The organism is Dyella japonica (genome assembly GCF_040545895.1).
Taxonomy (GTDB): domain Bacteria; phylum Pseudomonadota; class Gammaproteobacteria; order Xanthomonadales; family Rhodanobacteraceae; genus Dyella; species Dyella japonica_D.
In genome coordinates, this window is the sequence record NZ_JBEPMU010000002.1 from 514,541 (window position 1) to 744,734 (window position 230,194).

A 230,194-nucleotide genomic window follows, 5' to 3' on the forward strand; every position below is an offset into this window, starting at 1 on the left:
GCCTGCGCCTGATCCATCGCCGCCTGATACTGGCGTCCGTCCAGGCGCACCAGCGGATCGCCGACTTTGACCGTGGCGTTGTCGCCGACGTAGACGTCCGTGACGTAGCCGTTGACCTTGGGCGCCACCGTCATGCTGTCGGCGCGCAGATAGGCGTCGTCGGTGCTCTGCATGAAGCGGCCGACCACCCACCAATAACCCAGCGCCAGCAAGGCGATGACGCCGAGCACCAGGCCAACGGGAAGCAGAATCTTGCCCGCCCTGGATCGCCGCGACGGCGGCTGGGCGGGATCTTTCGAGACATGGCCGGGCGTGGATCCGGTTGAGGCAGGCATGGGAAGTCGTCCAATGTATTCCAACTGGAAGATTTATTCCGATTGGAATACTTTTGTCAAATGTTATATTGCACCGCCGTCAGCAGGAGACGAATGCATGAGCCAACCCAAGCGCCCCCGACGCGCCCCGGCGGGAGGTTATGCGCGCGGTGATGAAACGCGTCAGCGCATCATCGACGCGGCGATCCGGCTGTTCGGCGAACATGGGTTTGCGGGTGCATCGACGCGCGACATCGCGGCGGCGGCGGGAGTGAACCCACCGGCGCTGCAGTACTACTTCGAGAGCAAGGAAGGGGTTTACAACGCCTGCGCCCAGTTCATCACCGATGACCTGCTCAGCCGCTTCGAACCTTCCATGCAACACGCCGCCGCCGTACTGAAAGGCGAAGGCAGCGTGCAAGAGCTGATCGATGCGTTCCTGCGCATCTACGAGATCGGCCTCGACATGATGCTGACGGATACCCATATGTCGGACCGTCGCCTGTTCGCGGCACGCGACATGGCCGGCGACGAACCGCTCGCCACCTCCAAGCTGCTTGAGCAGCGGCTAAAGCAGCCGCTTCACAAACTGCGCCTGAGCCTGCTCGCGCGCATCGCCGGCACCACCACGCGCGATCCGGTGGTTCGCATTCGCCTGCTGACGCTCAAGGGCCAGATCATGAGCTTCTTTCCACCCGCTGGTGCCTGCGTCGATTTCCTGGGCTGGAAGGAAATTGACGCCAACAAAAGCGCGCTGATCAAGAAAACCGTCATCGAGCAGACGCGCACGCTGCTGGAGAGCTGGAGCCGTCGCTGAGCGATGGTGGCGTTTTCCCGCGTGTTCTGGCGAAGCCTGCTTTGGATCGAACGCGGATTCTCGGTTAGATATTCCACACGCCAACCGAAAGGCCTCAATCACTCCTCGACGCACGGCAGGCGGCGGCCTTCCACATCAGGTAGCCAAGCGAGATCGCAATGCTGGCGCCGACAACCGCCACCGAAGTGACTCTTGCGAACTCCTTCGGAGCGAATGCCCACAGCGCGGCCCACGCCAGGAACGCCAGCGTCATTGCCCAACTGCTGACCCGCCTGACCGCTTGCGCCAACGTCGCGTGGCGGAGGGAGCGAGGCGGTGGTCCATACATCTTCGGGATGAGGTTGCTGTAGGCCGCAAAGGCGAGACCGAGGATGACGTTGAACGCACGTTCGACCATCGCTCCGTCGAGCCACCCCTGGCTGCGGGCCAGTGCCAGCAGCGAGGCGGCACCGATCATCACTATCCCGAGCTTGAGGCCCAGGACGATGTCCTGCCTGATGCGCGGATGGAGTTTCTCACTCATTCGTCGGCTCCTTCTCGGGTTTCTTCAGGGCGGGCAACACCCGCGGATTCCGCAGCCCTGCGCTCTCCAGTGCCGATGCCGAACAGCCGGCTGAAGCCCAGCAGGGCGTCTTCCAGCACAGACAACTTCAACTGGTAGAGGATGCTGGTGCCGATCTTGTTGGCCTCGATCAGGTCAGCCTCGCGTAGCACCGCGAAATGCGCCGACATGGTCGGCCGCGACACGGGGAAATGTTCCGACAGCTCGCCCGCAGTCATCGGGCGCTGCCGCAGCAGCTCCAGTACCTTGCGGCGGGTAGGGTCGGCCAGGGCTTTGAAGACGGCGCTCATGATCGTTATTTAGCTAAATATCTAAATTCTAGTCAAGTAAAATTTCGATGATTGGCTAAATGACGATAAGTACGGGTATTCCCAAGGGAAACGCGCGCCGTTCCCCGGCCCAAGGCGAAGCCGCCGGGGCTTTCTCATCCGTTCGCCGCAACGCCCGCAACCCGCGACTGGTCACAAGTGACCGCAAGCATTGGTCACTTCGTGTACCGAGCGCCGGGTACACGACCGCGCAAAAAAATGTCCGCTTCCTGGTCGAAGAAGCGGACATTCAGTCCTGGGGCTCTGCTAAATCCGAAGAGCGATCAAAGGCCCGCCGCGATATCGATGACGACACCACTGGAGATGAGCGTCAGATAGAACTGCCCTTCATCTGCGCGCACCCAGCGGTAACCGGGTTCCGGGCGGCGCAGGTGATAGCGTGTGTAGTCGGTGACGTAGTACTCACGCGCGTAGTAGTGGTCCGGCAAGCGGCCACCCTTCTTGTACCACCCCTTGTGCTTGCCGTTGTCGTGGCGACCCTCGTCCTTGGGATTGTGGCCGTGGCCGTGATCGTCGTCCCAGTGCTTGTCGTTGTCATGGCCGTGATCGCCCAGGGGCAACGCAACAGCCAGTCCGTTGCCGACCAGCAAGGTGGCTGCGATGAGAAAGGAGAAAGCACGCTTCATGTTGGGCCCGTACACGAGGAGAAAAGGATGGGTGGACTCCGCAAGGACCCGCGGCCTCTTTCAGCAGATATTTGCGATCCGGAGACAACATCGCACAAAAATGTGCGAGCTGCGCCAACCATCAAACACAAGAAAGAGCATCCATTCACGGAATCGGCAAACGACTGAAGACGGCCCGATGCGAGAACCGGACGCCGAAGCGCGGGCGCTCGCACCTTGCCTGACCTGATGACCGCCTATAATTCCCGCACATGACTTCCCGGCAAACCCGATGACCGAACCGCTACGCCTCGCCAAACATGTCGCCGCGCTGGCCCAGTGCTCGCGACGCGAAGCGGAGATGTATATCGAAGGTGGTTGGGTGCGCGTGGACGGCCAGATCGTCGAAGAGCCGCAGTTCAAGGTGCTGGAACAGCGCATCGAGATCGATCCGCACGCCAAGCTCGAACCTGCCGAACCGGCCACGCTGGTACTGCACAAGCCTGCCGGCGCCTCCGTCGACCAGGCACGCGCGTTGATTCTCGCGGAAAGCCACTCCACCGAAGACGCCACCGGCATTCGCCTGCTCAAGCGACACTTCGCGCGACTGGAATCGCCGCTGTCGTTGCCCGATCAAGCCAGCGGCCTGGTGGTATTCACCCAGGACTGGCGGGTAAAGCGTCGCCTCGAAGAGGATTTCGACCGCATCGAGCAGGAGATGGTGGTTGAAGTGGCGGGCACGCTGGCGCCGAACGGTCTGGCCATGCTCAATCACGGCCTCAGCTTCGACAACTACGCGCTGCCGCCAATCAAGGTGAGCTGGCAGAACGAAACCCACCTGCGCTTTGCGCTGAAGCGGATTGCGCCCGAGAAGATCGAGCGCATGTGCAACGCCGTCGGGTTGAAGGTGCTGGCGATGAAACGCATCCGCATCGGCCGTATTCCCATGTCCCGACTGCAGCCGGGTCAGTGGCGTTACCTGGCGGCTACGGATCGCTTCTGATTTTCTGAAGATCCATCGAAGCGCCCTGCACCCACGGTTTCACGCGCAAGCACGGACTCAAACAAAAACGGGCCACCCGCAGGCAGCCCGTTTCGCAGCATCTCGCAAGCGGCGCTTACTTGTCCGGCGATGCGCCAGCCGAGGCAACCTTCTGCCCTGCAGCCGCCACCTTGGTGCTGCGTGCAGTGGTGGCGGGACAGGTCGCGCCCTTTTTCTTCTTCGAGCACGTCGCCGCGCTGGCAACGGTATCCGGCTTGGAACCGCGGCGATGATGACGACGCGACGCCGGCGTGGCATCGGCCAGGGCGGTACCCTTGGCTGCAACGCTGCCCTTGGTGCGGCGCCCCTTGCCACCGACGGCGGCAGGCGCTTCGCCAGCCTGGGCGATCAACGCGGCGGGCGTTTCCTGGTTCTCGAAGCCATCGTCGAGCAGGCGCGCCATCAGCCTGTCGCGCGCGGAGGCCGTGCGGCCGCCCATCACCACGGAGAACAGGCGGCGCCCATCCTTCACCGCGGTGGAAGCAAGGTTGAAGCCCGAGGCGTTGGTGAAGCCGGTCTTCAGGCCGTCCATGCCCGGGTACTTGTCCATCAGGTTGTTGTGCCCGCGCACGAGGTGACCGCGGAACATGAAGTCCTTGGTCGAGAACAGGTGCGCGTACTGCGGGAAGTCGTGGTACAGCGCCATGGCCAGCTTGCTCATGTCGCGGGCCGTGGTGGTGTCTTCCGGATCGGGCAGGCCCGAGGCGTTGGCAAAGCGGGTGTTGCTCATGCCCAGCAGCTGGGCCTGGGCATTCATCATCTCGACGAAATGGCTTTCGGAACCGCCCAGGCCTTCGGCGACCACGGTGGCGGCATCGTTGGCCGACTTGGTGATCATGCCGAGCACACAGTCTTCGACCGTGATGGTCTGGCCGTTGCGCAGGTCGAGCTTGGTCGGCGCCTTGGCGGCAGCCCACGAGGAAACCGGAAGCTCCTGGTCCATCTTGAGCGTGCCGTTCTCGATGGCCTGGAAGGCGAGGTACATCGTCATCATCTTGGCCAGCGACGCGGGATGATTCGGCTCATCGGCGTTCACGGCGGTGATGACCTGGCCATCGGCCTCATTGATGACGATGGCGGCGTAGCCGGCATGAGCCACGCTGGCGAACCCGCCGGCGACGCTCATCAGCAGCGCTAGCAGGCCTTGGCGCCAGGTTGCTCCCCTGGCCTGCGTGTTGGACTTGATAGCCACCCCAGTTCCTCGCTTCAACCGGCGTTACAAACCCTGAACCGCAGCAACATCGCCACGGGTCCAGACAATACTTGAATTAGGTCACATAAGTCCATGTTTCCATGGACGATAAAACGATGACGGCGCCCCGGCGCCGTCATAACGTAGATTTCACCGTGAAAGTGACGTCTACGCGTCAAGCGAGTGTGCCCTCAATTGCCCTATGGCGAAAGGCTTATTTGCAGGTAGGCGCCATCTTTTTTCGTTAAAAAACAATTCCTCAGCCAGCCCTTCGCCCCACGCAGGGACGCTACTTTTACCCGCCTGCCCTTTCCCTATCGGCAGGCGGGAAGCGGCATTGAGGGGCAAAGCGAACGATTGCCACGACGCATCGCCTAAAATGGTGGGATGTCCCTGATACAACTCCAGCGCGTCGACTTCAGCATCGGCGGCCCCCTCCTGCTCGAACATGTCGACCTCTCCATCGAGGCGAACGAGCGCGTGTGCATCGTCGGTCGCAACGGCGAAGGCAAATCCACCCTGATGAAGCTCATCGCCGGCGAACTGCATGCCGACGATGGCGAAGTGCGTGTGCAAAACGGCGTGGTCGTTGCGCGCATGGCGCAGGAGGTGCCGCAAGACACCGCCGGCAGCGTGTTCGATGTGGTCGCGCAAGGTCTCGGCGATCTCGGCCAATTGCTTGCGCGCTATCACCACGCACTCGCCGAAGGCGACATGGATACGCTCGGCGACGTGCAATCGCAGATCGAAGCGCAACACGGCTGGGATCTCGATCGTCGCGTCACCGATGTGCTCACCCGCCTGGAACTGCCGGGCGACACCGATTTCGCCGCGCTTTCCGGTGGCATGAAGCGCCGCGTACTGCTGGCGCAGGCGCTGGTGCGCAAGCCGGACGTGTTGCTGCTCGACGAGCCGACCAACCATCTCGACATCGAAGCCATCGGCTGGCTGGAAGCGTTCTTGCGCCAGTTCGAAGGCAGCATCATCTTCATCACGCATGACCGCAGTTTTCTTCGTGCGCTCGCCACGCGTATCGTGGAGATCGATCGCGGCCAACTCACCGATTGGCCCGGCGACTACGACAACTACCTGCGCCGCCGCGAAGAACGCCTGCATGCCGAAGCGCAGGCCAACGCGCACTTCGACAAGAAGCTGGCACAGGAAGAAGTGTGGATCCGCCAGGGCATCAAGGCGCGCCGCACGCGCAACGAAGGCCGCGTGCGCGCGCTGAAGGCGCTGCGCGTGGAGCGTTCGCAGCGCCGCGAACTGTCCGGCAACGTCAAGATGACGATGGCCAACGCGCAGGCCTCGGGCAAGAAGGTGATCGACCTGGAACACGTGCACCAGAGCTACGGCGGACGCGTGCTGATCGAAAACCTGAGCACCACCATCATGCGCGGCGACCGCGTCGGCATCATCGGCCCCAACGGCGCAGGCAAGAGCACGCTGCTGAAGATCATGCTGGGCGAACTCAAGCCCGAGCGCGGCCACGCCACGCTCGGCACCGGCATCCAGATTGCCTACTTCGACCAGCACCGCGTGCAGCTCAACGACCAGCTCAATGCGCTGGACAACGTGGCCGAAGGCCGCGAGTACATCGAACTCAACGGCACGCGCAAGCACATCATCGGCTACCTGCAGGACTTCCTGTTCTCGCCGGAACGCGCCCGTGCGCCGATCACCCGCCTGTCGGGCGGCGAGCGCAATCGCCTGTTGCTCGCCAAGCTGTTCGCGCAGCCGTCCAACCTGTTGGTGATGGACGAACCCACCAATGACCTCGATGTGGAAACGCTGGAGCTGCTCGAAGAACTGCTGACCGAATACCAGGGCACGCTGCTGCTTGTTTCGCATGACCGCGAGTTTCTGGACAACGTCGTTTCCAGCACGCTGGTACTCGAAGGCCACGGCAAGATCGGCGAATACGTGGGCGGCTATACCGACTGGCTGCGCCAGCGCCCTGCTCCACTGGCGCCTTCCATCAAGAGCCTCGAAAGCAAGGCGGCGGCCACAGCCGTTGCGGCGGCGCCCGCCGCGGAGGCAAAGCGCAAGCTGAGCTACAAGGACGCGCGCGAACTGGAACAGTTGCCTGGTCGCATCGAGAAGCTGGAAGCCGACATCGCCGCGCGCAGCGAAGCGATGAACGATCCGGACTTCTTTCGCCAGGACAACGCTGCCGTCGTCAAGGCGAACGAAGCGCTATCCAAGCTGCAAGCCGAGCTGGATACGGCTTACGCGCGCTGGGCGGAATTGGACGGCTGAGCTTGCCTGCGTCGCGCACATCGTGCGCGACTGCCTCCCTCTCAACCCGTGTTCTGCAGGCCCTGGGACACACCGTTCACGCACGCCACCAGCGCCGTGAGCAACGCCTCGTCGCTCTCGCCACCTTCACGCCAGCGCTTGAGCAGATCCACCTGCAGCAGGCTCATCGGATCGACGTAGGGATTGCGCAGGTCGATTGAGGTGGCCAGGCGCGGCGCGTTCTGCAGCAGGCTGTCGTTGTGCTTCAGTTGCATCAGCCAATGACGCGTGCGTTCAAATTCCTCGCGGATCAGCCCGAAGAACGGCTCGTGCAGCGGGCCGGCCAACTTGGAGAAGGCTTCGGCAATGCCGAGGTCGCTCTTGGCGAGCACCATCGACACATCGTCCAGCATGTTGGCGAAGAAGGGCCAGTCGTGCGCCATCTCGGACATCGCCTGCTCGCCGTATTCGGCCGCACCGAACTCCAGCGCGGTGCCCAGCCCGTACCAGCCGGGAAGAATCGAGCGGCACTGCGTCCACGCGAACACCCATGGAATGGCGCGAAGATCCTGCACACCGCGCATGCTGCGCCGGCGCGACGGACGCGAGCCCAGCGTCATGCGCTCGATCACGTCGATGGGCGTGGCCGAGCGGAAGTAGTCGACGAAACCGTCGCGATCGACGAACGCGCGATAGTGTTCGCGGCTGCGCGCGGCAAGCAGGCTCATGCGTTCGCGCCACTCGTCCTCGCGCGCCTCCTGCGTGCGGGGACGCAAGGACGCGCGCAGCACCGCACCCACGGTCTGTTCCAGATTGCGTAGCGCCAGCGCGCGGATGCCGTACTTGCGATGGATCACCTCGCCCTGCTCGGTGACGCGCAGCACACCTGCTACCGAGCCGCGCGGCGACGACATCAGGGCCGGTGTGATGCGCGATCCGCCACGACTCGCCGAGCCGCCGCGACCGTGGAAGAACGAGAGGCGAATGCCCGCCTCCGCCGCCACGTCGAGCAACTCCACCTGCGCACGCTGCAAACCCCAGCGCGATGCCAGCGTGCCGCCATCCTTGCCGCTGTCGGAATAGCCGAGCATCACCCACTGGCGATTGCCGCGCGAGGCGAGATGATCGCGATAGATGGGATCGTCGAGCAACGCACGCAGCGTGGCCGGCGCATTCGTCAGGTCGTCCACGGTTTCGAACAACGGCGCCACGTCCAACGGAACGCGCCCCTCCTTGGTGAGGCCGCCATAGCGAGCCAGCGCCAATACGGCGAGCACGTCGACCGCCGAGCGCGCCATGCTGATGATGTACAGGCCCAGCGCCTCCGCGCCGTAACGGCCGCGCGATTCGCGCAATGTCGCAAACACGTCGTGCAATGCGGTGGCAGCAGCGTCGTCGCTGCTCGGCAGGACCTCGTCGCCGCCAGCATAAGGGCGCAACCGCTCCGCACGCTCGGCGAGGTCGCGTGTGAACCAGCCGTCGTCCTTCAACAACTGGCTGAGTGCCTCATCATGCACGCGCGAATCCTGGCGAACGTCGAGGCGCGCGAGATGAAAACCAAAGGTGCGCACGCGCCAGATCAGTCGACGCACGGCATAGGCGCCGGCGTGCAAACCGCGATGATCGATCAGGCTGACCGCGATCAGGCGCAGGTCATCCAGCAGTTCGTCGGTCGAGGTGTAGCCTTCCGGGTGATCGTCTTCCAGCGTGGCCTGCAGCCGCGCGCCGATGATGGTGAGCAGGCTGCGGTATGGCATGTCGGCGTGGCGCGGGCGCACCTTGGCGGCAGCCTCGGGAAAGCGAACGCGATAGTCGAACAGGCGATGGGCCAGATTGCTGCCCACGTCCACGCGATCCTCGGTCTGGCTCAGCAGACGCGAGAGGCCGGCGATGTCCTCGATGTAATGCTCAAGCACATGCGCGCGCTGCGTGGACAGGCTGTTGGCGATGGTGGCGGCACCAACATTGGGATTGCCATCCATGTCGCCACCGACCCAGGTGGCGAAACTCAGCAGGCGCGGAATCGGCACGGCCACGCCATAGACTATTTGCAGCGCATCGGCGAGCGATTCGTACAAGGCCGGTACGATGCGATAGATGGGATTGGCGAGGTAGAAGCCGACGTGATGATGCTCGTCCTGCACGCTGGGACTCACCGACGATGCTTCGGCGGTCTGCCAGCCGGCGCTCAGCGCCATGAAGATGCGGTCGTCGTCTTCCTTGCGTTCCTGCGGCGTGCGCGTGGGGTCGAAGTTGTCGACCAACGCGCGCACGATGGACTGTTCCTTTTCCAACAGTGAACGGCGCACGGCTTCGGTGGGATGCGCGGTGAAAACTGGTTCCACCTGTAACCGTTCCAGCCATTCGATCAGCTCGCCCGCTTCCACGCCTTGCGCCTTCAGGCGCGTCAGCACGTCGAGCAGCGATTCGGGTTGCGGTGCGCCGCCTTCGCGCTGGTAGTCGCGGCGACGGCGGATGCGATGGATGCGCTCGGCGATGTTCACCGCCTGGAAATACGTGGCGAAGGCGCGCGCCAACGATTCGGCCTTGCCCGTTTCCAGGCCGGTGAGCAGGCCGCCCAGCACGTCGAGTGGTGCGTTTTCCACGCGACGTTCGATGGCGGCGGTGCGGATGCGCTCGACTTCGTCGAGGAAGTCCGGGGAAATCTGCTCGGCCAGCATGTTGCCGACCAGGGTGCCGAGGCGGCGGACGTCTTCGCGCAGTGGCGCGTCGTGCGGAGAGAACTCAGGACTGCGGTGCTGGTTCATCGATGCCACGTTGCGGATGTCTGGACGTCCAAGACTACCCCAAGCGGAGAAGATTTGTGCATCGCCGCAAATGCATTCGGCGACATCAAGAAAACGGGGCGCTCAAGGCGCCCCGTTTTCTTCAACTCCAAACATCGGTCATGGCTTGGCGGCAAGCTTGTCCGCAGGCTTGGCCTGCTTCACGTACGTTTCCAGCCAGTTGTTCATCTCCGCCAGCATCTGCATGATCGACTCGCGAGCGCGATACGCGTGCGCTTCGTTCGGCAGCAACACCAATCGCGTCGTGCCACCCAGGCCCTTGATGGCGGCGTACATGCGCTCGCTCTGGATCGGGAACGTGCCGGAGTTGTTGTCCTGTTCGCCATGGATCATCAGCAGCGCGTCCTTGATGTGATCCGCGTAGTTGAACGGCGACATGGTGTTGTAGACGTCCGGCGCTTGCCAGTAATTGCGTTCTTCCGCCTGGAAACCGAACGGCGTGAGCGTGCGGTTGTACGCGCCGCTGCGCGCGATGCCGGCCTTGAACAGGCGCGTATGCGCGAGCAGGTTGGCCGTCATGAACGCGCCATAGGAATGGCCGCCCACGGCGATGCGGTTGCGATCGGCCACGCCACGGCGCACCACTTCATCCACCGCCGCTTCCGCACTGGCCACGAGCTGAGGGATGTAGGTGTCGTTGGGTTCCTTGCTGCCCTCGCCCACGATAGGTACGGAGAAATTGTCCAGCACCGTGTAGCCCATGGTGAGGAAGGCCTGCGGGCCCCAGTAGCTAATGCGGTTGAAGCGGTACGGCGAATCAGTGACCTGCCCTGCCGCATCCGCCGATTTGAACTCGGCCGGATAAGCCCACATCAGCATCGGGCGCGGGCCATCCTTCTTCGGATCGTAGTTGGGCGGCAGGTACAAGGTGGCGGTGAGTTCCACGCCATCCTTTCGCTTGTAACGAATCTGCTCCTTCTTCACGCCCTTCAGTTGCGGCAGCGGATTGGGAAAGTGGGTGAGCTCATGCAGCTTGCCGTTCGTCGCCAGCTCGCGCACGTAGTAGTTGGTCGGCTCGGTGGGCGATTCGCGCGAAATCAGCGCGCGCGTGCCTTCCGCGTCCAGCAATACCTGCGGGTCTTCGTAATAAGGCGCCTGCGACTGGAACAGGCGTGCGCTGGTGCCGGTCTTGAGGTTCACGCGATCGATGAACGGGCGGTCGCCTTCGGGCGACGCACCTTCGCCGAGGCGATAGATGTTCTGGCCATCGGCTGTAACGATGAGGCGTGCCTCGCCGTGCTCATCGGGCATCGTCGCGGGCGTGCCCGGATCCCGGTAACGATCTTCCGAGGAACCTTCCCGCAGCAAAGCCGGAGCCTGCGCGGGTTGATCGGGCGACACGCGCCATTCCTTCACATGACGCGTTTTCCACCAGAACTCATCGATGAGCGCCAGGCCGCCGTTGCCCCAGTACGCCCCGGCATAGCGACTGCCGAGTTTCGCCAGCGTCACCGGCGACTGGTCGAAGGGTGCCGACTGCATCTGCACGAGGTCGCGAATGTCTGCTGTGCGTGCGGGATCGCCGCCATCCTGCGCCTCGGCCCACACCAGCGTCGCCGGCGCATCGGCGCGCCAGGTGATGTCGCGCACGCCAGTGGGCACGGCATCATTGCCCGTGGGCAGACCTTCCACCAGCGGAAGGTGCGCAATTTCCTTCACCAGCTTGCCGTCGCGATCGAGCACTTCGATGCGACGCGGAAAGCTTTCCACCGGAACGAGGTAGGAGAACGGACGCTCCACGCGTTCGCGCAATAGATAGCGGCCATCGGGCGACGGCGCGATGGCCAGTGTCAGTGCGGGGTCGCCAAGCCTGGTGACCTTGCCATCGAGCGACACCAGCGCGGACTGCGAGCGCAGGTAATACTCGAACAGCCTGGCATCGTCTTCGTTGCGCAACATGTCCTGGTAGGTGCGGATGGCTTTCACGCCACCGCCGGCCTGCGTCTGCTGCGTGTCCGGGCCGGTCGGGATGATGCTGGCGACGGGCGCCGCGCCTTGCCCCTCCGGCTGCAACTGCACGAGCAGCTGCGAACTGTCCGGCATCCAGCGATAGCCGCGACCGGCCACGGTGTTCAACGGCAGCGTGATCAGGCGACGCGCCGAACGCGCGGCCACATCGACCACCCACAATTCGTTGGTGCCTTCGCGCGCATTGACCTGGTTGAAGGCGAGATAGCGCTGATCGGGCGACCACGACGAGGTGGCGATGGACAGCGGCTTCGGCAGGCCCTGCAGGCGGATCTCCTTGCCGCTGGCCACATCCATCAACCACAGGTCGCTACCGAATACGAAGCGGCTTTGTGCATAGGTACGCGGATTGATGCGCAGGCCGGCAAGTTTCAGTTCTGGCTGCGCCACCACGTCGATGCCCGGCAGCGCCGGCGTCTGGGTGAGCGCCAGCAGGTCGCGATGCGGGCTGATCGACAGCTGCGGTGGGCGCGGTGCATCCACCAGTGCCTGCAATGGCGCCGGCGGCGCGAGATAACCGGAGGCCGGCGTGGCAGCCGGCGCCGAGGCCCGCGTGTCCGCCAGCACCAGCGGTGATGCGGCCAGCAACAAGCCGGCAAGAATGAAACGTTGCAACGACTTATCCATGCGAGGCGACCCCTGTGTCATGACTCCTGCGACATTACCGCCTTGCCGCCCGGCGTAACCAGGCCATCGGTCATGGTTCGGCTGAATCGGCGTGCCGCCGCCCACGAAACCATCATCGAGGGACGCTATACTCATGCGTCCCGTCGAGGGGCGCTGCGACCGCGGCTCCGTGCACGCCTTGCGTGTTCCACGAACCCGGCCAGGCTCGACGGATTTTTCCTGTAACGGCGCCCGGACAACGATGCGGCTTTCATGCCGCAACACCCGGAGCTAAGCCTATGAATGCAGTTACCAAGGATTCCGCCCAGCAGGATTTCAAGGTCCGCGATATGTCGCTCGCCGAACTCGGCCGCCGTCGTATCCGCATGGCCGAAGAGGAAATGCCGGGCCTGATGCAGATCCGCGCCCGCTACGCCAAGGAAAAGCCGCTGAAGGGCGTGCGCCTGTCCGGCTCCCTGCACTGCACGAAGGAAACCGCCGTGCTCGCCGAGACCCTGCGCGAGCTGGGCGCCTCGGTGCGCTGGGCCTCGTGCAACATCTTCTCCACCCAGGACGACGTGGCCGCCGCACTGGCCGCCGGTGGCCTGCCGGTGTTCGCCTGGAAGGGCGAGACGCTGGAGGAATACTGGCAGTGCACGCTCGACATGCTCACCCACCCGGGTGAACTCGGCCCGCAGCTGATCGTGGACGACGGTGGCGACGCCACGCTGTTCATCCACAAGGGCGTGGAGCTGGAAGACGGCAGCGACTGGGTCAACACCCCCAGCGGCAACCACGAAGAGCAGGTCATCAAGGATCTGGTCAAGCGCACCGAAGCGGAGCGTCCGGGCTGGTTCAAGAAGATCGCCGCCGAATGGAAGGGCGTATCGGAAGAAACCACCACCGGCGTGCATCGCCTCTATCAGCTCGCCGAAGCCGGCAAGCTGCTGGTGCCGGCCATCAACGTCAACGACTCGGTGACCAAGAGCAAGTTCGACAATCTCTACGGCTGCCGCGAATCGCTGGCCGACGGCATCAAGCGCGCGACCGACCTGATGGTCGCCGGCAAGGTGGCCGTGGTGTGCGGCTACGGTGACGTGGGCAAGGGTTGCGCACATTCGCTCAAGGGTTTCGGCGCTCGCGTGATCGTGACCGAGATCGACCCCATCAACGCCCTGCAGGCGGCGATGGAAGGCTTCCAGGTCACCACCATCGAAGAGACGCTGGGCACCGGCGACATCTACGTCACCACCACCGGCAACAAGGACATCATCACGCTGGAACACATGGCGGCGATGAAGAACAACGCGCTGGTGTGCAACATCGGCCACTTCGACAACGAGATCCAGATGGATCGCCTCAACACCGCCAAGGGCGTGTCGCGCGAAACCATCAAGCCGCAGGTGGATCGTTACACGTTCGAGAAGTCGGGCCACAGCATCTACATGCTGGCCGAAGGCCGTCTGGTGAACCTGGGCTGCGCCCATGGCCACCCGAGCTTCGTCATGTCCAACAGCTTCTCCAACCAGACGCTGGCCCAGCTCGACCTGTGGGCGAACAAGGACTTCTACGACAAGACGGTCTATCGCCTGCCGAAGAAGCTGGACGAGGAAGTGGCTCGCCTGCACCTGGAGCAGATCGGCGTGAAGCTCACCAAGCTGACGCCGGATCAGGCCGCGTACATCGGCGTGCCGGTGGATGGTCCGTACAAGCCGGATCATTACCGCTACTGATCGCTCGCTTCGGGCACATCGAAAAGGCCGCCGAAAGGCGGCCTTTTTTTGCGTGGCGACAAACAGGCGTCTACATGGGACCGCAACCGAGCCAACCCATGAGCCCATGCAGTGACGGCACCTGCATCAGCCACGGCGCGGCCATCGTCACCACACCCGCCATCAGGATGAATGCCGCTGCGCCTCGCCGCGCGCCCGTGCGCTGCATCCACCGTCCAACACGCGCACCCGACCAGGTGAGCGGCAGCATCACCAGCCATGTGCCGATGCCGAAGATTGCCATGAGGGCAGCGCCTTTCATCGCACTCGCCTGCAACCACGCCGCCGCCAGCATGGTTCCGCTGAGGCCGCACGGCATCCATCCCCACACCATGCCAGCCGTCATTCGACGAAACGGCGTATTGGCCGGAAGCAGGCGCCGCTGCAAAGGTTGCAGCCAACGCCAGACCCGCACGGCGGGCCGTCCCAGGAGACGCAGGCGCCCCTGCTGATCGAGCAGGCGCCACGCCACCAGCATCAGCACCAGGCCCATCGCAATACGCGCACCAACGATAAGCGCATGCCATTCGAACAAGCGCAGCACGCCATCACCCAGACCACCGACCAGCGCACCGGCCAGCGCATAGCCGAGCGTGCGGCCGGTGTTCAACTGCATCGACGCCATGAATCCGTGCCGCGGCGACCACATCGAAAAACCCGTGGCGATGCCGCCGCACATCGCCGCGCAATGCACGCCGCCGAGCACGCCCGTCAACAGCGCCGCCAACAGCGCGAGCACGTCAATCGACATGGACGCTCGCCTGCCTGTCTCGCGTACCCTGCTGCGCGGGAGGGGAAGTGTCGTCGCTCAGAATATCCAGCGCCGGCGTATCCATGTCGTCGAACTGCCCGCGGCGCACCGCCCAGATGAAGGCGCCAATGGCGAAGGCGAGCAACATCAGGCTCAAGGGAACCAGCATCAGCAGGATGATCATGGCGACGCGCCCACCGCGGAGACACGCATCAGGCGCAGTGCGTTGACCGTCACAATCAACGACGACGCCGCCATGCCGAACGCCGCCACGGCGGGCGTGACATGGCCGGTCATGGCCAGCGGCAAGGCAAGCAGGTTGTAGCCCACCGCCCAGGCGAAGTTCTGGCGAATGACGCGCTGCGTCTGTCGCGCAAGACGAATGGCGGCCGGGATGCGCAACAACGACGGCGAGGTCAGCACCATGTCGGCGGCGCGCTGCGCCAGCGAAGCGCCCTCGCCCATGGCGATGGATACGTCCGCGCCGGCCAGCACGGGCGCATCGTTGAGTCCATCGCCCACCATGGCCACGACACGTCCTTTCGCCTGGAGCGCACGCACGAGCGCCAGCTTGTCTTCGGAGGACTGTCGGGAATGCGCCTCGCCGAGCCTCAGTTGCCGCACCAGCCGCTGCACCGACGACGATGCATCACCGCTGGCAAGATGGATGACGACACCAAGCGCGCGCAACGCAGCGATGGCATCGGCGGCATCGGCGCGCAGACTTTCCTGCAGGCGAAAACGCGCGGCGACGCGATGACCATCGCCCAGCCACAGCTGCCCATCGTCATCGCGACGCCCGGCGAACGATGCGCGCCCCAGCCGCCAGGTGACGCCATCGATTTTTCCCATCACGCCATGACCTGTCACCGCGCGCACATCGTGTGCTGCGAGCGGCGTGTCGATGTCGGCGAAGGCCTGGGCAATGGGGTGGCGGCTGTCGCGCTCCAGCGCGGCGGCGATCTGCATGGCGACCTCCGACGACATGCCATCAAACGTATGCACCTCGCCCACCTGCCGCTGCACGCTGGTCAGCGTACCCGTCTTGTCGAACACCATGTCCGTGGCGTGCGCGAGATGCTCAAGCCCTCCTGCGCGTATGGACAACACGCCCATGCGCGCCAGTGCGCCGTGACTGGCCGCCAGCGCGGCAGGCACCGCAAGCGACAACGCACACGGACAGCTGACGACCAGCAACGACAGGGTGACCTCGAAGGCACGCGCGGGATCGTGGAGGCGCCAGCTGCCATAGATGATCACGGCCATCACCAACAGCACCGATACGAACACGCTGCCGATGCGATCAGCCATGCGCGCCAAGCGTGGGCGCTGTGCCTGCGCCTGCTCCACGAGCCGCGCCAATTGCGACAGCCGCGTCGTGCTGCCCGTTTGCGTGATTCTGATGCGCGCGGGGTTCTCCCGGCAGATGGTTCCCGCGTAGATCGTCGCGCCCTGCGCACGCGTCACGGGACGCGCCTCGCCGGTCAGCAGCGCCTCTTCGAACGACGCGGCGCCGTCGAGCAGACAACCGTCCGCGGGCACCACGTCACCAACCGCCACGCAAGCAATGTCGCCCACCTGAAGCGAAGTCACCGGTATGGATTCCTGCTTGCCGTCGGCGCACTCCCGCACCGCAAGCGTCGGCCGGGCGCGCGCCAACGCATCCACCTGCGCACTGGCAATGCGCCGGGCGCGTTGTTCGAGCAATCGAGCCGTGAGCAACAGGAAGACGAACATGGTGGCTGCATCGAACCAGACCTGGGCGCCGCCGCGGACCGTTTCCACCAGGCTGGCGACGTAGGCCAACAGCGTGGAGCCGGCGATCAGCGTGTCCATGCCCGGATGCCTCTGACGCAACTCGCGCCAGCAACCCTGCAGGAATGGCCAGCCTGCGTAGAACACCACCGGCGTGGCAACCAGCAATGCTACCCAACGAAAGAAGTCGCGCGTGGCGCCGGCCATGTGATGGCCAAAATCCAGGTACAGCGCCTCGGAAAACATCATCGTCTGCATGGCGCCGAGGCCCGCCACGCCCAGCCGCATCAACCATCGCCGCTGCTCGGCCACGCGCTCACGTTCGCGCGCAGCGCCGGTCGCCAGGTAAGGGCGATAGCCGAGCATGGCCAGTCGTTCGAGCACGTGCGACAGCCGTACGCGGGACGGATCCCAACCGATACGAATGCGCCCCGTCACGGCGTTGGCGCTGGTGTCGAATACACCCGGTTCGCGCTGCAGCGCCCGATCGATCAGCCACGCGCACGCCGCGCAGCACATGCCGTCGGTCAGCAATGTCATTTCAAGGCCACCCGCCGTTGGCACGGCGTGTTCGCTCAACAGGTCGTCGCGATCCCAACCGGAGAGGTCGGGCATGTCTTCAACACGCGTTGCTGCGACGCTGCGCAGCCGATAGTAGTCACCGAGTTCCGATTGCCTGATCCACTCCGCCGCGGCCGCGCAACCGTGGCAGCAGAAGCCGCGCGCTTCGCCATCGATCTCAAGCTGCACCGGCGCCTGTGGCAGTGTGTCGCCACAGTGGTAACAGGTCAGGGCTCGACCGGTCGGGCCGGTATCGATGGCGCAGTCCACGATCAGGGCGCCAGACGAACGGCCCGCGCGTTTGCTGTCCAGTGACCGCGCAAGGACCAGGCGGCATTGTCGGGAGCCAGCTCCACGAGCCATTCACGCGCGCCGTCCAGCGAACCCACGCCACGCCAACCCAATTCGCTGGGCGTCAGCTGGAACGCGCGCTGGGCCGCCTGTGCATCGTTGGAGATGAGCGTGAGCCGCAACTTGCCGCCGCGCGGAAAATCGCCGTCCACCGGCACGGCTTCGATCATGTCGCCTTTGACCCGCAGGACCAGTCCCTGGGTGGCGACCGCCGTGGCCGGCTCGCGGTCCTGCGCGGACACGAGCAGCTTGCCCACGTGAGTCGCGTTGCTGACCATCTCCATGTCCTCGCGGCCGGGACGCACGGCGGCAAACAACAAGGCGAAGCCAATGGCGACCGAAGCGAGCGGCAAGCCCACCAGCATCCACACCATGGGTTCGCGCCAGGTACTGCGTGTCTTGTTCATGGCAAAGGCCCGAAGAAACTGCTGTTGATGGTGACGGAGGCATCGCCATCCAGATCGCGCACGTGGAACAACACGTCGTGACGACCAGTGGTCTCCGACGACGCCGTCACCGTGAGCGGCACCGACAGCACCTCGCCGCTTTCCGCGCGCACCGTCTTTGCGCCGCCGCCAAGGGCAATGCCGGCCACGTCGCCCGACGCCACGTCGATGACGAACCGATGCGCCTGCTGCGCCTTGTTCACCAGCTTTAGCGTGTATGCGTTCTGGATATCGCCATTGCTCGCCTCGCTGTACATCGCGTTGCGATCGCGCAGCACTTCCGCCATCAAGGGGCTGCGATGCGTGACGCCGTAAAGCCACCCGCCCATCAGCGCGAGCAGCAGCGCGCCATACACCAGCACGCGCGGACGCACGACCCGTGCGGCCTTGCCATCGATCTGGTTCTGCGTGGTGTAACGGATCAGGCCCTGCGGATAACCCACCTTGCCCATCACCTCGTTGCAGGCGTCGATGCAGGCACCGCACGCTATGCATTCGTACTGCAGGCCGTTGCGGATATCGATGCCGGTGGGACACACCTGGACGCAGATGGTGCAGTCGACGCAGTCGCCCAGTTCGTCCACCATGAACTTGGGCAACGGCTCCGCCTCGGCACCCGCGCCGGCGAGCGCAATGGTGCCGCCCGCCTGCGCTCTATCGTCGGCGGCGGACGGATGCCGGCTGGCGCGAAACACATAATCGTACGCGGTGACTTTGTCGAGCAGGCCACGCGCACGCTCAAGCACGCTTGGCACGCTGCGCTTGCGCGGCCCACGCGGTTCGCCGCGCATGGGGTCATAGGCGATGATCAGCGTGTTGCGGTCGAACATCGCGCTCTGGAAGCGCGCATACGGGCACATGTACTTGCACACCTGCTGGCGCAGGAAACCCGCGTTGCCCCAGGTGGCAAACGCATAGAACAGGATCCAGAACGCTTCCCAGCCGCCCCAGCCCCAGGGCGTCCGCCGCGCGAGATCGACAATGGGACTGAAGTAGCCCACGAAGGTGAAACCGGTCCACAACGAGAACACGATCCACAGGGCATGGCGTGCGCTTTTCCGAAGGACTTTCTCGCGTGTCCAGGGACTCGCATCGAGCTTCATGCGCTTGTTGCGGTCGCCCTCGCACCAGCGTTCGATCCATAGCGATACTTCCGTCCACACCGTCTGCGGACAGGCGTAGCCGCAGAACAGGCGGCCCGCCAGCGCGGTGAAGAAGAACAGCGCCAACGCCGCGATGATCAGCAGCATGGAAAGAAACAGGAAGTCCTGTGGCAGGAACAGCCACCCAAACACGTGAAACTTGCGCGCGGGAAGATCGAGCAGCACGGCCTGGCGGCCCTGCCATGACAACCAGGGAAACAGGTAGTACATGCCAAGCAGCCACACCACGGCCGCCACGCGCAGGCGGTTGAAGCGACCCGTCACGTCGCGCGGATAGACCTTGCGCTCACTCACGTAGTACGAGTCGGACTCGTCGACGACCTGGATGGGAATGCGGCGGCTCATGATTTCTTGTCGGGTCGAAGGGTGGATCGCACCGCTCGGCTCGGATGCAACAGGATCCAGGTGAACAGGCTCGACGACAGCGTCGCCAGCCAGATGAGGAAGAAGCCCAGCGTGTAGCCCAGCTCGCGCCCGATCTTCAGCGTGGGAAAGGTGATGTCCCTCAACGCAAGCGGATCGATAAAGGCAAAGAACACCACCGTCACGACACCGGCCACGAAGAAGCTGGGCCACAGCAGTGCGCCCAGGCACTGCGAAAGCGGCATGCGTTCGTGCGGATGCGCGACGGTGGTGGTCCTGTCGATCATTCGGCGACCACGGCTCCTGCTGGCGGGGGATCCTTGTGCGGCGACAGCGTCCACACGTAGGCACCCACCAGGCGCGTACGCGTGTCGCCCAGCACAGGCTTCCATGCGGGCATGACGCCCTGGCGGCCATCGTTCAAGGTCTTGTGCAGCGATGCCTTGCTGCTGCCGTAGAGCCAGTAGCTGTCGGTGAGATCGGGCGCACCCACCACCTGATTGCCCTTGCCTTGAAGACCATGGCAGGCGGAGCAGATGGTCGAGAACATCTTCTCGCCGCGCTGCGCGGCATCATCCTTGGGCAGCGAGGGCTTCGAGAGCGACAGCACATATGCGATGGTGTCGTCGACGGCGGTCGGCCCGCCCTGCGCCGTGAGTGTCGTTGCCCAGGCAGGCATCACCGCCTGGCGGCCCTCCTGGATGGTTTCCAGGATGCGATGCGGCGTGCCGCCCCAATGCCAGATGTCATCGGTGAGGTCGGGATAACCGTTGGCACCGTGACCGGTCGAACCATGGCATGCCGCGCAGCGGTTGAGGAAGATGTTGCGGCCCATCGCCACGGCCTGCGGATCCTTCGCCAGCACGTCGATGGATTTGCCGTCATAGAGCTTCAGCGTGTCCTCGAGGCGCGCATCTTCTGCCGCCGTTTCCAGCGCCCATTCCTTGTGCGAGCTCCAGTTGCCGAAACCGCGGAATGTGCCCACGCCGAACCACAGCAGATAACCGACGGCGAACACGATGGTGATGTAGAACAGGTTGATCCACCAGCGCGGCAGGGGCTTGTTGTATTCAGTGATGTTGCCGTCCCACACATGCCCCGTTTCATCGGGCTTGGGGTCGGTGGGGCTGCGGCGCGTATTGCTGCGCAACAGCCACACGCAGCCAATGAGGTTGGCCACCACGATGGCGATGACGTACCAGCTCCATCCGGAAGTCATGCGATCTCCTCCTTGTCATCGTCCAACGGCATTTGCGCGGCGGCATCCATGGCGGGCTTCACGCCAGGCCGCCATAGCCAGACGCAGCCGCCGACGAAGAGCACCAGCAGGAATGCGGTAATCAGTCCCGGCACCATGTCATTCCGCTCCTTCGGCAGCCTGCATGTCGGCCTGCGACACGTGCGTGCCCAGTGCCTGCAGGTAAGCGACAACGGCATCGAGCTCAGACTTCCCTTCCACGGCCTTGGCCGCGCCCGCGATGTCGGCATCGCTATAGGGATCGCCGATGCGCTTGAGTGCGCGCATGTGGGTGGCCACTTCGTCGCCGTCGAGCTTGTTGTCCGCCAGCCACGGGTAGCCCGGCATGTTGGATTCGGGCACGACGTCGCGCGGGTTGTGCAGATGCGCGCGATGCCAGTCGTCGGAGTAGCCACGCAGGCCGACGCGCGCGAGGTCTGGACCGGTGCGCTTGCTGCCCCACTGGAACGGATGGTCGTAGACCGATTCGCCCGCCAGCGAGTAATGACCGTAGCGCTCGGTTTCAAAGCGCAGCGTGCGCACCATCTGCGAATGGCAGTTGTAGCAACCTTCGCGGATGTAGACGTCGCGGCCCGCCAGTTCCAGCGCGGGATACGGCTTGATGCCCGGCAACGGCTTGATCGTTTCGGCCTGGAACATCAGCGGCACGATTTCGGCGAGACCGCCGAACGACACCGCAACAGCCACCAGGATGGCCATGAGGCCGATGTTCCTTTCGAGTTTGGCGTGAGTCTGGCTCATGTCTGTTCCCTCAGGCACGGGCGTCGGCGGCATCGGGCGCGAGCAGCGGTTGCGGCTCGGTGCTCGCGGCGGCCAGGCGGAAGGTCTTGAACACGTTCCAGCCCATCACCAACATGCCCGACAGTACGATCAGGCCACCGCCGACGCGCACCAGGTAATACGGCTTGGTGGCATTGAGCGCTTCGACGAAGGCATAGGTGAGCGTGCCGGTGTCCGGATCGGTGGCACGCCACATCAGTCCCTGCGTGACGCCCGCAATCCACATCGCGGCGATGTACACCACGACACCGATGGTGTGCAGCCAGAAGTGAAGATCGATCAGCTTGATCGAATACATTCTCGGCAGGCGAAGCAGGCGCGGCAGCATCGCGTAGATGGAGCCGATGGAGATCATCGCGACCCAGCCCAGCGCGCCCGAATGCACGTGGCCGATCGTCCAGTCGGTGTAATGACTGAGCGAGTTGACCGTCTTGATCGACATCATCGGTCCCTCGAACGTGCTCATCATGTAGAACGAGAGCGAGACGATGAGGAACTTCAGGATCGGATCGGTGCGCAGCTTGTACCAGACGCCCGACAGCGTAAGGATGCCGTTGATCGCACCACCCCACGACGGCGCCAGCAACACCAGCGAGAACACCATGCCCAGGTTCTGCGCCCAGTCGGGCAGCGCGGTGTACTGCAGGTGATGCGGGCCCGCCCACATGTAGATGGCGATGAGTGCCCAGAAGTGCACGATCGACAGGCGGTACGAATAGATCGGGCGGTCGGCCTGTTTGGGCACGAAGTAATACATCATGCCGAGGAAGGCGGTGGTGAGGAAAAAGCCCACGGCGTTATGGCCGTACCACCACTGCACCATCGCATCGACGGCACCGGAGTACACCGAGTACGACTTCATCCAGCCCGCCGGAATGGCGAGGTTGTTGACCACATGCAGCAACGCGATGGTGATGATGTACGCGCCGTAGAACCAGTTGGCGACGTAGATGTGCTTCACCTTGCGCTTGACGATGGTGCCGAAGAACAGCACCGCGTACGCCACCCACACGATGGTGATCAGGATATCGATCGGCCACTCGAGCTCGGCGTATTCCTTGCCCTGCGTGTAACCCAGCGGCAGCGAGACGGCCGCCGCCACGATCACCAGTTGCCAGCCCCAGAACACGAACGAGGCGAGCTTGTCGGAAATCAGGCGTACGTGGCACGTGCGCTGCACCGTGTACAGGCTGGTAGCGAACAACGCGCAACCGCCGAACGCGAAGATCACCGCATTGGTATGCAACGGACGCAGGCGGCCGTAGCTGAGCCACGGGACATCGAAATTGAGGGCGGGCCAATACAGCTGTGCGGCGATGAAAACGCCCACCAGCATGCCGACCACGCCCCAGACCACGGTCATCACGGAGAACTGCCGTATGACCTTGTCGTTGTAACTCCCCTCGACGCCCACCATGAGGCCCACTCCTAGGCATAACTGAACGGAGGGAAGTCTGGGTGTCGCTGCGACAGCGCCAGTTGATCTGGATCAAGCGGCGACCGGGAAACGGCTGCTGCGGTTTGTCGCAGGGAGGTGAAGGGCAGAGCCGCAAGGCGGCTTTGCGGACACATATCTCTATATCGCGAAAAAGAGATATATACTTCCCGACACCCGCCACCACGACGCCAGGGAGCGCCTCGATGTCGAGCATCAGCTTTGAGTTCTTCCCGCCCAAGACCGACGAACAACGCGCCCAGCTGGATCAGGCCGCGGTCCTTCTGAAATCCCATGCGCCCGAATACGTCTCGGTGACCTTCGGTGCGGGCGGCTCGACGCTGAGCTATACCGGCGAAACGGTGCATCACCTGCACACCACGCACGGGCTGAGCGTGGCGCCCCATCTTTCCTGCGTCGGCGGCACGCGCGCGGAACTCGCGGCATTGCTGGACGACTATCGCGCCGCAGGCTATCGCCGCATCGTCGCGCTGCGCGGCGACCTGCCCTCGGGCATGGCCACGCCAGGCGACTTCCGTTACGCCTCGGAACTGGTGCGCTTCATCCGCGAGCATTCCGGCGATCACTTCCACATCGAAGTGGCGGCCTATCCGGAAACGCACCCGCAAGCCGATGACGCGCTCGCCGATCTGCGCCACTTCAAGGCGAAGGTCGATGCTGGTGCCAATGGCGCGATCACGCAGTACTTCTTCAACGCGGATGCGTATTTCCGCTTCGTCGATGACGTGCGGCGACTGGGTGTGAACGTGCCGATCGTGCCGGGCATCATGCCCATCTCCAACTACTCGCAGCTCAAGCGCTTCTCTGATGGCTGCGGCGCCGAGATTCCGCGCTGGATCGCCAAGCGCATGCTGGCGCATGGCGACGATGCAGCGTCCATCCGCGAACTGGGTGCCGACGTGGTGGCGCAGTTGTGTCGCCGGCTGCTCGAAGGCGGTGCACCCGGCTTGCACTTCTATACCTTGAACCGCGCCCGCGCCACGCGCGCGATTCTCGACCGGCTGCACGGATAAGCAACGTCGTCGCGCGTAAGCTCGACGGATGATGCGGGCCTGCTTCACGCTGCTGCTCTTCCTGCTGCCGCTCTGCGCGATGGCACAGGAGGGTATTCATCGCTGCATCGGACCGGACGGCAACCCGCTGTTCACCGACCAGCCTTGCGCAGCGCTGCAGGCAACGCCCGTGAATACGCCACCGGCAACGCCAAAGCCCTCGGTGTCGCAAGCGCCTTCGGATGTGACCACCGCAACGCCGCCGCCGGTGAGCTGTGCCACCTCGGTGGCCGATCTGCGCCAGGGCATGACGGACGCCTTCGCCGCACGCGATCCCAACCGACTGGCCGGCCTGATGATCTGGAACGGCTACGGACGCGATGCCGTCGTCGCCGACATCCGCTCGCTGGGCTCATTGATGCAGCGCCCGCTGCTGGACATCGGCACAGCGGGCGAGGACGACGATCCACCCGCGACATCGGGCGACAACGCCGAGACCAGCAGCCCGAACGCAGCGTCGCGGCCGGCAGCAGGTGGCGATGCGTTGATCGTCCACACCGCATCGGGCGACGGCACCGGCATACCGCGTGAAACGCGCTTCACGGTCGTACGCCGTTCGGGTTGCCTCTGGTTGCGCGCCTCGGGCTGAAACCTCGCCTTGGTGCTCCGCAAAATCGCCAGCGGCACGGCCGCGGTATCATGGCGCGATTTTTCCCCCGGAGATCCCCCATGGCGCAGCAGTACCCCGATTGGATCTGGCAGAACGGTGCCATCAAGCCCTGGCAGGACGCCACCACCCACGTGATGGCGCATGCGCTGCACTACGGTTCGTCGGTGTTCGAAGGCATCCGCAGCTACGCCACGCCGGACGGCGCGGCGATTTTCCGCCTGACGGATCACCTCAAGCGCCTGTACCAGTCGGCCAAGATCTACGACATGGTGCTGCCCTATTCGCAAGACGAGCTGGCCGCTGCGTGCCGCGAGGTCGTGCGCAAGAACGGCCTGACGGCCGCCTATCTGCGCCCGGTGGCCTACCGCGGCCTGGGTGGTTTCGGTCTGTCGGCGGAAACGCCCATCGATGTCGCCGTCGCCTCCTGGGCGATGGGCCCGTACCTTGGTCCGGAAGCCTTGGAAAACGGCATCGAAGCCTGCGTGTCGAGCTGGCAGCGCTTTGCGCCAAACACCATTCCGGCCGGCGCCAAGGCGGGCGGCAACTATCTGTCCGGCCAGTTGATCGCGCGTGAAGCGCGTCGACTGGGCTTTGGCGAAGGCATCGCCATGGCGTCCAGCGGACTGCTGAGCGAAGGCGCGGGCGAGAACCTATTCCTGGTGTTCGACGGCGTGCTGCACACCACGCCGGCCAGCGCATCCATCCTCACCGGCATCACGCGCGACACGCTCAAAACGCTGGCGCATGAAGACGGCATCGAAGTGGTGGAACGCGATATTCCGCGCGAGTACCTCTACCTGTGCGACGAGCTGCTGATGTGCGGCACGGCAGCGGAGATCACCCCGATCCGTTCGGTGGACGGCAAGCAGATCGGCAGCGGCAAGGCCGGGCGCGTGACGCGTCGCCTGCAAGAGCTGTTCTTTGGTCTGTTCACGGGCAAGACCAACGACCAGTGGGGTTGGCTGGAGCCGCTTTAAGAAAGCGATGTGACGGAGCGCATGCATGCGCTCCGTCGATATCAGCCGAACACGATGCTGGCGATGGCGCCGTTGGTGTCGGTGCGTGGACGCATCGACACGTCCCAGCCATAGAGATCGCACAGGCGACGCACGATCGCCAGGCCAAGGCCAGCGCCGCTGCCGCCCGCACCTTCGCCACGCACGCCACGCTGGAACAGGCGCTCGGCATCCTCAGGCTTGATGCCCGGACCGGTATCGATCACTTCGATGCGGTTGGCGCTCACTTCCACCGTGACGCGACCTTCGAGCGTGTACTTGATGGCGTTACCGATGAGGTTGGTCAACGCCACCGCCAGCACCGACGCCGGCGCATTCACGCTCACCGGCTGCTTGACGTTCAACTCCACTTCGAGCGGCTTGTCGCGCATCTGCGGACGCTGGCTTTCGATCACGTCGGAAGCCACCTTGCCCACGTCCGTGGTTTCGCCGCGCGTGGGGCCGCGGCGCTCCGCACGCGAGAGCAGCAGCAAGGCCTCGATCAGCTCCGTGGCCTGGCGCGACGAACGTTCGATGCGCTTGAGGCGCTCGCGCAACTTGTCGGTGAGATCGGGCGAGCCCTGCAGCAGTTCCGTGGTGCTGGAAATGACGGCAAGCGGCGTGCGCAGCTCGTGGCTCACGTCGGAATTGAACTCGCGGTCGCGCTCCACCATGGCGGTGAGTCGCTGCGAATACTCGTCCAGCACCAGCGCAAGTTCGCCCACTTCGTCATCGGCAAAGTGTGGCGCAAGCAGCTCGGCCTTGCCGTTCTTGCGAAAGTCACGCAGTCGTTGCGCCAGATCGCTCACAGGTTTTAGAACCTTGCGCGATAGCCAGAAGCCAAGCACAAGCGAGAGCAGTCCAAACAAGAAAACTGCAGCGATCACGCTGATAATGAGCTGTCGTTTGCCCAGCTCCTCTCGCGAAACATCGTACCGAACGAAGCTAATGATGCCGTTTTCCCGGTACACCGCCAGCTTGTAGTGGTGCTGGGTGCCGTCCTCGGCCAGTTCGTTGATGTCGTGTATGCCGGTATCCAGGTTTTGCCACGGCAGCGGCGCCTTGTAGATCGTGCGCTCACTTTTCGTCATGCCTGTGATCAGGCGCGACCCCGGCCCGGGCGCATCAGGATGCGCCTGCGCAAACTGGTTAGCGTATTTCGCATCATCCATCAGGCTGGAGTTGACCAACTGGTCCTCCACCCTGCTGCGGATGTTCAGCGCCGCAAACGCGAACAACGCGCTGAGGCCGAAACCGAACAGCGCGAACGAAACGACCAGGCGAAACCTGAGCTTACGCCTGGACTGCATCCGGTTCGACCATGCGGTATCCGATGCCGTGACGCGTGTGGATCAGCGGCTTCTCAAAGGGCTTGTCGATGGCCGCACGCAGGCCATGGATGTGCACGCGCAGGGAGTCGCTATCGGGCAGTTCCTCACCCCACACGCGCTGCTCCAGATCCTGGCGGGTCACCACCGAGGGGCTCGCCTCCATCAGCGCCTGCAGCAACTTCAGGCCGATCGGGTTGAGCTGGATCGACTTGCCCTCGCGGGTCACCGTGAGCGTGTCGAGGTTGTAGGTGAGATCGCCCACCTTCAGCACCCGGCTCTGCGGACCCTTGCCGCGGCGGGCCAGCACTTCCAGGCGCGCCGCCAGTTCCTGCAGGGCGAACGGCTTGGTCATGTAATCGTCGGCGCCCGACTCAAAGCCGGTGAGCTTCTGCTCCAGCGCGTCGCGCGCGGTCAGCATGAGGATGGGCGTCTGCTTGTGCGCCTCGTGACGCAGTTTGCGGGCCACGTCCAGGCCGTCCATGCCGGGCAGGGTCAGGTCGAGCACGATCACGTCGAAGTCGTGCACGACGGCCAGGTGCAGGCCCGTGACGCCATCGCCGGCGAAATCGACCACATGGCCGCGGTCTTCCAGATAATCGCCGATGTTCGTGGCGATATCGCTGTTGTCTTCGATCACCAGTACGCGCATGCGTCCTCCATACGCAGCCGGCATGAGGGCCGGCCGAGGCAACAAGCTTAACAAGCTTGGGCCGGGGAAAGGGGCCCTGGCGGGCAGGAAGCTGAACAAGGGTCGAGATAAGGCAAGAAAAAAGCCCAGGCCGCTCGACTCGTGGTCGCTCGCCTGGGCTCAAGCTACTGCCCCGATACCGAAATCTGCTGTCACCAGACCTTGCGGAAGTGCCAGACAAATTGCAGTGAGGCCTTTATAGGTGCCCTGCAGTTACATCAGGGTTAACCGGTACTCACGCCTCTGTTAACCGCCGTTGCTCAGTGTCCGCCGACCGCGCTCTGGCGGCTCAGGTTCTGGATGTCCTGCAAGGTGCGCTGGGACTGGTCGTTCTCCAGGTTGATCTGGCGCTGCGTCTTGCACACGGTCTTGGGAATGTTCGAACCCATCGGCTTGACCTGCTCGCATACTTCGCGATTGGCGTCGTTGCGAGTCAGGATCGCATTCACTTCGGACTGGTTGTTGAAGAGCTGGGTCTTAGACGCCTGATCCATCGCGTCGACCGTGCCGAACTTGTCGTAGAGCGATTCCATCGCGCTCAAGTCACGGTTGACCGTGGTCTGGTCGTTGGCCTTCACGGAATCGAATCGGCCACCGGGTGCCATCTGCTGACGAACATGATCGGCCACCGCGGCGAATTCGTCCTTGGTATTGGCCTTGACGTCAGGCTTGGTTTCCTTTGCATGCACCGACGCCACCTGCAACACGAGCATCATCGCCGCCATGACCGGCAGCCAGTACTTCCGCTTCATTGTTTTCCTCCACCCCTGCGGCATCCCCCCTCGGGACGCGCCCTGCAGGAATGCCATGCTAGGCCGGCTTTTGCCGCGGGGTCAAAGGCCAAAAGTTGTATTTCGGCGCAGAAGAGCTCAGCCGGCGCGCTGGGTGCGCCGCTTCACGGGGGCCAAGGCAACGCCCGCCTCGCTTTCCAGCAACTGGATGATCGCTCCCGCCACGTTCACGCCGGTGGCGGCCTCGATGCCTTCCAGGCCCGGCGAGGCGTTCACTTCGAGGATCAGCGGGCCCCGCTTGGAACGCAGCATGTCCACGCCAGCCACGCCCAGGCCCAGGGCCGCAGCGGCACGCACCGCGATCCGGCGCTCTTCGGGGCTGAGCGTGGCGGCCTTGGCCGTGGCGCCGCGATGGATGTTGGCGCGGAACTCGCCGGGGCTGGCCTCGCGCTCCATGGCGGCGACCACCTTCTTGCCCACCACGAAACAGCGCAGGTCGGTGCCCTTGGCCTCGGCGATGAACTCCTGCACGAGGAAGTTGGCATAGAGGCCGCGGAACGCCTCGATGACGCTCTGCGAGGCACTGCGCTTCTCAGCCAGCACCACGCCGGTGCCCTGGCTGCCTTCATTGAGCTTGATGACGTGCGGCGGCTCGCCGAGCATGGCGAGCACGTCGGCGGTGTCGTCGGGGTTGTCGCCGAACACGGTGGCCGGCATGTCCAGCCCCTTGGCAGCCAATATCTGCAGCGAGCGCAGCTTGTCGCGCGCGCTGAGCACGGCATCGGAACAATTGGGCGTGTACACGCCCATCATCTCCAGCTGGCGCAGCACGGCCGTGCCGTAAAACGTGCTGGTGACGCCGATGCGCGGAATCACCGCATCGATGCCCTTGATTGCCTTGCCCTTGTAGCGAATGGACATGTTGCCCGGCGCAATGCGCACGTAGCAGCGCAAGGGGTCGAGCACGCGCACTACGTGACCGCGCTCGCGCGCGACGTCGACGAGGCGTTGCGTCGAGTAGAGACGGGTGTTGCGCGAGAGGATGGCAATCTTCATGAAACACCCGTGATGCCCGCCCGGATGGGTCGAGGCTGTGTATAGGAAAGCGCAGGGTCCACCGCAAATCGCCCGTGCAACGCACTACGACCGAGCAGCATGGGAAACAGCATATGGCGCCTGTCGGTCAGATTGATGTCGACCGCAAAGCGCTCGCCGGCCAGCACCACATCCGTGCGGATGAACCAGCGCAAGGTACGTCGGCCGCCGGTGTCGGTGACGGCCCGGCGATCCAGCGCCAGCGTCTCGCAGGTCACCGCAATGCGATGCCGACCGCCGACGGACACCGAAAAACGCAACCATGTATCGCCCGCGCGCTCGAAACTTTCGAGCGTGTCCACGTGCAGCGAACTACTCCGCGCACCAGTGTCGAGCTTGGCCTTGAGCAGGGGAATGCCGAGCATCGGCAATGCCAAGCGCTCCCGCCAGCCGAGGGTAGTCACATCCGCCATGATCAGCGTACGCCGCAGGATTACGTGTAGGGAGCTCGGTGGGGTCGAGAGCAAACTTGGAGCGGGTGAAGGGAATCGAACCCTCGTCAGTAGCTTGGGAAGCTACAGCTCTACCATTGAGCTACACCCGCAACGCCCGACGATGGTAACCCGCCTCCGCGGGGCTTGGGAACCGCCGGTGTTACCGGGGCCAACGCCATCCCGCGATGGTGTGGTGAAGGAAGACGCGCATCTTGGTTAGTCATGCGCACGGACGGCATCCCGCCCGGCGCAGCCCAACAGCGGGTGAACCGGACATGGCGGCCGGCTGAACCATTTTTTGCGCGGGGACGGCCGGTCCTTGCGATGGACGGAGCACACATCCGCATAATGCGGCCGTCGGCGCCCGCGCTCCCCAAGCGTTCCCGCGGACGACGAGAAACCTTTGCGCGATGGCCATCGCGTCCAGCTCCGGAGAACCCGATGCGTGTGCTTACTGCTTTCCTGACGTCGCCGCGACACAGGCGATGGATGGCAGCGGCCCTGTTGATCTGTGCCAGCGGGCTGACGCAGGCGCAGACCCAGGCGCCACCTGACGACAACGGCGCGGGCGACCCGCCCTCGCGCATCGCACGGCTTTCCTATCGCGAGGGCGATGTGGGCTTGCTGCCGGCCGGCGAAAAGGACTGGGGCGATGCCAGCCTCAACCGCCCGCTGACCACGGGCGACCGTCTTTCCACCGGCGAGGGCGCGCGCGCCGAGCTGCAGCTGGACAGCGGCACGCTTCGTATTGCCGACGATTCCAACTTCGGCTTCCTCACCCTCAACGACCAGCTCACGCAGGTCGAACTCACCCAGGGCACGGTGAACGTGACGGTACGGGGCCTGGACCAGGGGCAGAGCTACGAGATCGATACGCCCACGGTGGCACTGGTGGTCGATCAACCCGGCACCTATCGCGTGGACATCAGCGAGGACGGCAAGTCCACGCGCGTTACCGATTTCGACGGCCACGCCACGGTCTATGGCGAAGGCGGCGCGCAGCGCATGGTGGCCGCCGGCCGTTCGTACGAGTTCGTCGATTCGTCGCTGAGCGTGGTGACCATCAACGACATCCAGGGTGGCGACGACTTCGACGCCTGGGTGGATAGCCGCAACCGGCAGGTCGCCGCCGCGCCAGCGGATCAATACGTGTCGCCGGATGTCGTGGGCGCCCAGGACCTGGACCAATACGGCAACTGGCAGTCCGACCCCGACTACGGCCAGGTCTGGTATCCCTCGAACGTGGCCGCGGACTGGTCGCCCTACAGCGATGGCCACTGGTCGTACGTCGGCCCGTGGGGCTGGACCTGGGTGGATGCCGCGCCCTGGGGCTTCGCGCCGTATCACTACGGCCGCTGGGCCCACGTGCGCAGTCGCTGGTGCTGGGTGCCGGGCCCGGTGGGCGTGCGCCCGGTCTATGCACCGGCGCTGGTGGCCTTTGTTGGCGGCGGCGTGTCCATCGGCGTCGGCGGCCCGGTGGGCTGGTTCCCGCTGGGACCGGGTGAGGTCTACAACCCGTGGTATCGCGCCAGCCGCGGTTACTACACCAACGTCAACGTCACCAATATCTACGTGCGCAACAACCGCAACGTAGTGATCAACAACATCAACAACCGCTACAACTATTTCCGCGATGGCCGCCCGCTGCCCAACGAGCGGTACATGAACCGCGACGTGCCGCATGCGTTCCGCGCCATGTCGGGCCAGGATTTCGTGGCCGCGCGCAATGCCCGGAACCATATGGCGTCGGTGGATCCGCACCGCTTTGCCGACGCCGCCGTGATGCCCCGCGGCGTCAGCGGCCTCACGCCCGTGCGGGCCAGCTTTGCGCCGCCGCGTGCCAACACGGCGCGTCCGCTGCCTGCCGGCGGATTCCAGCGCGAGGTGGTGGCGCGCACGCCGCCAGCGGCCGGTTTCGCGGGTCGAGCGGGCAACGCACCCGGCGCGCCACGCATGGCGCCGACGCCGAACAATGTGCGGCTGCTCAATGGCCAAGGCCCCGGCATGCGCGGCGCGATGCCGAACCGTCCGCAGGAATTCTCGGCGGCCCAGCCCAACGTACCGGCCCGCGGCAATGGGCCGGAGCCATCGGCCCGTGCCATGCCTCGCGGCGACAACGAACCCGCCGCCGTGCGGCCGGGCGAGCTACCGTCCGCGCGTTTCGCTCGCCCGAACGGCCAGCCCTCCTATCCGCGTGGCGAGAACAACCAGCCGCGCCCCGGCGTGAGCTACATCCCCAATGCCGAATCGGACCGCATGCGCGGCCAGGCAGCGCCCGGCACGCTGCCGAACACACCACGCCTCGAACAGGCCCCGCCGCAACAGGCGATGCGCCAGGCGAACCAGGACAACAACGAGCGGTTCCAGCGCGACAACGCCATGCAGCAGCGCCAGGACATGCAGCAACAGCAGATGCAGCAGCAACGGGCCGCGCAACAGCAGCAACTGGAGCAGCGCCAGCAGATGCAGCAGCAGGAAGTCCAGCAACGCCAGGCACTGCAGCGAGAGCAACTGCAGCAACGCGACGTGATCCAGCAACGGCAGCAGATGCAACAACAGGAAACCCAGCAACGCCAGGCGATGCAGCAACAGATGCAGCAGCGCGATGCCATGCAGCAGCGTCAGCAGATGCAACAACGGCAGGAGATGCAGCAGCGCTACGAGGCGCCCCGCGGCAATCCGCAACCGCAACCGCAGGCCCGGCCGGAGCAGCGTCAACCGCAGCAGAACCACGAGGAACACCGCGCCGCGCCGCGTCGGGACGACCAGCAGCGCAATTGAGACCCTCCCTCGGCACCCTAACGAGGCCCGGCACCGCCGGGTCTCTTCATTTCCGGGCGGTATTCGGGCCGTCTGCCGCTACAATGGGCAGATGCACATCACGCTCAATGGCAGTCCGCGCGACTGCGCCCCCGCCACGACCGTCGCCCAATTGCTTGAAGACGCCGGCTACGGCCAGCGCCGCGTCGCCGTGGAAGTGAACCACGAGATCGTCCCCCGCAGCCTGCATGCCAGCCACACCTTGGCCGACGGCGACCGCGTGGAAATCGTCCATGCCATCGGCGGCGGTTGATCGCCCGGCATGTGCGCTCATGCGACGCCTGGGCGTCGCCGCAGACTGAAGACCTCACGATGAACCTCAAGACGCTCGATGCTTCCGACCCGCTGATCATCGCCGGCAAGAGCTACGGCTCGCGCCTGCTCACCGGCACCGGCAAGTACAAGGATTTCGACGAGACGCGCCGCGCCAGCCAGGCCGCCGGCGCCGAAATCGTCACGGTGGCGATCCGCCGCGTGAACGTCGGCCAGGATGCCGGCCAGCCCAATCTGCTGGACGCCCTGCCGCCCGAAGAATTCACGCTGCTGCCGAACACCGCCGGTTGCTACAACGCCGTCGACGCCGTGCGCACCTGCAAGCTCGCGCGCGAACTGCTGGACGGCCACAAGCTGGTGAAGCTTGAGGTGCTGGGCGACCAGCGCACGCTGTTCCCCGATGTGGTGGAAACGCTCAAGGCCGCCGAAGTGTTGGTGGCCGACGGTTTCGACGTGATGGTCTACACCAGTGACGACCCGATCCTGGCCAAGCGCCTGGAAGACATCGGCTGCGTGGCGGTGATGCCGCTGGCCGCGCCCATCGGCTCGGGCCTTGGCATCCAGAATCGCTACAACCTGCTTGAGATCATCGAGAACGCCAAGGTGCCGATCATCGTCGACGCTGGCGTGGGCACGGCCTCCGACGCCGCCATCGCGATGGAACTGGGCTGCGACGGCGTGCTGATGAACACCGCCATCGCCGGCGCCAAGGATCCGGTGCTGATGGCACACGCCATGAAACTGGCCATTCAGGCCGGTCGCGCCGCCTTCAAGGCGGGCCGCATTCCGCGCAAGCGATTCGCCTCGGCGTCCAGCCCGATCGACGGCACCATCGGTTGATTCCATGAGCGATACGCACGACCACGACGGCGAGCACGAAGGCGCCGAACACCCCCAGTTCATGCGGCGTATCCGCAGCTTCGTGCTGCGCGAGGGTCGCATGACGCCCGCGCAGCAGCGCGCCTTCGACGAACACTGGGCCCGCTTCGGCATCGACTACTCCGGCTCGTCGCAGGACTTTGCCTCCCGCTTCGGCCGTACCGCGCCGCGGGTGCTGGAAATCGGTTTCGGCAACGGCGAGGCGCTAGCGTGGGCGAGCGAGCATGACCTCACGCGCGACTTCATCGGCGTGGAGGTGCACGGCCCCGGCGTGGGCCGCCTGATGAACGCGCTCGCCGCGCGCGGCGCCAGCAATGTGCGTCTCTACAAGCACGATGCCGTCGAGGTGCTGGAGAACGAGATTCCGCCCGGCACGCTCGCCGAAGCACGCATCTGGTTTCCCGACCCGTGGCACAAGAAGCGCCACAACAAGCGCCGCATCATCCAGCCCGAGTTCGTTGCCCTGCTCGCCTCGCGCATGGCGCCCAACGGTCTGCTGCATCTGGCCACCGACTGGCAACCCTACGCCGAGCACATGCTCGAGGTGATGGAAGCGGCGCCCGATTGGCGCAACGACCTCGGCCCCGGCCAGTACGCAGAGAAGCCCGCCTGGCGCATCGAGACCCACTTCGAACGTCGCGGCCTGAAGCTGGGCCATGGCGTGTGGGATCTGCTGTATCGCAAAGTCTGAGCAGGCCGCCGCTTGCTCCCCTGCTCCGCGCGGAGAGGGCGGGAACGATGGGTCACGCTGCCTCAACCGGTTTTGCGGGGAAGCGCGCCGCCGAACACCAGCGCGACCTTTTTCATTGACCCCATCTGCACGTCGTATTGCAGGCTAGGTTCACCAGAGCAAGGCACCACGCGCTTATACTCACGTCTCAAACAGGGACGAGTCGTCGTAGCGTGAAGCTCCCACTGCCCACATCCAATCGTCGCCAAGACGCCCTGCCAAGGGGCGCGCGCTAGTGGGACTCGCCCTCACCCCTGAAATGATCCTGGTGCTGGGGCTGGTGGGCTTCACCATGCTGATGCTGGTGCTGGAATGGATCCGCGCCGACATGGTGGCCTTGCTCGTGGTGGTGGTGATCGGCCTCACCGGGCTCATACCTTCCGACCGCGTGTTCAACGGCTTCGCCGGTAACGCGGTCATCGCCATCATTGCCATCATGATCATGGGCGCGGGCCTGGACCGCGCCGGCGTGCTCACGCTCACCGCCAGCTTCGTGATGCGCATGGCACGCGGCGTGGAATCGCGCCTTGGCCTGGTGATCAATCTGGTCACGAGCCTGTTCAGCGCGGTCATCCCCAGCCAGGCGCTGGCAGCGCTGATGATCCCCGTCACCAGTCGCCTCGCCGCACGCACCGGCGTGCCGATCTCGCGCCTGCTGCTGCCGATGGCGTTCTGCATACTCACCGCCACCAACACCACGCTGATCGCCAACTCGCCGCTGATCGTGCTCAACGACCTGGTGGCCAGCTCGAACGCCAACCTGCCGGCCGGCGCGCACACCATTCCGAAATTCGGCCTCTTCAGCGTCACGCCCGTCGGCCTGGTGTTGGCGCTCACCGGTGTCGCTTTCTTCTATTTCTTCGGCAAGAAGCTGCTGCCCGAGCGCGAAGACGAACGCCTCAAGGTGACGCCCGGCCGCACGGAAAGTTACTTTGCGGATACCTACGGCATCGTCGGCGAAACGGCTGAGCTCACGGTCACTGCGGAGAGTCCGCTGGTGGGCATGAGCATCGGTGAGGTCGAGCAGCTCTATGGCGCGCCGCTGATCCTTGCCATCAAGAGCGGCAACGACGCGCGCATGGCGCCGCCGGCGGATCACGTCATCTGGGTGGGCTCCGTGCTTGGCGTGCTCGGCCCGCGCGACCAGCTCAACCAGTTCGCCAACAACCAGTTGTGCAAACTTTCGCCCCGCATGCGCCAGTTGGGCGAACTGTTCAATCCGTCGCGTGCGGGCATTTCCGAAGCGGTGATTCCACCGAGCTCACGTTTCCTCAAGCAGACCGTGGGCGATCTGCGACTGCGCAAGCGTTACGGCATTTCCGTGCTGGCGGTGAATCGCGGCGACCAGGTCTATCGCGATGACGTGCGCTCGGTAAGCCTGCGCGCCGGCGACACCCTGGTGCTGCATTCGAGCTGGCGCGATCTGGTACTTGCCAGCGAAGACCGTGACCTCGTCGTCGTCACCGATATTCCCAAGGAAGAACAGCGACCCGGCAAGGTCTGGCAGGCCGTCGGCTTCTTTCTGCTCGCCAAGTGCCTTGCACTGTTCACTCATCTCGACCTCTCCGTGGCCATGATGACCGGCGCCATCGGCATGCTGCTCACCGGCGTGCTCAACATGGACGAGGCATACAAGGCGATCAACTGGAAAACCATCTTCGTCACCGCGTGCCTCATTCCGCTCGGCTGGTCGATGGATGCCACCGGTGCCGCCGCGTGGCTCGCGCAGGAAGTGCTGCAACACCTGGGTCATACCAACCACTGGATCCTGCAGCTGTCGCTGGCCATCCTCACCCTGCTGTTCTCGCAGGTGATGTCCAACGTCGGCGCCACCGTGATGATGGTCCCCATCGCCATCAGCGTCGCCGTTGCCACCGGCAACAACCCATCCGCCTATGCGCTGATCGTCGCCGTCTCCTCCTCCAACACCTTCCTGCTCAGCTCAGGCCATCCGGCTTTGATGATGGTCGCAGGCCCTGGTGGTTATCGTGGCAAGGATTTCCTGCGTGTTGGTTTGCCTCTGACGGCGATCGTGCTGGTGTTGACGTTGGTGACGATTAATTTGATGTATCACTAGCGCTTCCTGCGCCAACGAATACATCCAGCGACCCAAGCTCGGCGCGGTCCATGTCACCAAGCCGCCCCTGGATCCGGCGTCGTCCCAGCTCGGCACCGTGGCACTTTTCACTCATTTTATCAGGCAGCCCATGGCACTGAACGACAGAATCAGGAAGTTCTGGCTTGGCGTCACAGCCACGGATGAAGCAGCTGACGCGGAAGGAGCAAGCATTCCCCATGATGATTCAAGCTGGTCTCCTGTGACCCTTGCGGTCAATGCCCTTGCCACGGCGCAAGGTGCGGGCGTGGTCGTTTACAGGACCAAGGCAGATATGTTGGCAGACACAGGCCGCCCAACCGGAACAGGAGCGTGGGTGCTGATCGATCCCGATCCCGCGGCCAACACCAGCTACATATGGAATGGCAACGCATGGGCTGTTTCTTTTGATCGACTGACATTCGCTCTCGGGAATGGCTCTGGCTTTCAGCAGGCCGGGGCGCATGCCGAACTTCGAAGCATCCAGGACAAGCTGCGCGAACTCAGCCTTAGTCCCACCGACTTTTCAAATCCGTCAATCGCCAATGGCTCGGCAACTGCAGATGCATCGCTTCTGGCCGCCATTGAGCAGGCCAACACGACCGGTCAACAGATAACCATCCCAGCCGGCCAATACAAATTGGCTGGTAACACCACTTTTCCCATAGACCTCGGCAGATTCAGCCTGGTTGGCGAGGGGGATGTCACGTTCGACTGCTCGGCATTTACCGGCAGCAACGTGTTTCAGGTCTACTCGTCTGCCCAATATCCGGTTGCTGCCTACAAGAACACCAAGCATCGGTTTGCCGGCATCACACTGATAGGTGGCAAGGTCGCAGGGCGGCACGGCATTCTCGTGGGACACGACGACCATGGTTATGCTGGCCAGATTCATTTTGAAAACGTTGCGGTCGCCCGATTCGACCGAAACCACCATTACACGAACAACGCGTGGCGTATCGCATGGCGAAGCTGCACGTTCATCGACGCGATGACCTGGCTCGCCATCGCTCCAAAGGGTCTGAAGAATGCTGGCGAGGTCATCTACTACGACCATTGCCAGTTCTCTGACGGAGATGGTGATATCCAATGGGCCTGCGACAGTTGGCAGGTCGACATGGTTGGCTGTTCGATACTCAACACGACCATGTTCGTCGCCGGCCAGGGCGTTACCGTCAATGTATTCGGGGGAAGCGTCACCACCAGCGCTACGCCGAGCAATGACATCAGCCATCGAGCGAGCAAGGGCCTTGCACAGAAGGCAACCCAGGCGGTGAAAACGATCATGCAGGGTAGAAGTACGGCAAGATCGCCGAAATAACTCAAGTAAGTCCATGACGAATGCATCATGGTGTCCTCTTGCCATAGTGCGAATCGTGCGTCTCTGCCGAGTAAGCGCACATCGCGGAACCGTCCAGTTCGACCACCCGAGCCATCAGGCGGAATAAGATTCAAGCGTGAGTCGGTTCATTTCCTCAAGCGTAAAACGATGGCGACTGAGTCCCAGTGCTTCTTCGCCCATCTTGGCCAGCATCTCCACAGTGCACGCCCCAATAGCCTCGGCAATGGCCGAGGCACTATGCGGCGAAAAGAGCATTCCCGTCCTGGCGTTTTCCACAATCTCCGGAAGCGAACAGTGATTGCCTGCAATGACAGGCAGACCCAAGACCTGCGCTTCAGCAGCCACAAGGCAGAAAGATTCCCAGCGACTTGGCACGATCAAGACGTCGGATTTCGCGATGTGCTCTCGGACTGCTGCCGGCGCCAACCAGCCAGCGTAGGTTATTTTTGAAGACGCTGGCGGCTCAAAAGATTTCTCGACCGCCTCGCCCACTACCGTCAGATGAAAAGCATCCAGCGATAGACTGTCCATCGCTTCCAGCAAGAGGTCGAAACCCACCTTCGGCCATCATCTGGAAAAAAGCGGCAATCACGGCTACCGCAGCAACCGCGCCGAAGATGTCGGGTGCAAATACGCGCGCCAATATCATCAGTGACAAGAGATTGGCCGCATAGATTGCGTAGCGACTAAGCAGGCTCCTGCCCAGCGCCGAATAGAAATGCTTCGATGGGTTATTCACGTCTGTAAGCCGTTGCGTCCCGGGCTCTCATCAGGCGCCGGCAAACTTCACTCGATTCGTTGATAAAGCGCGCATCACGAACGTGCCAATCACCCCAGAGGGCGTTCTTAATAATCCATTGGGGCCGTGCCGGACAGTCATTTACGCTTATCAGTAGGCATTACTTCTCTTGAGAAGAATCCATGGCGTGGTCAAAATTATCTTGAGGTCTAGCCATAGAGACCAGTTCTCGATGTATGAAATGTCGCATTCGACACGGCGTGCCATTTTGTCCAACGTGTGGGATCCACTGATCCGCGACGGCGGCGCCATACTGAGCCGGCGCTACTCTCTGTACTCGCTCACCAGCGATCGGGATCTAGACAACTTCCGCAGCAATCTCGACAAGATCACCGAGTGATGCGCAAGGCCCGGATCGATGCCGGGCCTTTCTTCATCGGTCGCGACGCCAAGATGCATGGCTCAATCGTCAAGCCAAACCTCGCCCTCGGTCACGCGCACGCCTACGGCACGCAGGTGCTCGCCACGGCAGGGGCCGCCAACGCACAGGCCGTCGACATCCTGAAACGACGCGCCATGGGCCGCGCAGATCAGCAGGTTGTCCTTCACCAGGAACTTGCCCGGCGCCCAATCCAGTCGACGCCCCGCATGGGGGCAGATGTTGAGATAGGCGTGCACGGCGTCCTTGCGGCGCAGCACGATCACGCTTTCTTCGCCGTCGCGCAGCACGGCATCGACGGCGATGGCGCCGCCGTCGGGAATATCGTCCAGTCGGCAAAGCGCCTGGTCGGGTGCAGCTGTATCCATCGGCACTTGCCTCTTTGGCCTTAAGGCCCCATCGTTACGCACGTAAGTCGTTGATTTTACCACACGGATTTTTAACACATGCGCTTTTCACTGCCCATGCCGCGTCGTTCCCGCCACCCGCTGATCCGCGCCCTGTCGCTGCTCGTGGGGCTCGCCGTGGTGGGCGTCTTGATGGTGTTCGGTCTTGTGGTGGCCAGCGTGCTGCTGATCGGCGGGGCCGTGGTGTTCGCACTGCGCCAATGGTCGCGCAAGCGCGGCGCCGTGTCGCCTGCGGCTCGTCGTGCCCACACGCCCGAAGTCATCGAGGGCGAATACGTGGTGTTGCACCAGACGCATCACGCCGCGCGTTGACGTCCCGGCCCCAGGGCCGCCACGCAACACCGTCCATCGACGCTTTGACGTGACCCGGAGTTGATCGGGCGCCTGCGGGTGTCCGCCGTGCTGCGCAAGATCCGGATGGCTGCCCCACGAGGGCAGCATTAGGCTGGATCCATCGGTTCTTCGGATGTCGACCATGACTGCCCGCCACGCCAACGAAAGCACTCTCGAACATGTCCGCCTGCTGCTGGAACGCGCCGACGAGGCGCCCACCCTGCAGGCGCTGGCTGAGGCCGCCAGCCTCAGTCCCAGCCACCTGCAGCGCGCCTTCCGCCGTCGTTACGGCATGAGTCCGGCCGAATATCACCGCGCGCGCCGCTTCGGACAACTCAAGAGCGCGCTGCGCAAAGGCGCCGCCGTTTCCGACGCGGTGTACGACGCGGGCTTCGGCTCCGGCAGCCGCGTGTACGAACACAGCGACCGCCTGCTGGGCATGACGCCTGCCAGCTATCGCGCGGGCGGTGCGGGTGCGGACATCCGCTATACCACCACCGATACACCGCTGGGCCGGCTGCTGGTCGCCACCACGTCGCGAGGCATCTGCTCGGTCACGCTGGGCGATACCGATGCGGAACTGGAAAAGCGCCTCGCCGACGAGTTTCCGCAAGCCTCGCGCGAACGCGTGGATGCCGGCCGCGAAGAATGGCTGGATGCAGTGATCGCCCGCATCGCCAGCGAGCTGGGCTGGAGCGACGTGGATGCACCCGACCTTCCGCCACTCGACGTGGCCGCCACCGCCTTTCAATGGCGCGTATGGAACGCACTGACGCGGATTCCGTCAGGAACCACCAAGAGTTACGGCGAGCTCGCTGCGGAACTGGGCATGCCCAAAGCGGCTCGTGCCATCGGCAATGCGTGCGGCAACAATCGCCTGGCGTTGATCGTGCCGTGCCATCGCATCGTGCGTGAAGATGGCTCACTCGGCGGCTGGCGTTGGGGCGTGGAGCGCAAGCGCGAGCTGCTCGCCAGCGAACGGCGCGATGAGCACCGGCAGGGACATCGCTCCGCCGCGTGACTTGAGCGCTGCTCAAGCCTGCCTTGCGGAAGCCTCGCTTCCGACCGCAACGCGCCCGGACTAAGGTTGTTCTGCCTGTAAACTATGAGCGGCATCCACCCCGGGATGCCCCTCGCGCAGCCCGCCATGACAGACACGACGACTTCTTCAGCCGCCCCTGCGGTGATTGCTCCTGTTGCCGACACGCGCCTGCTCGTGCCGCTGGGGCTGTTCGCGCTGTACATCATCTGGGGCTCGACCTACCTGGGCATCCGCTATGCCCTGGAAAGCTATCCGCCCTTCCTGCTTGCGGGCATTCGTTTCCTCGGCGCGGGTGTTGCGCTCTTCGCCTTCCTGCGCCTGCGTGGCGTGGCGATGCCCACGCCGCGCCAATGGCGCAACGCCGCCATCACCGGCTTCCTGTTGCTGGGCGTCGGCAACGGTCTGGTGTGTTTTGCGGAACAGCGCGTGAGCTCGGGCATCGCGGCCGTCGCGGTGGCCAGCATGCCGCTGTTCGCCGCGGTGTTTTCGGGCCTCTACGGCGAATGGCCCTCGCGACGCGAGACCGTCGGGTTGGTGATCGGCTTCGTCGGCGTGATTGTGCTGAACCTCGGCGCCGGTCTTTCCGGTTCGCGCCTGGGTGCCATTGCCTTGCTGGTCGCCGCGATGAGCTGGGCGTTCGGCTCCACCTGGAGTCGTCGCCAGGACATGCCGGCAGGCCCCATGAATACGGCTGCGCAGATGCTCTGCGCGAGCGTGGCGATGTTGATCGTGGGTTTTGCGAGCGGCGAGCAGTTGCCTGCGCACCCGACCACACGCGCCACGCTGGCGCTGATCTATCTCGCCGTGTTCGGCTCCATCATCGCCTTCAGCGCCTTCCTCTACGTGCTCAAGCACGCACGCCCTGCCCTGGCCACCAGCTATGCGTACGTGAACCCACCGGTGGCCGTGCTGTTCGGCGTGCTGCTCGCCGGCGAAAGCGTGGGGCCGTACGACCTGATCGGCATGGCCATCATCCTGGTGGGCGTGGGCGCCATTACGCTGGCCCGCCAGCGCCGTTGATGTCGGCATGGCCTGGCGAAGAAAAAAGGGCGCGTCGTTCGACGCGCCCTTTCTTTCGTGCATGACTCTCAGAGTTCGCGCAGCGCCGTCGTCACCGGCAAACGCGCGGCGCGCATCGCTGGGAAGATGCCGCCGATGAAGCCGATGGCCAGCGCCCACTTGAGCCCCGTCCACAGCAGCGCCGGCGACACGCGCAATTCGAAACTCAACTTGCCCACGGTGCCCGCCGCCAGCGTGGATGCGCTGTAACCGTTGAAGATCAGCCACGCGAGCAAGCCGCCGAGCAGCCCGCCTACCAATGCCAGCAGCATGGTTTCGAGCATCACGGCGACCACCACGGGAAAGCCGCGGAAGCCGATGGCGCGCAAGGTGGCGATTTCGCGTGCACGGGCGGCGACTGCGGCAAACATGGTGTTGAGTGCGCCGAACATGGCGCCGATGGCCATGATCAGGCCCACCGCGATGCCCACTACCTTGATCACCTTGGTCATGCCTTCGGACTGTTTGCTGAAGTAGTCGATCGTGGTGTTCACATCCACCTTCAGCTGCGGATTGCCTTCCAGTTCGGCCTTGAACTTGTCGTAGGAGGTGGGATCGGCCAGCCGCACTGTCACCGAGGCACGGCTGCTGCCGCGACGATAGGTATCGGCCACGACGCTCGCATCGCCCCACACTTCCGAATCCATCGCATCGCCGGACGAGAACACGCCGACCACCGTCCACTGCTGGTTGCCCAGCTTCACCGTGTGTCCCGGCACAAGGCCTTCGAACTGCTTGGCCGCGCCCTTGCCCACGATCAACTCGCGCATGCCGGGCTGGAAGTTGCGTCCTTCGACCACCTTCACGTTCGGTCGCACCGCCCACGCCTGGTCGCCGACGCCGCGAAGCTGCACGCTGCCTTCGTCGTCCGGGTTCCCGCCCTTCAGCGGAAGATTGGCCGCGACCACCAGTTCCGGCGACGCGATGGGCTGGCCCTTCGCGTCCTTGGCGATGCCAGCCGCCTGCGGGATCAGCGTGACGCTGTCATGGTCGAGCACGGACATCACTTCCGCCGCGGAGGATCCGCGCATCACGATGGCCGTGTCCGCGCTGCCGGTCTTGCGCAGCGTCTCTGCATAGCCTTCGCCCATGGCCAGCAGCGCCACCAGCACGCCGACCACGCCGGCAATGCCGATCACGATCACCGCCGACGAACCGAGGCGCTGCCGGAGCGTACTGATGCCCACGCTCGCCACCGATGCTGCGCGACGCCCGCCGCGGGTCAACGCCATCCACAGTGCAAACAGCACCGCCAGCACGATCACGCCCTGCCACGGCAGCATGATCCAGGCGACCAGCACCGCAGCGATCAGGAGGATCAAGCCAAGATTGATCAGGAAATTTTTCATGTCGCTCTCCTTAGCGGCCGGCCAATGCGTCGACGATGTTCAGTCGCATCGCCCGCATCGCCGGCAGCGCGCCCACCAGCAGACCGATGGCGACCATCAACACCAGGCCCAGGATCCAGCTGCTGGCACCCACGCTGGGCAGATTGAGCATGCCGCCGCTGCCTGCGCTCACGACGGGAATGATCAACGAGGCGAGGCCCAGCCCGATCACGCCGCCGAGCAACAGCAGCAACACCGACTCGGCCAGCACGATGCCGAGCACGGCGTGGTTGGAAAAGCCGATGGTCTTGAGCACAGCCAGCTCGCTGGTGCGCTCGCGCACCGCCTGCATCATCGTGTTGCCCGACAGCAGCAACAGCGTGAAGAACACCGCACCCATGATCGAGCCCACGATCAGGCCGATGTCCGCCAGCTGCTTCATCCAGTTGGCGGTGGCCGCCTGCTCGGTCTGCGTGCGCGTCTCGTGATCGGAATTGGCCGAGATCGCGTCGATGGCCTTGGCCACGCGGTCGGCTTCGTTCACATCGGCCACGCGCGTGACGTACCAGCCCACCGTGCCGCGATTGAACGGCGTGGTTTCGTCGAAGTACTTCCAGTGCAGCAACAGCATCTGGTCGAAGAAGCCACCGGCTTTCTTGTCCTTGGAATGCAGGATGCCGACGATGTCGAAGGTCCAGTTCTTGCTGCCCTGGCGATTGGGGAAGATCGTCGACTGCAGCGGAATCTTGTCGCCCACTTTCCAGTTGAAGCGCTTGGCCAGCTTCTCGCCCACGAGGATGCCGGTGCGCGTGTCGTCAAACGCCTTGCGCTCCGCCGCGCTCACGTCGATCTCCGGATAGAGATCGATGTAGTTCGGCTCCACCGCAAAGCTGAAGACCTGGTTGTGCGGATCCTGGTAGGCGCCGCCGAACCAGTTCGCGTAGGTCACCATCTTCACGCCGGGAACCTGCGCGATCTGCGATTCCAGCGACTGCGGCAGCGTCTGGATGAAAGAGAGTTTTGAGCCGGTCTGCAGGCGCTGCGCACCGTTGGCGCTCTGCCCGGCCTGGTTGAACGACGTGCGCACGGCGTCGAGCATGCCGAACAGGAGGAACGCGGCAATGATCGAGACGAGCGTGAGCAGGGTGCGGGCCTTGCGCCGGAACAGCGCCGCCCAGATGAGATGGAGATATTTCATCGTCGCATCCTCACGCCAGTGCCTGTTCGACCAAGGTACCCTTGTCCAGATGCAGCGTGTGGTTGGCGTACTCGGCCGCCTTCGGGTCGTGCGTGACCATCACGATGGTCTTGCCGTGCTCGCGGTTGAGCACGCGCAACAAGCCCAGCACTTCTTCCGCCGATTGACGATCGAGGTCGCCGGTCGGTTCGTCGCACACCAGCAGCGTGGGATCGGACACGATGGCGCGCGCAATCGCCACGCGCTGCTGCTGACCGCCGGAGAGTTCGCTCGGCTTGTGCGACGCGCGTTCGCCCAGCCCCACCAGCTGCAACGCGATGGAAGCGTTCTTGCGGCGCTGCGCGGCGGAAAGCTTGGTGAGCAGCAGCGGCAGTTCCACGTTGCGCTGCGCCGACAGCATCGGCATCAGGTTGTAGAACTGGAACACGAAGCCCACGTGCGAGGCGCGCCACTTGGCCAACTGGCCACCGCCGAGCTGATCAAGACGCTGGCCAGCCACGGTGATGCTGCCGCCGGTCGGCGTATCCAGGCCACCGATGAGGTTGAGCAAGGTGGTCTTGCCCGAACCCGACGGCCCCATCAGCGCAAGGAAGTCGCCCTCGGCGATGTCGAGGTTGATGTGGTGCAGCACTTCCACTTTCTGCTTGCCGCGCTCGTACACCTTGGAAAGGTCGCGGGTTTCGATCAACGTGCTCATGCTTGTGCTCCTGATGCGAATTGTTTGGCATCACGCGGCGGCGATGCACCCGATCACGCGTTGACGAGGCGGATCACTGCGCGGCTTTCGCCGCCACCTTGATCCGGTCGCCGTCCTTCAATGCTGTTGGCGGCGACACCACCACGGTGTCACCCACTTGCACGCCCGTCGGCAGCAGGCTCTGGTCGCCGATTTTCGAAGCGGCCGGCGACACGCTGCGTTGCTGCACGGTGTCACTGCTGACGATGAACACCACGCCGTGGCCGTCGCGCTGTGCGATGGCCGTGGTCGGCACCAGCGCGCCCTGCGGCGCCTGTGCCTGGGCTTGCGGCTCATCCTGCTTCTGTTCGAGGAAGGAGACGCGCACGCCCATGTCGGGAACGATGCGGGCATCCTTCTTCGCCAGCGCCACGCGCACTTTCACCGTGGCCTTGCCGCGATCGGCGGCAGGCACGATGGCGATGACGTGGGCGGGAATCTTCCAGTCGGGATAGGCGTCGAGCATGGCTTCGGCGGGCATGTTCGGTTTCACGCGGCCGATATAGGCCTCGTTGACGTCCACATCCACTTCCAGCGAATCCATGTCCACCACGGTGCCGATGCCGGTGCGGGTGAAGCCGCCGCCCGCGGAGAACGGCGAGACGATTTCGCCCACCTGCGCGTCCTTGGTGGTGATCACGCCATCGAACGGCGCACGGATCACGCAGTAGTCGAAGTTCACCCGCGCCTCCACCACCTGCGCATCGGCCGAGGCCGCGTTGCGCTGCTGCGACAGCAACTGGGCGCGCGTGCTGTCCACCAGCGTGCGCGACTGCTCGGCGGCCTGCTTGGCGACCAGACCCTTTACCGCGAGGCCTTCGTTGCGCACGGCATCGCGCTCGTTCTGCGCCAGCTGTACCTGGAACTGGGATACCAGCGCATGCGACGCAGCGGCAGCCGTACGGGCGGCATCGAGTGCCGCCTTGTACTGCGAGTCGTCCAGTCGCGCCACCACCTGGCCCTGCTTCACGTGATCACCTTCTTCGATCAGCACGTCGGTAAGCGTGCCGGTGATCTGCGCCGACACCGTGGCCTGCCGCCTCGCGGTGACATAACCGGTCGCCTGCAGCACCGCACCGGCCGCTGCATTGGCTACCGGCGACTGGGCCTGGGCCGTCTGCACCTCGATGGCACGCTGGCCCATCACCAGCCAGGCCACCAGCGCGATCAACAACAGCGCGAGCAACGCACCGCCGACGATCCAAGGCCAACGCCCCGGTCCCTGGCCATGCTCCTCGCGCAGGTGTTTCTCGATGCGCAGTTCCTTCAATAGATCTGCATTCGCCACACGCTCTCCCTGCCGGTCCCCGCCGGTTCCTCAGTGCGATACACAATGCTGGAGCGAGCCCGCCGGCTCCAGAAGCCCTCATCAGCCAAACGCAGTGACAGGTGTCATCCCGGCTGACACAGGTAGAGGGCAGAGAACCGGCCCGGTTGTACTCGCATGCCCGGCGCGAAAAAAGCTGACGTGACAGGAGACTGGCGTGCGGGGCCCGGGATGGTAACCTTCCGGGCCATGTCATACGCCATCACGCCTCCCGCTATTCCGAGCCTGCCGATCATCGGCAGCGACCAACGTTTTCCGGTGCGCCGCATCTTCTGCATCGGCCGCAACTACGCCGAGCACGCCCGCGAAATGGGTGCCACGGTGGACAAGGACACGCCGCTGTTCTTCACCAAGCCCGCCGATGCCGTGGTCACCGACGGTGCCGACGTCATCTACCCGCAAGCCACCAGCGACCTGCACCATGAAGTGGAAATGGTGGTGGCGCTGGGCGCGGGCGGACGTGACCTTTCCGCTCAACAGGCCGGCGCGCTGATCTGGGGTTACGGCGTGGGACTGGACCTGACCCGCCGCGACCTGCAGGCCGTTGCCAAGGCCAAGAGCCATCCGTGGGACGTGGCCAAGGGCTTCGACCATTCCGCGCCGGTGTCGGCATTGCGCCCGGCCGGCGAGGCGTCGCTCAACGACGACACCGCGCTTACGCTCACCATCAACGGCCAGCCGCGCCAGCACGGCCGCCTCGGCGACATGGTGCACGGCGTCAACGAAGTCATCGCCATCTTGTCGACGTTGTTCGAACTGAAGGCCGGCGACCTGATCTTCACCGGCACGCCGGCCGGTGTTTCGGCGTTGCAACGCGGCGACCGCTTCCATGCGGAGTTGGCGGGTGTGGCCACGCTCGAAGGCAAGGTCGTTTGAATTTGCGGACGCGGCTGCATGCCGCGTGCACATCACGCTGCGCTAGAGTGTTGGCGCCATCCAGCCCAGGGAGAGAAGCATGAGCATGATCAAAGAGTTCAAAGAATTCGCCATGCGCGGCAACGTGATCGATCTCGCGGTCGGCGTGGTGATCGGCGGCGCGTTCGGCAAGATCGTCACCTCGCTGGTGGACCAGATCATCATGCCGCCGATCGGCCTGCTCACCGGCGGCATCGATTTCGCGCAGATGAAGTGGGTACTCAAGGCCGCCGACAATACCGATCCCGCCCACAAAATTGCCGAAGTGGCTATTGGCTACGGCAGCTTCATCAATACCCTGATCCAGTTCCTCATCATTGCGTTTGCGATCTTCCTGGTAGTCAAGGCCATCAACCGGATCACCCGTCGCGAGGAGGCCGCGCCCGCGCCGCCGCCGGCGGACGTGGTGCTGCTTACCGAGATCCGCGACCTGCTCAAGTCGCAGAACCCGAAGTAAGCGACGAGGAACGTTGCGCGAAGAAGGCGCCGGTGGCGCCTTTTTTGTTTTTGCCGTTTTGCCCCCGCACCGTGACTTCTGGCCTAAGCAGCCAGAGGCACGCGGGCCATAATCGAAGTTTCCGCCCAAGGAACGTCCCCATGCGTCAACTGCCGCTTACCCTGCTCGCCACCAGCCTGATGTTTGCCATCGGCTCGGCGAACGCCGCCACCCAGACCACGGTTCCCGCCGCAGCCGTAAAGACGGCCGAACAGTTGCGCGACAAGGCGATGAACGACAACACGGCCTACGAGATCGTCGAATCGCTGACCACCGAAGTGGGTCCGCGCATTGCCGGCGGTCCGGCCGATCTGCGCGGCCGCGAGTGGGCCATTGCCAAGTTCAAGGCGCTGGGTTTCGACAAGGTCTACACCGAGCAGGTGACCTATCCGTTGTGGGAACGCCGCAGCGAACACGCCGCCATCGTGGCGCCGTTCCCGCAGGCGCTGGATCTGATTGCGCTGGGTTACTCGGCCGGCACGCCCAAGGGCGGCCTCACTGCCGAAGTGGTTCGCTTCGACAGCCTCGATGCGCTGAAGAAGGCTGACCCGGCCAGCGTGAAGGGCAAGATCGTCTACGTCGACGCGCACATGCAGCGCCACAAGGACGGCGCCGACTACGCCATCGGTTCGGGCGTGCGCGTGGGTGGCCCGGTGATCGCCGCCAAGATGGGCGCCGCTGCCTTCCTGCTGCGCTCGGCCGGCACCGATGCCAACAGCCGCACGCCGCACACGGGCGTCACCGGCTTCACTGATCCGAAGGACGCCATTCCCGCTGCCGCGCTTTCCAACCCCGATGCCGATCAGCTCACGCGCATCCTCGGTTACGGCAAGCCTGTCAGCGTCAAGCTCGACCTCGATGTCGGCTTCAACGGCAGCTACACCGGCGCCAACGTGATCGGCGAAGTCACCGGCAAGAAGCATCCGGAACAGGTCGTGGCCATCGGTGGACATCTCGATTCGTGGGATCCGGGCACCGGCGCCATCGACGACGGCGCAGGCGTGGCGATTGCCATGGCAGCAGGCAAGCTGATTCACGACATGCCGCAGCGCCCTGACCGCACCATCCGCGTCATCGCCTTCGCCAACGAAGAGATGGGCCTGTGGGGTGGTCGCGCGTACGCCGACAAGCACGCCGCGGAAGTGTCGAAGTTCCAGCTCGGCACCGAGTCCGACTTCGGTGCGCGCAAGGTGTGGCTGATGACCGCCAGCGTGAAGCCCGAGGCGCGCGGCGCCATCGAACAGATCGCCAAGGTGCTGGCGCCGATCGGCGTGGACTACGACGCCAAGAAGCCGGGCGGCGGCGGTTCCGACCTGTCGCAGATGCACGGCAAGGGCATGGCCGCGCTGACGCTGGTGCAGGACGGCACCGACTACTTCGACTACCACCACACCGCCAACGACACACTCGACAAGATTGACCCGAAGGAACTGGCGCAAAACGTGGCCGTGTACGCCGCCTTCTCCTACATGGCCGCGCAGGCCAATGGCGATTTCGGTTCAGCGCCGGATGCGTTCAAGGGCGACGGCGCGGAAGAGTGATGCCGGCGCCATGACGATAAAAGGGCGGCCCATGGCCGCCCTTTTTTTGTGCCGTTTTCACCGGCGCAATCAGTGCGCCGCTTCGGCCTCGCCCACCCGACGTTTGCGCGAGAACCGCTCGTGCAGGCGATCGAGATACAGATAGATCACCGGCGTCAGGTACAGCGTGAGCACCTGCGACACCAGCAGGCCACCCACCACCGCCAGGCCCAGCGGGCGGCGCGTATCTGCACCGGCACCCAAGCCCAGGGCGATCGGCAAGGTGCCGGCAAACGCGGCCATCGTCGTCATCATGATGGGGCGGAAACGCACGTGGCAGGCTTCCACGATGGCCAGCGCGGGCGCGGTGCCGTGGCTGCGCTGCTTCTCCAGCGCGAAGTCGATCATCATGATCGCGTTCTTCTTCACGATGCCGATCAGCATCACGATACCGACGAAGGAGAACAGGTCCAGCGGTGCGCGGAAGATCATCAGCGTAAGCAACGCACCCACGCCTGCCGACGGCAGGCCCGAAAGAATCGTCAACGGATGAATGAAGCTTTCGTACAGGATGCCGAGCACCAGGTAGATCACGAACAGCGCCAGCACCAACAGCAGGCCCATGCCCTGCATCGAATCCTGGAACGCCTGTGCCGTGCCCTGCACGCTGCCGGTGATCGTGGGCGGCAGGTTCATCTGCTTCATCGCGCCATCGATGCTCGCCACCGCTTCGCTGAGGCTCACGCCCGGCGCGAGATTGAACGACACCGTCACTGCGGGAATCTGCCCCTGGTGATTCACCGTGAGCGCCTGCGGCTTGCGCGCGAAGCTTGCCACCGCGTTGAGCGGCACCAGGCCGCCGCTGCTTGAGGTGACGTAGATCTGCGACAGCACATCCGGATCGTTCTGCAGCGCGTAATACACCTGCAGGATCACCCAGTACTGCGATGACGCGCCGTAGATGGTGGAAATCTGGTTGGCGCCGAACGCTGAGCCCAGGGCGGTCTGCACCTGGTCCATGGTGAGACCGAGCGTGGCGAGCTTGTCGCGATTCACGTCCACCACGATGGACGGACCATTGAGGTCCAGATCGCTGGTGACGTCCTGGAAACCAGGCAGCTTGCTGAAGGCGGTGATCACCTTGCCCGACCAGTCGTAGAGCGACGGCGTGTCGATCGACTGCAAGGTGTATTGGTACTGCGCCTTCGATTGACGTCCGCCCACCTGGATCGGCGGCGGGTTCTGGATATAGGCGCGGATGCCCGGCACCTTGGCGAACTTGACGCGCAGCTCCTGGATGATCTCGTTGATGCCGAGCGGCCGTTCACTGGCGGGCTTGAGCGTAAGCGACAACGAACCATTGTTGGTGGTGGTGCGCGCACCGCCGCTGCCTACCGAAGACATGTAGCTGGCGATGTTCGGATCCTCGCCCACGATCTTGGCCAGCTGCTGCTGACGCTGCGCCATGCTGGCCACGGAGGTGTCATCCGGGCCTTCCACGTTCACGTTGAGCTGGCCCGAATCGCCAGCCGGAATGAAATCCTTGTCCACCACCACGAACAGCACCGCGGTCGCCAGCAGGCTCGCCACGAACAGGCCCATGATGCTGCGCGGATGATGCACGGCCCAGGTCAGCGAACTCACGTAGCCGCGGCGCACGCGCTCGAAGCCCGCGTCGAACCACAGCACGACCCTGGCCTTCTTCTCGTGCTCGGCGTGTTTGAGGAAGCGGCTGCACAGCATGGGCGTGAGCGTGATCGAGACGAAGCCGGAAATCAGGATCGCCACGCTCAGCGTCACGGCGAACTCGTGAAACAGACGGCCCACGATGCCGCCCATGAACATCACCGGCAGGAACACCGCCACCAGCGAGAGCGTCATCGAGAAGATGGTGAAGCCGATTTCGCTGGCGCCCTTGAGCGAGGCTTCGTACGGGTCCATGCCCTCTTCCACGTGGCGCACGATGTTCTCGAGCATCACGATGGCATCGTCCACCACGAAGCCCACCACCAGCGTCAACGCAAGCAGCGAGAGATTGTCCAGGCTGTAGCCGAGCGCAAACATCGCGCCGAAGGTACCCACGATGGACACCGGCAGCGCCAGCGCGGGAATCAACGTGGCCGAGGCGTCGCCGAGGAACAGGTAGATCACCAGCACCACCAGCACACCCGCGAGCAACAGGGTGAACTGCACGTCATTCACCGATTCGCGAATCGACACCGAGCGGTCGTACAGCACGGCGAGCTTGATCGACGGCGGCAAGGTCGCCTCGAAGGTGGGCAGCACCGCGCGAATGCGGTCGATGGTCGCCACGGTGTTCGAACCGGGCTGGCGCTGGATGGCCAGCACGATGGCGCGCTCGCCGTTGTACCAGCTCGCCACCTGGTCGTTCTGCACGCTGTCTTCGGCCTTGCCCAGATCGGAAAGGCGCACCGGCGCACCGTTGCGATAGGCCACGATGATGCTGTTGTACAGGTTCGCCCGCTGCAATTGGCCGTCCGAACGGATCTGCAGCAACTGCCGATTGCCATTGAGCGAACCGGTGGCGAGATTGACGTTGGCCGCCGCCACCGCGTTCTGCACCGTGTCGATGCCGATGCCGCTGGCTGCCAGCTTCTGCGGATCCACGCTCACGCGCACGGCGTATTTCTGCGCGCCATACACGCTCACCTGCGCCACGCCATCGATCATCGACAGGCGCTGGGCGAGCTGCGTTTCCGCGTAATCGTCCACCACCGACAGCGGCTGCGTGCGCGAGCGCAGGGTGAGATAGAGGATGGGCGCATCCGCCGGGTTCACCTTGCGGAAGGTGGGCGGCGTGGGCATGTTGGTGGGCAGCTGGCGCTGCGCCGAGGAAATGGCCGCCTGCACGTCCTGCGCGGCGCCATCGATGTTGCGATCGAGTTCGAAGGTGAGCGTGATCGAGGTGCTGCCGAGCGCGCTGGTCGAGGTCATCGACTGGATGCCGGCAATGGTCGAGAGCTGGTTTTCCAGCGGCGTGGCCACTGCCGTGGCCATCGTCTCCGGCGCGGCGCCGGGCAGGCTCGCATTCACGGTGATGGTGGGGAAGTCGACGTTCGGCAGTTCGTTGACCGGCAGCTTCGGATACGCGGCAACGCCGAACACCAGCAACGCCACCATCAGCAGCGTGGTCATCACCGGACGTTGAATGCACAGGGCTGGCAGGTTCATGCGCGCCGACTCATCCGTTGTCGGTTACGACATGCATGCGCGCGCCATCGACCAGCAGCAGTTGGCCGTCCGTCACGACCGTCTCGTTGCCGTTCAAGCCCTTCTCGATGACGATCTGTCCATTCGTGGTGGGGCCCGCCGTGACCATGCGCTGCTGCACCGTGCCGTCCGCGTTGGCGACGAACACGAAGCTGCCCAGCGGCGAGTTCTGCAGCGCGACGACAGGCACAGTCACGACGTTGGTGAGGCGCGTGGTAGGCAGCGCGACCTCCACGAACTGTCCCGGCGTAAGTCGCACGTCGTCGTTCGCGTAGCGCGCCTTGAGCTGGATGGTGCTGGTGGTGGTATCCACCGCGTTGTTGATGAAGTCGAGCTCGGCATCCATCGCCGCGCCCTTGGAACCGGGAATGTTGACGGCGACCGGCACCTTGCCGCGCGCCATGGTGGCCTTGATGCCGTCGAGGCCCGTCTCCGGAATGGAAAACGTCACGTGGATCGGACGAATCTGGTTGAGCACGACAATGGAGGTGTCGTTCGCCGTGATCTGCGCGCCGGGATACATCAGCGGCGCACCCGCGATGGCATCGAACGGCGCCTGGATCTGCGCATAGCTCAATTGCGTACGTGCCAGTTCCACCGCCGCGTTGTCGGCTTTGACCGAAGCGGTGTAGATGCCCTGGTTAGCCTTGTACGTGTCGTAATCCATCTGCGACACGTAACCCTTGCCCAGCAGCGGCTGGTAACGCTTGATGATGGTGTTGGCGTTGTCGAGCTGCGCCTGGTCCTTGGCGAGATTGCCCAGCGCCTGATCCAGCTGCGCCTGCAGCAGGCTGGGATCGATGCGGATGATGGTGTCGCCCTGCTTCACCTGTCCGCCGGGCTTGAACAGCAGCGCCTGCAGTTGCCCGCTCACGCGCGCCTGCACATTCACCGTGGAAAACGCCTCGGCGCGACCGATCACCTTCAAGGTGAGATCGAGATCGCCACGATGCGCGCTGGCCACTTTCACTGGCACCGATGCGACCGCCACGGGCGTCTTCGCCTTGGCGCGCTCGGCGCCGCGGAACATCTGTGCCGCCACGATCGCAGCGACGATGACGACTGCCAGCACCACGAGTTTCTTGCGGGACCTACCTTGCATGATGTCTCCGACCACCCACCGCTATGGGCATGCCCGCCATGCGCCGGGATGCCGCCATATCGGCCGCGCTGCCTGTCCGAAAAAGGGGATTGCCGCACCCGAGCATGCCCGTGTTTCTACCTGGGCATCCCTCACCTCGCTGGTGCATTGCACTTAGGGATGCTCTGTCTGTTCCACATAGGCGTCACCGGTGCTGCCTGGCCGCAGATGGGGGTTGCGACGATGAAGGCAGGCTGGCGGCCTGTCGAATCGGCGCAGCGCGCAGCTGCGGCCAGGCAGAACCGGCCCGCAGGGTGATCTCCAGAGCGTCCGCAGGGCCCGACGTGCGCCTTGCCCAGGCCACCAGCCTGGGCTGCGTCACACCTCACGCCCTGCGGACGCTCTGGAGTCATGCCGCCCATGCGGAACAGACAGAGCATCCCTAACATTGTGATGCAGCCAGCGTCCGTGACCCGCACGACCGACAGCACTTGGCAAACCGCCCGCCGTCAGGCAGGCGACATGTTCATCGCAACATAGTGTGGCAGCAGCATGACATACACCTGCCAGAAGGCCTGGTTGGCCGGATTTGTCGTCCCGCGAGGTGGATCAGACCTCGACGTCGTCGGGGTGGCCGCCGTTGTCCAACGCCTGCAGGTTTTCCTTCATGCGGTTGAGCACGCCCAACGCATGTTCCAGCTCGGCCACGGTAATGCCCACCGTGGCGTCCTTGCGCACGCCCTTGGCGATCAGCTCCATGTCGGCAATGACGCCGCGCGCCTGGTCGGTCACGTAGAGCCGCCATGCGCGGCGGTCCTTGGGATCGGGGCGGCGCTCGACGAACCCGGCAGCCTGCAGGCGATCGATCACGCGACCCACCGCGATGGGCTCCATCTCCAGCGATTCGGCCAGCTCGGTCTGGCGCAGGCCTTCGCGGTGATAAAGCATCTTGGTGGCGCGCCACTGGGCGCGGGTCAACCCGAATTTCACGGCCCGCCTGTCGAAGTGCTTGCGGAACAGCAAGGTGACATCGTTGAGCAGATAGCCAAAAGAGATGTCTTCTGCCTTAGTCATGGCGATAGCTCAGTTCCGGTAGAGCGGTAGGAAGGTCAAGCATACGTCGCAACATTTTACGAAGCCAATACCCATGAACATAGAGATCATTGTCGGCGACATTACCGCCCTGGATGTGGACGCGATCGTGAATGCCGCGAACAGCACCCTGCTGGGCGGCGGCGGCGTGGATGGCGCCATCCACCGTGCTGCCGGGCCACGGCTGCTGGAAGCCTGCGAGGCGCTTCCCGAGCTCAGTCCGGGCATGCGCTGCCCCACCGGCGAGGCCCGCATCACTGCGGGGTTCGACCTCGGCGCACGGTACGTCATCCACACCGTCGGACCGATCTGGCTGGGCGGCGGCAGTGGCGAGCCCGAGCAGTTGGCGAGCTGCTATCGCAACAGCATGACGCTGGCCGCCGAATACGACCTGGCCTCGATCGCCTTTCCGGCCATCAGCTGCGGCGTGTACGGCTACCCGCCCAAGCGGGCGGCGCGCGTGGCGTTGCGCAGCCTGCTCGATTCGCCTCAGGGCGGGCCTTCGAAGGTGCTGGTGTGCTGCTTTGGGCAGGACATGGGCGCGATCTGGCGCGAGGCCCTCAGCGACGCAAGCTGAACGGATAGAGCGGCGGCAGCGGCGAGGCATCCGACGCGCCCGCTACAGGCTGCCATGCAAAGCCATCACGGAACGCCGCCGCCAGCCGTTCGCCCAGGCCAGGCTCATTCGCGCCCGCGTAGCGCTTGCGCTGCAATGCCTCGATGGTCTCGCGCTGAGGGCCCGCCGACAGGGCTTGCGCCAACTCACCCAGATTCCGCAGCGAAGAGCGTTCCGCCTGCGCCCACGCAAGCAGCGCAGCGGCCTGTCCGACGGCATCGTTGCCACGCGCCTGCAGCAGGAAGGCGGCGCGCAGACGCGATGTGGAACCTTGCGTTGCAGCGGTCGATGCGACGGCTGCGGGGTGACTCGACCGACGACGCCACAGCATCCACGCGAGCACGCTCAGCACCCATAGGGCGAGGCTGGCCAGTGCCACCGTGCGCCACCATCCACGCTCGGTCACCATCACGGGCGCCGGTGCCACGGAAGGCACGGTCGGCGCGGCGCTGGTCTGCGGGGCCGGCGCTGCCGGCGTGGCAGGTGTGTTGGCAGCAGCCAACACGGTGAACGTCTGCGCGGGAACGCGCGCCGTTTCGGCATGGTTCTCCACCACGTTCCACCAGGTGAGCGTGGTTTCCGGAATAGTGAGCGTGCCGGCGCGATTGGGCACCACTGCAAAGCTCTGTTGCCGCCGTCCCACCCGCCACTGGCCCTCCACGCGCGTGCCGTTCACCGGCTTGTCGGGATACACCGTGGCGCCATCGAGCGATGGCAAGCTGAGCGATGGCAACGCCTCGTAGGGCAAGCCCACGGCCTGCACGTTCATCACCAGGGTCAGCGGCTCGCCCACGCGCAGATCGCCGTGCGTTGGGCCACCGTCGAGCGTGAGCGTCAGCGAGCGAGCCGGCAGCCACGCGCCTTGAGCGGCCTGCGCAGGCGCGGGACGGACGTCGAAATCCACCGTCGGCGACGAGGCGGTGATCGGCGTGCCGTTGCCGAAGAAGGCATCCGGGTTGGCCATGTTGACCGACTCGCCCTGGAAGGCGACCGACGGAATCTGCAGATGACCCACGCGCTGCGACGTGGCGGCGTAGCGACGCTCGATCACGTTGTAGCGGCGACCGCCGCGCTCGGCCTGGTAGTTGATCTCATCGCCCAGCCGAGGGAAGTCCATGCCCGCCACCTGCGGATCCTCCAGCGCGCCGCTGGTGAGGTCGGTGGCGTAGAACAGGCGCAGCGTATAGACCACCTGCTGGCCCACATAGGCGCTCGCCGGATCGATCGCGGCCTCCAGGAAAACGTCCTTGCGACCCGCCGCTGCCGCCGTCGTGTCGGGCGGCGCCACTTCGAGCTCGACGGGCGCCGTGGTTCCTCCCGCGAACGACAGCGGCGGAATGCGCAGCGTGCCCGCGTGCAACGGCCGCAACGCCACGCCCAACGTCACCTGCGACGTGCGCTGCCCGTTGATGATGCTGATGCTGGTGTTGCTGGACGAACCGAGCACGGCGAAGTCCTGCGACAACACGCTGAGGTCGGGTGTCGCGGCCATGGCGCCGCCGCTGGCGCGCAAATTCAGCGTGACTGTTTCGCCCAGTTCCACGCGGTTGCGATCGAGTGTGGCGGTGACGTCGGCGGCCAGCGACAGCGTCGGCCACGCGCAGACCAAGCAGAACAACAGGAAGATCAGGTAGCGCGACTTCACGGCGAATCACCCTCTGATGGCGACGCGCCGCCGTGGCGCTGCCGGTATTCGAGTTCAAACTTGCGCCGCAACAGCGCACCGGGATCATCCGGCACGCGCTGCAAGGCCTGACGCACGTCGGCGGGCAACCGGGATTGCGCGTCGTCCTTCTCGATCACACCGAGTTCGTGCGCGCCATGCTGCGGCTTGTCGTTGCCTTGCTTCTTGGCCAGCGCCTCGTCCATCTGCTTCTGCAGCGCCTGCTGCGCCTGTTCCTGGCGCGCGCGCTGCTCGGCCTGTTGCTCCGGCGTCTGCGGCTGGTTCGCGGAGTCCTTGTCGGAGGGATGGTCCATCGACGAGTTATGCCCCTGCTCGTTCTGACTGTTGCCGTTGCCTTGCGAGTCGCCATGCGCGTCCTGCGACGGCTTGCCCTGCCCTTGATCCTGCTTGTCCTTGTCGCCTTTCTGGCCAGACTGCCCCTGCGCATTGTCAGGCGGCGTGGTCGACGGGCCTGACCCCGCCTTCCCCTTGTTGTCCTTCGCGCCGTTGTCGTTCTTCGGCTGCTGGGGCTGGCGACGCATCCAGTCTTCCACCGCCTTGCGATTGGCCAACGCATCGGCATTCCTGGGATCGGCCTTGAGCGCACGGTCGTACGCATCCAGCGCAGCCTGGTAATCGCCCTGCTTCGCCAGCGCATTGCCGAGGTTGTACTGGGCGTCGGACGCGGGCAGCGGACGCAGGTCGTTGCTGGCTGATGCGTAGTCGCCCGCGCGATACGCCGCTGCACCACGAAGTGCGGGGTCGCGCGCCAGTTGCTGCGCCTGCTTGGCGTTGCCTTGCTCGAGTGCCGCTGCTGCCTGCTGATCGGGGCGACGCCACAGATCACTCCACGCACTCGCGTGCGCCGCGCCCGGCATCACCGGCAGGAGGGCCAGTGCGAACAGCATCAACCAGCCGCGACGGAACGATGCCGCGGCCAGCGGCAGCAGCGCGAGCAACAACCACGGCCCACGATCCTGCCACTCGTCACCATGCAGATCGGCGGCGAGCGTCTCCGGCCCGCTTGCACGCAGTTCGCTGGCGAGTGTGCGGACGTCGCGATCATCGTCGGTCATCGGTACGTACTGGCCACCGCCACTGGTGGCTAGGGCGCGCAAGTCGTCGTCGTTGCGTCGTGCGAGCATGACGCCACCTTGGTCGTCACGCTGGAAGCTGTTGTCCGCCAGCGGCACCGGTCCGCCTTGCGCCGTGCCGATGCCGAGTACCGACACGCGCACACCATCGGCCGCGGCCTTGCGCGCCGCGGCTTGCGCAGCGGCATCGGCGTCGTCGGTAATCAGCACCACCGAGCCGCCGCCGACCTTGGCGTCGTGAACCAGGGACACCGCGCGAGCGATGGCCTGCGCGGCATCGTCGCCGTCGACGGGCATGGTATCGGGCGACAACGCATCGAGCAGGTCGTTGAGCGCTGTCGCATCCGACGTCAGCGGCGCAACCACGAATGCTTCGCCGGCATAGGCGATCAGTGCGTTGAGTCCGTCGTGATTGACGGCAAGCAGATCGCGCGCCTTGTAGCGTGCACGATCAAGCCGGCTGGGCGTCACATCGCGCGCCAGCATGCGTTGCGACATCGACACAACCACGACTTGCGCGGCGCGTTTCGCATACAGCGGCTGCGGCACGCGACTCCACGTCGGCCCCGCCATGGCAAGCGTGACGAACACCCAGCCGCACGCCAGCAGCCAGGGCGACGCACGCCGACGCACTGCGGTGCCCTTCAACAGGAACGGCAGCAACTCGGGATCGACCAGGCGCGACAGCTGGTCGCGCGCGCCCTGGCGCCTTGCCGCAAGCATCACCAGCAACGGCAGCACCAACAACGCCAGCAGCCACCATGGACGCAGGAAATGAAACTGTTGCAACACCTCGCTCATGCGAACGCCTCCCGTCGACGCGGGCGCGGTGCGAAAGCCAGCATCCAGGCGGCCACGGCGATGCCGAGCGGCCAGCGAAACAACTCATGCCGGGGCCGCAAGGAAGGCCCCTGCTGCGGCATCGGCTCCAGTGCATCGATGGCGCGATAGGCGTCGGCAAGCTGGCTGGAGTCGGTAGCGCGGAAGTAGCGGCCGCCGGTCTGGGTGGCAATGGAGCGCAGCATGCTTTCGTCCAGGTCCGCCGACGGGTTGACCGTGTGCGAGCCGAACAGATCGGGAATGTTCATCTCCGTCGCACCGATGCCGATGGTGTACACGCGCACGCCGGCGGCCTTCGCCGCGTGTGCCGCATCGAGCGGCGCGATGTTGCCGGCGTTGTTCACGCCATCGGTCAGCAAGACGACCACGCGCGCCTGTTCCGGCAGGCCGGCCAGTCGTTTCACTGCCACGGCAATTGCGTCTCCGATGGCTGTTTCGGTGCCGGCCAGGCCAACGGCAGCGCCCTGCAGCTGCGCGCGCACCGCCTGCAGGTCGTATGTGAGCGGCGTAACCAGGAACGCGCGACTGCCAAACAGGATCAAACCCATTTCGTCGCCGCTACGGCGCGCGATGAAGTCGCCGGCAATCGCTTCCACGGCGCCGAACCGGCTCACCGATTGCCCGCTCAACTGCATATCGTCCGTGCGCATGCTTCCGGAAAGATCGACCGCCAGCATCAACGCACGACCACTGCGCTGCTGCGCCTGGGGCGGACCTACCCATTGCGGGCGGGCCGCTGCGACCAGCAAGGCCAACCATGCGAGGACCAGCAACCAGGTGCGCCAACCGCCGCGCCCCTGGCGTTCGGGCGTATCCAGATGCACACCCGGATGAGGCAGATGCAGCGCCTGCCCCGGCGAGGCGGGGCGCAGCCACCATCGCAGCAACCACGGCAGCGGCGCCAGCACGATGACCCACGGCCAGGCGAACTCGGTCATGGGTGCGCCCCGGCCAGCTTTTTCGATGCGACCGCCCGCGAGGTACGCATGGAAGTGCCTTTACGCCATGCCAGCAGCAGCCAGCGACGTGTTGCATGGGCGGCGGCGTCAGCATCCAGCACCATGCCGGGCCGGTACATCGACGCTTCCAATGCGTGCAACTGCTCAAGCGTGCTGGCATCCACCGGCATCGTCGCCAACGTCTGCCGCCAGGCGTCGCCGCGCTGCTGTGCGGCGGTCGGATCGATGCGCAACGCGCCACGACGCAGCAACTGGTGCAAGCCGGAAGCCAGCGCCTGCGGTTGTTCCCGCCATAGCGCCAGGGCCTCGTCCACTTCGGCGAGCACATGCCTTTCCTCGGCATGGCGACGCCGTTGCCGGCGCCACCACCAGATAACCAATCCAACGACCAGCAGCGCCAGGATCATGAGACCCCACCATCCGGGTGCCAGCGGCCACCACGAAGGCTGAGGGGGCAGATGGATGTCGCGCAGCAAAGGCCCGTTCGTTTGCGTGGTGGACGGCGCGCTCATCGACGCACTCCCGGTGCCAGCAACGACATGACCGCATCGAGCGGATCGGCTGCCGTATCGACGGTGAGATGCGGCAACGCAAGGGACTGCGCCATCGCATTGAGCCGAGACTGCCCCGCACCCAGCGCCTGCTGGAATTCGCGGCGCTGACGCTCACCGAACAGCGCGACATCGCGCCGGATGCCATCGTGCTCCATGGGATAACGGCCCGCGGGCGGCAGGCCAAGCTCCAGGGCATCCGCAACCACCAGCACGCGAATGCCCGCCTTGCGCGAGAGCTCGAGCAGATGGCCACGCGCAGCGTCGTCGCAGCTCAAACCATCGCTGATCAACAGCACGCGGTTGGCGCCATGCATGAGCCTTGCAGCGCGCAGGATCACGTCGGAGAGCGGCTCACCAGGGATGGCGGTGTAATTCGCATCCCAGTCGGCAAGCGCACCGCACACGGCCAGCGCGCCCCGCGTGCCTGACTGCGGACGCAGCATGCGATGGCCGTTGCCGAAGGACATCAAGCCCACGCGTTCACCCGCGCGCACCGCGTACCAGGCGGCCAGCGCCGCGGCACGCGCCGCCTGCACCGATTTCAGGCGCACGCGGGTACCGAACCGCATGCTCTCGTGCGCATCGACAAGGATCAGCAAGCGCCCTTCGCGCTCTTCCTGGAACAGTTTGGTATGCAGCTTTCCGCTGCGTGCCGTAAGCCGCCAGTCAAGGCGGCGCACGTCATCGCCTGGCTGGTAGATGCGCGACTCGGCGTAATCCATGCCACGGCCGTATAGACGGCTGGACTGCTGCCCGGCGCGCATGGCGCGACTCTCCAGCCGTGGCAGCGCCGCCTTGGCCACGCGGGCGCGCAAGGCCACCAGCTCGGCGAGCCGAACGCGCGTGCGGCCGTCGCCATCCGGACTCATGTCAACCACGGCGTTCACGGCAACGGCACGAGGTCCAGCACGCGGCGAATCACCTGGTCGCTGCGCACGCCTTCGGCCTCCGCCTCATAGCTCAGCAGCACGCGGTGACGCAGCACTTCATGGACGATGGCATGCACATCTTCGGGCAGCACGTAGTCACGGCCTGCGAGCCATGCATGCGCGCGGGCGCATCGATCCAGCGCGATCGTGCCGCGCGGACTCGCGCCCCAGGCGATCCAGCGCTTCAGCTCGGGCCCATACACACCGGGCTCGCGGGTGGCCAGCACCAGTTGCGTGATGTATTCCTCCAGCGCCGGCGCCATGTGCACGTCGAGCACGGCATCGCGTGCGCTGAAGACGTCGGCCTGGCTGAGCGTGGGTCGCGAAACCGGCGCGGGGTGCAGACTCTTGCGGGCCTGCTCGCGCGCCAGTTGCAGGATGGCCAGTTCGGCGGCGGCGTCGGGGTAGCCGATGGTCACGTGCATCACGAAGCGATCGAGCTGCGCCTCGGGCAGCGCGAAGGTGCCTTCCTGCTCGATCGGGTTCTGCGTCGCCATCACCATGAATAGCTCGGGCAGGCGCCACGTGCTGCGACCCACGGTGATCTGCCGCTCGGCCATCGCCTCAAGCAGCGCCGACTGCACCTTGGCGGGCGCGCGGTTGATCTCGTCCGCCAGCACGATGTTGTGGAACAACGGACCACGTTCGAATTCGAAGCTGCCTGCTTGCGGGCGGAAGATGTCGGTACCCGTGAGATCGGCGGGCAGCAAGTCGGGCGTGAACTGCACGCGATGGAAATCGGCTTCGATACAGCCTGCCAGCGCCTTCACCACGGTCGTCTTTGCCAGACCGGGCGCGCCTTCGACGAGCAGGTGGCCGTCGGCCAGCAGGGCCACCAGCAGGCAGTCGATGAGATGCGGCTGGCCAATGACGCTGCGTTGCAGCTCATCGCGCACGCGCAAGAACGCCTGCTGCAGGTGGGATGAGGTTGAAGCCTCGGGCATGTCCATCGGGGAATCCATGGGGTTGAACGTAACCACAGACCTTAACCGGCCGCGGAAGTTTAATACCCATGACTTCCGGCCCCTATCGGCCGATGGCCCGATGCGCTGAAAAACAAAGGGGCGGCCTAAGCCGCCCCTTGGTCGGGTTCCGTGCGAAACCGCTGTTACTGCAGGCTTTCGCTCAGGATGCGCGGGGTGACGAAGATCAGCAGCTCCGCCTTGTCGCTTTCGCGCGTGGTGTTGCGGAACAGCACACCGAGACCCGGGATGTCGCCCAGACCAGGCACCTTGGTGGCGTTGTTCTGCTTGGTGATCTCGTAGATGCCACCCAGCACCACCGTCTGACCGTTGTCGACCAGCACCGAGGTGTTGATCTCACGCGTGTCGATCTGCGGCACCTGGCCGCTGCCCGGCACGGTGATGAAGTCCGCCAGCGCGTCCTTCTTCACGTTGATCATCAGGTACACGCGATTGTCGGAGGTAATGGTCGGCGTGACCTTGAGCTCAAGCACGGCGTCCTTGAACTGCACCGTGGCCGTGCCGCTGCCAGCCGCACCGGTGGCGCTGTTCTGGTAGGTCACGTAGCCGATTTCCTGACCCTGACGGATCACCGCTTCCTGCTGGTTGGCGGTGATGACGCGCGGGCTAGAGATCACTTCGCCGCGGCCTTCGGTCTGTGCGGCCGAGAGTTCCAGGTCCAGGGCGTAGTTCTTGCCCAAGATGCCCAAGGCAAAGCTACCCGCTTGCGTGCTAGTCGGAAGGTTGACGTTGATGCCGCCGGCGGTGCCGTCGCCATTGGACTGCCCGCCCGTCGAAAGCTGCTGACCGCTCGGATTCACCTTCTTGCCCTGCACGCCGAACTTGGCGCCAAGTTCGCGGGTGAAGTTGTCGGTGGCGATCACGATGCGCGATTCGATCAGCACCTGCTGCACCGGCTTGTCCAGCACGGCGATGAGTGCGCGCAGCTCGCGGATCTTCTGCGGGTTGTCGTTGATCAGCAGGGTGTTCGTGCGATCGTCGAACGACACGCTGCCGCGCGAGGACAGGAAACCACGGGAGGAGTTGCTGTTGCTGCCACCACCGCCCTGGCTCTGCTGGCTGCCGGTTGTCAGGAGCTTGGCGATGTCCTTGGCCTTGCCGTAGCTAATCGGCACGTAATCGGTGACGAGTTCGGCATTGTCCTCGGCCTTCACGCGGGCATCGGCAATGCTCTGCTCGTACTTGGCCAGCTCATCCTGCGGCGCAATCCAGATCACGTTGCCGTTGCGGCGCTTGTCCAGGCTCTTGGCGCGAAGCACCACGTCGAGCGCCTGGTCCCACGGCACATTGACCAGGCGCAGCGTGACACTGCCACCCACCGTGTCGGAGGCCACCAGGTTCAGGCCGGAAATGTCGGCGAGCAACTGCAGGGCCGAGCGCACCGGGATGTCCTGGAAGTTGAAGGTCACGCGGTTGCCCGTGTAGACCGGCTCCTGGCCCTTGGCCGTGGCGGCCTCGGCCTTCGGATCCTTCTTCTTGGGCGCCACCTCCACCACGTACTGGTTGCCGCTCTGGTAGGCCGACGTATCGACCTGGCCCTTCACGCTGATTTCCATGTGGGCACCGCCGCCGCCTGCCTTGGTGACGATGGACTGCACCGGCGTGGCGAAATCGAGCACATCCAAGCGCTGGGCGAGGTTGGCAGGCAGGTTGGCGTGGCTGATGTCCACGATCACCTTGTCGCCCTGATGCTTCATGTCGGCGCTGGCGCCGGGCGCGCTGAAGTCGATCAGGATGCGGCCTTCGCCGTTCGGGCCGCGACGGAAGTCGATGTTGGACACCGCCGGGCCGCTGGCCATCGACGGCAGCGCCTTGGACGGATCGATGTTGGACGCCGTCGTGGTGGTCTGCGCATCGGTGCCGTTGTTCACCGTGAGAACCAGGCTGCTGCCTTCCACACGGGAGCGGTAGGTGGAGTCGCGCACGAGCTCGACGACCACGCGGGTGCGGCCGCCGGCGGACACCGCCGAGACACCGGTCGTCGAACCCTTGCCGATATCGAGGTGGCGAGCCGCCGCGTTATCGGTATCGGGGAAATCGACCGCAATGCGCGGCGGATTGCCCGTGGTGAAGATCTTCGGTTCCGGCACCGGCCCCTGTGCGAAGTTCAGATGCAGCTCGACGCGGCCACCGGGCAGCGTGTCGTAGCTGATGTCCTTCAGGGTGCTGGTGACGGCAGCGGCGGCGTTCGACCAGGCAGCGCCCAGTGTCAGCAAGCCCACGACCATGTAACGGCTAGCCTGGCGCATGACACGGCCCCGAACGGTTTTGAATTGGTTGGTCATTGCATCAGCCCCTGTTTCTTATTTCTCGCTGAGCGCGATGCTGGCGGAACGTTCCATCCAGCCACCGTTGCCATTGGATACCAGCTCCACCAGGTCGATATGGTCCTCGCTTACCGCGGTGACCCGACCATAGTTCTGGCCCATGTATTCGTTGCGATGGACACGGTGGATCACACCACCGGGATCCTTCACGAGCACTTCCATGCCGGTACCGTTCCCCACGGTGCCGACCATCTTCAAGCTGTCCAGCGCAAACATCTCCAGCGGTTCCTTGGCGCGGTTTTCGTCCGGCCGGGGTCCCGTGTTGGTGTTGGTCTGGAGTTCGGCCGTGCTCGGGCTGAACGGATCGCGCTTGTCCTGGTCGTTGTACTGGAAGGTCTCGAACGTCTTGATGACGGGCAACGGCGGAATCGGCGCGCCCTTCTTCTGCTTTTCCTGCGCAACCCACTGGTGAAGATCGTCCTGCCCGCTGCAACCGGCGAGGGTCAGCAGCGCGCACAACGCCAGAGCGGTTTTCCCCATGGCGGCAGGCCTGATGGCAGCCAACTTGCTCATTTCTGCCCCCCTGCCTTCGCGGCCGGCTTGCCATGCGATGACTTGGCATTGGCCGCCTTGGCCGACGCGCTTTCGTCTTCATCCAGATAGCGGTACGTCTTCACGGTGCCCTGCAGTACCAGCAACCCGTTGGCGGCGGCGCCGGCCTTGGGATCCTTGTTCTTGGGCGTCAGCGACACGTCGTGCATGGTCAGGATCACCACGCGCGGCAGCGAGGCCACGCCGCTGATGAAGGTACCGAACTGGTGATAGGTGCCCACCATGCGCAACTGGATCGGCTTTTCCGCGTAGAAGTCCTTCGGCGACTCCGGACCCGGCTGGAACAACTCCGTCTCCAGGCCCGCGGAAAGCGCCGTCTGCGAAATGTCGATGAGCAGTTCGGGCATTTCCGTCTTGCTGGGCAGCTGGCGCAGCAACTGGCGCAGCATGTCCTGCATTTCGTCCAGCTGCTGCTGGAGCGCTTCGAGATTGACCGACTTGGCCTGCTTCTCGGAGAACTCCTTCTTGAGCTGGTCTTCCTTGGTCACCGCCGCCTGCAACTGGTCCTGCTGGTCGCTGATGACGAAGTACCAGCACGCAAGCACGATGAGGGCGAAGAGCAAGCCGGTGAAAAACATCTTCACCGATTTGGGCCAGCCACCGATGTTGTTGCGGTCGAGGCTCTGCAGATCGTTGAGGAACTTCATTACTTGGCTCCTCCATTGGCTGCAGGGGCGGCGGCCGGTTTGGCCGGTGCTGCCGCGGTGGCCGCCTTGGCGGGCTGTGCGACATTGGACGGAGCGGCCGCGGGTGCCGCTGAACTGGCCGATGCCGGACCGTGATCGCCACCGTCGCCGTTCTCGTCGGACTTGGGTCGGCTCAAAGCCACATCCAGCCCGAACACATAAGGCAGACGGCTGTCGCCGTGCGTGTTCTCGGTCTTGCGCAGGTCGGCGTGGCCCATCCATGGCGACGATTCGATGTTGCGCATGTACTCGGCCACGCTGGCGTTGGACTGCGCGACGCCGTCCAGCGTCATCGACTCGCCAGTCTGCTTGAGGCCGTTGAGGCGCGCGCTGGCGGGGATGGTCTTCACCAGCTCATCGAACAGGTGAACCATCTGCGAGCGGTTGGCCTGCAGCTGCTCGATGATCTGCTTGCGTGCCAGCAGGCTCTCGCGAACCTTCTCCAGATCCTTGATCTTGGCGATGCGTTCGTCGAGCTGCTTGATCTCACCCTGCAGGTACGTGTTGCGGTCGTTCTGGCTGCTGATGCGGCCGTCCATCCAGGCGTACCACACCAGCACAGCGAGCACCGCAGCCACGGCGGCGGCGCCGAGCTGCATGAAGAACTCGCGCTCGCGCTGCTTGCGGCGCTCGATGCGCCACGGAAGTAGGTTGATGTGTGCCATCAGTCAAAGCTCCTCAGCGCGAGGCCGACCGCGATCATCAGCGCGGGGGCGTCCTGTGCCAGCGACTGGGCCTGCACGCGAGGCGACAGCGACATGCGCGCCAGCGGGTTGGCCACCACGCACGGCACGCCAAGCTGCTCTTCCAGCATCGGACCGATGCCTTCGATGGATGCGCAACCGCCAGCAAGCACGACCTGGTCGACCTTGCTGTATTCGCTGCCCGCGAAGAAGAACTGAAGCAGGCGGCTGATCTGCTGCACCAGCGATTCCTTGAAGGGCTCCAGCGCCTCGCTCTCGTAGGAGTCAGGCAGACCGCCCTTGCGCTTGGCGCGACCGGCCTCCTCATAGGAAAGGCCGTAGCGGCGCATGATTTCGTCGGTGAGCTGCTTGCCGCCGAACACCTGCTCACGCGAGTAGATGGTGCGCTGGTTGCGCAGCACCGACAGCGTGGTCATGGTGGCGCCGATGTCGACCACGGCGACCAGCGCGTCGCGGCCCACGTTCAACTGGTCGGCCACCATCGCGAAGGCGTTTTCCATGGCGAAGGCTTCGACATCGATCACCTTGGCGGACAGGCCGCCCAGATCGAGCGCGGCGACGCGCATGTCCACGTTCTCGGTGCGCGAGGCAGCGAGCAGGATGTTGTTCATCTCAGGGTTGTCGCGTACCGGGCCGAGTACCTCGTAGTCGAGGCTGACTTCCTCGATCGGGTACGGGATGTACTGGTTGGCCTCGACCTGGATCTGGCCTTCCAAATCATCCTCGGACAGCTCGCTCGGCATCGGGATGACGCGCGTGATGACGGCCGAACCCGCAACCGCGGCACAGGCGTGCTTGAGCTTGGAACCCGAACGCGCCAACGCGCGCCGAATCGCCTCGCCCACGGCCTCGACCTCGACAATGTTCTTCTCGACTACAGCGTTGGGGGGCAGTGGCTCGACCGCGTAATGTTCCACGCGATAGCGACCGCCGGCCTGGCTGAGCTGCAGCAACTTGACGGCCGTCGAACTGATGTCGACGCCAACAAGCGGCGGCTTCTTGGGTGTAAAGAGCCCCACGATTTTCCCCCTTGCCCCTGAGCGCCCAGACTCAGATGGGTCTGATGCGCATCGGCATTTAATCCAAAAATTAACGTATTGGCAACGGCCTACGAGCTTTTTCTCGACTCATTCGCGTGACGGCATCCACAGGTTGGGCGACTGGGCCGCTGGCCTGCTTCTTGCTGTGACGTGCTCGGTTCATGCCGTGGATACTGCTACATCTATACTCTGTCTTGTTTTGACTCACGTCTCGCAAACACCCAAATCATGCAAATTCTTAAGCGGTTGCTGCGCTGGATCCTGGTCCTGGCTTTCACGGGTTTGCTGCTGGGTGTTGCGGCGGTCGGTGTGGCCTACTGGCTTATTTCCCCCCGTCTCCCCTCGGTGGCCGTCCTCAAGGACTACCACATGCAGGTGCCGCTTAGGGTGCTTTCGGCAGATGGCAAGCTGATTGCGAGCTTCGGCGAGACCCGCCGCATCCCGGTGGCCATCGGCGACGTGCCCGAACGGCTCAAGCACGCCGTGCTGGCGGCCGAGGACGCCAGCTTCTACCAGCACCCGGGCGTGGACTGGCACGGCATCGCCCGCGCCAGCTGGCACGTGGTGGCCTCGGGCGGCGACAAGGGCTCCGGCGGCTCCACCATCACCCAGCAGGTGGCCCGCAACTTCTTCCTGAGCCCGGAAAAGCTCTATTCGCGCAAGCTGACCGAGATCTTCATCGCCCTGCGCATGGAGAGCGAGCTGACCAAGGACCAGATCCTGGAGCTCTATCTCAACAAGATGTTCATGGGCCATCGCTCCTACGGCGTTGCTGCGGCGGCCTCCTACTACTACGGCAAGACGCTAGACCAGCTCACCGTGGCCGAGTGTGCGGCGCTGGCCTCTACCTTCCAGCTGCCGTCGCTGGTGAACCCGCTCAACAGCCCCAAGCGCATGGTGGCCCGCCGCAACTGGGTGCTGGGCCAGATGCTGGAAAACCGCTTCATCTCCAAGGCCGAGTTCGACCAGGCCATCGAGGAGCCCCTCAATGCTTCCCCGCACGAGCCGGCCATCGAGGTGGACGCGCCCTATCTGGCGGAAATGGTGCGCCTGCAGGTGCTCGATCGCCTGGGCAATGACGCGTTGACCGAGGGCTACGTGGTCAAGACCACGGTCGACAGCACGCGCCAGCAGGCCGCCGTGGATTCGGTCCGCGCCGGCCTGGTGGAGTACGACCATCGCCACGGCTGGCGCGGTCCTGAAGCCCATCAGGAGCTGGCCGCCGAGGCCGGCACCGACGAACTGGAGCGCGCGCTCGCCGGCTACACCGACATCTCCGGCATGCAGCCGGGCATCGTCACCCAGGTGACGGCCACCGAAGCCAGCGTCTATCTGGCCAACCATGATGAAGTGAAGCTCACCATGGACTCGGTGGGCTGGGCCCGCCCTCGCATCGACGACACCCGCGTCGGGGCCAGCCCCAAGACCGTCTCCACGGTACTCAAGCGTGGCGACATCATCCGCGTCACCCGGGATGAAAAGGGGCAATGGCTGCTCACGCAGATCCCGGGCGCACAGAGCGCGCTGGTATCGCTCAACCCTGAAGACGGCTCGCTGCAGGCACTGGTCGGCGGCTTCAACTTCCTGCGCAGCAAGTTCAACCGCGCCGTGATGGCCGCGCGCCAGCCGGGTTCGAGCTTCAAGCCTTTCATCTACTCGGCGGCTTTCGAACGCGGCTTCACGCCCGCCTCGATCGTCAATGACGCCCCGCTCGCCCTGCCCGACCCGTCGCGCCCGGGCGGCCTGTGGACACCCTCCAACGACGACGACAAGTTCGACGGCCCCATCCGCCTGCGTGAGGCCCTGGTGCAATCGAAGAACCTCGTGTCGGTGCGCCTGCTCGACGCCATCGGCGTGCGCTTTGCCCGCGACTACGTCACCCGCTTCGGCTTCGCGCTCGACTCCCTGCCCAGCAACCTTTCGATGGCGCTGGGTACGGCCTCGGTATCGCCGATGAGCATGGCCCGGGGCTATAGCGTGTTCGCCAATGGCGGCTACCTGGTGACGCCATACTTCATCAGCGAGATCGACGACCGCGACGGCAAGCCCGTCTACCAGGCCAACCCCGCCCGCGCCTGCCGCACCTGCGCCGAGCGTTTGCTGGATACGCGCCCGCCGGGCCCGCCGCCGGCCAACGCCAGCGCGGCTCCGGGCAACACCGTGGCCGCTGCCGGCAGCGCCGGCGGTGCTCCGACCACCTCGGGCAGCGTGGCCGGCGTGGGCGATGCGGTGCTCCCGGCCGACGCCCATGGCGACGGCACGCACCCGCCGGTGCTGGCCCCGCAGGTGATCGAAGTGCGCAACGATTACCTGGTCACCTCGCTGATGCAGGACGTGGTCAAGCGCGGCACCGGCGCCGCCGTGGCCACGCTGGGTCGCACCGACCTGGCCGGCAAGACGGGCTCCACCAATGACCACCGCGACGCCTGGTTCGTCGGCTTCAACGGCAACCTGGTGACCTCGGTGTGGGTGGGCTTCGACGACTTCGGCTCGCTCGGCAAGGGCGAATTCGGCGCCAAGGCCGCTCTGCCGATCTGGATGTCCTATATGGGCACGGTGCTGAAGGATCAGGCGGCAGCCATCTTGCCGATGCCGCCCGGTATCACTACGGTACAGATCGACCGCTCCAGCGGATTGCCCGCCGGCGCGGACGATACGAACATCATGTCCGAGATCTTCAAGGTGGAGGACGTGGACCGACTGCGTAACCAGGCCAACCAGCAGCAGGAGGACCAGGATCAGCAGCACGCCTACGACATCTTCTAATCGTCGGCAGCGTCGGACCCTGTCCCAGGCCACACTGCCGCCCGCGTTCGCCGAGGCGAACGCCAGATTGCCGGAGGAATGAGGCATGGCACGAGGTCAGCACCATCGCATCCACGCGCAGGATCGCCTTCAGCGCAATCGTCTTCGCGTCGCCCAGGAAGCGGCGCGACTGATGAGCGAGCACGGCATCCGCGATTTCCACCACGCCAAGGTCAAGGCCGCCGAGCGGCTCGGCATCCTCGATGCGCAGGCCTTGCCGCGCAACAACGAAATCGAAGACGCGCTGAGGGAACACCAGCGCATCTTCCACGCCGAGTCCCAACCCCAGCTCTTGCAGGAGCGGCGCGAGGCCGCCGTGGAAGCCATGCGCTTCCTTGACCGCTTCGATCCCCGGCTGGTCGGCGCCGTGCTCGAAGGCACGGCCGACGCGCATTCCGCCGTATGCCTGCACGTGTTCAGCGACACGGCGGAAAGCGTGGTGCTGTTCCTGCAGGAACGCGGCGTCCCCATCACCCAGCAGACCCGCCGATTGCGCACCACGCGCGACGAGCAGAAGGAATATCCCGTGCTGCTGTTCGCCGCCGACAGCGTGCCCTTCGACATTACCGTGCTGCCACGGGATGCGCTGAAGCAGGCACCGCTGGATCGGATCGACGAGAAACCCATGCGCCGCGCCTCGCTTGCCGCGGTCGAGGAACTGCTGGCTACTGCGGACAATGACGACGAGTTCGAACGCATGTTGTCTTCCGCGCTACGCTGAAGTCCGTCAGCAGAAACAACGATCGCCTATCGCAGCAACAAAAAAGCCCCGGCAAAACCGGGGCTTTTTCTTTATGCGATGTACGACGGGATCAGCGCTTGTCGCTGGCCACATAGTCGCGCACGTTGGCGCCGGTGTAGATCTGGCGCGGACGGCCGATGCGCGAACCCGGGGTTTCGTGCTGCTCGATCCAGTGCGAGATCCAGCCCGACGTACGCGCGATGGCGAACATCACGGTGAACATCTCGGTCGGGATGCCCAGCGCCTTGTAGATGATGCCGGAGTAGAAGTCGACGTTCGGGTACAGCTTGCGCTCGACGAAGTAGTCGTCCTTCAGCGCCGCCTCTTCCAGCTTCATGGCCACGTCGAGCAGCGGGTCGTTCACACCCAGCTCGTTGAGCACCTTGTGGCACATCTCGCGGATGATCTTCGCGCGCGGGTCGAAGTTCTTGTACACGCGGTGACCAAAGCCCATCAGGCGGAAGTTGTCGTTCTTGTCCTTCGCGCGCTTGACGGCCGTCTCGACCTTGTCGGCCGTGCCGATCTCTTCGAGCATCTTGAGCACGGCTTCGTTCGCGCCACCATGGGCCGGACCCCACAGCGCCGTGATGCCGGCAGCGATGGAAGCGTACGGGTTGGCGCCGGTGGAACCGACCAGGCGAACGGTCGAGGTAGAAGCGTTCTGCTCGTGGTCGGCATGCAGGATGAAGAGAAGATCCAGCGCCTTGGCGGCCACCGGACTCATCTCCAGCGGCTCGCTCGGCACTTCGAACATCATGTGCAGGAAGCGATCGACGTACTCGAGGTTGTTGCGCGGATAGCGGAACGGCCAGCCAATGGAATAGCGGTAGCAGGCAGCGGCGATGGTCGGCATCTTGGCGATCAGGCGGATCGCGGCCAGCTTGCGGTCGTCGGCGTTATCGACGTCGATGTCGTCGTGGTAGAAGGCCGACAGCGAAGCCACCGAAGCGGCCAGCATGGCCATCGGGTGCGCGTCGTGGTGGAAGCCCTTGAAGAAGTCCTTCAGGGACTCGTGCATCATCGTGTGATGCGTGATGTCGTGCTCGAACTTGGCGAACTGGTCCTTGTTCGGCAGCTCGCCATTGAGGAGCAGGTACGAGGTTTCGAGGAAGCTCGACTTCTCGGCAAGCTGTTCGATCGGGTAACCGCGGTACAGCAGAACGCCCTCGTCGCCGTCGATATAGGTGATGGCGCTCTTGGTGCTGGCGGTGCTGCCGTAACCCGGGTCATAGGTGAAATGCCCCGTGTCCTTGTACAGCGTTCCGATGTCGATGCATGCGGGACCTAGCGTGCCGCTGAGCAGGGGCAGTTCGCTGCTGCGGTTGGTCGACTCATCCACCAACTTGACGATCTTGGAATCGGACACGGAAAACCTCCTTCACGAAATGTCACCGGCGGCTTGTCGCTGGGGAGCGACAGCCGACGAGGTAGGATTGATGTCGCGTAGGGGGATGGCTGCGACACCTCGCCGCCGATTATCGCATATCGACCCGCCAACATGCCCTAGCGGATGGTCGGATGGCGAACGCAAAAACGCACGGGGCGAGCATCAGCTCGCCCCGTGCGTTTCAGCATGTGTACGCTGCGTGGCCGCAGCGTGACAGCAGGTGCCTTCGCGCGATTACTTCTGCGCGTAGCGACGACGGAACTTGTCGACGCGGCCGCCGGTGTCCAGCGTCTTCTGCTTGCCGGTGTAGAACGGATGGGAGTGGCTCGAGATATCCACCTTGACCAGCGGATATTCGTTGCCGTCTTCCCACTTGACGGATTCTTTGGTGGAGATCGTCGAACGCGTCAGGAACGCGAAGTCGGACGACAGATCCTGGAACACCACCGGGCGATAATTCGGATGGGTATCGGGCTTCATGACGGACTCAAAGCGGTGGGTGAAAAGAGCGGCATTTTAACCATGGGCGGCCCCCATTGGCAAGTCGGTCAGTCACTTGGACTGGCCAGACGGCCCGGAGCATACGTTTTAAGCCCCCAGCGCCCGGCACACCATGGCCCCGAAACGGGCCTGATCCACCGCCATCACGATGCGCGCGTTCGCCGGATGACCCAGGCGGGCCGTCCAGTCCACCACGGTGGCACCGCGCGTGAGGCGACCATCCATTTCCACCGCGACGTGACGCTCTTCCGCGCGCGTCACGATGGCCGGATCGATCGCCACCGCCATCGCCAGCGCGTCCGCCGCGATCACGCCACGACGACCACGCTTCGCATTGAACGCGCGCGCCGTGCCAAACACCTGCTCGAAGAACGTGGCGCGCCGGTCGCCAGCCGCGATCCAGCCGTTGAATTCCTCGTCGTCGAAGGCGTGGCGCAGCACCACTTCCCAGTCGACCAGATCGAACCTGGGAAACGCTTCGAACACGACGTGCGCCGCCTCGGGGTCGAAACCGATGTTGAATTCCGCCGGAATCTTGCCTGTGTTGCCGAGGCCGGTGACGGCGCCGCCCATGATCACCAGGCGCTTCACGCGCTGCGGCAACGTCGGATCGAGGCGCACGGCGAGCGCCAGATTGGTCAGTGGCCCCAGTGCGACAAGCGTGAGGTCCGGATGTTCGCGCGTCAGTCGAATCAACGCGTGCACGGCGTGCTCTTCGGCAGCCACGCTCTTGGGCTCCGGAAAACCGACATCGCCCAAGCCGTCCGTGCCATGCACGTGCACGGCATCTTCCTCGGGCATGCGCACCAGCGGCGTCGGGCAGCCGGGAAAAACCGGCGTCGCCTTGCCCACCAGATCGACCAGCGTGCGCGCATTGCGCACCGTGTGACCGAGGCCGACATTGCCTGCTGCAATCGTCAGGCCGAGCACGTCGGCATGCGCGTGAGCCATCAGGATGGCCAGCGCGTCATCCACGCCCGGGTCGGTGTCGATCAACAGTGACAGTTGGCTCATGGCGATCTTTCGCATGGGGGATTGATTAGCTTATGACGTTCGGCGGTGAGCGCAAAGGACTCCCCGCACCACAGGAATTTGCGCTCAGGCGTGCGCGTAACGGGCCGCCGCGCCGATCCAGCGCGCAATCAGTCCTTCGGCTTGTTGCGGGTGATGCGCCAACAACACTGCGCCTACTTCCTGCACCGCCGGCAGCAGATGCGCATCGCGTGAAACATCGGCGATGCGGAAACTCAACTGCCCGGTCTGGCGCGTGCCCAATACTTCGCCGGGGCCGCGCAGTTCGAGGTCTTTCTCCGCGATGCGGAAGCCGTCATTGGTATCGCGCATCACCTGCAGTCGTTCGCGCGCCAGCTGGCCGAGTGGCGGCTGGTACAGCAGCACGCAATTGGACGCGATGGCGCCACGCCCCACGCGCCCACGCAACTGATGCAGCTGCGCCAAGCCGAGCCGCTCGCTGTTTTCGATCACCATCAGGCTGGCGTTGGGCACATCCACGCCCACCTCGATAACCGTGGTGGAAACCAGCACGGAGAGCTCGCCCGCCTTGAAGGCATCCATCACGGCCTGCTTTTCCTTGGGCTTCATGCGCCCATGGATAAGGCCGATGCGACAATCGGACAGCGCCGTCGACAACTCCGCATGCGCCACTTCCGCAGCCTGCGCGCGAAGCTGTTCCGATTCCTCGATCAGCGTGCAAACCCAATACGCCTGCCTGCCTTCGAGGCAGGCGGCGTGGATGCGTTCGATCACATCGAAGCGGCGCGCATTGGAAATCGCAATGGTCTGCACGGGTGTACGCCCGGGCGGCAATTCGTCGATGGCCGACACGTCGAGATCGGCATACGCGCTCATCGCCAGCGTGCGCGGAATAGGTGTGGCGGTGAGCACGAGTTGATGCGGCACCAAGCCCGCGTCGTGATCCGCGCCCTTGTCGCGCAAGGACAGACGCTGCTGCACGCCGAAGCGGTGCTGCTCGTCCACGATCACCAAACCGAGCTGCGCGAACGCCACGCCTTCCTGCATCAATGCATGCGTACCGATGACCACGTGCGCACCCGACGCAACGCGCTGCAACGCCTGCTGGCGCGCCTTGCCGGTGACCTTGCCGGCGAGCCACGCCACCTCGATGCCCAGCGGCGTCAACCACTGCGTGAAATGATGGCGATGCTGTTCCGCCAGCAGTTCCGTCGGCGCCATCAACGCGACCTGCATGCCCGATTCCACGGCTGCCAATGCTGCCAGTGCGGCGACGATGGTCTTTCCACTGCCCACGTCGCCCTGCACCAGCCGCAGCATCGGGCTGGGTTCGGCGATGTCCTTGGCGATTTCCTGGCTGACGCGCTGCTGCGCACCGGTGAGCCCGAACGGCAGGCTGGCCAACAAACGCCGACGCAATTCGCCCGTGCCTTTCAAGCGCGGCGCATGCCGGCGACGGACGGCCGCGCGCATGCGCTTCAGGCTCAAATGCTGTGTGAGCAATTCCTCGAACGCCAGGCGCTGTTGTGCGGGATGACGGCCGTGGGTGAGCTGTCCGAGGTTGGCGTCCGGCGGCGGACGATGCACGTAAAGCAGCGCCTCGCGCAGCGAGGTCAAACCGTGCGCGACGCACAGCTCCGTGGGAATCAGCTCCAGCTGCGCATCCTGCGGCAGCAACGCCAGGGCCTTGGCGATCACGCCGGCGAGGCGCTTCTGACCCAGGCCTTCGGTGGTCGGATACACCGGCGTCAGCAGCTCGTCGACAACCGCAGGCTCGTCGCCACTCAGGCGCTGGTATTGGGGATGCACCATCTCCAGCCCCTGCGTGGCCTGTCGCACTTCGCCGTAGCAAAGCAGACGCGTGCCGGGCTTGAGCTGTTCGGCTTGGCTGCGATTGAAATGGAAGAAGCGCAGCACCAGCGTCTGGTGCGAGTCATCGGTGATCGCCACCTTCAGCTGCGGCCGGTAACGGAAGCCACGTTCGACGGCCTCCACCACGCCCTCCACTTGGGCGCGCTCGCCAGGACGCAGATCGGCGATAGGCGTGACGTGCGTGCGGTCCTCGTAACGCAACGGCAGGTGGAACCACAGATCCTGTACACGTTCGAGACCCAGCTTCGCCAGGGTTTCCGCCAACGCCGGACCGACACCGGGCAACGCCGACGCCGGCGTGGCACCGGGATCGGAAAGCATCGTGGCGGCATTGGCGCGACGGGGCGGCATCGACGAAGCCTAACCGAGCACGCCCTCGCACCGCAGCCGGCGGCGAACGGCGGACTGTCGGCGTGGAGCGTGCGCTTCGATCAGTCGAGCACCATGATGGCATCCACCTCGATATCGGCCAGCTTCGGCAGCGCGGACACCTCGATGGTCGAACGGGCCGGGAACGGCGCGTGGAAATACTCGGCCATGATCTCGTTGACGGTGGCGAAGTGGCCGAGGTTGGTCACGTAGATGCCCACGCGCACGATCTTTTCGAGCGAACCACCAGCCGCTTCGGCAACCGCCTTGAGGTTCACGAACACCTGGCGTGCCTGCAGCGCGATATCACCTTCGACCATGTTGCCGGTGGCCGGATCGAGCGGAATCTGGCCCGAGAAATACACGGTATTGCCCGTGCGTACTGCCTGCGAGTACGGGCCAATGGCGGCCGGCGCCTTGTCGGTGGTGATGATGTCGCGGGACATGGGGAAGCCTCGTGGTTGCTCGGGCCCCACAGTCTAAAGGCAGGAGAGAGCGAATAGGAGTGAGGAACGAGAGAAGCGGTTGGCGACCTCTCTCACTCCTATTCACTCACTTCCGCCTTACAGCGGGTAGCGGTAAGCACCACTCACCACGCCGGTGCGGCGCACGCGGCGAATCACTTCCGCCAGATGCTTGCGGTTCTTCACTTCGAGTGCGAACAGCAGCGTGGCCGCGGCGGCATCGCGCTCGACGTATTCCACGTTCTCGATGTTCGAGTTGGCCGCCGCGATGGCCGCCGCCACCGTGGCCAGCACGCCCGGGCGATTGATGACTTCGATGCGCAGCTCGGCGCGGTAATCGCCCTGCACGTCGCGATCCCACTCGATGGCCACGCAGCGTTCCGGCGACTTGCGCAGTTCCACCACGTTCGGGCATTCCACGCGATGGACCACGATGCCCTTGCCCGAGGAGAGATAGCCAATGATTTCGTCACCCGGCAACGGGTGGCAGCAATTGCTGAAACTGAGCACGCCGCGTTCGGCACCGGTGATGCGGATCTTCTCCATCGCATGCGGCGACTGCTGTACGTCGGTGGATTTCTTGCCGCGCGCCGCCACCAACTGGCTGGCGACGAGGTGTGGAATGCGGTTGCCCAGCGCGATATCCGAAAGCAGTTCCTCCAGGCGCTTGAGCTTGGAGGTTTCCAGGAAACGGTCCAGCACGGCCGGCGGAATGGCATCGAGACTGGTGCCCAGGGCATCGAGCGCGCGATCGAGCATGCGGTGACCGAAGTCCACGGCATCTTCGTGCTGCAGGTGTTTCAGGTACTGGCGAATCGCCGTGCGCGCCTTGCCGGTGACCACCGATTCCAGCCACGCCGGATTAGGCAGCGCCGACGGCGCCGTGATGATTTCCACCAACTGGCCCGATTCCAGACGCGTGCGCAACGGCACCAGCTTCTTGTCCACGCGCGCGGCCACGGCATGGTCGCCCACATCGGTGTGCACGGCGTAGGCAAAGTCGAGTGCGGTGGCGTTGCGCGGCAGCGCAAGAATGTCGCCGCGTGGCGTGAACAGATAGACCTCATCCGGGAACAGGTCGATCTTGACGTTCTCGATGAACTCGGACGACGACACCGTATTGGCCTGGCTGTCCGCCAGCGACGACAGCCACTCGCGCGCGCGCGCCTGCGCGCTGTTGGCCGGACCGGAATCGGTCTTGTACGCCCAGTGAGCAGCCACGCCGCGCTCGGCTACCGAATCCATTTCCGCCGTGCGAATCTGCACCTCGATGGGCGCGCCGAACGGCCCGAGGAGCACGGTGTGCAGCGACTGATAACCGTTGGCCTTCGGAATCGCGATGAAATCCTTGAAGCGGCGATCCACCGGCTTGTACAACCCGTGCACGGCGCCCAGCGCCATGTAGCAGCTCATGGCCGAATCGACCACCACGCGGAAGCCGTAGACGTCCATCAGCTGCGCGAAGCTCTTGTGCTCGTTGCGCATCTTCGAATAGATGCTCCACGGCGACTTGATGCGGCCCACCACCTTCGCGGTGATGTGATCGGCGATCAGGCGCGTGGACAGCGCCGCTTCGATCTTGCCCATGGCTTCGCGGCGATTGCCCAGTGCAGCGCGAATACGCTCGCTGATCACGCGGTAGCGGTCGGGATACAGCGCGCGGAAGCCCAGGTCCTGCAGCTCCGCCTTGAACTTGTTCATGCCCAGGCGCTGCGCGATGGGCGCGTAGATTTCCAGTGTTTCCCGCGCGATGCGGCGGCGCGACGGGGCGTCTTTCGCGCCCAGCGTGCGCATGTTGTGCAGGCGATCGGCAAGCTTGATCAGGATGACGCGCAGGTCGCGCGCCATGGCCAGCAGCATCTTGCGGAAGCTTTCCGCATCGGCTTCCTGGCGGCTGGAGAAGCGCATCTTGTCCAGCTTGGTGACGCCGTCGACCAGCTCGGCGACGGTCTCGCCGAATTCGCCCGAGAGCTCGGTGCGGCTGAGCGCGGTGTCTTCCAGCGTGTCGTGCAGGATCGCCGCGATGATGGTCTCGGCGTCCATGCCCAGCTCGGCCAGGATGCCGGCCACGGCCACGGGATGCGTGATGTAGGGCTCACCGCTCTTGCGGGCCTGCCCTTCGTGCGCCACCGCGCCCACTTCGTAGGCACGCACCACGCGCGCCACCTGCGGCTCGGGCAGATACGCCACGCGCTCCTTCAGGGCCAGCACGTACGGCGGCAGCGTCGACGTATCCGAGGAAGAGGAATCCGTGACGGCGGGCATGGATGTTCGGTCCCCGCTCAGGCGACCGCCTCGCTTCGTTTGGGGGAAGCGAGTCCGGCGACGTGGAACCCGCAGCGCAAAGCGCCGGACAAGCCGGCGCCGAGGCGTTGCTGGCTACAGCCGCCGCCTTCCATCAGTCATCTCCACCCTTGGAGAGGTCGTCGTCCACTTCGGCCGCGGCCCATTCCAGCGCCTCGCGCTCGGCGCGCTCGCGCTCGGCCTTGTCGATCTCGTCGATGGTGGCCTGATCGATGCGGCGATCGGCGATTTCGCGCAAAGCGAGCACCGTCGGCTTATCATGGTCGGGATGAACTGCCGGCTCGGCGCCCTTGGAGAGCTGGCGGGCGCGCTTGGTCGCCATCAGCACCAGCTCGAAGCGGTTATCGACTACCTGCAGGCAGTCTTCGACGGTAATGCGGGCCATCTGAAATCCTTAAAGAATAAAGCGACTTATCATCTGTCAGTGTAGCCAGCAGCGGCTTTGCTGGCAATGCAGCAAGGCTTATCATGCACGGTTCGCGCCGTCTGCATGCGGGGCCCCCAATACTTATGGGGGCCTGTACATAATAAAAAACCCGCAAGTACAATATTGTACTCCCCCACCCCTCCGGGACAGTCGCCTCCATGCCGTCCGCCTTTCGCTCTTTCGTCATGCGCAGCCTGCCCTTGCTGGCCATTGCGCTGCTCGCCGGCTGCACGATCGCCAAGCCTCGGACTGACGATCCGTACGAGAAGATGAACCGCAAGGTCTACGCGTTCAACAACTCGCTGGACAAGGCCATCATCCGCCCCGTGGCCGTGGGTTACCGCAAGGTGACCAACCCGACCATCCGGCGCTGCATGACCGACTTCTTCACCAATATCCGCATGCCGATCACGGTGGCGAACGACCTGCTCCAGGCGCGCCCGAAGCAGGCACTGCAGGGCAGCGGCCGCTTCCTGGTGAACCTGACCCTGGGCATCGGCGGCTTCTTCGACCCGGCCAGTCAGTTGGGCATCCCGCTGGACGACACCGATTTCGGCGTGACGCTGGCACGTTGGGGCGTGCCGGACGGTCCGTACCTGATGGTGCCGTTCTTCGGACCGAGCACGGCGCGCGACTTCTGGCAGGTGCCGGTCGACGGCTACTTCTTCGACCCGATCAGCTATTTCGAGCGCAACAACCACTACGAGTATGGCCAGCAGTACCTGCCTGAGCTGATGTACCTGGTGACCATCCGCGCCAGCGCCATCGACGCGGAAAGCTTCCTCAGTTCCGCCTACGATCCGTACGCCTTCATCCGCGACGCCTACCGCCAGCAGCGCATCTACAAGATCTACGACGGCAACCCGCCGGAAGAGGTCATCGAGCAACTGCAGGGCCTGCACGACAAGAGCTTCGACCCGGACGAACTGCTCGACGAGCAGCAGAAGTGGGAGAAGAAGCAGCCGCAGGCGTCGCAGGACCAGCCGGAACCCAAGAAGGACTGACGCGTTCTTCTGCCGAGCTGCACGAAAAAGGGGCCGAAAGGCCCCTTCTCACGTCCGGCGCTGGATGGAACTCAGGCCATCAAGCCCTCGACCTCGCACACGCTGGCCAGCAGGTGCATGCCCTCGGGCATGTTGCGCACATTGAGCTTGCGCCCGCGCTCGGCCGACTGCGCCAGCACCGCCAGCACGCAGGCCAGGCCGGCGCTGTCGCTGCGGGTGACGCCGGCGAGGTCCAACTCCGAACGGCCATCGCGCGCCACCGCGGCGTCGATGGCCTTGAGGGCCTGCGCCGCGTTGCCGAAGGTCAGCTCGCCGGACACGCGTACGCTGCCCGGCGAGCCTTCATCGATGCGCACGGGTGCAACGGCTGCACTCACTGCTTGGAACCCTGCTGTCCCTTGGTCTCCTGCTCCATTTCCTTGAGCGCCTGGTCACCCTGGGTTTCAAGGTTGCTGATCAGCTTGTCGATGCCGACCTTGCGGATTTCGGCGTCGACCTGGTTGCGGTAGTTGGTGATGTACGAAATGCCTTCGATGATCACGTCGTAGGCCTTCCAGGTGCCGTTCTTGTCCTTGCGGAAGGCGTAGTCGACGGCAATGGTCTTGCCATCGTCCAGCACCACCTGGCTGCGCACGATGGTGCGCTTGTCGCTCATGTCACCGGTAAAGGGCAGCACCTTCACGCGGCCGCGGGTGTAGTCGAGCAGACCTTCCGCATAGCGATGGGTGATGGATTCGTAGAACGCCTTGGCGAAACGCGAGCGCTGGTCAGGCGTTGCCTCACGCGCGTGCTGGCCGAGCACCAGGATCGAGGCGTAGTCGATGTCGAAGTGCGGCAGGAACGCGTCGTCGATCACGTGGATCAGCTTTTCGCGGTTGTTCTTCAATTCCTGCTGGTGGCCGTCGATCGCCTTGGCGAGATCGTCGGACACCGCCTGCACCACCTGCACCGGCGTCTGCTGGGCAGCGGGGCCCTGCGTCGCATCCTGGGCAAAGACAGGCGCGGCGATCACGGTGCCAAAGGCAATGGCGGTGGCAATGGCCAAACTGCGCAACATGGGGAAACTCCTGAAAGATATCTCGTTGGAATATCGGTGCGCGATGCGCCAGTTCAATGCTTGTCGCCGTCGGCCTTGGCACCGTCGGCAGGCTTGCCGGACGACGAGCCGCTGACCAGGAACTTGCCGATCAGGTCTTCGATCTGCATGGCCGACTGGGTCAGCACCAGCTCATCGCCATTCTTGAGCATGTCCGGCGAACCGCCGGGCTGGATGGCAACGTACTGGGTACCGATCAAACCACTGGTGAACACCGCGGCGGCCGAATCGTCCGGAATCTGGTTGTAGCGCTTGTCGATGGAGAGCGTGACTTCCGCATCCAGCTTGACCGGGTCGGCCGAGATCGATTGCACCGTGCCGATCGCCACGCCCGCCATCTTCACCGGCGCACCGACCGAGAGCGAGCCGACATTGGTAAAGCGACCCTTGACGGTGTAGCTGCCACCCAGGTTGTCCGCCACGCCGCCAGCGCCGAAGAACTTGCCGAGCATTTCCTCCAGCTGCTGCGCCGGGCGGGTGAGCGCCAGCGTACCGCCGTCGGCGAGACTCTTCTTCGAATTGCCATACTGCAGACCCACGTACTGGTCGCCGAGCAGGCCGCTGGTGAAGATGGTGGCTACCGAGTTCTCGGGAATCTGGTCGTAGCGCTGGTCGATGGCCAGCTTCACGTCGGCCGTCTCCCTGCCCGGGTCGAGCACGATCGACTGCACCTGGCCAACGCGCACGCCCGCCACCTTCACCGGCGCACGCTCCTTGAGCTGGCCGATGTTGGCGAAGTGCGCCTCGACGGTGTAGCTGGGGCCGCGACTGGAGTTGGCCACCGAGGTGGTCTGCGTGGCGAGATAGCCGAGCGCGGCAAAGCCGAGCGCGATGAACAGGCCGGTGCCGACAGCATAGGATTGTCTCTGGCTCACGGCACGTTCCTCATGGAAAGGTGGTTGGAAAGATTCATGGCGTCGCTCACATCAGCCATTCACATCAAAAATGCGGTGAGCACGAAGTCCAGCGCCAGGATGGCGATGGACGAGGCGACCACCGTGCGCGTCGTCGCATAGGCGACGCCTTCGCTGGTCGGCGGCGTGGTGTAGCCCTGGAATACGGCGATCAACGAGACAACCGTGCCGAACACGACGCTCTTCCAGATCACGCCGTTGATCACGTCTTTCACCACCTCGACGGTGGCGGTCATGTTCGACCAGAAGGTGCCGTTGTCGATGCCCAGCCAGGTCACGCCCACCAGGTGGCCGCCGAAAATGCCCAGCGCGCAGAACACGCAGGCCAGCAGCGGCATGGCGATCACGCCAGCGAGAAAACGGGGCACGGCCACATAGGCAATCGGATCGACCGCCATCATCTCCATCGCGGCGATCTGGTCGGTCGCGCGCATCAGGCCGATCTCGGCGGTGACTGACGTACCCGCGCGCCCGGCAAACAGCAACGCCGTCACCACGGGGCCCAACTCGCGATAGATGGCAATGGCCACCACCGTGCCGGTGGCCGAGGTGCCGCCGAAGATCGACAGCACGTCATACAGCTGCAAGCCCAGCACCATGCCCACGAACAGACCGCAGACCATGATGATGATCAGGCTCATCGCGCCCACGAACCACAGCTGGCGGATCGTCTCGCGATAGTGGCGCATGCTGCGCGGAATCGCCGCGATCATGCGCAGCAGGAACAATCCACAATCGCCGATCTGCGAGAGCGAACGCACCACGATGTTTTCGGAGCTTGCGACGCTCATGCGTTCTTCCCTGGAAAGCCCAGCGACACGCCAAGATCGCCGGCCGGATATTGGAATGGCACGGGACCATCGGCCTCGCCACCGAAGAACTGGCGCGTCCACGGCGAACCGTCGTTGGCGATGGTCTTGGGATCACCCTGCGCCACCACCTTGCCGTTGGCGATGAGGTAGATGTGATCGGCCACCTGCTTGATCGCCTCAAGCTCGTGCGCCACCAGCACGCTGGTGATGCCCAGCGTCTGGTTGAGCGTGCGGATCAGCTTGAGCACCTGGTTCAAGGCGATGGGGTCGAGGCCCACGAACGGTTCGTCGTAGAGGATCAGCATCGGATCGAACACGATGGCGCGCGCCAGCGCCACGCGACGCGCCATGCCGCCCGAGAGCTCCGTGGGCATCAGCCCTGCCGCACCACGCAGGCCCACGGCCTGCAGCTTGGTGAGCACGATGTTGCGGATCAGCACTTCCGGTAGCTCGGTGTGCTGGCGCAGCGGAAACGCCACGTTCTCGAATACGTCGAAGTCGGTGAGCAGCGCGGAGTTCTGGAACAGGTAACCAATGCGCTCGCGCAGCTCGAACAGCTTGTCGCGCGACAACGCCGACACGTTGTTGCCATCCACCCATACCTCGCCCGCGTCGCCGCGCATCTGGCCGGTGATGTGCTTGAGCAAGGTGGTTTTACCCGTGCCGCTGGGCCCCATGATGGCGGTGATCTTTCCGCGCGGAATATCGATATCCAGCGCGTCGAAGACTTTCTTGCCATTGAGCACCGTGGTCAGGCCACGGACGCGCACCAGGGCGCTGTCCTCGGGCTTGGCGCTAATGGAGTCGGTCATGGGCGGCAGGCGGGCTGGGGAAAGGCGCCAAGTTAGCTGAATAAGCCCATGAAGACCATGCGCCGTCCGCCGCGTCGCTCAGGAACGGCTAACGAAACAAGACCTTACGCCTGAAGCGGGACGCAAGGAACGGCGCCTTCAGGCCAGCAGCTCCTGAATCAGCGCCTCGTGGCGCTGCCACTGCAACGACGAACGTTGGCGCACGGCGCGCACGATGGACTGCAGATCCTGCAGCGCGTCGTCGAAGTTGTCGTTGACGATGATGTAGTCGAACTCGTGCGCGTGAGCGATTTCCTCGCGCGAGTTGTGCAGTCGGCGCGCAATCACCTCGGGGCTGTCCGAACCGCGGCCGCGCAGGCGTCGCTCCAGTTCGGGACGCGACGGCGGCAGGATGAACACGCTGACGCAATCGGGCTTGCTCTTGCGGATCTGCCGCGCGCCCTGCCAGTCGATTTCCAGCAGCACGTCGCGGCCTTCGGCAAGCAGCGTATCCACCGTGGTGCGCGACGTACCGTAGAGGTTGCCGTGCACTTCGGCATGCTCGAGGAAGATGCCATCGGCAATCTCCTGCTCGAAGGTAGCGCGCTCCACGAAGTAATAGTGGCGACCGTATTGCTCGCCCGGACGCGGCGGCCGCGTGGTGTGCGAGATCGACAGCGAAATGGCCGGCTCACGCTCCAGCAGCGCATTGACCAATGTGGACTTGCCCGCGCCCGAAGGAGCAGCCACCACGAACAGGGTGCACGGGGGGTTGGGCGCGTGAAGCGTGCTCGTGTTCATTCGATGTTCTGCACCTGTTCGCGCATCTGCTCGATCAGCACTTTCAGGTCCACCGCCGCATTGGTGCTGCGCACGTCCACCGCCTTGGAACCGAGCGTGTTCGCTTCGCGGTTGAATTCCTGCATGAGGAAATCCAGGCGACGGCCGACCGGTTCGTTGGTACTCAGCACGCGGCGCGTTTCGCCGATGTGCGTGGTAAGTCGGTCGAGTTCTTCGTCCACGTCGCTGCGGGTGATCTGCAGCACCAGTTCCTGCTCCAGGCGACCGGGATCGGCGGGCTGCTTGAGATCGGCCAGGCGCGATTCCAGACGGGCGCGCAGGCCTTCGCGGATCTGCGGCATGAAGCTGCGCACGTCGGCCACGATGCGCTCGATGGCATCCAGGCGCTCCTTGAGCAACTCGGCCAACTTGGCGCCTTCACGCTCGCGGGTGGCGGTGAGTGCGTCCAGCGCCCGGTCCAGCACGTCCAGCAGGGAGGCCTGCAGCACGTCCGGGTCCACCTCCGACTGCTGCAGCACGCCGGGGAAGCGCAGCAATTCGGTGAATTCGATGTTCATGCGCGGAAAGCGTGCTTCCAGATCCATCGCCAGCTCGGAAAGGCGCGCCAGCGCGGTGGCGTTGACCTGCAACGATTCGGCACGGGCCTCTCCGCGCAGGCGCACGGTGACGTCCACCTTGCCGCGCGACAGCTTGGCCGCGATGCGCTCGCGCAGGGCCGATTCGAACACGCGCAGTTCGTCGGGCAGGCGCGGGCTCAGCTCCAGGTAACGGTGGTTGACCGTGCGCAGTTCGCAGCTGAGCGTGCCAGCGGGGCCGGTCGTCTCAGCGGAGGCGTATGCCGTCATGCTGCGGGTCATCGGGAGCTCGCGAATATCGGGAAAGAGCGCAATGGTAAACTTTCCCGCCCTGCCTTGCCCAATGGCCTCCTATCCCATGAGCTCTTTCACCCGCCCCAGTGGCCGCGCCAGCGACCAGCTGCGCACCGTCACCATCGAACGCCACTACACCCGCCACGCCGAAGGTTCGGTGCTGGTGAGCTTTGGCGATACCAAGGTCCTGTGCACGGCCAGCATCGAAGACCGCGTGCCACCGTGGCTGCGCGGCAAGGGCGAAGGCTGGATCACGGCCGAATACGGCATGCTGCCTCGCGCCACCAATACCCGCATGCAGCGTGAAGCCGCGCGCGGCGGCCAGGGTGGACGCACCATGGAAATCCAGCGCCTGATCGGCCGCAGCCTGCGCGCCTGCGTGGATCGCCAGGCCCTGGGCGAGCGCGTCATCACGCTCGACTGCGACGTGATCCAGGCCGATGGCGGCACCCGCACGGCCGCCATCACCGGTGCGTACGTGGCGCTGGTGGACGCGGTGAATCTGCTGATGAAGCGCGAGAACCTGCGCCGCAACCCGGTGGTGGGCGCGGTCGCGGCGGTGTCGGTGGGCATCTACCAGGGCGTGCCGGTGCTCGATCTGGACTACGCCGAAGATTCCAACTGCGATACCGACATGAACGTGGTGATGAATGACGGTGGCGGCTTCATCGAGGTGCAGGGCACGGCCGAAGGCCATGCGTTCCGCCGCGACGAAATGGACGCGCTGCTCGCACTCGCCGAAAAAGGCATTGCCGAACTGGTCGCTGCGCAGCGCGCCGCGCTCGAACTGGCCTGACGGTTACGCGCATGACACGCATCGTCCTGGCCAGCAGCAATCCCGGCAAACTGGCGGAGTTCAACGACCTGCTGGCCGACGGCGGCCTGCAGGTGGAACCGCAATCGGCATTCAACGTGCCCGATGCCGAGGAAACCGGCCTCACCTTCGTCGAGAACGCGCTACTCAAGGCGCGTCATGCCTCGCGCATCAGCGGACTGCCGGCCTTGGCCGATGATTCGGGCCTGTGCGTGACGCATCTGCGCGGCGCGCCGGGGCTGTATTCCGCGCGGTACAGCGGCACGCATGGCGACAACGCCGCGAACAACGCGCGCCTGCTGCGCGAACTCGACGGCGTGCCGACGGAACAGCGCGGCGCGTTCTTCATCTGCGTGCTCGTGCTGCTGCAGCACGCCGACGATCCGGCGCCGCTGATCGCCGAAGGCCGCTGGCATGGCCACGTGCTCACCGAGCAACGCGGCACGCACGGCTTCGGCTATGACCCGCTGTTCCTGCCGGAAGACGAAACGGTCAGCGCCGCCGAGCTGCCGCCGGGCCTGAAGAACCGCATCAGCCATCGCGGCCGCGCGCTGGCGCTGTTGCGCAACCAGCTCGCCGAGGTGCATCGCTAAGCCATGTCGTTGATCGCGCCACCGCTGTCGCTGTACGTCCACATGCCGTGGTGCGTGAAGAAGTGCCCGTATTGCGACTTCAACTCCCACGGCCTGCGCAACGAGCCGCCGCCGTACGACGGCTACATCGACGCACTGTTCGCCGATCTCGATGCCGACCTGCGCGACTTTGGTACGGCGGTGCATGGCCGCACCGTGCACAGCATCTTCTTTGGTGGCGGCACGCCCAGCCTGTTCGCGCCGGAGCTGATCGATCGCTTCCTCGATGGCGTGCGTGCCCGCCTGCCGTTGGCGAGCGATGCGGAGATCACGCTGGAGACCAATCCGGGCACGGTCGAGCATGGACGTTTCGATGGCTATCTGGCGGCGGGCGTGAACCGCCTGTCGTTCGGCATCCAGAGCTTCGACGATGCCAAGCTGCGCCGGCTCGGCCGCATCCATTCGGCCGGCGAAGCGGAGGCCGCGGTGAAGTCCGCCCAGGATGCCGGCTACGCCAACATCAACCTCGACCTGATGTACGCGCTGCCCGAGCAATCCCTGGACGGAGCGCTGGCAGACGTGGCGCGCGCCGTCGCGCTGCAACCCACGCACATCTCGCATTACCAGCTCACCCTGGAACCGAACACGGCCTTCGCTGCCAACCCGCCGCCACTGCCTGACGACGACCACGCCTGGGCCATGCAGGAAGCCTGCGAACAACAGCTCGGCGACGCCGGCTATAGGCAATACGAGGTATCCGCCTATGCCCAGAACGATCGCCGCTGCGTGCACAACCTCAACTATTGGCGCTTCGGCGATTACCTCGGCATCGGCGCCGGCGCGCACGGCAAGATCACCGATGTGGCCGCCGGCGAGGTCATCCGCCGCTGGAAGACCCGCCACCCGAAGGCCTACCTGACGGCACCCGGCGGCGTGGAGCGCATCGGCGGCAGCGGCCCGGTAGCCGCGGAAGAACTGCCATTCGAGTACATGCTCAACGCGTTGCGGCTGATCGATGGCGTGCCCATGGCCGATTTCGCCGAACGCACCGGCCTGCCCGCCGTGCGCATAGCGCACGCACTCGACCGCGCACGTGCACAAGGTTGGCTGACCGACGAAGCCGGCCGCCTGCACACCACGACCCTCGGCCAGCGCTTCCTCAACGACGTCATTTCCGGATTCCTTGACTGAATCCACCGTCCGGCCGATGGCGGGCGTAACGCGTCGGCCTTAGACTCTGTGCCATCCGGGGGGAATGAACCAAGGTCTGTCATGGAAGTCGAACAGCAGGGTCGACGGCCGCCGCATGCATCCGATCGGGACTCCCGTCCTGACAATGCTGTCTGGGCGCCGCGCGCTCGTCGACTGATCGAAGAAACGCATGCCCTGTGCGCCAGCTGGCTGGACGCGCCGTTGCGCCAGTGCTTCGCGGAAGCGGAGCAACGGCTGTACGGCCAAGCCGAGCGTTCGCGCAACCCCGTCGAGCAACAGCAATGCCTGTACTCGCGCCAGGTGATCCAGCAGCAGCGCACGCCGATGGAGCGCCGCTTCATGGATGGCGTGCGCCAGCACTTCAGCGGCGTAGGCAAGGTGCCAGAGCCCGAAGTGCCCCACGCCGACCTGCCCCGCCGCCCGCTGGAACTGCTCGATCCCACCGAACACGAGCAGACAGTGGCGCTCGACAAGCTCGTGGCGCGCGGCGAAGCGCGCCATGGCACCGCCTTGTTCGAACTGGGTTATCGCTTCGCCGTATTGGCCAGCCTGCCGCCACTGGAAGGCGAAAGCCTGCCGCTTGGCCCGCAAGCGCTGGCAGGCGCCTTCCGCGATGCGATGACCGGGCCGGAACTGCCGGTCGAACATCGCCTGCTGTTGTTGCAGAGCTTTGACATGACCGTGGTGCAGGGCCTGGCCACGCTCTACGACACGGTCAACGAACATCTCCGCGCCGACGGCATCCTGCCGCAACTGCGCGCCTTTCCCACCACGCCGCGCGCGCAGGTGGAACGCCATCCTCGCCAGGTCGCCAACGACAACCCGCCCGCGGCATTCAACCGACCCGCGGCGGCACCTGCCGCCCAGGCATCTGCACCGCGCAGCGACAGCATCGCCGTGCTCGACAACCTGCGCGAAATGCTGGCCCAGCACCGCGCCGGCCAAGGCGCGCTGAACTATCAGGGCACGGGACGTTCGGCGACACCGGAAGAACTTCAGCTCGCCCTCGATGCGCTGCAACTGCATGTGAGCGACGTGGCCGACCAGGCCCGACGCGAACTGCGCAGCGCCCAGGCGCTGCGCGACGAATTGCTCACCCAGCTCAACGCAGGTCGCCCGGAAGGCTCGGCGCCCATGCACCTCACCGACGAACAAGGCGACACGGTGGAACTGGTGGCCATGCTGTTCGAGCAGTTGGATCGCCAGGTGCACCACGAGGGCAACGCACACTCGCTGCTCGGCGACCTGCAGCTGCCGCTGCTGCGCATGGCGGTGTCCGACCAGGGTTTTTTCAATCAGCGCGAACATCCCGCACGCAAGCTGCTCGGCCTCGTCGCCGAGGCAGCGAACGACTGGCTGGACGGACCCGAAGGCGACGTCGACCGCTCGCTGGAAGCCAAGATCAACCAGCTGGTGGACCGTGCACGCCGCGAGCCGCCCAGCACCGGGCTCTACACCAGCCTGCTGGCCGACATCGAACATCACCTGAGCCTGCTCAACCGCAAGGCGCAAATTGCGGAGCGCCGCCAGGTGGAAGCCATGCAGGGCCGCGAGCGGCTCGAGCAAGCCCGCCATCGCGCCGCCGAGCTGATGTCGGAGCGCTTCGAGAAGTGCAATCCGCGCGGCCTGCTGCGTACGCTGCTGGAGCGGGCGTGGTCCGACGTGCTCGCGCTCACGCTGCTGCGTCACGGCGAGGATAGCGAAGCCTTTTCACTGCGCCTGCGCATCACCGATCAACTGCTTGGCCAACAGCCGGTGGCCGATCGCAACCTGCTGCAGGCCGAAGTGGAGTCGGGCCTGCAGCAGATCGGCATGCACGCGGAAGAATCCGTGCAGGTTGCGCAGCGCCTGCTGGGCATTCCGCCCGGCACCGCGGCCGCCAGCGAGGCGGCCACCACCACCGAACTCGCGCTCAAGCTCAAGCAGCACCAGCGGCTGGGCGAACACGCCACGTCAGAGATGGCGGCACCCGCACCGGCCGCCGCGCCGCCGGCACCTCCGCCGCCGCCCGAATCGCCGGAGCGCCGCATCCGCCAGCGACTGCGCCAATTACCGTTCGGCAGCTGGTTCGAATTCATCGACCCAAACAACGGCGGCATCACCCAACGCAAGCTGGCTTGGTATTCGCCCGTCACCGGCAACTGCCTGTTCGTGACGCGCCGCGGCCTGCGCAGCCAGGAAATGACCCTGGAACAACTCGCGCATGAAATGGCCTGCGGTCGCGTGCGCGAGATGCCGCCGGTGAAGGAGAACCTGCTCGATCGCGCCTGGCATGCGCTCACCAGCCACCTGCGCCAGATCACGGGCGCCCATGCCGCAGCCTCACGCCCCGGGGTATCGATGTGAGCGAGAACATTGCCTCCATCGACCAGCGCCGCGCCCTGCGCAAACGCGCCAACTTCACCGCCGTGGTCACCGACGTGATCACCGGCCAACCCATCGGCCACCTCGGCAACCTCTCCGCCAACGGCATGCTGCTCATCAGCACGCATCCGCCGTGCAGCGAAGCGATCTATCAGGTGAGCCTCTCCCTGCCCGGCCTGGGCAGCTCGCCGCAGAGCATCGAGGTGGGCATCCAGGAGCAGTGGCACGAGGCGGCGGCCAGTCCGGGCCAGGTGTGGGCGGGGTATCGCATCGTGGCGATTGATGATGCGGATGCGGCGATGCTGGATGCTTGGTTGGAGCAGCCGGAGCGCGATTAGGCTTTTTGCTTCTCGCCGATGGTGAGAGGGTTGGGAGCTTACATTGCAACGTGGGCCGGGCAAACATGAAGCCGACGGGACGTCGGCTTTTTAGCTCGTCATTCCTGCGGACCAAAACAGGGGGCAGGAGGTGGTGGAGTCTGTCAACAGCCGAAGATCTCTTAGCTTGTCATTCCTGCGAAGGCAGGAATCCAGTGACTTTGCTCTTGGTTGTCGCGATTCCTTTGCTCGCTCTTATGCGGTGCTTCCGCGATCGGGCCGCCTACGCGGCGGGCGTTTCGATCGGCTGCCACCGCTCGAGTCACTTTTCTTTTGCTGGCCCAAAAGAAAAGTAACCCAAAGAAAATGGCCTTCAGTGCAAAGGCTCGCAGCATCGTGTTGGGATAAGCCCGAACGCTAGAGGATTGTTGTGGCGGGACACCCATGGGAGGCCACACAGGAGGTACATCAAAGCGCTGCGCAACGCGCCCGAATCGCAGAGGACTTAAAGCGGAGCCTCGCTTCGCATCGGTCTTGGTTGTCGTCGCAGTCCATGGTTGCCGCTACATCACACTTCTCCCTCTCCCCTTGCGGGAGAGGGCCGGGGAGAGGGGGCGGGTGCTCGCGAAAGCATCGCAACTTAGCGCTTTGACTCTTCGCTCTACGGGTTCCCCGTATGACAGCGGCGGGCGGCGGGCGGAAAGCCCGTAGGGTGGCCGCAGGGATGCGGCCAGTTTTTCGACAGGACATGGATGTCCTGTCGAAACCCCGTAACCCGCCCGCGTACCTTCCGTCCTACGGACGGAAGGCGCGTCATCCGGGGGGCCGTTTCTTTTGGCATTGCCACCATCTCGGTGGTTACTTTTCTTTACTCCGGGCATCCTGCCCTCCGCCCTTCGGGCCGGCTTCGCCGTTCGCACGCGCTCCTGCGCGTGCGTGGGCCAGCAAAAGAAAAGTAACCCGGATCGCGGCAGCGGTTCGGAAGCCCGCCGCAGGCGAGCCAGATCGCGGCATGGAAACAACCAAGAACAAAGCCACTGGGCGGGCTGCTGAAACGCGCCTCCGATATCCGCAGGCATGACAAGCGCAAAGCTGCGCCCCAAAAACTAGCGATCCCCTCCCCTCCGCGCGATCATGTCCCCCTTCCCCACCCGCCCGGTGCCCACCACCAGGCGCCGTCGCCCGGAGCCACCATGCAAGACCGCCTCGCCCCGCTCTACACCCAACACCTAGCCACGCTGCGCGAGCGCGCCGACAAGGCGCTTGCCCTGGGCGGGTTCGATCATCTGGTGATCGCCTCAGGCACGCCGCTGCGCAAGTTCCTCGACGACCAGGATTATCCCTTTGTCGCCAACCCGCATTTCCGCCATTGGCTGCCGCTGACCGACACGCCGGGGAGTTGGGTGGTCTACACACCAGGCGAGAAGCCGAAGCTGATCTTCCTGCAGCCCAGGGATTACTGGCACGTGGTGCCGGCAGCGCCGAGCGGTTACTGGGTGGAGCATTTCGACATCGAGATCGTGCGCGACGCGACCGAGGCCGTGGCGCTGCTGCCGGGCGCCAACACGCGACGCGCCATCATCGGGCCGGAGTGCCCCGCTGTGCCCGGCGCCGAGGCGAACAATCCGCAAGCGGTGCTCGACTATTTGCACTGGCATCGTTCGTACAAGACGCCGTACGAACTGGAACTGATGCGTGAAGCCAGCCGCGTCGGCGCGCGTGCGCATCGCGCAGCCGAGCAGGCATTCCGCGCGGGCGAGAGCGAGTTCGGCATCCACATGGCATATCTCGCTGCCGCCCGCCAGATCGACGCCGAGCTGCCCTACGCGAGCATCGTGGCACTCAACGAACACGGCGCGGTGCTGCATTACACGCACTTCGATCGCACGGCGCCCACGAAAAGCCGTTCGTTCCTGATCGATGCGGGCGGCAGCGCTGCCGGTTATGCCAGCGACATCACGCGCACGTATGCAACGAAGGGGCACGCGGAATTCCAGGCGCTGATCGACAGTGTCGACACGGCGCAGAAGGGCTTCGCCGCCAAGGTGCGCGCCGGCCAGAGCTATCCCGAATTGCACATCCACGCTCATCACGTGCTGGCCGAAGTACTGCGCGAACACGGCCTGATCCGCATGAGCGCGGAAAGCGCCGTGTCCTCGGGTGTCACCTCCGCGTTCTTCCCGCACGGACTGGGTCATCCCATTGGCCTGCAGGTGCACGACGTGGCCGGCTTCCAGGCCGCCGAAACTGGCGGCACCATCGCGCGCCCGGCGGGGCATCCGTACCTGCGCATGACGCGTGTGCTGGAGCCCGGCATGGTGGTGACGATTGAGCCGGGCCTGTATTTCATCGACATGCTGCTCGACGAATTGCGCGCCAAGCCAGCGGCCAGCGACATCGACTGGGCGCGGGTGGCGCGCTTCCGTCCCTACGGCGGCATCCGCATCGAGGACGATGTGGTGTGCACCGACGACGCACCCGAGAACCTCACTCGCGATGCTTTTGCACTGATCGGCTGACGCCAGCTTCGACATGGCCCGCCACGCGATGGCGGGCGGGCCCTAGGTAAAAGCACTTACACCTAGACTCCATGAAAGTGGCGCGGCATTTGCGCCCGCGCGGCCATCCGCCGCTGCGTCAACCCTCCGCACGACAACTTCACGTCGGTTGCGTATGCTCGCCCCAAGGTACAGCTAGGGGCCTGCAGCATGTCCATGCCGTCCGCCGAGCCGGCCATTCCGGTGTCGGTTCCCGTCGACCTGCCAAGGCCGCCGCTGCGCCGCCTGGCGCGCAAGCTGATCCTGTTGGTGCTCGCCAAGATCATCTTCATCTCCGTGGTCTGGTGGGCGGTTGCCGCTCATTACGAACGTCCCGATACCCGTCCTGCCGCCATCGAGCATTTGCTCGCGCCGGCGTCCTCTTCTTCCTCACCGCAAGCAGGCAGCCCATGATCATCGATCCCGAGGTCGTCACGCTCTCACGCCTGCAGTTCGCGCTGACTGCGCTCTATCACTTCCTCTTCGTACCGCTCACGCTCGGCATTGTGTGGATCCTGGCCATCATGGAGGCCGTCTACGTGATGACCGGGCGCGAAGTCTGGAAGCGCATGGTGCAGTTCTGGGGCGTGCTGTTCGGCATCAACTTCGCCATGGGCGTCGCCACCGGCGTCACCATGGAATTCCAGTTCGGCATGAACTGGGCGTACTACGCGCACTACGTGGGCGACGTGTTCGGCACGCCGCTGGCCATCGAAGGACTGATGGCGTTCTTCCTCGAAGCGACGCTGGTGGGGCTGTTCTTCATGGGCTGGAACCGCATGTCGCGCATCGCGCACTTGCTTACCACCTGGTTCCTGGCGCTGGGCACCAACCTTTCCGCGCTGTGGATCCTGATCGCCAACGGCTGGATGCAGAACCCGGTGGGGTCTGCCTTCAACGTGCAGACGATGCGCATGGAGGTCACCTCGTTCTCCGAAGTGATGTTCAACCCCGTGGCGCAGGCAAAGTTCGTGCATACGGTAAGCGCGGGCTACGTAATCGGTTCGATGTTCGTGCTCTCCATCAGTGCGTGGTACCTGTTGCGTGGTCGCAATACCGATGTCGCCAAGCGCTCGATGACGGTGGCCGCAAGCTTCGGCCTCGCTGCCGCGCTTTCGGTGGTGGTGCTGGGCGACGAATCGGGTTACGCCGTTTCGGAAAACCAGAAGATGAAGATGGCCGCCATCGAGGCGATGTGGGAAACCGAGCCGGCGCCTGCATCGTTCACGCTGTTTGGCCTTCCGGACGTGGAAAACCACACCACGCACTACGCACTGCGCATTCCGTGGGTGATGGGCCTGATCGGCACGCGCTCCATCGACAAGCCCATCCCGGGCATTACCAACCTGGTAGAGGACGCCAAGGGGCGCATCCATACCGGCATCGAGGCGTACGACGCCATGCTGGTGTTGCGCGAGGACAAGGACAACGCGCAGGCGAAGGCCATACTCGCCGCGCATGACAAGGACATGGGTTACGCCCTGCTGCTCAAGCGCTTCATGGACGATCCGCGCAAGGCGACGCCGGCGGACATCCAGAAGGCCGCGGACAGCACCATTCCGAACGTACCCGTACTGTTCTGGGCGTTCCGCATCATGGTGGCCTGCGGTTTCTACTTCATCGCGCTGTTCGCGGTCATGTTCTGGCAGGCGAGCAAGCGCCAGCTGGACAAGCGCCGCTGGCTGCTCAAGGTGGCGCTGTGGAGTCTGCCGTTGCCATGGGTGTCGACCGAACTGGGCTGGATCGTGGCCGAGTACGGGCGCCAGCCATGGGCCATCGAAGGCGTGCTGCCGACGGCGCTGGGTGTTTCCAGCGTGACGTCAGGACAGGTATGGACATCGCTGGGCGGCTTCGTGCTGTTCTACAGCGCGCTGGCCATCATCGACGCCGTGCTGATGGTGAAGTACGCGAAGAAGGGACCGGACGGCCTGGGCTTGTGGCCGCCTTCCGAACCGGTGCCGCCCATGACCCACGTTGCCGCGCACGCAGGCGCCTGAGGAGAACGTCATGTTCGACTATGAAACGCTACGCGTGATCTGGTGGGCCCTGCTCGGCACGCTGCTGATCGGCTTCGCCATCATGGATGGCTTCGACTTCGGCATCGCCGCGCTGCTGCGCGTGCTGGGCAAGACGGAAGACGAACGCCTGGTGATGCTTGAAACCATCGAGCCGACCTGGGAAGGCAACCAGGTGTGGTTCGTGCTGGGCGGCGGCGCGGCCTTCGCCGCGTGGCCGCAGCTCTACGCGGTGTCGTTCTCCGGCATGTACCTGGCGATTTTCCTGGTGCTGGTGGCGCTGATCCTGCGCCCGGTGGGCTTCAACTTCCGCGGCAAGGTGCCCGACGCGCGCTGGCGCACGCTGTGGGACTGGGTGCTGACGGCCTCGGGCATCGTGGTGATGCTGATTTCGGGTGTGGCGTTTGGGAACCTGTTCCTCGGTGCGCCGTTCCAGTTCGACAACGACCTGCGTATGAGTTGGCACGGTAGCTTCTTCGAACTGCTGCATCCGTTCGCGCTGATGTCCGGTCTCGTTTCGCTGAGCATGCTGCTGGCGCATGGCGCCTGCTGGGCCGCGTACAAGGCCGATCACGTGGTGGCCGATCGCGCCGTGCGCGTGGCGCGCATCGTCACGCTGGCCTATGTGGTGCTCTACGTCGCGGCCGGCATCTGGCTGGCGTATGGCGTGCCGGGATTCGCCATCGTGGGACCGGTGGTGACAGATGGCGTATCCAATCCGCTGTTCAAGCAGGTCGCGCACGGCAGCAGCTGGTTCGCCAGTTACATGGAGCATCCTTCGTTCTGGCTCGCGCCGGTGCTCGCTTTGGTGGGCGCGGTCAGCGTGCAGCTCACGGTGGGCAAGAAGGGCCTGGGCTGCTTTATTTCCAGCAGCCTGATGGTGGCGGGCACCATTCTTTCCGCCGGCTTCGCGCTGTTTCCGTTCCTGCTGCCCTCGCGCCTGGATCCACGCTCGAGCCTGACGGTGTGGGATGCATCGTCCAGCAAGGGCACGCTTGGACTGATGCTGGCGATGACGGTGATCTTCCTGCCGCTCATCATCATCTACACCAGCTGGGTGTACCGCGTGGTGCGCGGTCGCGTCACGCTGGACCACGTGCGCCATTCCGGCAGCACCTACTGAGAGAGGAACGACGCCATGTGGTATTTCTCCTGGATGCTCGGCCTTGGCCTCGCCTGCGCGTTCGGCATCCTCAACGCGATGTGGTACGAAGTGCACGCAGACGACGAAGCGCATCAGCGCAAGGAACCGCGCCCCGCAGGCAAGTGATACGCGCCGACCGGAGCGCATGACGCGCTCCGGTCGGCCATGCCTCAACGCGAGGCGAGCAAGGCCTCGATCTCGTCCGCATCCTTGGGCACGCCGCTGGTCAGCACGTCGTGGCCTTCCTTCACCACCGCCACGTCGTCCTCGATGCGTATGCCGATGCCGCGCCAACGCTCGGCCACGGTGAAATCGCCCGGTGACACGTAAATGCCCGGCTCCACTGTCACCACCATGCCCGGCTCGAGCACGCGGGGCTCGCCGTCCACGCGATAGTCGCCCACGTCGTGCACGTCCAGGCCTAGCCAGTGGCCGGTCTTGGCAGGGAAGAACCGCTTGTAGCTGCCGTCGGCGATGGCGTCATCCGCCGAGCCCTTGAGCAAGCCGAGCGCGCACAGGCCTTCGGTGATCACGCGCACGGCCGCCTCGTGTGCCGCATTGAAGGCGCGGCCCGGCAGCACTTCGTCGATGGCGGCCAACTGCGCGGCCAGCACTACTTCGTACAGCGCGCGCTGCTCGCGGCTATAGCGACCGCTGATGGGAAACGTGCGCGTGATGTCGGATGCATAGCAGTCCACTTCGGCCCCTGCATCCACCAGCAGCAGGTCGCCGTCACGCAACACCGCGCGGTTCGCCGTGTAGTGCATCACGCAGGCATTGGCGCCGCTGGCCACGATGGGCGGAAACGCGGGCACGGCGCCGCGGCTGCGCATCACGCGCAGGATTTCCGCCTCGACCTCGTATTCGTGGCGGCCGGCAACGGCCGCCCGCATGGCGGCCAGGTGAGCCTCGGCGGCAATGGACGCCGACGAACGCATCAGCTTCAGTTCGCCGCGCGATTTGTACAGGCGCAGGTCGTGCAGCAGGTGTCCCAGCGCCACGAATTCCTTCGGTACCACGCCACCGCCGCGCAACTGCCGCAGGCGTCGCATCCAGCCCAGCAGGCGGGCATCGAATTCGGGTTCGCGGCCGAAATGGCAGTACACGCGTGCCCTGCCCTCGATCATGCCGGGCAGGATGTCGTCGATGTCGTCGATGGGAAAGGCATCGTCCATACCGTGTTCGCTCACGGCGCGATCGGTGCCGATGGATTCGCCGTGCCAGCGCTCGTGTTCCTCGTCGCGTTCGCGACAGAACAGCACGGCCTCACCGTGCTTGCGGCCAGGCAACAGCGCCAGCACGGCCTCGGGCTCGGGAAAGCCCGAGAGATAGTGCAGATCCGAGTCCTGCCGGTACGGCCAGTTGGCGTCGGCATTGCGTACGCGTTCGGGCGCAGCGGCGATCAGCAGTACCGCGTCCTCACCCGCCATGCGCATCAACTGGCGGCGGCGACGGGTGTATTCCTCGGACGACATGGTCAATGCACGGTGTCGCTGTTCGAGCCGCGATTGGAACATTCGGCAAACAGCAGCATCGCGCCGAGGCGCACGAATTCGTGCACTTCGATCAGCGAATCCTCGTCCTCGTCTTCGTCGCCAAATTCGAACGACGAGGCGGCGATGGTGCCCAAGTCCTTGAGGATTTCCTGGGCTTCTTCGGACAGCTTGCTGTGCGTTTCCGCACCGGCAAGGCCGAAGCCACCGAGGAAACCGCGGCACCAGTCGACCAGCGCGTCGGCGCGTTCGGCCAGCGGGCGATCATCCGCCGGCAGCATCGGCTCGAAGCCCAGTTCCGGATCGGCCAGCTCGGCCTGGGTCTGCTTTACCAGCCGGTCGAGCACGGCCTGGTCGCCGGCCGATGGCGTGGCGGCTTCGGCATCCAGGTGCAACGCTTCGACCAGCGACTGACGACCGATGCGACCGCCTCCAGCCAGGAAACCGCATAGCGAGCCATGCAGGCCACTGGCATCTTCGGCCAGCTGGAGACGGGCGGCGGCGGCATCCAGTTCGTCGTAGCCGATCAGCTCGTTCGTGGTCATGGCAGGGCTCCTTTCAAGACAAGCGAGCAGTTTAATGCACTGGTTCCCGAAACGCCTTTTGGCCTGCTGCTTTCCTAGAGCCTGTTCAATGTTTCCACGTGGTTCGCGCCAGGATCTGTTTGCCCGCCAGCCAAGGAAGATCGAGGGAGTGTATGTCGATACACGACCGAGTGATGACGCAGGCTCGCGGGCAAACAGACCTGGCCCGAAGGGTTAGTCACCGTTGGCACCCTGTGCGCGGCTCATGGCTTGACCTGACCACCAGTCAGGCGCGGCGCCACGAACCACGCACAGGGTGCCAACGGTGACTAACGCGAACTACGTGGAAGCATTGAACAGGCTCTCAGACCTCCTGTTATAGTTCTGGCCCATGAGCGTGCCCGATTCCGTCAAGCCAGATCCCGTCAAGCAAGAGCTTGCAGCCCTCGGCGAGCAAGTGGATCGGCTATTGGACGCCATACGCCGACTTTCCGAAGAAAACCGCAGCCTGCGTCACAGCCAGGAACAACTGGCCAACGAACGGGCCGGCCTCATGGCACGCAACGAGCAGGCGCGCAGCCGCGTCGAAGCAATGATCCAGCGACTGAAGGCGCTTGAGAACAATGGCTGAGAGCAGCACGGATAGCACCGCCAACGTGCCTGTCGCCCTGCGACTGGTGGATCGCGAATTCCTGATCGCCTGTGCGCCGGAAGAACGCGAAGGCCTGCTGGAATCGGCTGCCTACCTCGATCGCAAGATGCGCGAATTGCGTGCCAACGCGAAGGCGCCGGGCTTCGATCGCCTGGCCGTGCTGGCCGCCATCAGCGTCACGCATGAATTCCTTGCGCTGCGCAAGCAGCACACTGGCTCTGATCAGAGCGTGACTGACGGCATTACTGCACTGCGTCGCAAGCTTGAAGCCGCACTGGACGCCCACATAAAATAGTCCACGGCGTTATCTGCGGTGTGCGCCAGCACACTCTTACATTTGCCTTGTTCCTAAATACGGCCCCGGGTCGGCTTTTCATCGGTTGTTGTGCATGTCCGCCGCGTGCGGAAAGCCTTGAGACCATGTCGCCCTCCCACCTGATCCATCGTGGATCAAGGTCGTTCGGTGGGCAGCGGCATCGCGGTTAACGCCACCTATTCCTTCACTTACGGCGCCCCAGGGCGCCGTAAGTTCAAAGGGCCGCTCGCTCGCACAGCAGGAGACGCGAACGTGGACGCCAACGCCCAGCGACGCGAACTACGCCGGCAACTGGCCGAACAGCGCCGCGCCCTGACGCCCGCGCAGCGGATCGCTGCCGCCCAGGGGCTGCGACGCAGCCTGGATCAGCTCCCCGAATACCTCACCGACGCGCGCGTGGCGGGCTATTGGGCCGTCAACGGCGAGCTGCCACTGAACCTGATCATCCCGCCGCTGGCTACGCGCGGGCAGCAATTCCTGCTGCCGGTGATCGGCCCGAACCATCAGTTGCGCTTTGCGCCGTGGCAATCGGGCGAGGACGTGCAACCCAATCGCTACGGCATTCCTGAGCCCGCTGCGCCGAAGGAGCTGCTGGAGCCGTTCCAGCTCGACCTCGTGCTGCTGCCGCTGACGGCCTTCGACCGCCGCGGCAACCGGCTGGGCACGGGCGGCGGCTACTATGACCGGGCGTTCGCCTTCCTCAACGAGCAGGTGCGCCCCACCGAGCCGCTGCTGGTTGGCATCGCTTATGCGTTCCAGGAACTGCCCGAGATCGATGAAGAGCCGTGGGACGTGCCACTGGACTTCATTGCCACGGATCGCGAACTGATCGACTGCCACGCCACGCGCGAAGACGGAGAAGCGCACGCATGAGTAAAACCACTCAGTACTGGCTGATGAAGTCGGAGCCGGATGCGTTTTCCATCGACGACCTCAAGCGCAAAGGCCAGGAACACTGGGACGGCGTGCGCAACTACCAGGCGCGCAACTTCATGCGCGACGGCATGCGCATCGGCGACAGGATTTTCTTCTACCACTCCAATTGCGCCGAACCGGGCATCGTCGGCATTGCCGAAGTGGCCACGGACGCTTATCCCGATCCCAGCCAGTTCGATCCCAAGAGCAAGTACTTCGACGCCGCCAGCTCGCGCGACAACCCGCGCTGGATGCTGGTGGACGTGAAGTTCGTGAAGAAGCTCAAGCGCACCATCACGCTCAAGGAACTGCAGGCCGACGCCGCCCTCACCGACATGGCATTGGTGCGCAAAGGCAACCGACTCTCCGTCATGCCGGTGGGCGCCGAGGAATGGCGCCACATTCTGGCGATGGAATAACGCTTTCTCCTTATCGGAACATCACGCATGAGCGCCAACGAAAAACGCCAGGCCGGCGAAGCCGCCATCCGCTACGTCGAAAACGGTGCCATCGTCGGCGTCGGCACCGGTTCCACCGTCGCCTTCTTCATCGATGCACTGGCCGATTTGAAGGACCGCATCGAAGGCGCGGTATCCAGCTCCGAACAGTCCACCGCACACCTCAAGCGCGTGGGCATTCCGGTGCTCGATCTCAATGCCACCGGCGCGCTCAACCTTTACGTGGACGGCGCGGACGAGTGCGACGCGCACAAGCGCCTGATCAAGGGCGGCGGCGCCGCGCTCACGCGCGAGAAGATCATCGCCGAGGCGAGCGCGAAGTTCGTCTGCATCATCGATTCGAGCAAGCAAGTGAACCTGCTTGGCAAATTCCCGCTGCCGATCGAAGTGATCCCGATGGCCCGCAGCCTGGTCGGCCGCGAAATCGTCAAGCGCGGCGGCAACCCGGTGTGGCGCGACGGCGTGGTCACCGACAACGGCAACTGGGTGATCGATGTGCACGGCTGGCAGATTGCCGACCCGGCGGGCCTGGAGAAAGACCTCAACCAGATTCCTGGCATCGTGACGGTGGGCCTGTTTGCGCGGCGGCCGGCGGATGTGGTGTTGGTGGGTGATCGGGTGATGTGATCGCCATTCGCTGACGCTCGACGAATCAGTCGCCGGCCCCCAGGGGCCGGCGTTTTTTGTCGACTGCCCTGCCATGCGCCAGCCTAAGCATCACTTATGCTTGACCGCACGAAAGGAAGCGTACGGTGGGCTAATGATTTCCGCGACAAGTGCAATATCTGTTCGAGCGTCATGCACATGCCTGCTGCTGATCGCCCTTGGCGTCGCCGCTCCCACCCTGGCACGCGCCGTCGAGCCGGTACGTGCGGACCAAGTGTCCTCGATCACTCGCGCGGTTTTCGCAGATGGACAGCTCTGGTTGCTTTCCGACGCCGGTGAGCTGTCCACCATCCGGCCCGATGACCACGAGCGCACCACGCAGGCATTCGCCAGCCCCGTTCTCGACCTGTGCGTGAGCGCCCGGCAGCCGCAAGTCATTATCGACGGCAAGGATGGCGCCTGGGAAATACACCGCCGGGAAGCACAGGACTGGCCGCTTGTCACAAGCATCGTCAAACAGGGCGAAAGTCTGTTGGCTGTCGCATGCAACGCTGGAAAGACCCACGTGCTGACATCCGGACGGCTGATTGAACTTGGCAGTGGCACCTCGCCACATTCGGTCAGTCTTGCCGGTGAACTACCTCGTGGCATCGTCACCGCCATCCATGACGAAGGTACTTCGGTGCTTGTCTCCATCAACGGCGGCGAATGGGGTGGCGGGTTGCGGCGCATCGATATGACCACGGGCGCCGTCGTCACCGTGGAGCAGGAAGACGACTCCGGGATCTGCAGCGGCCCATTGAATCCTTCGTGCGATCCCGTGAACGGCATCGCAGCCGTACCGTGGAATGCCCACTGCGTGGCCGTTGCCGTTGGCCTTGTCCACATGCTGATGGAAGGGCGCGTCGTGGAAGTGTGCGGCAGCAAAATAAGGACGCTTTACGCGAAGCCCTTCACCCAGCCGTTCTGGGCATCCCTGGGCAAACGCAAACCTCCACCGGAAACCGTCGCCTTCTTCGGCATCGCCGAAAGCGGAGGCACGCTGTGGGCAGTCGGTACGGATGGCCTCTATCGAATAGAGGCGGGCGGCAAGGCAACGATGCTTCCTTTGCCCGCGTTTACGACCATCGACGGCATCGATGTCAGCTTTGACAACCCGCAACTCGTCTTCGTGATGACCAGTGCCAATCAACGACATTCGTTGAGCGGGAGCGTCCCGATGATGGTGCCGCGACAGTAGGTAGAGAGGCTTTTCAGCAAGCTGAGTGCCCTGGCTAGGTCGCGCTGCGCCAGTACGCGTGGTTCGATTCACTGTGCTCCGTGTCGATACGGCGTTTTGCCCAGAGAAGCATTTGGGCTTAGGCAGATAGCGTTTGCGTGGAGCCCTGGATTGTTTCGCCCCATCCATGGGGCTCACCCCTACGCGCTTCGCGCTACGGGGCCAGCGCTGTGCGCTGTCCAAATTTGTTCCTGACAAATTTGTCGAACGGGGTCCGAGTCCTCTACCTCCCAGCCAAAATAAAAGGCCCGCCTAAATGGCGGGCCTTTTATTTTGGCTGGGAGACTAGGATTCGAACCTAGATAAACGGAGTCAGAGTCCGTTGTCCTACCGTTAGACGATCTCCCAAAACCCTGCGGAGCGGTGCGCTCTGACTTGGTGCACCGAACCGTCGAAGCAACTCTCCGAGGAGAATTAGCGCTTCGAGAACTGGGTAGCGCGGCGGGCCTTATGCAGACCGACCTTCTTGCGCTCGACCTCGCGGGCGTCACGGGTCACGAAGCCAGCCTTGCGGAGCTGGGACTTCAGGCTTTCGTCGTACTCGATCAGGGCGCGAGCGATGCCGAGGCGGATCGCACCGGCCTGGCCGGTGATGCCGCCGCCGGCGACGGTCACGTTCACGTCGAACTTCTCGGTCGCGTCGATCAGCTCAAGCGGCTGACGCACGATCATGCGCGACGTCTCACGACCGAAGAACTGGTCGAGGGTCTTGCCGTTGACGGTGATCGCGCCGGTGCCCTTGCGCAGGAACACGCGAGCGGCGGAGGTCTTGCGACGGCCAGTGCCGTAGTTCTGCTGGATCGCCATGATGATTCCTTAGAGTTCCAGCGCCTGCGGCTGCTGAGCGGTATGCGGATGTTCGGCGCCGCCGTACACCTTGAGCTTGCGGTACATCGCGCGGCCGAGCGGATTCTTCGGCAGCATGCCCTTGACGGCAATCTCGATGACGCGCTCCGGATGCGTGGCCAGCAAATCCTTGAGACTCGTGGTCTTCAGGTTGCCGACGTAGCCGGTGAAGCGGTGGTACATCTTGTCGTCCAGCTTGGCACCCGTGACGGCCACCTTCTCAGCGTTGACCACGACGATGTAATCGCCGGTGTCGACGTGCGGGGTGAATTCCGGCTTGTGCTTGCCACGCAGACGGCGGGCGATCTCGGTCGAAAGACGACCGAGCGTCTTGTCCGTGGCGTCAATCACGAACCAATCGCGCTTGACGCTTTCCGGCTTGGCGCTGAACGTTTTCATTTCAGAATACCTAGTCTGCCGCCTCTAGGGCGGTTCACATAATCGGTGGAACAAAGGCGCGAGATGATAACGGAGTTTTCATCAATCGCGCAAGCCCACCGACCGGTGGGATGCGAGCTGGCAATGATAGCATGATGACCATGGCGCTTGAAAAGCCCCCCCATACTCGAAAACAGAAGATCGCTGCCCTTGCCGACCAGTGCGTGCAATGTGGCCTGTGCCTTCCCACCTGCCCCACCTATGGCCTGGACGGCAACGAAGCCGAATCGCCGCGCGGGCGCATCGCCATCGCAGCGGCGCTGGCCCGTGGCGATGCCGAGCCCACGGCCGCCCTGCGCATCCATCTGGACCATTGCCTGGGGTGCCTCAACTGCCAGCGCGTGTGCCCGGCCAACGTCGCCTACGACGAGCTGCTGGTGGAAACGCGGGCGCTGATCGGGCCGTCGCCACAACGCCCCAGGCAATTGCTGGCCATGCTCAAGCAGCCCACCTTGCTTCGGCTGGCCGCGCGCTTAGGCGGAGCCACCGGCCTGAAGCATTGGAAGAAGCGTCTCGGTGATCGCCTGCCAGCCAGTTCGGCGTGGCGCGCTGCACTGGAAACGTGGCCGGACACCGCCAGCGCGCCCATGCCACCGGCATCCACGAATGGCAACGCCGAGGAAATCACCGTCGCCCTCTTTCCCGGCTGTGTCGCAAGCGTCGAGGACGAGGCCGCCGAACGTGCCGCCACCGTGCTGCTACAGGCTGCGGGCTATCGCGTCACGCGCCTGCCAGCTTTTTGTTGTGGCGCGATGGATCTGCATGGCGGCGACATGGATACCGCGGATCGGCTTGCCGACCGCGTGCGCGACTGCTGGCAAACATCGGGGGCGACACATCTCGTCAGCGTGACACCTGGTTGCCTGGGAACGCTGCGGCGCGCGCTTCCAGGCGTCGCGGTGGCCGACCCGATCATGCTGATTGCGGCACGCAAGGAGCGCCTGGCGTTCCGTCCTCTGGAGCGACGTATCGCACTGCACTTTCCATGCACCCAGCTCAATGTGGCGCGTAGCGAGTCGGCACTGCAGGAGCTGCTGCGGCAGGTGCCGTCGCTCGATGTCGCACCCGTGCCGCGTCCACCGCACTGCTGCGGCGCGGCCGGCTCGCACATGCTGGAATTCCCCGAGCGCGCGGCGCGCCTTCGCGATGGCGTACTTGGACAAATCGCCATCTTGGCACCGCAGCAGCTGTTGTCGTCCAATATCGGTTGCCGCCTGCACCTAGCGGCAGGCATGGATGGCCATGGCGCGCATTGGCCGACCATGCATCCGCTTACGCTGCTTGCGCAGCAACTGGAGACATCGCCATGAACGCACGCACGCTTTCCCCGCTCGACCGCCTGTTGTCCGGCATCGAACGCGCGCTGGAAACCGTGTCCGGTACCCCGGAAGCCGCACGCCCTTCACCGGCCGACGCTTTCGACGAAGCCGACATGGACGATGCGGAGCGCCGCCATGCCGCCGGCCTCATGCGCATCAACCACACCGGCGAAGTCTGCGCGCAGGCACTTTATGACGGGCAGGCTGCACTGGCCCGCAATGACGACATCCGCGAACACCTGCAGCACGCCGCCGCCGAGGAAACCGATCACCTCGCCTGGTGCGCCGAACGCCTGAAGGAACTCGACAGCCGCCCCAGCCTGTTCAATCCGCTGTGGTACGCGGGCAGCTACGCCATCGGCGCCTTGGCAGCACTCGCCGGCGACCCGGTAAGCCTGGGTTTCGTGGTGGAAACGGAGCGCCAAGTGGAGGCGCACCTGGAAGAACACCTCGACAAGCTGCCGCCACAGGACGAACGCTCCCGCGCCGTGCTGTCGCAGATGCAGGCCGACGAGATCCGCCACGCCCACAACGCACGCGAACGCGGCGGCATCGACCTGCCGTTTCCGATTCCCGGCGTGATGCACCTGACGTCGATGGTGATGAAGACGGTGGCGTATAGGGTTTGACCCGACGCTCGCCAGACGTTCTCGAGAGCACCGGCTTCTCACACCGTAAGCCGGCAGTGCCCTGACCTTACCCCGAATGGAAGAAGAGAAAGCAGGAGGCACTGCAAAAAGCGAGTCCGCTTTAAGTCCTCTTCGCTTCGGCGCGTTGCTGTGTAGCGGCAACGCTCATTAGGGAGATCGTGACGATCTGAACCCCGAAGGCTGCAAGGCTCGTATCCAACAGAACGCTATGAGCCTTTGCCTTGAGGGCCGTTTTCTTTGGGTTACTTTTCTTTGACTCCGGGCATCCTGCCCTCCGCTCTTCGGGCCGGCTTCGCCGTTCGCATGCGCTCCTGCGCATGCATGGGCCAGCAAAAGAAAAGTGACTTGAGCGGCGGCAGCCGATCGAAACGCCCGCCGCGCAGGCGGCATGTCGGCGGAAGCGCTGCATGAGGACGACCGCAACGGTAACGCGACAACCGCAGCCCAAAGTCACTGGATTCCTGCCTTCGCAGGAATGACGAGCCAAGAACAAATGCCGCCAGGCACGGAAGTGAAAACAACGCCAGTGGCAAAAATGGCGAGCCCAACCAGTGCCGTCCCCGAACGCCGAGAGGGCCGCAAAAAAACCCGCCTTTCGGCGGGTTCTTCGTCACATCAGGTTGCGCCCGTGAAACAACTCCTCGATCTCGCGCCGCAACAGCGACTCGATGCGCTGGCGCTCCTTGAACGAGAGGTCGTCCGCATGCGCCTCGAAGAGGTACGTATCAAGGTCGAAGTCCTTGATGTGCATCTTCGTGTGGAACATGTTTTCCTGGTACACGTTCACGTCAAACATCTCGTATTTCTGGCGGATGTGCTTGGCCAGGTAGTCCTGCACCGAGTTGATCTTGTGGTCGATGAAGTGCTTCTTGCCCTTCACGTCACGCGTGAAGCCGCGCACGCGGTAGTCGGCGATCACGATGTCCGACTCGAAGCTGTCGATCAGATAGTTCAGGGCCTTCAGCGGCGAGATCACGCCGCAGGTGGCGACATCAATGTCCGCACGGAAGGTCGCAATGCCGTTGTGCGGGTGCGTTTCCGGGTAGGTGTGGACGGTGATGTGGCTCTTGTCCAGGTGCGCGACCACCGCGTCGGAGATGGTGTCGCGGCCAAGCTTCTCCACCACCGGCTCCTCGGAAATGAGAATGGTGACGGACGCGCCTTGCGGATCGTAGTCCTGGCGTGCAATGTTCAGGATGTTGGCGCCGATGATCTCGGCCACATCCGTCAGGATCTGGGTCAGGCGATCGGCGTCGTACTGCTCGTCGATGTACTCGATATAACGCTGGCGCTGTTCTTCGGACACCGCATAGCAGATGTCATAGATATTGAAGCTCAGGGCCTTCGTCAAATTGTTGAAGCCCTGCAGACGCAGGCGGGGAAGCGGTTTAACCACAGCGACTCTCCATGGCCGGGGATGGGGCCAGCAGTAGAGGCGGGTTAGCTACAAGGGTCCCCGCTGGATAATTCGACGTGAAAGCACGAAGCTTCCACGACCCTTGTGACCGGACCGCGACAAAGGGATCGCGTCCGAAAGACCGTGAAGTATGCGGCAAAAAAAAGGAAAACTGAACCTTCGGCAGGTCAGGTTAGTTTGCCATAATGCCTGGAGGGTTAAGGTTTGGACTACCGGGGGACGCTTGCGGCCCCCGTTTTGAATCAACGGGATCTCACGTGGCGCAACTCAAATATCAGCTACAGCAGGCTTTTGAACGTTCCCAGGCGCCAGCGAATTTCGCACCGGACCCGGCCTCGATGGAGCGATTTCTTGCGCTTTGCCATCGCCGGCGCTATCCGGGCAAGACCGCGATCATCCGTCCAGGCGACCCCGCCAACACGCTTTATTACATCGTGGACGGCTCCTTGGCCGTTTGCACGGAGGACGAGCAGGGCCGTGAGCTGATCCTGGCCTACCTGAGCCGAGGCCAGTTCATCGGCGAGATGGGCCTGTTCGTGGAGCAGGCGCAGCGCGAGTCCATGGTGCGTACCCGCACCGCCTGCGAGATGGCCGAAATCAGCTACGAGCGCCTGTTCCAGCTGATGGAAGGGCCGCTGCGCGAGGAATGCCCGAAGATCCTGTTCGCCATCGGCTCCCAGCTGACCCATCGCCTGCTGCGGACCTCGCGCCAGGTCAGCCGCATGGCCTTCATGGACGTGACCAACCGCATCTCCAAGACCCTGCTGGACCTGTGCCAGGAGCCCGATGCGATGACCCATCCGGAAGGCACCCAGATCCGCATTTCCCGCCAGGAAGTGAGCCGCATCGTGGGCTGCTCCCGCGAAATGGTGGGCCGCGTGCTCAAGCAGCTCGAGGAACAGGGCATGATCGACGTGGCCGGCAAGACCATCGTGGTCCGCGGCACCCGCTAAGCGCCGCCAGGTTCTGCCCAGACGAAAAAACCCGGCCTTGGCCGGGTTTTTTCTTTCCAACGCCCGAAGCCTGCTTCAGCTCCGCACGGCCGCCGCCTGGGCACGCTGGCGCTGTTCGGGCTGATAGATCATGTACACGTCCGCGCGCTCGTAGTGCGAGCCCGCGCGCACGGAGGGCTGCAACACAAATCCGGCCTGCTCGTACATCCGCAGCGCCGTCTTGAGGCGGCTGTTGGATTCCAGGAACAGCTCCTTGCCGCCGCGGCGATGGAATTCGGCAATGGCCGCGGCCAGCAATACACGGCCCGCGCCCATGCCGCGGAAGGTCTCGTCCACGCCCATCTTGGACAGCTCGTAGACCCTCGGCGCCTCCTGCAGCAGCGCACAGGTGCCGATGACCTCGCCGGCCAGGCGCGCGAAGAAGATGGCACCACCCGGCGCCAGCACGTAGCGTTCGGGGTCGCCGAGCATTTCGCGGTCGACGTCCTCGATGCGGAAATGCCGCTGCAGCCACTGGGCATTGAGGCGGTAGAAATGATCCTTCAGCGCCGGCTCGTAGGGCACGACTTCCAGCGCGGCCTTGGTCACGATGGCGTGCTCGGCCAGCATGGCGTCGACCACGGAACGTTCCTGCACCGCCGCCTCGGTGGCTGCCAGCGCGTTGAGCAGGGCTTCCAGCCCCTCTTCGCCCAGCGACTTCACGATGCCGCGGCGCACGGCCACCCAGATTGGTCCCAGCGCCGAAAGATCGGTGCGCCCTTTTTCGGTGAGCGCGAGCAGGCTGCGGCGGCCATCCTGGGCGTCCTTCTTGCGGCAGACCAGGCCGGCGTCGACCAGCTTGTCGGCCAGCTGGCTTACCGCCGAATGCGTCTGCCCGATGGCCTGCGCCACGTCGCTGACGGTGGTTTCGCCGTTTTCCCAGAGGAAGCGCAGCACCGGGAACCAGCGCGACTCCACCCCGGCCCCGCAGGTGCGGTAGACCTCGTCGACGGCGGCATAGAAGTGATCGCTGAGCGATTTGAGCCGGCTACCAAGCGCCAGCTGGGCGAGCGAAGGGAGATACATCCGACAACCCTCGAACCAATTATGTAAGCACTAACGTAATTTGCCCTATGCGCCAAGGCAAGCCGCATACGCCCGGCGACGCCTGGTGGCGTCACCATCATCCGTGAAGGGCAAATTCCCCTGCCCCGTGATCGCGCGCAGCGTGCGCTTCCCTGGGGAAAAAGCCGGTTAGAACCAGTCGACGCGGGTGATGGTGCGACCCAGCGCCTTCTCCAGCTTCTTGCAGACCTTGGGCGTGCCGTTGACCAGCACGGCTTCCGCCGCAGGCTTGAGCATGGGGGCATCGACCGCCGAGTCGCTATAGGCCACATGCCACTCGCCAACCCCGAAAGCCGCCAGCTGTGCGGGCTTGCGGCGACCCACGTTGTGCAGCTTCACGCGCATGCCCAACAGGCCGGGACGCAGTTGCGAGGCCAGTACGTCGACATCGCCGAGGCCGAGCTGGGCCAGGATATGGCTGACCAGCACGTGCTCGCAGCCGGTGACCACGATCACGCGATCGCCGGCGGCCTGATGGCGACGCAGCGCGCTCAGGCCATCGCGACAGAACTGCTTGGGACGGCGCACCAGGCTGGCGCCGAAGGCTTCCGCCGCGAGCCGGTAACGCCGCTCGTTGAGGCCCAGCAAACCCACGTGCACCAGTGCACGCTCGGCCAGCCGGCGCGAAAACGGCACCACCAGGATCATCCACGGCAACGCGAACAGCGCGCCCAGCTTGCGCAGCCACGACCGCTCGAATCGATCGCGCATGAAGAGATAGAAGGCGTCGCCGTGAATCAGCACGCCATCGAAATCGAACAACACCGTGCGCTGTGCAACGGCATCCAACACCACTTCTGCCGTCACCGGCTCGAGACTGGTTTCCCCTGTGCTCATGGGTCTACGTCTGAACCGCGATCAGTTCGTGGCGAACAGGCGCTTCAATTCCGCGCCCGGATCCTCGGCGCGCATGAAGGCCTCGCCGACGAGGAATGCATTGATGCCCGCGTCGCGCAGCGTGGCCACATCGTCGGGCGTGTGGATGCCCGACTCGCTCACCAGGATGCGGTCGTATTCCATCAGCTGCTGCAGCTCAAGCGACGTGTCCAGCGAGGTATGGAACGTGCGCAGGTTGCGGTTGTTCACCCCGATCAGCGGCACGGGCAGCGCCAGCGCGCGTTCCAGTTCCTCTGCATCATGCACTTCGCACAGCACGTCGAGATCGAGCTCGGCGGCGAGCAGCGAGAGTTCGAGCAGCGCCGAATCCGCCAGTGCGGCAACGATGAGCAGGATGCAGTCGGCGCCGATCACGCGCGCCTCGTAGACCTGGTACGGGTCGATCACGAAATCCTTGCGCAGCACGGGCAGCGAACACGCCTCGCGCGCCTGCTGCAGGAAGTCCTCGCTGCCCTGGAAGAAATCCTTGTCGGTGAGTACCGAAAGGCAGGCTGCGCCGCCCTTTTCGTAGCTGCGCGCAATCGCCGCCGGATTGAAATCCGGGCGGATCAGGCCCTTGCTGGGACTGGCGCGCTTCACCTCGGCAATCACCGCCGGCAGGCCGGCATCGACCTTGGCCTCGATGGCCGCTGCAAATCCGCGCGTTTCCGGCAGGTCCGCCACGCGCGAGGACAATTCCGACAAAGGCAGCCTGGCGCTGCGCTCGGCCACTTCTTCAGTCTTGCGGGTGAGGATGCGCTGGAGGATATCGGTCATGGCAAAAGCTTGCGGGGAGGGGGGATGAAAATAGCGTGAGCGTCAGGCCGCTTCCGCCAGACGTCGCGTGGTGGCGACGAAGGCGTCCATTTTTGCACGAGCCGCGCCACTGGCGATGGTCGAGCGCGCCAGGTCGATGCCCGCCGCGATGGAATCCACCACATTGGCTGCATACAGCGCCGCGCCCGCATTGAGACAGACGATGTCATGCGGCACACCGCGACGCCCTTCCAGCGCTTCCAGCAGCATCGCGCGCGACTCTTCCGCATTTTCCACGCGGAGGTTGCGGCTGGAGGCCATGGCAAGACCAAAATCCTCCGGCTCCACTTCGTATTCGCGCACTTCGCCGTCGCGCAATTCGCCCACCAGCGTGGCCGCGCCCAGCGAGATCTCGTCCATGCCGTCGCGGCCCCACACCACCAGCGCGTGCTTCGCGCCAAGCGCCTGCAGCACGCGCACCTGGATGCCGACCAGATCGGGATGGAACACGCCCATCAGGATATTCGGCGCACCGGCAGGATTGGTCAGCGGCCCGAGGATATTGAACAGCGTGCGCACGCCCATTTCCTTGCGCACCGGCGCCACCACTTTCATCGCGGGATGATGGTTCGGCGCGAACATGAAGCCGATGCCCACCTCCTGCATGCACTGGGCGACCTTGGCAGGCGGCAGGTCGATCACTGCGCCCAGCGCTTCGAGCACATCCGCGCTGCCCGACTTGGACGACACGCTGCGCCCGCCATGCTTGGCGATGCGCGCACCGGCCGCCGCGGCAACGAACATCGACGCGGTGGAAATATTGAAGCTCGATGCGCCATCGCCACCGGTGCCGACGATGTCCACGAAATGCTCGTGCATCGGCAGGTCCACCTTGGCGGACAACTCGCGCATCACGCGCGCCGCGCCGGTGATCTCGCCCACGGTTTCCTTCTTTACGCGCAGGCCCGTGATGATCGCAGCCGTCATCAGCGGGCTCACTTCGCCACGCATGATCTGGCGCATCAACTCGATCATCTCGTCATGAAAGATTTCGCGATGTTCGATGGTGCGCTGAAGCGCTTCCTGCGGCGTGATGGTGACGCGCCGCCCCACATTGCCCGCCACGTTCATGCGGCGAGCTTCAGCGGCAGGCCGAGGAAATTGCGCAGCAGGTCGTGACCGTACTGCGTGAGGATGGATTCGGGATGGAACTGCACGCCTTCGACGTTCAAGGTCTTGTGGCGCAGGCCCATGATCTCGTCGATGGAGCCATCCGCATTTTCCGTCCATGCGGTGACTTCGAGGCAGTCAGGCAACGAATCCTGTTCCACCACCAGCGAGTGGTAGCGCGTGGCTTCGAACGGATCGGGCAGGCCGGCAAACACGCCCTGGCCGCGATGACGCACCGGCGAGGTCTTGCCGTGCATGATCTGCTTGGCGCGTATCACCTTGCCGCCGAATACCTGGCCGATGGCCTGATGGCCCAGGCACACGCCGAACACGGGAATCTCGCCCGCGAGTTCGCGCAGCACGTCCAGCGACACGCCCGAATCATCCGGCGTGCCCGGGCCCGGGGAAATCATGATGTGGGAAGGCCGCAGCGCACGGATGCCAGCCACGTCCAGCGCGTCGTTGCGCACCACCTTCACCGCCTGCCCCAGCTCGCCCAGGTACTGCACGAGGTTGAAGGTGAAGCTGTCGTAGTTGTCGATCATCAGCAGCATACGTGGCTCAACTCTTTGATTTGGCGATACCGAGCAACCACCGCTGCTGCGGGATACCCGAGGGGCAACCTTGACCGCCAGCCGATGCCGGCGCGGCCACCGACCCGTCCGATTGTAGCGGCCGCCGTCGCGGCGGTGCAGCATCGGGCCAGTTCGATGGTTTCGCAGGAGCCGGGGCCGCCCCTTCAGGGGAATGAGTGCCGGAAACGGGCGCTGGGGTTGTTTCTCAGGCGCCGCGACACATCAGCGTCATGGCCGCAGGCACCTTCAGCCCTGCAGGCGCCGAGGATCGAGCATCTCGGCCGAGATGCCGGCATCCTGCAGATGGCCGGGCAGCGGGCGCCCCAGGGCGAGGTTCGCACAGCTCTCGCCCATGGCCGCCGAGGTCTGGATGCCGTAGCCGCCCTGCGCCGCTACCCAGAAGAAATCAGTCGAGCCCGGGGCAAATCCGCCGACCAGGTCGCCATCCGCCACGAACGAGCGCAGGCCCGCCCAGGTGCGCGTGGGGCGGCGGATCGTCATCGTGGTCACCTCTTCGATGCGATGGATGCCGATGGCGATATCGAGCTCTTCCGGCTGCACGTCGTGCGGCGTCACGGGATCTGCATTGGCGGGGCAGCCGAGCAAGAGGCCGGCATCGGGCTTGAAGTAAAAGCCCTCCTCCACGTCCATCACAAACGGCCAGCGCGAGACATCCACGCCTGCCGGCGGTTCGAACAGGAAGGCCGAACGCCGGCGGGGCTGGATGCCGATGGGCGCGATGCCGGCCAACGCGGCGACCTGATCCACCCACGCACCCGCTGCATTGATCAGCAGTGGTGCACGGAAGTGTTGTTCGCCCGCATCGACGAACCAGTGGCCGGGACCACGTTCAACGGAACGAATGTCGACATTCACGCGCAACTGACCGCCGCGAGCACGCAGCCCGCGCAGAAAGCCCTGATGCAGCTCGTTCACGTCGATATCGGCGGCGCCCGGCTCGTACAAACCGATGTGCGCGGCGTCCGGACGCAACACGGGTACGGTTTCGCGCAGCCACGCTGCGTCCACCACGCGCAGGCCTTGCGTGCGCGACGCCATCTCCGCATGCAGTGTGTGCACCTTCTCGATGTGATCGACGGCGCCGATGCTCAGCGAGCCGCGTGGCGAAAGGATCGCATGCTGCGCAAAGCCCTCCGGCGAATGATCGAAGAAGCGACGCGACGCGCGCGTCAAGGCGCGCACCTGCGCGGAACCGTACGTCTCGGAGAACAGCGCCGCCGAGCGCCCGGTGGAATGCACGCCAGCGTGCTCTTCGCGTTCCAGCACCAGCACGCGCGCATGCGGCGCCATGAAATAAGCCACGGAAGCGCCGGCCATGCCGGCTCCGATCACAATGACATCGGCGTCGTGCAACGTGCTCATGGTGTGGACGTTTCTCGTGCGGATTGGCGAGCCACCACGCTGGTGGCGGTGAGATCGGCGGTGACGTTGCCCAGCGTGGCCAGCGCATCAGGCAAGGCATCGACGGCGAGCATCAAGCCCAAGGGACCCACGGGCACGCCCATCGCCTGCGCGACGGGAAGATTGGTCGCCATGAAACTGACCGCACCGGGCAGCCCGACCGAACCGAGGCTGATGACCACGGCAAGCAAAGCTGCTGCAAGCAACGGCGCAAGACCCACGTCGATGCCGTAGGCCCACGCAATGAAACAGGCGGAAACCACGTATTGGATGGGACTGGTCAGGCGGAACAGGCTCACCGCCATCGGCAGCACCAGCGCATTCACCTGCGGTGGATAACCCAATCGACGCTCCGCGCTCTCCAGCATGGCCGGCAGCGACGCCAGCGACGACTGTGTACTCGCCGCCACGATCTGCGCGGGCACGAGCGCGGGCACGAAGCGTCGCAGTGTTTCCCCGCCCCACACCATCGCCACCGGCAACATCAGCAGCGTTACCGCGAGGTAGATCAGGCACTCCACCAACACGTAGATGCCCAGTGCGCTCAGCATGTGCAGCCCTGCTCGGGCGCACACCGCAAGAATCAACGCGAACACGCCCAGCGGCGCCACCCACAGCACCCAGCGCACCACCACGATCATGGTGTCGGCGATGGCCTGGAAGAACGACACGACCAGCGCGCGCCGTTCGGCCTCGATGCGCGTCAATCCGAAACCGAAGAACAGGGCGAACACCACCAGCGGCAACATCGCGCTCTGCGCCGCCGCCATGATGGCGTTGGACGGCACGATGCCGTTGAACCACTCTGCCCAGCCCACTGCACCCGACACCGGCGTCGCATGCGATGCCACGGCGCTTTCGAGCGCCGTCGTGAGCGATGGGTTATGCGAAAACAACGCGAACAACCGCGGAGCCGCGGCCGCCGCGAACAACGCACCACCCGTGAGTATCAGGATGAAGGCCACGATCGCGCGCCGCGCGATGCGTCCGGACGCCGCCGCGTCGCTCGCCGTGTTCACGCCCACCACCACCAGCGCGAACACCAGCGGCACCACGGTCATCTGCAAGGCGTTGAGCCACAGCCGTCCAAACGGCTGTACGGCGTCAGCGACGTGCACCGCGTTCGCCGGCGACCATGCCGCCAGCGCCAGCCCGCCCGCTGCGCCCAAGACCAGGCCGATGAGTACCCGCGAGGTGGGGCTCAAGGCTGCGAGCCCAGCGCAGGTAGATGCCAGGTCGCCTGCAAACGTGCGTATTCGCTCTGCGGCAGCAGCACGAACACGGGCTGCTCCTCGGGCTTCATCCACGCCAGCAGTTGTTGCATCACCGGTTCGGGCATGGCGGTGCAACCAGCCGTGGCGTCGGTGGGCGATTTCCACAGGTGCGCAAAGATGCAGCTGCCGCCGCCAGGCTTGCCCTTGGCGTTGTGTTCGATGACGAAGCCGATCTTGTAGCGCTGGTCGCCGTCCAGGTGCAGGTCGCGGCGCATCGGCTCGCTCGAACCTTCCACGGCTTTCTCGCCCACCTTCTTCGAGTCGACGATCTGGTTGTAGTACGGCGAGCCATCCACGTCGACGCACCAGTCCGTGTCCTGCATCGCTTCGTAAGGCATGTGCGTAGCGATCTTCGCGGCGTAGCCGAACACCGCGCCCACGCGATAGACACCGGCGGCGGCGCGGCCATCGCCCTCGTGCTTCTGCGGGCCATCGCCCTGCGGTTCGTTCAGGCCGATGCCCCAGGCCGAACCCGCGCGCCCCACGGTGACGGCCTGCGCCTTGACCACCGGCTTCCAGCCCTCGCCGTTTCGCTCATAGGCGCGCAGTACACCGTGGTCGGCGTTCCAGTCGGGCGTGATCACCAGCACCATCTGGCGCGACGATTGCCAGGCGAGCGTTTCACTGGCGGCCTGGGCCGTAACCAAGGGCGCAGCTGCCACGACGGCCAAGGCGGCAGCAAGAAAACGACGGTTGACGAAACGACGAACGGAAAAAGTCATGCGACACCGAAGAGGGAGTGACTAGGGCTCCAGCATCTGCTGGACACGTTCGAGATTGGCGAGCAGATGCACGTGCCGCTGTTCGTCACCTTCGCACAGCTGCACGAACACGCCATCGAGCAGATGTTGCAGCGCCGATTGATAGAGCACAGGCTGGATATACGGACGATCGTCGTGGGCGGACACCAGCAAGGCGATATCGGCCAACGCCCGCAGCGGGTTGGAAGTGTGCCGCGTGACCGTAATCAACCGACCGCGACGCTCGCGGAAGAAGCGCCCGATCTTGCACAGCGCCGGGTGATTGCCGTGTTCGGAGAACACCAGCAGCACATCGCCCGCACCCGCCGCAGAGACGCTTGCCGCCATGCGCGGCGCATCGAAGTTGTGCACCGAAGGAATGCCGAGCAGCGACAACCGCAAGGCAAAGCTGCGCGCGTAGATGTCGTCATCGCCCAGGCCGATCATGAAGACCTTGCCATTCGCGCCCGCCGTGGCAATGGCTTCGGCCACGGCCTGCAAGGTCTCGGGCGCATTGATGAGGCGGGTTTCTTCTTCCGATTCGGATTTGCGCCGCCACAGGTTGCCCGACGCAGACTCGCCGAAGGCTGCCGTCGCCTGCGCGGTGACCTGCGCCGCATCGCCGTTGTCGGCGCGCGCGATGGCTTCGCCCACCGAATACTTGAGATCCGGGTAACCCTTGAAACCCAGCTTCTGCGTGAACTTCACCACGCTGGACTGACTGATGCCCAACGCGTTGGCCAGCTGCTGCGACGAGTAGTCGCGCAACAGCTGCGCATTCTCCAGTATGAAATCGGCGATGCGCCGCTCGACGGCCGACATCTGGTCGCGTTCCGAGCGGATTTTCACCAGGGGTGACATGAGTCCATCCTCGCAGGCGAAGCCCAATCACCACTTACACCGTCATTCCCGCGAAAGCGGGAATCCAGTGCCTTTGTCTCGCGCGCCGCTAACGTCGCTGGATTCCCGCTTTCGCGGGAATGACGGGATGGCAGACATGACACGTCGTGGCGGCACCGACTCATGTCAACCGTCCAGTCGCTCGAGTCCACGAATCTCCCGGATACCCAACCCGGGCGCATCGGTGACCGAGATCTCCGATTCGTTGAAGACCACGCCCCCGTCCACCGGGTTGTACTGGCACAGCGAAGGGCCGTCCAGATCCACCTTGGTGATCACCGCGGATTTGGCCACCGCCACGTGCACCGCCGCCGCCACGCTGATGCTGGTTTCCAGCATGCAGCCGATCATGCACTCCACGCCGTACATGGCGGCGATGTCGGCGATGCGGATGGCGTTGGAAATGCCGCCGGTCTTCATCAGCTTGATGTTGATGATGTCGGCGGCGCGCATGCGGATCAGGTCGATCACTTCCATGGGGCCGAACACGCTTTCGTCGGCCATGATGGGCGTGTGCACGCGCTCGGTGACGTAGCGCATGCCTTCGAGATCGCGCGCCTTCACCGGCTGTTCCACCAGCTCCAGCCGCACGCCGGCGTCTTCCAACGTCTGCAGTGCATAGACGGCTTGTTTCGCCGTCCAACCCTGGTTGGCGTCCAGGCGCAGCAGCGCGCGATTCTCCACTGCCGCATAGATCGCCTTGACGCGTTCGATGTCGACGCCGATGTCCTTGCCCACCTTGATCTTCAACGACTCGAAGCCGCGCTCCACCGCGCTCACCGAATCGGCCACCATCTTGTCGATGTAGTCCACGCTGATGGTGATGTCGGTGGTGATCACCGGATCGCCGCCGCCCAACAGCTTGTACAGCGGCGCGTTGTACATCTGGCCCCACAGGTCGTAGATGGCGATTTCCACCGCGGCCTTGGCGCTGGTGTTCTTCTCCATCGAACTCTGGATCAGCTGGGTCAGGCGATTGAGATCGGCGATCTCCTGGCCGATCAGGCGCGGCGCGATGTAGTGGCGGATCGCATCGACGATCGAGCCGTGCGTGTCGCCGGTGATCACCGCCGTCGCCGGCGCTTCGCCGTAGCCGACATGGCCGCTGTCGGTATGCACCATCACCACGATGTCTTCGACCTGGTTGACGGTGCGCAGCGCTGTCTTGAACGGCGTCTTCAGGGGAACCCGCAACATGCCGAACTGGATGTCGGTGATCTTCATAGCATGACCTTCATGGGACTCGCAGGCTTCCTGTCTTCGAGGGGAAATGGGGGCAAGGCGATCACGGGCGCACGTGCACGATGCTGGTCATGCGATCGACGTAGGTGTGCTTGTCGTCGTACATCAGCGGCAGCAGCGGCGTCACCGACACTTCGTTGAGCTTGACGCGGCGCATGCCGCCCTTGTCGTCGCGATAGGACATGCCGCCGGTGTCGTGGATCACGTACGGCTCGCCATCGAGCTTGCCGATCACCATCATCACGTGGCCCGGTATGTACACCAGGTCGCCCACCTGCAGGGCCATCGCGGCCTTGAGGCGTGCGTCGTGGCCGTCCTTGTCGCCAAAGGCCTGATGCGTGAAACCGGGGCTGATCGCCTGCTTGCTGGTGTTGCGCGGCATCTGCACGCCCATGCTGCGATACACGTCGGAGACGAAACCGCTGCAGTCGCGGCCATCGTAATCGTGGCCCCAGCCATAACGCTCGCCCAGGAACTTGAAGGCCTGGCGGATGATGTTGGCCTCGGTCAGCGGCAGGTAGTCGTCCTGCGTGTCGGCGATGCGTTGGACGAGCGCCGGCGAGAACGCGAGCTTGCCATCGGCCTGGCGAATCGGCAGATCCACCACATACGACGCATACGGTGATTGCCCGTTCACCGGTTCATCGGCCGGATGATCGGACAGCACCGGCACGGCCACGCCCATGTCCAGCTGCAATTGCGAGACCGCCGGCTGCTCCGGCGTGAACACGGTGCGGATGGTGCTGCCCGCCACCACGCGATGCGGCAGGCGCGTGTCATAGGTAAGCACCTGCACTGCCGAACCTTCGGCGACGTTGTCGCGATGCGTCCACGCGGCATAGCGCTCGCTCACCACGAACAGCCATTGGCCATCGCGACTGGTGTGGGCGATAAGCACGGGCGTGCCGGGGAATTCGGCGGTTTCCTGGAAGCGGTCGATATCCGTATCGTCCTTCGAGGTGAACACGCGTGTGTCGGTGGGGAACGTACGCAGCGCAGCGCGCCGCACGATCATGCCGTAGTGGCTGGTCTGTTGCGCCGGCACCGCATCGAGCGCCAACGCATCGGCCAGTTGCGCGCGCAGGCCGTCGGGCACGGGCTGGCCCTTGTCGTCGAACAACGGGCGCTTGGGGTATTGCGAAAGATCGTTGATCCAGCCCACCACCGTCGCGCGATCCACATTCGCCGGAATGGCGTGCAGGTTGTGCATGGACGGATCGACTCTCAGCAGCTTCGCGTTCTGCGCGCCGATCTCATCGATGCCAGCCAGCACGCGATCGGGCTGGGCCAGCTGCTTGATCCAGAAATCCGGCCCCAGCATGGCGTTGTTGCTGATGCCGAGCACGCCCGACGGCGGCACGGGCACGGCGTCGGGGCCCTTGTTCGCAAACACCGGGGCCGCTGCCAGCGCGGCGAGCAGGCAAAGCGTGAGGCGAGGCATGAGTCGCATGCTGATTCCTATGCAATGGCCAGCGACGACATCACGGACGCCACCAGCAAACCGAACCCGGTACCGAGGATATAGCCGAGCAGCGCCAGCAGGATGCCCACCGGCACCAGCGAGCGCGAATAGCTGGCGGCAAGTATGGGCGTGGCGGCCACGCCGCCGACACAGGCCAGCGAGGAAATGCCGCAGAGGTAAAGGTCGAAATGGAACACGCGCGCGGCCAGCGCCAGCAGCACGGCGTGGATGGCGATGATGCAGACGCCGCACACCAGGTAGATCGGCGCCGAACCGATCCCGTCGAAATTGCTTTGCGAGGCCAGGATGGCCACCACGCTGATCAGCATGGCGCTGGAGATGGTGCTGGCGCCAGCAAAACGCGCCAGCGGCGTGTGTGCGGCAACCAGCCCGAAAGCGGTGGCCAGCATGATCGTCCAGGTGGTGGGCGACACCATGTCCGACACGGGCAGATGGCCCGCAAGCCACGCGGATGCTGCGCCGACCAGCAAGGCCATGCCCAGCCACAGCAGCACGTTCTCCGACGTGGTCGGACCATGGCTGCGGGTTTCCTCCACCACCATGTCGGCGCTGGAGGTGGCGCGCGTCCAGCGATTGAACTGCGTTGCCACGCGGCCAAGCCCGAACAGCACCACCACCCACATCGAATAGCACAGCGCGTCCGTAAGCAGCGAAAACGCCAGCAGGCGGTCGGGCATGCCGATGGCTTGCTTCACCGCCACCATGTTGGCGGTGCCGCCGATCCAACTGCCGGAGAGTGCCGCCAGCGGTTGCCAGGCATCACCCCTCAGCCAGCCGCGGAAGATCAGGAAGGTGCCCACGAAGGCAATGAACAGGCACACCACGGTGACGAAGAACACCGCAAGGACGCGCGGCCCCAGGCGGTAAATCGCACGCAGGTCGCAATTGATCATCAGCAGGAACAGCAGCGCCGGCACCAGGTGCTCGATCAGCATGCCCTGCGTGGCGCGGATCTCCGCGTTGACCTGCCACAAGCCCGTGACCGCCAGCGCTGTCACCAGCAGGTAGGTCAGCACGATGGGCGGCAGGACCTCGAAGAAACGCCAGTGGAAGCGCCGTTCCAGGGCAGGAAACAGGCCCGCTGCCAGCAACATCACAGCGAGATAAGGCCAGGCCGTATGGATCATGCGTCCCCTTTGAGTCCCCGATCGCACCCGCCCTTGGAATATCTGATTCGGGCGGAATTACATCGAAGCATAAATTATTGACCGTCGATTGCAAGCGTGCTACACAGCGGCTTCGCTTTTTCTTACGGGGAAGTGGCAGGTGCAGACGGTTCGACCCATCTCATCCTTGCGACGTCGGCGATATTCGCTGGCGACAACGCTTGCCTGCCTGCTTGCCACCGGCATTGCATCGGCCGCCACCCCATCCCCCGTGCAGCATGCCACCGCGCTCATCGACGCGGGGCAATTCACTTCGGCCCAAGCCGATATCACGCAGGCACTCGCCCAGCCGGGACTGTCGCCGGACGCACGCGAAGCGCTGCTGTTCCAGCGCGAACGCATGCGCCGCATCCTGCTCGACTTCACGCTCGATGCCAATGCCGCCAAAGCGAAGCTGCGCAAGCAGATTCCCGACCTCACCGATGCCGAATTCACGCGCTGGGACAGCCAGGGCCTGATCGAACACCAGGTGATCGACGGCCGCACGCTCTATTTCAAGCGAGCGCCCGGCAACCTGTTCCTGCTCAGCAAGGAAGCCGCTGCGCAACGCGCCCATCCGGCGCCATCGAACGACGATCCCATGGAAACGCTCAACGATCACCATCGCGAGGCGCGACGCAAGGCCCTCGCCACGCATCGCAGCAGCGTCACGCCCAACCATGTGCGTGTCACCGAAACGGTCACCGTGAATGCCGATGCCGTGCCCGCCGGGGAAACGATACGCGCGTGGCTGCCCTTCCCGCGCGAACTGCCGGGCCAGCAGGAAGGCGTGCGCCTGGTCGACAGCCAGCCTGCAGGCGCGCAGGTCGCACCAGCAAGCACCATGCAGCGCACCGCTTATCTGGAAAAGAAAGCGCAAGCCGGTAAGCCCACCACGTTTGCCGTCACCTACGAACTGACCATCCACGCGCAGTACCACGACATCGACGCGGCGAAAGTGGTGCCGGCCAGGATCACGCCGGAACTCGCGCCCTTCATTGCCGAGCGCGCGCCACACATCGTGTTCACCGACGACTTGCGCGCGTTCTCGCACAAGGTGGTGGGCGACGAAACCAATCCGTACCGCATCGCGCAGAAGCTGTTCGCCGCGGTGGACCAGATTCCCTGGGCCGGTGCGCGCGAATATTCCACCATCAGCAATCTCAGCGACTACACGCTGCACGCCGGCCATGGCGATTGTGGCGAGCAGACCATGCTGCTCATCGCGTTGCTGCGCCTCAACGGCATTCCGGCGCGTTGGCAATCGGGCTTCATCTTCTCCGACGGCACGTACAACAACATCCACGACTGGGGCCAGTTGTATCTCGCGCCCTACGGCTGGGTGCCGATGGACGTGACCTTCGGGCAGCTGCATCCGGCGCAGGGCGATGACCCGGCACTGCAGTGGTTCTACCTCGGTGGGCTCGATGCCTACCGCATCGCCTTCAACAGCGATTTCAGCCAACCCCTCGTGCCACGCAAGCAGTTCTTCCGCTCGGAGACGGTGGACTCGCAGCGCGGCGAACTCGAGTGGCGCGGCGGCAACTTGTACTTCGACACCTGGAATTACGACTTCACATGGCAGCTCCTGCCGGCCTCTGAGCGCTCGGACAGATAGGCGGTCTTTACATCAACGACGACAGAACCGGGGGAGACGGGGATATGGTCAGTCGTACTTTTCGCAGGACCATGCTGTGCATGGCGCTGGGCATGGGCATCGCGTCCATGGCGGCTCCTTGCGCACACGCAGGCAACAACGACGGTACCGTGGTCGGTCACACCGAAGCCGGTGCCGTCATCACGATCAGCAATGCGGCGACGGGCTTCACCCGTTCGGTCACGGCCGACGACAAGGGCAATTACCGCATTCCTTTCCTGGCCGTGGGCAATTACACGCTCTCCGTCGCCAAGGACGGCAAGACGCTGACCGAGCCCACCGCCGTGACGGTGACGCTGGGCAACGCGACCACGGTGAATTTGGGCGCCAGCAACGCCACCAACCTCTCGGCGGTGAACGTCACCGGCACGTCGATCATCACGGCCGTGGACGTCACCTCGACCGAATCGGCCACCAACATCTCGCGCGAGGAACTGCGCCGCCTGCCGGTGGACCAGAACATCGCCGCCGTCGCCACGCTCGCACCGGGCGTGGTGAAAGGCGCCTCGTCGTTCGGCGGCCTGAGTTTCGGCGGTTCGTCGGTGGCGGAGAACGCCATCTACGTCAACGGCCTCAACGTCACCGACTTCTACAACCGCAACGGCTATTCCGAAGCACCGTTCAACTTCTACCAGGAATTCCAGGTGAAGACGGGCGGCTATTCGGTGGAGTTCGGCCGCACCACCGGCGGCGTCATCAATGCCGTGGCGCGCTCGGGCTCCAACGAATTTCATGCGGGCGTGGAACTGACCATGGAGCCGGGCGCATGGCACGCGCAGGCCGAGGACCGCTACGACGCCAACGGCAACCGCTACCTCACGGCCAGCGAAGATCGCGACTCGCTGATGAAGACCAATATCTACGCCTCCGGCCCCATCGTAAAGGACAAGCTGTTCATCTTCGCCATGGCGGAACAGCGCGGCGACAACCCGCGCAACACCAACGACGAGGGCACCACGCTCACCAGCAACAGCTCCAGTCCGGATTTCTGGGGCACCACCATCGACTGGCACATCAACGACAGCAACCTGCTTTCGTTGATGGCCTTCTCCGATAAGAGCAAGAACGTCGGTACGGTCTACAACTACGACTACGACACGCACACCATCGGTGCTAAGACCAACACCATCTACACCGACACGGGCGGCAAGAACTGGGCGCTCACATACACCAACTACCTCACCGACAACCTGTCGATGAAGGTGCTGTATGGCGAGAACCGCCGCGAGTCGTTCAACCGCGCGCTCACCGACCTCGACTGCAACCACGTCGCCGCGGAAACCGCCGTGCCCAAACCCGGCGTGCCGTTGGGCTGCACCACCAACACGGCGGTGGAAAAGCGCAACGACAAGCGCAAGGAAGGTCGCGCCGATTTCGAATGGAAGCTGGAAGACCACCTGCTGCGCTTCGGCTACGACCACGAAGACGACGATTCCGTCTACAGCCGCCACTATCCCGGCCCCGGCGCGATCTACTACAACGTGTATGCCGCCACGCCTGGCTCGACCATTCCCAATCCCAATGGCGGCGGCGTGATTCCGCCGGGATACAACGGCTACGTGCGTGCGCGACGCTACGAGATCGCCGGCAACTTCGACACCACCAACAACGCGTTCTACCTGGAAGACAACTGGCAGGTCACGCCCAACCTGTTGCTCAATGCAGGCATCCGCCGCGATGGCTTCGACAACATGGACGCCGCCGGCCGCAGCTACATCAAGATGGACAACATGTGGGCGCCGCGCTTCGGCTTCTCGTGGGATGTGAAGGGCGACGGCACCACCAAGCTGTACGGCAACCTGGGCCGCTACTACCTGCCGGTGGCCAACGTGATCAACATCAAGCAGGCGGGCGGCCTGCTCGACCAGCGCACCTATTACGCCTTTGGTGGCTGGCAGACGCTCACCGACGCCAACGGCAACAAGTACGCCATCCCCGTCCTCGGGCCGCAGCTCGGCGGCGTGGACACGTCGCAGGGCGACGGCACCGTGCACGACCTGCGTTCGGAAGTGAACAAGGACATGCAGCAGGTCTACCAGGACGAGCTGATCGTGGGCTTCCAGCAGATGCTCAACGACAAGTGGTCGTGGGGCGTCAACGGCACCTACCGCAAGCTGCACAACGCCATCGACGACATGGAGATCAGCGCCACCGGCAAGTGCGGGCCCGACGGCTACATCGGCTGGGTGATGGGCAATCCCGGCAAGAAGAACAAGGTATGGGGCGACACCAACTGCGATGGCACAGCCGACGGCTGGGTCACCGTGGATACATCCAAGGAAGGCTGGGCGATGTACGACGCGGACGGCAACTACCTTGGCCAGCGCGGCTGGGTGAATCCCAAGCGCACGTACACCGCGCTGGAATTCCAGCTCGATCGCGCGTGGGACGACAAGTGGTCGTTCAACGCCTCGTACGTGCTCTCGTGGAACCGCGGCAATGCCGAAGGCCCGGTGAACTCGGACACCAACTTCGACGACACCGGCCGCACCGAGAACTTCGACGATCCGTGGGTGAATTTTGGCGGCGACGGCTACCTGCCCAACGACCGCCGCCACCAGATCAAGCTGCGCGGCACCTATGCCATCACGCCGAACTGGCAGGTGGCGGGTGATGCGAACATCGCGTCGGGCGGCCCCATCACCGGCTTCGGCGTGGGCAATCCGTACGACGCCACCGTGTACCACAGCTACTACATCTGCGTGGCGAACTGCGATGCGGAGCGCTCGGAAGACCGCGTTTACGAATCCTCGCCGCGCGGCAAGTACGGCCGCATGCCGTGGACTTACACGCTGGGTGCCAGCATCACCTACTTGCGCCAGCTCGCCGACATCGGCCAGCTGCGCGTGAAGTTCGCGGTGTACAACCTGCTCAACGAGCAGCGCACCATCCAGGTGGACCAGGATTTGCAGACCACCATTTCCAACAGCACCAGTTCCACGTTCGAGCAACCCTTGCGTTTCCAGTCGCCTCGCTTTGCGCAATTGACCGTTTCCGTGGACTTCTGATTTGTCCCTCCCCACCGGCAGCCTGCAGAATGCAGGCTGCCGCTTTTTTTCGAGACTCGAGCATGACCGACGCCCCCGCCTCCGCACACGTCACATGGGACGGTGTCGATCTCCACGCGCTGGCCGAGCGCCTTGGCGCGCCGCTGTATGTCTATTCGGCCAGCCATATCCGCAACCGCATCGCCTCGCTGCAGACGGCCTTGCGCGGCACCGACCATCTGATCTGCTTCGCAGTGAAGGCCAACTCCAACCGTGGCGTGCTCGCCCTCATGCACGAACAGCGCGTGGGCGCCGACATCGTCTCCGCCGGCGAACTGTGGCGCGCGCTGCACGCAGGCGTGCCACCGGAACGCATCGTGTTCTCCGGCGTGGGCAAGAGCGAGGCGGAGATCGCCGAAGCCCTGCGCGTGGGCATCCTGCGCTTCAACGTGGAGTCGCATGACGAACTGCTCCTGCTGCAACGCGTGGCGCTGGCACAAGGCGTGGTGGCGCGTGCGGCCGTGCGCATCAACCCCGATGTGGATGCCCTCACCCACGCCAAGATTTCCACCGGCAAGGCGGAGAACAAGTTCGGCGTGAGCATCGACGAGGCACGCCGTTGGTTCGCGGCGCGCGGCGAACTCAGCCATGTCCAGCTCGACGGCCTGCACGTGCATATCGGTTCGCAGATCCTCAGCCTGGAACCGTTCCGGCAGGCTCTGCAAAGGGTGGCGGCGTTCTGGCGCGAACTGGTCGCGCAAGGCCACCCGATTGCCAGCATCGACGTGGGCGGCGGCCTGGGCGTGTGCTATCGCGAAGGCCACGATCATCCCATCGATGCGGCCGCCTACGTCGCCCTGGTGCGCGAGGCGTTGGCGGGTTTCGAAGGCCGCCTATTGTTCGAACCCGGCCGTTATCTGGTCGGCGAGGCGGGCGTGCTGCTCACGCGCGTCATCCGGCTCAAGCAAGGCGAGGAACGCAGCTTCCTCGTGCTCGACGCCGCCATGAACGACCTGGCCCGGCCGAGCCTGTACGATGCATGGCACGACATCGTGCCGGTATCAGGGGAAGCACGCCCGATGATTACTTACGACATCGTGGGGCCGGTGTGCGAAACCGGCGACACCTTCGCCACGGCACGCGCCCTGCCCGCGTGCGCGCCGGGCGACCTGCTGATGATACTCACCGTTGGCGCGTATGGCGCCTCCATGGCCTCCACCTACAACTCGCGACCGCTCGCCGCCGAAGTGATGGTGGATGCCGGGCGCTACGCTGTGGTGCGGCAACGGCAGTCCTTCGAAGACATGGTCGCCGGCGAACAGCCGGCCAATCACTGGGAGACGGCATGAAGACTTTCGGCTTGTTCGGCGGCGCCATCGCGCTCGCACTTGCGCTCAGCAGCGCTCCCGCCGCGGCGCAGAAGGACCCGCCGATCACGCTCGACACGCACGTGGACATTCCCTTTGCGTACATGCACGAAGCGCGCTTTGACTTCGGCAAGCCCACGCCGATGCAGGTGGACCTGGACAAGATGCGGCGTGGCGGTCTCGATGCCGTGTTCTTCATCGTCTACGTGGACCAGGGCCCGCTGACGCCCGCCGGTTACGCGCACGCCGTGGCCCAGGCGAAGCGCAAGTACGACGACATCGACCTGATGCTGAAGACCTATCCCAACGATATCCGCCTGGCCACCACACCCGAGCAGGTGCGCGCCAACAAGGCCGCGGGCAAGCTCTCGGCCATGATCGGCGTGGAGAATGGCTACTCGTTGGGCCATGACATCAAGAACCTCGACATTGCCTACAAGCGCGGCGCCCGTTACGTCGGCCTCGCGCACATGGGCAACAACGACCTGTGCACCAGTTCGACGCCGGAAGCCGACCTCGGCGACACGCCGCTGCCCGAGTACGGCCTCACCGATTTCGGTCGCGCCGTGGTCAAGCGCGACAACGAGCTCGGCATCATGGTCGACGTGTCGCATTCCTCCGATATCTGCGTGCGCGAGGTGCTGGCCTTGTCCACCGCGCCGGTGATCGCCTCGCATTCGTCCGCGCGCGCACTCGACCCGCATCCGCGCAATCTGTCGGACGATCTGCTGCGCGCCATCGCCGCCAAGGGTGGCGTGATCCAAGCCGTGGCGGTGGGCGAATTCATCAAGCTCGATCCGGCACGCGACATGGCGATCAAGGCGCTGCAGGCCCAGGTGGCGAAGCAGGCCGGCGACAAGAGCTTCGACAGCGAGAAGCATGAGTACCTGCCCGCCTATATCGACGGCATGAAGCGCATCGACGCTGTCTTCCCGCCCGCGACGGTGGACGAGTACGTGGCGCACATCAAGCATATGGTGCAGGTGGCAGGCATCGATCATGTCGGCATCGCCTCGGACTTCGACGGCGGCGGCGGCCTGGGCGGCTGGTCCGATGCCACGCAGACGCGCAACCTCACGGCGGCGCTACGCAAGGCGGGTTTCAGTGACGACGGCATCGCCAAGATCTGGGGCGGCAACCTGCTGCGCGTGTGGGACGACGTGACGAAGCGGGCCACGGCTGGCCATGCGGGCTGAGCGCATGCGGTGGCGATGGCTGGTCGCGACGGGAATTGCCGTTGCCTCCGGTGTCGCCACAGCGGCCACCACGCCATCCGCGAATCAGTTCGATCCCATCGTCGATGCGGTGATGGCGCGCTATCACCTGGCCGGTCTAGCCGTAGGCGTGATCGACCATGGCGAGGTGGTCTACACGCGAACGCTGGGCGAGCGCGTGGCCGGTTCCGGCCAGCCCATCACGCCGGACACGCTGTTCAAGATCGCCTCCAACAGCAAGGCCATGACCTCCGCCCTGCTCGCCCGTCTCGTGCAGGAAGGCAAGCTGCGTTGGGATGCACCGGTGCGGCAGTATCTGCCTGATTTTCGCATGGCCGATCCCTGGGTGACCGAGCATATGCAAGTGGGCGACCTGCTCACGCATCGCAGCGGGCTGCGCGAAGGCGCGGGCGATTTGATGCTATGGCCGGAGCCGAACGACTTCACCCGGCAAGACATCGTGCACGCGCTGGCCTACCTCAAGCCCGCCTACAGCTTTCGCGCCGGCTATGCGTACGACAACCTGCTTTATGTGGTTGCTGGCGAAGTGGCCGCGGCGGCGGGGCATGATCGCTACGATGCGCTGTTGCGTCGCGAAGTGTTCGAGCCGCTCGGGCTCACGCGCTGCCAGATCGGCGCATGGCACCGCGACGCCGTTGGCAACGTGGCCGAACCGCATGCACGCGAGCACGATCGCAACGTCGTGATCAACGCCGACGACGCGGAGATTCCCGACATCACCTCGGCACCGGCCGGTGGTGTGCGCTGCAGCCTCACCGACATGCTCGCCTGGGCGCGCAACTGGCTCGCTCCGACGCCACAACAGTTGCAGTGGTTGACGCCGGGGCAACGACAGATCCTGTGGACGCCCTACACGCCGATGCCGATTTCGGCGCAGAAACGCGCATGGAACGGCACCCACTTCTACGCCTATGGTTACGGCTGGCGCATCGCCGATGTGGATGGCGCGCTCACCGTGTCGCATACCGGCACGCTCTCGGGCATGTATTCAGCGATGGTCCTGCTGCCGGACCGCAAGTCCGGCTTCGTGGTGCTGATCAACAGCGAGGCCGAGGACGCGCGCACCGTGCTGATGGAAGCGCTCACCAAGTCGTTCACGTCGCCCGACGACGCGCACGACGCCAACTGGTACGCAGATCAGCTCGATCGCGCCGCAGCCACCACGCGCGAAGCGAGCAAGCCACCCACTTCACAACCGGCGGCAACGACCGAACTTCGGCAGCAGTTCGGTCGCTGGCGCGATCCGTGGTTTGGCACCATCACGTTGTGCGCGCAAGGCGATGCCGTGCGCTTTGTTGCGGCCAAGTCACCGCGCCTAACCGGCACCGTCATGCGCGCCGGCCAACGCTATCTAGTGCACTGGGATCACGGCGACACCGATGCTTGGCTGAGTTTCCCAAGCGATGCCAAGGGCGCGTTGCACATGAGCAAGGTCGATCCGTCCGCCGACTTCAGCGCCGACTTCGAAGATCTCTCCTTCCATCGGGAGCACGGCTGTGAATAACGCGCATCGCCTTGCCTTCGGGTGCATGCTGTTGGCGCTGACGGCGCTGGTCCACGCCGACGGCACGCCGGCACTGTCACCCGCAACAACCGCGCAACAGGCTGGTCTTGTCGACGTCCGCCAGCTCGCGCCCGACATCACCGAAGACATCAAATACGCCGGCAGCGACAATTTCGTCGGCACGCCGGTCGACGGCTACCTCGCGCCGAAGTGCCTGCTGCTCAAGCCCGCCGCCGAAGCCCTGGCACGTGTGGAACGTGACCTGCGGGCGCAGCATCAACGTCTCAAGCTGTTCGACTGTTATCGGCCGGCGCGCGCCGTGAAGCACTTCGTGCGCTGGGCGGGCGATCTCGCGGACCAGCGAACCAAGGCAACGCACTACCCGAAGCTCGACAAGAGCGCCCTACTCGGCGATTACATCGCGCCGGTCTCGGGCCACAGCCGCGGCGCCACCGTGGACCTCACGCTGATGCAATGCGACGCCGCCGATACGCACTGCACGCCCTTGGACATGGGCACCGACTTCGACTATTTCGGTACGCTCGCCAACACCGACTCACCCGAGGCCAGCGCGACGCAACACGCGAATCGCCAGGTGCTGAAACGGGCGATGGAACGCGAGGGCTTCCGCAACTACGCGATGGAGTGGTGGCACTACACGCTCAACCCTGAGCCCACGCCCGACACCATCTACGACGTACCAGTGCAGTAAGACCATCTTCCAACGAGGTTCAACGCGATGCGCAGGCTCGCTCCGCTGTTCGCCTTTCTTTTTTCTCTGGCCGGCATCGCGCAGGCGAACGATGCCGCCAGCGACGTCGATGCCATGATGTCCCGCTACCAGGGCGATGTGCCCGGCGCGTCGCTGCTGGTGATCAAGGACGGCAAGCCGTTGGTCAGTCGCGGCTACGGCCTGGCCAATCTGGAAACGCAGGAGGCCGCCACGCCGGCCACCAACTATCGACTCGCCTCCGTCACCAAGCAGTTCACGGCCGCGGCCATCCTGCTGCTGGCCGAGCGTGGCACGCTCCATCTCGATGACCATGTGCGTCACTGGATTCCGGAACTGCCGGCAACGCACGAGGCAATCACCATCCGCCAACTGCTCAGCCATGGCGGCGGCCTGATCGATTACGAAGACCTGATGCCCGCGAATGTCACCGATCAGATCAGCGATGCCGATGTGCTGCGCATGCTGGCCGCCGAGCCGAAAAGCTACTTTGCACCCGGCACGTCCTATCGTTACAGCAACGGTGGCTATGTGCTGCTGGGCCTGATCGTGGAACGCGCCTCGAAGCAATCGCTGCCCGACTTCCTGGCGAGGAACATCTTCCAGCCGCTAGGTATGACGCACACGCTACTGTATGTGCGTGGCGGTCCCAACGTGCCGCATCGCGCCTACGGCTACAGCGAGGAAAACGGCCACTGGACCCGCACGGACCAAAGCACCACCAGCGCCACGCGCGGTGACGGCGGCATCTACTCCTCTATCGACGACATGGCGAAGTGGGACGCCGCGTTGTACGACCGCCGCCTGTTGTCGGACGCATCACGCCAACTCGCCTTCGGCATCCAGAACAAGGTGAGCGACGAAGTCGACGTCGATGGCTACGGCTTCGGCTGGCGCATCCACGGCGACGTGCTGTGGCATTCGGGTGAAAGCATGGGCTTTCGCAATGTGATCATCCGTTGGCCCAAGCAGCGTCTCACCGTCGTGCTGCTCAGCAACCGCAACGATCCGGAGCCTTATCGCACGGCGCTGGCCATCGGGCAGCGATTCCTGCACACGCCATAAGCGAAGAGAGCTGGCGTGATAGCCAGCTCCCTTCATTCCATCACAAGCGAATTGTCAGTTGCTGGCGATGCCCGCCTGCTGCAGCGGAACGCAGGCATCGCCTGCGCATTCGATCTGCACGTCGCTGGACGCCGGACACTGCGAACGGAACATGGCGCGCGTGCCATCGACCATCACCACATGGATCGCGCGATCGCACTGGCGGGCCGCCGCCACGTTCTGCGCAGCGTTGAACATGCTCTTGCTCACGCGGCCATCGAGACTAGCCAGGCCATCGGCCGTCGGCGTGGCATAGGTACCGGCCTGCGCGGCGTTTCCGCTCGGATAGGTGGCCACGGCGGCATAGGCCGATGGGAGCACGACCGTGAGCTTGTTCGGGTAGTGATGCGAGGCGCCGTCCGAGAAATCGATGGCGATGCCGATCAAGCCGCCGATGATCAGGTTGCCCCATACCAGGCCGCGAATGCTCGAATCATACGTCTGTTGCGCAACCTGCTTGCCATCCTTCTGGCAGACCACCGACAGATCGTGCGATGAACGGTGCACCGTCGCGGTGCCTGGCGTAAGCACGCGCACTTCGCCCGTGCCATTGCTCAGCCTGCAGTCGGCGCGAATGCTCTGATCGGCCGCACGCGCCTCCACGTGCACCTCCTGATAACGACCACCCACGATCGACGCGCACGCAGAAACGCTCAGGGCGCACGCGACAACCACGCCCTTCTTCCATAAATGCTTCATGTCATTCCCCTGACGTGACCCTGCGCGTTCACCGGATGATCCCCTGGATGTCCGTACCGCAGGAGCTGAAACAGGTGGCGGTGATGCGCATCGCATTCGTGGTGCACGAACGCACTGTCAGACGACAGTTGGACGCAAGACAGTCAGCCCCCCAGTGACTGCGCTGCCGCATTGTTATCGAAGATGCGGCGTAAAGACGAGAGGCGCGATATCTAACTTATGGCCGAGTCTGCGCGGCAGGCGCGAAGGCAAGAACTTGCGACGTGTAACTTTCGATCACCAAACTGAAAGGACGGTTCGATTGATCGAACAACACCGCACGATGTTCGAGCACGTGATGCGGCATCACGAGTGCGGCGCCGGTAGCAGCGGGCAAGCTCGCTGCGTTTTCCCAGCCCTGCGGCAAGGGCGACCACAATAGTTCGGCCGATAGCGTCTGCCGACGGAAGTGCAATGGCTGCACCACCTTGCCGAACGGCGTGTCGGAGGTATCGAGTTCATGGTTCATCGCGTCGGTAAGGCGCGAAGGCACGTACCAGTTGTCGGCTTCGGACAGCACGTGCGGGCCGCAGGCGAGTTGCACGCGGCGATAGCGTAGGGGTTCGTCCGCACCGATCTGCAACTGGGCACGCGCTTCGGACGGCAAAGGCTTGTCTTCGCCCGGCACGCGCTCGGCGATGATCTTTGCTTCGGGCGCGAGGTGATGCGCGCCGCACCAACGCTCCAGCGTCAGCGTGGCGCTTGGGTGGCTGAGCAACTCGGCGTTGAGCGACTGCAGCAGCGCCAGCGCTTCAAGCCGCGAGGTTGCATCATCACGCCACGTCGGCGGCAGCTCGGGCTCGCGCGCATGCAGTGACGAAACCAGCAGACTGCTGCCCAGACCGAGCACGCAGGACCAGGCCGCACCGCGTCGCAGGCCGCGCATGATCACAGGCCCTTGGCCGCCTGGGCCACTGCGCGGAACAGCGCGCGGCCCTTGCTCATCGTCTCTTCCCATTCGGATGCGGGATCGGAGTCGTACACGATGCCCGCGCCGGCCTGGACGTGCAGACGTCCATCCTGGATGACTGCCGTGCGAATGGCGATGGCGGTATCCGCATCGCCCCACCAGCCGATCCAACCGATGGCACCAGCGTAGATGTTGCGCTTGTACGGCTCCAGCTCCTGGATGATCTCCAGCGCGCGGATCTTCGGTGCGCCGCTGAGCGTGCCTGCGGGGAAGGTGGCCTTGAGCACGTCCATGTAGCCGACGTCGGGACGAACGTTGCCCTGCACCTGCGACACGATGTGCATCACATGCGAGTAGCGCTCGACGACGAACGACTCGCTCACTTCCACGCTGCCGGTGTCGCTGATGCGTCCGATGTCGTTGCGGCCCAGGTCGATCAGCATCACGTGCTCGGCGCGTTCCTTCGGATCGGCCAGCAGTTCGGCTTCCAACGCCTGGTCTTCCTCTTCGGTGGCGCCGCGCTTGCGCGTGCCGGCGAGCGGGCGCACCACGACCTTGCCGTCCTTGAGACGAGCGAGGATTTCCGGCGAGGAACCGACGATCTGCGTGTTGCCCAGATCCACGAAGTACATGTACGGCGACGGATTGAGCGCGCGCAACGCGCGGTACACGTCCACCGGCCGTGCGTTGAAACCCACGCTCAGGCGCTGCGAGGGCACCACCTGGAAGATGTCGCCGGCGCGGATGTATTCCTTCGCCCGCTCCACCATCGCCTCGAATTCCTCCTTGGTGAAGGAAGACTTGAAGTCGCTTTCGTCCAGCGCCGTGCTCTGGTTGAGCTGCGGGTACGACACGCCGCTCTGGCGCAGGCGGTACACCAATGCATCGAGACGTCGCTGCGCCTCGGCGTACGCGTGCGGCTTCGACGGGTCGGCGTGCACGATCAGGTAGAGGCGGCCCTTGAGGTTGTCGAAGACGGCCACTTCCTCGGCGAGCATCAGCAGCACGTCGGGCGTGCCCAGTTCGTCGGGGCGATCCCACTGCGCAAGACGCGGCTCGATGTAGCCGATGGTTTCGAAACCGAAATAGCCGACGAGACCGCCCGTAAAGGCGGGCAGCTGCGGCAGGCGCGGCACGTTGTACTGCTTGCGCAGCGTTTCGATCTCGCCCAGCGGGTCGGCCACGTGGCGGCGCTCGGTCACTTCGCCGGCGTCTTCCACTTCCAGCTCGTGGCCGCGCAGGCGATACACGCGCTTGGCCGGCAGGCCGATGATGGAATAGCGGCCCCAGGTGGCGCCCCCCTCGACCGACTCGAACAGGAAGGTGTACGGGCCGTCGGCCAGCTTCAGGTACACCGACAGCGGCGTGTCGAGGTCGGAAAACACCTCGCGCACCAGCGGGATGCGGGTATGACCCTGCGCTGCCAGCGCGTCGAAATCGTCTCGGGAAATCACGTGGGGGATCCGGATGGCCAAGCTTGAACAAGCATTGTAGGGGCACTCAGGCGTCGAACCGAAGGGCCGGCCCATGATTGTCGCCCACGGCATGGGCTTCGGGCCCCGATATCGCTTGTTCGGCCGCGCTGGCGCGCCTACCCTTGGGCAATCGGTGCACGTGGCTGCATCCGCAGGGGAAATCGATGGGTCTGGATCACCGTTGCCTGGTACTTTCCGGTCGCCTGCTCGATGGGCTGGACCCCGCCGTGGTGCATGAACGCATGGCAGCCGCCTTCGGGATGGAGATGGCCGGTTTCCGCGAGCGCGTTTTCTCGCGATCGCCACTGATCATCCGGCGCGGCCTGGACGTCGATGCCGCCGAGGCACAAGCGGCGCAACTTCGCGGCATGGGTGCGGAAGCCGACGTGTGGCCTGATGGCGACCGGCTGATCTGGCTGCGACGCGACAACCAGGTGCGCGGACCTTTGCCGGAAGCGGCGCTGAGCCACTACGCCGAAACCGGCGACCAGTGGTGCCACGACGGCGGCCAGACCTGGTTTGCGTGGGAAGCGGCGGCGGCAGCCGAACCACCACCGCTGCCGTTGGAGGGCGTGGCGCCAGAACATGAAGAGGCGCATTCGTTCGGGGCGTTCCTGCCGGAAGCCAGCGAGCCGGTGTCCCACGAACCGCCGCCGCTGCCTGCATCGACTGCGCCGGCACCAGCTCCAAGCAAGCGGCGCTTTTCCACCGCCGCGGTCTTCGCGGCCCTGTTCGCCGTGCTGGCGCTGCTGTGGCATCCGTTGTCGCCGGTGGCGTTGCTGGTGGCACTGTGTGCGCTGGTCTATCTGTATCCGCGTCCGCTGCTGCGCGGTCGCGCCGTGGCCGTGATCGCTGTGGTGCTCAGTGCCACGGCACTGGTGCTGTGGATGCAAAAACCTGCGGCCGTTCCTGTTGCGCAGCCTTACGTGCCGCGCCCGTTGAAACCATTGTCGCAAAGCGCGCCGGCCACGGTTGCCGCCACGCAATGCATGGCCAAGACGGCCACACCCAAGAACGACGAAGACCGCTTCCTGCTCACGGGTCAGCGCCTGCTCACCGGTCGCGCGCAACGCAAGGGCGACACCTACGTGGCCGAGGCCGCCGTCTCCGTCGACGAGCAATGCCAGCCGAACGCGCTACAGCTCTACGTGTTCCACAACGGCGTGTTCATCGGTACGGCGCTGGATACGGCAACGCATCTTGCGAATACCAAGCTGACCGATTTCGATCTGGTGGACGACCAGCACCTGCGCGTCACGCTGGCCCAGTGCAGCGACAAGCCAGCGAGTTGCGCGGCCACCACGGTGCGCCAGATCGCCGTGTTGCCCGGCGGCGGCGGCTGGACGCTGGGTGAAATGAAGTAGGCGGGAGCGAGTGAAGAGGAGTGAGGAGTGAGAGAGGGCCAAAGATCACGAAATGCTTCCCTCACTTCTCACTTCTCACTTCTCACTTCTCACTTCTCACTTCTCACTTCTCACTTCTCACTTCTCACTCCTCACTTCTCACTTCTCACTCCTCACTTCTTTCCCCTCGACTCATCGCACTAAAGCCGCTGCCGCGGCATGCCGTGCAACTGCAGCGTGAACGCCACGCCGCTGCCGTCTTCCAGGTTGCGCGCCATCGCCATGCCGCCGTGACGTTCGGCCACGAGGCGCACCACGTAGAGACCCAGGCCCAGGTGCGGCGCGTCGCCGGGCGTGGCCTTGTCGCGCAGGCTCACCAGTGAGTCGAACAGTCGTCCCTGCATCGCCGCCGGCAGCGGCGGGCCCTGGTTGGCCAGTTCGATCTCCGCACCATCGTGCGTGGCGCGCAGCGTCAGGCGCAGCCAGCCACCTTCGGGCGTGAAGGACAGGGCGTTGTCGAACAATTTGTCCAAGGCCTGCGCGATCAGTTCCGGTGCGCAGTGCATGGTCATGGACTCATGCGGCAACTCGGTTTCCATGCGGCGCGTGCCGGCCAGCGGGCGGTAAGCGTCGCTGCAGCCACGAACGACCGCGACCAGGTCCACGTCTTCCGGTTCGGCGGCCGCAATGGCGCGTTCCATGCGGCTGGCTTCGCTCATCGCGCGCACCAGCATGCCGAGCCTCGCCACGCCGTCGTGGGCGCGCTGGAGATATGGCGCCGCATCGGGAGGCATCGCGTGTTCGGCCTGCAGCGCGTGTTCCAGGTTGTCGAGCGAGGATTTCACGATCGCCAACGGCGTATTCAATTCGTGGGAAAGCTTGGAGGCGAGCGTGCGCAGGTAATCGGTGTAGCCGCCCACCACCTCGAACAGCCGCTCGAAGCTGCGTGCGAGGTCGCCGATCTCGTCTTCCGATGAGGTCATCGGGAACGGGCCGTCCAGACGTCCATCGTTCAACTGCGCGCGCTCGGCCGCATCACGCAGCCGGCCGAGGCGAATGCTCAAACGCGTGGCGAAGATCAGCAGAATCGCACCCGCCACCAACAACACGCCGAAACTCGTGAGCAGCAAACCGAGCAGCGCACGATTGGCAAGCAATGGCACCGCGCGACTGGCCTGCTCCAGCAACAGCACACCACGCACCTGGCCGTCGCGTTCGATGGGCACGGCGGCGGCCAGCACCACGCTGCCGCGCGCTTCACCTTGTCGCCACAGGGTGGCGGGCTTGCCTTCGCTGGCCTCGCGTACTTCGCTCACGTCCAGGCGCGGGACGTCATCCGTCCACAGTTCCGCATCGTCCACGCGATTGGCCAGCAACGAGCGGTAGACCAGCGAGGCAAACCAGCCCGGCTGATCGCCCGGCGCGGTGGCGGGCGTGGCGAGGCGACCGGTCTGCGCCAGCAGCCAGCCCTGCGGCGCAAGCACGCGCGCCTGCACGCCATCGAGCGCCAGCAAACCCAGTTCCTTGGACAGCGGCTTGGAGTACGTCACCAGCGGGCGACTCTGCACGGCTTCCGGGTCGCCACCCGTGGTTGGATCGAACACGGCCAAGCCGAGAGCATCCAGCCCGGCGCTGCGCGGCACGCGCAGTTCCACGCGGTAACCGCTGCCGTCCTCCTGCCATTGCGCGGTGATGCGCGTGGGCAGCCCGTCCACCGGCGGATCGAGCGGGCGCGCCGTCATCGGGCCCGGCGCCGAACTTGCAAGCAGAAAACGTCGCGACTGGTCGCCTTTGCCGAGGCTCAGTACCAGATGATCGGCACGCAAGGCATTGGGATCATCCGCGTCCGCGCGCGTGCGTTGCGCGCCACGCACGTCGGCATAGAGATAAAGCCAGTCGGCATCTTCGGCGAGCAGCAACTTGCCGCGCTTGTCCAGCGCCTGGCTCCATGGTGTAAGCGGCGCCCAGTCGTCGCCATAACCGTCGACCGTGATGGGATTGGCCGCATCCTGCACGTACCACACCGGGCCGGCCGGCGGCAGCGGCGCATCGGTGACCACCAGGCTGCGCGCCATCGCACGTGCCGATGCCGTGAGTGCCTGCGCCTGCCCTTCGCGCAACAGGGTTTCCATCTGACGCACGTACAACCAGCCTGCCACCGGCAGAGCCAGCGTGCAGAGGGCGACGAGCAGGAGTTTGCGGCGGAGGTTCATGGGGCGACGATACCGAAAGCGCAGCTCAATGCTGCATCTTGCCTGCGTTCGGCTTGGCGGCGCCCTGCGCCATGTAGCGCGACTGCTCCGCCACGCGGCGGAACAGGGCGAGCAGGTCCTGTTTCTGCGCATCGTCGTGCGCCAGCGTCATCGACCAGCTGAAGCGGATGCCGCTGGCCAGGCCCGGATCGCAGAAGACCACCACATCGTCCTTGTGGTCGGTGCCTTCGTAAAACACGCCACGACAGGCTACGGCCTTGTTGTCCAGCGCGAACACGCTGTATTTGCCGGACGGATCGCGGCCGAGGTAATGATGACGATCGTCCTGCAGCTCGGCCTCAAGCGACGACAGTTTGGACGTCCAAACGTTGAGCACCATCACGCGGTCGGGCTCGCCGGTCCACTCGCCCCTGTACAGCACCATGTTCACCCCGATGGCCTTGGCGTACATGCAGCAGTCCTGCGTCCAGCCGTCCGGCAGTTCGGTGTGGATGGCCCAGCCCGGAATCTCGCGATCCGCCTGCCCGACCACGAGCACGTCCTTGCCGGCTTGAGCGTGCGCTGCAACGGCTGCCGTCAGCAGCAACAGGACGGCCAGTCTGCGCAGGATGCACGTCATCGGGGCAAGGCATCGGAATTTCATGAAACAGTCCTGGAAGTGGAAACGAGGGAATCGGAAGGCATCGTGCCGTTGATGGAATGAACGGCCAACACGCTCTGCAGCGCATGACGCAAGGCGTCCACGTCGCCGGCAGGCACCGACGTCACGCCGGGAACGCCCTCCAGTCCGCAGGCACGCGAGGCTAACACGGGCACCCCGTGCGCCAGCGCCAGCAAGGCGCCGCGAGGCGAATGCTCCACATGGGCCGGCAGCACCACGACGTCCGCACGCGCGATCCAGTCGCTGGCGTAGCTGGCATAGGCGATATCGAGGCCCTGCCACAACGCGGCGTCTTCCGCCTGGCTGCCCAGCACGAGTAGCCTGCACCGCCAGCCACGCAAGGCCTCGACCAGTTCGTGCACGCCTTTGCGCGCCAGTGCGCTGGCCGCCAACACGATGAGTGGGACATCACCTTGGACGGTTCTCGCTGACCGCCGCGACGCGGCCGGCAGCTCCCACGGCAATCGATGCACGCGCAGGCCGCGCTCACGCCAATATGCAGCCACCTCGGCATGCGCCGTCACCACGCACGCAGCGCCGCGCATGGCGGCGTGTTCGGCGGCGATCAGCCGCGGATTGACGCGAAAATCCTCCAGCGCTTCGGCACGGATTCCACGCGTTCGAAGATGCTCGTGGGCTTCATCCAGACGTCGCTGGATTTCGTCCATGGGCAACGCGCCAGCAAGAACCTCGTAACGCCGGCCACCGAGCGCACCGGCGCGCTGCAAATGCGGCAACAAGGCCTGATCGACGATGAGCGACGTATGCTCGGGACGCAGGCGGCGACGAAACGCGTCGGCTAGCCAACGCTGACCGTCCAGCACGGAGGCCTGCCGTCGACCACCGGCGCGGCGCGCCCAAAGGCGCAGCCACAACCGTCGTCTCAGCCAGATGGCAGCGAATGTCCGTCGTGCCGGATGGGCACGCCATCCCGCCCAGCCGTCGACGGCAAAGCTCGCAGGCAGCCATCGCCGCCACGAGGAAGCTAACGATGGCAGGAAGAGATCGGCGGGTTCTTGCTGCTGTCGGAGATAGCGTTCGAATTCCGGCGTATGTCCATCCAGCAGCCATGCGCTGCGTTGCGGACGCGCACGCCACGGCTGGTGCAGCGAACACGTCGTCTCTTCGCAGGTCAGGCAGCCTCGCGCTACGCGCCTGGGCGAAGTCGCTATCGCTTCAACCACCGGCACTGGCGCGGCCGTCACGCCGGTATCGCCGCGCAAGGTGAGCACCAGCTCGCTTGCATCCAGCTCCAATTCGATGCGCCACGCTGCCGGCGCGCGAATTTTCAAGTCCACGTAGTTCCAGAAGACCGTGGCGTCCGCGGCGCCAGCATCACCATGCGCCTGCTCAATGCGTGCCGTATGTCCATGCCGTTCCACGCATTCGAATCCCGCGCGGGCCGCCGCCATGGCGAGAGCATTCGATATCTGGCAGATGCCACCGGCCAGCGCGGGCACCACGCATCCATGGCGAATTTCGCGGCCCACCACAAAGCCACGCCGCCCCGTGGGGCGGCCGAGCTGTTGCCAGAAGCTGAGGCACGCGCCGGCAGCCACTTCCACGCCATGGAACGCCTTGGCTGCGATGCGCAGGTTGTGCACCTTGCCCGCCACCAGAATGAATTCTTCGTCGCTCCCGTCCGTCCACAACGGACTGCGCGACTGGAACAGGATCGGTGCGTCGGCAAGTCGATCGCCCACCGGCCAGCGCCGCAGCTTGCGATCGAATGCGTTGCGCAGCGCCTGGCGAGCGATCAGTCCGCGCGAGCGCAGCCAGAACCATGCCCGCGTTCGTCGGGTGGGCAGCGACCAGTCCGCCGCTCCCTGCGCCGACGCTGCCTCTTCTTCGTTTGGAACGTCCATGTTTCTCTCACTGCCGCGATGGCTTATGCCCGCATCACGGCTTCCATCGATAACCCACGCCGTGCACCGTTTCGATGGCGTCGAATTCCGGCGCCACGGCGATGAATTTCTTGCGGATGCGCTTGATGTGCGAGGTGATGGTGGCGTCGTCCACCACCAACTCCGCTTCGCGCATCAGCTGGTCGCGATTCTTCACGTGACCGGGGAAACGCACCAGCGTGTGCACCATCCAGAACTCGGTGACGGTGAGCGGAATTTCCTCGTGGTTCCAGGTGATGCGCATGCGCTCGGATTCGAGCTTGAGCGGGCCGTGCTCGATCACCGTTTCGCTGCTGGCCGGCACCTTCAGCGATTCGATGCGGCGGAATAGCGCCGCAATGCGCGCCGCCAGCTGGTGCAGGCTGGTGTCCTTGCTGAGGTAGTCGTCCGCGCCCAGGCGCAGGCCGGAGATCACGTCGAAATCCGAATCGCGCGCGGTGAGGAAGATGATCGGCAGCGTGGCCGACTTGGCGCGCAGTTCGCGGCACAGGTCGAAGCCGCCCTCGGGCTCGTCGCCCAGGCCGATGTCGATGATGACGAGCTCGGGCAGGCGCATCGCGAACGCGCCGGAGGCTTCCTGCCGCGAGCCGTAGCCGCGCGTTTCGTAGCCGAAGCGGGTGAGCGCCTCGACGTAGTTCGCGCGGATCAGCGGCTCGTCTTCGACGATGGCGATACTGCGGCCCATGGTTCACTCCAGGATGGTGTCGCCGCGCAGCGTGAAGCCTGGGCCCAGGCCGCGCAAGCCATCGCCATGCACTGCCCGCGTTTCGCCATGTTGGGCCGGCGACGCGCCATAGTCGGGTGGAACCCTGTCACGTTTCAGGGGTTCTGCCCGATGGCGGGCCGATCTTGCCCGCGTTTTGCCATATCCGGCGCCCGCCCCATGCCCGCGCCGGCCGCCCAATGGGCTCGTCCTTTCAGGAGTCCTGTCATGCGTCCCACCGGCCAGCCCAACGTCGACCCCAATGCCGAACTGCGCGGCTTCGAGCCACTTCGCGTGGTCTTGGCACTCGGTGGTCTATTACTGGGCCTGGTCATGAGCCTGCACTGAGGAGGCCAACCATGAATAGCGATATCGACCTGGACGATCCCTTCTTCGCATTACCCGTGGAAGCCATGGAAGCGGCTGGTGCGCATGGAAGCGCGCCGGCCGCCGGGGCCGATGAGCCCGATCCGGACTGGCAACCGGTGTAACCCCTGTTCCCATCCTAGGCACGTTCCTTCCCCGCCGGCAGGCGGGGATTTTTTTGTGCGTTAACAAAGCGCTATCGAAAGATGATGACGCTTCGACGGGAACCAAAGCGCAAATTCCCGGTCAGAAGTTTCGACGGTCGCGGATTCTTGCCGTGGATCGGCGTCCGTTGTGTGGTCTCCTCACACGTCGTTCCGACGAAACTTCTCCCGGCGTTAACAGCGCCGGGATTTTTCTTTTCTGGACCAGCATCAGCCGCGCACGGCAGCCAACTGCTGGTGCATGGCCTGGATCACGGCCTGGTAGTCGGGCGCGTTGAAGATGGCCGAGCCCGCCACGAAGGTATCCGCGCCGGCGGCCGAAATTTCCCCGATGTTGGCCGCGGTGACGCCGCCGTCGATTTCCAGGCGAATCGGCCGGCCGCTTTCATCGATGCGACGACGCACCTCGCGCAGCTTGTCCAGCGCCGAGGGGATGAACTTCTGACCGCCGAAGCCCGGGTTCACCGACATCAGCAGGATCAGGTCGAGCTTGTCCATCACGTAGTCGAGCCAGTCCAGCGAGGTGGCCGGGTTGAACACCAGGCCGGCCTGGCAGCCGGAATCCTTGATGAGGCCGATGGTGCGGTCCACGTGTTCGCTCGCTTCCGGATGGAAGCTGATCACGCTGGCGCCGGCCTTGGCGAAGTCCGGCACGATGCGGTCCACCGGCTTCACCATCAGGTGCACGTCGATCGGTGCGGTGATGCCGTAGTCGCGCAGCGCCTTGAGCACCATCGGGCCCATGGTGAGGTTGGGCACGTAGTGGTTGTCCATCACGTCGAAATGCACCCAGTCCGCACCAGCGGCCAGCGCCTTGGCGGTGTCTTCGCCGAGCCGGGCGAAGTCGGCGGAAAGAATGGACGGGGCGATGACGTTGGCTTGCTTGCTCATATTCGTATTCCTGTAGGAGCGCACCTTGTGCGCGACCTGAGGTGACGTGATGGCTGCGGTCGCGCACAGGGTGCGCTTCCACAAGTCACGGCAAAGTTTACTTAAACCCGCGCTCGGCCTTGATGCGCTCGTACGCGGCATTGATCTCGCTGGCCCGAGATTCGGCCTGCTTGCGCATGGCTTCGGGCAGGTCGCCCAGGCGGTCGGGGTGGTGTTCGGAAATGAGCTTGCGATAGGCGCGCTTCACGGCGCGGTCGTCCACGTCGCGGGCAATGCCGAGCACGGTGTACGGATCGGGCCCGTTCGCGTTGCGCTGGGGCGGCACATAGCCGCCGTTGCCGCGCTGGCCGTAGCCGCGCGAGCTGCCGCCCGTGGCATTCCAGGCATAGCCCTTCATGGCCATCAGCGCCATCAGTTCCATGTCGCTCACGCGCAACGCGAAGGCGAGCTGGCGCAGGATGGCCATTTTTTCCGGGGGCGGGTTGCCTTCGGCGATTACCGTTTCGATCACCACGTCCAGCACGGGAAAGGCGTGGTCGCGGCGCAGGCCCACCCAGCGGCGCAGCTGTTCGATGGCCGGGGTGACGTCGAACTCCGGTTGCTTGCCCGCATTGAACGCGGTGATGGCCTGCTTGCGCTGCTCGTGCTCCAGGCCCATGCGCTGCATGACGCGCTCGGCGACGGCGATCTCCGCCTCTGACACGCGGCCATCGGCCTTCGCCACCGCGCCCAGCAAGGCGAACAAGGGGCTGATGTAACCGCCCGCTTCCGGCGTGGCGCGTCGGCGTTGGCCCTGACGCAGGCTGTCGATGATGAAACCGGTAATGCCGCCCACCACGGCGCCGGGAAGCCCGTGGCCGAAGATCAATCCGAAGAGGGCAAGCCAGAGGGTCCAGGTGAAGTTCATGGGTTGCCTTGGGTGGGCGCGGACGGCGTCTGTGCGCTGTACCAACGCGCCAGTTCATCGAGGTCGGCATCACTGATGGGTCCGATGGCCGCGCGCATCAGGGGCACGTTGCGGCGACCGTCGCGGTATTGCTTGAGCGCTTCGCGCAGGTAGTCGAGCTTTTGCCCGGCGAGATGGGGCGCGCCGGGAATCTGCGCCATGCCGGTTTCGCCGTGGCAGGCGGCACACAGGCCCAGGCGCGCGGGTTTGGCCGGTGCGGCCTGCACCGATGCCACGGCGCCACACGCCAGAACGGCGACGGCAAGGCACCGGAACAACGAGGCGATGCGGCGGGGCGGCTGGACCATGGGAAAGACCCGGGCTCAAAAAGCGCCAAGTCTAGCAGCCAGTGCAACGCCCACCGGGAGCGGTTTGAGGTCGCCCCGCCTCGCGCACCGGCGCCAGCCGTTACAATTATCCGCTTGATCGCGGCCCCGCCCGGGTCGTACCGCCGATTTTCCCGCCCTGCCCCGCCAGGTCGGCCATCCAGGAGCGAAAGACCGTGCCCACCACCCTGCTGCAATCGAATCTTCCGGGCCTTGAGCTGATCCATCGCGGCAAGGTGCGCGACGTCTACGCGCTGCCGCGCGGTCATCGCCCCGATGACCGCGATCAGGGTGACCGGTTGTTGATCGTGGCCAGCGACCGCCTGTCCGCCTTTGATGTGGTGCTGCCCGATCCGATTCCGGGCAAGGGCGAAATGCTCACGCAGATCTCCAACTTCTGGTTCGCCAAGACGGCGCACCTGGTGCCCAACCATCTGCTCGACGTGCCGCTGGCCGAGGTGCTGCCCGCCGGCACCGACGTGAAGCTGTACGAGAAGCGCGCCGTGGTCACCCGCCGCCTGAAGCCGGTGCCGGTGGAAGCGATCGCGCGCGGCTATATCATCGGTTCGGGCTGGAAGGACTACCAGGCCACCGGCTCGCTGTGCGGTATCACGCTACCGGCCGGGCTCAAGCAGGCGCAGCAGTTGCCGGAACCCATCTTCACGCCGTCCACCAAGGCCGCCGTGGGCGATCACGACGAGAACGTGAGCTTTGATGCGGTCGTAGCGGCGGTGGGCCCGGATCTTGCCGAACAGGTGCGCGAGGCCACGCTGTCCATTTACAAGTGGGCAGCGGCGTACGCCGCGGAGCGCGGCATCATCATCGCCGACACCAAGTTCGAATTCGGCACCGACGAGAACGGCAAGCTCTACGTGATGGACGAGATGCTCACGCCCGACTCCTCGCGCTTCTGGCCTGCCGATTCGTACCAGGTCGGCATCAGCCCGCCGAGCTACGACAAGCAGTTCGTGCGCGACTACCTGGAAACGCTGGACTGGAACAAGAAGGCGCCGGGCCCGAACGTGCCCGCCGACGTCATCGCCGCCACGGCGGCCAAGTACGCCGAAGCGCTGCAGCGCCTGGCCAACATCACCGTCGATTGATCGCCCGTGCCGGCGTGGTAGCGTTCCAGCCCAAGCTGGATCCCGCTGCCACGCCTGCCCTCGGGCCGATCGTGGCGGCGGTGATCCTCAACCTTTCTTCAGGAGCGGGGGCGCACCGATGGCAGCGACGGGTTCGACGCAAGGCATGCAAGGCTGGCTCGACAGCTACAGCAACGATCATCAGCACCCGACCAACCGCCTGCTGCACTGGATCTGCGTGCCGCTGATCCTGTGGTGCGCCATCGCCATGATGTGGACCATTCCCGTGCCGCCAATGATCGGCCGCCCCGGCTTCTGGGCCGTGCTCGCACTCGTGCTGGCGTTTACCTGGTACTGGAAGAAATCGCATCGCATCGCCGCGGCATTGTTCGTGGTGCTGGTGCTGCTGTGCCTGCTCACCGAGTTCGCCTATCGCACGCTGGGCGCGCACAACCTGCTGCTCACCGGCATCGGTGTGTTCGTGGTGGCGTGGATCGGGCAGTTCATCGGACATGCCATCGAAGGCCGCCGACCAAGCTTCTTCACCGACCTGGCGTACCTGCTGGTGGGGCCGGCGTGGTTGATGGACAAGTTGTTGCGGCGCGTGGGCGTCTAGCCACCTCACCCATGCGTCATGCCGGCGCAGGCCGGAATCCAATGGCGTGAGGGCGGAATTCGCGACAAGCGCGACGCTTGTGCCGTGAGGCGATAACCGACCACGCCAGTCACTGGATTCCGGCCTGCGCCGGAATGACGATCAAAAGAAGAAAGCCGGCATTTACCCGGCAAGCCAAACGGAAACAGGAACGCCTCATGACCACCTTCCTCACCCTTATCAGCACCCTGCTCTGGTGGGTGCTCTACAGCAGCATCGGCGCGATGTTCTTTGCGATCGTCGCGTGGTCGGTGCTGCGTTGGGTGGAGCGTTGCCCGGTGGTGTTCAATCGTACGTATCTCGCGTGCCTGGTATGGAATCTGATCGGCCTGCTCATCGTAGCCGGCGTGGCCATGCACGAGGGCCACACGAAACCGCCCTATGCGCCGCTGCTCACCTCGCCCCTGCTGCGCGGTGCGCTGGTGGTGGACATGATCGTGGGCGTGTTCGTGCTGTGGCGGCTCATTCCGCGCATCGACGCGCATCGCATTCGCCCCACCAGCGCATGCATGGCGGTGGCAGTCGTGATGGCCGTGGCATTTGGTGCGGCAACCAGCCTCGCCTGATCGTCGCTTCGCAGGAGCGCATTCGTGCGCTCCTGCACGGGCTGCTCAATAACCCGTCTTGCGATTTGCCTCGCGCACCGCATCGATGAAATGCGTGAATGGCCGATCGGTGATCGCCACCAGGCCAATGTGCGCGTTCTCGCCATCGAGCAGTCGCCCCGTCACCGGCTGATCCACATACTGGAACCAGTGCACGCCGACGATGGCCGGATTGGCCACCGCATCGGCCACGTAGTGCGCATACGCCTCGCCACGCTGCTGCTCGTTCCACACCGGCACCACGCCCTTGCCGAACGGGCCGCGATCATCGGAGCCGAAATGGAATTCGGTGATCAGCGCCGGCTTGTCGAGCTTGGCGAAAGCGGCGGCATCGAAGGCGTGCTCGGGGACATCGGCATAAGCGTTGAAGCTCACCACGTCGCAGAACTGCGCGCATGACGCCACCGCTTCGGGCGTATGCACGGCAAAGCGCCCGCCGAGGAACAGGTGATGCACGTCGTGCTTGTGGATGGCCTGCGCGACAGTGCGGAAATATTGGTCCGCATACGCGCGCAGCCAGGCACTGTAGTCATCCGCGATGGCGGGATGTGCCTCGTCGGGATTGGGCGCGGCGAAGTTGGTGGCATCCAGCGCGTCCCACGCATCCAGCGAGATGCCCCACGCGGCCGCCAGTTTCGCGGGCGTGCCGTATTTCTTCTTCAACTCGGCGATGAAGGCCTGCTTGGCCGGGCTGCGTGCTTCGCCGCGCAAGGTGCCCTGCGCGAGCCCCCAGCGGCCCTGCGGACCCTGGCCGGCCCACGCCAGTTCGTTGTCGGCGAAATAGCCAAGCATCCACGGATCGTCGCGCACCTCTTTCGCGGCTTGCGCAGCAGCGGCGTCGGCCGCTTGCGCAAAACGCGGATCGAACGGATCGGGCATGCGGCCCCAGTAGTCGATGCCGCTGGAAACATTGCCGAACACGCCGGCAATATTCACCGAACGCGTATACGCCATGCGATGCATTTGGCTGAGTGCATCGTCGCTCCAGTTGCCCAGCGTGTTGAAACCCCAGTTGTCGAGTCGCTCGATGGTGCGCGTGCGCCATGCCTGTCGCCAATGGCGACCATCGGCGAGGAATAGGTTGGCCGAGTAGTAATCGAACCACTTGCCCTGGTGATAGGCGATGCCGGCCGATGCCGTCTGGTCACCGGTCGATTTGCCGGTGGTGCCGTAGAACGGCGTCCAGCGGCCGCTGTCGCGCGGTAGATCCCTGAACATGAACTCGCGACCATCGATGTACGTGCGGCCGCCGTCGTCATCGACCACATTCACGCCCAGCGAGAAGAAGGCGTGCCCGTCCGGCGTCACCAGCTGCCAACGGCCGTTGCGCTGTTCGGTGTGGAACCAGCCGGTGGCCTTGAACGCAGGCACGTCGGTGCGGCCGCCGTAGCGATCGAAACCCTTGCGCGCCACCGGTGCATCGGCGGTCACGCCTGGCTTGGTCTTGGGGCGACCGCCGCGCAAGGCCTCGTCCGTATCGATCTTTCCCTGCCATTGGCCACGCGTGTACTGGCCCCACGCATCGACGATGCCGGTGTAGGCATCACGCAGGTCGTGATCGCCGCGCGAGGTATCGAGCTTGCCAAACAGCAGCGTCTGCGCCGCCGTGGGCGCGGGCGTGCCAAGACGCACTGCCTTCACGTGCGCAAGATCGAGCGAGCCCTCCACCGTGGTCGCCACGAAAACGCGCTTGCCGCCGGACAGATAAGGCATCGGCGGCCCGGCCTGCATGCCCATCGCGCGCGGCGAGGTGGCGTGCAGCGGGATCACCAGGGTCTGCGGCGGGCCGGCGGGAATGCCGACCGTGGCGTGCAGGTGGTCGCCCTCCTTCACGCCATCGACATCGACCGTCAGCGTCACCGCCCACTGCATCGCGTTCTGCACGTCCACGCGCAGCGAGCCCTCCTTCGACCAGTCGCCCTTGTCCAGCATCACCGTGACCTGCGGCTGCGGCGCCGGCTGGAACACGTAACGCTGCAACGACATGCCTTCCACCGTCACCGGCTTGCCGTCGAGCACGACGTGATCGAGCGTGGTCTGCGGCTTCTGCGGTGCGGGCGCGGCGGGCGCGCTCACGGCGGGCGCTGGACTCGCGGCCGCATGACTGAGATCGGCCCGATCGGTGTCGCTGGCCTTGTGGCAACCGGCAAGCGCCAGCAGGCAGGCGATGGCAAGGGGAGCGATCCGGTTCATCGGCGGCTCGGCGCGGGGAAGTGGCGGCAGTATGCCTGCAGCGTCTGAAGGCCGCCTTGCTGGGCCGGCGCATCTTTTTGCACTGGCGCGTTCATGCCGATCTCCTCTGCCACCAGCGCCAGATGTAGTAGACCGGCGCGCCGGCCGCGATCAGCAGCAGACTCTTGCCCGCATCTTCGGGCTGACTGATGGATGTGACGATGATCACGCCCAACACCGTGCTGACGAACAGCAAGGGCAACAGCGGATAAAGCGGCACGCGATACGGCGACGGCTCGTTGCGGAAGTGGCTGCGATACCAGAACAGCGTGGCGATGCCGAACGCGTGCGACAACCACTCACCGACCGTCGTGTAATCCACCAGCCAATTGAAGTTGCCCCACAGCACCAGCACGATGGCCCATCCGCCCAATACGCCCAAGGCCACGCGTGGCGCATGGGACGTCGGATGGATGCGTCCCACCGCGCTGAACAACATGCCATCCGCGCCCATGGTCTGCAGCACGCGGGCGCCTCCCGCGATGGCGATGCTGCAATAGCCGAAGGTGGAACACGCGATGCCTACCGCAATCAAGGTGGCGCCACCTTCGCCGAACAGGCGGCGCATCAGGTCGGCCGCGGGCGCGCGACTCGCCGCCAGTCCGTCATGTCCCAGACCCGAGAGATAAGCGAAGTTGACCAGCACATAGCAGATCACCACGCCGCCCAGACCCAGACCCAGGGCGCGCGGCAAGGTCCGCTGAGGATCGCGCACTTCGCCGGCCAGATCGTTGAGGTAGTGAAATCCGCCATAGGTGAACAACACCGGGAGTAGCGCCCCGAGAATCGCGCTGGAAGGCACGTTGTGCGTCGCATCGGCGGCCAGCACGCTGCCGAACTGCCCATGCGCGAGGATCACGCCAGCGACCACCACCAGCGCGATGGCCGACAGCTTCAACAGCGTGAACACATTCAACATGCGCGAGCCCGCGCGGATGCCGAAGAAATTGACGCCCACGATGAACGCGATGGCGCCCGCCGCCACCGGCTTCACCCACATCTGCGGCGAAAGCCCGATCGCCGCGCACGTATAGTCGGCGAAGGTGGTGGCCACGGCCGCGACGCTGCCGGGGTAGTTGATCAGCGCCATGGTCCAGCCGAACAGGAAGGCCGGCAGCTGGCCATAGGCCTCGCGCAAATAGATGTAGACACCGCCTGCCTGCGGCCGGCGCGCACCCAGTTCCGCGTAACAGAGCACGCCCGCCAGCGTGAGCAGGCCGCCGATGGCCCACAGCGTAAGCAATTGCGCGCCCGACGAGGTGCGCTCGGCCACCGTGGATGCACTGCGGAAAATACCGGCGCCAATCACGCCGCCGATGACGATGGCCGCGGCGTCCCAGGTGCCCAGGCGGCGCAGATACGCGGAAGAAGTCTCAGCGGTCATGGGGCGGCACGGCTTCCTACGCGTCAGATACGAATCACGGACGATAGCGGACTGCGCCCCACTCTTCGACATCCCGCTGCAACCTGCTGGAACAAGGCCATTTTTTGCGCCATGTGGGCAGGTCTTCGCCGCGACGTCACGGCCGTGCGGGCAGAGTATTCGTTCCGTCGCTGCACGCAGGCCGCACGCCCGGCCAAACCGGAGGAGACGTTATGAGCACTGTCGCTAGCGCCCTTCATCCCGGGGACGACAAGACCCTTGGCCCCTTGCTGGAATGCGACCGCGCACTGCTCGCGGTCGGCAAGAAGATCCGCGTACTCAAGGCCATCGACTGGCCGCAATCGTTGGAAGCGCCCTTCATGGCCTCCTGGGAGAAGGGCAATCCCGTCTTGCCGCAACCACCGGTGCGCCACCCGGATCTCAGCAGCGAGATGGCAGCGCTCAAGGCCATCATGGACAAGCTCGATCGCGGGCATCCCATCGGCAACTGGATGTTCAAGACGGCGTGGAGTTATCGCACGGCGGCGCAGATGCTGATGAGCATCGGCACCGCGCGCTTCACGGAATGCTCCACGGCGCTCTATGGCCGACCCGACATGACGTATCGCAGCCAGACCTCCAATGCCGTCGATGCCGCGAACGATCTGCTCACCATCAGCGATGATTTGATCAGCCGCGAAGAGATCCCGCGTGTCGTGGCCGACATTCCCGCCGAGGAATTCGCCCGGCGCCTGCGCGAGCGGCTCGGCCCGTTCTTCGACAAGGACAAGGTCGACGTGGTGCTCGATCCGGATCTTCCCTCGAAGGCCACTGCCGGCAGCAAGAGCATCAACCTGCGCTCGACGGCGCTGTTTTCCGCGCTCGACCTGGAGCAGCTCACCGAGCATGAGGCATTCGTGCACACCGCCACGCTGCTCAATGGCAAGCATCAGCCGTATTTCAAGTCGCTGGGCCTGGGCGCGCCGCGCACCACGCGCACGCAGGAGGGGCTGGCTACGTTCTCGGAGATCATCACCGGCGCCATCGACCTGAACCGGCTGCGACGCATCGCCTTGCGCGTGATCGCGGTGAAGAACGCACTGGATGGGGCCGACTTCATCGAGGTGTTCCGAGGCTTCCTCGATGCCGGACAATCGCCCACCGAGAGTTACCAGAGTGCTGCGCGCATCTTCCGTGGCGGCGATCCGAAGGGCCGCATCTGCTTCACCAAGGACGGCGCGTATCTCGAAGGCGTGATGATCATCTACGTGTTCATCCGCAAGGTGCTGCAGGCCGGCCACGCGGAAATGCTGCCCATGCTGTTCGCCGGACGCGTCACTACTTCCGACGTGATCACGCTGAGCCCCTATCTGCACGACGGGCTGATCGCGCGCGCGGTCTACGTGCCGCCGTGGGCGCGCAACCCGCAACGCATCCTGTCGCTGATGGCTTTCTTCACCGCAGCCCAGCGTTTTCGCCTGGACACGTTCGAACTCAACCGTTTCGTGGAGTTCGAGGAAGAGCGCATCGAGGAAAGCCTGCAGGCACTCGAACACTGAGGCAAAGCCGGTCGCGCGCAGGCGCGCGACCGGCGCTCGATGCGAGGCACCAGCCAACATCGCGCACGACAGCGCGTTTCGTGCTTGACTGTGCGCCCCTTCTTCCTTGCTCGCCGCTGTGCCGCCACCCCGCAAGATCATCCACGTGGACATGGACGCGTTCTATGCGTCGGTGGAGCAGCGCGACGATCCGTCGTTGCGTGGCAAGCCCGTGGTGGTGGCGTGGCGCGGTGCGCGCTCGGTGGTGTGCGCGGCGAGCTATGAGGCACGCAAGTTCGGCGTGCGCTCGGCGATGCCGGCAGTGCGCGCGGAACGGCTGTGTCCGCAGGCGATCTTCGTGCCGCCCGATTTCACCCGCTACAAGGCGGTGTCGCGGCAGGTGCGTGAGATCTTCGCGCGGCACACCGATCTGATCGAGCCGCTGTCGCTGGACGAGGCCTACCTGGACGTCACCACCACCCACACGCAGCTGCCGTCGGCAACCGCCACCGCGGAAGCCATCCGGGCCGCGATTCGGGAAGAGACCCAGCTCACCGCCTCGGCCGGCGTGGCGCCCAACAAGTTTCTCGCCAAGATAGCGTCAGATTGGCGCAAGCCCGACGGCATCTTCGTGGTCCGTCCGCATCAGGTGGAAGCCTTCCTCGCACCGCTGCCCGTGGGACGCCTGCCTGGCGTGGGCAAGGTAATGGAGGCAAAGCTCACCGAGCTCGGCATCGCCACCGTGGGCGACCTGCGGCTGCGCGAGGCACGCGAACTGGAACAGCGCTTCGGCCGCTGGGGACGGCGCCTGCACGAGCTCTCTCTTGGCATCGACGACCACCCCGTGCAACCCGACCGCCCCACCCTGCAGGTATCGGCCGAAGACACCTTCGAGCACGACCTGACGCTGGACGAGATCGCGCCGCATATACGGCGGCTCGCCGAGAAAGCCTGGGCCGCGCACGAGCGTGAGGCTTCCGGTGATCACGCGCGCGTGGCGCGCACGGTGGTGCTCAAACTCAAGACCTCGGACTTCCACACGCTGACGCGTAGCCTCACCCCTTCTTCACGCCCGGACTCGGCCAGCGAGCTCGCCGACATCGCCTGCGCCCTGCGCAACCGCGTGGAAAGGCTGGCGGAAACCCGCTATCGCCTGGTAGGCGTCGGGCTGGCGGGCTTCGTCGAAGCCGACAGTTTTGCGGCGCAAAGCGATCTCTTTGGGAAACTTGGTTTCAATTGAAACCAGATGAAGAAGTAAACCTAGGTCGAAAGAATTGTTAAAGAGCCCTTGTCTCGATCTCAATTTCCTGAAAGAGTGGACTCGGGGAACCCATCAAGCGGTGCAACACCTGTAGACGTCTAGGCGCCTATAGCGGGGACTCTTTTGCCTACGAATTCGGGGAGACAACCATGCAGTCCAATTACAATCGTCTATCGATAGCGGTACGTTTGGCGCTTTCTGTGGGTATCGCTTCAACGGCCGTGATGGCCCAGGCCGAGGACGTCGCCAACAAGGACGCATCGAGCGACCAAGCTCAAACGAACGCACAGAGTCAGGGCACCACCGACCAGTCAGCGACCAAGGCCACGGCCAAGACGCTTACCGCCGTGTCGGTGACCGGCTCGCTGATTCGCCGCGTCGACGCGGAAACCGCCAACCCGGTGGTGACCATCGATCGCTCGGCCATCACCAATAACGGCTCGCCCACCCTGGGTAACGTGATCCAGCAGCTGCCCAGCGTTTCGGGCAACGCAACCAATACGCAGAACAACAGCAACGGCGGCGGCGTGGCCAGCCCGACGCTGGAAGGCGGCGACGGCGCAGCACGCGTATCGCTGCGCGGCCTGGGTACCGATCGCACCCTGGTGCTGATCGACGGCCAGCGCCTGGCCAACCCCGACCTCAACATGATTCCGCAGAACATGATCGAGCGCGTGGACGTGCTGGCCAACGGTGCCTCCACGGTCTATGGCTCGGATGCGGTCGGCGGCGTGGTGAACTTCATCCTGCGCAAGGACTACAAGGGCGCCGAGCTGAGCGTCAACGATGGTATTTCCTCGCACGGCGACGGCCAGCGTCATGGTGGCCAGTTCACCGTGGGCGCCACCGGTGACCAAGGCAACATCGTGGCCGGCATCGACTACAACAAGCAGGATCCGGTGATCGCCACGCGCCGCAGCTTCTCGGCGCACCAGCTGTCGCTGTACAGCTCTGGCCCGCAGATCTCCGGCTCGCACACGGTTCCCACCGGCAAGTTCCAGCTGCCTGCCGGCAACCCCAATCTGCCTGCAGGTTGCACCTCCGGCCTGCTCACGCTGGCCAGCGGCAACGGCAGCAGCCCCAGTGACTACCGCTGCTTCAACAACGCCAGCGACGTCTACAACTACAACGCGTACAACTACATCCAGACCCAGTCCGAGCGCACCAATCTGTTCGTGCTCGGCAATTACAAGATCAACGATCACGTCACCTTCTTCGGCGATGCGTTCTATAACCACACGCATTCGTCGGGCCAGGACGCGCCCGCACCCACGAGCGGCAGCGACGGCTGGTCCGTGGCCGCGAACAATCCGAACAACCCGTTCGGCGTGCCGTTCGGTGATCCGGCGGTTCCCGGCAACAACCTGATCAGCACGCGCCTCACCGGCGTGGGCGCTCGCGTGCACACCTTCAGCACCGACAATGCGCAGGTCAATGCCGGTCTGCGTGGCGACTTCGGCGGCAGCAACTCCTGGATCTGGGACGCCAGCGTCGACTACGGCCGCACGCATCGCGTGCAGACCAACTTCAACGAGGTGAATATCCCCGCGCTGCAGGCGGCGATCGACGCCGGCGCCAATATCTTCGATCAGGCCGACCCTGCGGTGAGCGCGCAGCTTGCCAAGGGCGTTAGCAACCCGGTCTACGCGATGACGCAGACCATGAAGCAGGTGCAGGCCAACGCCTCGGGCGGCCTGTGGGATCTGCCGGCCGGCACCATGCAGCTGTCCACCGGCGTGCTGTATCGCAAGAACACGATGGATTACACCGTCACCAGCGATGCCTTGCTCGACGTTTCAAAGGGCACGTGCGTGGTGTTGCAGGAAGCCTGCGGCTCCCCGGCCAGCGGCAGCATCAACGTGAAGGAAATCTACGCCGAAACGCTGATCCCGCTGCTCTCCGAACAGCCCTGGGCGTACTCGTTGAACGTGGACCTTGGTGTGCGCACGTCCAACTACAGCACCACGGGCACCACCACCAACGGCAAGTTCGCGGTGGAATATCGCCCGATCCAGGACCTGCTCGTCCGCGGCACCGTTTCGCAGGTGTTCCGTGCGCCGAACCTGGACGAACTGTATGACGGTCAGACCATCACCAACCCGACGGTCAACGACCCGTGCTACAACCTGACGGCGGCCCAGCTGCAGCAGCACGCGGCAGCCTGTCAGTTCATGCCGCCCAACACCAACTACACCAGCACGCTCAACACGCAGATCGCGGGTCACTACTCGGGTGCGGCGACGGTGGGCAGCACGCTGAAGCCGGAGAAGGGCAAGTCCTATGACCTGGGCTTCGTCTATTCGCCGAGCTGGCTGGAAGGCGCGTCGGGCACGGTGGACCTGTGGCGCATCACGCTCAAGGACATGCTGACCATCATTCAGGCACAGACCGTGCTGAATGAGTGCTACGCCGACAACGGCAGCCCGTACTGCCCCTTCATCAACCGCTACGGCGCCGCCACCTCGATCCCGGGTGGCATCAACTACGTCAACACGCCATACGTCAACCTGGGCAACCTCAGCACCAGCGGCGTCGACTTCACGTTGAACTACGCCATCCCGCACTTCGACGTGGGCAGCATCAACCCCGGCAACTTCAAGACGTCGCTCAGTGGTACGTATATCGATACGTTCAAGAATGACGCCACGCCGGGCGCACCGGGTGCCGAGACGATCAACTATGCGGGCACCTACACCCAGCAATTCGGCAACATCAGCCGCTGGCGCGGTGCGCTGACTCTGAACTGGGCACTGGGCAACTGGAGCGCCCAGTGGCAGAGCCGCTACATCAACCACCTGAAGAACCTCACTTCCTACGCCGATACCGGACAGGCCGTGGCCATGCCGATGGGTGGGATCACGTACCACAACATCCAGGTGGGCTACGAGTGGCCGACCATCCACACGAAGTTCGACCTGGGCATCGACAACCTCAGTGGCCGCATCCCGCCGCTGGTGTACCAGAACGGCCTGAACTACAACGTCGATACGGCAACGTATGACGTGCTGGGCCGCTACTACTGGGCACGCGCTACAGTGAAGTTCTAAGCGAAGAAAGACGTGTGGCCGCAGCACTTGCTGCGGCCACACCGCTGTTAAGATCAGGCGATGAGCACGTCTACACACTCATCGCCTTCACCACTGGCGGCAAGCATGCTTGTCGCTTACAACGCCGGCGACATGCCGCGCGTACTCGCCTTGGGCCAGGCTGCCGGCGAACTCTCTTCGGTCGATGACACCGTCCTGCTTCTGCTCAGTGCCGCGCAACAGGCCACGGGGCATGTCGATGACGCCCTCATGGCTTGCCGCGAACTAACCCGGCGTCGCCCGGACGTCTCCGAATACTGGAACAACCTCGGCATCGTCGCCCGGCAGGCAGCGGACGAGCACCTTGCCGAACAGGCGCTGCGCAAGGCCATTGAACTGGCACCGCGCGAACCGGAGGTGCATTACAACCTCGGGCTGCTCTACGCGCAGCAACAGCGCTGGCTGATCGCACGCGAAACTCTGCTGGAGTCGGTAAGCCTTGCACCCGGCTTCATCGAGGCACGCCTTCAGGCGGCCTACGCCTGCCATTTCTGCGGTGACACACGGGGCGCAGAGGTCATGCTGGAAGGCGCCGACGCGTGGCCGCCGCAGGCGGCCGACCAAGCGTTGATTCTCGCCACCATCCTGTCGAGCCTGGGCTACCAGGACACGGCATTCCGCACGCTCGCCCAGGCCATCCTGCCCAATGGTCCGGAACGGGTCTCGCTGGATCGACGCATCACAGCGCTACGCGCCTCCATGCACGAACGCAGCAATCGGCTGGACGAGGCCCGCGCTGAGTTGACCCAGTTGCCACTGAGCATGTTGACCGCCTTACCAACCAGCGAGTGGGAACTGCGCCATGCCGGCATCCAGGTGCATGCAAGCGTGGCGTCCCGCCAAGGCGAACGCGATCACGCGGCCCAGCTGTTCCACCAGTTGCAGCACGAACGCAGCGACGCCCATCTGCAGGCCAATGCCGCCTTCAGCCTTGCCGGGATACGCGACAAGCAGGGCCGACATGACGAAGCGTGGCAGGTGCTGCATGAGGCACATGCAGCGCAACTGCGCTTCGCCAGCGATTTCGTTCCCGAACTTCTCCTCGAAGGCAGCCAGCCTCTGGACATGGCGGAACACACCGTCAGCCGCCTGGAACACGATCGCTGGTCATCGCTGCACGCGCTGCGCAGCGATGCGAGCCCGGTGTTCGTGGTGGGCTTTCCACGCTCGGGCACCACGCTGCTTGAGCAGATGCTCGACGCGCATCCTCACTTTCGCTCGATGGATGAGCGCGCCTTCATCTACGAACTGATCAAGCGCATGCAGCTTGCCGGGCAGTCGTATCCGGCGGACCTCGCCACGCTGACGCAGGCCAACGTGGATCAGCTCCGCAGCATCTATGCCGACGTGGTGCGGCGAGTCGTGCCAGACCTGGGAGAGCGGCAGCTGGTCGACAAGAATCCGCTCAACATGCTGTGCCTCCCGATGATCATGCGATTGTTCCCCGAGGCTCGCATTGTTCTGTGCCTTCGCCACCCCTGCGACGTGCTGCTGAGTTGCTACATGCAGCCCTTTCGCTCACCCGCGTTCATGGTGTTGTGTTCGTCGTTGCAGCGACTGGCGAAGGGCTATGTCGATGCTTTCGAGCAATGGTTTCGCCATGTCGAGATCTTCGCGCCACGCGTGTTGGAATGGCGCTACGAGTCAGTCGTGAGCCGCTTCGATGAACACGTCGTGCGCCTGGGTCAGTTTCTCGATGTGGAAGATGCCTCGCCCATGGCTCGCTTTGCCGAGCACGCCCGGAGCAAGGGCTACATCAGCACGCCGAGCTACGCACAGGTCACGGAAGGCATTCATCGCAAGGCAGTGAACCGCTGGCATGCCTATCGCGAACACTTCGAACCCGTATTGCCCATTCTGCAGCCCATGATGGAAAGGCTGGGCTACAGCATCACACCTTGAATGCGGCGTGCCCGCTGCGCCGCGCGTCTACATGCTTGCAATGGATGATTTCAACATGCATTTCGAAGTGCCCAAAGTGAAGATGCATTCGCTGCGCGAATTCCTGCAGCACTACCTGATGATCGTCCTCAGCATCCTCACCGCGCTCGGTCTGGAACAGTGGATCGAGAACGCGCACCATCGGCACGCCGCCGAGTATGCGAGCACGCAGATCGACTCGGAGCTCGACACCATGCTGCGCGACATCCAGGCAGCCATCCAGACCGACGAGAACAAGCTCGCGCCGTTGGTGGCGATGGACAAGGCCATCAACGATGACGTGCAGAAGGGCCTGCCCGACGCCGAGATCAACAAGCACATCCGCCAGCTGAGCGGTGGTTTCCGGCTCAGCATCAACTGGCCAGCATTCAACACGCAGGCCTGGGACGTGGCCGTTGCCAACCAGTCCGCCACGTGGATCGATGTCGAGCGCCTGCACCGGTACACGGCCGCTTATGCGGCAGTGCGCGACGCCGCCAGTTGGACCACGCACAACGCCACCGTTGCACTCGATGCCCCGCGCATGGTCGACCTGCAGACGCGCATCAGCCTCGGCAAGGACGTCGACCCGGTGGAATTTCTCAGCGTGTCGCAGCAGATGATCAACAGCTCGAAGGAAACCATCGCTTATCTGATGGACGCATCCACGCCGCTCAAAAAGGCATTGGCCAAAGCCGAACATTGATCCGCTTCGATGGGAGGCGATGGCTCGCGCTTCCCTACTTCATGCGGGGGCCGGACTCGCAGGAAAAGCGGCGTGCCGCGATCGCCAGATCGCAGCGCATATGCAACGCAGCATGGCGATATGGCGACCACACAGGCAGACCATGTCGCGCAGCCGCGCGCGCCAAACGTCCGGCGTCGAAAGACTTCACGCATCGATCACAACACCAATCGATGATCCGCGCAAAGTGCGGAACACATCACAGAAACCGATCGCCTCACAAAAATGGCTTGTTTTAAGCGCTTTTTTGCTGCATGTGCGATGCGTGCTTAAGCATGTTTTCCATGCATCATGAGGACGAAATGGTGCTCGTGCAATTTTGCGACGACTCGGAAATCGGATTCACTGCGTGCACGCAACCTGCAAAGAATAACTTCTTAGTTCTCAACAGCTCGCATCGCTTTGATCGATGCAACGCTCGCTGTCGAATTGCTTACAGCGAACAACGCACTTTTTTTCGATTTGCAACCGCGATTTTTATGCGTTACCAAACCGGGCAGAGCACTCGCCGTCATCGGGTTTTCGAGTGTTCGTGATCGAAACGTGATCGCTCCAACTCCTTCCGCCCGGAAGGATCAACGCAACCGCAAGAGAAGGCGCCGCAACGCTCCGTTGCCGGCGTGAGGGTTAGTTGTTGCCTGTCATCGGCCACCGGAATTCCCCGGGGCCGACATCCACAGCTATTCGCGTACCAGGGAGAAAATTCAATGCGTGCACAAACCAAGATTGCGCTTCTCGCAGGCCTGATCGCCGCCGCCTGTATTCCTGCCGTGGTTTCCGCCCAGACCGCAAACCGTATCGGTTCGCTGGAAGAACAAGCTCAGGCCAGTTGGCGCGAGAGCATGGCGCACATCGCCACGCCAGCCGAAGGCTGTTTCGAAGCGACCTATCCCAGCGTCATCTGGCATCAGTCGGCTTGCCATGAATTGGTGCCGCGCGTGGCGCCGGTGCCGCGCTTCAAGCTGTTCAACAGCGGCGCCGCGCAAACCGCCGGCAACGGCAACGACTACACGCTGCAGAGCAGCAGCCTCATCACCCAGGCCGTGGGCACCTTCCCGTCGGTGACGGGCGTGACGTCCGAGAAGGGCGTCGGCGTAGCGGCTTACGGCGGCGGTGGCATTCTCGGCCCGAACGAGTACTCGCTGCAGATCAATTCGAGCTTTGACGACACCACGTCGGTCTGTAAGAGCCACTCGGGTTGCACGGTGTGGCAGCAGTTCGTCTATGCGCCCGACTACGAGGTGCAAGGCTCCGCGGCCGTCTTCATGCAGTACTGGCTGATCGGCTGGGGCAGCTCGCGTTGCCCGAGCGGCTTCGGCAGCGACGGTGAAGGCGATTGCTACAAGAACAGCGCCGCCGCCACCGCGCCGGACGTAGCCGCCACGCAGCTGGCCAACGTAAAGCTTACCGGCACCGTCACCTCGGGCGGCAACGACACTGTGGTGTTCACCAACGGCACCAAGGCCTACAGCTCCAGCGGCAAGGACAGCGTGCTGTTGCTGGCGTCGGTGTGGAAAGTCGGCGAGTTCAACGTGGTCGGCAATGCGGGCGGTTCGGAAGCGCAGTTCAACAGTGGCTCGTCCATCACCGTGAAGCTCGCCGTGAACAACGGCTCCACCAGCGCCCCGTCGTGCGTTGCCAACTCCGGCTCCACCGGCGAGAGCAACAACCTCAACCTCGGCGCATGTTCGACGTCCGGCGGCTCCACGCCGTCCATCCAGTTCACCGAATCGAACTGATCTCGGCAAAAAAAGAGCCCGGAATTCCCGGGCTCTTTTCTTTTCGCTCGATGATCCCGCTTATTTTTTCTTCTTCGGGATGTAGAGATCGGTAATGGTGCCTTCGTAGACTTCAGCGGCCATGCCCACCGACTCGCCCAACGTGGGATGCGGATGGATGGTGAGGCCGATGTCGGCCGCTTCGGCGCCCATCTCGATGGCCAGGCACAGTTCGCTGATCAGGTCGCCCGCGTGCGGGCCGACAATGCCGGCGCCCACGATGCGGTGGGTTTCCTCGTCGAAGATCAACTTGGTGAAGCCTTCGGTGCGATCAATGCCGATGGCGCGACCGCTGGCGGCCCACGGGAACTTGCCCACGCCGATCTTCAGGCCCTTTTCCTTCGCCTCGCGCTCGGTCACGCCGACCCAAGCAATTTCCGGATCGGTGAAGGCGACCGACGGAATCACGCGAGCGTCGAAATAGCTCTTCATGCCCGCCACGACTTCCGCCGCCACACGCGCTTCGTGCGTGGCCTTGTGCGCCAGCATGGGCTGGCCGACGAGATCGCCGATGGCGTAGATGTGCGGCACGTTGGTGCGCATCTGCGTGTCGACGTTGATGAAGCCGCGATCGGTTACCGCCACGCCGGCCTTGTCCGCGCCGATCTTGTTGCCGTTGGGCGAGCGGCCCACGGCGACCAGCACGCGGTCGAACACGGTGGTTTCGGGAATGCTCTCGCCTTCGTAGCTGACCTCAATGCCCTTCTTGGTGGCCTTGGCTTCCACCACCTTGGTCTTGAGGTGCACGCCCTTGAGCTTCTTGGCCAGGCGCTGCGCGAGCGGCTTGATGAGATCTGCATCGGCGCCGGGGATCAGCTGATCCATGAATTCGACGACGGTCACTTCGCTGCCGAGCGCGGAATACACCGTCGCCATTTCCAGGCCGATGATGCCGCCGCCGACCACCAGCAACTTTTTCGGCACGTCCTTCAGTTCCAGCGCGCCGGTGGAGTCGATGATGCGCTCGTCGTCCCACGGGAACGCCAGCAGGCGCACGGCCTGCGAGCCGGCGGCGATGATGGCGTTCTCGAAGCGGAGCAGCTTGGTGCCTTCAGCCGTCTGGACTTCCATTTCGTTGGGCGACACGAAGGTGCCCACGCCCTGCACGGTGCGCACCTTGCGCTGCTTGGCCATGCTGGCCAGACCGCCGGTGAGCTTGCCGACCACCTTGGTCTTGAAGTCGCGCAGCTTGTCGAGGTCGAGCTTGGGCGCACCAAAGGTAACGCCGTGCGCGGCCATGGCTTCGGCTTCGTCGATCACCGCCGCGGCATGCAGCAGCGCCTTGGACGGAATGCAGCCCACGTTGAGGCACACGCCACCGAGCGACGCGTAGCGTTCGACCAACACGGTGTCGACGTCGAGATCGGCCGCACGGAAAGCCGCGGTGTAGCCACCCGGGCCGGAGCCGAGCACGACGAGCTTGCACTCGATGTCGGGCGTACGGCCCGAAGCGCCAGCGGCCTTCGGTACCGGTGCAGCGGGCGCGGCGGCCGGAGCGGGTGCAGCAACGGGAGCCGGCGCCGGTGCAGCGGCTGCCTTGGGCGCTTCCGCCTTGGCAGCGCCATCGGCGACTTCGAGCACGGCAATTACCGCGCCTTCGGACACTTCGTCGCCTACCTTGACCTTCAGCTCCTTGATCACGCCAGCGGCGCTCGACGGAATTTCCATCGTGGCCTTGTCCGACTCGAGCGTGATCAGGCTTTGTTCCTTGGTGACGGTGTCGCCAACCTTCACCAGCACCTCGATCACCGGCACGTTGTCGTGGCCGCCGATGTCGGGGACTTTGATTTCGATGGTGCTTGCCATGGGGGAATCCTTGAATTTCTTTTCGCTACGCAGTGAGGGACCGACGCAAGATTGCCCCCTCACCCCAGCCCTCTCCCTTCTGGGGAGAGGGAGCTAAGAGCGCGTCAGAGCAGCAGGCGGCGGATGTCGCCCAGCTGCTGTGCGAGGAAGGAAGCGAAGCGCGCGGCGAGCGCGCCGTCGATCACGCGGTGGTCGTAGCTCAGCGACAACGGCAGGATCAGGCGCGGGGCGAATTCCTTGCCGTTCCACACCGGCTTCATGGCCGCCTTGGACACGCCAAGAATGGCCACTTCCGGTGCGTTGACGATCGGCGTGAACGAAGTACCGCCGATACCGCCCAGCGAGGAGATGGAGAAGCAGCCACCCGACATGTCGTTCGGGCCGAGCTTCTTGTCGCGCGCCTTCTTGGAGATCTCGCCCAGCTCGGTGGCCAGATCCAGCAGGCCCTTCTTGTCGCAGTCGCGGATCACCGGCACCACCAGGCCATCGGGCGTGTCCACCGCGATGCCGATGTGGAAGTACTTCTTCAGGGTCAGCTTCTCGCCGGTGACGTCCAGCGACGAGTTGAACTGCGGGAATTTCTTCAGCGCTGCGACCACCGCCTTGATCTGGAACACCAGCGGGGTGATCTTGAGATCCTTGTTCTCTTCGCCGAGCTTCTTGCGGAAGGCTTCCAGCTCGGTGATGTCGGCGTCTTCGTGCTGGGTGACGTGCGGGATCATCGCCCAGTTGCGCGCGAGGTTGGCACCCGAGATCTTCTGGATGCGCGACAGCGGCTTCTCTTCGATCTCGCCGAACTTGCTGAAGTCGACCTTCGGCCACGGCAGCAGGTTGAGGCCACCGCCGGTTGCCACGGGTGCACCGGTGGGGCGTGCGCCGGAGGCCAGCGCGTGCTTGACGTAACCGGTGACGTCTTCGCGCTGGATGCGGCCGCTGCGACCGGTGCCCTTCACCTGGCGCACATCCACACCCAGCTCACGCGCGAAGGCGCGGATGGCGGGGCTGGCGTACGGGGCGTCGCCCGGCATGATGATGCCGGCGTCGAACGGCGGACGCGCGGTGGGCGCCACATCGCCCTCGGGCGCATTGCCCGGCAGCACGCTGCGGCCACCGACAGGCTCGGGCTTTTCCTCGACCGTGGGTGCTGCAACCTTGGCGGCGGCCGGCGCGGGAGCGGGAGCCGGCGCAGCGGCGGCGGGCGCGCCACCGGCGGCTTCCACCAGCGCGATCACGCTGCCTTCGGAAAGCTCATCGCCCAGCTTGACCTTCAGTTCCTTCACCACGCCCGCGAACGGGGCCGGCACTTCCATGGTGGCCTTGTCCGATTCCAGCGTGATCAGGCTCTGGTCCTTGGCGATGGTGTCGCCCACCTTCACCAGGATCTCGATGACCGGCACACCTTCGCTGCCAATGTCCGGCACCTTCACTTCCTGCACGGCACCGCCGCCAGCGGGAGCCGCGGCAGGCGCCGGAGCGGGCGCCGGCGCAGCTGGTGCAGCCTTGGCGGGGGCTTCGGCCTTGGCCGGAGCGGCAGCCTGCTTGGGAGCGGGTGCGGCAGCCTCGCCTTCAACCTCGATGATGGCGATCAGCGTGCCTTCGGACGCTTCGTCACCCACCTTCAGCTTGATTTCCTTCACCGTGCCTGCGAACGGGGCCGGCACTTCCATGGTCGCCTTGTCCGACTCCAGCGTGACCAGCCCTTGTTCCTTGGCCACCTTGTCGCCGGGTTTCACCAGCACTTCGATTACCGGCACGTTTTCGCTACCGATATCGGGGACGCGTGCTTCTTTAAGGTCGGCCATGGTTTCTCCTACGGATGGCGATGGCGAGCCGGCGGGGATGACGGCCGCTTAAGGTGTTCAATCATAGCGAACGAGACCCCCTTCTGGACGGTTTTGGATCGTTTGAAGCGACCATTCGCATACGTATGCAAGACTTTGGTAGCGCGGTTTTGCGCGTTTCGGCAGCGCGATATCTCGCCGCTGCATTCCACTTCGTCAGGTGGTCTGCTCCGGCGGCCGTCCCTGCAGCAGCACGAACGGTTGCTGCGGCGCCCCGAGGCTGATGCCCTCGGCGTCGAAACGCTCCTTCAGCGCGCGCAGCAGGTCGGTCTGCGCGCCCCAGCCGTCGGTGCTGTTGGTATAGGCACGCAGCACCAGCATCACGCCGCTGTCGCCCAGGCTTTCGGTCCACACGCCCGGCGCAGGATCTTTCAGGATGCGCGGATCGGCGGCAAACAAGCTGCGGATCAGCTCCATCGCCTTGCCGATGTCGTCCTTGTAGCCGATGCGCAGCTTCGACTCGAAACGGCGCGTGCCGCGGCGATTGAAATTGATGATCGCATCCGAACCGATCTTGGCATTGGGCACCACGGCCTCGCGGTTGTCGGGCATGGTCAGCAACGTGTGCATCAGGCTCAGGGTTTCCACCGTGCCTTCCACGCCACCGGCCTGGATGTAATCGCCCACGCGAAACGGACGAAAGACGATCAGCAACACACCCCACGCGAGGTTGCTGAGCGAGCCCTGCAAGGCCAGGCCAATGGCCAAACCACCCGCGCCCAGTGCGGCCACCAGCGGCGCCGACGGCACGCCGGCCTGCTGCAGGGCCATCACGATCAGCAGCGCGATCAGCACGCCATAGATGAGATTGCGCAGAAAGCCGCTGAGCGTGATGTCGACATTCGCCCGCTGCATGGCGCGCTGCGCGATGTTGGCCATCCGCGCCGCCAGCCACAGGCCGATCAGCAGCAGGAGCAGCGCCAGGCCGATATTGATGAGCGTGGCGATGGTGGCGTCGGAAAGCGGCAGGCGGGCGAGAAGATCGTGCATGGAGGGCGGTACTCGCAAGGAAAAAACCCAGCGAGCCTAGCAGTCCATCAATCAAGGTTCCGTTGTGCGCACATAAAGCGACCGCGCCGGGGGAGCCGACGCGGCCGAATGTCGAGCAGGGGAGCTCCGACGAAGGATCAGTGCGTGGAATCGCCTCCGCCGGCGCGCGCACTGTCCGAGGCTGTGATCAGCTTCTTGTTGTCTTTGTTGTCGTACGCCAGCAGTTGCAGGCGCGAGCCGTCCTGCAGGCGGAACTGGAACTGTCGTTGCAAGGCATCGAGCGAACTCAGCCGCGGGCACAGCGCATCCGCGCGCTTGTCCAGTTCGCTCGCCCGCTTGTTCACTTCGCGGTCGATGCTCTTGTCGAGCGAATTGGCGCGCGCTTCCAGCGCAGCCACCTTGCTCTCGTCGCCCGAGAGCGCCGCCGACACCGCCTGCCCGGCCACCTTGGAAACCAGGTCGGAGACGGAATTCTCGACGCTCTTGGCCACGACCTCTTCCATGTCGTCCGATTTCCACACGCCCTTGCCCAGGCCGTCGTCGATGCGCGCCAATGCCAGGCGATGGTTTTCGTCGAGGCGTCCCACCATGCGGCGACGCTCGTCCTCGTTCTCGGCGAAGGTCACGAGCACGGTGCGCATCGCGGCGAAGCCGATGTTCACGCCCTCGCGCGCGATGTCCGCCACTTCCGGCAACAGCTGGCGAACCTGCTGCTCGTAATCGCGCAGGCGGGCCGCATCGTCGCTGGTCACGGCCACGTCGCGGCCGTCCACGCGCAGGCGGCCATCGTGCATGAACACGTCGACCGGCCGGCCGTTGTCACGGTGGAACCCGATGCCGTTGGCCATCACCTGCACGTCGTAGGCAGTGGAATAGCCGCAATGGTCGCCGTGCACCTGCAGCTCATGCGCGTGCACCGAGCCGCCCAGCGCCAGTCCTGCCGCCATCGCGCAAGCCATCATGGTGGTACGCATCTCGTTCCCCTCCGTGTGCCACGTTCCGCGGCCCTCGAAAGTCACGATGCAGCACAGCATGACAACGCGGCATGGGCCTGTGGTCATGCCGTGCCAAGGGTCATGCGGGACTTCTGGGCTATGACGCAGCGCGCATAGGAATGCTTCGGCGGGCACGCTAAGTTCCGAAGACGCAAATCGCCACGGGGAGGCGGGTAATGCGGGATGGTTGCGATGTGGTCGTGGTGGGAGCCGGCCTCGCCGGGCTGGTGGCCGCCACGGAGCTGGCCGATGCCGGCAAGCGCGTGCTGGTGCTGGAGCAGGAACCGGAACAAAGCCTGGGGGGACAGGCGTTCTGGTCGTTCGGTGGCTTGTTCTTCGTCGATTCGCCGGAACAGCGGCGCATGGGCGTGCGCGATTCGCACGCACTGGCCCTGGCCGACTGGATGGGCACGGCGGCATTCGATCGTCCAGAAGACGCCTGGCCGCGGCGCTGGGCCGAGGCGTATGTGAATTTCGCCGCGGGCGAGAAGCGCGCGTGGCTGCATGCGATGGGCATGCGCTGGTTTCCCGTGGTGGGCTGGGCCGAACGTGGCGGCCACGGTTCCATCGGCCACGGCAATTCGGTGCCGCGCTTCCACGTGACCTGGGGCACCGGCCCGGGGGTGATCGAACCCTTCGTGCGACGTGCGCGCCAGGCACAGGAGAAAGGCCTGCTGCAATTCGGCTTTCGCCATCGCGTGGACGAGTTGATCGTGGAAGGCGGCGCCGTGGTCGGCGTGCGCGGCAGCGTGCTGGCCGCCGACGGCATGGAGCGCGGCAAGCCAAGCTCGCGCGATGTGCAGCATGGCTTCGAACAGCGTGCGCAAGCGGTGATCGTGGCCTCGGGCGGCATCGGCGGCAATCACGCGCTGGTTCGCAAGAACTGGCCGGAACGTCTCGGGCCCGCGCCCGCGCACATGTTGTGCGGCGTGCCGGCGCACGTGGACGGTCGCATGCTGGGCATCAGCGAAAACATCGGCGCGCGGCTGATCAATCGCGATCGCATGTGGCACTACGTGGAGGGCATCGAGAACTGGAATCCGATCTGGCCCAAGCATGCCATCCGCATTCTTCCGGGCCCGTCGTCGTTCTGGTTCGATGCCGCCGGCAACCGTCTGCCCGGACCGCTGTGGCCCGGCTTCGACACGCTGGGCACGCTGGAACATCTGCGCCGCACTGGATACGACTACAGCTGGTTCATCCTCGACCAGCAGATCATTCGTCGCGAGTTCGCGCTGTCGGGCTCGGAACAGAACCCCGATCTCACCGGCAAGAGCTGGCGACAAGTAGCCAAGCGCGCGGTCGGCAAGGGCGCGCCTGCGCCGGTGGAAGCGTTCAAGCAGCACGGCCGCGACTTCATCGTGCGCAACACGCTGGAGGAACTCGTCGCCGGCATGAATACGCTGGCCGGCAACGCGCTGCTCGACGTCGCGCACCTTCGCCAGGAAATCGAAGCGCGCGATCGCCAGTTCGACAACCCGTACGCGAAGGACGGCCAGGTGATGGCCATCCACAATGCGCGTCGCTATCGCGGCGATAAGCTGGTGCGCGTGGCCAAGCCGCATCGCGTGCTGGATCCCGCGAACGGCCCGCTCATCGCAGTGCGCCTGAACATCCTTACGCGCAAGACACTCGGCGGCCTGGAAACCGATCTCGATGCGCGCGTGCTTGGCCACGACGGGCAACCGATGCCCGGCCTGTACGCCGTGGGCGAAGCGGCAGGTTTCGGCGGCGGTGGATTGCATGGCTATCGCGCGCTGGAAGGCAGCTTCCTCGGCGGCTGCCTGTTTTCCGGGCGCATTGCCGGTCGCGCCGCGGCGGCAGCCGTCGCATGAGCGTGCATGCCCTGCCCCGCATTGCGATCTACGGCGCCGGCAGCGTGGGCGGCTATCTCGGCGCCCGCCTGCACGACAACGCACGCATCACCTGCATCGGCCGCCGCCGCGTCATAGACGCGTGGCGCATCCATGGCGGGCTGGACTGGAGCGACCTGCAAGGCGCACACGAACATGTGACCACGCGCGACGTGGAATTGCAGGTCGATCCCTTCGCCGCGGCCAAGGCGCATCTGGTGCTGGTCACGGTGAAATCGTCGGCTACCGAAACGGTGGCGCGCGAACTGGCCGAAGTCATCGCGCCGGGCGTGCCGGTGGTGAGTTTCCAGAACGGGCTGCACAACGCGGCGATCCTGCGCGATGCGCTGCCCGGGCACCCGGTGATCGCTGGCATGGTGCCGTTCAATGTGCTGCAGCGTGTTCCCGGCGATTTCCATCAAGGCTCGGGAGGCGAGTTGATGGTCGAGGCGCATGATGCACTCGCCGCTTTCCTGCCGATCTTCGAAGCATCCGGCCTGCCCTTGCTCGCGCGTCAGGACATGCCCGCCGTGCTCGCCGCCAAATTGCTGCTCAATCTCAACAACGCCATCAATGCACTGGCCAACGTGCCGTTGAAGGAAGAACTCGCTCAGCGCAACTGGCGTCACTGCCTGGCGCTGGCGCAGCGCGAGGCGCTCGCGGTGTTCGCCGCGGCCGGCATCCATCCGGCCAAGCTCACGCCGCTGCCGCCCCAATGGCTTCCACGCGTGCTGGACATGCCGGATGCGTGGTTCCGTCGTCTCGCTTCGCGCCTGTTGGCGATCGATCCGGTGGCGCGCTCGTCCATGTGGGAAGACCTGGAGCGCGGCCGTCCTACCGAGGTCGATGTGATCAACGGGGAAGTGGTGCGTCTCGCCCAGTCGCACCACGTCGGCGCGCCGGTGAATGCGCGACTGGTCGAACTGATTCATGCGGCGGAACAGGCTCGACGCCCGTGGACGGCGCAGGAACTGCTCGACGATTTGGAAAGCCGCGCTACACCGTAGGCACCGTCACTCGTGCGAAGGGCCCGCGTACAGCTCGCGTCGCAGGTTGCGCAAGGACAGGGTTTCCCATATCGCCACTACCACCAGCACCACCGTGGTGGCCGCCGCGAGCGTCGCCACCGACAACGCGTGCGCCGGCCACACAAGCACCAGCAGCAAACCCAGTCCCACCAGGTGCGAGAGTGGCAGGTTGGTGTGGTTCACCGTTTTCTTGAACAGCGCGTTGCCCAGCAGATAGAGCGCCGGGCCGCCGAGCAGCACGGCGATCTGCGCGGTCTCCGCAACGGCATGAGGATGCGCCAGGCTCAACTCGTCGCCCACGGCACAGGCCACGATGCCCGCGACGATCAGCAAATGCAGATAGGTATAGCCAAGCCGCGCGGTGCGGCCGGGGTCGCTCGATTCGCGAATGGAACGACTACCCCGTTCCACGCCGATGTCGAAATAGATCCACCACATCGCCACGCAACCGATGAAGGCCATGACGAAGGCGAGCCACACATCCGCGGTACGCGCACCTTCCGCAAAACTGCTGCCCATCACCACCACCGATTCGCCCAGCGCGATGATCACGAACAGGCTGCATCGTTCGGCCAGATGACCACCTTCCACATCCCATTCGCGCGACGTGGAGCGCCCTAGGCCCGGCACATAGAAGAACGCGGCAGGGCCCAGGTATTCGATGCCCAGTGCCAGCACCCACCATGCCAGCCGTGTGTCGCTTGAGCCGAGACCTCCTACTACCCAGAGCACGCCGGTTACCGCCAGCCATAGCGTGATGCGATAGAAATTGAGACGCGCCGCCAGCGACGAATGGCGCAGCGCCCAGACCATGAAAAGCGAGCGCCCGACCTGCATGGACGCATAGGCGCCGGCGAACAGCAGGCCATGGTTGTCGAACGCTTCCGGCAACGCCACCGACAACAACAGGCCGCCGAACATCAGCGCCAACACCAGCAGGCGCACGGCGAAGCGGTCGGGATCGAGCCAGTTGGTGATCCATCCCGTGAAGATCCACACCCACCACACAGCCAGGAACAGCAGCAGCACGTGCACGGCGCCGAGGACGCTCAGGTCGCCCAGCAAGGTGTGGGAGAGCTGCGTCACGGCGTAGACGAACACCAGATCGAAGAACAGCTCGATGTTGGTGACCTTGCCGTGCGTACCCGGCTGGCGCGGCCGCAACAGATTGTTCGAGTGGCTCTGTGCAGTGTGAGTCATCTCAGACATGGCGCGATCTCCCCGGAATCGCACCTCTTATCGCACAGGCGGCCCCTATGCCGCCACGGTGCTCAGCGCCCGTCGTCGCGAATGGACGCGACCCTGCCATCGGCCACCACGATGGTGACGATGCGGTTGCCTTGTCGGTACTGCCACTGCTCGCCGCCGGACGAGGACGACTTGCGTCCCTTGCCCTTCTTGCCACCGGAGCGACCGCCCGAGTCGGCCTTGGCATGCGTGCGATACGACGGCTTGCCGAGCAGCTCCGTCACCCGCGTGGCGCTGTCGCCCACTACCAGCACCTGGCTGCCCACCCGCAACGTTCCACTGCCCGCGTGAACCACGCAGGCGAACAACAGACTGCCCAGAAAACCGATGGATCGCCGCATCGCTCGATGTCCTTTTCCCATGCGCTTGGCGCGGAAAAGTCACCTTAGCGATGCATCACCGCGCAACGGCATGCGTTGGAGGCCGTGGCGACGTGTCGGCAGCGTTCGCGCGCTGCCGTCGTACGAGCGAATGCGGCTTGCCGATCAACGCGAGCGATCGGCGATGTCCGACACCTTGCCGTTGATGATGGTGATGATGACCACGCGCCCGTCGTCGCGCATGTACTGCCAACGCTCACCCTGGTAGCCGCCGAAGTCGCTTTGCACGGGCTCCTTGAAGTCCGGCTTGCCCATCAGCTGCATGGCGTGCACGGCGCTGTCGCCTACGGTCAGCACCTCGCTGCCCACGCGATAGGTGTTGGCCGCATGGGCGGACGCACTCAGCAAGAGCAGGGCAATGAGGAGATAGCGGCGCATGATGAACTCCGTGTCGTCGGTGACGCTCAGAAACCCGCGCCCGGGGTCGCCAGATACGCCTGCTCCGCAGACGTATCGACACGACCAAGCACGGCGTTGCGATGGGGAAATCGGCCGAACTGCTCTATCACATCGTGGTGTCGGCGGGCGTAATCAAGGAAGTTCTGATAACGCGGACGCTCCGCCGCCGGCTGACTCGCCACCAGCCCTTCGAACAGATGCACGCAATGCTTCTGCAGCACCGGGCTTTCCGCATGTTCGAGCGGCATATAGGCGAACACGCGCTGCATCGGCGTCAGTTGCTGGTCGTGGCCGCGCGCGATGCCTTTGAGCGCAAGCACTTGCGTGCCGGGGTCGCCTGACCAGGCGCGGGCATCGTTGCGGTAGAGGTTGCGGCTGAACTGGTCGCGCACGATCAGCAGCGCCAGCCAACCTTCGGGCGTGTCGGCCCAGTCATCGAGATCGCCGCGCAGCGCGGCCTGGAGCGTGTCGCCGAAGCGCTCGCCAATGGCCGCATCGAACGCGTCGTTACGCTCGTACCAGTGCGGCTCGGCGTCGCTGGCAAACCAGAAATTCAGCACGTCCGCAGGGGTCGACGGCACACGCGCTCCTCATCGATGAGCGGCCGGTCAACCGTGGGTGGTGCCGGCCAGGCAGTGCATATCCTTGTGGATGCCGTGCAGCCGCGACAACTGGACTCTCAGCACACGCGCCGAGTCATCCGAGGCCCGCGCCATCTGGCGCTCGAAGCTTTTCAGCAGCGCGCATTCGTTGCGTGCGAGGCAGTGGACCCAGGCCGAATCGCGATTGGACGCCATGCCCGTCATCATCTCGGCCAGCGCACTGCGCACGGCACCGGCGAGCGTGCCATGGCTGGCCGGCGTGCGGCCGGTGGCATGCACCTGGGCCTGCAGGTCGCCGATCAGCGCGTCGAGCGTATGCAGGTTTTCGGCCAGTAGCGCCTGCAGCCCGGGCTCGCGCACCTGGGCGAGCGCCCGACGGTACAGATCCCGGTCATCGATGCCCTGGCGAATGAGGGCGTTGTAGTGCGATGCCTGCGACACGAGGTCGCCTCCTGACGGCCAAAAACGACTGCGGGTGCCATCCTCTGCCTTCGCCACTTAGCGGGACGTTAACCCCGGGCGAAAGATGACTCCTCGCTCAGCCCAGGTTTTACTGACCTACTTCAAGCAGATTCAGCGGCTGGCCACCCGCCCCGCGTATGCCCTGCTGCAGCTCGGCCAGCCGCTGGACTGCCGGGCACAGGGCCTGAATCTGCGGCGCGAGGGCCTGCATGCGCTGCTCCAGACGGGGCCGGAGCTGGGTAGTGAGGTCCGAGGCGGTGTCGCGCAGGTTGGCGGCGGCCTGCAGGTCACCGGTCATGGCGGCATTCACGGCCTGCTGCCCCAGGTCGTTGGCCAGCAGGGGCATCAGGTCGGAGGCCAGCTGATTGGCGTACTGGTCGGCGAGATTGCCCTGCCAGTCACGGGTGCTGTTGCTCGCGGCGATGCGCTGCTTGAGTTCCACGGCACGGGCCGCGACGCGGCGGTCGAGCTCGGCACGTGTGGCCGGATCGAGCGAAAGCCGGGCGCCTTCGTCATGCATGGCGGCGGCCAGCATGTCCACGCCATTGGCCGCCACCGCCTTCGCGCGCGGCGCGAGGGCGCGCAATTCGCGTTCGAACAGGGCCAGGCGGTCCTGATCGTCAGGGCGCAGGGAGACGCCGGTGCCCTCCGTGCGCAGGGTTCCGTCGCGCAGCTCCACCTGGCGCGGCAACGGCTGCGGACGGTCGAACTGGAGACGGTCGGGCGTGATCGTCAGGTCATAGCTGCTGGTGGCGTGGCAGGTGGTCGCCAGATCCTGCGCATGCAGGGCCGCGCAGGCCAGCGACAGGGAAGTGATAAGCGACAGGCGACGCAGAAGCATGGGAAAACCCGGAAGAAACGGTGCCGCAGCGATAACCTGCGCTGCGGCAACCGCACCTGAATCGCGCGTTGCGCGCACTCAGCGCAGCTTGCGGAACTGGGCGCGTACCTGCGGCTGCCCCAGCCACCAGGCCAGCCACAGCAGCACGGGCACGCAGGCCGCCTTGATCGCCAGCGCCATCAGGAACGCGCGGTGCATATGGGCGAGCGCCATCTGCGAGGCCGTATCCAGCGAGGTCTGCGCGTCGGTCATCGCCACTTCCTGGCTGAATTCGCGCCAATGCGCAAACAGCAGCACGCCGCCGACCAGACCCCAGCCCACCGCCAGCAGCACGCTGGCCGCCTGCAGCGACACACGTGCCCAGGATTGGCGAAGAATGGCGCCCGCGCAGATCACCACCAGCGCGAACGACGCGATGAAATACACCACGTCCCACGCCAGCATCTTGTGCAGTTCCAGGATGTCGCCGGTGTTCGACGCCGGCAGCGGCTGCAGCGTGCGCCACACCTGCTGGGCGTGCAGCAGGTATTGCAGGCAGCCGTATGCGGCCAACAGCAACATCAGCCACACCAGGATGCGCCAGAGCGTGAAACCGTCGCGGCGACCCGATTCCACGCGTGCCATCAGCGGCATCAGGAAGCGGCCTTCAGCGTGGCCAGATCCGCCAGCACCTGTGCGGAATTCTTCTCCGGGTCCACGTCCTGATAGACCTTGGCGATCTTGCCCTGCGGATCGATCAGGAAGGTGGTGCGGCGCGCGTACTTGAAGCCCATCTTGGAAGCGAGCACGCCATAGGCCTGCGCCGTCTTGCTGTCGGCGTCGGAAAGCAGCGGAAACGGCACGTGGTACTTGGCCGCGAAATCGGCGTGCGACTTCACATCGTCCAGGCTCACGCCCAGCACGTCGGCGCCCTGCTGACGCAGCTTGGCCACGTCGTCGCGGAAGGCGCAGACCTCGGTGGTGCAGCCGGGCGTGAAGTCCTTGGGATAGAAATACAGCACGACCCAGTGGCCCTTGTGATCGGCGGGCGTGTGCCACTTGCCGTTCTGGTCCTGCAGGTGGAAATCAGGCGCCATCTGCCCGGCCTGCGGCATGGTGGATGCGGGTTCGTCGGCATAGGCGGGCGCGAGCAGCCCCACCAAAAGACTCAACATCAGCAAGAGCGACAGGCGACGCATAAGGGCACTCCATGTGGAAAACCAGCAGAGTGTACGCGCTACAAAACAAAGGGCGCCACGCGGCGCCCCTTGTCGTCTGCAAACACCGGGGGGCTTATTCCCTGGTGATGGAGAACTGGCCCACCGAAACGCCGAGGTTGATGCCCTCGCCGCTGCCATGCAGCGCCAGCGACACCGTGCCCTTGGTGAGCACCTGGGCTTCGCCCGTCTTCACCACACCCGCCTCGGCACCAGCCTGCGCGTAGTCACCGAACACGTCGTTGATGCCGCGCACGTGGGTGATGTCGCCCTTGCCGTTGTCAATGCGATATTTGCCGGCCGTCAGGCCACCGCCGTTCAACGAGATCTTCACCTTGGCGCGCTCGCCGTTGCTGCACACCACGGTGCCGCTGCCGGAGGCATGCTTGTAGATGGCTGACCAACCGGAAAGGCTGAAGGAGAGATCGCATTTCACTTCGGCTTCGGCTGCCCGCGCAGTGGACACCGGCGCTGCCGACATCGCACCGGCACAAGCCAGGACCAGAGCCGCCATACCCATCGTACGCTTGATCATCTTCATCTCCTTGCAGTGAATGAGAACCTCGGACAACGCCGCCACTGTGATCGGCCAGGCGCTTGCAGATGCCCGCCGTAGCCCCCTCCATCGTCGGCAGTGTCCGTGAACGCGATGTGGAATTCGCTGGACGCTTCGTTAACGGCGCAACACTGGACGCTGTCGTCTGGCTTAAAAAAGCGAGCTGCACCCGCACGTTGCGCCACCCGCAAGCGCATTGGCACGGCGTTTCAAGAAACGCGGGTGTTCGATGCAGATGACTCGCACAAGCAACCGTAGCGCCCGCGTGCGACGAGGATTACGCTGGAGGCGAGTCCTGGAAAAACGCAGGGAACCTTGCTTCGCACAACTCGGAAGCAACGCCTGCCGCAGCACGAGGTAGCGCATGGTCAAGTATTCGCTGGTCGGCTACGACGGCTCCGCCACATCGCAACGCGCCGTACGTTTTGCCGTGCAACTGGCGCAGGCCGCCGGTGGACGCGTGCGCGTGGTGTCCGTGCTGCAAGTGACTGAAGGCAGCGCCGATACCTGTCCCCTGATGATGACCGACCAGGGCGGCAAGCGTTGTTCCCAGTTGCTCGAGGAAGTGAAGGAGCTCGTGCCGGGATCGGCAGCGCTGATCGACGCCGAAGTGGTGCGCGGCACTCCCGGCGACGTGCTGCTGGAACAGGTACGCAGCCACGGCATCGATCACATCGTGATCGGCCACACCGAACGCGGCGCGCTGGCACGCTGGCTGCTTGGCTCGGTCTCCAGCGACGTCCTGGAACGGGCCCACGTGCCGGTGACCGTGGTGCGCTGAGTTCTTGCGATGTGCGCCGGGTCGGCGCTCGTTAATCCCGCGTCGCCATCTCATCGTATGCTGTCACACGATCGTCATGCCGGGCTGGCGCCGCGTCCGCGTCGAGCCAGCCCTTTGGCCCCGCACAGGAATGTCCGCGTGAGTTACGCCCAATCGTTGCCCTGGACCCTCGACAGTCTGGATTTCAGCCGCATTGAAATCCAGCGCGTACGCCAGAACGAAGACCTTTTCTTCCTGCTGTGCAGCGCCTCGTTCGTCGAGAGCGGTTCCGACCTTTATACGCACAACCTGGTCGACCACTTCGCCGGGGACGAGGCATTGCAGACCTGGCTGAGCCAGCACTGGGAACACGAGGAACTGCAGCACGGCCGCGCCCTCGCCGCCTACGTGAAAACCGTGTGGCCGGAATTCGACTGGGACAAGGGCTTCGCCGCGTTCTGGGCCGAGTACGGCGCGGTGTGCACCGCCGAGCAACTGGAATCCAGCCGTGGCCTGGAGCTCGCCGCACGATGCGTGGTGGAAACCGGCACGGCCAGTCTCTACCGCGCGCTCAACGACATCACCGACGAGCCCGTGCTCAAGCAGCTCACCGGCCACATCAAGAGCGACGAAGTGCGCCACTACAAGCATTTCTACCAGCACTACCGCCTCTATCGCGAACGCGAAGGCTTCGGCCGCTACAAGGTGTTCCGCGCCATCCTGCGCCGCGTCAACGAGATCCGCAGCGAGGACAGCGACATCGCGCTGCGCCACGTGTTCGACCAGTGCTATCCGCAGCACAAGGACAATCACGCGGAGTTCAAGCGCATCACGGGGCGGGCCCAGGATCTGCTGCGCAGGAATATTCCTGCCGAGATGACGGTGAAGATGTTGCTCAAGCCGCTGGAGTTGCCGCCGCGGTTGCAGAATGCGATGGAGAAGCCGTTGGCGAAGTTGGCGGAGAGGCTGTTTCTCAATTGACGGGTGCGTCGGCTGAGTTATCGCCGGCGCGTTGCGTGCGATGCAAAGTTAGTTCTCGTGGGACGCGGCGAACTCTTCGCTCGCGATGTCGACACGGGCGTGGGCGCCGCTCCTAGCTCGTCATTCCTGCGAACCCCAAAGTGGGTGCGCCTTTCAGTAGCCGAAGACGTCCTGGCGCGTCTTCCTGCGAAGGCAGGAGGCGCTTTTCAACAGCCGAAGACTTCCTCGCTCGTCATTCCTGCGGAAGCAGGAGGCGCTTTTCAACAGCCGAAGGCTGGTCATCCAGTGCCTTTGCTCTTGGTTGTCGCGATTCCTTCGCTTGCCCTTACGCGGCGATCTCGCCAGCGTGCCGCCTGCGCGGCGGGCGTTTCGATCGGCTGCCGCCGCTCGAGTCACTTTTCTTTTGCTGGCCCAAAAGAAAAGTAACCCAAAGAAAATGGCCTTTAGAGCGATAGGCTCGTAGCGTTCTGTTGAATACGAGCCTTGGAGCTTTTTGCAGCTCGGAACGTCACGATCTCCCTAATGAACGTTGCGGCTACACCGCCAGGCGCCCAAGCGAAGAGGACTTAAAGCGGAGCCTCGCTTTGCATCAGCCTTTGCTTTGGCTTCGCTCTTCAAGGTCATACGCGATGCATCGCACTTCTCCCTCTCCCCTTGTGGGAGAGGGTCGGGGCATTGCCACCTTTACGGTGGTGAGGGGTGGGGCTTGTGAAAGCACTCCTACTACGAGCTTTGGTTCTGGCTCTTGGGGTCCCCGTATGACAGCGGCGGCGGGTGGAGGAAAGCCCGCCGCAGGCGAGCCCGGTCGCGATATCGCAACAACCGAAGACTGACGAAACTGGATCCCGGCCCTCGCCCGCCCCTTTAGGGGTGTACCAGGATGACGAGCAGGAAGACGTGCAGAAGCTCGAACGTTCCGCTCCGCACACCTAAGTGCGAGAGCTAAACCATCACCCTCACTTCGCCGGCCGCGCCGCCTCCTCCACCTCTCGCGGCTTGCCTTCCTGCGGCGCATTCAACTTCTTGATGTCCACCGGCCGAATCTGCTTGATGAAGCAAGGCGCATCCGCTCCACCCGTGATCACGCGATCGAATCGCGCCGATACCTCGCTCGCCTGTGAGGTGAGTGCGATGTGGTTGGTGAATTCCAGGTTGCGGCACTTGCCATCGAGGTCGAGCAGCCATGCTTCGTTCGAACGCGTATAGATGGCCAGTTCACTGTCGCTCAACGGCTCCCACGACCACAGGCTGAAGTAGCGGAAGCTGCTTACCGGTTCGCCGGCCGCGGCGGCGTACGCCTGCTGGCGCGCTTCCATGCGGGAGGTGTAATCCTTGCCGACGCGGGTGCAGGCGCTGAGTGCAGCGACGACGGCGACGGCGGCAAGAAGGGTTTTGGCTACCATGACTTTCATCTCCAAAGGTACTGGTCGTGCAAACGCGCCAGGCGTTTGTGCGTGGACCTTACTTCTTCTTGGCGGACGACTTGGTGACGGGCTGCCACTTGGACGGATCGAAGCCGCCCGTCTCGAACACCAGCGTCACTTTCTTCTCGCCGTCCTGCAGCGTCACGTCCATGGTGATCTTCTTGGCCTTTTCCAGCTGGGCGATGAAACCCTTGTCGTCCTTGAACAGCAACGCAGGCTCACCGGTGGTCGGCGCGAATGCGCTGATGGCGCCGGGCTTGCCGTCGAAGGTGGCCTTGATCGAACACACGCCCTTGCACACGAAACCGTGCGGACCGCCGTTGAAGAGGAAGGCGTTCTGTCCCCACTCGGTGTGACGGCGCAACACCAGTCGTACGCGATCGTCGCCCGAAGGCTGGCTGGTGTAGATGGTGGCGGTGGATTGCGTGCCGCCCTGCATCGGTGAGACCTGGTAAAGCCACAGGCCGACGAGGCGGTTCTTCTCGCTGTTCTCCTTGTAACGCTGCTCGATGGCCGGCAGGCTCTGCTGCACTTCCTTGGCTGCATCACTGTTGGGATAACGCTTGAGGATTTCGTTGCCCATCGTCACCGCCATCTCGTCGTTGCCGATGCGTTGCAGCTGGCGATAGGTATCGAGCTTGCCCGCGGAATCGTCGGCCGGTGCCTGTGCCTGTTGCGGCGCCTGTGCCTGGTCGCCCGACTGCGAGCAGCCGGCGAGCAGGAGAAGGGTGCCGACGGTGGTGGCGGCAAAACGGAGGCGCTGGTTCATGGACGGGATCCTGTTGCGGGTAGGCGCTTAGAGTGGAATGAGGGCGAGCCGCGGTGCAACCGCTGCCCGCGCGGTGATCAGGCACTGACTGGCGCGTCGCCGAAACGCCCGCGCAGTTGCATGCGGAAGCGGCGGCTGCACGGCACGGTGGCGCCATCGCGCATGGTGAGGCGGGCGTCGCCGGTTTCCAACGGTTCCATTTCGGCAAGGTAGTCGAGGTTCACCAGGTAGCTGCGATGCACGCGCACGAAGCGCGCGGGGTCGAGCCGCTCCTCGATGCCGGCCATGGTGGCGCGCAGGGGATAGTCGCGGCCGCGCACATGCAGGTTCACGTAGTTGCCCGACGCCTGCAGCCATTCGATCTCGCGCGCGGCGATCAGGAATTCCTTGCCGAGCTTGCGCACCAGGAAACGTTCGGGCCGGTCGACCGGCTCCACCGGCGGGCCTTCGTCCGGCTCCGCCAGCAGGCTGGCCTCGCCCTGCAGGCGCAGGAGCAGCAAGCGGTAGCCGCCGATGATGGCCAGGAACAGGAAGTAGGTGCGGATGTCCTTGAGGTATTCGTAGCCCAGTTGCCGCAGCCAGTCGTCACCGAAGTGGTACTGCCAGCCCAGCAGCGCCCGGTACGCCACCATGCGCAGAACGATCATCAAACCGACATGCGCCAGGCAGAACGCCACGCTCAGCGCCAGATGGACCTTCAGGTTCTGCCGCCAGGTGTCGAAGCGCAGCGTCCAGCGGCGGCTGGCCATCACCACGAACGGCACCAGCGCCAGCATGACCACGCTGCTGGTGGCCTCCCAGATCCACGGCTCGATGCTCTCGGCGCGGTGGGTGCGGTAGCTGTCGTCGAACCATGCGACCACGCCGTTGAACACGGTGTTGACCGTCATCATGACCACCCAGAAGCCGATCTCGAAAGGTCGGCGCCAGCGCTGGAAACGGGCAAGGTCGAAGGCCGGCTTGATGGTCATGCCCGGATTCTACGTGCAGCGGCGGCCGAACCCGCTCTTTTCGTCCCTCGCAGCCCGCCACTTGTCCCTGTTTGAGGTCGATCAATCACTTAGCGGCAGACGATGACCGTGGCGAAACGCAGCATGGGTCATCCCGACCATGGAGTCCGCCGCTCATGAACCGCCGCCACGACATCGACGCCCTGCGCGTCCTGGCCTTCGGCCTGTTGATCCTCTACCACCTGTGCATGCTCTACGTGGGCCCGGCCAACGACTGGACCTTTCATCTCAAGAGCAGCTACATCGCCGACTGGCTGAAGTACCCGATGCTGGCCTCCAACTTCTGGCGCATGGATCTGCTGTTCCTGATCTCGGGCATGGCGCTGCATTTCCTGCGTGGTCGCCTGAGCCTGCCGGCGCTGGCGTGGAAGCGCACGGTGCGGCTGATGCTGCCGCTGCTGTTTGGCATGGCGGTGGTCGTGCCGATCCAGCCGTACGTGCAGGGCGTGGACAAGGGGTTGGTGGCGCCGGGCTTCGGGCACTTCCTGTTGCGCTACTGGACCGGTGGCCCGTGGCCGGCGGGCGCGTTCGACGGCTGGCAGTTCGGCGTCACCTGGAATCACCTGTGGTACCTGCCGTACGTATGGAATTTCACGCTGCTGCTGATCATGTTGCTGCCGGCGCTGGAATCGGGCCCTGGGCAGCGCATGATCGCCGCGCTGCACCGGCTGCGCGGCAGGCCGCTGCTGGTGCTCCCCGCGTTGCCCATGCTCGCGTGGAACCTGCTGCTGGCCGCGCGCTTCCCGCAGAACCATGCCGTGATCGGCGACTGGTACGCCCACGCCAGCTACGCCACGATGTTCTTCTACGGTTATGCCATCGGCACGCATCCGGCCTTGTGGACCGAGCTGGCACGCCTGCGTCGCCGTTCGCTCGGCATGGCGGTGTTCTGTTTCGCCGCGTTCGTGTTGCTGGATCGGCTGGGCGACCTCGTGGACCTCGGCGGATGGTCATCGGCCACGCTGGCCGCGGGACATCACATCGTCCGCGTGCTGCGCTTCCTCTACATGTGGAGTGCCATCGCCGCCGTGCTTGGATGGGGCCATCAATACCTCAACCGTCCGTTCCGTTGGTTGCCGTATGCACGCGAAGCGGTGTTTCCCTGGTACATCCTGCACCAGAGCGTCATGCTGGCACTGGCCTATGTGCTGATTCCACTGAAGCTCGGCGCCGTGTGGGAACCCGCGCTGCTGTTGCTGGGCACGGTGGCCGGTTGTGCCGCGCTGCACGAGCTGGTGATACGCCGCACGCGCTGGCTGCGTCCGTTGTTCGGTCTCGACGCCAGGCCGCGCGCTCCGCGCCTCGAAACGACGCCCATCGTGCAGGCGCAGGGTGCATGACGACGCGGGCAGCGAGGCCTCAGGTCTCGCTGCCCATGATGGAATCGAGATGCTCCACGCGATGGATATCGCCAAGCCACACATAGCAGGTCCACGCGGGGGCATCGGGTCGTTCGAGTCGCACGACGCCATTGATGCCCTCGTTTTCCTGAAAGTCGCGAAACACCTGCACGTTGGGGCGTTCGCACACCACGCCGTCGTAGCTGGTGCCGTCCATCAGTTGCAATACCACGTGACCGTTGGTGGGCAACTGATCGACCAGGTACTCCAGACGACGGATCTTGGCAGGGTCGGTGTACACGCGTTTGGCAAACTGGCCCATGACTCACCTCGCAGGCTCGCTCTCCTATCGCCACGCTAGGGGCGGCAGCGGCAACGGCCTGTGCTACAAACGTGAAGCCGCGGTGCTTTGCCTGAGCGCTTCAGCTACCGATAATGCAAGCGCTCCCGCAAGGATCCCCTCATGCCCCCTTCCCCTGCGCAAGCTTCTGCGGAATCGCTGCGCTCGCATCCCGCATTCGTGCAGTTCTGGTTCGCCCGCATCTGTTCGGGCTTTGGTTTCCAGATGTTGTCGGTGGCCGTGGGTTGGCAGATCTATGCCATCACCGGCCGTGCGCTCGACCTGGGTCTCATCGGCCTGGTGCAGTTCATTCCTTCCGTGATGCTGGCGCTGCCCGCCGGCCATGTTGCCGATCAGTTCGAACGACGCCGCATCGTGATGCTGGGACAGATCGTGGACATGCTGGCCATTGCGGTGCTGGCCGTCATCAGCCTCATGCATCTGGCGCATGAGGCGCTGATCCTCTCGCTGGTGTTCGTCATCGGCGTCGCAAAAGCCTTCGAATTTCCTGCGCTGCAATCGATGCTGCCTGCGCTGGTGCCTACCGCCATCCTGCCCCGGGCCATGGCGGCAAGCGCGTCGGCGGGACAGGCGGCCATGATCATGGGCCCCGCCGTGGGCGGCCTGCTCTATGTGGCGGGCGCGGGCACGGTCTACACCGTGTGCGCTGCGTTGTACCTGATCGCCGTGGTGCTGATGCTGCGCATGCGCTACGAACAGGCGCAGCCCAAGCGCGAGCCGGCCACGTTGAAGACCTTGTTCGCCGGCGTGCATTTCATTCGTCGCCGTCCGGATGTGCTGGGCGTGATTTCGCTGGATCTCTTCGCCGTGTTGCTGGGCGGAGCCACGGCGCTGCTGCCCATCTTCGCCAAGGACATCCTGCATACCGGTCCGTGGGGTCTCGGTTTGCTGCGCGCCGCGCCCGCCGTGGGCGCGTTGCTGATGTCGCTATGGCTGGCGCGCCACACCATGGAGCGACGCGTGGGACCGATCATGTTCGCCTCGGTCGCCGGCTTCGGCCTGGCGACGCTGGTGTTCGCGGTGTCCAAGCTGCTGTGGCTTTCGCTCATTGCCCTGTTCGCGCTGGGCGCGTTCGACATGGTGAGCATGGTGATACGCGGCGCGCTCGTGCAGCTCGATACGCCCGACGACATGCGCGGCCGCGTGAGTGCGGTCAACGCCATCTTCATCAACACCTCCAACCAGCTCGGCGAGTTCGAGTCGGGCATGCTGGCCGCCTGGCTGGGCGCGGTGAATGCCACTGTGATCGGCGGCATCGGCACGCTGGTGGTGGTGGGCTTGTGGATGGCCATGTTCCCCTCGCTGCGCCGTCGCCAGAGCCTGCGCGTGGAAGCACCGCCGGTGGCCGAAGCCGGCGCGCAAACCACCCTCTGATCATCTTTTCCCGATAGGCCGGGCGTCCGTGAGCCGGGTATAGTCCTGGCGCCGGCACCGCGCGCCGCGCACTCATCAGGGGGAAAGCATGACGACGCCGACTCGTTCCATGTTCGTGACGGTGCTGGGCTGGGCGTTCGTGGGGCTGGGCGCACTCGGCGCCTGCGCCATGGCATTGCTCTCGTTCACCTCCACCGTGACGCACCGCCTCGCCCATGCGGGCACCGCACCCATCAACCAGCAGATGTTGCACATCACCCAGGCCATGGAAACGCTGCCGCCGCCGTGGCCATGGATCTACGCGCACGAGGCCCAGTGGTTGCTGCTGGGGTCGGCCGTGGCCTTGCTGCACCTCGCTTGCGCGCTGGGGCTGCTATGGCGACGCCGGTGGGCACGCGCGGGTTTCATCGCGTTGCTGTTCGTCGACATGCTGCTCCAGCTGGCGATGATCCCGTATGCGCTCGTCGTGCAACCCGTCCTGGCGAAAGCCGTGCAGGCCGATATGCCGCCACAGATGCCGCCGGCCTTCGCGTCGTGGTTTCAACATGTGCTGGCGTTCCAGCAGATCGAGGCGATGATGCGGCCGGTGCTGTTGATCCTGCTGTTCGCATGGATCGCGTGGCGGTTGCGCAGCGCCGCCGTTCGACGGGAATTCGCGAGCGACCGCGCCGCCTGACATCTCTCCTAGGCAAAGCACTTATCGGTTCGAACGCCATCGGCGAATGGTGGCGGCCTTGGCTTGATCCACATCAAAGGAAGGCCGTGCACGCCCGTTAGCATGAGGCATCTTCCTTCACGCGCCATGCCATGCACGTCGATATCGCCATTGTCGGCGCCGGCCCTGCCGGGCTTTGCCTTGCTCGCTCCCTCGCGCGCACGGGACTCAGCATCCTCGTGGTCGAGCAGCAATCGCTCGATGTGCTGCGCGACCCGCCGTTCGATGGACGCGAGATCGCGCTGACCTTGCGTTCCGCGCGCATCCTGCGCGAACTCGGCATCTGGGATCGCCTGGGGCCTGCGGACGTCTCGCCGCTACGCAGCGCGCGAGTGCTCAATGGAACGTCGCCGCGCGGATTGCACGTAACGCCGGCGACCGCATCGGACGCCGCGCTGGGTTTCCTTGTGCCCAATCACTGCATCCGCCGCGCCGCATACTCAAGCATCGAGCATCAACCCAACATCACGCTGGCGTGCAACGTTTCCGTCGAAGGCATCACGTTGAACGACGAGGCCGCGCGACTGCGCCTGTCGAATGGCGCGGAAGTCAGCGCAAGCGTGGCCATCGCCGCCGACAGCCGCTTCTCCCGCCTTCGTCGCGATGCGGGCATGGCTGCCGACATGCATGACTTCGGCAAGACCATGCTGGTCTGCCGGATGGCGCTGGAGAAACCGCACGACGACGAAGCGCTCGAGTGGTTCGGCCATGCACAGACACTGGCCGCGCTGCCCTTGAATGGCGGCGAGGCATCCATCGTGCTCACCTTGCCGCCACGGGAGATGCAACGCGTGATGGACATGGCGGAGGAGCACTTCCAGTCGGAGATGCGTCGTCGCTTCGATGGCCGTTTCGGCGATATGCGACTCACCTCCACGCGTCACACGTATCCGCTGGTGAGCGTGTATGCGCGGCGGTTCGTGGCGCATCGCCTTGCGCTGGTCGGTGATGCGGCCGTTGGCATGCATCCCGTCACGGCGCATGGCTTCAACCTCGGCTTGCGCAGCGTGGAGACATTGGGATCGCTGATCGCGCGGGCCGTTGCCCATGGCAGCGACATCGGCTCGCCGGATCTGCTGCGCCGCTATCAGCGCCTGCATCGCCGCGCCACCTGGCCGTTGTATGCCGCCACCATGGCCGTGGTCGGCATGTATACCGACGACCGACCCATCGCCCGGCTCGCCCGTTCCGCGCTGCTTCGTGCCAGCGATGTCTTGCCACCGGTGCGCCAAGGCATCGCGCGCGTGCTGGCGGCCGGGCGCGGCGATGCGTCCGTCGTGGGCCGGCATCGCAGCTGAACAGGCCGGCCATTATTTACGCACCGCTCACACCGCCGCTGGCAACGTGAAGCGCACTTATTGCAGGAGGACGCCATGAGCCGCCACTACGACCTCGAGAACACCGTCAACGGCGTCCGTGACCGCGTACGCCACTACGCCGGCGAGGCCGCCGGGCGAGCCGATGAATTGGTGGAGCGCGGCCGCGAGGCCAGCCGCCGCTTCGGCCGCAACCGCACCACGTATGCGCGCCGCATTGGCCACGCCGCGGAAGACTTCGCCGACGAAGCGAACTATCAGTACCGTCGCCTGCGCCGCCATGTGACGCGCCACCCGGTGGCAACCACCGCGATCATTGCCGGCACGGTAGGTGCGTTCTTCCTGCTGCGGCACCTGTTCCGCGGGGACGACGAGTAAGCGTCGCCAGCCATCCGTACAAACCCGCCGAAAGGCGGGTTTGTTTTTGGACGGCCATTTGCCGCGCCTCTGGAAGAGTTCACTGCGCGGCTGCCCATAAAAAAACGCCGCGATCACTCGCGGCGTTTTCTGGTTCGGCAGTTTGAACCCTGCCTCAGACCGTTTCGGGATTCGGCTTGTCCGGATCCAGCTTGTAGGTCTTGATGGCGCGGGCCACGTCCTTCGCGTTGACCTTGCCGTCCTTCGCCAGCGCAGCCAGCGCGGCGTGGGCGATCCAGTAACGGTCGACTTCGAAGAAGCCACGCAGGTGTGCGCGCGTGTCGGAACGACCGTAACCGTCGGTGCCCAGTACGGTGTAACGCATGCCGTCCGGCATGAAGGCGCGGATCTGATCCGAGAACTCACGCACGTAGTCGGTGGCGGCGATGGCCGGGCCCTGGCGGCCCTGCAACAGGCCGGTCACGTACGGCACGCGCTGTTCCGATTCCGGATGCAGGCGGTTCCAGCGCTCGGCGTCGAAACCGTCACGACGCAGTTCGCTGAAGCTCGGGCAGGACCAGATGTCCGAGGTCACGCCGAAATCCTTCTCCAGCAACTCGGCGGCAGCGATGACTTCGCGCAGGATCGTGCCCGAACCCAGCAGCTGCACGCGCGTCTCGCCCTTCTTCGGCTTGCCGGCGTCCTTGAACAGGTACATGCCCTTGATGATGCCTTCCTCGGCACCGGCCGGCATGTCCGGGTGCTGGTAGTTCTCGTTCATCACGGTCAGGTAGTAGTACACGTCCTGCTGTTCCTGCAGCATGCGGCGCGTGCCGTCCTGCAGGATCACCGCGACTTCGTAGGAGAACGTCGGGTCGTACGACTTCACGCTCGGGATCGCACCGGAGAGCAGGTGCGAGTGGCCGTCTTCGTGCTGCAGGCCTTCACCGTTGATGGTGGTGCGGCCGGCGGTGCCACCGATCAGGAAGCCGCGCGCACGCATGTCGCCCGCTGCCCAGGCGAGGTCGCCGATGCGCTGGAAGCCGAACATCGAGTAGTACACGAAGAACGGCAGCATCGGCTGGTTGCTGATGCTGTAGCTGGTGGCCGCCGCCATCCACGCGGCCATGCCGCCGGCCTCGGAGATGCCTTCCTGCAGCACCTGGCCCTTCTGGTCTTCGCGGTAGTACAGCAGCTGGTCGGCGTCCTGCGGGCGGTACTTCTGGCCGAACGGCGCGTAGATGCCGATCTGGCGGAACATGCCTTCCATGCCGAACGTGCGCGCTTCGTCGGCCACGATCGGCACGATGCGCTCGCCGATCTGCTTGTCGCGCAGCATCAGGTTCATGCCGCGCACCAGCGCCATGGTGGTGGAGATTTCGCGATCGCCCGAGCCCTTGGTGATCTGCTCGAACGCCGACAGTTCCGGCGCCTTGAGCTTCACGTCGGAGGTGCGGCGGCGCTGCGGCAGGAAACCGCCCAGCGCGCGACGACGCTCCATCATGTATTCCACTTCCGGCGAATCCTTGCCCGGGTGGAAGTACGGCACGTCGGCCAGCTTGTCGTCGGCCACCGGGATGTTGAAGCGGTCGCGGAAGTGGCGCACGGCGTCGGCGTCCAGCTTCTTCTGCTGGTGCGTCGGGTTCTGCGATTCGCCGGCCGCGCCCATGCCGTAGCCCTTCACCGTCTTGGCGAGGATCACGGTCGGCATGCCCTTGGTCTTCACGGCCTGGTCGTACGCCGCGTACACCTTGTGCGGATCATGGCCACCGCGGTTGAGGCGCCAGATGTCGTCGTCCGACAGGTTGGCCACCATCTCGCGGGTTTCGGGGTACTTGTTGAAGAAGTGCTCGCGCGTGTACGCGCCGCCGAAGGCCTTGCACGCCTGGTACTCGCCGTCGACGGTTTCCATCATCAGCTTGCGCAGCACGCCCTTGGTGTCGCGGGCGAGGAGCGGATCCCAGTAGGAACCCCACACCACCTTGATGGCATTCCAGCCGGCGCCGCGGAACACGCCTTCCAGTTCCTGGATGATCTTGCCGTTGCCGCGCACCGGGCCGTCGAGGCGCTGCAGGTTGCAGTTGATCACGAACACCAGGTTGTCCAGGCCTTCGCGGCCGGCCAGCGAGATGGCGCCGAGCGACTCGGGCTCGTCGGTTTCGCCGTCGCCCATGAAGCACCAGATCTTGCGATCGGTCTTGGGCATCAGGCCGCGGTGTTCCAGGTACTTCCAGAACTGCGCCTGGTAGATGGCCTGGATCGGGCCCAGGCCCATCGACACCGTCGGCACCTGCCAGTAGTCCGGCATCAGCCACGGGTGCGGATACGACGACAGGCCATGACCCTTGCCGGCCACTTCCATGCGGAACAGGTCGAGCTGCTCCTCGCTGATGCGGCCTTCGAGGAACGAACGGGCATACACGCCCGGGCTGGAATGGCCCTGGTGGAACACCAGGTCGCCCGGGTGATCGGCGCTCGGTGCGCGCCAGAAATGGTTGAAGCCCACGTCATACAGCGTGGCCGACGAGGCGAAGCTGGCGATGTGGCCGCCCAGCTCGCCGGGCTTGCGGTTGGCGCGCACGACCATCGCCATCGCGTTCCAGCGGATCAGCGTGCGGATGCGCCACTCCATCGCGGCGTCGCCCGGCATCTTGGCTTCGTTGCCCGGCGAAATGGTGTTGACGTATTCGGTGGTCGGGTTGAACGGCAGGTAGCCGCCGGCCCGGCGCGTCGAATCGACCATCTTTTCCAGCAGGTAGTGCGCTCGCTCGGTGCCATCGTGGTTGATGACGGCATTGAGCGATTCGACCCATTCCTGGGTTTCGGTGGGGTCGAGGTCCTGGTGGAGGATGTCGTCGAGCTGATCCATGGGGAGCTTCTCTCCGCGGCGCCGGGGGGTTGGCGCGGCTGTAGGTGGATCGCCTCCGGGTAAGAGGCGGGAAACCCTCCGAGTGTAGCTCCGGCGGGGTTTTTCGCCAATTGGATCGAGACAATACGGAGGCGAATGGGAATGCAAGATATTGATGGGCCGTCGTTCCCATATGGGTTCAACTTTAGTCGCGATCAACGCGGCCCCCGGGGGAAACGGATTTTCCACCCCGACCCGCACCCGGGGCGACCTGCAGAAACGAAAACGGGGCCAACCAGGCCCCGTTCTCACCTAGCCGATAAAGCAGCGCCTCAACTGCGACGCTCGCCTTGCGCGTGGCGAATCTGCGCGTCCACTGCGGCGATTGCCGTCATGTTCACCACGCGACGCGGCGTGGCTGCCGGCGTGAGGATGTGCGCGGGCTTGTTGATGCCCATCAGGATCGGGCCGATGGCCACGCCGTCGGTCATCACGCGCACCATGTTGTAGGTGATGTTGGCGGCATCGAGGTTCGGCATCACGAACAGGTTGGCGCGGCCCGAGAGCGTGGTGTTGGGGAACATGCGCAGGCGCAGTGCCTCGTCCCACGCGGTGTCGGCCTGCATTTCGCCGTCCATGTCGAGCTTGGGATTACGCTGCACGAGGATCTCGCGCACCTTGCGCATCTTGGCAGCGCTGGCGTTCTCGTGGCTGCCGAAATTCGAATGCGACAGCAGCGCAATCTTCGGCTCGATGCCGAACAGCTTGAGGCGATAGCTGGCCTGCAGCGTGGCCTCGGCGATCTGCTCGGCGGTGGGATCGCACTGCACGTGCGTGTCGAGGAAGAACCACGCGCCCTGGTCGTTGATCACACCGGTCATGGCCGATGTGCACGACACGCCCGGGTCGAGGCCGAATACGCTGCGCATGTAGCCGAGCTTCTTGTGGAAGCGGCCCACCAGGCCGCAGATCATCGCGTCGGCTTCGCCACGTTCCACCATGATCGAGGCGATCAGCGTGGGGCGCGAACGCAGCAGGTTCTTCGCTGCTGCCGGCGACACGCCGCGACGCTCGGTGAGCGCGTGGTACTGCTGCCAGTATTCGTTGAAGCGCGGATCGTCATCGATGTTGGTGAGCTCGAAATCCACGCCTTCGCGCATGCGCAGACCAAGGCGCTGGATGCGTGTCTCGATCACGCTGGGGCGACCGATCAGGATCGGGAACGCCAGGCGCTCGTCGATCACCGTCTGCACCGCGCGCAGCACTGTCTCTTCTTCACCCTCGGCGTAGACCACGCGCTTGAGGTCCGAGCGCGCGCGCTCGTACACCGGCTTCATCAGCAGGCCGGTGCGATAGATGAACTGGCCGAGCTTTTCCTTGTATGCCTCCATGTCCACCATGGGACGCGTGGCCACGCCCGAATCCATCGCGGCCTGCGCCACCGCCGGCGCCAGCATCACCAGCAGGCGCGGATCGAACGGACGCGGAATCAGGTAGTCGGGACCAAACGTGGGAACGTCACCACCATAGGCGCTGGCCAGGTCGCCAGCTTCCATGCGGGCCAGCTCGGCGATGGCGCGCACGCAGGCGGTCTTCATCGACTCGTTGATGACGGTGGCGCCCACGTCGAGCGCGCCGCGGAAGATGTACGGGAAGCACAGCGCGTTGTTGACCTGGTTCGGGTAATCCGAACGGCCCGTGGCGATGATGCAATCCGGGCGCACCTTCTTGGCGTCTTCCGGCGAAATCTCGGGATTGGGGTTGGCCAGCGCGAGGATGATCGGCTGGTCGGCCATGCTGGCGACCATCTCCGGCTTGAGGATGCCGCCGGCCGAGAGGCCCAGGAACACATCGGCGCCCGCCACGATCTCGGCCAGCGTGCGCTTGTCGGTGTCGCGCGCGTAGCGCTGCTTGTCCGGGTCCATGTGGTCGCGGCCGGCGTACAGCACGCCTTCGCGATCGAACGCCAGGATGTGCTCGGGCTTCAGGCCCAGCGCCACCAGCATGTCCAGGCAGGCGATGCCCGCGGCGCCCACGCCGGTGGTGGCGAGCTTCACGTCCTGGATTTTCTTGCCGACCACTTCCAGCGCATTGACGATGGCCGCGCCCACGATGATGGCGGTGCCGTGCTGGTCGTCGTGGAACACCGGGATCTTCATGCGCTCGCGCAACTTGCGCTCGACGATGAAGCACTCCGGCGCCTTGATGTCTTCGAGGTTGATGCCGCCGAAGGTCGGTTCGAGCGAGGCGATGATGTCGACCAGCTTGTCCGGGTCGCGCTCGTTGATCTCGATGTCGAACACGTCGATGCCGGCGAACTTCTGGAACAGCACGCCCTTGCCTTCCATCACCGGCTTGCCGGCGAGCGGGCCGATGTCGCCCAGGCCGAGCACCGCGGTGCCGTTGGTGATCACCGCGACGAGGTTGCCACGTGCCGTCATTTCGCTGGCGGCGTTGGGATCCTCGACGATGGCTTCGCAGGCATAAGCCACGCCGGGCGAGTAAGCCAGTGCGAGATCGCGCTGCGTGACCATCGGCTTGGTCGCGGTCACCTTGATCTTGCCGGGGCGCGGCAGGCGGTGGTACTCGAGAGCGGCGAGGCGCAATTCTTCGGGAAGGGCCATGGGATAGAGAGATCGAATGTGATGGGGAGTCGGGTGCCGCGCAGCGGCATCGTCGAATGGTATCACCGCCGACCACCCTTCCCCGACGATGCGGTGCAGCATGGTGGCGTGATGGTTCACACAACTGGTATGCAAGCGAGCACCACGTTACCGAGGCGCCACGCACGCATCAAAGACTCAGCGACAACGTCTCCGCCTGCACCTTGCCCATGTGTATGCGGTTGACGAACAACGAGAATGCGAGCTTGCCTGCCAACCCGTGAGCGTGCTGCATCCACGGCGGCAACCAGCGCGGCGCGGCGATGACGCCCGAGGCGAAATACGGTTGCAGGCTGATGACATCGTGCAGCGCCAGCTTGCCTGCGAAAAGATGCCGCAACATGTCCATGCGCCGCTGCTTGAGCGCCCAGCGAAAGAACGTGTGCACGGTGAGCAGGCCGGAGAGATAGACGTTGTCCTTCGCGAACGCCGCGCCGCCGGTGAGCGGCACGCCGCGAAATACGCGCTGCGCCGAGTGGAAGCTATCGGCCGGGCTCTGTCCGCACTCGCTGAAGAAGCGGTAGACCTCGACGAAATCCGCGCCGCTCAACGCCATGTCGATGGCGAGAATGCGCAAGCTGATGCGCTTCAATCGCGAGATATCGATGGCGCCGGACATCAGCTCGGCAAACACCGCAAGACCTTCCTGCGTCGCGGTGACGCGCGGCGACGTGCGCCCCAGCGAAGCCAGCAGCGGCTGCGCGCGACCGTTCAAGGCCGTGAGCGAATGCACCAGCGCTTCGTGCGCCAGCAATTGGTGACGGTCGTAATCGGTGAAGCGCGTGCCGCCTCGCAAGCGGATGCGCGTGGCGCCGGCCGCCGCCTTGGCGGTGAGTTCCGGGTCCACTTCCACGGAAATCAGCGGCTCGCCGAAGAAATCGTCCAGCGTCTTGCTCAGGTCCGCGCGCAGGTCATCGGCGGAAATGGCCACCAGCACATCGTCGGCAATCAGGTCCGAACCCAGTTCGTCGGCGAGTTCCACGAAATAACGCGCGGCGTCGAGGTTGCTGCGCTCGCTGCCGGGAATCTTGTCGCCCGGACGGCCATACAACACGATGGAAGGCGCGGTGACCTGGTCGGTACCCACCGCTTCGAGCATTTCGGCGGCGATGCGCCACGACTCGGCGGTGCGGCACAGGTATTCGCCGAGCGGATCGCCGTAGCCGGCCTCACGCTCGATGGCGGCCAGCTCGGTGCGCTCGGCCGAGAGGTCCGGCACGGTGTAGTGCACATCGGGGAGCGAGAACTGACCCTTCGCGTAGGCCGCGATCATGCGGTCTTCCAGCGAGGCGGGCCATGCGACGGTGGGCAAGATGCGGATGCCGCGTACGGCAGCCAGCAGGCGCTTGTCCAGATCGGCGTAACGCTGGAGTTCCGGCGAGAACGCGACGCCAGGGCTGCTCATGCCGCCCTCCGCAACCGCAACGCATCGATGCGCGGGATGATGTCCGTCGACACCGGATCGGGCTTGTGCGCCAAAGCACCGAAGCAGAAGGCGGGATACACCCGCTTGAAGAAGAACCTCGAACGCGACGACAGCCGCTGCATGCCCGCTTCCCTAACCAAGACGACTCGATACTAGTGCACCCGCCACACCACGACAGCGCTGCATTCGACTATTCGCGGTCGCGTGAGTGGCGATGGGCATGTGGCCGCGCCACTGGGCGCCCGCCGCGCTGGCGGCGCAGCTTGGCTTCCAGCGTGGTGGCCTGTTCTTCGCGTTCGTCGCGCAGTTTCAGGTAATTGCGCCAGCGCTCGGCGGAAAGATCGCCGCTGTCCAGCGCCGCCTGCACCGCGCAACCGGGCTCGCTGCCGTGGCCGCAGTCGGCGAAGCGGCATTGTTCGGCCAGTGCGTCGATGTCGGCGAACAGGTCGAGGTTTTCCTCGCCGGTGAGCTTGAGCTCGCGCATGCCGGGCGTGTCGATCAGGCAGCCGCCGCTGGGCAGCTGCAGCAATGCGCGATACGTGGTGGTGTGCCGCCCGCGACTGTCGTGGCCGCGCACGGCGCTGGTGGCCATGCGCTCGGTGCCGAGCAGCGTATTGGTGAGCGTGGATTTGCCGGCTCCGGACGAACCCACCAGCACGGCACTGTCGCCAGGCTGAAGGTAGGGCAGCAGCACGTCGCTGCTGGCCGGGTCCTTGCCGTTGATGGCGTGGATGGGCGTGCCCTGCGGCAGGCGCTCGCGCAGGGCCGCGAGTAGTTCGGGCGCATCCTCGCGAGTGTCGAGCTTGCTCAGCAGCACCACCGGTTGCGCTCCCGAACCTTCGGTCAGCGACAGGTAGCGCTCGATGCGCGCCGGGTTGAAATCGCCATCCAGTCCCGTCAGCACCAGTACGTAATCGATGTTGGTGGCGATGATCTGGCGTTCGTAGCGTTCGCCGGCCGCCGCGCGCGACAGCACGGTGCGCCGCGGCTGCACCTGCACGATGTGTGGCGGCTTGCCCGATTCGATTTCCACGAAGTCGCCCACGGCCGGGCGATCCGCCGGATCCAGGTTGCGCTTGAGGAAATGGCCGGCCGGCTGGGCGCCGAACAGGTGCTCGCCATCATGCAATTCGTAGCCGGCGCGATGCTGCGCCACTACGCGGGCCAACTGCCGTCCTTCGGCGGGCAGGACATCGCCGCGCCAACCGATCCGGCGCAGTCGCTCGATGATTTCGGGATGCGTCATGGGTGACCATTATGCCCTGCCCGATGGCTTGCCCGGAAAAAGCCCGAAAACCCACGATTTTTGGCTCCCCCATGGCGCCGCGACGCTGCTAGCATGCGATTGGCGGGCAGATTCTTGCGCCGCAACAACACCAAGACGAAGGACGCTTGCGTTGGCCTCGATCAAACCCAGTGCGCACCTGGCGGACGTGCGCTATGAAATCCGTGGCGCGCTCACCCGGCGATCCCGTGAGCTGGAGGCGGCCGGCCTGCCAATCATCAAGCTCAACATCGGCAATCCCGGTCGCTACGGCTTCGAAACGCCGGCGCATCTGCGCGAGGCCATCGCCCGTCACCTGCATGACAGCGAAGCCTACGGCCACGAACAGGGCCTGGAAGAAGCACGTGATGCCATCGCCGCCCAGCAGCGCCATCGCGGCGCGCGCGGCGTGGAAGTGGAGCGCATCTTCGTCGGCAACGGCGTGAGCGAACTGATCGACCTGAGCCTGCGCGCGCTGCTGGCGCCCGGTGACGAGGTGCTGCTGCCCAGCCCCGATTACCCGCTGTGGAGCGCCGCCACCATCCTCAACGACGGCAAGCCGCGCTATTACCGCTGCCTGGCGGAAAACGGCCACCTGCCCGATCCCGAGGAAATCGAATCGCTGGTCACGCCGCGCACGCGCGCACTGGTGCTGATCAATCCGAACAATCCGACAGGCGCCGTGTATCCGCGCGAGCTGCTGGCGCGCATGGTGGAGATCGCCGCCAAGCATCGCCTGCTGCTGCTCTGCGACGAGATCTACGACGAGATCCTCTACGACGGCACCGTCTTCCAGCCGCTCGCCGAAGTGGCGGGCGACGTACCCTGCGTAAGCTTCGGCGGCCTGAGCAAGGTGCATCGCGCCTGCGGCTATCGCGTGGGATGGATGAGCCTGTCGGGCGATCCCGCACGCACCGCGGACTACCGCGACGCCCTGCAATTGCTGGCCGCGCTGCGCCTGTGCGCCAATGTAACCGCGCAATGGGCGGTGCGTCCCGCGCTGGAAACTGCGCCGACCATCAACGCGCTCACCGCACCGGGCGGCCGCCTGCACGAGGCGCGTCGCGCCGTGCTCGAAGGCGTCGCAGCCAGCCAGTTCCTCGACCTGGTTTCGCCGGCCGGCGCGCTGTACGCCTTCCCGCGCGTTCGCGCCGATCGCCTGGCCGATTTCGACGACAACGCCTTCGCGCTGCGCCTGCTGGAAGAGGAATCCGTGCTGGTAGTGCCGGGCAGCAGCTTCAACGTGCCGCACAGCCGCCATCTGCGCTTGACCCTGCTGCCGCAGCCGGAGCAGTTGCGCGAAGTGTTCGAGCGCATCGAGCGTGTGCTCACCGGCATGGCCGCCTCGCAGAAGCCGCGCACCGCCGCCGTCGCGTGACCATGCGTTATCTGGCGCTGGGCGATTCGTATTCCATCGGCGAAGGCGTGCCCGAAGCGGGCCGCTGGCCGGTGCAACTGGCGGTGCGCCTGCGTCGCGAAGGACTGGCGGTGGACGATCCCACCATCGTCGCCACCACGGGCTGGACCACCGACGAACTCTCGGCCGCGATGGATGCCGCCACGTTCGCGCCGCCGTACGACCTGGTGAGCCTGCTGATCGGTGTGAACAATCAGTATCGCGGCCGTGATGCCGACGACTACCGCAACGAATTCCGCCGCCTGCTCGAACGCGCCATCGAGCTCGCCGGCAACCGTGCCGGGCGTGTGCTGGTGCTGTCCATTCCCGACTGGGGCGTCACCCCGTTCGCTCATGGCAGCGGCCGCGATGTATTGAAGATCGCCCACGAATTGGACGTCTACAACGCCATCGCGCGAGAAGAGGCCGCGCAGCGGGGCGCGCATGTCGTGGACATCACCGGCGTCTCGCGACAGCACCCCGCCCTGCTCGCCGACGACGGCCTGCACCCCTCCGCCGCGCAATATGCGCTGTGGACCGAGGCCGCCGTGCCTACCGCGGTGGCGATGCTTTCCGTCTGACGCGGCTGCGCGCGGAAACCACTCTGCAACCTTCCCGCCATCGTGCGGTGACGTAAGCGCGGCACGCTGGCATCCCGGTAACCACCGGGAGAGACTGCCATGGCGACTTTCCACTGCCGCAGCGCCTTCATCTCCGACGTGCACTTGGGCACGCCTGACTGCAAGGCCAGCTATCTGCTGGATTTCCTGCGCAAACTGCGTTGCGAAAAGCTGTACCTCGTCGGCGACATCATCGACATGGAAGCGTTGGCCCGCCGCACCTGGTGGCATGCCGACCACGGCGCAGTGATCGCCGAAGTGCTGGACCTCGCGCGCCGCGGCGTGGAGGTGATCTATATCCCCGGCAACCACGACGCCCCCGTGCGCGGCCTGGCCGGCCAGTGCTTTGGCGGCGTGAAGATCGAGCTGGATGCGGTGCACGAAGGCGCCGATGGGCGCCGTTACCACGTCAGCCACGGCGACGAATTCGATCCGGAGCAGGTCGGGCGCACATGGATGGTGCACCTGGGGGAAGTGATGCATCGCTTCATCTGCTGGACCAATCGCCGCGTGCACGCGATGCGCCGCCGAATGGAACTGCCTTATCTGCCGCTGTCCATCATCGTCAAATCGCATATCGGCAAGGCGCTGGCCTATATCCGTGCCTATGAGGAACGCGTGGCGAACGATGCGCGCGAACGCGGCTTCGATGGCCACATCTGCGGCCACATCCATTTCGGCCACGTGCGCGACATGGATGGCGTGCTGTACCTCAACGACGGCGACTGGGTGGAACACTGCACCGTGCTGGTGGAAGACCACACCGGCGCGATGGAGCTGATCCACTGGAGCGAGCAGTACGCGCCGCTGGGCCGCGCCAGCCGCGAACTGGTGCTGCCCTCGCCCGCCGCCGCGCTGGCGCTGGCACCGCTGACGCGAGCGAAGCTGGATCTGGCAGAGCTGCGGCCGGCGGCCTGAGGGCAGGAGTGAGAGAAGGGGAGTGAGAAGTGAGAGCGCCGGCCTGAGGCGCCAGCAAGCTCCGCTCCCCGCTTTTCCCTCACTTCTCACTTCCCTGCCCTCACTCCTCGCCCCACCCCTTGCATCCCCAAAATCCGCCGGCATATCCACAGGCGCTACAATTCACCCTCTTTGCCGGAGCCTCCGCCCCCATGTCCCTCGACAGCGCCACCCGCGAACGAATCGAATCCCTGCTCCAGAACCACCGCGTGGTGTTGTTCATGAAGGGCACCCGCCAGCAGCCGATGTGCGGTTTTTCGGCCGCGGCCACCAACACGCTCAATGAGTTGCTGCCGGAATACCACACGGTGAACGTGCTGGAAGATCCGGAAATCCGCGAGGGCATCAAGGCCTACGGCGATTGGCCGACCATTCCCCAGCTGTACGTGGGCGGTGAGCTGGTTGGCGGTGCCGACATCATTCGCCAGATGTACGCCTCGGGCGAGCTGCACACGCTGTTCGGCGCGGCCGCGCCGGATCGCACGCCGCCTGAGATCACCATCACCGACAAGGCGGCCGAAGCCATCCGCCAGGGCACCGCCAATGCCCAGGGCCTGGCCTTGCATCTGGAAATCGGCCCGGACCACAGCGCCGGCTTCCAGCTGGCGCCGGGCAGCGACCACGACATCGTGGTCAGCTCCAACGGGATCGAAGTGCATTTCGACCCGGGCAGCGCCCAGCGCGCCAAGGGCATCGTGATCGACTGGGTCTCCACCGTGCAGGGCGAAGGCCTGAGCCTGAAGTTCCCGGGCGCGCAGGAGATCGGCACGCTCACCGTGCAGCAGCTCAAGGAGCGCCTGGCCGCCGGTGACATCACCCTGGTGGACGTGCGTCCGGCCCACGGCCGCGCTGCCGCGGCACCGCTGCCGCAGGCACGCATCCTGGACGAAGAAGGCTACGAGACGCTGGCCAACCTGCCCAAGGACACGGCCATCGCCTTCATCTGCCACCACGGCGTATCCAGTCGCGGCGTGGCCGAGCGCTTCGCTGCGCACGGCTTCACCAAGATCTACAACGTGGAAGGCGGCATGGACGCCTGGGCGCGCGACATCGACCCGACCGTGCCGCGTTACTAAATCGCGCGAAAGACCACCGGTGGATCATGAGGGCGCCCGCTTCGGCTGGCGCCCTTCTCTTTTTGGCCGGCGCTGGCCGACGAACGCCGACGATCGAACCACTCCGACGACGGCGAACTGAAAGGCGTGCCTGCTAGCATGTAGGTACCACCTCATTCTCGTGCCCTATGCGCATTCTGCTCGTCGAAGATGATTCCCTCGTGTCCGACGCCATTTCCCGTGGCCTGGTCGGCTCTGGTTATGTGGTGGACGCGGTGGGGGACGCCGAATCGGTGGCATCTCGCCTGGCCGACACGCACTACGACCTGGCCATCGTGGACCTGGGCCTGCCCGGCGAGGACGGCCTCTCGCTGGTGCGTCGCCTGCGCCGCAATGGCAGCTCGTTGCCGCTGCTGATCGTGACGGCCCGCGACGGACTGGACGACCGCATCAATGCGCTGGACCTGGGCGCCGATGACTACCTGGTCAAGCCGTTCGCCCTGCCGGAACTGGCCGCCCGCTGCCGTGCGCTGATCCGTCGCGCCACGGCCGCCGCCGCCAACGAGATCGTGATCGGCGGCCTGCGCATCGACCTCGCCGGTCGCCGCGCCCTCAACGAGAAGGGCGAAGTCCTCGAACTGACCCGCCGTGAGTGGTCGATCCTGGAATGCCTGGCACACCACAGCGGTCGCGTGGTGAGCAAGGAGCGCCTCACCCAGGCCATCACCGGCTGGAGCGAGGACATCTCCGGCAACGCCATCGAAGTGCACGTGTCGCGCCTGCGCAGCAAGCTGGGCAGCTCGGCCACGGTGCGCGGCATCCGCGGCCTGGGCTACCGCCTCGAAGACGCCTGAGCGGCGGTCCTCTGATCCAGCCCTTGCCGATGGCATGATGTCAGGACCATGCGCGGGGACCGCCCCCGCGCCGTCTGGACATCATCCGCGGGGCCGGTTCGGTGAAATTCACCTCGAATAAATCAGAGCAGTCCAGGCGCCCTACCAGCGTCCACAAGCGACTGCTGAGCTATCTGCTCGCGCCGCTGCTGTTGCTGCTGGTGGCCGGGGTGGCGGTCGATCACCACGTGATCGTCAGCCCGATCCACAACGCCTTCGATCATTCGCTGTCGCGTTCGGCGCTGGCCATCGTGGCCCGCATTCACGCGGGGCCGAACGGCCAGCTGGACGTGGCGCTGCCGCCCCATCCGCCGCCGCCGTTGCGCGCGATGCCCGACGAGCATTTCTTCTATCGGGTCAGCCTGCCCGACGGCACCACCATTGCCGGTTCGCCCGAACTGCCGGTGGCGCCCGACAGCCAGTCGGACGACGGTTTCAGCTACACCAACGTCACCTTCCACGACGAACCGTTCCGGCTGGCGAGCTACCGCACCAACGAAACCGGCGACCCGCTGGTGGTCACCGTGGCGGAAACGCCGGCGCGCCGCGACCGCGCCGTGCATCGCCTGGACGTGGCCTTCCTCATCAACGACACCGTGCAGATGGCCGCGGTGTTCGTCATCGCGCTGGTGGGCATACGCATTGCACTGCGTCCGCTGCAGCGCCTGAGCCGCCAGATTGCCGGACGCCCCGCGGTGGCGCTCAATCAACTGCCCACGGAAGACGTACCCACCGAAGTACTACCGCTGGTCGTGTCACTCAACTCCCTGCTGGGACGCGTACGCGATTCGGTGCTCTCGCAGCAGCATTTCCTTGCGAATGCCGCGCACCAGTTGCGCACGCCACTGACGGGACTCAAAGCCCAGCTCGAAGTGTTGAGCCGCGAAAGCGCGGGCACGCCGGTGCAGGAACGCATCGCCCTCCTGCAGGGCGGCGTGGATCGGCTGGCCCATACCGCCAACCAGTTGCTGACGCTGGCACGCGCCGAGCCGTCCGCGCATCGCGCCAGCCACTTCACGGCAGTCGACTTGCCTCGCCTGATCGGTGAAGTGATCGACAGCTCGCTCGATCGCGCCCTGGCGCACGGCATCGACCTGGGTGCGGACAGCCAGCCCGTGCAAGTCACCGGCGTGTACTGGCTGTTGCACGAGGTGCTCAACAACCTCATCGACAACGCCATCCGCCATACCCCGGTGGGCGGCAACATCACCATTCGCTGCGGCATCGAGAACGGACGGCCGTTCCTTGAAGTGGACGATAGCGGCGTGGGCATTCCCATGGAGGAACGCGACAAGGTTCGTGAGCGCTTCTATCGCAGTGTGCGCAGCGCGAACAATGGCGCCGACGGTTGCGGCCTGGGCCTGGCCATCGTGGACGAAGTGGCCCGCGTCCATGGGGCGCAACTGAGCATCCTCGACGGCAGCACTGGCCGGGGCGTGCGGATGCGCATCGACTTTCCACCGCTAAGCTGAGGCAGGCCGAGCCTTCTTCGCCAGCACAACACACGCGTGCGGGTAAACAGGGTCGCACCCCTGCCGAATGGGTCAGGCGCTTCAAATTCAAAAGTTCGGATAATCGGCACTTTGAATTAGGATGCGTCACCCCCACCGTGGTGGCACCCCCGCAAGGAGTTCCCCGTGTCCATACCCAGTGCCGTCAAGAGCACGCCCATCGGCAGCCGCCAGCAACTCACCGACTACCTGGCCGCCGGGGAAAAACCGCGCGATGCCTGGCGTATCGGCACCGAGCACGAGAAGTTCGGCTTCCTCACCGACACCCTGCGCCCGCCCACCTTCGAGGGCGAGCGCGGCATCCGCGTGCTGCTGGAAACCCTGGCCACGCGTTACGGCTGGGAGGTGGCGCGCGAAGGCGACAACCCGGTGGCGCTGTCGCGCGACAAGGCCTCCATCACGCTGGAGCCGGCTGGTCAGCTGGAGCTCTCGGGCGCGCCGCTGGAGACCATCCACGACACCTGCAGTGAGGTCAATTCGCACCTCAAGGAAGTGCGCTCGATCGCCGAGGATCTGGGCATCGGCTTCCTCGGCATGGGCTTCCAGCCCAAGTGGCGCCGCGACGAAATGCCGTGGATGCCCAAGGGCCGCTACAAGATCATGCGCGAGTACATGCCCAAGGTCGGCAACCTCGGCCTGGACATGATGACGCGCACCTGCACCGTGCAGGTGAACCTGGACTTCGAAAGCGAAGCGGACATGGTGCGCAAGTTCCGCACCAGTCTCGCGTTGCAGCCCATCGCCACTGCGTTGTTCGCCGATTCGCCGTTCACGGATGGACGTCCGAACGGCTATCTCTCCTACCGTTCGCACGTGTGGGAGGACACCGATCCCAACCGCACCGGCATGCTGGACTTCGTGTTCCAGGACGGCTTCGGCTATGAGCGCTACGTCGACTACATGCTCGACGTGCCGATGTACTTCAGCTACCAGAACGGCCAGTACATCGACCTTTCCGGCCAGGATTTCAAGCGCTTCATGGCGGGCGAACTGCCTGCCGTGCCCGGCGTGCACGCCACCATGAAGGACTGGGCCGACCACCTCACCACCGCGTTCCCGGAAGTGCGCCTCAAGCAGTACCTGGAAATGCGCGGCGCCGACGGCGGCCCGTGGAATCGCCTGTGCGCGCTGCCGGCGCTGTGGGTCGGCCTGCTCTACGACGACGAAGCGCTCAACGCAGCATGGGATCTGGTCAAGGACTTCACCCGCGAAGAACGCCACGCGCTGCGCGACGGCGTGCCGCGCCAGGCGCTGAAGCTGCCGTTCCGTTCGCACACGGTGCGCGAGCTGGCGGCCGAAACGCTGAAGATTGCGTCACATGGCCTCAAGCGCCGCGCACGTCTCAACAAGAGCGGTGCGGATGAAAGCATCTTCCTCGAACCGATGATCGAGATCGTCGACGCCAACCAGACCCCAGCCGAGCGCAAGCTCGAACTGTTCAACGGCCCCTGGAACGGCAGCGTGGACCCGGTATTCCGCGAGTTCGCCTACTAAGCGATACCCGTCTCGAATCACGAAAGGCCCCGCCCTCGCGCGGGGCTTTTCGTTGATGCGTTGGCCATGGCATCACGGCGAACCCGCCACCTGGATGTCGTCACGCTTCAGCGGCATCGAGCGACCGGTGCGGGTGCTGCCCACCGCCAGTCGCAGGCCATCGTTGCGGCATACGTCGAGATGGGGATAGAGCAGTGTGCGGCCGCCATGAAAGGTCACGCGTACATCGCGGCGGCATGCGCCCGGCGGCACCTCCACCATCACCGATGCAAGGCCACCGCGTAGCGGTTGCGCCAGCGCGATGTCACGGAAATCCGCGCTGCCGCTGGGCGCCATGGCAAGCGCGGTCACGCCATCGAAGGTGGCATTGACGATGCGCAGCGGACGTATCGACTCGCGCGTCGCACTTGCGGGCGTGGCGCACGCCGCCAGGGTAACAAGCATCGCGGATACCGTCATAACGAAGGCAGTGATACGGGTGGCACGCATGGCAGCTCTCCGGGCATGGAATGGATGGCTCGATGCCGACGTGCGCAGCGAGCCATGCCATCGGACGCCTTTGCGGCCCCGTGGCGGAAGCGATGCGTGACGAATCGTCGTAGCGCGATGACGAATCGTAGGCGTCGCACGCTTTGCTTCTCTCCACGAAAACAGGCGCCTAAGATGGAGCGACGATCCATTCGGACATCCCGCGATGAAGGTGCGCCTCGGCAACACGCAGATCGGCCTGGCCCACTACCTTGGACTGTGGACGGTCGTGGCCACCGTGTTCGGCTCGCAGGAGTTGCTGCGCGACATCGTCGACGGGCAGCACCTGTGGTCGCCGTGGGATTACATCCGCTGGGGCATGATCCAGTGGTACACCTGGGCTGCATTGGCGCCATGGGTGTTTCGCCTCGCCGAGAAGCACCCCATTCGCGCACCGCTGCGCCTGCGCGGCCTGGGCAAACAGCTGCCCTTGAGCCTTGGTGTGACGATGCTCGCCATGGTGATCGGCGCACTCGTTTCCACGCTGTTCGAGCCCAGCGGCTTCATCCAGCAGTTGTGGTACTTCGTGGGCCAGCATTTCGCCACGGGACTGCTCACGTACTGGGCGCTGTTCGCCATCCAGCAGGCCATGGCGTTCCATGAAGAGAAATCGCGACGCGAACTCGAAGCGAGCCAGCTCACGGCCGAACTGGCGCAGTCGCGCCTGCGGGCACTGAAGTCGCAACTGCAACCCCATTTCCTGTTCAACACGCTGCACGCCATCGCTACCCTGCTGGACGAAGACACGCTGTCGGCCGAAGACATGCTGCTGCGCCTGAGCGATCTGCTGCGCGCCTTCCTGGAAGACTACGACGGCCAGGAAATCAGCCTGAAACGCGAACTGGTGCTGCTGGACCTCTACCTCGGCATCCAGCGCACGCGCTTCAAGGACCGCCTTACCACGCAGATCTACGTGAGCCCCGAATCGCTGCCCTGCGCGGTGCCCAGCCTGATCCTGCAACCCATCGTGGAGAACGCCATCCGCCACGGCATCGGCGAACGCCTGGGCGTGGATTGCATCGAGATCGAATGCCGGCGCGAAAGCGACAGCCTTTGCATTGATGTGCGCAACCGCAACAGCACGCTGGAAAGCGATGCCCCATCCAGGCAGGGACACGGCATCGGCTTGTCGAACACCGCGCTGCGCCTGCGCGAACTTTACGGCGACGAAGCGCATGTGCGACTGGAAATGATCTGGCCGCAAGGCGTGGTCTGCCGCCTGCGCCTGCCCTTCCGCGAAATCGAGGAACCCGACGAGTCGCCCGAAGTGGTGAGCGCATGAGCATCACCGCCCTGGTGGTCGACGACGAACCTATCGCGCGCCGCGCCATCGTGCGCTTGCTGAAGGCCGATGCCGATATCGAACTGCTGGACGAATGCGGCGATGGCGAGTCGGCGGTGCGGGCCATTCGACATCACGCGCCGGACCTCGTCTTCCTCGACGTGCAGATGCCGGCCATGACGGGCATGGACGTGGTCGCCACCATCGGCGCTGCGCAGATGCCGGCGACCGTATTCGTGACCGCGTACGAGCAATACGCCGTGCGCGCGTTCGAGGCCAACGCCGTCGACTATCTGGTGAAGCCTTTCAGCCGCGAGCGATTCGCCGAAACCCTGCTGCGCGTGAAGCAACGCCTGGCGACACGCGAGCGGGCAGGCGATGCCTCCATCACGCGGATCATGCAGGCGCTCGACACGCTGAAGCAGCGCGAGAGCTACCTGCAGCGACTGCCGGTACGCGTCGGCGAGCATATCGCCTTCGTGGACGTCGACGACATCGTATGGATCAAGGCCAGCGGCAACACGGTGCTGCTGCACCTGGCCGACCGCGTCCATGAAATGCGCGAAACCATGACGGCGCTTGCGGCGCGGCTCGATCCGCGGCATTTTGCACGCGTGCATCGCTCGGCCATCATCAACACGCGCCGCGTGCAGGCCATCCATCCCTGGTTCAACGGTCACCACGTGGTGACCATGGATACCGGCCAGAAGTTGCGCATGAGTCGCTATCAGCACGAAGCCTTTCTGCGACTGGTATCGACGCGGGACGTCCGCCAGAACGACTGAACCGCTGCAACCAAGAGGTCAGCGATGAGCCTCGTGGTCGTTGTCGAACGTCGCATGGCTGCTCATGCCTCCCATGCCGCCGCCGATGCCGCCCGCACCGCCACCAGCAGCTTTGCCACCGCCATCGCCCTTGCCCTCGGCCTTGCCTCGCATTGCCGATATGCGCGTCGGCCCCTGCCGGGGAATGGCGAGGCTTGCGGGCACGGCTTCCAGGTCCAGCACCTTGCGAATGAAATCGCGCAACGACACCACCAGTTCGGCCGTATGCGTGGGCCGCCCCTCGGATAGCTCGGTGGCTGCACGCGCAGCCAGGGCCACCTGCTCCTCGGTGCCCAGCAGGATGATGTCCGAAAGTGCCGCCTCCACCGCATCGCGCATGCGACGCGAACGGTCGGAACGTTGCGAGGCCGTCTCGTTCGTCTCACCATCCGCGGGCGCACTCATGCGACGCAGATCGCGCAGATGCGCGGGGTCCACCGACAGATCGCCGGTGAACGAACCACCCAGCGTCTTGTATGCGGCAATCAACGTGCGCAGGCGCTCGTTGATCTGGCGATTCTCGCGCTCGCGCCGCTTCTGCACCGTGTGCATCGCCAGCAACCGCACGCCGACCATGATCAACGTGATGAGCGCCAGGCCCACCACGGTCGACAACAAGGCATGCCACGAACTGAAATCCAGGTTGCGCATGGATACGCTCCGAAGACGACCTTCACCTGACCCGCCACCCATGGCTTATGACCGCTAGCGCGTGATGGCAATGTCACTTGGCTAGCGAGAGAAACGTATGTGGTACGGCCTTGATCAACAACGCCACATTTGAACCGCCACGGTGCGGCGCGTTACGAACGGCAGGGTGCCAACCTCGCATGACTTCAAGCACGTCCTTTCGCCGGAACGCGGCGCAAGAATGGTGCGGCTCCGGAAGTGCCAGATAGTTCGTTCCATTCCCAACAGAAGGATCGGCGGCATGAAGCGTGTGATGCGTGTGCTGTGTGCGGTCTGTTGCATGAGCGGCTTCGTAGAGGGCATCGCTGCCGAAACCACGGCGACTGATGCGCCGCAGGTGTTCGCGCCCGGCGTGGTCTCGGGCCCGGCCAACGAGGATTCGGCGGCCTTCACGCCCGATGACAACACCGTGTTCTTCGATCGCATCCACTGGCCTAACGCCGCCATCATGGTTTCGCATCGCGTGAATGGCGCATGGAGCGCGCCGACGGTGGCGCCATTCTCCGGGCAATGGCTGGATCACGATCCGGCCATGTCGCCGGATGGTTCGTTCATCGTCTTTTCGTCCAACCGTCCCGATCAGGAAGGCGGCAAGGCGCTCGATGCGGTGATGGCCGATGGCAAGGTGCAGGCCGGATCCGGCGGCCATCTGTGGCGCGTGGATCGCAAGGGCAATACTTGGGGAAAACCAGTGCGCCTGCCGGATGCGGTGAACAGCAGTTCGCGCACCTACGCGCCGAGCGTAGTGGCAGACGGCAGCGTGTATTTCCAGCGGCCCGCGGACGATGACGATTTCCGCCTGTATCGCTCGCAATACCGCAACGGCGTGTACGAAGCGCCGGTGCCGGTGATGCTCGGCGATGCATCCGCGCACAAGCTGGACCCTGCGGTGGCACCCGACGAATCCTTCATCGTGTTCGATGCCAACTTTACCGGCAAGGACGATCCGAACCGTCTCTACATCGCGTTTCGCGACGGTGAAGGCTGGGGCAAGCCGATCGACCTGGGCAAGGACATCAACGTGAAGAGTCCCTGGGGCGCGCATTTGGGACCGGACCACCGCACGCTGTATTTCAGCAGCACACGCTCGCTGCCCGTGCATTACCCGCGCACACCGCAGCAGGCACAGGAAGACATCGCACGCATGCAGTGGGACAACGGCAGCGACAACATCTGGTCGGTGTCGCTCGCACCATGGCTGGATGCGCATCGCGCGTCGGGCGGCTGATCGCCGTCAAGGCGTCGTAGCGGCCAGATGCGTGCGCAGGAAGGCGCGCGTGCGTGCAAACGCCTCGCGTGATTCGGGCAACGAAAAATCGAACTGGTACTCGTGCCCGAGCGCGGGCTGATGCGATGCCGGATAGAACAGCGCGTCGACGGAAATTCCCCGGCGCTGCAACGCCTCGGCCAGCGCCACGGATTGCGGCGCCAGTGGATCGTCGTTGCCCACCGTGATGAAGGCCGCTGGAAATTCCTTCGTCACGCGCGGCACGACGGAGAAGGTGTCGTGCTCCGGTGGTGGCGACGGTGAGCCGAAGTACGACCACACCACCGTGCGTCCGAACCATGATGGCGATGCGGTCATGGACCGCCCGTCGAAAGGACCGCAGAACAGCACCACGCCGCGCAACTGCGAGGGCTGCACGGCCGAGGGAATTCCCATCTCGCCAGCGTATTCCTGCGAGGTGACCACCAGCGCGATCTGCGCGGCCAGTTGCGCACCCGCAGAATCGCCCGCCAGCACCAGACGCGACATGTCCAGCCGCAGGCGGCCCGCATTGTCCGAAAGAAACGCCAGCGCCAGATTGAGCTGATGCACCGGCAACGGATAGCGATGCTCCGGCGCCAGGGAATAGTCCACCGTCGCCACCGCATAACCATCGGCGGCGAGCATGCGCGCGTAGTTGGCCACGTCATGGCGGCTGCCTGCCACGAAGCCGCCGCCATGAATCCACACGATCACGGGCAACGGGGTGCCGTCGAGCGACGAGGGCCGGTGGATGTCCATCAGCGCATCGGGATCGGAAGCGCTGTACCGCACGTCAGATTCAGTGCGGATGCCGTGCGGCACATGGCTGGCCAGGGCGGCGTTGGCCAAGGTACCGCCGTGATTGAACACCAGGCGAATCACCATCGCCGATGGCCACGGACTGATCTTCACGGCGATGGCGCCCATCGCGCCAAGCACCACAATGGCGATGATCACGCGCCACAGGACGCGCCGCAGACGACGACCGGACGAAACTTGCACCACCATGAAGCCACCTCGCAAGCAACGTTGACGAAGCAAGCCGTCGAGCCACATCTCAAGGACACACGAATTCTTGCACGGTTGGCGCGATGACAACGTACGCAGGCCGCTGAAAAAAAGAGGGCCGGCATGGCCGGCCCTCTTTCGTCACAGCATGCCTCGCGGCATTACTTCTTCTGCGGTGCTTCCTTCAGACCACGGTTGAGCAGCATCGGCTCGATGCTCGGGTCCTTGCCGCGCCAGTTCTTGTACATGGTGGCGAGGTCCTGCGTGTTGCCCTGCGAGAGGATCATCGCGCGGAAGCGATCGCCGTTCTCGCGGGTCAGGCCGCCCTTGTCCACGAAGCCCTGGAAGGCATCGTCAGCCAGCATTTCGGTCCACAGGTAGGCGTAGTAACCGGCAGCGTAGCCGTTGCCCCAGATGTGCTGGAAGTAGCTGGAGCGGTAGCGCGGCGGCACGTAGCTCAGGTTGATCTTGGCCTTGGTGAGCGCGTCCATCTCGAACTTGTCCGGATCCTGCTTGGGCACGTCCGCGCCCAGGCTGTGCCAGCTCATGTCGAGCAGGGCGGCGCCGACCAGTTCGGTCATGTCGTAGCCCTTGTTGAAGGTCTTGGCCTTCTTGATCTTCTCGACCAGTTCGGCCGGCATCGGCTCGCCGGTCTTATAGTTCTTCGCGTAGTTGGCGAAGATCTTCGGGTCGGTCGCCCAGTGCTCGTTGAACTGCGACGGGAACTCCACGAAGTCACGCGCGGTAGCGGCGCCCGAGAGCGACGGGTACTGCGTGTTGGCGAAGATGCCGTGCAGGCCATGACCGAACTCGTGGAACATGGTGATCACGTCGTCGAACGACAGCAGCGCCGGCTGGCCTGCGGCAGGCTTGGGGAAGTTGGCGACGTTGAAGATCACCGGCTTGGTGCCCAGCAGCTTGGACTGGTCGACCAGGTTGCTCATCCAGGCGCCGCCGTTCTTGTTGTCGCGCTTGAAGTAGTCGCAATAGAACAGCGCCATGGAGGTGCCGTCCTTGTCGAACACTTCGAACACGCGCACGTCAGGCTGCCAGACCGGGATGTCCTTGCGCTCCTTGAAGGTCAGGCCGTAGAGCTGGTTGGCGGCGTAGAACACGCCGTTCTGCAGCACGTTGTCCAGTTCGAAGTACGGCTTGATCTGCGATTCGTCGAGGTCGTACTTGGCCTTGCGCACCATCTCTGAGTAGTGGTTCCAGTCCCACGCCTCGACCTTGAAGCCGCCCTTCTGCTGGTCGATCACGTCCTGGATATCCTTCGCCTCGCGCTCGGCGCGGGCGGTGGCCGCCGGGGCCAACTTGTCCATGAAGGTGATCGCCGCTTCCGGCGTCTTGGCCATCTGGTCTTCCAGCTTCCACGCGGCGTAACTGGAGAAGCCCAGCAGCTTGGCCTGCTCGGCGCGGATCTGCGCGATGCGGGCGATCATGTCGCGCGTATCGTTGGCGTCGCCCTTCTCGGCGCGATCCCACGAGTTCTTGAACAGCTGCTCGCGCGTGGCGCGATCGTTGAGGTTCTGCAGGGCCGGCTGCTGCGTGGTGTTCTGCAGCGGGATCACCCATTTGCCGTCGAGCTTGCGCGCCTTGGCCGCTTCCACTGCGGCGGCAATGTCGCCGTCGGAGAGGCCGTCGAGCTTGGCTTTATCGTCCACCACCAGCGCACCGGCCTTGGTGGCGGCGAGCAGCTTGTTGGTGAACTGCGTGCTCAGCGTGGACTCTTCCTTGTTGAGGTCCTTGAGCTTGGCCTTGTCGGCTTCGGACAGCTTGGCGCCGCCACGCACGAAGTTCTTGTAGGTCACTTCGACCAGGCGCTTGGACTCCGGATCGAGCTTGAGCGAATCGCGCTGGTTGTAGATCGTCTCGATGCGCGCGAACAGCTTGCTGTTCATCACGATCGCATCCTGGTGCTCGGCGAGCTTGGGCGCTTCTTCTTCCTGCACCTTCTGCAGCGTGTCGTTGGTGTTGGCACCGCTGACGGCGTTGAACGCCTGCATCACGCGCTGCATCAACCGACCGGACTTCTCCATCGGGATGAAGGTGTTTTCGAAGGTCGGTGCATCCGGGTTGTCGGCGATCTGGTTGATCTCCACCAGCTGCTGCTTCATGCCTTCCTCGAAGGCCGGCTGGTAGTCGCCATCCTTGATCTTGTCGAACGGCGGCGCCTGGAACGGCAGCGTGCTGGGTTCGAGGAACGGGTTGACCGCGCTGACCTCAACGGCGGGCGCGGCGGCGGCGGTGGAGGCCTTGGCCGGCGCGGTGCTGGCGGGTGCGGGCTGCGAGGCCTGCTCGTTCGACTGCTGCGAGCAGGCGGCGAGCGCAATGGACGTGGCTATGACAAGCGTGCGGAGACGAAGCATCGAGGTTCCCCATGGGGCGTGACAAACGAACGCCGAGACTAACCACAGCCCGACACGGGTGCCAAGGGCTGGAAGTACTGGAACACGCGTGCCAGCGCACGATGGCCCTTGCGCAACCGCAGCATGGGCGGCTCGCAAGTTCGCGCCGCTGGGTGGGCGATCAAGCCTGCTGCATGTCGCGCAATTGCCAGCTGTTGCCGATCAGCAGGTTGAGGCGGTGCCGCACGATGCGCATGGGCAGGTCGGTGATGAGGTCCATGTCCGTGCGCAGATCGCTGACCCGCGCGCTGGCCGTGGCTTGCGGATCGACCACGCCCAGCGACGGGTCCACGTCGTCCGGTTCGTCCTGCATGGCGCGCCAGCGCTCGAACAGCTCGGTGCTGCGCATGGCGTTTTGCACCGCAGCAGCGAGGTCGTTGGGCCCCGCCCCGTCGTAACTCAGCGAAGGCACCGGCCCGCGGGCGTGCGCAAGGTCGGCGACGGAAAGGTAGTAGTGGCTGCGAATGGCCATGCGTGCCTCCTGCGGTGTCGACGCCCGTATCCAACCACGCGTCGCGTGAACATCATTCCAAGACCAGCGTGAGATCCAGATGCGCGGCGGCTTCCTGCGGCGGAATGCCGTGCGGAAGAATGCCCAGACAGGGCGCGGGCAGCTGATGGCGCAGGGTTTCGATGTTCTCGTCCACGGCGTCCATGTGCGGATCGATGCGATTGCCGATCCACCCCACCAGCCGGCAACCGTCCGTGGCGATGGCTCGCGCGGAAAGCAGCGCATGGTTGATGCAGCCCAGCCGCAGGCCCACCACCAGAATCACCGGCAGCTGCCATTGCCGCGCGATGTCCGATGCGAGCAGGCTGCGCGACAAGGGCACCAGCCAGCCGCCGACGCCTTCCACCAGCACGTCATCGTGCATGCCGCGCAGGCGCTCGAATGCTTCGTAAAGCGGCGCGAGGCGAATCTCCACGCCTTCGTGCGCCGCCGCCAGATGCGGCGACAGTGGTTCGCGCAGGGCCACCGGGTTGATCCACTCGTATGGCATGGGCGAACTGCTGGCCGCCTGCAGTGCCAGCGCATCATCGTTGCGCAGGCCCTGGGGCGTTTCCACGCATCCGCTGGCCACCGGCTTCATGCCGCAGACCTGATTGCCGCGGGCACGCAGCAGGTGCAGCAGGGTGCACGTGGCATGGGTTTTACCGACACCGGTATCGGTGCCTGCGATGAACAGTGTCGACATGAGGCCATCCCCTGTTGGTGGTGCCCGGCGATCCCGTGCCGATGGCACCTCGCAGGCGCATAATACGTGCTTTGCGGCTGCCCGCTTGCGGCCTACGGCGATCCGCGCCAGGGCCATCCACGGGCTCCAGAGGATTCGATCGATGTATGAAGTGAAGACGCAGGCCTACGCCAGCAAACGCGAACACTACGAAGACCTGTGCAGCCAGGCCCGCGGCCTGATGGAAGGCGAGCCGGACCTGATCGCCAACGCGGCGAATTTCGCGGCGCTGGTCTATCACAGCCTGCCCGATTTCAACTGGTCCGGCTTCTATCTCTACGACGGCACCGAGCTGGTGGTGGGCCCGTTCCAGGGCAAGCCCGCGTGCATCCGCATCGCGCTGGGCCGTGGCGTGTGCGGCACGGCCGCGCAGACGCGCCAGACGCAGGTGGTGCGCGACGTGAATGATTTCGATGGCCACATCGCCTGCGATGCCGCCTCGCAGTCGGAAATCGTGGTGCCGCTGGTACGCGCCGATGGCAGCCTGCTGGGCGTGTGGGACGTGGACAGCCCGTCCATCGCCCGCTTCGACGACGAAGACCGCGCCGGCATGGAAGCACTGTGCGCCGTCTTCATGGCGGCGGTAGACAAGCGCTGAGTTCTTCCGCGCGCCGGTCTACCGACGCGCGACTTATTCCCGCGGCGTATTGAGCAGGGTCATCACCTTCTCACGCGCTTCCTCCACGCCGGTCGGCGCCTGCGAGGAAAAAATCTGCGCCGTGGCCTGCGTCTCGCTGGCCGTCAATTCCTTGCGCAGTGCCGCCAGCGCCTGTGCAGCCTGGCTCCGCGACAATTTGTCCGCCTTGGTCAGCAACACGTGGCAAGGCAGGTGCGTGGCGAAGCAAAACTCCAGCATCATCCGGTCGAAGTCCTTGAGCGGATGGCGAATATCGGAAATCAGCACCACGCCGCGCAGGCTGCGGCGTTGATGCAGATAGGCATCGATTTCCTGTTTCCAGTGCTCGCGCAGTGCTTCAGGCACCTTGGCGTAGCCGTAACCGGGAAGGTCGATCAGCCTTGCGGTGAGCGGTGGCTGGCCTTCTTCCTGCGCCAGCGGAGGCAGCGAAAACGCCACCATTTGCTGCGTGCGGCCCGGTGTCTTGGAGGTGCGCGCCAGGCCGCGATGCGCGGTCAACGTATTGAGCGCGCTCGACTTGCCGGCATTGGAGCGACCAGCAAACGCCACCTCCGCGCCGGCATCGGTCGGAAGCTGAGAAATTCGGTGAGCAGCCAGTACAAACTGGGCTCCTTGCAATGGATTTGGCATGGTTTGACCGGTTAAGGTGGCGCAGAGATAATCCGGTAGTTTCTGCCAGTTGCGGACGTGCTGGCCAGCGCGGACCGTGCAGCCATAGCAGTTTTTCGGGAGACAAGTGTATGAGTTTTCGGCCTGCCGGTTTTCGGCCCGCTGTTGTTCGTTATGCCGTAGTCCTCGTGTTTGCGCTGTCTTCCGGAGCAATCCTGGCGCAGGAAGCCAAGAATCCCGCCTCGGCGGCCACCGCCGCCAAGCCCGCCGCCGCTGCTGCCGCACCAGCCACTGCTGCTGCCGAACCGGCCAAGCCGGGCGAGGCCACCGCTGCCGTGAAGCCGGGTGATGCCGCCGCTGGCCAGGGCAAAGCTGCCGTATGCGGCGCCTGCCACGGCATGGACGGCAACTCCACCGATCCGCAGTACCCGAAGCTTGCCGGCCAGAGCGAGGCGTACATCGTCAATCAGCTCAACAGCTTCAAGTCGGGCCACCGCCAGAACCCGATCATGCTCGGCATGGCCGCACCGCTGTCCGAGCAGGACATGCACGACATCGGCGCCTACTTCGCCAGCAAGACCTCGCTTCCGGGCGTGGCCGATCAGGCGCTGGTGGAGCGCGGCGAGCAGCTCTATCGCCAGGGCGACACCACCAAGGGCGTGCCGGCCTGCATGGCGTGCCACAGCATCGATGGCCGCGGCAACCCGGGCGCGATGTACCCGCAGCTCACCAGCCAGCATGCGCAGTACATCGAGGCCACGCTGAAGTCCTGGCACGACGGCACCGTGTGGGGCGAGGGCCCGCACTCGCAGATCATGCCGGGCATCGCCAAGAAGCTGGACGAAAAGGACATCGCTGCCGTCGCCAGCTACGTCGAAGGCCTGCATGCCGCCGAAGGCGCAGGCGCTTCCGCCGCCAAGTAAACGTCTTCGACACGCCGGCCGTTGGCCGGCGTGTGCGTTCCAAGCCAAGTACATGTATTGAGGATCACCATGCTGAAGCGTCTGTCGTTCCTGTGCACCGCCCTGCTCGCGCTCGCCGCATGCAGCAACAACAACGACAACGCCAGCCAGGCGCCACAGCCCACGCCGGCACCGGCCGCCACCGCGCCGGCTGCACAACCTGCCACGCCGGCAACCGCTGCGACGCCAGCCGCTGCAAGCACAGCTGCTCCGGCAGCGGCCAGCACGACCGCACAGGCAACGGCAGCTCCCACCGCACCGGCCACGCCGTTCGTGGACGACGGCAAATGGGTGGAAGGCAAGCACTACTTCCGCATCGAGCCGGCGCAGGCCAAGGTGAGCAACACCGACAAGATCGAAGTGGCCGAAGTGTTTTCGTACGGCTGCCCGGCGTGCAACCAGTTCCATCCCACCATGAACAAGCTGGTGCAGGAACTGCCCGCCAATGCCGTGGTGGCGTACCTGCCGGCGTCGTTCATGCCGCAGGAAAACTGGCCGATGCTGCAGCGCGCGTTCCTCACCGCGCAGGCACTGGGCGTGGCCGACAAGGCCAACGACGCGATGTACGACGCCGTGTGGAAGTCGCAGGAACTCAGCGCCATGCAGGGCTCGGGCCTCAAGCCCGCGTCGGCACTGCCCACCATCGACGATGCCGCCAAGGTCTATGCCAAGTTCGGCGCCGATCCGAAGGAATTCGCGGCTGTGGCCAACTCCTTCGCCATCAACACCAAGGTCAAGCGCGCCGACGAGATGCTCAAGGCCTACGGCGTGGAAGAAACCCCGACCATCGTGGTCGACGGCAAGTACCGCTTCACCGCGCGCTCGGCGGGCGGTTACGAGCAGGCAGTGGAACTCGCCAAGTGGCTGGTGTCCAAGGAAGCGGCCGGCAAGTAAGCCGCACCCGTCGACACCCAACCCACGCCACCCCAAGAGTACCGCCCCATGTTCAAGCGTTTTGCTCCCTTGCGCGTGATCAGCCTGATCGCCGGCCTGCTGCTGGCGACCGCCTGCACCGCCACCGGCTCCGGCGATGCCGCGCCGTACACCGACGGTGCCGAGTACGTGACGCTTCCGGCCCCCGCCCACCGCCTCAGCAACGAGGGCAAGGTGGAGGTGGTCGAAGTGTTCTCCTACGGCTGCATCCATTGCGCGCATTTCGCGCCGATCGCCGACCAGATGCGCAAGCAGCTGCCGGCGGGCGTGACCTTCAAGCTCATGCCGGCCGTCTTCAGCGACCAGTGGCTGCCGTTTGCCCGCGCCTATTACGCCGCCAAGAAGCTGGGCGTACTCGACCAGACGCACCTGGCGCTGTTTCACGCCAAGTTCGACGAGCACTACCCGATCTCCAACCTGGATGAGCTGGCCGATTTCTACGCCATGCACGGCGTGAAGCGCGATGAGTTCATGCGCATCGCCAGCTCCGACGAAGTGACCCAGCAGATCCGCAAGGATGCCGAGCTGGTGAAGCAGTGGCAGGTGGACGGCACGCCCACCCTCGTCATCGACGGCAAGTACCGCACGGCCAATGTGAAGACCCTGGACGAGCTCTCCGCCGTCGCTCAATGGCTGGCCAAGCGCGACCTCGCCGGCGCCAAGTAAGCCCTTCGGAACGCGGGAACTTTCCCCGCGTTCACAACCGACCGGGCATTCTCAGGGTCTGTCTCCAGTCTGATCGCCGCCACGATGGCGGCGATCACCCTTTTGCGACTACTCTGCCCGCCCGATGAATCGCGCCGAACCCACTCCCGCCCCGGCTCAAGAACGCCGCCTGCGCCTGTTGAGCTGCAACATCCTGGCGGGCGCCAGCGTGCAGCGCTACAGCGAATACGTCACGCGCAGCATCAACGCCGTGCTGCCGGGGCGCAGCAAGCTGGACAATCTCGACCGCCTCGCCGAAGTGCTGCCGCAGTTCGACGTGATCGGCCTGCAGGAAGCCGACGCCGGCAGCCTGCGCTCGGGTTTTCTCAACCAGACGCGCTACCTCGCCGAAGCCGCGGGCATGCCGTTCTGGAGTCATCAGCCGAATCGGCCGATGGCGCGACTCGCGCATTCCGCCAACGGCCTGATCAGTCGCCTGGAACCGAGCAGCGTGCTCGATTACCCGCTGCCCAGCCGCATCCCCGGCCGCGGTGCGTTGTTGGCGCGTTTCGGTGAAGGCGCCGATGCGCTGGCCGTGATGATTGCCCATCTCTCGCTCAGCGCGCCCGCGCGTGCGAAGCAATTGGGTTTCATCGCCGAAGTGCTGCAGGACTATCCACACGCGGTGCTGATGGGCGATCTCAACACCGACGTGCGCAGCGCGGAGATGAAGCATCTCTTCGCCAAATCCAGCCTCGTGCCGCCGGACCAGTCCACGCCGACCTTTCCCAGCTGGAAGCCGCGCCGTGCGCTGGACCACATTCTCACCTCCGAGAAAATCCAGCTCGACAAGGTGTGGGCGCTTCCGCAGGCATTCTCCGACCATTTGCCGATAGCGGCCGAGATTCGCCTGCCCAGCCATATCGCCCCACGCTCGCACCGGATGCGCAAATGAAATCTGTTCTACGCCTGACCCTGCCCTGGTTGACGCTGATCCTGATCGGCGCGGGCGCGTATGCGCTGCGCTATGGGCTGGTCGAGTCGTCCGACGTCGCGCACCTGTGCGATACCGGCCGCTCGTTCACCTGCGATGTGCGGCACGCCACCGTGATGGGCTTCGTGCTCGCACGCCTGCAGCTCACTGCCAGCTACAGCTACCAGATGGGCATCTACGGTTGGGTAGCGCTGGTGGCCGCAGCGCTGGCGCTGTTCTGGAAGAAGCCATTCACTGCGTGGCTTTCCGCGGCGGCCGGCATGGTCGCCGTGGTGCTCTACTGTTTTGCGCCCGGCGCGCTCGCGCTACTGGTGGGCTGCCTGCGCCTGGTGCGACTGCAGTCGTCCGGCACGGCGCCACTCAATCATCACGGCGCCGGCGCTCGCCAGGTTCACGGCCAGCCATAGCCACGTCGACGGATTGAGCCCGATCTCCTGCGCCACCACCACGGCAGCGAGCAGCGGCAGCAGGCAGGCCATGAAACGCTCTTCGATGATGGGCACCACGCAGTTGCCCGCCGATTCCATCAGCGCTGCGATGAGGAAACCCACCGCAGGCGGCCAGAACAGGCCGAGCGGGAAATCGCGGTAGCGTCCGTCGAACACCAGCAACAGGCCATAGAACGCCAGGCCAAACATCCATCCGAAACGCCAGCGGCGGTCCGGCAACGGGATGCACGCGCCTGCCAGCCGTGCCGCGATGCGCCGGGCCAGATAAATCGCCGTGAGCAACGACAGCACGCAGAGCAGGCCCGAGAACACCCACTCCAGCTGATTGCGGCAGTCGTAGATCATGCGACGACCCTGCCATGCGATGGACGTGGCCGCGGCGAAACCCGCAAGGATCAACGCCACGCGACTGCGCGAATTGCGCAAACCGCGGCGCCACACGCCCGCCAGCAGGAACAGCACGGCGCCCGCCGCGCCCGCGTACCAGCCGACGATCCAGTTCGGTTCTTCGACCACCGGACCCTGCATGCCGAACTTGGGTTTCGCATTGACATCGAAGATGCCCCAATAACCGCCGACCGTGCCTTCCTGCTCGCGCTTCCACGGCTGGTCGAAGGCTTCGATCACGTTGTAGGGCATGTCCACGCTGCCTGCATAGCGCAGGAAATCGCGCAGATAGCGAGCCTCATTCACCAGGCTCGCGCTCGCCTGCCGGCGCGGGCGGCCTTCGCTGGGCCAGCCGGTTTCGCCGATCATCACCGCGCGTCCAGGGAAGCGTGCCTTCATGTGCGCATAGACATCCGCCACGTGCTGGAGCGCGTCCTCCGGCGGTACCGGCTCGTCTTCCCAGTACGGAAGAATGTGGATGGTGATGTAGTCGACCGCGTTCGCCATCTGCGGATAGCGCAGCCAGAATTCCCACACGTCGGCATAGGTCACCGGCACGTGCGTGTCGTGCAGCGCGTCGTGCACCTGCTTGATGTAGCCGGCCAGCGCCACGGGCGATTGCTCGCCGCGCAGCAGCACTTCGTTGCCCACGATCACGCCGCGGATCACTTCCGGATGTGCCTTGGCCGTGGCGATGCCCATGCTTACTTCGCGATCGTTGAGCTTGGCATCGCGGCCGAGCCAGATGCCCATCAGTACCTTCATGCCGTATTTCTGGGCGATTTCCGGCACCGCGTTCAAGCCGAAACCCTGCGAGTAGGTGCGCACGCAATCGAAGCGCTCGGACAAGGCTTTCAGATCCGCATCGATGCGCTCGGGGCTGACGAAGGCGTTGAGATCGAGCGGCGTTTCACCCGGCTTGCGGAAAGGCGCGTAGGACACGCACGCAATGCGCGCCGTCGGTGCATCCGGCAGATCCACCGGACGCCCGATCCGCCACCACCAGACCGCGCCGGACACCATGGCCACGACGAGGATCAGCCATGCCAACGGTGCAACACGGGATGACGGCGAGGACGGGGGCGACATGCACTTCCTGGTATGCGCCGGACGCGGCGCCTCGTGGGTGGCGAATTCTAACAGGCGCTAAGCCTTCGCCATGTGCGGGTGATACCTGCCCGCGGTTTCACGTCGCGCTCAGCGGGCGTTGGCCATGCTTCGGTGTCCCGCGCCACGCGCCGCCCCTGCGGAACGGCGATCATCACGGCGGGAGTCTTGGCACAAGGAGTAGTCATGTCCCTGCACGCAGCACCGCGGCGCGTCGCCCGTCGCCTGCTCATCATGGTGGCCGGCCTGTGGCTGGTCGGCGCGGCTTCGGCCGCCGAGCCCACGGAAGCGCAACGCACGGCGTTCAAGCAAGCCTACGCCGCAGCCCAGCAGGGTGGCGACGGTTGGCGCACGGCGGCCAGCGGGTTGCAGGACTATCCGCTCTATCCGTATCTGGAAGCGGCCTCGCTCACGCACGACATTCGCCAGATCCAGCGCCCGCAGGTGGAGGATTACCTCAAGCGTTATCCCGCACTGCTCACTGCCAGCGACCTGCGCCGCGATTTCCTCACCGAGCTCGCACGCCGGCAGGACTGGGACAATTTTCTCGCGATGTATCAGCCGGGCCTCGGCGATGCGCTGACATGCAATGCGCTGCAGGCGCAGTTGAGCAAAGGCGCGCAGCTCGACTTCGATCGCGACATCGCTGCGCTGTGGAGCAAGCCCAAACTGCCGAGCGCCTGCGATCCCGTGTTGAGCGCGGCGCACGACCAAGGCCTGCTCACCGAAGCTCGTCTATGGGATCGCATCGACCGCGCCGCGGATGCCGTGCAGCCGGGCACCATCAACGCCATCGCCGGATGGCTGCCGGCCGATCAAACCGAATCGGCACGACGCATCGCCTCCGCCTTGAGCGACCCGGGCGCGGCCGTGGTGGCCGCCAACCAATGGCCCGATTCCCCGCGCAACCGGCAGGCGGCCACGCTCGCGCTGGAACGTCTTGCGCGCCGCCAGTCGGTTACCGCCGACGTCGCCTGGCAAAAACTGCAGGGCCGCTTCGCCTTCACGCCCGACCAGCGCAATCGCGTGATGTATGCGCTCGCGCTGTTCCATGCCACCGACTACGACGCCGATGCACTGTCGCGCCTCATCGCGTTGCCGGCCTCGGTGCAAACGGACACGAGCCGCGAATGGCGTGTACGCGCCGCGCTGGCGCAGCAGGACTGGAACGCGGTGCTCGCGGCCATCGATGCGATGCCCGCCACGCAGCAGCAGGACGGCGAATGGCGCTGGTTCCGTGCGCGCGCACTCGCCGCCACCAATCGCGCGGCTGAATCACAACGCGTGCTCACCGGTTTGGCCACGGAGCCGACGTTCTTCGGTTTCCTCGCGGCCGATCGCATGAACGCGCCTTACGGCATCTGCCAGACGGACCTGAAAGGCAATGCGCAGCGCGAGCGCGCCTTGCTCGCCAACCAGGGCTTGCTGCGCGCGTTCGAGCTCTACGCCGTGGGCCTGCCGAAGCAGGCGCGTCGCGAGTGGACGCAGGCGCTCGACGGCGCCGATGCAGACACACTGAAGCAGGCCGTGGATCTTGCCTATCGCCGCGGCTGGTACGACCGCGCCGTGTTCACCTTCAACACGGGCGATGCGTTGCGCTACTACGAGCAGCGCTTCCCGCTCGCCAGCCAGGACGGCCTGGTGCCGCAGGCGGAACAGGCGGGCATCGATCCGTCGTGGGCCTACGCCATTCTTCGCGCGGAAAGCGCATGGATGGCCGATGCCCGCTCGGGCGCCGACGCGCGTGGCCTCATGCAGTTGTTGCCATCGACGGCGGAGCTGGTGGCCAAACGCAATGGCGTGACGTGGACAGGCGGCGACTCGCTCTACGATCCCATCACCAACATCATCCTCGGCACGCGCTACCTCGCGCAGATGGCGGGCCGCTTCAACGGTGCGCCATGGCTGGCCAGCGCGGCGTACAACGCCGGCCCGGGCAAGGTGGACCAATGGCTGGAGGCGCGCAGCTCGCTGCCGCCGGATCTGTTCATCGCCACCATTCCGTTCAAGGAAACACGCGAATACGTGGCGCGCGTGATGTCCTTCGCGGTGATCTACGACTGGCGCCAGCACGGCAACGCCGTGACGCTGTCGCAGCGCCTCACGCCAATTGGCCAGACCTACACGCTGCCGGACAGCCGCAGTGAGCGTAAGCTGGTGACCTGCCCGGTGGTTGCACCACCTGCGCCTGCGCAAGCAGGTTCGGCTGCACCCGCCAGCAGCATGGCACCTCCCGCCGCGGCGAGCAGCAGCGGCACCCATTGAGGCGGAATCAGCCAGTGACATTGAAAGCCAAACAGTTGGTCGTGCTCGGCGGCAGCGGTTTTGTCGGATCGAACCTGCTGCCGCGACTGGTCAAGGATGGCCATCGCGTCCTGCTGCTCTCGCGCAATCGCGAACAGCGGCGCGCGCTTGGCGTGCTGCCCGGCGTGCGCATCCGCAGCGTGGATGTCTACGACGCCAACGCGCTGCGTCGCCAGTTCGAGGGCGCGGACGCGGTGATCAACCTCGTCGGCATCCTCAACGCCTTCGGCGAGCAGACCTTCCACCACGCACACGTGGAACTCACGCAGCGCGTGCTCGGCGCCTGCCAGGCGGCGAACGTGTCGCGCCTGCATCACATGAGCGCGCTGAAGGCCGGCCAGGGCCTGTCGCAGTACCTCAAGACCAAGGGCGAGGCGGAGGCAGCAGTACGCAACTCGTCCCTGGACTGGACCATCTACCAGCCCAGCCCGATGTTCGGCACGGATGGCGGCCTGGTGGCACGCTTCGCCGGCCTTCTGCGCCAGATGCCGGCGCTGCCCTTGGCGCGTGCTTCCGCGCGGATGGCGCCGACCTGGGTGGGGGACGTCGCCGAAGCGATGGCCCGCTGCATCGGCGACGACACGCTGGGTGTCGACCGCAGCTTCGAGCTGTATGGCCCCGATGTGTATACGCTGGGCGAGATCGTGCAGATGATTCGAACCACCATCGGTGTGCGCACGCCCGTCATTCCGCTGCCGGACAGCCTTGGCCGCCTGCAGGCACAAGTGGCGCAGTTGCTGCCGGGCAAGCCGTTCTCGCTCGACAACTTCCGTTCGCTGCGCACCGATTCGGTAGGCAAGGTGGACGGCTATGCGGCGCTCGGCATCACGCCGCAACCCCTCGCTGCATGGCTGCCGGTGCTGTTGAACGTGCTTCCGCGCCAGCGGCGACTGGATCACGCGCGCTCCACGGGACGTTGATCGCGCATCCCACGGCGTCGGCGCCTTTGCATCACGTGGCAGAATGGGCCGCATGCGCATCTATCTCGTCGGCGGCGCCGTCCGCGACAAACTGCTGGCCCGGCCGGTGACCGACCACGATCACGTGGTGGTCGGCGCGCGTCCCGAGGACATGCTGGAACAGGGCTACCGCCCGGTCGGCAAGGATTTCCCGGTATTCCTGCATCCGAAGACCAACGAGGAATACGCACTCGCGCGCACCGAGCGCAAGATGGGCCATGGCTATCACGGCTTCGCCTTCCATGCCGATCCGTCGGTGACGCTGGAAGAGGATCTGGCACGGCGCGACCTCACCATCAACGCGATGGCCGAGGCCGAAGACGGTCATCTGGTCGATCCGTTCAACGGTGCGCGCGACCTGGAACAACGCCTGCTGCGGCATGTATCACCCGCCTTCGCGGAAGATCCCGTGCGACTGCTGCGCGTGGCGCGTTTCGCCGCGCGCTTTGCGCCACTGGGCTTCACCGTGGCGCCGGACACCATGGCGCTGATGCAGCAGATGGTGCGCGATGGCGAAGTGGATCACCTCGTGCCCGAACGCGTGTGGCAAGAAACGCGAAAGGCGCTGGGCGAAGCGCAGCCCTCTGCCTTCCTGCGCGTGCTGCGTGATTCAGGTGCGCTCGCGGTGCTGTTTCCCGAAGTGGATGCGCTGTACGGCGTGCCGCAGCGCGCCGAATTCCATCCGGAAGTCGATACCGGCGTACATGTGGAAATGGTGCTCGACATGGCCGCACGCATCGCACCGGGCAACGACATCGTGGGCTTCTGCGCGCTCACGCACGATCTTGGCAAGGCGCTCACGCCGGTCGATGCACTGCCACGCCACATTGGCCACGAGCACGCTGGCGTGGCCCCGCTGCAACGCCTCGTGGCGCGCCTGCGGGTGCCGACCGAACATGCCACGCTTGCGGAGCTGGTGTGCCGTGAGCATCTCAACGTGCATCGCGCCTTCGAACTGAAGCCGTCGACGGTGTTGCGCCTGCTCACCTCGCTGGATGCGCTGCGCCGGCCCGAACGCCTGTCGCTGTTCCTCGCTGCGTGCGAGGCGGACAAGCGCGGCCGCCTGGGCCACCAGGACGACGCCTATCCGCAGGCGGGTTATCTCCAGCGCGCACGCGACGCCGCGGCGGCCGTGCGTTCCGAACCCTTCGTGGCGCAGGGCCTGCAGGGTCCGGCCATTGGCGACGCCATGACGGTGGCCCGCGTCGCCGCCATTGCCTCACTGCGGCCCGACGCGAACTGAAAGCGTCCAAGCAAAGCCAAATGAAAGCCAATCCGAAGTAAGGTAACGGGCTAGAAATCTGTCCGTTTAGTGCCAGTCGGTGGGGCCGTGAATGAATGCGGTCGCTCTCCAGCCCGCCCACTCCACGGCCAGGCCTTCGTTTTCAGCTTTACCGGAGCCTTCCGTGCCGACTGCCTATCAAACGACCTCGCCGCTGCGCCAGCGGTTTCGCCCGCTGTGGTGGCTTGCCATCAGCTATGTACTGATTGGCGCACTCACGCGCATCGTGCTGCTCTTCATGGCCGGCAGCGGCGTGCCGCACAACCCGTTGTACTGGGCCTACGCGTTCGGCGTCGGCCTGAGCTACGACCTGATTACGTTCGTCTTCCTCGGCTGGCTCCTGCTGCTGTACCTGTGGCTGGTACCGAAGCGGCTCTACGTATCGCGCGCCGGGCAATGGGCGCTATACGTGGGTGGCGCCGTGACGCTGTTCGGGCTGCTGTTCATCGCCGCTTCGGAGCTGGTGTTCTGGGGTGAATTCGGCACGCGCTTCAACTTCATTGCGGTCGATTACCTGGTCTACACCACCGAAGTGATCGGCAACATTCGCGAGTCGTACCCGCTGGGTACCTGGATCAGCCTGCTCGCCATCGCCACGCTGGTCGTGGTTTGGCTGAGCCGCGGCGGCCTGCAGGCGCGCGACGGCGGCACCACCTTCCTCCAGCGCAGCAAGGTGGTGCTGGTATGGCTGCTGGTCACCGTGGTGCTGGCCGTCGGCATCAAGGGCACCCTCAAGGATCGCACCGACAACGCCTACGTGAACGAGCTCTCCGGCAACGGCGTGTTCGAATTCTTCGCCGCGTTCCGCAGCAGCCACCTGGACTACTCGCGCTTCTACCGCACCCTGCCCGATGACGTGGCGTTCAAGCGCGTGCGCGAGCTGGTGAAGACGCCCGAGGCCACCTATGTCAGCGACGATCCGCACGACCTGACCCGCGAGATTCGCCATGCGGGTCCAGAGAAGCACCTCAACGTGGTGCTGATCAGCGTGGAAAGCCTCTCGGCGGACTTCCTCTCCGAGTTCAGCAACAACAAGCGCGGCAACATCACGCCCAACCTCGATGCGCTGACCAACCAGAGCATGTTCTTCGACAACCTCTACGCCAACGGCACGCGCACGGTGCGCGGCCTGGAAGCGCTGTCGTTGTCGGTGCCGCCCACGCCTGGCGACTCCATCGTGAAGGCGCACAACAACGAGAACCTGTTCTCCGCCGCAAACGTGTTCAACGACCGCGGCTACCAGTCCGACTTTGTCTATGGTGGCTACGGCTACTTCGACAACATGAACTACTTCTTCGCGCACAACGGCTATCGCGCGGTGGACCGCAACGATATCGGCAAGGGCGAGACCATCCACCACGAAAACGTGTGGGGCGTGGCCGACGAAGACCTCTACACGCTCGCGCTCAAGCAGATGGATGAGGCGCATGCGCAGGGCAAGCCGTTCTTCCTGCACATCATGACCACCTCCAACCACCGCCCGTTCACCGTGCCGGCCAACCGCGTGCCGCAGAAGAACGGCACGCGCGAGGCGGCGGTGGCGTATACGGACTGGTCCATCGCCGACTTCATCAAGCGCGCGAAGGACAAGCCGTACTTCGACGACACGGTGTTCGTGATCACTGCGGACCACTGCGCTTCCAGCGCGGGCCGAAGCAGCGTGCCGATCAATCGCTACCACATTCCGCTGTGGATCTACTCGCCCAAGCACATCCCGCCGCAGCGCGTGTCGCGGCAGATGGCTCAGGTGGACATCATCCCCACGGTGATGGGCCTGCTGAACTTCAGCTACCGCAGCCGTTTCTTCGGCGCCGACATCTTCCAGCTCGAACCGGGCCGCGAGCGCGCCTTCCCGGCCACCTACGAAAAGCTCGGTTATCTGCACAGCGACGTGCTCACCGTGCTCGAACCGCAGCGCAAGCTGGAGCAGGTCAAGCCGAACTTCGACAACGGTGACGCCGTGCCCAACACGCCGGTCGAGCAGGGCCAGGTGGACGATGCTACCGCGTACTACCAGGTGGCCGCCAATCTGTTCAAGCATGGGCAGCTGGTGAAACGGCCGGACGACAGCAAGCCGGTGCAGCCCGCGCCGGAACCTGCGCCAGTCGCCGCTCCCGCCGCTCAGTGAAACCGTCAACGCCCGCGTCCATGACGCGGGCGTTGCGTTTCAGCCCACCGCGCTAGCTCAGAGCCGATCGCCCCGATCCGCTTCCAGAACATCCGCGGGTAGCGGAAGCACGTCCATGCCGCGCGCGAACAGCATCACCTGGAAGCGCTCGCCCATCTGGTCGGGCAAGGTCAGCTTCTTCACCTGCTGGGCCAGGTCGTAACGCGTGGCTTCGTCCGCGGCGGATTCGTAGGACGCGGTGAAGATATCTTGCAGGCCGCTGCCGAGGAGGAATTGCGCCTGCGGCATATAACCGGCCACGCCAAATCCGGCCACGTTGCCGGCCTCGGCCAGCGCGGTGAAATCCACCGACGCAGTCAGGTCGTTGAGTCCGGGGAAATACAGCGGATCGTTGTGCGAGCGATGGCGATGGTACGCACGCAGCGTGCCGTCGTTGCGCTCGGGCAGGTAATACTCGCGACGCACGTAGCCGTAATCGATGAACATCATCAGGCCGGCCGTGAGCGAACCCGCGATGGCCTGGATCCAGTACGGCAACTGCGGAAGGATTTCCGAGCGGTAGCCGCTGGGAAATTCCGCCTCGAGGTCGCGCTCCACCTGACGCACGGCGCCCGACACCAGCGCATCGGCGGGGCGATCCACCCGCATCAAGCGACCTTCGCCATCGAGCACGACGTGCTCTTCGTACACCTCGCCATCGCGCATCACGAAGCGCGTGGTCGGCAAGGCATCGATCACTTCATTGGCGAACAGCACGCCTTGCCAGTCCTGTTCCGGCGGACGATCCAGCCAAAGCACATGGGCGAACAACTCGGACGGTAGCGCCGCCGCCAGCCGGTCGCGTTGACGTTCGCGCAGGTCGGCGCTGGGTTCGAGAATGTAATAACGACGCGGCACCGTGCCGTTCGCGGCGAACGCCTTGAGCGCGGCTTCGGCGAACGCGCCGCTGCCGCCGCCGAGTTCCAGGAAGTCGGCGGACTCGCCAAGCATCTCGATGACCGGATACGTGGCGTTCACCACGCAGCGCGCGAACAGATCACCCAATTCGGGTGCAGTGATGAAATCGCCCGCTTCGCCGAACTTGGTCTTGCCGGCGCTGTAGTAACCCAGGCCCGGCGCATAGAGGCAGCGCTCCATGTACTGCGAGAACGGCATGGGACCGTGCGCGGCGATTTCTTCGCGCAGGCGCGTCAGCAGTCGGTCGGAATGGGCGCGCTCGTCGGCGCCGGGATCGGGGAGTCGGGAAGACATGCACGTTGCCTACGGGGAAACGCGCGAAGTTTAACCCATGCCCCGCCATAGCCTCGTGAGGGGGAGACCGGCCATGGCGGGGACATCGGCCCAGCTGACTTAGAAACTGAAGTCCTTCTGCAGGCTCAGGTATATGCCGCGACGCGGACCGAACTGCGGCGCGCCCACGCCGATGCCGGTGCCATCGCGCAGCTCGTACGTGCGGTCGAGTGCGTTGATCAGCGCCAGCTGCGTCTTCACCGTGCCGATGCTGTCGAAGGTGAAGTCGTGCGCCACATTGAGGTTGAGCTGGAAGTAGTACGGCAACGACTCACCGTTCGGCACCAGGCCATCCTTGCGCAGGCCACTGCCGAAGATGTAATCGGCGCCGACTCGCGTGGTGTTGGTGAACGAATAGGTGATGCCGCCCGACGAGGTCAGCTTCTGGTCGTGATCGAGATGGATGTAGTTGTCGTAGATGTACGCCAGGTCGTCCGGACTGAAGTTGTACTGGCCGGTGATGACGCGCTTGCCCATGGCACGGTTGTACGCCGCGTTGAAATACGCGGAGACCGGACCGTTGTCGTAGTTCGCCGTCAGTTCCACGCCGCGGATGCGACCGAACTCGTAGTTGAAGTTGGAGTAGATCAGCGCCGCGCCAAACTGGCCTTCGTCCTGCAGGCGACTTACCTGGCGGTAATACGCGTCCACACCCACGGTGAAGGTGGAACCGAACTGCTGCTGGATGCCCAGGTCGTAGTAATTGGAGCGTTCCGACAGCGGCAGGTTGTTGCCGCCGCTGGGCAACTGGTTGGTGGTGCCGTTGAAGCGGGCGATGTTGCTGTCGTCGATCACTTCGGTCGCCGGCGGCGTGAAGTAGCGCGAATAGCCTGCATGCACCGTCGTACTGTCGGTGGCCTGGTAGACAAGGCCCAGGCGCGGGCTCAGCTGGCTTTCGGTGCGGAACAGCTCGTAGCGGTCGCCGCGCACGCCGTAGTTCACCGTCCACTTGTCGCCGATGCTCCACTCATCCTGCAAGTACGCCGAATACGTGCGCGCAAGCAGATTGGTGGCGTCGTAGATGGCGATCGGCGTGGTGCTGGCCTGCGAGCCATCCGGGTTGGCCGGGAAGGTGAGCGAGTTGTTGCTGATGTTGCCGCGCTCGAATTCACCGTAGATGCCGTAGCGCAGCGTGTGGCTGTCGCCCAGCGGCGTGGAGAAATCCGCCTGCAGCGTGTCGGCACGGTTGGTGCGATTGATGGTGGAGGCCACGCCGTTGAACATCAGGTCGCCGATCTCGTCCGGCTCGAAGCCCACGTGGGTATAACGCTGACCCGCCGAGATCTGGTAATCGGTCTTGCCCCACTTGCCCTGCAACGAGAGCACGCCGAAACGCGTCTGTTCCTGCTGGCGTTCGTTGAGGTTGGCGGAGTTGAAGTCGACCGTGTCCAGGTAACCGAATTGCGGCGTCTGGTTCGGATTATTGGGAATCTCAAAGCGATTGTTGGTCGCGCCGAACATGAAGCTGATGCGCGTGTTGTCGTCGATCAGGTACGAGATGTCGCCAAAGCCCTTCACCTGGTTGGTGTGGTCATGGATGGGCGTGCGGCTCGCCGTCGGGTTCTCGATGCCGACGTCGTTCTCCAGATAGTTGGCGGTAACGAACCAGCTCCAGCGGTCATCGCTGCCCCACAGCGAGGCATTCGGGTTCAACGTACCGAACGAACCGCCTGTGATGCCAACGCTGCCGCCGTTGCCCAGGTCGTGGCCACTCTTGGTGTCGATATCCACCACGGCCGCCGTGCGCAAGCCGTATTGCGCGGGCAACGCGCCATCGAGCAGCTTCACGCTCTGGATGGTGCGCGCGTCCAGCGTCTGGCCGAAGCCGGAGATCGATTCGGGGATGATCACGCCATTGATGCGGTACTGCAGGTTCGCGTGGTCGCCGCGCACGTGCAGGCCGCCGTAGGAATCCTGCACTACGCCCGGCGCCTGCAGGATCACCTGGTTCAGCGGCGTGGAGTCACCCAGCGGCAGCTGCTGGATGGCCTTCTGGTCGATCACGTACTGGCTGCTGCCGGTGTCCGGCGACAGCGAATTGCGGGCTTGGTCCAGCGCCGCATTCACGTCGATGGCGCCCAGCTGCTTCACCTTCGAGGGTTGGTTGCGGGTGGCGCTGGTCTTGCCGGCATCGGTGCCGTCGGTAGTGCCCGGCGAGGCCACAGTGCTGGTGTCCGGGGTCGGGCTGGTCTGGGCGTAGGCGGCGGGGACGGCGCCAAAGGCAACGGCAAGACTCACGGCAAGCAAGGTACGTTTCATCGGGTTTCCGGAAGGGGCGGTGACGTTGTTGTTTTCGATACGTTATAACATTGCCATTCTAGACGACCGGGCGCCTGCCCCAGAAGTCATACCCGCCCGGGCAAGTTCCTGCGTTCAGGTGCCGCCCAGCCTTCGGGCTCAGCGGGATTTCACCCGGGCAGCCTAGACTGGGGTGTCGCGCGGCCTCCGCCGCTCCACCGAGCCCGGTCCATGTCCCCATCCCCCGATAAGCTTCCGGCCGTCATTGCCGACCACGGCCGCGTGACCCAGGCCATCCTGGATTTCGTGAGCCAGATCCCGGACAGCCACGTGCCTGGCGCGCGTGAGCCCGAGAAGGAAGCCCGCCGCCTCGCCACGCGGGCCCAGCAACGCGCCGCCCTCACCGCCGGATCGCTGGCACTGCCGCCCGGTCCGCTGGGCTGGCTCACCGTGCTCCCCGAGGTCATCGCGATCTGGAAGATCCAGGCGCAAATGGTCAGCGACATCGCCGCCGCCTACGGCCAGCATTCGGAACTGGGCCGCGAACAGATGCTGTGGTGCCTGTTCCGCCACACGGCCGCGCAGGCGTTTCGCGATCTGGTGGTGCGCGTGGGCGATCGCCTGATCTTTCGCCGTGTCACGTACTCCGTGATCGAACGCGTGGCCAAGACCATTGGCATCAAGGTGACCCAGCGCGCCGTGGGCAGCGGCATCTCGCGCTGGATGCCGGTGGTGGGCGCCGTCGGCGTGGGCAGCTACGCGTACTACGACACCGGACAAGTAGCGCGCACCGCCATCGCCATGTTCAGCACATCGTTCGCGACAGAGACCGCGATGGAACCTTCCACGGAACCGGTGTCATCGACGTGACGCCACGCATGCTTTGGGGCAAGCTCCCCGCCTGGTCGCGTCACGCAGGAGCCCACGCATGAATGCACGTCACGAGCGTCCCGTTGCCCTGATCACCGGCGCCGGAAAACGCGTGGGCGCCGTGATCGCACGCACGCTGCATGCGGCGGGCTACGACCTCGCCCTGCACTACCGCCATTCGGCCGCCGACGCGGAACTGCTCGCCGCATCGCTGGAACGCCAACGCAGCGGCAGCACGTTCGCCGTGCAGGCCGAACTGGCCGATCTGGATGCGCTGCCTGGCATGGTCCAGCGCGTGCTCTCTCGCTTCGGCCGCCTCGATGCGCTGGTCAACAACGCCTCGGCGTTCTATCCCACGCCGGTAGGCACCGCGACGCTGGCGCAATGGAACGAGCTCTTTGCATCCAATGCGCAGGCGCCGTTTTTTCTCGCACAGGCAGCGACGCCCGCATTGCGCGAAGCGCGCGGCGCCATCGTTAACATGGTGGATATCTACGCGGAGCGTCCGCTCGCGAACCATCCGGTCTACTGCATGGCGAAAGCCGCGCTGGAAGCGATGACGCGCTCGCTTGCGCTGGATCTCGGCCCCGACGTGCGCGTCAACGGTGTCGCCCCCGGCGCCGTGATGTGGCCGAGCGACGGCAAGCCCTACGACGACCAGCAAGCCATGCTGGCCCGCACGCCCTTGCAGCGCGCGGGCTCACCGGAAGATGTCGCCGGTGCGGTGCTCTGGCTGCTGCGCGACGCACCGTTCGTGACGGGACACATCATTCGCGTGGATGGCGGACGCACGCTTTCCGTGTGAGCAAGAAAAAAGGGGCGCCGCGGCGCCCCTTCTTTTTACATGCGTTGATCGAGGCGACTCACTTCTTCGGCCTGAACGCCTGCTCCAGCATCGCCTGGTCAAAGCCGTGGCCCACTTCGCCCTCTTCCGCGTAGCGATAAAGCGCCGCGGCGTAGATGCCCTGCAGCGACGCCTGGATCAGGCCGAGCAGCGTCAGGCCAATCACCACGATCACGATGGCGGCGATGATGGCGGTAAGCGACTGCGTGGCGAACGCACCGCCAATCAGCACGGCCGCCAGCACGATCGCGACGAACATCAACAGGCCAAACACCACGCCAATGCCGGCGTTGCCGATGATGTTCTCGCCCCAGGTACGCTTGAGCAATTCC

The 230,194-nt window shown here is 64.8% G+C and carries 211 protein-coding genes, 2 tRNA genes, 1 other RNA gene and 1 riboswitch (2 of these 215 cut by a window edge); of the genes, 93 read left to right on the forward strand and 121 right to left on the reverse strand.

The annotated features are described in order from the left end of the window. Positions 1-335 carry the start of an HlyD family secretion protein gene (locus tag ABIC75_RS08925; protein WP_354013483.1) on the reverse strand. Its footprint begins 790 nt before the window's first position, so only the first 335 of its 1,125 coding nucleotides appear in the window; the start codon lies at positions 333-335; the stop codon falls past the left edge of the window. Between ABIC75_RS08925 and ABIC75_RS08930 the strand changes: the two genes are divergently transcribed. After that, positions 313-1,131 (forward strand): CerR family C-terminal domain-containing protein, encoded by an 819-nt coding sequence (locus tag ABIC75_RS08930; protein ID WP_354013484.1) that lies wholly within the window; start codon positions 313-315, stop codon positions 1,129-1,131. The two genes, ABIC75_RS08925 and ABIC75_RS08930, sit on opposite strands and share 23 nt — an antisense overlap. Positions 1,132-1,225: 94 nt before the next feature. Here the strand turns inward: ABIC75_RS08930 and ABIC75_RS08935 are convergent, their stop codons facing one another. From ABIC75_RS08935 to ABIC75_RS08945, 3 genes are all read right to left on the reverse strand, one after another. After that, a complete protein-coding gene (locus ABIC75_RS08935; RefSeq protein ID WP_354013485.1) occupies positions 1,226-1,654 on the reverse strand; it encodes a hypothetical protein in 429 nt (142 codons plus the stop codon). Beyond that, positions 1,651-1,983 carry an autorepressor SdpR family transcription factor gene (locus ABIC75_RS08940; RefSeq protein ID WP_354013486.1) on the reverse strand — a complete coding sequence of 111 codons (333 nt, stop codon included), beginning with the start codon at positions 1,981-1,983 and terminating at the stop codon, positions 1,651-1,653. The genes ABIC75_RS08935 and ABIC75_RS08940 overlap by 4 nt, the downstream gene beginning before the upstream one ends. Positions 1,984-2,285: 302 nt before the next feature. Then, positions 2,286-2,648, reverse strand: a complete 363-nt coding sequence (locus ABIC75_RS08945) for an RcnB family protein (RefSeq protein WP_354013487.1) — start codon at positions 2,646-2,648, stop codon at positions 2,286-2,288. Positions 2,649-2,919: 271 nt separating this feature from the next. On the opposite strand from ABIC75_RS08945, the gene ABIC75_RS08950 reads away from it, so the two are divergent. Then, positions 2,920-3,630, forward strand: coding sequence for an rRNA pseudouridine synthase (locus ABIC75_RS08950; RefSeq protein WP_354013488.1), 711 nt, complete (start codon positions 2,920-2,922; stop codon positions 3,628-3,630). A 115-nt stretch (positions 3,631-3,745) separates the two neighbouring features. Here the strand turns inward: ABIC75_RS08950 and ABIC75_RS08955 are convergent, their stop codons facing one another. Further along, the gene (locus ABIC75_RS08955) at positions 3,746-4,861 is read right to left on the reverse strand and encodes a D-alanyl-D-alanine carboxypeptidase family protein (protein WP_354013489.1); all 1,116 of its coding nucleotides are present in this window, start codon (positions 4,859-4,861) and stop codon (positions 3,746-3,748) included. Positions 4,862-5,248: 387 nt separating this feature from the next. On the opposite strand from ABIC75_RS08955, the gene ABIC75_RS08960 reads away from it, so the two are divergent. Next, on the forward strand, positions 5,249-7,120 hold the full coding sequence (locus ABIC75_RS08960; protein WP_354013490.1) for an ATP-binding cassette domain-containing protein: 1,872 nt from the start codon (positions 5,249-5,251) through the stop codon (positions 7,118-7,120). Positions 7,121-7,161: 41 nt separating this feature from the next. On the opposite strand, the gene ppc is transcribed toward ABIC75_RS08960, so the two are convergent. After that, positions 7,162-9,867 carry a phosphoenolpyruvate carboxylase gene (ppc, locus tag ABIC75_RS08965; RefSeq protein WP_354013491.1) on the reverse strand — a complete coding sequence of 902 codons (2,706 nt, stop codon included), beginning with the start codon at positions 9,865-9,867 and terminating at the stop codon, positions 7,162-7,164. A gap of 138 nt (positions 9,868-10,005) precedes the next feature. Next, positions 10,006-12,501 carry a S9 family peptidase gene (locus ABIC75_RS08970; RefSeq protein ID WP_354013492.1) on the reverse strand — a complete coding sequence of 832 codons (2,496 nt, stop codon included), beginning with the start codon at positions 12,499-12,501 and terminating at the stop codon, positions 10,006-10,008. A 139-nt stretch (positions 12,502-12,640) separates the two neighbouring features. Next, positions 12,641-12,741: riboswitch (S-adenosyl-L-homocysteine riboswitch) on the forward strand. A 38-nt stretch (positions 12,742-12,779) separates the two neighbouring features. Here ABIC75_RS08970 and ahcY point away from each other — a divergent pair. Next, positions 12,780-14,213 carry an adenosylhomocysteinase gene (gene ahcY / locus ABIC75_RS08975; protein WP_354013493.1) on the forward strand — a complete coding sequence of 478 codons (1,434 nt, stop codon included), beginning with the start codon at positions 12,780-12,782 and terminating at the stop codon, positions 14,211-14,213. Positions 14,214-14,283: 70 nt separating this feature from the next. Here ahcY and ABIC75_RS08980 read toward each other — a convergent pair whose 3' ends face one another. Genes ABIC75_RS08980 through ccoN form a run of 10 tightly spaced genes read right to left on the reverse strand, consistent with a single transcriptional unit; the run spans position 14,284 to position 23,097 of the window. Continuing rightward, the gene (locus ABIC75_RS08980) at positions 14,284-15,003 is read right to left on the reverse strand and encodes a sulfite exporter TauE/SafE family protein (RefSeq protein WP_354013494.1); all 720 of its coding nucleotides are present in this window, start codon (positions 15,001-15,003) and stop codon (positions 14,284-14,286) included. Continuing rightward, positions 14,993-15,187, reverse strand: a complete 195-nt coding sequence (gene ccoS / locus ABIC75_RS08985) for a cbb3-type cytochrome oxidase assembly protein CcoS (protein WP_354013495.1) — start codon at positions 15,185-15,187, stop codon at positions 14,993-14,995. The genes ABIC75_RS08980 and ccoS overlap by 11 nt, the downstream gene beginning before the upstream one ends. Then, on the reverse strand, positions 15,184-17,589 hold the full coding sequence (locus ABIC75_RS08990) for a heavy metal translocating P-type ATPase (protein WP_354013496.1): 2,406 nt from the start codon (positions 17,587-17,589) through the stop codon (positions 15,184-15,186). Before ABIC75_RS08990 ends, ccoS begins: the two co-directional genes overlap by 4 nt. A 2-nt stretch (positions 17,590-17,591) precedes the next feature. After that, positions 17,592-18,077: a hypothetical protein gene (locus tag ABIC75_RS08995; protein WP_354013497.1), complete on the reverse strand. Its 486-nt coding sequence runs from the start codon at positions 18,075-18,077 to the stop codon at positions 17,592-17,594. Next, positions 18,074-19,624 carry a 4Fe-4S dicluster domain-containing protein gene (locus ABIC75_RS09000; protein ID WP_354013498.1) on the reverse strand — a complete coding sequence of 517 codons (1,551 nt, stop codon included), beginning with the start codon at positions 19,622-19,624 and terminating at the stop codon, positions 18,074-18,076. The genes ABIC75_RS08995 and ABIC75_RS09000 overlap by 4 nt, the downstream gene beginning before the upstream one ends. After that, the gene (locus ABIC75_RS09005; RefSeq protein WP_436407899.1) at positions 19,621-19,929 is read right to left on the reverse strand and encodes a hypothetical protein; all 309 of its coding nucleotides are present in this window, start codon (positions 19,927-19,929) and stop codon (positions 19,621-19,623) included. Before ABIC75_RS09005 ends, ABIC75_RS09000 begins: the two co-directional genes overlap by 4 nt. Next, positions 19,926-20,861 (reverse strand): cytochrome-c oxidase, cbb3-type subunit III, encoded by a 936-nt coding sequence (gene ccoP, locus ABIC75_RS09010; RefSeq protein ID WP_354013499.1) that lies wholly within the window; start codon positions 20,859-20,861, stop codon positions 19,926-19,928. The genes ABIC75_RS09005 and ccoP overlap by 4 nt, the downstream gene beginning before the upstream one ends. Further along, entirely contained in the window at positions 20,858-20,998 is a 141-nt protein-coding gene (locus ABIC75_RS09015) for a cbb3-type cytochrome c oxidase subunit 3 (RefSeq protein ID WP_354013500.1), read from the reverse strand. The genes ccoP and ABIC75_RS09015 overlap by 4 nt, the downstream gene beginning before the upstream one ends. 1 nt (position 20,999) lies before the next feature. After that, entirely contained in the window at positions 21,000-21,641 is a 642-nt protein-coding gene (gene ccoO, locus ABIC75_RS09020; protein WP_354013501.1) for a cytochrome-c oxidase, cbb3-type subunit II, read from the reverse strand. 10 nt (positions 21,642-21,651) lie between these two features. Beyond that, the gene (gene ccoN / locus ABIC75_RS09025; protein ID WP_354013502.1) at positions 21,652-23,097 is read right to left on the reverse strand and encodes a cytochrome-c oxidase, cbb3-type subunit I; all 1,446 of its coding nucleotides are present in this window, start codon (positions 23,095-23,097) and stop codon (positions 21,652-21,654) included. 224 nt (positions 23,098-23,321) lie between these two features. Here ccoN and metF point away from each other — a divergent pair, with 224 nt between their 5' ends. The 3 genes from metF to ABIC75_RS09040 all read left to right on the forward strand — a co-directional run bounded on the left by metF (position 23,322) and on the right by ABIC75_RS09040 (position 25,775). Further along, complete coding sequence (gene metF / locus ABIC75_RS09030) at positions 23,322-24,149, forward strand: methylenetetrahydrofolate reductase [NAD(P)H] (protein ID WP_354013503.1); 828 nt, start codon at positions 23,322-23,324, stop codon at positions 24,147-24,149. A gap of 28 nt (positions 24,150-24,177) precedes the next feature. Then, positions 24,178-24,777, forward strand: a complete 600-nt coding sequence (locus ABIC75_RS09035; protein ID WP_354013504.1) for a DUF4124 domain-containing protein — start codon at positions 24,178-24,180, stop codon at positions 24,775-24,777. Between the two features lie 80 nt (positions 24,778-24,857). Continuing rightward, on the forward strand, positions 24,858-25,775 hold the full coding sequence (locus ABIC75_RS09040) for a branched-chain amino acid transaminase (RefSeq protein ID WP_354013505.1): 918 nt from the start codon (positions 24,858-24,860) through the stop codon (positions 25,773-25,775). Positions 25,776-25,816: 41 nt separating this feature from the next. On the opposite strand, the gene ABIC75_RS09045 is transcribed toward ABIC75_RS09040, so the two are convergent. The 6 genes from ABIC75_RS09045 to ABIC75_RS09070 all read right to left on the reverse strand — a co-directional run bounded on the left by ABIC75_RS09045 (position 25,817) and on the right by ABIC75_RS09070 (position 30,182). Further along, the gene (locus ABIC75_RS09045) at positions 25,817-27,103 is read right to left on the reverse strand and encodes a sensor histidine kinase (RefSeq protein ID WP_354013506.1); all 1,287 of its coding nucleotides are present in this window, start codon (positions 27,101-27,103) and stop codon (positions 25,817-25,819) included. Beyond that, positions 27,087-27,773, reverse strand: coding sequence for a response regulator transcription factor (locus ABIC75_RS09050; protein WP_019466282.1), 687 nt, complete (start codon positions 27,771-27,773; stop codon positions 27,087-27,089). Before ABIC75_RS09050 ends, ABIC75_RS09045 begins: the two co-directional genes overlap by 17 nt. A 299-nt stretch (positions 27,774-28,072) precedes the next feature. Further along, positions 28,073-28,564, reverse strand: coding sequence for a hypothetical protein (locus ABIC75_RS09055; RefSeq protein ID WP_354013507.1), 492 nt, complete (start codon positions 28,562-28,564; stop codon positions 28,073-28,075). A 117-nt stretch (positions 28,565-28,681) separates the two neighbouring features. Next, positions 28,682-29,599, reverse strand: a complete 918-nt coding sequence (gene rimK / locus ABIC75_RS09060; RefSeq protein WP_354013508.1) for a 30S ribosomal protein S6--L-glutamate ligase — start codon at positions 29,597-29,599, stop codon at positions 28,682-28,684. Beyond that, positions 29,596-30,051 carry an ATP-dependent zinc protease family protein gene (locus ABIC75_RS09065; RefSeq protein ID WP_354013509.1) on the reverse strand — a complete coding sequence of 152 codons (456 nt, stop codon included), beginning with the start codon at positions 30,049-30,051 and terminating at the stop codon, positions 29,596-29,598. Before ABIC75_RS09065 ends, rimK begins: the two co-directional genes overlap by 4 nt. A gap of 57 nt (positions 30,052-30,108) precedes the next feature. Continuing rightward, positions 30,109-30,182 (reverse strand) — tRNA-Gly (locus tag ABIC75_RS09070). A gap of 379 nt (positions 30,183-30,561) precedes the next feature. Here ABIC75_RS09070 and ABIC75_RS09075 point away from each other — a divergent pair. The 6 genes from ABIC75_RS09075 to ABIC75_RS09100 all read left to right on the forward strand — a co-directional run bounded on the left by ABIC75_RS09075 (position 30,562) and on the right by ABIC75_RS09100 (position 38,190). Next, on the forward strand, positions 30,562-32,853 hold the full coding sequence (locus tag ABIC75_RS09075; RefSeq protein ID WP_354013510.1) for a DUF6600 domain-containing protein: 2,292 nt from the start codon (positions 30,562-30,564) through the stop codon (positions 32,851-32,853). A 91-nt stretch (positions 32,854-32,944) separates the two neighbouring features. Beyond that, positions 32,945-33,145, forward strand: a complete 201-nt coding sequence (thiS, locus tag ABIC75_RS09080; RefSeq protein WP_354013511.1) for a sulfur carrier protein ThiS — start codon at positions 32,945-32,947, stop codon at positions 33,143-33,145. A 59-nt stretch (positions 33,146-33,204) separates the two neighbouring features. Further along, complete coding sequence (locus tag ABIC75_RS09085) at positions 33,205-34,005, forward strand: thiazole synthase (protein ID WP_354013512.1); 801 nt, start codon at positions 33,205-33,207, stop codon at positions 34,003-34,005. A 4-nt stretch (positions 34,006-34,009) separates the two neighbouring features. Further along, positions 34,010-34,735 (forward strand): tRNA (guanosine(46)-N7)-methyltransferase TrmB, encoded by a 726-nt coding sequence (trmB, locus tag ABIC75_RS09090; protein WP_354013513.1) that lies wholly within the window; start codon positions 34,010-34,012, stop codon positions 34,733-34,735. Positions 34,736-35,033: 298 nt separating this feature from the next. Beyond that, on the forward strand, positions 35,034-36,851 hold the full coding sequence (locus ABIC75_RS09095; protein WP_354013738.1) for an SLC13 family permease: 1,818 nt from the start codon (positions 35,034-35,036) through the stop codon (positions 36,849-36,851). 130 nt (positions 36,852-36,981) lie between these two features. Beyond that, complete coding sequence (locus tag ABIC75_RS09100) at positions 36,982-38,190, forward strand: hypothetical protein (protein ID WP_354013514.1); 1,209 nt, start codon at positions 36,982-36,984, stop codon at positions 38,188-38,190. Between the two features lie 114 nt (positions 38,191-38,304). On the opposite strand, the gene ABIC75_RS09105 is transcribed toward ABIC75_RS09100, so the two are convergent. Beyond that, on the reverse strand, positions 38,305-38,769 hold the full coding sequence (locus ABIC75_RS09105; RefSeq protein WP_354013515.1) for a glycosyltransferase: 465 nt from the start codon (positions 38,767-38,769) through the stop codon (positions 38,305-38,307). A gap of 331 nt (positions 38,770-39,100) precedes the next feature. Continuing rightward, positions 39,101-39,262, reverse strand: a complete 162-nt coding sequence (locus ABIC75_RS09110; protein WP_354013516.1) for a sugar transferase — start codon at positions 39,260-39,262, stop codon at positions 39,101-39,103. Between ABIC75_RS09110 and ABIC75_RS09115 the strand changes: the two genes are divergently transcribed. After that, entirely contained in the window at positions 39,192-39,350 is a 159-nt protein-coding gene (locus ABIC75_RS09115) for a hypothetical protein (protein WP_354013751.1), read from the forward strand. The genes ABIC75_RS09110 and ABIC75_RS09115 overlap by 71 nt on opposite strands. Positions 39,351-39,412: 62 nt before the next feature. On the opposite strand, the gene ABIC75_RS09120 is transcribed toward ABIC75_RS09115, so the two are convergent. Beyond that, positions 39,413-39,757, reverse strand: coding sequence for a Rieske (2Fe-2S) protein (locus tag ABIC75_RS09120; protein WP_354013517.1), 345 nt, complete (start codon positions 39,755-39,757; stop codon positions 39,413-39,415). A 78-nt stretch (positions 39,758-39,835) separates the two neighbouring features. Between ABIC75_RS09120 and ABIC75_RS09125 the strand changes: the two genes are divergently transcribed. The 3 genes from ABIC75_RS09125 to yedA all read left to right on the forward strand — a co-directional run bounded on the left by ABIC75_RS09125 (position 39,836) and on the right by yedA (position 42,191). After that, on the forward strand, positions 39,836-40,108 hold the full coding sequence (locus ABIC75_RS09125) for a hypothetical protein (RefSeq protein ID WP_354013518.1): 273 nt from the start codon (positions 39,836-39,838) through the stop codon (positions 40,106-40,108). Positions 40,109-40,271: 163 nt separating this feature from the next. Further along, complete coding sequence (locus ABIC75_RS09130; protein WP_354013519.1) at positions 40,272-41,150, forward strand: methylated-DNA--[protein]-cysteine S-methyltransferase; 879 nt, start codon at positions 40,272-40,274, stop codon at positions 41,148-41,150. Positions 41,151-41,276: 126 nt separating this feature from the next. Beyond that, positions 41,277-42,191: a drug/metabolite exporter YedA gene (yedA, locus tag ABIC75_RS09135; RefSeq protein WP_354013520.1), complete on the forward strand. Its 915-nt coding sequence runs from the start codon at positions 41,277-41,279 to the stop codon at positions 42,189-42,191. A gap of 68 nt (positions 42,192-42,259) precedes the next feature. On the opposite strand, the gene ABIC75_RS09140 is transcribed toward yedA, so the two are convergent. The 4 genes from ABIC75_RS09140 to ABIC75_RS09155 all read right to left on the reverse strand — a co-directional run bounded on the left by ABIC75_RS09140 (position 42,260) and on the right by ABIC75_RS09155 (position 46,780). After that, positions 42,260-43,579, reverse strand: coding sequence for an ABC transporter permease (locus tag ABIC75_RS09140; protein WP_354013521.1), 1,320 nt, complete (start codon positions 43,577-43,579; stop codon positions 42,260-42,262). Positions 43,580-43,589: 10 nt separating this feature from the next. Then, positions 43,590-44,756: an ABC transporter permease gene (locus ABIC75_RS09145; RefSeq protein WP_354013522.1), complete on the reverse strand. Its 1,167-nt coding sequence runs from the start codon at positions 44,754-44,756 to the stop codon at positions 43,590-43,592. A 10-nt stretch (positions 44,757-44,766) separates the two neighbouring features. Further along, complete coding sequence (locus tag ABIC75_RS09150) at positions 44,767-45,453, reverse strand: ABC transporter ATP-binding protein (protein WP_354013523.1); 687 nt, start codon at positions 45,451-45,453, stop codon at positions 44,767-44,769. A 73-nt stretch (positions 45,454-45,526) separates the two neighbouring features. Next, positions 45,527-46,780, reverse strand: coding sequence for an efflux RND transporter periplasmic adaptor subunit (locus ABIC75_RS09155; RefSeq protein WP_354013524.1), 1,254 nt, complete (start codon positions 46,778-46,780; stop codon positions 45,527-45,529). Positions 46,781-47,008: 228 nt separating this feature from the next. Here ABIC75_RS09155 and ABIC75_RS09160 point away from each other — a divergent pair, with 228 nt between their 5' ends. The 3 genes from ABIC75_RS09160 (at position 47,009) to ABIC75_RS09170 (ending at position 49,771) form a co-directional block, all read left to right on the forward strand. Continuing rightward, a complete protein-coding gene (locus tag ABIC75_RS09160) occupies positions 47,009-47,695 on the forward strand; it encodes a fumarylacetoacetate hydrolase family protein (RefSeq protein WP_354013525.1) in 687 nt (228 codons plus the stop codon). 79 nt (positions 47,696-47,774) lie between these two features. Then, positions 47,775-48,191, forward strand: a complete 417-nt coding sequence (gene mscL, locus ABIC75_RS09165) for a large-conductance mechanosensitive channel protein MscL (protein WP_354013526.1) — start codon at positions 47,775-47,777, stop codon at positions 48,189-48,191. A 140-nt stretch (positions 48,192-48,331) separates the two neighbouring features. Continuing rightward, a complete protein-coding gene (locus tag ABIC75_RS09170) occupies positions 48,332-49,771 on the forward strand; it encodes a M20/M25/M40 family metallo-hydrolase (protein ID WP_354013527.1) in 1,440 nt (479 codons plus the stop codon). A gap of 69 nt (positions 49,772-49,840) precedes the next feature. Here ABIC75_RS09170 and ABIC75_RS09175 read toward each other — a convergent pair whose 3' ends face one another. The 3 genes from ABIC75_RS09175 to ABIC75_RS09185 all read right to left on the reverse strand — a co-directional run bounded on the left by ABIC75_RS09175 (position 49,841) and on the right by ABIC75_RS09185 (position 55,136). Beyond that, on the reverse strand, positions 49,841-52,942 hold the full coding sequence (locus tag ABIC75_RS09175) for an efflux RND transporter permease subunit (protein WP_354013528.1): 3,102 nt from the start codon (positions 52,940-52,942) through the stop codon (positions 49,841-49,843). A gap of 10 nt (positions 52,943-52,952) precedes the next feature. Then, positions 52,953-54,083, reverse strand: a complete 1,131-nt coding sequence (locus ABIC75_RS09180; protein ID WP_354013529.1) for an efflux RND transporter periplasmic adaptor subunit — start codon at positions 54,081-54,083, stop codon at positions 52,953-52,955. 588 nt (positions 54,084-54,671) lie between these two features. Then, positions 54,672-55,136 carry a MarR family winged helix-turn-helix transcriptional regulator gene (locus tag ABIC75_RS09185; RefSeq protein ID WP_354013530.1) on the reverse strand — a complete coding sequence of 155 codons (465 nt, stop codon included), beginning with the start codon at positions 55,134-55,136 and terminating at the stop codon, positions 54,672-54,674. Between the two features lie 73 nt (positions 55,137-55,209). Here ABIC75_RS09185 and ABIC75_RS09190 point away from each other — a divergent pair, with 73 nt between their 5' ends. Next, positions 55,210-55,731, forward strand: coding sequence for an O-acetyl-ADP-ribose deacetylase (locus tag ABIC75_RS09190; protein ID WP_354013531.1), 522 nt, complete (start codon positions 55,210-55,212; stop codon positions 55,729-55,731). Here ABIC75_RS09190 and ABIC75_RS09195 read toward each other — a convergent pair. The 11 genes from ABIC75_RS09195 to ABIC75_RS09245 all read right to left on the reverse strand — a co-directional run bounded on the left by ABIC75_RS09195 (position 55,715) and on the right by ABIC75_RS09245 (position 68,080). Beyond that, complete coding sequence (locus ABIC75_RS09195) at positions 55,715-57,415, reverse strand: BatD family protein (protein ID WP_354013532.1); 1,701 nt, start codon at positions 57,413-57,415, stop codon at positions 55,715-55,717. The two genes, ABIC75_RS09190 and ABIC75_RS09195, sit on opposite strands and share 17 nt — an antisense overlap. Beyond that, positions 57,412-59,328 (reverse strand): VWA domain-containing protein, encoded by a 1,917-nt coding sequence (locus ABIC75_RS09200; RefSeq protein ID WP_354013533.1) that lies wholly within the window; start codon positions 59,326-59,328, stop codon positions 57,412-57,414. Before ABIC75_RS09200 ends, ABIC75_RS09195 begins: the two co-directional genes overlap by 4 nt. After that, on the reverse strand, positions 59,325-60,305 hold the full coding sequence (locus tag ABIC75_RS09205) for a VWA domain-containing protein (RefSeq protein ID WP_354013534.1): 981 nt from the start codon (positions 60,303-60,305) through the stop codon (positions 59,325-59,327). The genes ABIC75_RS09200 and ABIC75_RS09205 overlap by 4 nt, the downstream gene beginning before the upstream one ends. Further along, positions 60,302-60,838: a DUF4381 domain-containing protein gene (locus ABIC75_RS09210; protein ID WP_354013535.1), complete on the reverse strand. Its 537-nt coding sequence runs from the start codon at positions 60,836-60,838 to the stop codon at positions 60,302-60,304. The genes ABIC75_RS09205 and ABIC75_RS09210 overlap by 4 nt, the downstream gene beginning before the upstream one ends. Next, the gene (locus tag ABIC75_RS09215) at positions 60,835-61,767 is read right to left on the reverse strand and encodes a DUF58 domain-containing protein (RefSeq protein ID WP_354013536.1); all 933 of its coding nucleotides are present in this window, start codon (positions 61,765-61,767) and stop codon (positions 60,835-60,837) included. The genes ABIC75_RS09210 and ABIC75_RS09215 overlap by 4 nt, the downstream gene beginning before the upstream one ends. Further along, the gene (locus tag ABIC75_RS09220) at positions 61,764-62,759 is read right to left on the reverse strand and encodes an AAA family ATPase (RefSeq protein ID WP_354013739.1); all 996 of its coding nucleotides are present in this window, start codon (positions 62,757-62,759) and stop codon (positions 61,764-61,766) included. The genes ABIC75_RS09215 and ABIC75_RS09220 overlap by 4 nt, the downstream gene beginning before the upstream one ends. 158 nt (positions 62,760-62,917) lie before the next feature. After that, on the reverse strand, positions 62,918-65,041 hold the full coding sequence (gene pilQ, locus ABIC75_RS09225) for a type IV pilus secretin PilQ (protein WP_354013537.1): 2,124 nt from the start codon (positions 65,039-65,041) through the stop codon (positions 62,918-62,920). A 54-nt stretch (positions 65,042-65,095) separates the two neighbouring features. Beyond that, on the reverse strand, positions 65,096-65,632 hold the full coding sequence (locus ABIC75_RS09230; RefSeq protein WP_354013538.1) for a pilus assembly protein PilP: 537 nt from the start codon (positions 65,630-65,632) through the stop codon (positions 65,096-65,098). Further along, a complete protein-coding gene (locus ABIC75_RS09235) occupies positions 65,629-66,318 on the reverse strand; it encodes a type 4a pilus biogenesis protein PilO (protein WP_354013539.1) in 690 nt (229 codons plus the stop codon). The genes ABIC75_RS09230 and ABIC75_RS09235 overlap by 4 nt, the downstream gene beginning before the upstream one ends. Then, positions 66,318-67,022, reverse strand: a complete 705-nt coding sequence (locus ABIC75_RS09240) for a PilN domain-containing protein (RefSeq protein WP_354013540.1) — start codon at positions 67,020-67,022, stop codon at positions 66,318-66,320. Before ABIC75_RS09240 ends, ABIC75_RS09235 begins: the two co-directional genes overlap by 1 nt. After that, the gene (locus tag ABIC75_RS09245; protein WP_354013541.1) at positions 67,022-68,080 is read right to left on the reverse strand and encodes a pilus assembly protein PilM; all 1,059 of its coding nucleotides are present in this window, start codon (positions 68,078-68,080) and stop codon (positions 67,022-67,024) included. Before ABIC75_RS09245 ends, ABIC75_RS09240 begins: the two co-directional genes overlap by 1 nt. 249 nt (positions 68,081-68,329) lie before the next feature. Between ABIC75_RS09245 and ABIC75_RS09250 the strand changes: the two genes are divergently transcribed. Beyond that, the gene (locus tag ABIC75_RS09250; protein WP_354013542.1) at positions 68,330-70,867 is read left to right on the forward strand and encodes a penicillin-binding protein 1A; all 2,538 of its coding nucleotides are present in this window, start codon (positions 68,330-68,332) and stop codon (positions 70,865-70,867) included. A gap of 85 nt (positions 70,868-70,952) precedes the next feature. Further along, positions 70,953-71,627, forward strand: coding sequence for a hypothetical protein (locus ABIC75_RS09255; RefSeq protein WP_354013543.1), 675 nt, complete (start codon positions 70,953-70,955; stop codon positions 71,625-71,627). 91 nt (positions 71,628-71,718) lie between these two features. Here ABIC75_RS09255 and ABIC75_RS09260 read toward each other — a convergent pair whose 3' ends face one another. From ABIC75_RS09260 to rpoZ, 7 genes are all read right to left on the reverse strand, one after another. Further along, positions 71,719-73,014, reverse strand: coding sequence for a citrate synthase (locus ABIC75_RS09260; RefSeq protein WP_354013544.1), 1,296 nt, complete (start codon positions 73,012-73,014; stop codon positions 71,719-71,721). Between the two features lie 255 nt (positions 73,015-73,269). Continuing rightward, on the reverse strand, positions 73,270-73,515 hold the full coding sequence (locus ABIC75_RS09265) for a type B 50S ribosomal protein L31 (RefSeq protein ID WP_354013545.1): 246 nt from the start codon (positions 73,513-73,515) through the stop codon (positions 73,270-73,272). A gap of 108 nt (positions 73,516-73,623) precedes the next feature. After that, entirely contained in the window at positions 73,624-74,550 is a 927-nt protein-coding gene (locus ABIC75_RS09270; protein ID WP_354013546.1) for a nucleoside hydrolase, read from the reverse strand. Positions 74,551-74,634: 84 nt separating this feature from the next. Then, a complete protein-coding gene (gene recG, locus ABIC75_RS09275) occupies positions 74,635-76,752 on the reverse strand; it encodes an ATP-dependent DNA helicase RecG (protein WP_354013547.1) in 2,118 nt (705 codons plus the stop codon). Positions 76,753-76,832: 80 nt separating this feature from the next. After that, complete coding sequence (locus ABIC75_RS09280) at positions 76,833-77,216, reverse strand: RidA family protein (protein WP_354013548.1); 384 nt, start codon at positions 77,214-77,216, stop codon at positions 76,833-76,835. A 117-nt stretch (positions 77,217-77,333) separates the two neighbouring features. Next, positions 77,334-79,499, reverse strand: a complete 2,166-nt coding sequence (locus tag ABIC75_RS09285) for a RelA/SpoT family protein (protein ID WP_354013549.1) — start codon at positions 79,497-79,499, stop codon at positions 77,334-77,336. Positions 79,500-79,632: 133 nt separating this feature from the next. After that, a complete protein-coding gene (rpoZ, locus tag ABIC75_RS09290; protein WP_204637273.1) occupies positions 79,633-79,923 on the reverse strand; it encodes a DNA-directed RNA polymerase subunit omega in 291 nt (96 codons plus the stop codon). 200 nt (positions 79,924-80,123) lie between these two features. Between rpoZ and ABIC75_RS09295 the strand changes: the two genes are divergently transcribed. Further along, entirely contained in the window at positions 80,124-80,969 is an 846-nt protein-coding gene (locus tag ABIC75_RS09295; RefSeq protein WP_354013550.1) for an MlaA family lipoprotein, read from the forward strand. Positions 80,970-81,040: 71 nt separating this feature from the next. On the opposite strand, the gene ABIC75_RS09300 is transcribed toward ABIC75_RS09295, so the two are convergent. The 7 genes from ABIC75_RS09300 to ABIC75_RS09330 form a co-directional block, all read right to left on the reverse strand. After that, positions 81,041-81,346, reverse strand: a complete 306-nt coding sequence (locus ABIC75_RS09300; protein WP_354013551.1) for an STAS domain-containing protein — start codon at positions 81,344-81,346, stop codon at positions 81,041-81,043. Further along, positions 81,343-82,026 (reverse strand): MlaC/ttg2D family ABC transporter substrate-binding protein, encoded by a 684-nt coding sequence (locus ABIC75_RS09305; protein WP_354013552.1) that lies wholly within the window; start codon positions 82,024-82,026, stop codon positions 81,343-81,345. The genes ABIC75_RS09300 and ABIC75_RS09305 overlap by 4 nt, the downstream gene beginning before the upstream one ends. Positions 82,027-82,079: 53 nt before the next feature. After that, entirely contained in the window at positions 82,080-82,940 is an 861-nt protein-coding gene (gene mlaD / locus ABIC75_RS09310) for an outer membrane lipid asymmetry maintenance protein MlaD (RefSeq protein ID WP_354013553.1), read from the reverse strand. A gap of 59 nt (positions 82,941-82,999) precedes the next feature. Then, positions 83,000-83,770: a lipid asymmetry maintenance ABC transporter permease subunit MlaE gene (mlaE, locus tag ABIC75_RS09315; protein ID WP_354013554.1), complete on the reverse strand. Its 771-nt coding sequence runs from the start codon at positions 83,768-83,770 to the stop codon at positions 83,000-83,002. Then, positions 83,767-84,603, reverse strand: a complete 837-nt coding sequence (locus ABIC75_RS09320; protein WP_354013555.1) for an ABC transporter ATP-binding protein — start codon at positions 84,601-84,603, stop codon at positions 83,767-83,769. Before ABIC75_RS09320 ends, mlaE begins: the two co-directional genes overlap by 4 nt. 138 nt (positions 84,604-84,741) lie before the next feature. Next, positions 84,742-85,383 carry a guanylate kinase gene (gene gmk / locus ABIC75_RS09325; RefSeq protein ID WP_354013556.1) on the reverse strand — a complete coding sequence of 214 codons (642 nt, stop codon included), beginning with the start codon at positions 85,381-85,383 and terminating at the stop codon, positions 84,742-84,744. Further along, positions 85,380-86,240 carry a YicC/YloC family endoribonuclease gene (locus tag ABIC75_RS09330; RefSeq protein ID WP_354013557.1) on the reverse strand — a complete coding sequence of 287 codons (861 nt, stop codon included), beginning with the start codon at positions 86,238-86,240 and terminating at the stop codon, positions 85,380-85,382. Before ABIC75_RS09330 ends, gmk begins: the two co-directional genes overlap by 4 nt. 76 nt (positions 86,241-86,316) lie before the next feature. On the opposite strand from ABIC75_RS09330, the gene rph reads away from it, so the two are divergent. The 10 genes from rph to cydX all read left to right on the forward strand — a co-directional run bounded on the left by rph (position 86,317) and on the right by cydX (position 97,353). Further along, complete coding sequence (gene rph / locus ABIC75_RS09335; protein WP_354013558.1) at positions 86,317-87,048, forward strand: ribonuclease PH; 732 nt, start codon at positions 86,317-86,319, stop codon at positions 87,046-87,048. Positions 87,049-87,059: 11 nt separating this feature from the next. Further along, on the forward strand, positions 87,060-87,659 hold the full coding sequence (rdgB, locus tag ABIC75_RS09340; protein ID WP_354013559.1) for an RdgB/HAM1 family non-canonical purine NTP pyrophosphatase: 600 nt from the start codon (positions 87,060-87,062) through the stop codon (positions 87,657-87,659). 3 nt (positions 87,660-87,662) lie between these two features. Further along, positions 87,663-88,829: a radical SAM family heme chaperone HemW gene (gene hemW, locus ABIC75_RS09345; RefSeq protein WP_354013560.1), complete on the forward strand. Its 1,167-nt coding sequence runs from the start codon at positions 87,663-87,665 to the stop codon at positions 88,827-88,829. 81 nt (positions 88,830-88,910) lie between these two features. After that, positions 88,911-91,196, forward strand: coding sequence for a DUF1631 family protein (locus ABIC75_RS09350; RefSeq protein WP_354013561.1), 2,286 nt, complete (start codon positions 88,911-88,913; stop codon positions 91,194-91,196). After that, positions 91,193-91,552, forward strand: coding sequence for a PilZ domain-containing protein (locus ABIC75_RS09355; RefSeq protein WP_354013562.1), 360 nt, complete (start codon positions 91,193-91,195; stop codon positions 91,550-91,552). Before ABIC75_RS09350 ends, ABIC75_RS09355 begins: the two co-directional genes overlap by 4 nt. Before the next feature lie 1,172 nt (positions 91,553-92,724). Beyond that, positions 92,725-94,050, forward strand: a complete 1,326-nt coding sequence (gene pepQ, locus ABIC75_RS09360) for a Xaa-Pro dipeptidase (RefSeq protein ID WP_354013563.1) — start codon at positions 92,725-92,727, stop codon at positions 94,048-94,050. 189 nt (positions 94,051-94,239) lie between these two features. Continuing rightward, complete coding sequence (locus ABIC75_RS09365) at positions 94,240-94,482, forward strand: hypothetical protein (protein ID WP_354013564.1); 243 nt, start codon at positions 94,240-94,242, stop codon at positions 94,480-94,482. After that, entirely contained in the window at positions 94,482-96,065 is a 1,584-nt protein-coding gene (locus ABIC75_RS09370; protein WP_354013740.1) for a cytochrome ubiquinol oxidase subunit I, read from the forward strand. The genes ABIC75_RS09365 and ABIC75_RS09370 overlap by 1 nt, the downstream gene beginning before the upstream one ends. 10 nt (positions 96,066-96,075) lie before the next feature. Beyond that, entirely contained in the window at positions 96,076-97,206 is a 1,131-nt protein-coding gene (gene cydB, locus ABIC75_RS09375; protein ID WP_354013565.1) for a cytochrome d ubiquinol oxidase subunit II, read from the forward strand. A 15-nt stretch (positions 97,207-97,221) separates the two neighbouring features. Continuing rightward, on the forward strand, positions 97,222-97,353 hold the full coding sequence (gene cydX, locus ABIC75_RS09380; RefSeq protein ID WP_121882642.1) for a cytochrome bd-I oxidase subunit CydX: 132 nt from the start codon (positions 97,222-97,224) through the stop codon (positions 97,351-97,353). Between the two features lie 44 nt (positions 97,354-97,397). Here the strand turns inward: cydX and ABIC75_RS09385 are convergent, their stop codons facing one another. Together ABIC75_RS09385 and ABIC75_RS09390 are read right to left on the reverse strand one after the other, a co-directional pair. Beyond that, entirely contained in the window at positions 97,398-98,702 is a 1,305-nt protein-coding gene (locus ABIC75_RS09385) for an aminopeptidase P N-terminal domain-containing protein (protein WP_354013566.1), read from the reverse strand. Between the two features lie 2 nt (positions 98,703-98,704). Continuing rightward, positions 98,705-99,265: a UPF0149 family protein gene (locus tag ABIC75_RS09390; protein ID WP_354013567.1), complete on the reverse strand. Its 561-nt coding sequence runs from the start codon at positions 99,263-99,265 to the stop codon at positions 98,705-98,707. Between the two features lie 370 nt (positions 99,266-99,635). Here ABIC75_RS09390 and ABIC75_RS09395 point away from each other — a divergent pair, with 370 nt between their 5' ends. The 7 genes from ABIC75_RS09395 (at position 99,636) to ABIC75_RS09425 (ending at position 103,431) form a co-directional block, all read left to right on the forward strand. Beyond that, on the forward strand, positions 99,636-99,875 hold the full coding sequence (locus tag ABIC75_RS09395) for a TIGR02449 family protein (protein WP_354013568.1): 240 nt from the start codon (positions 99,636-99,638) through the stop codon (positions 99,873-99,875). Continuing rightward, the gene (locus tag ABIC75_RS09400; RefSeq protein ID WP_354013569.1) at positions 99,868-100,191 is read left to right on the forward strand and encodes a cell division protein ZapA; all 324 of its coding nucleotides are present in this window, start codon (positions 99,868-99,870) and stop codon (positions 100,189-100,191) included. The genes ABIC75_RS09395 and ABIC75_RS09400 overlap by 8 nt, the downstream gene beginning before the upstream one ends. 7 nt (positions 100,192-100,198) lie before the next feature. Next, positions 100,199-100,385: non-coding RNA, 6S RNA (ssrS, locus tag ABIC75_RS09405), on the forward strand. 79 nt (positions 100,386-100,464) lie between these two features. Further along, on the forward strand, positions 100,465-101,085 hold the full coding sequence (locus ABIC75_RS09410) for a 5-formyltetrahydrofolate cyclo-ligase (RefSeq protein WP_354013570.1): 621 nt from the start codon (positions 100,465-100,467) through the stop codon (positions 101,083-101,085). Continuing rightward, positions 101,082-101,546, forward strand: coding sequence for an EVE domain-containing protein (locus tag ABIC75_RS09415; protein ID WP_354013571.1), 465 nt, complete (start codon positions 101,082-101,084; stop codon positions 101,544-101,546). The genes ABIC75_RS09410 and ABIC75_RS09415 overlap by 4 nt, the downstream gene beginning before the upstream one ends. 27 nt (positions 101,547-101,573) lie before the next feature. Then, positions 101,574-102,212, forward strand: coding sequence for a ribose-5-phosphate isomerase RpiA (gene rpiA / locus ABIC75_RS09420; RefSeq protein ID WP_354013572.1), 639 nt, complete (start codon positions 101,574-101,576; stop codon positions 102,210-102,212). A 133-nt stretch (positions 102,213-102,345) separates the two neighbouring features. After that, a complete protein-coding gene (locus ABIC75_RS09425; protein WP_354013573.1) occupies positions 102,346-103,431 on the forward strand; it encodes a hypothetical protein in 1,086 nt (361 codons plus the stop codon). A gap of 313 nt (positions 103,432-103,744) precedes the next feature. On the opposite strand, the gene ABIC75_RS09430 is transcribed toward ABIC75_RS09425, so the two are convergent. From ABIC75_RS09430 to rplM, 3 genes are all read right to left on the reverse strand, one after another. Further along, positions 103,745-103,818 (reverse strand) — tRNA-Gln (locus ABIC75_RS09430). A gap of 66 nt (positions 103,819-103,884) precedes the next feature. After that, on the reverse strand, positions 103,885-104,277 hold the full coding sequence (rpsI, locus tag ABIC75_RS09435; protein WP_109123709.1) for a 30S ribosomal protein S9: 393 nt from the start codon (positions 104,275-104,277) through the stop codon (positions 103,885-103,887). 9 nt (positions 104,278-104,286) lie between these two features. Further along, positions 104,287-104,715: a 50S ribosomal protein L13 gene (rplM, locus tag ABIC75_RS09440; protein ID WP_354013574.1), complete on the reverse strand. Its 429-nt coding sequence runs from the start codon at positions 104,713-104,715 to the stop codon at positions 104,287-104,289. 140 nt (positions 104,716-104,855) lie between these two features. On the opposite strand from rplM, the gene ABIC75_RS09445 reads away from it, so the two are divergent. Beyond that, positions 104,856-106,064, forward strand: coding sequence for a (Fe-S)-binding protein (locus ABIC75_RS09445; RefSeq protein WP_354013575.1), 1,209 nt, complete (start codon positions 104,856-104,858; stop codon positions 106,062-106,064). After that, on the forward strand, positions 106,061-106,702 hold the full coding sequence (gene coq7 / locus ABIC75_RS09450; RefSeq protein WP_354013576.1) for a 2-polyprenyl-3-methyl-6-methoxy-1,4-benzoquinone monooxygenase: 642 nt from the start codon (positions 106,061-106,063) through the stop codon (positions 106,700-106,702). Before ABIC75_RS09445 ends, coq7 begins: the two co-directional genes overlap by 4 nt. 631 nt (positions 106,703-107,333) lie before the next feature. Here the strand turns inward: coq7 and speD are convergent. After that, positions 107,334-108,119: an adenosylmethionine decarboxylase gene (gene speD / locus ABIC75_RS09455; RefSeq protein WP_019465856.1), complete on the reverse strand. Its 786-nt coding sequence runs from the start codon at positions 108,117-108,119 to the stop codon at positions 107,334-107,336. Between the two features lie 278 nt (positions 108,120-108,397). Between speD and crp the strand changes: the two genes are divergently transcribed. Then, positions 108,398-109,093, forward strand: coding sequence for a cAMP-activated global transcriptional regulator CRP (crp, locus tag ABIC75_RS09460; RefSeq protein ID WP_187055443.1), 696 nt, complete (start codon positions 108,398-108,400; stop codon positions 109,091-109,093). 75 nt (positions 109,094-109,168) lie between these two features. Here crp and ABIC75_RS09465 read toward each other — a convergent pair whose 3' ends face one another. The 12 genes from ABIC75_RS09465 to ABIC75_RS09520 form a co-directional block, all read right to left on the reverse strand. Further along, the gene (locus tag ABIC75_RS09465; RefSeq protein ID WP_354013577.1) at positions 109,169-110,158 is read right to left on the reverse strand and encodes a bifunctional helix-turn-helix transcriptional regulator/GNAT family N-acetyltransferase; all 990 of its coding nucleotides are present in this window, start codon (positions 110,156-110,158) and stop codon (positions 109,169-109,171) included. Between the two features lie 168 nt (positions 110,159-110,326). After that, positions 110,327-111,034, reverse strand: coding sequence for an HAD family hydrolase (locus ABIC75_RS09470; protein ID WP_354013578.1), 708 nt, complete (start codon positions 111,032-111,034; stop codon positions 110,327-110,329). A gap of 21 nt (positions 111,035-111,055) precedes the next feature. Further along, the gene (gene trpC, locus ABIC75_RS09475; protein WP_354013579.1) at positions 111,056-111,850 is read right to left on the reverse strand and encodes an indole-3-glycerol phosphate synthase TrpC; all 795 of its coding nucleotides are present in this window, start codon (positions 111,848-111,850) and stop codon (positions 111,056-111,058) included. Positions 111,851-111,892: 42 nt separating this feature from the next. Then, positions 111,893-112,960 (reverse strand): anthranilate phosphoribosyltransferase, encoded by a 1,068-nt coding sequence (gene trpD / locus ABIC75_RS09480; protein ID WP_354013580.1) that lies wholly within the window; start codon positions 112,958-112,960, stop codon positions 111,893-111,895. Then, positions 112,957-113,553: an anthranilate synthase component II gene (locus tag ABIC75_RS09485; protein ID WP_354013581.1), complete on the reverse strand. Its 597-nt coding sequence runs from the start codon at positions 113,551-113,553 to the stop codon at positions 112,957-112,959. The genes trpD and ABIC75_RS09485 overlap by 4 nt, the downstream gene beginning before the upstream one ends. A gap of 267 nt (positions 113,554-113,820) precedes the next feature. After that, entirely contained in the window at positions 113,821-114,957 is a 1,137-nt protein-coding gene (locus tag ABIC75_RS09490; RefSeq protein ID WP_354013582.1) for an NAD(P)/FAD-dependent oxidoreductase, read from the reverse strand. Further along, on the reverse strand, positions 114,954-116,201 hold the full coding sequence (locus tag ABIC75_RS09495; protein WP_354013583.1) for a dicarboxylate/amino acid:cation symporter: 1,248 nt from the start codon (positions 116,199-116,201) through the stop codon (positions 114,954-114,956). Before ABIC75_RS09495 ends, ABIC75_RS09490 begins: the two co-directional genes overlap by 4 nt. Beyond that, positions 116,198-116,992, reverse strand: a complete 795-nt coding sequence (locus ABIC75_RS09500; protein WP_436407900.1) for a L,D-transpeptidase family protein — start codon at positions 116,990-116,992, stop codon at positions 116,198-116,200. Before ABIC75_RS09500 ends, ABIC75_RS09495 begins: the two co-directional genes overlap by 4 nt. A gap of 21 nt (positions 116,993-117,013) precedes the next feature. Continuing rightward, a complete protein-coding gene (locus tag ABIC75_RS09505) occupies positions 117,014-117,871 on the reverse strand; it encodes a MurR/RpiR family transcriptional regulator (protein ID WP_354013584.1) in 858 nt (285 codons plus the stop codon). 165 nt (positions 117,872-118,036) lie between these two features. Continuing rightward, on the reverse strand, positions 118,037-119,134 hold the full coding sequence (locus ABIC75_RS09510) for a dipeptide epimerase (RefSeq protein ID WP_354013585.1): 1,098 nt from the start codon (positions 119,132-119,134) through the stop codon (positions 118,037-118,039). Between the two features lie 61 nt (positions 119,135-119,195). Continuing rightward, positions 119,196-120,602 carry an SH3 domain-containing protein gene (locus ABIC75_RS09515; protein ID WP_436407901.1) on the reverse strand — a complete coding sequence of 469 codons (1,407 nt, stop codon included), beginning with the start codon at positions 120,600-120,602 and terminating at the stop codon, positions 119,196-119,198. Positions 120,603-120,610: 8 nt separating this feature from the next. After that, positions 120,611-121,762: a DUF819 family protein gene (locus ABIC75_RS09520; RefSeq protein WP_354013586.1), complete on the reverse strand. Its 1,152-nt coding sequence runs from the start codon at positions 121,760-121,762 to the stop codon at positions 120,611-120,613. 166 nt (positions 121,763-121,928) lie between these two features. Between ABIC75_RS09520 and ABIC75_RS09525 the strand changes: the two genes are divergently transcribed. From ABIC75_RS09525 to ABIC75_RS09555, 7 genes are all read left to right on the forward strand, one after another. Next, complete coding sequence (locus ABIC75_RS09525; RefSeq protein WP_436407902.1) at positions 121,929-123,398, forward strand: transglutaminase-like domain-containing protein; 1,470 nt, start codon at positions 121,929-121,931, stop codon at positions 123,396-123,398. A gap of 44 nt (positions 123,399-123,442) precedes the next feature. Further along, positions 123,443-126,445 (forward strand): TonB-dependent receptor, encoded by a 3,003-nt coding sequence (locus tag ABIC75_RS09530; RefSeq protein ID WP_354013587.1) that lies wholly within the window; start codon positions 123,443-123,445, stop codon positions 126,443-126,445. Between the two features lie 62 nt (positions 126,446-126,507). Beyond that, on the forward strand, positions 126,508-127,773 hold the full coding sequence (gene lysA / locus ABIC75_RS09535) for a diaminopimelate decarboxylase (protein WP_354013588.1): 1,266 nt from the start codon (positions 126,508-126,510) through the stop codon (positions 127,771-127,773). Continuing rightward, entirely contained in the window at positions 127,770-128,987 is a 1,218-nt protein-coding gene (locus ABIC75_RS09540; RefSeq protein WP_354013589.1) for a dipeptidase, read from the forward strand. Before lysA ends, ABIC75_RS09540 begins: the two co-directional genes overlap by 4 nt. A gap of 4 nt (positions 128,988-128,991) precedes the next feature. After that, positions 128,992-130,530: a serine hydrolase gene (locus ABIC75_RS09545; RefSeq protein WP_354013590.1), complete on the forward strand. Its 1,539-nt coding sequence runs from the start codon at positions 128,992-128,994 to the stop codon at positions 130,528-130,530. Between the two features lie 25 nt (positions 130,531-130,555). Continuing rightward, entirely contained in the window at positions 130,556-131,242 is a 687-nt protein-coding gene (locus ABIC75_RS09550) for a M15 family metallopeptidase (RefSeq protein WP_354013744.1), read from the forward strand. Positions 131,243-131,269: 27 nt separating this feature from the next. After that, the gene (locus tag ABIC75_RS09555; RefSeq protein ID WP_436407903.1) at positions 131,270-132,325 is read left to right on the forward strand and encodes a serine hydrolase domain-containing protein; all 1,056 of its coding nucleotides are present in this window, start codon (positions 131,270-131,272) and stop codon (positions 132,323-132,325) included. Positions 132,326-132,379: 54 nt separating this feature from the next. On the opposite strand, the gene ABIC75_RS09560 is transcribed toward ABIC75_RS09555, so the two are convergent. From ABIC75_RS09560 to trpE, 3 genes are all read right to left on the reverse strand, one after another. Then, positions 132,380-133,063 carry a hypothetical protein gene (locus ABIC75_RS09560; RefSeq protein WP_354013591.1) on the reverse strand — a complete coding sequence of 228 codons (684 nt, stop codon included), beginning with the start codon at positions 133,061-133,063 and terminating at the stop codon, positions 132,380-132,382. Between the two features lie 217 nt (positions 133,064-133,280). Next, positions 133,281-133,988: a hypothetical protein gene (locus ABIC75_RS09565; protein WP_354013592.1), complete on the reverse strand. Its 708-nt coding sequence runs from the start codon at positions 133,986-133,988 to the stop codon at positions 133,281-133,283. Positions 133,989-133,990: 2 nt separating this feature from the next. Further along, positions 133,991-135,466 carry an anthranilate synthase component I gene (gene trpE / locus ABIC75_RS09570; protein WP_354013593.1) on the reverse strand — a complete coding sequence of 492 codons (1,476 nt, stop codon included), beginning with the start codon at positions 135,464-135,466 and terminating at the stop codon, positions 133,991-133,993. A gap of 185 nt (positions 135,467-135,651) precedes the next feature. Between trpE and ABIC75_RS09575 the strand changes: the two genes are divergently transcribed. Further along, a complete protein-coding gene (locus ABIC75_RS09575) occupies positions 135,652-136,851 on the forward strand; it encodes a hypothetical protein (protein WP_354013594.1) in 1,200 nt (399 codons plus the stop codon). 179 nt (positions 136,852-137,030) lie between these two features. On the opposite strand, the gene ABIC75_RS09580 is transcribed toward ABIC75_RS09575, so the two are convergent. The 4 genes from ABIC75_RS09580 to pdsR are packed head-to-tail and all read right to left on the reverse strand — an operon-like array spanning position 137,031 to position 142,293. Continuing rightward, entirely contained in the window at positions 137,031-139,043 is a 2,013-nt protein-coding gene (locus tag ABIC75_RS09580) for an ATP-binding protein (protein ID WP_354013595.1), read from the reverse strand. Between the two features lie 25 nt (positions 139,044-139,068). Continuing rightward, positions 139,069-139,686 carry a hypothetical protein gene (locus tag ABIC75_RS09585; RefSeq protein WP_354013596.1) on the reverse strand — a complete coding sequence of 206 codons (618 nt, stop codon included), beginning with the start codon at positions 139,684-139,686 and terminating at the stop codon, positions 139,069-139,071. After that, a complete protein-coding gene (locus ABIC75_RS09590; protein WP_354013597.1) occupies positions 139,683-141,569 on the reverse strand; it encodes a VanW family protein in 1,887 nt (628 codons plus the stop codon). Before ABIC75_RS09590 ends, ABIC75_RS09585 begins: the two co-directional genes overlap by 4 nt. A gap of 34 nt (positions 141,570-141,603) precedes the next feature. Continuing rightward, positions 141,604-142,293, reverse strand: coding sequence for a proteobacterial dedicated sortase system response regulator (pdsR, locus tag ABIC75_RS09595; protein ID WP_354013598.1), 690 nt, complete (start codon positions 142,291-142,293; stop codon positions 141,604-141,606). Positions 142,294-142,670: 377 nt separating this feature from the next. Here pdsR and ABIC75_RS09600 point away from each other — a divergent pair, with 377 nt between their 5' ends. Continuing rightward, the gene (locus ABIC75_RS09600; RefSeq protein ID WP_354013599.1) at positions 142,671-142,802 is read left to right on the forward strand and encodes a hypothetical protein; all 132 of its coding nucleotides are present in this window, start codon (positions 142,671-142,673) and stop codon (positions 142,800-142,802) included. Positions 142,803-143,051: 249 nt separating this feature from the next. Here ABIC75_RS09600 and rpe read toward each other — a convergent pair whose 3' ends face one another. The 3 genes from rpe to ABIC75_RS09615 form a co-directional block, all read right to left on the reverse strand. Next, on the reverse strand, positions 143,052-143,732 hold the full coding sequence (gene rpe / locus ABIC75_RS09605) for a ribulose-phosphate 3-epimerase (RefSeq protein WP_354013600.1): 681 nt from the start codon (positions 143,730-143,732) through the stop codon (positions 143,052-143,054). A gap of 97 nt (positions 143,733-143,829) precedes the next feature. Next, positions 143,830-144,639, reverse strand: a complete 810-nt coding sequence (gene djlA / locus ABIC75_RS09610) for a co-chaperone DjlA (protein ID WP_354013601.1) — start codon at positions 144,637-144,639, stop codon at positions 143,830-143,832. Beyond that, the gene (locus ABIC75_RS09615; protein ID WP_354013602.1) at positions 144,636-144,986 is read right to left on the reverse strand and encodes a c-type cytochrome; all 351 of its coding nucleotides are present in this window, start codon (positions 144,984-144,986) and stop codon (positions 144,636-144,638) included. The genes djlA and ABIC75_RS09615 overlap by 4 nt, the downstream gene beginning before the upstream one ends. Before the next feature lie 194 nt (positions 144,987-145,180). Here ABIC75_RS09615 and ABIC75_RS09620 point away from each other — a divergent pair, with 194 nt between their 5' ends. The 3 genes from ABIC75_RS09620 to ABIC75_RS09630 all read left to right on the forward strand — a co-directional run bounded on the left by ABIC75_RS09620 (position 145,181) and on the right by ABIC75_RS09630 (position 147,307). After that, the gene (locus tag ABIC75_RS09620) at positions 145,181-146,107 is read left to right on the forward strand and encodes a phosphoribosylaminoimidazolesuccinocarboxamide synthase (RefSeq protein WP_354013603.1); all 927 of its coding nucleotides are present in this window, start codon (positions 145,181-145,183) and stop codon (positions 146,105-146,107) included. Positions 146,108-146,225: 118 nt separating this feature from the next. Beyond that, positions 146,226-146,702 carry a DUF962 domain-containing protein gene (locus ABIC75_RS09625; protein ID WP_354013604.1) on the forward strand — a complete coding sequence of 159 codons (477 nt, stop codon included), beginning with the start codon at positions 146,226-146,228 and terminating at the stop codon, positions 146,700-146,702. A 197-nt stretch (positions 146,703-146,899) separates the two neighbouring features. After that, on the forward strand, positions 146,900-147,307 hold the full coding sequence (locus tag ABIC75_RS09630) for a hypothetical protein (protein WP_354013605.1): 408 nt from the start codon (positions 146,900-146,902) through the stop codon (positions 147,305-147,307). 45 nt (positions 147,308-147,352) lie between these two features. Here the strand turns inward: ABIC75_RS09630 and ABIC75_RS09635 are convergent, their stop codons facing one another. Then, entirely contained in the window at positions 147,353-149,539 is a 2,187-nt protein-coding gene (locus tag ABIC75_RS09635; RefSeq protein WP_354013606.1) for a beta-agarase, read from the reverse strand. 91 nt (positions 149,540-149,630) lie between these two features. Next, entirely contained in the window at positions 149,631-150,962 is a 1,332-nt protein-coding gene (locus ABIC75_RS09640; RefSeq protein WP_354013607.1) for an APC family permease, read from the reverse strand. A 212-nt stretch (positions 150,963-151,174) separates the two neighbouring features. On the opposite strand from ABIC75_RS09640, the gene ABIC75_RS09645 reads away from it, so the two are divergent. The 6 genes from ABIC75_RS09645 (at position 151,175) to ABIC75_RS09670 (ending at position 161,230) form a co-directional block, all read left to right on the forward strand. Then, the gene (locus tag ABIC75_RS09645; protein ID WP_354013608.1) at positions 151,175-152,500 is read left to right on the forward strand and encodes a flavohemoglobin expression-modulating QEGLA motif protein; all 1,326 of its coding nucleotides are present in this window, start codon (positions 151,175-151,177) and stop codon (positions 152,498-152,500) included. Between the two features lie 118 nt (positions 152,501-152,618). Further along, on the forward strand, positions 152,619-153,719 hold the full coding sequence (gene dinB / locus ABIC75_RS09650; RefSeq protein ID WP_354013609.1) for a DNA polymerase IV: 1,101 nt from the start codon (positions 152,619-152,621) through the stop codon (positions 153,717-153,719). A 170-nt stretch (positions 153,720-153,889) separates the two neighbouring features. Continuing rightward, positions 153,890-156,787, forward strand: a complete 2,898-nt coding sequence (locus ABIC75_RS09655; protein ID WP_354013610.1) for a TonB-dependent receptor domain-containing protein — start codon at positions 153,890-153,892, stop codon at positions 156,785-156,787. A 105-nt stretch (positions 156,788-156,892) separates the two neighbouring features. Then, positions 156,893-158,728 carry a tetratricopeptide repeat-containing sulfotransferase family protein gene (locus ABIC75_RS09660; RefSeq protein ID WP_354013611.1) on the forward strand — a complete coding sequence of 612 codons (1,836 nt, stop codon included), beginning with the start codon at positions 156,893-156,895 and terminating at the stop codon, positions 158,726-158,728. A 7-nt stretch (positions 158,729-158,735) separates the two neighbouring features. Then, positions 158,736-159,452: a hypothetical protein gene (locus ABIC75_RS09665; RefSeq protein WP_354013612.1), complete on the forward strand. Its 717-nt coding sequence runs from the start codon at positions 158,736-158,738 to the stop codon at positions 159,450-159,452. Positions 159,453-160,198: 746 nt separating this feature from the next. After that, positions 160,199-161,230, forward strand: a complete 1,032-nt coding sequence (locus ABIC75_RS09670) for a hypothetical protein (RefSeq protein WP_354013613.1) — start codon at positions 160,199-160,201, stop codon at positions 161,228-161,230. Positions 161,231-161,290: 60 nt separating this feature from the next. Here the strand turns inward: ABIC75_RS09670 and lpdA are convergent, their stop codons facing one another. From lpdA to ABIC75_RS09690, 4 genes are all read right to left on the reverse strand, one after another. Then, entirely contained in the window at positions 161,291-163,075 is a 1,785-nt protein-coding gene (lpdA, locus tag ABIC75_RS09675; RefSeq protein WP_354013614.1) for a dihydrolipoyl dehydrogenase, read from the reverse strand. A gap of 104 nt (positions 163,076-163,179) precedes the next feature. Then, positions 163,180-164,877, reverse strand: a complete 1,698-nt coding sequence (aceF, locus tag ABIC75_RS09680) for a dihydrolipoyllysine-residue acetyltransferase (protein ID WP_354013615.1) — start codon at positions 164,875-164,877, stop codon at positions 163,180-163,182. Positions 164,878-165,072: 195 nt separating this feature from the next. Next, positions 165,073-165,906 carry a mechanosensitive ion channel family protein gene (locus tag ABIC75_RS09685; protein ID WP_354013616.1) on the reverse strand — a complete coding sequence of 278 codons (834 nt, stop codon included), beginning with the start codon at positions 165,904-165,906 and terminating at the stop codon, positions 165,073-165,075. A gap of 137 nt (positions 165,907-166,043) precedes the next feature. Next, positions 166,044-166,880 (reverse strand): DUF2884 family protein, encoded by an 837-nt coding sequence (locus ABIC75_RS09690; RefSeq protein WP_354013617.1) that lies wholly within the window; start codon positions 166,878-166,880, stop codon positions 166,044-166,046. 197 nt (positions 166,881-167,077) lie between these two features. On the opposite strand from ABIC75_RS09690, the gene ABIC75_RS09695 reads away from it, so the two are divergent. Further along, the gene (locus ABIC75_RS09695; protein WP_354013618.1) at positions 167,078-168,736 is read left to right on the forward strand and encodes an FAD-binding dehydrogenase; all 1,659 of its coding nucleotides are present in this window, start codon (positions 167,078-167,080) and stop codon (positions 168,734-168,736) included. Further along, on the forward strand, positions 168,733-169,761 hold the full coding sequence (locus tag ABIC75_RS09700; protein ID WP_354013619.1) for a 2-dehydropantoate 2-reductase: 1,029 nt from the start codon (positions 168,733-168,735) through the stop codon (positions 169,759-169,761). The genes ABIC75_RS09695 and ABIC75_RS09700 overlap by 4 nt, the downstream gene beginning before the upstream one ends. 6 nt (positions 169,762-169,767) lie before the next feature. On the opposite strand, the gene ABIC75_RS09705 is transcribed toward ABIC75_RS09700, so the two are convergent. The 9 genes from ABIC75_RS09705 to ABIC75_RS09745 all read right to left on the reverse strand — a co-directional run bounded on the left by ABIC75_RS09705 (position 169,768) and on the right by ABIC75_RS09745 (position 175,445). Then, complete coding sequence (locus tag ABIC75_RS09705) at positions 169,768-170,991, reverse strand: low temperature requirement protein A (RefSeq protein WP_354013620.1); 1,224 nt, start codon at positions 170,989-170,991, stop codon at positions 169,768-169,770. 62 nt (positions 170,992-171,053) lie between these two features. Beyond that, positions 171,054-171,371: a DUF2845 domain-containing protein gene (locus tag ABIC75_RS09710; RefSeq protein WP_354013621.1), complete on the reverse strand. Its 318-nt coding sequence runs from the start codon at positions 171,369-171,371 to the stop codon at positions 171,054-171,056. 144 nt (positions 171,372-171,515) lie between these two features. After that, positions 171,516-171,788, reverse strand: a complete 273-nt coding sequence (locus ABIC75_RS09715) for a DUF2845 domain-containing protein (RefSeq protein ID WP_354013622.1) — start codon at positions 171,786-171,788, stop codon at positions 171,516-171,518. A 26-nt stretch (positions 171,789-171,814) separates the two neighbouring features. Continuing rightward, positions 171,815-172,390 carry a DUF924 family protein gene (locus ABIC75_RS09720; RefSeq protein ID WP_354013623.1) on the reverse strand — a complete coding sequence of 192 codons (576 nt, stop codon included), beginning with the start codon at positions 172,388-172,390 and terminating at the stop codon, positions 171,815-171,817. 27 nt (positions 172,391-172,417) lie between these two features. Beyond that, the gene (locus ABIC75_RS09725) at positions 172,418-172,852 is read right to left on the reverse strand and encodes a PA2169 family four-helix-bundle protein (RefSeq protein WP_354013624.1); all 435 of its coding nucleotides are present in this window, start codon (positions 172,850-172,852) and stop codon (positions 172,418-172,420) included. 109 nt (positions 172,853-172,961) lie between these two features. Next, positions 172,962-173,714, reverse strand: a complete 753-nt coding sequence (locus ABIC75_RS09730) for a DUF2884 family protein (protein WP_354013625.1) — start codon at positions 173,712-173,714, stop codon at positions 172,962-172,964. Between the two features lie 78 nt (positions 173,715-173,792). Then, the gene (locus tag ABIC75_RS09735) at positions 173,793-174,347 is read right to left on the reverse strand and encodes a hypothetical protein (RefSeq protein ID WP_354013626.1); all 555 of its coding nucleotides are present in this window, start codon (positions 174,345-174,347) and stop codon (positions 173,793-173,795) included. Continuing rightward, positions 174,347-174,892, reverse strand: coding sequence for a peroxiredoxin (locus tag ABIC75_RS09740; protein ID WP_354013627.1), 546 nt, complete (start codon positions 174,890-174,892; stop codon positions 174,347-174,349). The genes ABIC75_RS09735 and ABIC75_RS09740 overlap by 1 nt, the downstream gene beginning before the upstream one ends. A 94-nt stretch (positions 174,893-174,986) precedes the next feature. Then, positions 174,987-175,445, reverse strand: a complete 459-nt coding sequence (locus tag ABIC75_RS09745) for a hypothetical protein (RefSeq protein ID WP_354013628.1) — start codon at positions 175,443-175,445, stop codon at positions 174,987-174,989. Between the two features lie 385 nt (positions 175,446-175,830). Here ABIC75_RS09745 and ABIC75_RS09750 point away from each other — a divergent pair, with 385 nt between their 5' ends. Together ABIC75_RS09750 and ABIC75_RS09755 are read left to right on the forward strand one after the other, a co-directional pair. Further along, positions 175,831-176,247, forward strand: a complete 417-nt coding sequence (locus ABIC75_RS09750; RefSeq protein WP_354013629.1) for a universal stress protein — start codon at positions 175,831-175,833, stop codon at positions 176,245-176,247. 138 nt (positions 176,248-176,385) lie between these two features. Then, positions 176,386-177,207, forward strand: a complete 822-nt coding sequence (locus tag ABIC75_RS09755; RefSeq protein ID WP_354013630.1) for a ferritin-like domain-containing protein — start codon at positions 176,386-176,388, stop codon at positions 177,205-177,207. Positions 177,208-178,163: 956 nt separating this feature from the next. Here ABIC75_RS09755 and ABIC75_RS09760 read toward each other — a convergent pair. The 3 genes from ABIC75_RS09760 to ABIC75_RS09770 form a co-directional block, all read right to left on the reverse strand. Next, positions 178,164-178,610, reverse strand: coding sequence for a DUF6491 family protein (locus ABIC75_RS09760; RefSeq protein ID WP_354013631.1), 447 nt, complete (start codon positions 178,608-178,610; stop codon positions 178,164-178,166). 58 nt (positions 178,611-178,668) lie between these two features. Further along, a complete protein-coding gene (locus ABIC75_RS09765) occupies positions 178,669-179,400 on the reverse strand; it encodes a hypothetical protein (protein ID WP_354013632.1) in 732 nt (243 codons plus the stop codon). A gap of 77 nt (positions 179,401-179,477) precedes the next feature. Further along, a complete protein-coding gene (locus ABIC75_RS09770) occupies positions 179,478-180,371 on the reverse strand; it encodes a LytTR family DNA-binding domain-containing protein (protein WP_354013633.1) in 894 nt (297 codons plus the stop codon). 155 nt (positions 180,372-180,526) lie between these two features. On the opposite strand from ABIC75_RS09770, the gene ABIC75_RS09775 reads away from it, so the two are divergent. Next, positions 180,527-181,750, forward strand: a complete 1,224-nt coding sequence (locus ABIC75_RS09775; RefSeq protein WP_354013634.1) for an acyltransferase family protein — start codon at positions 180,527-180,529, stop codon at positions 181,748-181,750. A 19-nt stretch (positions 181,751-181,769) separates the two neighbouring features. Here the strand turns inward: ABIC75_RS09775 and ABIC75_RS09780 are convergent, their stop codons facing one another. Beyond that, on the reverse strand, positions 181,770-182,072 hold the full coding sequence (locus tag ABIC75_RS09780) for a DUF3247 family protein (RefSeq protein WP_354013635.1): 303 nt from the start codon (positions 182,070-182,072) through the stop codon (positions 181,770-181,772). A 141-nt stretch (positions 182,073-182,213) separates the two neighbouring features. Here ABIC75_RS09780 and ABIC75_RS09785 point away from each other — a divergent pair, with 141 nt between their 5' ends. The 4 genes from ABIC75_RS09785 to ABIC75_RS09800 all read left to right on the forward strand — a co-directional run bounded on the left by ABIC75_RS09785 (position 182,214) and on the right by ABIC75_RS09800 (position 185,894). After that, positions 182,214-183,485, forward strand: coding sequence for an MFS transporter (locus ABIC75_RS09785; protein WP_354013636.1), 1,272 nt, complete (start codon positions 182,214-182,216; stop codon positions 183,483-183,485). An 88-nt stretch (positions 183,486-183,573) separates the two neighbouring features. Beyond that, the gene (locus tag ABIC75_RS09790) at positions 183,574-184,161 is read left to right on the forward strand and encodes a hypothetical protein (RefSeq protein WP_354013637.1); all 588 of its coding nucleotides are present in this window, start codon (positions 183,574-183,576) and stop codon (positions 184,159-184,161) included. A gap of 131 nt (positions 184,162-184,292) precedes the next feature. Next, positions 184,293-185,498 (forward strand): 5-demethoxyubiquinol-8 5-hydroxylase UbiM, encoded by a 1,206-nt coding sequence (ubiM, locus tag ABIC75_RS09795; protein ID WP_354013638.1) that lies wholly within the window; start codon positions 184,293-184,295, stop codon positions 185,496-185,498. Positions 185,499-185,573: 75 nt separating this feature from the next. Beyond that, positions 185,574-185,894 (forward strand): hypothetical protein, encoded by a 321-nt coding sequence (locus ABIC75_RS09800; RefSeq protein WP_354013639.1) that lies wholly within the window; start codon positions 185,574-185,576, stop codon positions 185,892-185,894. 154 nt (positions 185,895-186,048) lie between these two features. Here the strand turns inward: ABIC75_RS09800 and aceE are convergent, their stop codons facing one another. The 5 genes from aceE to rsgA form a co-directional block, all read right to left on the reverse strand. Then, positions 186,049-188,742, reverse strand: coding sequence for a pyruvate dehydrogenase (acetyl-transferring), homodimeric type (gene aceE, locus ABIC75_RS09805; RefSeq protein WP_354013640.1), 2,694 nt, complete (start codon positions 188,740-188,742; stop codon positions 186,049-186,051). Positions 188,743-189,053: 311 nt separating this feature from the next. Further along, positions 189,054-191,345: an NADP-dependent malic enzyme gene (locus ABIC75_RS09810; RefSeq protein ID WP_354013641.1), complete on the reverse strand. Its 2,292-nt coding sequence runs from the start codon at positions 191,343-191,345 to the stop codon at positions 189,054-189,056. Positions 191,346-191,514: 169 nt separating this feature from the next. Next, positions 191,515-192,789: a flavohemoglobin expression-modulating QEGLA motif protein gene (locus tag ABIC75_RS09815; RefSeq protein ID WP_354013642.1), complete on the reverse strand. Its 1,275-nt coding sequence runs from the start codon at positions 192,787-192,789 to the stop codon at positions 191,515-191,517. Continuing rightward, positions 192,786-192,932 (reverse strand): hypothetical protein, encoded by a 147-nt coding sequence (locus tag ABIC75_RS09820; protein ID WP_354013643.1) that lies wholly within the window; start codon positions 192,930-192,932, stop codon positions 192,786-192,788. The genes ABIC75_RS09815 and ABIC75_RS09820 overlap by 4 nt, the downstream gene beginning before the upstream one ends. 68 nt (positions 192,933-193,000) lie before the next feature. Next, a complete protein-coding gene (gene rsgA / locus ABIC75_RS09825; protein WP_354013644.1) occupies positions 193,001-194,056 on the reverse strand; it encodes a ribosome small subunit-dependent GTPase A in 1,056 nt (351 codons plus the stop codon). Positions 194,057-194,207: 151 nt separating this feature from the next. Here rsgA and ABIC75_RS09830 point away from each other — a divergent pair, with 151 nt between their 5' ends. From ABIC75_RS09830 to ABIC75_RS09860, 7 genes are all read left to right on the forward strand, one after another. Next, entirely contained in the window at positions 194,208-195,452 is a 1,245-nt protein-coding gene (locus tag ABIC75_RS09830; protein ID WP_354013645.1) for an aminotransferase class I/II-fold pyridoxal phosphate-dependent enzyme, read from the forward strand. Between the two features lie 2 nt (positions 195,453-195,454). After that, on the forward strand, positions 195,455-196,051 hold the full coding sequence (locus ABIC75_RS09835; RefSeq protein WP_354013746.1) for an SGNH/GDSL hydrolase family protein: 597 nt from the start codon (positions 195,455-195,457) through the stop codon (positions 196,049-196,051). A 99-nt stretch (positions 196,052-196,150) separates the two neighbouring features. Next, entirely contained in the window at positions 196,151-197,008 is an 858-nt protein-coding gene (locus tag ABIC75_RS09840; protein WP_354013646.1) for a UDP-2,3-diacylglucosamine diphosphatase, read from the forward strand. Positions 197,009-197,199: 191 nt separating this feature from the next. Then, on the forward strand, positions 197,200-198,123 hold the full coding sequence (gene grxD / locus ABIC75_RS09845) for a Grx4 family monothiol glutaredoxin (RefSeq protein WP_354013647.1): 924 nt from the start codon (positions 197,200-197,202) through the stop codon (positions 198,121-198,123). A gap of 167 nt (positions 198,124-198,290) precedes the next feature. Then, positions 198,291-198,956 carry a response regulator gene (locus ABIC75_RS09850; RefSeq protein ID WP_354013648.1) on the forward strand — a complete coding sequence of 222 codons (666 nt, stop codon included), beginning with the start codon at positions 198,291-198,293 and terminating at the stop codon, positions 198,954-198,956. Between the two features lie 101 nt (positions 198,957-199,057). Next, the gene (locus ABIC75_RS09855) at positions 199,058-200,467 is read left to right on the forward strand and encodes a sensor histidine kinase (protein ID WP_354013649.1); all 1,410 of its coding nucleotides are present in this window, start codon (positions 199,058-199,060) and stop codon (positions 200,465-200,467) included. Positions 200,468-200,632: 165 nt separating this feature from the next. After that, positions 200,633-202,000, forward strand: a complete 1,368-nt coding sequence (locus tag ABIC75_RS09860; RefSeq protein WP_354013650.1) for a glutamate--cysteine ligase — start codon at positions 200,633-200,635, stop codon at positions 201,998-202,000. Positions 202,001-202,072: 72 nt separating this feature from the next. Here the strand turns inward: ABIC75_RS09860 and ABIC75_RS09865 are convergent, their stop codons facing one another. Next, the gene (locus ABIC75_RS09865) at positions 202,073-202,489 is read right to left on the reverse strand and encodes a hypothetical protein (protein WP_354013651.1); all 417 of its coding nucleotides are present in this window, start codon (positions 202,487-202,489) and stop codon (positions 202,073-202,075) included. 205 nt (positions 202,490-202,694) lie between these two features. On the opposite strand from ABIC75_RS09865, the gene ABIC75_RS09870 reads away from it, so the two are divergent. After that, the gene (locus ABIC75_RS09870) at positions 202,695-203,810 is read left to right on the forward strand and encodes a sensor histidine kinase (protein WP_354013652.1); all 1,116 of its coding nucleotides are present in this window, start codon (positions 202,695-202,697) and stop codon (positions 203,808-203,810) included. Beyond that, a complete protein-coding gene (locus ABIC75_RS09875) occupies positions 203,807-204,595 on the forward strand; it encodes a LytR/AlgR family response regulator transcription factor (protein WP_354013653.1) in 789 nt (262 codons plus the stop codon). Before ABIC75_RS09870 ends, ABIC75_RS09875 begins: the two co-directional genes overlap by 4 nt. Positions 204,596-204,613: 18 nt before the next feature. Here ABIC75_RS09875 and ABIC75_RS09880 read toward each other — a convergent pair whose 3' ends face one another. Continuing rightward, positions 204,614-205,285 (reverse strand): hypothetical protein, encoded by a 672-nt coding sequence (locus ABIC75_RS09880; protein WP_354013654.1) that lies wholly within the window; start codon positions 205,283-205,285, stop codon positions 204,614-204,616. A 280-nt stretch (positions 205,286-205,565) separates the two neighbouring features. On the opposite strand from ABIC75_RS09880, the gene ABIC75_RS09885 reads away from it, so the two are divergent. Continuing rightward, complete coding sequence (locus ABIC75_RS09885; RefSeq protein WP_354013655.1) at positions 205,566-206,552, forward strand: hypothetical protein; 987 nt, start codon at positions 205,566-205,568, stop codon at positions 206,550-206,552. Positions 206,553-206,558: 6 nt separating this feature from the next. Here the strand turns inward: ABIC75_RS09885 and ABIC75_RS09890 are convergent, their stop codons facing one another. The 4 genes from ABIC75_RS09890 to bioD form a co-directional block, all read right to left on the reverse strand. Next, the gene (locus tag ABIC75_RS09890; protein ID WP_354013656.1) at positions 206,559-207,581 is read right to left on the reverse strand and encodes an alpha/beta hydrolase; all 1,023 of its coding nucleotides are present in this window, start codon (positions 207,579-207,581) and stop codon (positions 206,559-206,561) included. A 161-nt stretch (positions 207,582-207,742) separates the two neighbouring features. Then, positions 207,743-209,950, reverse strand: coding sequence for a peptidyl-dipeptidase Dcp (gene dcp / locus ABIC75_RS09895; protein ID WP_354013657.1), 2,208 nt, complete (start codon positions 209,948-209,950; stop codon positions 207,743-207,745). 160 nt (positions 209,951-210,110) lie between these two features. After that, complete coding sequence (locus tag ABIC75_RS09900; RefSeq protein WP_354013658.1) at positions 210,111-210,461, reverse strand: hypothetical protein; 351 nt, start codon at positions 210,459-210,461, stop codon at positions 210,111-210,113. 52 nt (positions 210,462-210,513) lie between these two features. Continuing rightward, positions 210,514-211,185 (reverse strand): dethiobiotin synthase, encoded by a 672-nt coding sequence (gene bioD, locus ABIC75_RS09905; protein WP_354013659.1) that lies wholly within the window; start codon positions 211,183-211,185, stop codon positions 210,514-210,516. Between the two features lie 142 nt (positions 211,186-211,327). Here bioD and ABIC75_RS09910 point away from each other — a divergent pair, with 142 nt between their 5' ends. Continuing rightward, a complete protein-coding gene (locus ABIC75_RS09910) occupies positions 211,328-211,822 on the forward strand; it encodes a GAF domain-containing protein (protein WP_354013660.1) in 495 nt (164 codons plus the stop codon). A gap of 33 nt (positions 211,823-211,855) precedes the next feature. Here the strand turns inward: ABIC75_RS09910 and yihA are convergent, their stop codons facing one another. Next, the gene (gene yihA / locus ABIC75_RS09915) at positions 211,856-212,491 is read right to left on the reverse strand and encodes a ribosome biogenesis GTP-binding protein YihA/YsxC (protein ID WP_354013661.1); all 636 of its coding nucleotides are present in this window, start codon (positions 212,489-212,491) and stop codon (positions 211,856-211,858) included. Positions 212,492-212,601: 110 nt separating this feature from the next. Here yihA and ABIC75_RS09920 point away from each other — a divergent pair, with 110 nt between their 5' ends. The 5 genes from ABIC75_RS09920 to ABIC75_RS09940 all read left to right on the forward strand — a co-directional run bounded on the left by ABIC75_RS09920 (position 212,602) and on the right by ABIC75_RS09940 (position 216,411). After that, positions 212,602-213,393 carry a c-type cytochrome gene (locus tag ABIC75_RS09920; RefSeq protein ID WP_354013662.1) on the forward strand — a complete coding sequence of 264 codons (792 nt, stop codon included), beginning with the start codon at positions 212,602-212,604 and terminating at the stop codon, positions 213,391-213,393. Between the two features lie 69 nt (positions 213,394-213,462). Beyond that, a complete protein-coding gene (locus ABIC75_RS09925; RefSeq protein ID WP_354013663.1) occupies positions 213,463-214,326 on the forward strand; it encodes a thiol:disulfide interchange protein DsbA/DsbL in 864 nt (287 codons plus the stop codon). 48 nt (positions 214,327-214,374) lie between these two features. Further along, positions 214,375-215,031 (forward strand): thiol:disulfide interchange protein DsbA/DsbL, encoded by a 657-nt coding sequence (locus tag ABIC75_RS09930; protein ID WP_354013664.1) that lies wholly within the window; start codon positions 214,375-214,377, stop codon positions 215,029-215,031. A gap of 124 nt (positions 215,032-215,155) precedes the next feature. Continuing rightward, positions 215,156-215,965, forward strand: coding sequence for an endonuclease/exonuclease/phosphatase family protein (locus ABIC75_RS09935; RefSeq protein WP_354013665.1), 810 nt, complete (start codon positions 215,156-215,158; stop codon positions 215,963-215,965). After that, positions 215,962-216,411 (forward strand): hypothetical protein, encoded by a 450-nt coding sequence (locus ABIC75_RS09940; RefSeq protein ID WP_354013666.1) that lies wholly within the window; start codon positions 215,962-215,964, stop codon positions 216,409-216,411. The genes ABIC75_RS09935 and ABIC75_RS09940 overlap by 4 nt, the downstream gene beginning before the upstream one ends. Here the strand turns inward: ABIC75_RS09940 and ABIC75_RS09945 are convergent. Next, positions 216,310-217,929, reverse strand: coding sequence for a glycoside hydrolase family 17 (locus tag ABIC75_RS09945; protein ID WP_354013667.1), 1,620 nt, complete (start codon positions 217,927-217,929; stop codon positions 216,310-216,312). The genes ABIC75_RS09940 and ABIC75_RS09945 overlap by 102 nt on opposite strands. A gap of 204 nt (positions 217,930-218,133) precedes the next feature. Between ABIC75_RS09945 and ABIC75_RS09950 the strand changes: the two genes are divergently transcribed. The 4 genes from ABIC75_RS09950 to ABIC75_RS09965 all read left to right on the forward strand — a co-directional run bounded on the left by ABIC75_RS09950 (position 218,134) and on the right by ABIC75_RS09965 (position 224,620). After that, positions 218,134-220,212: a transglycosylase SLT domain-containing protein gene (locus ABIC75_RS09950; RefSeq protein WP_354013668.1), complete on the forward strand. Its 2,079-nt coding sequence runs from the start codon at positions 218,134-218,136 to the stop codon at positions 220,210-220,212. A 20-nt stretch (positions 220,213-220,232) separates the two neighbouring features. Further along, positions 220,233-221,171 (forward strand): complex I NDUFA9 subunit family protein, encoded by a 939-nt coding sequence (locus ABIC75_RS09955; protein WP_354013747.1) that lies wholly within the window; start codon positions 220,233-220,235, stop codon positions 221,169-221,171. A 52-nt stretch (positions 221,172-221,223) separates the two neighbouring features. Then, the gene (locus ABIC75_RS09960; RefSeq protein WP_354013669.1) at positions 221,224-222,453 is read left to right on the forward strand and encodes a multifunctional CCA addition/repair protein; all 1,230 of its coding nucleotides are present in this window, start codon (positions 221,224-221,226) and stop codon (positions 222,451-222,453) included. Positions 222,454-222,616: 163 nt separating this feature from the next. Continuing rightward, entirely contained in the window at positions 222,617-224,620 is a 2,004-nt protein-coding gene (locus tag ABIC75_RS09965; RefSeq protein WP_354013670.1) for an LTA synthase family protein, read from the forward strand. A gap of 57 nt (positions 224,621-224,677) precedes the next feature. Here ABIC75_RS09965 and ABIC75_RS09970 read toward each other — a convergent pair whose 3' ends face one another. Together ABIC75_RS09970 and ABIC75_RS09975 are read right to left on the reverse strand one after the other, a co-directional pair. Next, positions 224,678-225,871 (reverse strand): class I SAM-dependent methyltransferase, encoded by a 1,194-nt coding sequence (locus tag ABIC75_RS09970; protein WP_354013671.1) that lies wholly within the window; start codon positions 225,869-225,871, stop codon positions 224,678-224,680. A gap of 99 nt (positions 225,872-225,970) precedes the next feature. After that, entirely contained in the window at positions 225,971-228,169 is a 2,199-nt protein-coding gene (locus ABIC75_RS09975; protein WP_354013672.1) for a TonB-dependent receptor, read from the reverse strand. Positions 228,170-228,379: 210 nt separating this feature from the next. Between ABIC75_RS09975 and ABIC75_RS09980 the strand changes: the two genes are divergently transcribed. Both ABIC75_RS09980 and ABIC75_RS09985 read left to right on the forward strand, forming a co-directional pair. After that, positions 228,380-229,018, forward strand: a complete 639-nt coding sequence (locus tag ABIC75_RS09980; protein ID WP_354013673.1) for a hypothetical protein — start codon at positions 228,380-228,382, stop codon at positions 229,016-229,018. Between the two features lie 58 nt (positions 229,019-229,076). Continuing rightward, positions 229,077-229,823: a pteridine reductase gene (locus tag ABIC75_RS09985; RefSeq protein WP_354013674.1), complete on the forward strand. Its 747-nt coding sequence runs from the start codon at positions 229,077-229,079 to the stop codon at positions 229,821-229,823. 58 nt (positions 229,824-229,881) lie between these two features. Here the strand turns inward: ABIC75_RS09985 and ABIC75_RS09990 are convergent, their stop codons facing one another. Continuing rightward, a protein-coding gene (locus tag ABIC75_RS09990; RefSeq protein ID WP_354013675.1) for a DUF6159 family protein crosses the window boundary here: on the reverse strand, positions 229,882-230,194 show its final stretch. The gene runs 542 nt beyond the window's last position; 313 of the gene's 855 nt are visible here — the last part of the coding sequence; its start codon lies beyond the right edge, outside the window; the stop codon is at positions 229,882-229,884.

Coding starts and splice junctions, on each gene's coding strand:
- ABIC75_RS08935 (WP_354013485.1), bottom strand. CDS start 1,654: ATGAGTGAGAAACTCCATCCGCGCATCAGGCAGGACATCGTCCTGGGC.
- ABIC75_RS08940 (WP_354013486.1), bottom strand. CDS start 1,983: ATGAGCGCCGTCTTCAAAGCCCTGGCCGACCCTACCCGCCGCAAGGTA.
- ABIC75_RS08945 (WP_354013487.1), bottom strand. CDS start 2,648: ATGAAGCGTGCTTTCTCCTTTCTCATCGCAGCCACCTTGCTGGTCGGC.
- ABIC75_RS08950 (WP_354013488.1), top strand. CDS start 2,920: ATGACCGAACCGCTACGCCTCGCCAAACATGTCGCCGCGCTGGCCCAG.
- ABIC75_RS08960 (WP_354013490.1), top strand. CDS start 5,249: ATGTCCCTGATACAACTCCAGCGCGTCGACTTCAGCATCGGCGGCCCC.
- ppc (WP_354013491.1), bottom strand. CDS start 9,867: ATGAACCAGCACCGCAGTCCTGAGTTCTCTCCGCACGACGCGCCACTG.
- ABIC75_RS08970 (WP_354013492.1), bottom strand. CDS start 12,501: ATGGATAAGTCGTTGCAACGTTTCATTCTTGCCGGCTTGTTGCTGGCC.
- ahcY (WP_354013493.1), top strand. CDS start 12,780: ATGAATGCAGTTACCAAGGATTCCGCCCAGCAGGATTTCAAGGTCCGC.
- ABIC75_RS08980 (WP_354013494.1), bottom strand. CDS start 15,003: ATGTCGATTGACGTGCTCGCGCTGTTGGCGGCGCTGTTGACGGGCGTG.
- ccoS (WP_354013495.1), bottom strand. CDS start 15,187: ATGATCATCCTGCTGATGCTGGTTCCCTTGAGCCTGATGTTGCTCGCC.
- ABIC75_RS08995 (WP_354013497.1), bottom strand. CDS start 18,077: ATGAACAAGACACGCAGTACCTGGCGCGAACCCATGGTGTGGATGCTG.
- ABIC75_RS09000 (WP_354013498.1), bottom strand. CDS start 19,624: ATGAGCCGCCGCATTCCCATCCAGGTCGTCGACGAGTCCGACTCGTAC.
- ABIC75_RS09005 (WP_436407899.1), bottom strand. CDS start 19,929: ATGATCGACAGGACCACCACCGTCGCGCATCCGCACGAACGCATGCCG.
- ccoP (WP_354013499.1), bottom strand. CDS start 20,861: ATGACTTCCGGATGGAGCTGGTACGTCATCGCCATCGTGGTGGCCAAC.
- ABIC75_RS09015 (WP_354013500.1), bottom strand. CDS start 20,998: ATGGTGCCGGGACTGATTACCGCATTCCTGCTGGTGCTCTTCGTCGGC.
- ccoO (WP_354013501.1), bottom strand. CDS start 21,641: ATGAGCCAGACTCACGCCAAACTCGAAAGGAACATCGGCCTCATGGCC.
- ccoN (WP_354013502.1), bottom strand. CDS start 23,097: ATGGTGGGCGTCGAGGGGAGTTACAACGACAAGGTCATACGGCAGTTC.
- metF (WP_354013503.1), top strand. CDS start 23,322: ATGTCGAGCATCAGCTTTGAGTTCTTCCCGCCCAAGACCGACGAACAA.
- ABIC75_RS09035 (WP_354013504.1), top strand. CDS start 24,178: ATGATGCGGGCCTGCTTCACGCTGCTGCTCTTCCTGCTGCCGCTCTGC.
- ABIC75_RS09040 (WP_354013505.1), top strand. CDS start 24,858: ATGGCGCAGCAGTACCCCGATTGGATCTGGCAGAACGGTGCCATCAAG.
- ABIC75_RS09045 (WP_354013506.1), bottom strand. CDS start 27,103: ATGCAGTCCAGGCGTAAGCTCAGGTTTCGCCTGGTCGTTTCGTTCGCG.
- ABIC75_RS09050 (WP_019466282.1), bottom strand. CDS start 27,773: ATGCGCGTACTGGTGATCGAAGACAACAGCGATATCGCCACGAACATC.
- ABIC75_RS09055 (WP_354013507.1), bottom strand. CDS start 28,564: ATGAAGCGGAAGTACTGGCTGCCGGTCATGGCGGCGATGATGCTCGTG.
- rimK (WP_354013508.1), bottom strand. CDS start 29,599: ATGAAGATTGCCATCCTCTCGCGCAACACCCGTCTCTACTCGACGCAA.
- ABIC75_RS09065 (WP_354013509.1), bottom strand. CDS start 30,051: ATGGCGGATGTGACTACCCTCGGCTGGCGGGAGCGCTTGGCATTGCCG.
- ABIC75_RS09075 (WP_354013510.1), top strand. CDS start 30,562: ATGGCAGCGGCCCTGTTGATCTGTGCCAGCGGGCTGACGCAGGCGCAG.
- thiS (WP_354013511.1), top strand. CDS start 32,945: ATGCACATCACGCTCAATGGCAGTCCGCGCGACTGCGCCCCCGCCACG.
- ABIC75_RS09085 (WP_354013512.1), top strand. CDS start 33,205: ATGAACCTCAAGACGCTCGATGCTTCCGACCCGCTGATCATCGCCGGC.
- trmB (WP_354013513.1), top strand. CDS start 34,010: ATGAGCGATACGCACGACCACGACGGCGAGCACGAAGGCGCCGAACAC.
- ABIC75_RS09095 (WP_354013738.1), top strand. CDS start 35,034: ATGATCCTGGTGCTGGGGCTGGTGGGCTTCACCATGCTGATGCTGGTG.
- ABIC75_RS09100 (WP_354013514.1), top strand. CDS start 36,982: ATGGCACTGAACGACAGAATCAGGAAGTTCTGGCTTGGCGTCACAGCC.
- ABIC75_RS09115 (WP_354013751.1), top strand. CDS start 39,192: ATGTCGCATTCGACACGGCGTGCCATTTTGTCCAACGTGTGGGATCCA.
- ABIC75_RS09110 (WP_354013516.1), bottom strand. CDS start 39,262: ATGGCGCCGCCGTCGCGGATCAGTGGATCCCACACGTTGGACAAAATG.
- ABIC75_RS09120 (WP_354013517.1), bottom strand. CDS start 39,757: ATGGATACAGCTGCACCCGACCAGGCGCTTTGCCGACTGGACGATATT.
- ABIC75_RS09125 (WP_354013518.1), top strand. CDS start 39,836: ATGCGCTTTTCACTGCCCATGCCGCGTCGTTCCCGCCACCCGCTGATC.
- ABIC75_RS09130 (WP_354013519.1), top strand. CDS start 40,272: ATGACTGCCCGCCACGCCAACGAAAGCACTCTCGAACATGTCCGCCTG.
- yedA (WP_354013520.1), top strand. CDS start 41,277: ATGACAGACACGACGACTTCTTCAGCCGCCCCTGCGGTGATTGCTCCT.
- ABIC75_RS09140 (WP_354013521.1), bottom strand. CDS start 43,579: ATGAAAAATTTCCTGATCAATCTTGGCTTGATCCTCCTGATCGCTGCG.
- ABIC75_RS09145 (WP_354013522.1), bottom strand. CDS start 44,756: ATGAAATATCTCCATCTCATCTGGGCGGCGCTGTTCCGGCGCAAGGCC.
- ABIC75_RS09150 (WP_354013523.1), bottom strand. CDS start 45,453: ATGAGCACGTTGATCGAAACCCGCGACCTTTCCAAGGTGTACGAGCGC.
- ABIC75_RS09160 (WP_354013525.1), top strand. CDS start 47,009: ATGTCATACGCCATCACGCCTCCCGCTATTCCGAGCCTGCCGATCATC.
- mscL (WP_354013526.1), top strand. CDS start 47,775: ATGAGCATGATCAAAGAGTTCAAAGAATTCGCCATGCGCGGCAACGTG.
- ABIC75_RS09170 (WP_354013527.1), top strand. CDS start 48,332: ATGCGTCAACTGCCGCTTACCCTGCTCGCCACCAGCCTGATGTTTGCC.
- ABIC75_RS09175 (WP_354013528.1), bottom strand. CDS start 52,942: ATGAACCTGCCAGCCCTGTGCATTCAACGTCCGGTGATGACCACGCTG.
- ABIC75_RS09180 (WP_354013529.1), bottom strand. CDS start 54,083: ATGCAAGGTAGGTCCCGCAAGAAACTCGTGGTGCTGGCAGTCGTCATC.
- ABIC75_RS09185 (WP_354013530.1), bottom strand. CDS start 55,136: ATGACTAAGGCAGAAGACATCTCTTTTGGCTATCTGCTCAACGATGTC.
- ABIC75_RS09190 (WP_354013531.1), top strand. CDS start 55,210: ATGAACATAGAGATCATTGTCGGCGACATTACCGCCCTGGATGTGGAC.
- ABIC75_RS09200 (WP_354013533.1), bottom strand. CDS start 59,328: ATGAGCGAGGTGTTGCAACAGTTTCATTTCCTGCGTCCATGGTGGCTG.
- ABIC75_RS09205 (WP_354013534.1), bottom strand. CDS start 60,305: ATGACCGAGTTCGCCTGGCCGTGGGTCATCGTGCTGGCGCCGCTGCCG.
- ABIC75_RS09210 (WP_354013535.1), bottom strand. CDS start 60,838: ATGAGCGCGCCGTCCACCACGCAAACGAACGGGCCTTTGCTGCGCGAC.
- ABIC75_RS09220 (WP_354013739.1), bottom strand. CDS start 62,759: ATGGACATGCCCGAGGCTTCAACCTCATCCCACCTGCAGCAGGCGTTC.
- pilQ (WP_354013537.1), bottom strand. CDS start 65,041: ATGCGCCAGGCTAGCCGTTACATGGTCGTGGGCTTGCTGACACTGGGC.
- ABIC75_RS09230 (WP_354013538.1), bottom strand. CDS start 65,632: ATGAGCAAGTTGGCTGCCATCAGGCCTGCCGCCATGGGGAAAACCGCT.
- ABIC75_RS09235 (WP_354013539.1), bottom strand. CDS start 66,318: ATGAAGTTCCTCAACGATCTGCAGAGCCTCGACCGCAACAACATCGGT.
- ABIC75_RS09240 (WP_354013540.1), bottom strand. CDS start 67,022: ATGGCACACATCAACCTACTTCCGTGGCGCATCGAGCGCCGCAAGCAG.
- ABIC75_RS09250 (WP_354013542.1), top strand. CDS start 68,330: ATGCAAATTCTTAAGCGGTTGCTGCGCTGGATCCTGGTCCTGGCTTTC.
- ABIC75_RS09255 (WP_354013543.1), top strand. CDS start 70,953: ATGGCACGAGGTCAGCACCATCGCATCCACGCGCAGGATCGCCTTCAG.
- ABIC75_RS09265 (WP_354013545.1), bottom strand. CDS start 73,515: ATGAAGCCCGATACCCATCCGAATTATCGCCCGGTGGTGTTCCAGGAT.
- ABIC75_RS09270 (WP_354013546.1), bottom strand. CDS start 74,550: ATGAGCCAACTGTCACTGTTGATCGACACCGACCCGGGCGTGGATGAC.
- recG (WP_354013547.1), bottom strand. CDS start 76,752: ATGCCGCCCCGTCGCGCCAATGCCGCCACGATGCTTTCCGATCCCGGT.
- ABIC75_RS09280 (WP_354013548.1), bottom strand. CDS start 77,216: ATGTCCCGCGACATCATCACCACCGACAAGGCGCCGGCCGCCATTGGC.
- ABIC75_RS09285 (WP_354013549.1), bottom strand. CDS start 79,499: ATGCCCGCCGTCACGGATTCCTCTTCCTCGGATACGTCGACGCTGCCG.
- rpoZ (WP_204637273.1), bottom strand. CDS start 79,923: ATGGCCCGCATTACCGTCGAAGACTGCCTGCAGGTAGTCGATAACCGC.
- ABIC75_RS09295 (WP_354013550.1), top strand. CDS start 80,124: ATGCCGTCCGCCTTTCGCTCTTTCGTCATGCGCAGCCTGCCCTTGCTG.
- ABIC75_RS09305 (WP_354013552.1), bottom strand. CDS start 82,026: ATGTTGCGCAGTTTGGCCATTGCCACCGCCATTGCCTTTGGCACCGTG.
- mlaE (WP_354013554.1), bottom strand. CDS start 83,770: ATGAGCGTCGCAAGCTCCGAAAACATCGTGGTGCGTTCGCTCTCGCAG.
- ABIC75_RS09320 (WP_354013555.1), bottom strand. CDS start 84,603: ATGACCGACTCCATTAGCGCCAAGCCCGAGGACAGCGCCCTGGTGCGC.
- gmk (WP_354013556.1), bottom strand. CDS start 85,383: ATGAACACGAGCACGCTTCACGCGCCCAACCCCCCGTGCACCCTGTTC.
- ABIC75_RS09330 (WP_354013557.1), bottom strand. CDS start 86,240: ATGACCCGCAGCATGACGGCATACGCCTCCGCTGAGACGACCGGCCCC.
- rph (WP_354013558.1), top strand. CDS start 86,317: ATGAGCTCTTTCACCCGCCCCAGTGGCCGCGCCAGCGACCAGCTGCGC.
- rdgB (WP_354013559.1), top strand. CDS start 87,060: ATGACACGCATCGTCCTGGCCAGCAGCAATCCCGGCAAACTGGCGGAG.
- hemW (WP_354013560.1), top strand. CDS start 87,663: ATGTCGTTGATCGCGCCACCGCTGTCGCTGTACGTCCACATGCCGTGG.
- ABIC75_RS09350 (WP_354013561.1), top strand. CDS start 88,911: ATGGAAGTCGAACAGCAGGGTCGACGGCCGCCGCATGCATCCGATCGG.
- pepQ (WP_354013563.1), top strand. CDS start 92,725: ATGCAAGACCGCCTCGCCCCGCTCTACACCCAACACCTAGCCACGCTG.
- ABIC75_RS09365 (WP_354013564.1), top strand. CDS start 94,240: ATGTCCATGCCGTCCGCCGAGCCGGCCATTCCGGTGTCGGTTCCCGTC.
- cydB (WP_354013565.1), top strand. CDS start 96,076: ATGTTCGACTATGAAACGCTACGCGTGATCTGGTGGGCCCTGCTCGGC.
- cydX (WP_121882642.1), top strand. CDS start 97,222: ATGTGGTATTTCTCCTGGATGCTCGGCCTTGGCCTCGCCTGCGCGTTC.
- ABIC75_RS09385 (WP_354013566.1), bottom strand. CDS start 98,702: ATGTCGTCCGAGGAATACACCCGTCGCCGCCGCCAGTTGATGCGCATG.
- ABIC75_RS09390 (WP_354013567.1), bottom strand. CDS start 99,265: ATGACCACGAACGAGCTGATCGGCTACGACGAACTGGATGCCGCCGCC.
- ABIC75_RS09395 (WP_354013568.1), top strand. CDS start 99,636: ATGAGCGTGCCCGATTCCGTCAAGCCAGATCCCGTCAAGCAAGAGCTT.
- ABIC75_RS09400 (WP_354013569.1), top strand. CDS start 99,868: ATGGCTGAGAGCAGCACGGATAGCACCGCCAACGTGCCTGTCGCCCTG.
- ABIC75_RS09415 (WP_354013571.1), top strand. CDS start 101,082: ATGAGTAAAACCACTCAGTACTGGCTGATGAAGTCGGAGCCGGATGCG.
- rpiA (WP_354013572.1), top strand. CDS start 101,574: ATGAGCGCCAACGAAAAACGCCAGGCCGGCGAAGCCGCCATCCGCTAC.
- ABIC75_RS09425 (WP_354013573.1), top strand. CDS start 102,346: ATGATTTCCGCGACAAGTGCAATATCTGTTCGAGCGTCATGCACATGC.
- rpsI (WP_109123709.1), bottom strand. CDS start 104,277: ATGGCGATCCAGCAGAACTACGGCACTGGCCGTCGCAAGACCTCCGCC.
- rplM (WP_354013574.1), bottom strand. CDS start 104,715: ATGAAAACGTTCAGCGCCAAGCCGGAAAGCGTCAAGCGCGATTGGTTC.
- ABIC75_RS09445 (WP_354013575.1), top strand. CDS start 104,856: ATGGCGCTTGAAAAGCCCCCCCATACTCGAAAACAGAAGATCGCTGCC.
- coq7 (WP_354013576.1), top strand. CDS start 106,061: ATGAACGCACGCACGCTTTCCCCGCTCGACCGCCTGTTGTCCGGCATC.
- ABIC75_RS09465 (WP_354013577.1), bottom strand. CDS start 110,158: ATGTATCTCCCTTCGCTCGCCCAGCTGGCGCTTGGTAGCCGGCTCAAA.
- ABIC75_RS09470 (WP_354013578.1), bottom strand. CDS start 111,034: ATGAGCACAGGGGAAACCAGTCTCGAGCCGGTGACGGCAGAAGTGGTG.
- trpC (WP_354013579.1), bottom strand. CDS start 111,850: ATGACCGATATCCTCCAGCGCATCCTCACCCGCAAGACTGAAGAAGTG.
- trpD (WP_354013580.1), bottom strand. CDS start 112,960: ATGAACGTGGCGGGCAATGTGGGGCGGCGCGTCACCATCACGCCGCAG.
- ABIC75_RS09485 (WP_354013581.1), bottom strand. CDS start 113,553: ATGCTGCTGATGATCGACAACTACGACAGCTTCACCTTCAACCTCGTG.
- ABIC75_RS09490 (WP_354013582.1), bottom strand. CDS start 114,957: ATGAGCACGTTGCACGACGCCGATGTCATTGTGATCGGAGCCGGCATG.
- ABIC75_RS09500 (WP_436407900.1), bottom strand. CDS start 116,992: ATGACTTTTTCCGTTCGTCGTTTCGTCAACCGTCGTTTTCTTGCTGCC.
- ABIC75_RS09505 (WP_354013584.1), bottom strand. CDS start 117,871: ATGTCACCCCTGGTGAAAATCCGCTCGGAACGCGACCAGATGTCGGCC.
- ABIC75_RS09510 (WP_354013585.1), bottom strand. CDS start 119,134: ATGAAGATCACCGACATCCAGTTCGGCATGTTGCGGGTTCCCCTGAAG.
- ABIC75_RS09515 (WP_436407901.1), bottom strand. CDS start 120,602: ATGCGACTCATGCCTCGCCTCACGCTTTGCCTGCTCGCCGCGCTGGCA.
- ABIC75_RS09520 (WP_354013586.1), bottom strand. CDS start 121,762: ATGATCCATACGGCCTGGCCTTATCTCGCTGTGATGTTGCTGGCAGCG.
- ABIC75_RS09530 (WP_354013587.1), top strand. CDS start 123,443: ATGGTCAGTCGTACTTTTCGCAGGACCATGCTGTGCATGGCGCTGGGC.
- lysA (WP_354013588.1), top strand. CDS start 126,508: ATGACCGACGCCCCCGCCTCCGCACACGTCACATGGGACGGTGTCGAT.
- ABIC75_RS09540 (WP_354013589.1), top strand. CDS start 127,770: ATGAAGACTTTCGGCTTGTTCGGCGGCGCCATCGCGCTCGCACTTGCG.
- ABIC75_RS09545 (WP_354013590.1), top strand. CDS start 128,992: ATGCGGTGGCGATGGCTGGTCGCGACGGGAATTGCCGTTGCCTCCGGT.
- ABIC75_RS09550 (WP_354013744.1), top strand. CDS start 130,556: ATGCTGTTGGCGCTGACGGCGCTGGTCCACGCCGACGGCACGCCGGCA.
- ABIC75_RS09555 (WP_436407903.1), top strand. CDS start 131,270: ATGCGCAGGCTCGCTCCGCTGTTCGCCTTTCTTTTTTCTCTGGCCGGC.
- ABIC75_RS09560 (WP_354013591.1), bottom strand. CDS start 133,063: ATGAAGCATTTATGGAAGAAGGGCGTGGTTGTCGCGTGCGCCCTGAGC.
- ABIC75_RS09565 (WP_354013592.1), bottom strand. CDS start 133,988: ATGCGCGGCCTGCGACGCGGTGCGGCCTGGTCCTGCGTGCTCGGTCTG.
- ABIC75_RS09575 (WP_354013594.1), top strand. CDS start 135,652: ATGGGTCTGGATCACCGTTGCCTGGTACTTTCCGGTCGCCTGCTCGAT.
- ABIC75_RS09580 (WP_354013595.1), bottom strand. CDS start 139,043: ATGAACCTCCGCCGCAAACTCCTGCTCGTCGCCCTCTGCACGCTGGCT.
- ABIC75_RS09585 (WP_354013596.1), bottom strand. CDS start 139,686: ATGAAATTCCGATGCCTTGCCCCGATGACGTGCATCCTGCGCAGACTG.
- ABIC75_RS09590 (WP_354013597.1), bottom strand. CDS start 141,569: ATGGACGTTCCAAACGAAGAAGAGGCAGCGTCGGCGCAGGGAGCGGCG.
- pdsR (WP_354013598.1), bottom strand. CDS start 142,293: ATGGGCCGCAGTATCGCCATCGTCGAAGACGAGCCGCTGATCCGCGCG.
- ABIC75_RS09600 (WP_354013599.1), top strand. CDS start 142,671: ATGAATAGCGATATCGACCTGGACGATCCCTTCTTCGCATTACCCGTG.
- rpe (WP_354013600.1), bottom strand. CDS start 143,732: ATGAGCAAGCAAGCCAACGTCATCGCCCCGTCCATTCTTTCCGCCGAC.
- djlA (WP_354013601.1), bottom strand. CDS start 144,639: ATGAACTTCACCTGGACCCTCTGGCTTGCCCTCTTCGGATTGATCTTC.
- ABIC75_RS09615 (WP_354013602.1), bottom strand. CDS start 144,986: ATGGTCCAGCCGCCCCGCCGCATCGCCTCGTTGTTCCGGTGCCTTGCC.
- ABIC75_RS09625 (WP_354013604.1), top strand. CDS start 146,226: ATGGCAGCGACGGGTTCGACGCAAGGCATGCAAGGCTGGCTCGACAGC.
- ABIC75_RS09630 (WP_354013605.1), top strand. CDS start 146,900: ATGACCACCTTCCTCACCCTTATCAGCACCCTGCTCTGGTGGGTGCTC.
- ABIC75_RS09635 (WP_354013606.1), bottom strand. CDS start 149,539: ATGAACCGGATCGCTCCCCTTGCCATCGCCTGCCTGCTGGCGCTTGCC.
- ABIC75_RS09640 (WP_354013607.1), bottom strand. CDS start 150,962: ATGACCGCTGAGACTTCTTCCGCGTATCTGCGCCGCCTGGGCACCTGG.
- ABIC75_RS09645 (WP_354013608.1), top strand. CDS start 151,175: ATGAGCACTGTCGCTAGCGCCCTTCATCCCGGGGACGACAAGACCCTT.
- ABIC75_RS09655 (WP_354013610.1), top strand. CDS start 153,890: ATGCAGTCCAATTACAATCGTCTATCGATAGCGGTACGTTTGGCGCTT.
- ABIC75_RS09660 (WP_354013611.1), top strand. CDS start 156,893: ATGCTTGTCGCTTACAACGCCGGCGACATGCCGCGCGTACTCGCCTTG.
- ABIC75_RS09670 (WP_354013613.1), top strand. CDS start 160,199: ATGCGTGCACAAACCAAGATTGCGCTTCTCGCAGGCCTGATCGCCGCC.
- lpdA (WP_354013614.1), bottom strand. CDS start 163,075: ATGGCAAGCACCATCGAAATCAAAGTCCCCGACATCGGCGGCCACGAC.
- aceF (WP_354013615.1), bottom strand. CDS start 164,877: ATGGCCGACCTTAAAGAAGCACGCGTCCCCGATATCGGTAGCGAAAAC.
- ABIC75_RS09685 (WP_354013616.1), bottom strand. CDS start 165,906: ATGCACGATCTTCTCGCCCGCCTGCCGCTTTCCGACGCCACCATCGCC.
- ABIC75_RS09690 (WP_354013617.1), bottom strand. CDS start 166,880: ATGCGTACCACCATGATGGCTTGCGCGATGGCGGCAGGACTGGCGCTG.
- ABIC75_RS09695 (WP_354013618.1), top strand. CDS start 167,078: ATGCGGGATGGTTGCGATGTGGTCGTGGTGGGAGCCGGCCTCGCCGGG.
- ABIC75_RS09700 (WP_354013619.1), top strand. CDS start 168,733: ATGAGCGTGCATGCCCTGCCCCGCATTGCGATCTACGGCGCCGGCAGC.
- ABIC75_RS09705 (WP_354013620.1), bottom strand. CDS start 170,991: ATGTCTGAGATGACTCACACTGCACAGAGCCACTCGAACAATCTGTTG.
- ABIC75_RS09710 (WP_354013621.1), bottom strand. CDS start 171,371: ATGCGGCGATCCATCGGTTTTCTGGGCAGTCTGTTGTTCGCCTGCGTG.
- ABIC75_RS09715 (WP_354013622.1), bottom strand. CDS start 171,788: ATGCGCCGCTATCTCCTCATTGCCCTGCTCTTGCTGAGTGCGTCCGCC.
- ABIC75_RS09730 (WP_354013625.1), bottom strand. CDS start 173,714: ATGCTTCTGCGTCGCCTGTCGCTTATCACTTCCCTGTCGCTGGCCTGC.
- ABIC75_RS09735 (WP_354013626.1), bottom strand. CDS start 174,347: ATGCCGCTGATGGCACGCGTGGAATCGGGTCGCCGCGACGGTTTCACG.
- ABIC75_RS09740 (WP_354013627.1), bottom strand. CDS start 174,892: ATGCGTCGCCTGTCGCTCTTGCTGATGTTGAGTCTTTTGGTGGGGCTG.
- ABIC75_RS09745 (WP_354013628.1), bottom strand. CDS start 175,445: ATGATCAAGCGTACGATGGGTATGGCGGCTCTGGTCCTGGCTTGTGCC.
- ABIC75_RS09750 (WP_354013629.1), top strand. CDS start 175,831: ATGGTCAAGTATTCGCTGGTCGGCTACGACGGCTCCGCCACATCGCAA.
- ABIC75_RS09760 (WP_354013631.1), bottom strand. CDS start 178,610: ATGGTAGCCAAAACCCTTCTTGCCGCCGTCGCCGTCGTCGCTGCACTC.
- ABIC75_RS09765 (WP_354013632.1), bottom strand. CDS start 179,400: ATGAACCAGCGCCTCCGTTTTGCCGCCACCACCGTCGGCACCCTTCTC.
- ABIC75_RS09770 (WP_354013633.1), bottom strand. CDS start 180,371: ATGACCATCAAGCCGGCCTTCGACCTTGCCCGTTTCCAGCGCTGGCGC.
- ABIC75_RS09775 (WP_354013634.1), top strand. CDS start 180,527: ATGAACCGCCGCCACGACATCGACGCCCTGCGCGTCCTGGCCTTCGGC.
- ABIC75_RS09780 (WP_354013635.1), bottom strand. CDS start 182,072: ATGGGCCAGTTTGCCAAACGCGTGTACACCGACCCTGCCAAGATCCGT.
- ABIC75_RS09785 (WP_354013636.1), top strand. CDS start 182,214: ATGCCCCCTTCCCCTGCGCAAGCTTCTGCGGAATCGCTGCGCTCGCAT.
- ABIC75_RS09790 (WP_354013637.1), top strand. CDS start 183,574: ATGACGACGCCGACTCGTTCCATGTTCGTGACGGTGCTGGGCTGGGCG.
- ubiM (WP_354013638.1), top strand. CDS start 184,293: ATGCACGTCGATATCGCCATTGTCGGCGCCGGCCCTGCCGGGCTTTGC.
- ABIC75_RS09800 (WP_354013639.1), top strand. CDS start 185,574: ATGAGCCGCCACTACGACCTCGAGAACACCGTCAACGGCGTCCGTGAC.
- aceE (WP_354013640.1), bottom strand. CDS start 188,742: ATGGATCAGCTCGACGACATCCTCCACCAGGACCTCGACCCCACCGAA.
- ABIC75_RS09810 (WP_354013641.1), bottom strand. CDS start 191,345: ATGGCCCTTCCCGAAGAATTGCGCCTCGCCGCTCTCGAGTACCACCGC.
- ABIC75_RS09815 (WP_354013642.1), bottom strand. CDS start 192,789: ATGAGCAGCCCTGGCGTCGCGTTCTCGCCGGAACTCCAGCGTTACGCC.
- ABIC75_RS09820 (WP_354013643.1), bottom strand. CDS start 192,932: ATGCAGCGGCTGTCGTCGCGTTCGAGGTTCTTCTTCAAGCGGGTGTAT.
- rsgA (WP_354013644.1), bottom strand. CDS start 194,056: ATGACGCATCCCGAAATCATCGAGCGACTGCGCCGGATCGGTTGGCGC.
- ABIC75_RS09835 (WP_354013746.1), top strand. CDS start 195,455: ATGCGTTATCTGGCGCTGGGCGATTCGTATTCCATCGGCGAAGGCGTG.
- ABIC75_RS09840 (WP_354013646.1), top strand. CDS start 196,151: ATGGCGACTTTCCACTGCCGCAGCGCCTTCATCTCCGACGTGCACTTG.
- grxD (WP_354013647.1), top strand. CDS start 197,200: ATGTCCCTCGACAGCGCCACCCGCGAACGAATCGAATCCCTGCTCCAG.
- ABIC75_RS09850 (WP_354013648.1), top strand. CDS start 198,291: ATGCGCATTCTGCTCGTCGAAGATGATTCCCTCGTGTCCGACGCCATT.
- ABIC75_RS09865 (WP_354013651.1), bottom strand. CDS start 202,489: ATGCGTGCCACCCGTATCACTGCCTTCGTTATGACGGTATCCGCGATG.
- ABIC75_RS09870 (WP_354013652.1), top strand. CDS start 202,695: ATGAAGGTGCGCCTCGGCAACACGCAGATCGGCCTGGCCCACTACCTT.
- ABIC75_RS09875 (WP_354013653.1), top strand. CDS start 203,807: ATGAGCATCACCGCCCTGGTGGTCGACGACGAACCTATCGCGCGCCGC.
- ABIC75_RS09880 (WP_354013654.1), bottom strand. CDS start 205,285: ATGCGCAACCTGGATTTCAGTTCGTGGCATGCCTTGTTGTCGACCGTG.
- ABIC75_RS09885 (WP_354013655.1), top strand. CDS start 205,566: ATGAAGCGTGTGATGCGTGTGCTGTGTGCGGTCTGTTGCATGAGCGGC.
- ABIC75_RS09890 (WP_354013656.1), bottom strand. CDS start 207,581: ATGGTGGTGCAAGTTTCGTCCGGTCGTCGTCTGCGGCGCGTCCTGTGG.
- dcp (WP_354013657.1), bottom strand. CDS start 209,950: ATGCTTCGTCTCCGCACGCTTGTCATAGCCACGTCCATTGCGCTCGCC.
- ABIC75_RS09900 (WP_354013658.1), bottom strand. CDS start 210,461: ATGGCCATTCGCAGCCACTACTACCTTTCCGTCGCCGACCTTGCGCAC.
- bioD (WP_354013659.1), bottom strand. CDS start 211,185: ATGTCGACACTGTTCATCGCAGGCACCGATACCGGTGTCGGTAAAACC.
- ABIC75_RS09910 (WP_354013660.1), top strand. CDS start 211,328: ATGTATGAAGTGAAGACGCAGGCCTACGCCAGCAAACGCGAACACTAC.
- yihA (WP_354013661.1), bottom strand. CDS start 212,491: ATGCCAAATCCATTGCAAGGAGCCCAGTTTGTACTGGCTGCTCACCGA.
- ABIC75_RS09920 (WP_354013662.1), top strand. CDS start 212,602: ATGAGTTTTCGGCCTGCCGGTTTTCGGCCCGCTGTTGTTCGTTATGCC.
- ABIC75_RS09925 (WP_354013663.1), top strand. CDS start 213,463: ATGCTGAAGCGTCTGTCGTTCCTGTGCACCGCCCTGCTCGCGCTCGCC.
- ABIC75_RS09930 (WP_354013664.1), top strand. CDS start 214,375: ATGTTCAAGCGTTTTGCTCCCTTGCGCGTGATCAGCCTGATCGCCGGC.
- ABIC75_RS09935 (WP_354013665.1), top strand. CDS start 215,156: ATGAATCGCGCCGAACCCACTCCCGCCCCGGCTCAAGAACGCCGCCTG.
- ABIC75_RS09940 (WP_354013666.1), top strand. CDS start 215,962: ATGAAATCTGTTCTACGCCTGACCCTGCCCTGGTTGACGCTGATCCTG.
- ABIC75_RS09945 (WP_354013667.1), bottom strand. CDS start 217,929: ATGTCGCCCCCGTCCTCGCCGTCATCCCGTGTTGCACCGTTGGCATGG.
- ABIC75_RS09950 (WP_354013668.1), top strand. CDS start 218,134: ATGTCCCTGCACGCAGCACCGCGGCGCGTCGCCCGTCGCCTGCTCATC.
- ABIC75_RS09960 (WP_354013669.1), top strand. CDS start 221,224: ATGCGCATCTATCTCGTCGGCGGCGCCGTCCGCGACAAACTGCTGGCC.
- ABIC75_RS09970 (WP_354013671.1), bottom strand. CDS start 225,871: ATGTCTTCCCGACTCCCCGATCCCGGCGCCGACGAGCGCGCCCATTCC.
- ABIC75_RS09975 (WP_354013672.1), bottom strand. CDS start 228,169: ATGAAACGTACCTTGCTTGCCGTGAGTCTTGCCGTTGCCTTTGGCGCC.
- ABIC75_RS09980 (WP_354013673.1), top strand. CDS start 228,380: ATGTCCCCATCCCCCGATAAGCTTCCGGCCGTCATTGCCGACCACGGC.
- ABIC75_RS09985 (WP_354013674.1), top strand. CDS start 229,077: ATGAATGCACGTCACGAGCGTCCCGTTGCCCTGATCACCGGCGCCGGA.